General features: G+C 67.5%; 196 protein-coding genes, 3 tRNA genes and 4 pseudogenes. 121 read left to right on the top strand and 82 right to left on the bottom strand.

Annotated features, from left to right (window positions below; all coding sequences use genetic code 11):
• Together AWC18_RS03390 and AWC18_RS03385 are read right to left on the bottom strand one after the other, a co-directional pair.
• A partial coding sequence (locus tag AWC18_RS03390; protein ID WP_133054971.1) for a DUF222 domain-containing protein occupies window positions 1-713 on the bottom strand: 713 nt, incomplete at its 3' end.
• Between the two features lie 80 nt (window positions 714-793).
• Entirely contained in the window at window positions 794-1,234 is a 441-nt protein-coding gene (locus tag AWC18_RS03385) for a nuclear transport factor 2 family protein (protein ID WP_085137609.1), read from the bottom strand.
• Between the two features lie 145 nt (window positions 1,235-1,379).
• Between AWC18_RS03385 and AWC18_RS03380 the strand changes: the two genes are divergently transcribed.
• From AWC18_RS03380 to AWC18_RS03350, 7 genes are read left to right on the top strand one after another with little or no spacing between them, the layout of a single operon-like run.
• Window positions 1,380-2,207, top strand: a complete 828-nt coding sequence (locus AWC18_RS03380) for an SDR family NAD(P)-dependent oxidoreductase (RefSeq protein WP_065000041.1) — start codon at window positions 1,380-1,382, stop codon at window positions 2,205-2,207.
• A 48-nt stretch (window positions 2,208-2,255) separates the two neighbouring features.
• Window positions 2,256-2,921 carry a TetR/AcrR family transcriptional regulator gene (locus AWC18_RS03375; protein ID WP_085137607.1) on the top strand — a complete coding sequence of 222 codons (666 nt, stop codon included), beginning with the start codon at window positions 2,256-2,258 and terminating at the stop codon, window positions 2,919-2,921.
• Window positions 2,918-3,115: a ferredoxin gene (locus AWC18_RS03370; protein ID WP_065000027.1), complete on the top strand. Its 198-nt coding sequence runs from the start codon at window positions 2,918-2,920 to the stop codon at window positions 3,113-3,115. Before AWC18_RS03375 ends, AWC18_RS03370 begins: the two co-directional genes overlap by 4 nt.
• Before the next feature lie 50 nt (window positions 3,116-3,165).
• Window positions 3,166-4,356, top strand: a complete 1,191-nt coding sequence (locus AWC18_RS03365) for a cytochrome P450 (protein ID WP_065000040.1) — start codon at window positions 3,166-3,168, stop codon at window positions 4,354-4,356.
• 24 nt (window positions 4,357-4,380) lie between these two features.
• A complete protein-coding gene (locus AWC18_RS03360) occupies window positions 4,381-5,553 on the top strand; it encodes an amidohydrolase family protein (protein WP_085137605.1) in 1,173 nt (390 codons plus the stop codon).
• 58 nt (window positions 5,554-5,611) lie between these two features.
• On the top strand, window positions 5,612-6,571 hold the full coding sequence (locus AWC18_RS03355; protein WP_085137603.1) for an enoyl-CoA hydratase/isomerase family protein: 960 nt from the start codon (window positions 5,612-5,614) through the stop codon (window positions 6,569-6,571).
• A gap of 4 nt (window positions 6,572-6,575) precedes the next feature.
• Window positions 6,576-8,981 carry a CaiB/BaiF CoA-transferase family protein gene (locus AWC18_RS03350; protein WP_085137601.1) on the top strand — a complete coding sequence of 802 codons (2,406 nt, stop codon included), beginning with the start codon at window positions 6,576-6,578 and terminating at the stop codon, window positions 8,979-8,981.
• A gap of 41 nt (window positions 8,982-9,022) precedes the next feature.
• Here AWC18_RS03350 and AWC18_RS03345 read toward each other — a convergent pair whose 3' ends face one another.
• The 3 genes from AWC18_RS03345 to AWC18_RS03335 are packed head-to-tail and all read right to left on the bottom strand — an operon-like array spanning window position 9,023 to window position 12,426.
• Window positions 9,023-9,862 (bottom strand): mycofactocin-coupled SDR family oxidoreductase, encoded by an 840-nt coding sequence (locus AWC18_RS03345; RefSeq protein WP_065000023.1) that lies wholly within the window; start codon window positions 9,860-9,862, stop codon window positions 9,023-9,025.
• Window positions 9,863-9,896: 34 nt separating this feature from the next.
• Window positions 9,897-11,099 carry a cytochrome P450 gene (locus AWC18_RS03340; RefSeq protein WP_085137598.1) on the bottom strand — a complete coding sequence of 401 codons (1,203 nt, stop codon included), beginning with the start codon at window positions 11,097-11,099 and terminating at the stop codon, window positions 9,897-9,899.
• 28 nt (window positions 11,100-11,127) lie between these two features.
• The gene (locus AWC18_RS03335; RefSeq protein WP_085137596.1) at window positions 11,128-12,426 is read right to left on the bottom strand and encodes a cytochrome P450; all 1,299 of its coding nucleotides are present in this window, start codon (window positions 12,424-12,426) and stop codon (window positions 11,128-11,130) included.
• A gap of 139 nt (window positions 12,427-12,565) precedes the next feature.
• Here AWC18_RS03335 and AWC18_RS03330 point away from each other — a divergent pair, with 139 nt between their 5' ends.
• Window positions 12,566-13,219, top strand: coding sequence for a TetR family transcriptional regulator (locus tag AWC18_RS03330; protein WP_085137594.1), 654 nt, complete (start codon window positions 12,566-12,568; stop codon window positions 13,217-13,219).
• Here AWC18_RS03330 and AWC18_RS03325 read toward each other — a convergent pair.
• Entirely contained in the window at window positions 13,216-13,959 is a 744-nt protein-coding gene (locus AWC18_RS03325; protein ID WP_065000019.1) for an enoyl-CoA hydratase/isomerase family protein, read from the bottom strand. The genes AWC18_RS03330 and AWC18_RS03325 overlap by 4 nt on opposite strands.
• Before the next feature lie 57 nt (window positions 13,960-14,016).
• On the opposite strand from AWC18_RS03325, the gene AWC18_RS03320 reads away from it, so the two are divergent.
• From AWC18_RS03320 to AWC18_RS03280, 10 genes are all read left to right on the top strand, one after another.
• A complete protein-coding gene (locus AWC18_RS03320; RefSeq protein WP_085137592.1) occupies window positions 14,017-15,615 on the top strand; it encodes an AMP-binding protein in 1,599 nt (532 codons plus the stop codon).
• A gap of 35 nt (window positions 15,616-15,650) precedes the next feature.
• Window positions 15,651-16,841, top strand: a complete 1,191-nt coding sequence (locus tag AWC18_RS03315) for an amidohydrolase family protein (RefSeq protein WP_065000017.1) — start codon at window positions 15,651-15,653, stop codon at window positions 16,839-16,841.
• 2 nt (window positions 16,842-16,843) lie between these two features.
• Complete coding sequence (locus AWC18_RS03310; protein WP_085137590.1) at window positions 16,844-18,316, top strand: FadD3 family acyl-CoA ligase; 1,473 nt, start codon at window positions 16,844-16,846, stop codon at window positions 18,314-18,316.
• A 112-nt stretch (window positions 18,317-18,428) separates the two neighbouring features.
• On the top strand, window positions 18,429-19,043 hold the full coding sequence (locus AWC18_RS03305; RefSeq protein ID WP_065000016.1) for a TetR family transcriptional regulator: 615 nt from the start codon (window positions 18,429-18,431) through the stop codon (window positions 19,041-19,043).
• A gap of 77 nt (window positions 19,044-19,120) precedes the next feature.
• Window positions 19,121-19,816 (top strand): hypothetical protein, encoded by a 696-nt coding sequence (locus tag AWC18_RS03300; protein WP_065000015.1) that lies wholly within the window; start codon window positions 19,121-19,123, stop codon window positions 19,814-19,816.
• 121 nt (window positions 19,817-19,937) lie between these two features.
• Window positions 19,938-21,461: a nitric oxide reductase activation protein NorD gene (locus AWC18_RS03295; RefSeq protein WP_065000038.1), complete on the top strand. Its 1,524-nt coding sequence runs from the start codon at window positions 19,938-19,940 to the stop codon at window positions 21,459-21,461.
• Between the two features lie 22 nt (window positions 21,462-21,483).
• A complete protein-coding gene (locus AWC18_RS03290) occupies window positions 21,484-22,278 on the top strand; it encodes a CbbQ/NirQ/NorQ/GpvN family protein (protein WP_085137588.1) in 795 nt (264 codons plus the stop codon).
• A 17-nt stretch (window positions 22,279-22,295) separates the two neighbouring features.
• Window positions 22,296-22,424 carry a hypothetical protein gene (locus AWC18_RS22180; RefSeq protein ID WP_272937680.1) on the top strand — a complete coding sequence of 43 codons (129 nt, stop codon included), beginning with the start codon at window positions 22,296-22,298 and terminating at the stop codon, window positions 22,422-22,424.
• A gap of 92 nt (window positions 22,425-22,516) precedes the next feature.
• Window positions 22,517-23,122: a hypothetical protein gene (locus AWC18_RS03285; protein ID WP_234784601.1), complete on the top strand. Its 606-nt coding sequence runs from the start codon at window positions 22,517-22,519 to the stop codon at window positions 23,120-23,122.
• 14 nt (window positions 23,123-23,136) lie between these two features.
• On the top strand, window positions 23,137-23,520 hold the full coding sequence (locus tag AWC18_RS03280) for a hypothetical protein (RefSeq protein WP_065000012.1): 384 nt from the start codon (window positions 23,137-23,139) through the stop codon (window positions 23,518-23,520).
• A 473-nt stretch (window positions 23,521-23,993) separates the two neighbouring features.
• Here the strand turns inward: AWC18_RS03280 and AWC18_RS03275 are convergent, their stop codons facing one another.
• The 7 genes from AWC18_RS03275 to AWC18_RS03245 are packed head-to-tail and all read right to left on the bottom strand — an operon-like array spanning window position 23,994 to window position 31,833.
• Window positions 23,994-24,815, bottom strand: coding sequence for a mycofactocin-coupled SDR family oxidoreductase (locus tag AWC18_RS03275; protein ID WP_065000011.1), 822 nt, complete (start codon window positions 24,813-24,815; stop codon window positions 23,994-23,996).
• On the bottom strand, window positions 24,812-26,422 hold the full coding sequence (locus tag AWC18_RS03270; RefSeq protein ID WP_085137586.1) for a class I adenylate-forming enzyme family protein: 1,611 nt from the start codon (window positions 26,420-26,422) through the stop codon (window positions 24,812-24,814). The genes AWC18_RS03275 and AWC18_RS03270 overlap by 4 nt, the downstream gene beginning before the upstream one ends.
• Complete coding sequence (locus AWC18_RS03265) at window positions 26,415-27,935, bottom strand: class I adenylate-forming enzyme family protein (protein WP_085137584.1); 1,521 nt, start codon at window positions 27,933-27,935, stop codon at window positions 26,415-26,417. The genes AWC18_RS03270 and AWC18_RS03265 overlap by 8 nt, the downstream gene beginning before the upstream one ends.
• The gene (locus tag AWC18_RS03260; protein WP_065000008.1) at window positions 27,925-29,388 is read right to left on the bottom strand and encodes a class I adenylate-forming enzyme family protein; all 1,464 of its coding nucleotides are present in this window, start codon (window positions 29,386-29,388) and stop codon (window positions 27,925-27,927) included. Before AWC18_RS03260 ends, AWC18_RS03265 begins: the two co-directional genes overlap by 11 nt.
• A complete protein-coding gene (locus tag AWC18_RS03255; protein ID WP_085137582.1) occupies window positions 29,388-30,182 on the bottom strand; it encodes an enoyl-CoA hydratase/isomerase family protein in 795 nt (264 codons plus the stop codon). The genes AWC18_RS03260 and AWC18_RS03255 overlap by 1 nt, the downstream gene beginning before the upstream one ends.
• Window positions 30,173-30,979 (bottom strand): enoyl-CoA hydratase/isomerase family protein, encoded by an 807-nt coding sequence (locus tag AWC18_RS03250; protein WP_065000006.1) that lies wholly within the window; start codon window positions 30,977-30,979, stop codon window positions 30,173-30,175. The genes AWC18_RS03255 and AWC18_RS03250 overlap by 10 nt, the downstream gene beginning before the upstream one ends.
• Before the next feature lie 17 nt (window positions 30,980-30,996).
• Entirely contained in the window at window positions 30,997-31,833 is an 837-nt protein-coding gene (locus AWC18_RS03245) for an enoyl-CoA hydratase/isomerase family protein (RefSeq protein ID WP_065000037.1), read from the bottom strand.
• A 90-nt stretch (window positions 31,834-31,923) separates the two neighbouring features.
• On the opposite strand from AWC18_RS03245, the gene AWC18_RS03240 reads away from it, so the two are divergent.
• From AWC18_RS03240 to AWC18_RS03225, 4 genes are all read left to right on the top strand, one after another.
• Complete coding sequence (locus tag AWC18_RS03240; protein WP_109470509.1) at window positions 31,924-32,607, top strand: hotdog family protein; 684 nt, start codon at window positions 31,924-31,926, stop codon at window positions 32,605-32,607.
• Complete coding sequence (locus AWC18_RS03235) at window positions 32,604-33,491, top strand: enoyl-CoA hydratase/isomerase family protein (protein ID WP_085137580.1); 888 nt, start codon at window positions 32,604-32,606, stop codon at window positions 33,489-33,491. The genes AWC18_RS03240 and AWC18_RS03235 overlap by 4 nt, the downstream gene beginning before the upstream one ends.
• Window positions 33,492-33,573: 82 nt before the next feature.
• Window positions 33,574-33,951, top strand: coding sequence for a hypothetical protein (locus tag AWC18_RS03230; protein WP_133054970.1), 378 nt, complete (start codon window positions 33,574-33,576; stop codon window positions 33,949-33,951).
• 115 nt (window positions 33,952-34,066) lie between these two features.
• A complete protein-coding gene (locus AWC18_RS03225) occupies window positions 34,067-35,242 on the top strand; it encodes a thiolase family protein (protein WP_085137576.1) in 1,176 nt (391 codons plus the stop codon).
• A 19-nt stretch (window positions 35,243-35,261) separates the two neighbouring features.
• Here the strand turns inward: AWC18_RS03225 and AWC18_RS03220 are convergent, their stop codons facing one another.
• The gene (locus AWC18_RS03220) at window positions 35,262-36,005 is read right to left on the bottom strand and encodes a TetR/AcrR family transcriptional regulator (RefSeq protein ID WP_085137574.1); all 744 of its coding nucleotides are present in this window, start codon (window positions 36,003-36,005) and stop codon (window positions 35,262-35,264) included.
• Between the two features lie 166 nt (window positions 36,006-36,171).
• On the opposite strand from AWC18_RS03220, the gene AWC18_RS03215 reads away from it, so the two are divergent.
• The 7 genes from AWC18_RS03215 (at window position 36,172) to AWC18_RS03185 (ending at window position 44,009) form a co-directional block, all read left to right on the top strand.
• Window positions 36,172-36,933 carry a crotonase/enoyl-CoA hydratase family protein gene (locus AWC18_RS03215; protein ID WP_085137572.1) on the top strand — a complete coding sequence of 254 codons (762 nt, stop codon included), beginning with the start codon at window positions 36,172-36,174 and terminating at the stop codon, window positions 36,931-36,933.
• A 251-nt stretch (window positions 36,934-37,184) separates the two neighbouring features.
• Entirely contained in the window at window positions 37,185-38,018 is an 834-nt protein-coding gene (locus AWC18_RS03210) for an enoyl-CoA hydratase (protein WP_065000000.1), read from the top strand.
• Window positions 38,019-38,022: 4 nt separating this feature from the next.
• The gene (locus AWC18_RS03205; RefSeq protein ID WP_064999999.1) at window positions 38,023-39,273 is read left to right on the top strand and encodes an amidohydrolase family protein; all 1,251 of its coding nucleotides are present in this window, start codon (window positions 38,023-38,025) and stop codon (window positions 39,271-39,273) included.
• A gap of 2 nt (window positions 39,274-39,275) precedes the next feature.
• Window positions 39,276-40,892, top strand: a complete 1,617-nt coding sequence (locus AWC18_RS03200; protein WP_064999998.1) for an acyl-CoA synthetase — start codon at window positions 39,276-39,278, stop codon at window positions 40,890-40,892.
• Window positions 40,889-41,752, top strand: coding sequence for an amidohydrolase family protein (locus AWC18_RS03195; protein ID WP_064999997.1), 864 nt, complete (start codon window positions 40,889-40,891; stop codon window positions 41,750-41,752). Before AWC18_RS03200 ends, AWC18_RS03195 begins: the two co-directional genes overlap by 4 nt.
• 1 nt (window position 41,753) lies before the next feature.
• Window positions 41,754-42,824, top strand: a complete 1,071-nt coding sequence (locus AWC18_RS03190; RefSeq protein ID WP_064999996.1) for an acyl-CoA dehydrogenase family protein — start codon at window positions 41,754-41,756, stop codon at window positions 42,822-42,824.
• Between the two features lie 12 nt (window positions 42,825-42,836).
• Window positions 42,837-44,009, top strand: a complete 1,173-nt coding sequence (locus AWC18_RS03185) for an acyl-CoA dehydrogenase family protein (protein ID WP_064999995.1) — start codon at window positions 42,837-42,839, stop codon at window positions 44,007-44,009.
• On the opposite strand, the gene AWC18_RS03180 is transcribed toward AWC18_RS03185, so the two are convergent.
• Window positions 44,010-44,834, bottom strand: a complete 825-nt coding sequence (locus AWC18_RS03180) for an AraC family transcriptional regulator (protein ID WP_064999994.1) — start codon at window positions 44,832-44,834, stop codon at window positions 44,010-44,012.
• A 25-nt stretch (window positions 44,835-44,859) separates the two neighbouring features.
• Here AWC18_RS03180 and AWC18_RS03175 point away from each other — a divergent pair, with 25 nt between their 5' ends.
• From AWC18_RS03175 to AWC18_RS03140, 8 genes are all read left to right on the top strand, one after another.
• A complete protein-coding gene (locus AWC18_RS03175; RefSeq protein ID WP_065000035.1) occupies window positions 44,860-46,122 on the top strand; it encodes an amidohydrolase family protein in 1,263 nt (420 codons plus the stop codon).
• A gap of 17 nt (window positions 46,123-46,139) precedes the next feature.
• The gene (locus AWC18_RS03170) at window positions 46,140-46,964 is read left to right on the top strand and encodes an SDR family oxidoreductase (RefSeq protein ID WP_064999993.1); all 825 of its coding nucleotides are present in this window, start codon (window positions 46,140-46,142) and stop codon (window positions 46,962-46,964) included.
• Window positions 46,965-47,015: 51 nt separating this feature from the next.
• A complete protein-coding gene (locus AWC18_RS03165) occupies window positions 47,016-47,933 on the top strand; it encodes an IclR family transcriptional regulator (RefSeq protein ID WP_085137570.1) in 918 nt (305 codons plus the stop codon).
• Window positions 47,930-50,149, top strand: a complete 2,220-nt coding sequence (locus AWC18_RS03160) for an acyl-CoA dehydrogenase family protein (RefSeq protein WP_085137568.1) — start codon at window positions 47,930-47,932, stop codon at window positions 50,147-50,149. The genes AWC18_RS03165 and AWC18_RS03160 overlap by 4 nt, the downstream gene beginning before the upstream one ends.
• A gap of 16 nt (window positions 50,150-50,165) precedes the next feature.
• Window positions 50,166-51,374 carry a thiolase family protein gene (locus AWC18_RS03155; RefSeq protein ID WP_085137566.1) on the top strand — a complete coding sequence of 403 codons (1,209 nt, stop codon included), beginning with the start codon at window positions 50,166-50,168 and terminating at the stop codon, window positions 51,372-51,374.
• A 5-nt stretch (window positions 51,375-51,379) separates the two neighbouring features.
• On the top strand, window positions 51,380-51,802 hold the full coding sequence (locus AWC18_RS03150; RefSeq protein WP_085137564.1) for a Zn-ribbon domain-containing OB-fold protein: 423 nt from the start codon (window positions 51,380-51,382) through the stop codon (window positions 51,800-51,802).
• Window positions 51,795-52,283 (top strand): nuclear transport factor 2 family protein, encoded by a 489-nt coding sequence (locus AWC18_RS03145; protein WP_085137562.1) that lies wholly within the window; start codon window positions 51,795-51,797, stop codon window positions 52,281-52,283. Before AWC18_RS03150 ends, AWC18_RS03145 begins: the two co-directional genes overlap by 8 nt.
• A 115-nt stretch (window positions 52,284-52,398) precedes the next feature.
• Window positions 52,399-53,157: an SDR family NAD(P)-dependent oxidoreductase gene (locus AWC18_RS03140; protein WP_085137630.1), complete on the top strand. Its 759-nt coding sequence runs from the start codon at window positions 52,399-52,401 to the stop codon at window positions 53,155-53,157.
• 62 nt (window positions 53,158-53,219) lie between these two features.
• On the opposite strand, the gene AWC18_RS03135 is transcribed toward AWC18_RS03140, so the two are convergent.
• The 3 genes from AWC18_RS03135 to AWC18_RS03125 all read right to left on the bottom strand — a co-directional run bounded on the left by AWC18_RS03135 (window position 53,220) and on the right by AWC18_RS03125 (window position 56,117).
• Complete coding sequence (locus tag AWC18_RS03135) at window positions 53,220-54,455, bottom strand: amidohydrolase family protein (RefSeq protein ID WP_085137560.1); 1,236 nt, start codon at window positions 54,453-54,455, stop codon at window positions 53,220-53,222.
• Window positions 54,456-54,540: 85 nt separating this feature from the next.
• A complete protein-coding gene (locus tag AWC18_RS03130; RefSeq protein WP_085137558.1) occupies window positions 54,541-55,689 on the bottom strand; it encodes a thiolase family protein in 1,149 nt (382 codons plus the stop codon).
• Between the two features lie 14 nt (window positions 55,690-55,703).
• Window positions 55,704-56,117 carry a Zn-ribbon domain-containing OB-fold protein gene (locus AWC18_RS03125; RefSeq protein WP_064999985.1) on the bottom strand — a complete coding sequence of 138 codons (414 nt, stop codon included), beginning with the start codon at window positions 56,115-56,117 and terminating at the stop codon, window positions 55,704-55,706.
• 114 nt (window positions 56,118-56,231) lie between these two features.
• On the opposite strand from AWC18_RS03125, the gene AWC18_RS03120 reads away from it, so the two are divergent.
• Both AWC18_RS03120 and AWC18_RS03115 read left to right on the top strand, forming a co-directional pair.
• On the top strand, window positions 56,232-57,248 hold the full coding sequence (locus AWC18_RS03120; protein WP_085137556.1) for an NAD-dependent epimerase/dehydratase family protein: 1,017 nt from the start codon (window positions 56,232-56,234) through the stop codon (window positions 57,246-57,248).
• Complete coding sequence (locus tag AWC18_RS03115; protein ID WP_064999983.1) at window positions 57,245-58,051, top strand: thioesterase family protein; 807 nt, start codon at window positions 57,245-57,247, stop codon at window positions 58,049-58,051. The genes AWC18_RS03120 and AWC18_RS03115 overlap by 4 nt, the downstream gene beginning before the upstream one ends.
• Here the strand turns inward: AWC18_RS03115 and AWC18_RS03110 are convergent.
• A complete protein-coding gene (locus AWC18_RS03110; protein ID WP_065000033.1) occupies window positions 58,048-59,262 on the bottom strand; it encodes a CaiB/BaiF CoA transferase family protein in 1,215 nt (404 codons plus the stop codon). The genes AWC18_RS03115 and AWC18_RS03110 overlap by 4 nt on opposite strands.
• 176 nt (window positions 59,263-59,438) lie before the next feature.
• On the opposite strand from AWC18_RS03110, the gene AWC18_RS03105 reads away from it, so the two are divergent.
• Window positions 59,439-60,902, top strand: a complete 1,464-nt coding sequence (locus tag AWC18_RS03105) for an aldehyde dehydrogenase family protein (RefSeq protein ID WP_109559977.1) — start codon at window positions 59,439-59,441, stop codon at window positions 60,900-60,902.
• Window positions 60,903-60,926: 24 nt separating this feature from the next.
• Here AWC18_RS03105 and AWC18_RS03100 read toward each other — a convergent pair whose 3' ends face one another.
• The 3 genes from AWC18_RS03100 to AWC18_RS22175 all read right to left on the bottom strand — a co-directional run bounded on the left by AWC18_RS03100 (window position 60,927) and on the right by AWC18_RS22175 (window position 63,650).
• Window positions 60,927-62,135 (bottom strand): cytochrome P450, encoded by a 1,209-nt coding sequence (locus tag AWC18_RS03100; protein WP_085137552.1) that lies wholly within the window; start codon window positions 62,133-62,135, stop codon window positions 60,927-60,929.
• A 73-nt stretch (window positions 62,136-62,208) separates the two neighbouring features.
• Window positions 62,209-63,489 carry a cytochrome P450 gene (locus tag AWC18_RS03095; RefSeq protein WP_085137550.1) on the bottom strand — a complete coding sequence of 427 codons (1,281 nt, stop codon included), beginning with the start codon at window positions 63,487-63,489 and terminating at the stop codon, window positions 62,209-62,211.
• Window positions 63,489-63,650, bottom strand: a complete 162-nt coding sequence (locus AWC18_RS22175; protein WP_272937679.1) for a hypothetical protein — start codon at window positions 63,648-63,650, stop codon at window positions 63,489-63,491. The genes AWC18_RS03095 and AWC18_RS22175 overlap by 1 nt, the downstream gene beginning before the upstream one ends.
• A gap of 125 nt (window positions 63,651-63,775) precedes the next feature.
• On the opposite strand from AWC18_RS22175, the gene AWC18_RS03090 reads away from it, so the two are divergent.
• Together AWC18_RS03090 and AWC18_RS03085 are read left to right on the top strand one after the other, a co-directional pair.
• Window positions 63,776-64,594, top strand: a complete 819-nt coding sequence (locus AWC18_RS03090) for an NAD(P)-dependent oxidoreductase (RefSeq protein WP_085137548.1) — start codon at window positions 63,776-63,778, stop codon at window positions 64,592-64,594.
• A complete protein-coding gene (locus AWC18_RS03085) occupies window positions 64,591-66,039 on the top strand; it encodes an aldehyde dehydrogenase family protein (protein WP_234806407.1) in 1,449 nt (482 codons plus the stop codon). Before AWC18_RS03090 ends, AWC18_RS03085 begins: the two co-directional genes overlap by 4 nt.
• 7 nt (window positions 66,040-66,046) lie before the next feature.
• On the opposite strand, the gene mig is transcribed toward AWC18_RS03085, so the two are convergent.
• Window positions 66,047-67,696: a medium-chain acyl-CoA ligase Mig gene (mig, locus tag AWC18_RS03080; protein WP_085137546.1), complete on the bottom strand. Its 1,650-nt coding sequence runs from the start codon at window positions 67,694-67,696 to the stop codon at window positions 66,047-66,049.
• A gap of 144 nt (window positions 67,697-67,840) precedes the next feature.
• The gene (locus tag AWC18_RS03075; RefSeq protein WP_085137544.1) at window positions 67,841-68,845 is read right to left on the bottom strand and encodes an aromatic ring-hydroxylating oxygenase subunit alpha; all 1,005 of its coding nucleotides are present in this window, start codon (window positions 68,843-68,845) and stop codon (window positions 67,841-67,843) included.
• A gap of 85 nt (window positions 68,846-68,930) precedes the next feature.
• Between AWC18_RS03075 and AWC18_RS03070 the strand changes: the two genes are divergently transcribed.
• On the top strand, window positions 68,931-69,983 hold the full coding sequence (locus AWC18_RS03070) for a TIGR03857 family LLM class F420-dependent oxidoreductase (protein WP_085137627.1): 1,053 nt from the start codon (window positions 68,931-68,933) through the stop codon (window positions 69,981-69,983).
• A gap of 11 nt (window positions 69,984-69,994) precedes the next feature.
• Here AWC18_RS03070 and mftR read toward each other — a convergent pair whose 3' ends face one another.
• Window positions 69,995-70,591 carry a mycofactocin system transcriptional regulator MftR gene (mftR, locus tag AWC18_RS03065; RefSeq protein ID WP_085137542.1) on the bottom strand — a complete coding sequence of 199 codons (597 nt, stop codon included), beginning with the start codon at window positions 70,589-70,591 and terminating at the stop codon, window positions 69,995-69,997.
• Window positions 70,592-70,694: 103 nt separating this feature from the next.
• Between mftR and mftA the strand changes: the two genes are divergently transcribed.
• The 7 genes from mftA to mftG all read left to right on the top strand — a co-directional run bounded on the left by mftA (window position 70,695) and on the right by mftG (window position 77,278).
• Window positions 70,695-70,790, top strand: a complete 96-nt coding sequence (mftA, locus tag AWC18_RS03060; protein WP_076049847.1) for a mycofactocin precursor MftA — start codon at window positions 70,695-70,697, stop codon at window positions 70,788-70,790.
• 2 nt (window positions 70,791-70,792) lie between these two features.
• Complete coding sequence (gene mftB / locus AWC18_RS03055) at window positions 70,793-71,098, top strand: mycofactocin biosynthesis chaperone MftB (RefSeq protein WP_085137540.1); 306 nt, start codon at window positions 70,793-70,795, stop codon at window positions 71,096-71,098.
• Window positions 71,095-72,276, top strand: coding sequence for a mycofactocin radical SAM maturase (gene mftC, locus AWC18_RS03050; protein WP_085137538.1), 1,182 nt, complete (start codon window positions 71,095-71,097; stop codon window positions 72,274-72,276). Before mftB ends, mftC begins: the two co-directional genes overlap by 4 nt.
• Window positions 72,277-72,278: 2 nt before the next feature.
• Window positions 72,279-73,469, top strand: a complete 1,191-nt coding sequence (gene mftD, locus AWC18_RS03045) for a pre-mycofactocin synthase MftD (protein ID WP_064999973.1) — start codon at window positions 72,279-72,281, stop codon at window positions 73,467-73,469.
• A gap of 195 nt (window positions 73,470-73,664) precedes the next feature.
• Entirely contained in the window at window positions 73,665-74,411 is a 747-nt protein-coding gene (mftE, locus tag AWC18_RS03040; RefSeq protein WP_085137536.1) for a mycofactocin biosynthesis peptidyl-dipeptidase MftE, read from the top strand.
• Window positions 74,408-75,823, top strand: coding sequence for a mycofactocin biosynthesis glycosyltransferase MftF (gene mftF, locus AWC18_RS03035; RefSeq protein WP_085137534.1), 1,416 nt, complete (start codon window positions 74,408-74,410; stop codon window positions 75,821-75,823). Before mftE ends, mftF begins: the two co-directional genes overlap by 4 nt.
• A 6-nt stretch (window positions 75,824-75,829) precedes the next feature.
• Window positions 75,830-77,278: a mycofactocin dehydrogenase MftG gene (mftG, locus tag AWC18_RS03030; RefSeq protein ID WP_085137532.1), complete on the top strand. Its 1,449-nt coding sequence runs from the start codon at window positions 75,830-75,832 to the stop codon at window positions 77,276-77,278.
• Here mftG and AWC18_RS03025 read toward each other — a convergent pair.
• Window positions 77,260-78,513, bottom strand: coding sequence for a cytochrome P450 (locus AWC18_RS03025; protein ID WP_085137530.1), 1,254 nt, complete (start codon window positions 78,511-78,513; stop codon window positions 77,260-77,262). The genes mftG and AWC18_RS03025 overlap by 19 nt on opposite strands.
• 113 nt (window positions 78,514-78,626) lie before the next feature.
• Between AWC18_RS03025 and AWC18_RS03020 the strand changes: the two genes are divergently transcribed.
• From AWC18_RS03020 to AWC18_RS03010, 3 genes are all read left to right on the top strand, one after another.
• A complete protein-coding gene (locus AWC18_RS03020; protein WP_085137528.1) occupies window positions 78,627-80,273 on the top strand; it encodes a carboxylesterase/lipase family protein in 1,647 nt (548 codons plus the stop codon).
• Window positions 80,274-80,390: 117 nt separating this feature from the next.
• On the top strand, window positions 80,391-82,166 hold the full coding sequence (locus tag AWC18_RS03015) for an N-acyl-D-amino-acid deacylase family protein (protein WP_085137526.1): 1,776 nt from the start codon (window positions 80,391-80,393) through the stop codon (window positions 82,164-82,166).
• Window positions 82,167-82,169: 3 nt separating this feature from the next.
• Window positions 82,170-82,757: a TetR/AcrR family transcriptional regulator gene (locus AWC18_RS03010; RefSeq protein ID WP_085137524.1), complete on the top strand. Its 588-nt coding sequence runs from the start codon at window positions 82,170-82,172 to the stop codon at window positions 82,755-82,757.
• A gap of 20 nt (window positions 82,758-82,777) precedes the next feature.
• Here AWC18_RS03010 and AWC18_RS03005 read toward each other — a convergent pair whose 3' ends face one another.
• A complete protein-coding gene (locus AWC18_RS03005; protein ID WP_085137522.1) occupies window positions 82,778-83,815 on the bottom strand; it encodes an alpha/beta hydrolase in 1,038 nt (345 codons plus the stop codon).
• Window positions 83,816-83,897: 82 nt separating this feature from the next.
• Here AWC18_RS03005 and AWC18_RS03000 point away from each other — a divergent pair, with 82 nt between their 5' ends.
• The 9 genes and pseudogenes from AWC18_RS03000 (at window position 83,898) to mnhG (ending at window position 93,781) form a co-directional block, all read left to right on the top strand.
• Window positions 83,898-85,295: a sigma 54-interacting transcriptional regulator gene (locus tag AWC18_RS03000; RefSeq protein WP_420093298.1), complete on the top strand. Its 1,398-nt coding sequence runs from the start codon at window positions 83,898-83,900 to the stop codon at window positions 85,293-85,295.
• Entirely contained in the window at window positions 85,288-87,291 is a 2,004-nt protein-coding gene (locus AWC18_RS02995) for a vWA domain-containing protein (RefSeq protein ID WP_085137517.1), read from the top strand. The genes AWC18_RS03000 and AWC18_RS02995 overlap by 8 nt, the downstream gene beginning before the upstream one ends.
• Window positions 87,292-87,304: 13 nt before the next feature.
• Window positions 87,305-87,486, top strand: a pseudogene (locus tag AWC18_RS02990) (response regulator transcription factor); the annotation flags it as partial.
• 210 nt (window positions 87,487-87,696) lie between these two features.
• Entirely contained in the window at window positions 87,697-90,594 is a 2,898-nt protein-coding gene (locus AWC18_RS02985) for a Na+/H+ antiporter subunit A (RefSeq protein ID WP_085137515.1), read from the top strand.
• Complete coding sequence (locus AWC18_RS02980) at window positions 90,591-91,040, top strand: Na(+)/H(+) antiporter subunit C (RefSeq protein WP_064999961.1); 450 nt, start codon at window positions 90,591-90,593, stop codon at window positions 91,038-91,040. Before AWC18_RS02985 ends, AWC18_RS02980 begins: the two co-directional genes overlap by 4 nt.
• Window positions 91,037-92,635 carry a Na+/H+ antiporter subunit D gene (locus AWC18_RS02975; protein ID WP_064999960.1) on the top strand — a complete coding sequence of 533 codons (1,599 nt, stop codon included), beginning with the start codon at window positions 91,037-91,039 and terminating at the stop codon, window positions 92,633-92,635. Before AWC18_RS02980 ends, AWC18_RS02975 begins: the two co-directional genes overlap by 4 nt.
• Entirely contained in the window at window positions 92,632-93,159 is a 528-nt protein-coding gene (locus AWC18_RS02970) for a Na+/H+ antiporter subunit E (protein ID WP_085137513.1), read from the top strand. Before AWC18_RS02975 ends, AWC18_RS02970 begins: the two co-directional genes overlap by 4 nt.
• Window positions 93,156-93,437 carry a monovalent cation/H+ antiporter complex subunit F gene (locus AWC18_RS02965; protein WP_064999958.1) on the top strand — a complete coding sequence of 94 codons (282 nt, stop codon included), beginning with the start codon at window positions 93,156-93,158 and terminating at the stop codon, window positions 93,435-93,437. Before AWC18_RS02970 ends, AWC18_RS02965 begins: the two co-directional genes overlap by 4 nt.
• The gene (gene mnhG, locus AWC18_RS02960; RefSeq protein ID WP_085137511.1) at window positions 93,434-93,781 is read left to right on the top strand and encodes a monovalent cation/H(+) antiporter subunit G; all 348 of its coding nucleotides are present in this window, start codon (window positions 93,434-93,436) and stop codon (window positions 93,779-93,781) included. The genes AWC18_RS02965 and mnhG overlap by 4 nt, the downstream gene beginning before the upstream one ends.
• On the opposite strand, the gene AWC18_RS02955 is transcribed toward mnhG, so the two are convergent.
• Together AWC18_RS02955 and AWC18_RS02950 are read right to left on the bottom strand one after the other, a co-directional pair.
• A complete protein-coding gene (locus AWC18_RS02955) occupies window positions 93,766-94,383 on the bottom strand; it encodes a class I SAM-dependent methyltransferase (RefSeq protein WP_064999956.1) in 618 nt (205 codons plus the stop codon). The two genes, mnhG and AWC18_RS02955, sit on opposite strands and share 16 nt — an antisense overlap.
• A gap of 27 nt (window positions 94,384-94,410) precedes the next feature.
• On the bottom strand, window positions 94,411-94,722 hold the full coding sequence (locus tag AWC18_RS02950; RefSeq protein WP_064999955.1) for a DUF2563 family protein: 312 nt from the start codon (window positions 94,720-94,722) through the stop codon (window positions 94,411-94,413).
• Between the two features lie 178 nt (window positions 94,723-94,900).
• Here AWC18_RS02950 and AWC18_RS02945 point away from each other — a divergent pair, with 178 nt between their 5' ends.
• Window positions 94,901-95,254: a hypothetical protein gene (locus tag AWC18_RS02945; protein WP_131810709.1), complete on the top strand. Its 354-nt coding sequence runs from the start codon at window positions 94,901-94,903 to the stop codon at window positions 95,252-95,254.
• Between the two features lie 10 nt (window positions 95,255-95,264).
• Here the strand turns inward: AWC18_RS02945 and AWC18_RS02940 are convergent, their stop codons facing one another.
• Window positions 95,265-96,179 carry an oxygenase MpaB family protein gene (locus AWC18_RS02940; protein WP_064999953.1) on the bottom strand — a complete coding sequence of 305 codons (915 nt, stop codon included), beginning with the start codon at window positions 96,177-96,179 and terminating at the stop codon, window positions 95,265-95,267.
• A 69-nt stretch (window positions 96,180-96,248) separates the two neighbouring features.
• Between AWC18_RS02940 and AWC18_RS02935 the strand changes: the two genes are divergently transcribed.
• Window positions 96,249-96,884, top strand: a complete 636-nt coding sequence (locus AWC18_RS02935; protein ID WP_064999952.1) for a TetR/AcrR family transcriptional regulator — start codon at window positions 96,249-96,251, stop codon at window positions 96,882-96,884.
• Between the two features lie 20 nt (window positions 96,885-96,904).
• Here the strand turns inward: AWC18_RS02935 and AWC18_RS02930 are convergent, their stop codons facing one another.
• From AWC18_RS02930 to AWC18_RS02900, 7 genes are all read right to left on the bottom strand, one after another.
• Window positions 96,905-97,504, bottom strand: a complete 600-nt coding sequence (locus AWC18_RS02930) for a DUF1707 SHOCT-like domain-containing protein (protein ID WP_064999951.1) — start codon at window positions 97,502-97,504, stop codon at window positions 96,905-96,907.
• 92 nt (window positions 97,505-97,596) lie between these two features.
• A complete protein-coding gene (locus tag AWC18_RS02925; RefSeq protein WP_064999950.1) occupies window positions 97,597-98,400 on the bottom strand; it encodes an enoyl-CoA hydratase family protein in 804 nt (267 codons plus the stop codon).
• Complete coding sequence (locus AWC18_RS02920) at window positions 98,400-99,572, bottom strand: acyl-CoA dehydrogenase family protein (protein ID WP_082961320.1); 1,173 nt, start codon at window positions 99,570-99,572, stop codon at window positions 98,400-98,402. Before AWC18_RS02920 ends, AWC18_RS02925 begins: the two co-directional genes overlap by 1 nt.
• Window positions 99,569-101,554: an acetyl/propionyl/methylcrotonyl-CoA carboxylase subunit alpha gene (locus tag AWC18_RS02915; protein WP_064999949.1), complete on the bottom strand. Its 1,986-nt coding sequence runs from the start codon at window positions 101,552-101,554 to the stop codon at window positions 99,569-99,571. Before AWC18_RS02915 ends, AWC18_RS02920 begins: the two co-directional genes overlap by 4 nt.
• A 40-nt stretch (window positions 101,555-101,594) precedes the next feature.
• On the bottom strand, window positions 101,595-103,190 hold the full coding sequence (locus AWC18_RS02910) for an acyl-CoA carboxylase subunit beta (RefSeq protein ID WP_085137507.1): 1,596 nt from the start codon (window positions 103,188-103,190) through the stop codon (window positions 101,595-101,597).
• Window positions 103,187-104,335 carry an acyl-CoA dehydrogenase family protein gene (locus tag AWC18_RS02905; RefSeq protein ID WP_064999947.1) on the bottom strand — a complete coding sequence of 383 codons (1,149 nt, stop codon included), beginning with the start codon at window positions 104,333-104,335 and terminating at the stop codon, window positions 103,187-103,189. Before AWC18_RS02905 ends, AWC18_RS02910 begins: the two co-directional genes overlap by 4 nt.
• Window positions 104,332-106,047 carry an acyclic terpene utilization AtuA family protein gene (locus AWC18_RS02900; protein ID WP_064999946.1) on the bottom strand — a complete coding sequence of 572 codons (1,716 nt, stop codon included), beginning with the start codon at window positions 106,045-106,047 and terminating at the stop codon, window positions 104,332-104,334. The genes AWC18_RS02905 and AWC18_RS02900 overlap by 4 nt, the downstream gene beginning before the upstream one ends.
• Before the next feature lie 223 nt (window positions 106,048-106,270).
• On the opposite strand from AWC18_RS02900, the gene rpmF reads away from it, so the two are divergent.
• The 6 genes from rpmF to AWC18_RS02870 all read left to right on the top strand — a co-directional run bounded on the left by rpmF (window position 106,271) and on the right by AWC18_RS02870 (window position 111,327).
• Window positions 106,271-106,444 (top strand): 50S ribosomal protein L32, encoded by a 174-nt coding sequence (rpmF, locus tag AWC18_RS02895; protein ID WP_024442852.1) that lies wholly within the window; start codon window positions 106,271-106,273, stop codon window positions 106,442-106,444.
• A gap of 64 nt (window positions 106,445-106,508) precedes the next feature.
• Window positions 106,509-107,201 (top strand): response regulator transcription factor, encoded by a 693-nt coding sequence (locus AWC18_RS02890; protein WP_064999945.1) that lies wholly within the window; start codon window positions 106,509-106,511, stop codon window positions 107,199-107,201.
• On the top strand, window positions 107,201-108,652 hold the full coding sequence (locus AWC18_RS02885) for a HAMP domain-containing sensor histidine kinase (RefSeq protein WP_085137505.1): 1,452 nt from the start codon (window positions 107,201-107,203) through the stop codon (window positions 108,650-108,652). The genes AWC18_RS02890 and AWC18_RS02885 overlap by 1 nt, the downstream gene beginning before the upstream one ends.
• 55 nt (window positions 108,653-108,707) lie before the next feature.
• Window positions 108,708-110,129, top strand: a complete 1,422-nt coding sequence (locus AWC18_RS02880) for a S1C family serine protease (protein WP_064998334.1) — start codon at window positions 108,708-108,710, stop codon at window positions 110,127-110,129.
• A gap of 46 nt (window positions 110,130-110,175) precedes the next feature.
• Window positions 110,176-110,670, top strand: a complete 495-nt coding sequence (locus tag AWC18_RS02875) for a MogA/MoaB family molybdenum cofactor biosynthesis protein (protein ID WP_064998335.1) — start codon at window positions 110,176-110,178, stop codon at window positions 110,668-110,670.
• Window positions 110,671-110,925: 255 nt separating this feature from the next.
• Window positions 110,926-111,327, top strand: a complete 402-nt coding sequence (locus tag AWC18_RS02870) for a large conductance mechanosensitive channel protein MscL (protein WP_234784482.1) — start codon at window positions 110,926-110,928, stop codon at window positions 111,325-111,327.
• A 6-nt stretch (window positions 111,328-111,333) separates the two neighbouring features.
• On the opposite strand, the gene AWC18_RS02865 is transcribed toward AWC18_RS02870, so the two are convergent.
• From AWC18_RS02865 to AWC18_RS20955, 3 genes are all read right to left on the bottom strand, one after another.
• Window positions 111,334-111,972, bottom strand: a complete 639-nt coding sequence (locus AWC18_RS02865; protein ID WP_085137503.1) for an SAF domain-containing protein — start codon at window positions 111,970-111,972, stop codon at window positions 111,334-111,336.
• 65 nt (window positions 111,973-112,037) lie between these two features.
• Window positions 112,038-112,352, bottom strand: coding sequence for an FmdB family zinc ribbon protein (locus AWC18_RS02860; RefSeq protein ID WP_064996705.1), 315 nt, complete (start codon window positions 112,350-112,352; stop codon window positions 112,038-112,040).
• Window positions 112,353-112,460: 108 nt separating this feature from the next.
• Window positions 112,461-113,054 carry a 5-formyltetrahydrofolate cyclo-ligase gene (locus AWC18_RS20955; RefSeq protein WP_420093299.1) on the bottom strand — a complete coding sequence of 198 codons (594 nt, stop codon included), beginning with the start codon at window positions 113,052-113,054 and terminating at the stop codon, window positions 112,461-112,463.
• A 78-nt stretch (window positions 113,055-113,132) separates the two neighbouring features.
• Between AWC18_RS20955 and AWC18_RS20950 the strand changes: the two genes are divergently transcribed.
• From AWC18_RS20950 to AWC18_RS02830, 5 genes are all read left to right on the top strand, one after another.
• Window positions 113,133-114,044: a UTP--glucose-1-phosphate uridylyltransferase gene (locus AWC18_RS20950; RefSeq protein WP_064996706.1), complete on the top strand. Its 912-nt coding sequence runs from the start codon at window positions 113,133-113,135 to the stop codon at window positions 114,042-114,044.
• 52 nt (window positions 114,045-114,096) lie between these two features.
• Complete coding sequence (glp, locus tag AWC18_RS02845) at window positions 114,097-115,359, top strand: molybdotransferase-like divisome protein Glp (RefSeq protein WP_064996707.1); 1,263 nt, start codon at window positions 114,097-114,099, stop codon at window positions 115,357-115,359.
• A 10-nt stretch (window positions 115,360-115,369) separates the two neighbouring features.
• Window positions 115,370-116,032, top strand: a complete 663-nt coding sequence (locus tag AWC18_RS02840; protein WP_064996708.1) for a GNAT family N-acetyltransferase — start codon at window positions 115,370-115,372, stop codon at window positions 116,030-116,032.
• A gap of 160 nt (window positions 116,033-116,192) precedes the next feature.
• On the top strand, window positions 116,193-117,326 hold the full coding sequence (gene sepX, locus AWC18_RS02835) for a divisome protein SepX/GlpR (protein WP_064996709.1): 1,134 nt from the start codon (window positions 116,193-116,195) through the stop codon (window positions 117,324-117,326).
• Window positions 117,327-117,375: 49 nt separating this feature from the next.
• Window positions 117,376-117,448: transfer RNA gene (locus tag AWC18_RS02830), tRNA-Ala, on the top strand.
• Window positions 117,449-117,848: 400 nt separating this feature from the next.
• Here the strand turns inward: AWC18_RS02830 and AWC18_RS02825 are convergent.
• Entirely contained in the window at window positions 117,849-118,496 is a 648-nt protein-coding gene (locus tag AWC18_RS02825; RefSeq protein ID WP_082960946.1) for a TetR/AcrR family transcriptional regulator, read from the bottom strand.
• A gap of 202 nt (window positions 118,497-118,698) precedes the next feature.
• On the opposite strand from AWC18_RS02825, the gene AWC18_RS02820 reads away from it, so the two are divergent.
• Window positions 118,699-119,913: a cytochrome P450 gene (locus AWC18_RS02820; RefSeq protein WP_064996710.1), complete on the top strand. Its 1,215-nt coding sequence runs from the start codon at window positions 118,699-118,701 to the stop codon at window positions 119,911-119,913.
• Between the two features lie 12 nt (window positions 119,914-119,925).
• On the opposite strand, the gene AWC18_RS02815 is transcribed toward AWC18_RS02820, so the two are convergent.
• Together AWC18_RS02815 and AWC18_RS02810 are read right to left on the bottom strand one after the other, a co-directional pair.
• Window positions 119,926-120,750, bottom strand: coding sequence for a ferritin family protein (locus tag AWC18_RS02815; protein WP_064996711.1), 825 nt, complete (start codon window positions 120,748-120,750; stop codon window positions 119,926-119,928).
• Window positions 120,747-121,355, bottom strand: coding sequence for a TetR/AcrR family transcriptional regulator (locus AWC18_RS02810; RefSeq protein ID WP_064996712.1), 609 nt, complete (start codon window positions 121,353-121,355; stop codon window positions 120,747-120,749). The genes AWC18_RS02815 and AWC18_RS02810 overlap by 4 nt, the downstream gene beginning before the upstream one ends.
• Before the next feature lie 134 nt (window positions 121,356-121,489).
• Here AWC18_RS02810 and AWC18_RS02805 point away from each other — a divergent pair, with 134 nt between their 5' ends.
• A complete protein-coding gene (locus AWC18_RS02805) occupies window positions 121,490-122,386 on the top strand; it encodes an SCO6745 family protein (protein WP_208858312.1) in 897 nt (298 codons plus the stop codon).
• A 17-nt stretch (window positions 122,387-122,403) separates the two neighbouring features.
• Window positions 122,404-123,456, top strand: a complete 1,053-nt coding sequence (locus AWC18_RS02800; RefSeq protein ID WP_133054969.1) for an EcsC family protein — start codon at window positions 122,404-122,406, stop codon at window positions 123,454-123,456.
• A gap of 30 nt (window positions 123,457-123,486) precedes the next feature.
• Here the strand turns inward: AWC18_RS02800 and AWC18_RS02795 are convergent, their stop codons facing one another.
• Together AWC18_RS02795 and gdhA are read right to left on the bottom strand one after the other, a co-directional pair.
• Window positions 123,487-123,816 (bottom strand): DUF732 domain-containing protein, encoded by a 330-nt coding sequence (locus AWC18_RS02795; protein ID WP_064996715.1) that lies wholly within the window; start codon window positions 123,814-123,816, stop codon window positions 123,487-123,489.
• 29 nt (window positions 123,817-123,845) lie between these two features.
• On the bottom strand, window positions 123,846-125,195 hold the full coding sequence (gdhA, locus tag AWC18_RS02790; RefSeq protein WP_064996716.1) for an NADP-specific glutamate dehydrogenase: 1,350 nt from the start codon (window positions 125,193-125,195) through the stop codon (window positions 123,846-123,848).
• Window positions 125,196-125,413: 218 nt separating this feature from the next.
• Here gdhA and pat point away from each other — a divergent pair, with 218 nt between their 5' ends.
• Both pat and AWC18_RS02780 read left to right on the top strand, forming a co-directional pair.
• A complete protein-coding gene (pat, locus tag AWC18_RS02785; protein WP_085137497.1) occupies window positions 125,414-126,367 on the top strand; it encodes an acetyltransferase Pat in 954 nt (317 codons plus the stop codon).
• Window positions 126,368-126,376: 9 nt separating this feature from the next.
• Window positions 126,377-127,066, top strand: a complete 690-nt coding sequence (locus tag AWC18_RS02780) for a DUF5642 family protein (RefSeq protein WP_064996718.1) — start codon at window positions 126,377-126,379, stop codon at window positions 127,064-127,066.
• Window positions 127,067-127,075: 9 nt separating this feature from the next.
• Here AWC18_RS02780 and AWC18_RS02775 read toward each other — a convergent pair whose 3' ends face one another.
• The 3 genes from AWC18_RS02775 to AWC18_RS02765 all read right to left on the bottom strand — a co-directional run bounded on the left by AWC18_RS02775 (window position 127,076) and on the right by AWC18_RS02765 (window position 130,321).
• Window positions 127,076-127,675, bottom strand: a complete 600-nt coding sequence (locus AWC18_RS02775; protein WP_085137495.1) for an alpha-ketoglutarate-dependent dioxygenase AlkB — start codon at window positions 127,673-127,675, stop codon at window positions 127,076-127,078.
• Window positions 127,676-127,742: 67 nt separating this feature from the next.
• The gene (locus tag AWC18_RS02770) at window positions 127,743-128,600 is read right to left on the bottom strand and encodes a putative endonuclease domain-containing protein (RefSeq protein ID WP_085137493.1); all 858 of its coding nucleotides are present in this window, start codon (window positions 128,598-128,600) and stop codon (window positions 127,743-127,745) included.
• Window positions 128,601-128,761: 161 nt separating this feature from the next.
• On the bottom strand, window positions 128,762-130,321 hold the full coding sequence (locus AWC18_RS02765; RefSeq protein ID WP_085137491.1) for a dolichyl-phosphate-mannose--protein mannosyltransferase: 1,560 nt from the start codon (window positions 130,319-130,321) through the stop codon (window positions 128,762-128,764).
• 24 nt (window positions 130,322-130,345) lie between these two features.
• Between AWC18_RS02765 and rsmI the strand changes: the two genes are divergently transcribed.
• Window positions 130,346-131,185, top strand: a complete 840-nt coding sequence (gene rsmI, locus AWC18_RS02760) for a 16S rRNA (cytidine(1402)-2'-O)-methyltransferase (protein WP_064996933.1) — start codon at window positions 130,346-130,348, stop codon at window positions 131,183-131,185.
• Window positions 131,186-131,235: 50 nt separating this feature from the next.
• Entirely contained in the window at window positions 131,236-131,634 is a 399-nt protein-coding gene (locus tag AWC18_RS02755; RefSeq protein WP_064996934.1) for a DUF6632 domain-containing protein, read from the top strand.
• Between the two features lie 5 nt (window positions 131,635-131,639).
• On the opposite strand, the gene AWC18_RS02750 is transcribed toward AWC18_RS02755, so the two are convergent.
• From AWC18_RS02750 to metG, 4 genes are all read right to left on the bottom strand, one after another.
• Window positions 131,640-132,896, bottom strand: a complete 1,257-nt coding sequence (locus AWC18_RS02750; protein WP_085137488.1) for an aminodeoxychorismate synthase component I — start codon at window positions 132,894-132,896, stop codon at window positions 131,640-131,642.
• Between the two features lie 12 nt (window positions 132,897-132,908).
• Entirely contained in the window at window positions 132,909-133,814 is a 906-nt protein-coding gene (locus AWC18_RS02745; RefSeq protein ID WP_085137486.1) for an RNA polymerase sigma-70 factor, read from the bottom strand.
• Window positions 133,811-134,989, bottom strand: a complete 1,179-nt coding sequence (locus AWC18_RS02740; RefSeq protein ID WP_085137484.1) for an NAD(P)/FAD-dependent oxidoreductase — start codon at window positions 134,987-134,989, stop codon at window positions 133,811-133,813. The genes AWC18_RS02745 and AWC18_RS02740 overlap by 4 nt, the downstream gene beginning before the upstream one ends.
• 192 nt (window positions 134,990-135,181) lie before the next feature.
• Window positions 135,182-136,723, bottom strand: coding sequence for a methionine--tRNA ligase (metG, locus tag AWC18_RS02735; RefSeq protein ID WP_085137482.1), 1,542 nt, complete (start codon window positions 136,721-136,723; stop codon window positions 135,182-135,184).
• Window positions 136,724-136,741: 18 nt separating this feature from the next.
• On the opposite strand from metG, the gene AWC18_RS02730 reads away from it, so the two are divergent.
• The 3 genes from AWC18_RS02730 to rsmA all read left to right on the top strand — a co-directional run bounded on the left by AWC18_RS02730 (window position 136,742) and on the right by rsmA (window position 139,730).
• Entirely contained in the window at window positions 136,742-137,587 is an 846-nt protein-coding gene (locus AWC18_RS02730) for a TatD family hydrolase (protein ID WP_208858310.1), read from the top strand.
• A gap of 110 nt (window positions 137,588-137,697) precedes the next feature.
• Entirely contained in the window at window positions 137,698-138,816 is a 1,119-nt protein-coding gene (locus AWC18_RS02725; protein ID WP_085137478.1) for a resuscitation-promoting factor, read from the top strand.
• Window positions 138,798-139,730: a 16S rRNA (adenine(1518)-N(6)/adenine(1519)-N(6))-dimethyltransferase RsmA gene (gene rsmA / locus AWC18_RS02720; RefSeq protein WP_234806406.1), complete on the top strand. Its 933-nt coding sequence runs from the start codon at window positions 138,798-138,800 to the stop codon at window positions 139,728-139,730. Before AWC18_RS02725 ends, rsmA begins: the two co-directional genes overlap by 19 nt.
• On the opposite strand, the gene AWC18_RS02715 is transcribed toward rsmA, so the two are convergent.
• Window positions 139,655-140,479, bottom strand: coding sequence for a serine/threonine-protein kinase (locus AWC18_RS02715; protein ID WP_085137474.1), 825 nt, complete (start codon window positions 140,477-140,479; stop codon window positions 139,655-139,657). The genes rsmA and AWC18_RS02715 overlap by 76 nt on opposite strands.
• A 156-nt stretch (window positions 140,480-140,635) precedes the next feature.
• Between AWC18_RS02715 and AWC18_RS02710 the strand changes: the two genes are divergently transcribed.
• The 3 genes from AWC18_RS02710 (at window position 140,636) to AWC18_RS02700 (ending at window position 145,007) form a co-directional block, all read left to right on the top strand.
• Window positions 140,636-142,099, top strand: coding sequence for a PE-PPE domain-containing protein (locus tag AWC18_RS02710; protein WP_064997159.1), 1,464 nt, complete (start codon window positions 140,636-140,638; stop codon window positions 142,097-142,099).
• A 63-nt stretch (window positions 142,100-142,162) separates the two neighbouring features.
• The gene (locus AWC18_RS02705) at window positions 142,163-143,125 is read left to right on the top strand and encodes a 4-(cytidine 5'-diphospho)-2-C-methyl-D-erythritol kinase (RefSeq protein WP_082961010.1); all 963 of its coding nucleotides are present in this window, start codon (window positions 142,163-142,165) and stop codon (window positions 143,123-143,125) included.
• A gap of 247 nt (window positions 143,126-143,372) precedes the next feature.
• Window positions 143,373-145,007 (top strand): fatty acyl-AMP ligase, encoded by a 1,635-nt coding sequence (locus AWC18_RS02700; RefSeq protein ID WP_064997161.1) that lies wholly within the window; start codon window positions 143,373-143,375, stop codon window positions 145,005-145,007.
• 126 nt (window positions 145,008-145,133) lie between these two features.
• Here the strand turns inward: AWC18_RS02700 and pth are convergent, their stop codons facing one another.
• From pth to AWC18_RS02650, 10 genes are all read right to left on the bottom strand, one after another.
• Window positions 145,134-145,718, bottom strand: coding sequence for an aminoacyl-tRNA hydrolase (gene pth, locus AWC18_RS02695; RefSeq protein WP_085137472.1), 585 nt, complete (start codon window positions 145,716-145,718; stop codon window positions 145,134-145,136).
• 12 nt (window positions 145,719-145,730) lie between these two features.
• Complete coding sequence (locus AWC18_RS02690; RefSeq protein WP_085137623.1) at window positions 145,731-146,363, bottom strand: 50S ribosomal protein L25/general stress protein Ctc; 633 nt, start codon at window positions 146,361-146,363, stop codon at window positions 145,731-145,733.
• 139 nt (window positions 146,364-146,502) lie between these two features.
• Window positions 146,503-147,375, bottom strand: a complete 873-nt coding sequence (locus AWC18_RS02685) for an oxidoreductase (RefSeq protein WP_085137470.1) — start codon at window positions 147,373-147,375, stop codon at window positions 146,503-146,505.
• A gap of 27 nt (window positions 147,376-147,402) precedes the next feature.
• The gene (locus AWC18_RS02680) at window positions 147,403-147,675 is read right to left on the bottom strand and encodes a hypothetical protein (protein ID WP_064997164.1); all 273 of its coding nucleotides are present in this window, start codon (window positions 147,673-147,675) and stop codon (window positions 147,403-147,405) included.
• Window positions 147,675-148,034 carry a heme-binding protein gene (locus tag AWC18_RS02675; protein WP_064997165.1) on the bottom strand — a complete coding sequence of 120 codons (360 nt, stop codon included), beginning with the start codon at window positions 148,032-148,034 and terminating at the stop codon, window positions 147,675-147,677. Before AWC18_RS02675 ends, AWC18_RS02680 begins: the two co-directional genes overlap by 1 nt.
• A 58-nt stretch (window positions 148,035-148,092) precedes the next feature.
• Window positions 148,093-148,743, bottom strand: coding sequence for an LpqN/LpqT family lipoprotein (locus tag AWC18_RS02670; RefSeq protein ID WP_207504737.1), 651 nt, complete (start codon window positions 148,741-148,743; stop codon window positions 148,093-148,095).
• Window positions 148,743-149,087 (bottom strand): arsenate reductase (glutaredoxin), encoded by a 345-nt coding sequence (gene arsC, locus AWC18_RS02665; protein WP_064997166.1) that lies wholly within the window; start codon window positions 149,085-149,087, stop codon window positions 148,743-148,745. The genes AWC18_RS02670 and arsC overlap by 1 nt, the downstream gene beginning before the upstream one ends.
• A 1-nt stretch (window position 149,088) precedes the next feature.
• Window positions 149,089-150,069 carry a ribose-phosphate diphosphokinase gene (locus tag AWC18_RS02660; RefSeq protein WP_064997167.1) on the bottom strand — a complete coding sequence of 327 codons (981 nt, stop codon included), beginning with the start codon at window positions 150,067-150,069 and terminating at the stop codon, window positions 149,089-149,091.
• A 109-nt stretch (window positions 150,070-150,178) separates the two neighbouring features.
• Window positions 150,179-151,651 carry a bifunctional UDP-N-acetylglucosamine diphosphorylase/glucosamine-1-phosphate N-acetyltransferase GlmU gene (gene glmU, locus AWC18_RS02655; RefSeq protein ID WP_082961011.1) on the bottom strand — a complete coding sequence of 491 codons (1,473 nt, stop codon included), beginning with the start codon at window positions 151,649-151,651 and terminating at the stop codon, window positions 150,179-150,181.
• Between the two features lie 104 nt (window positions 151,652-151,755).
• Window positions 151,756-151,827 (bottom strand) — tRNA-Gln (locus tag AWC18_RS02650).
• An 87-nt stretch (window positions 151,828-151,914) separates the two neighbouring features.
• On the opposite strand from AWC18_RS02650, the gene AWC18_RS02645 reads away from it, so the two are divergent.
• From AWC18_RS02645 to AWC18_RS02635, 3 genes are read left to right on the top strand one after another with little or no spacing between them, the layout of a single operon-like run.
• On the top strand, window positions 151,915-152,517 hold the full coding sequence (locus tag AWC18_RS02645) for a TetR/AcrR family transcriptional regulator (RefSeq protein WP_064997169.1): 603 nt from the start codon (window positions 151,915-151,917) through the stop codon (window positions 152,515-152,517).
• Between the two features lie 59 nt (window positions 152,518-152,576).
• A complete protein-coding gene (gene mfd / locus AWC18_RS02640) occupies window positions 152,577-156,221 on the top strand; it encodes a transcription-repair coupling factor (RefSeq protein ID WP_064997170.1) in 3,645 nt (1,214 codons plus the stop codon).
• Between the two features lie 5 nt (window positions 156,222-156,226).
• On the top strand, window positions 156,227-157,111 hold the full coding sequence (locus AWC18_RS02635) for a nucleoside triphosphate pyrophosphohydrolase (RefSeq protein ID WP_064997171.1): 885 nt from the start codon (window positions 156,227-156,229) through the stop codon (window positions 157,109-157,111).
• A gap of 15 nt (window positions 157,112-157,126) precedes the next feature.
• Here AWC18_RS02635 and AWC18_RS02630 read toward each other — a convergent pair whose 3' ends face one another.
• A complete protein-coding gene (locus tag AWC18_RS02630; RefSeq protein WP_064997172.1) occupies window positions 157,127-158,647 on the bottom strand; it encodes a PPE family protein in 1,521 nt (506 codons plus the stop codon).
• A gap of 99 nt (window positions 158,648-158,746) precedes the next feature.
• Between AWC18_RS02630 and AWC18_RS21935 the strand changes: the two are divergent.
• The 7 genes and pseudogenes from AWC18_RS21935 to AWC18_RS02600 all read left to right on the top strand — a co-directional run.
• Window positions 158,747-159,475: pseudogene (locus AWC18_RS21935) on the top strand (DUF2275 domain-containing protein); the annotation flags it as partial.
• A gap of 108 nt (window positions 159,476-159,583) precedes the next feature.
• Window positions 159,584-160,144: an RNA polymerase sigma factor SigC gene (sigC, locus tag AWC18_RS21930; protein WP_234806409.1), complete on the top strand. Its 561-nt coding sequence runs from the start codon at window positions 159,584-159,586 to the stop codon at window positions 160,142-160,144.
• A gap of 134 nt (window positions 160,145-160,278) precedes the next feature.
• The gene (locus AWC18_RS02620; RefSeq protein ID WP_064997173.1) at window positions 160,279-161,013 is read left to right on the top strand and encodes a lytic transglycosylase domain-containing protein; all 735 of its coding nucleotides are present in this window, start codon (window positions 160,279-160,281) and stop codon (window positions 161,011-161,013) included.
• Window positions 161,014-161,095: 82 nt separating this feature from the next.
• Complete coding sequence (eno, locus tag AWC18_RS02615) at window positions 161,096-162,385, top strand: phosphopyruvate hydratase (protein WP_064997174.1); 1,290 nt, start codon at window positions 161,096-161,098, stop codon at window positions 162,383-162,385.
• 18 nt (window positions 162,386-162,403) lie between these two features.
• Complete coding sequence (locus AWC18_RS02610; protein WP_064997175.1) at window positions 162,404-163,048, top strand: FtsB family cell division protein; 645 nt, start codon at window positions 162,404-162,406, stop codon at window positions 163,046-163,048.
• The gene (locus AWC18_RS02605; RefSeq protein ID WP_064997176.1) at window positions 163,041-163,532 is read left to right on the top strand and encodes a DUF501 domain-containing protein; all 492 of its coding nucleotides are present in this window, start codon (window positions 163,041-163,043) and stop codon (window positions 163,530-163,532) included. Before AWC18_RS02610 ends, AWC18_RS02605 begins: the two co-directional genes overlap by 8 nt.
• Entirely contained in the window at window positions 163,523-164,482 is a 960-nt protein-coding gene (locus AWC18_RS02600) for a Ppx/GppA phosphatase family protein (RefSeq protein ID WP_109470312.1), read from the top strand. The genes AWC18_RS02605 and AWC18_RS02600 overlap by 10 nt, the downstream gene beginning before the upstream one ends.
• A gap of 128 nt (window positions 164,483-164,610) precedes the next feature.
• Here the strand turns inward: AWC18_RS02600 and AWC18_RS02595 are convergent.
• The 5 genes and pseudogenes from AWC18_RS02595 to AWC18_RS22170 all read right to left on the bottom strand — a co-directional run.
• Window positions 164,611-165,057: pseudogene (locus AWC18_RS02595) on the bottom strand (DUF1942 domain-containing protein); the annotation flags it as partial.
• 67 nt (window positions 165,058-165,124) lie between these two features.
• Window positions 165,125-165,808, bottom strand: a complete 684-nt coding sequence (locus AWC18_RS02590; RefSeq protein ID WP_085137468.1) for a response regulator — start codon at window positions 165,806-165,808, stop codon at window positions 165,125-165,127.
• 1 nt (window position 165,809) lies between these two features.
• Window positions 165,810-167,666 (bottom strand): annotated as a pseudogene (locus tag AWC18_RS02585) (ATP-binding protein); the annotation flags it as partial.
• 88 nt (window positions 167,667-167,754) lie between these two features.
• A complete protein-coding gene (locus AWC18_RS02580; RefSeq protein ID WP_064997179.1) occupies window positions 167,755-168,924 on the bottom strand; it encodes a PPE family protein in 1,170 nt (389 codons plus the stop codon).
• 49 nt (window positions 168,925-168,973) lie between these two features.
• Window positions 168,974-169,789 carry a PE family protein gene (locus tag AWC18_RS22170; protein ID WP_064997180.1) on the bottom strand — a complete coding sequence of 272 codons (816 nt, stop codon included), beginning with the start codon at window positions 169,787-169,789 and terminating at the stop codon, window positions 168,974-168,976.
• 521 nt (window positions 169,790-170,310) lie between these two features.
• Here AWC18_RS22170 and AWC18_RS02570 point away from each other — a divergent pair.
• On the top strand, window positions 170,311-172,101 hold the full coding sequence (locus AWC18_RS02570) for an AIPR family protein (protein ID WP_165757968.1): 1,791 nt from the start codon (window positions 170,311-170,313) through the stop codon (window positions 172,099-172,101).
• Window positions 172,102-172,595: 494 nt separating this feature from the next.
• Here the strand turns inward: AWC18_RS02570 and AWC18_RS02565 are convergent, their stop codons facing one another.
• On the bottom strand, window positions 172,596-173,255 hold the full coding sequence (locus AWC18_RS02565) for a TetR/AcrR family transcriptional regulator (protein WP_085137464.1): 660 nt from the start codon (window positions 173,253-173,255) through the stop codon (window positions 172,596-172,598).
• Between the two features lie 150 nt (window positions 173,256-173,405).
• Between AWC18_RS02565 and AWC18_RS02560 the strand changes: the two genes are divergently transcribed.
• The 4 genes from AWC18_RS02560 to AWC18_RS02545 all read left to right on the top strand — a co-directional run bounded on the left by AWC18_RS02560 (window position 173,406) and on the right by AWC18_RS02545 (window position 179,272).
• Window positions 173,406-174,011, top strand: coding sequence for a TetR/AcrR family transcriptional regulator (locus tag AWC18_RS02560; RefSeq protein ID WP_085137462.1), 606 nt, complete (start codon window positions 173,406-173,408; stop codon window positions 174,009-174,011).
• Between the two features lie 90 nt (window positions 174,012-174,101).
• Window positions 174,102-174,536, top strand: coding sequence for a DUF6188 family protein (locus AWC18_RS02555; protein WP_085137460.1), 435 nt, complete (start codon window positions 174,102-174,104; stop codon window positions 174,534-174,536).
• A gap of 50 nt (window positions 174,537-174,586) precedes the next feature.
• The gene (locus AWC18_RS02550) at window positions 174,587-177,601 is read left to right on the top strand and encodes an MMPL family transporter (RefSeq protein ID WP_085137618.1); all 3,015 of its coding nucleotides are present in this window, start codon (window positions 174,587-174,589) and stop codon (window positions 177,599-177,601) included.
• Window positions 177,602-178,381: 780 nt separating this feature from the next.
• Window positions 178,382-179,272, top strand: coding sequence for a hypothetical protein (locus AWC18_RS02545; protein WP_085137458.1), 891 nt, complete (start codon window positions 178,382-178,384; stop codon window positions 179,270-179,272).
• 34 nt (window positions 179,273-179,306) lie between these two features.
• Here the strand turns inward: AWC18_RS02545 and AWC18_RS02540 are convergent, their stop codons facing one another.
• The 3 genes from AWC18_RS02540 to AWC18_RS02530 form a co-directional block, all read right to left on the bottom strand.
• A complete protein-coding gene (locus AWC18_RS02540) occupies window positions 179,307-179,765 on the bottom strand; it encodes a transposase (RefSeq protein WP_420093297.1) in 459 nt (152 codons plus the stop codon).
• Between the two features lie 75 nt (window positions 179,766-179,840).
• Window positions 179,841-181,409, bottom strand: a complete 1,569-nt coding sequence (locus tag AWC18_RS02535) for an AICE element replication initiation protein (RefSeq protein WP_085137456.1) — start codon at window positions 181,407-181,409, stop codon at window positions 179,841-179,843.
• 133 nt (window positions 181,410-181,542) lie between these two features.
• On the bottom strand, window positions 181,543-181,740 hold the full coding sequence (locus AWC18_RS02530) for a helix-turn-helix transcriptional regulator (protein WP_085137454.1): 198 nt from the start codon (window positions 181,738-181,740) through the stop codon (window positions 181,543-181,545).
• A gap of 143 nt (window positions 181,741-181,883) precedes the next feature.
• On the opposite strand from AWC18_RS02530, the gene AWC18_RS02525 reads away from it, so the two are divergent.
• Together AWC18_RS02525 and AWC18_RS02520 are read left to right on the top strand one after the other, a co-directional pair.
• On the top strand, window positions 181,884-183,143 hold the full coding sequence (locus tag AWC18_RS02525) for a tyrosine-type recombinase/integrase (RefSeq protein WP_165757967.1): 1,260 nt from the start codon (window positions 181,884-181,886) through the stop codon (window positions 183,141-183,143).
• 8 nt (window positions 183,144-183,151) lie between these two features.
• Window positions 183,152-183,225, top strand: a tRNA-Leu gene (locus AWC18_RS02520).
• Here the strand turns inward: AWC18_RS02520 and AWC18_RS02515 are convergent.
• Window positions 183,226-183,618 carry a hypothetical protein gene (locus AWC18_RS02515; protein WP_064997181.1) on the bottom strand — a complete coding sequence of 131 codons (393 nt, stop codon included), beginning with the start codon at window positions 183,616-183,618 and terminating at the stop codon, window positions 183,226-183,228. It lies immediately after the preceding tRNA gene.
• Window positions 183,619-183,813: 195 nt separating this feature from the next.
• Window positions 183,814-184,425, bottom strand: coding sequence for a hypothetical protein (locus AWC18_RS21400; protein ID WP_131810638.1), 612 nt, complete (start codon window positions 184,423-184,425; stop codon window positions 183,814-183,816).
• 175 nt (window positions 184,426-184,600) lie between these two features.
• Here AWC18_RS21400 and AWC18_RS02510 point away from each other — a divergent pair, with 175 nt between their 5' ends.
• The 5 genes from AWC18_RS02510 to AWC18_RS02490 are packed head-to-tail and all read left to right on the top strand — an operon-like array spanning window position 184,601 to window position 193,026.
• Window positions 184,601-187,933: a transglutaminase family protein gene (locus AWC18_RS02510; protein ID WP_085137452.1), complete on the top strand. Its 3,333-nt coding sequence runs from the start codon at window positions 184,601-184,603 to the stop codon at window positions 187,931-187,933.
• The gene (locus AWC18_RS02505) at window positions 187,933-190,578 is read left to right on the top strand and encodes a circularly permuted type 2 ATP-grasp protein (RefSeq protein WP_085137450.1); all 2,646 of its coding nucleotides are present in this window, start codon (window positions 187,933-187,935) and stop codon (window positions 190,576-190,578) included. Before AWC18_RS02510 ends, AWC18_RS02505 begins: the two co-directional genes overlap by 1 nt.
• The gene (locus AWC18_RS02500) at window positions 190,575-191,507 is read left to right on the top strand and encodes a transglutaminase family protein (RefSeq protein ID WP_085137448.1); all 933 of its coding nucleotides are present in this window, start codon (window positions 190,575-190,577) and stop codon (window positions 191,505-191,507) included. Before AWC18_RS02505 ends, AWC18_RS02500 begins: the two co-directional genes overlap by 4 nt.
• Entirely contained in the window at window positions 191,500-192,585 is a 1,086-nt protein-coding gene (locus AWC18_RS02495; protein WP_085137447.1) for a zinc-binding metallopeptidase family protein, read from the top strand. Before AWC18_RS02500 ends, AWC18_RS02495 begins: the two co-directional genes overlap by 8 nt.
• Window positions 192,586-192,633: 48 nt before the next feature.
• Window positions 192,634-193,026, top strand: a complete 393-nt coding sequence (locus tag AWC18_RS02490; RefSeq protein WP_085137445.1) for a nitroreductase family deazaflavin-dependent oxidoreductase — start codon at window positions 192,634-192,636, stop codon at window positions 193,024-193,026.
• A 12-nt stretch (window positions 193,027-193,038) separates the two neighbouring features.
• On the opposite strand, the gene AWC18_RS02485 is transcribed toward AWC18_RS02490, so the two are convergent.
• Window positions 193,039-193,755 (bottom strand): TetR/AcrR family transcriptional regulator, encoded by a 717-nt coding sequence (locus AWC18_RS02485; RefSeq protein WP_085137443.1) that lies wholly within the window; start codon window positions 193,753-193,755, stop codon window positions 193,039-193,041.
• Window positions 193,756-193,847: 92 nt separating this feature from the next.
• On the opposite strand from AWC18_RS02485, the gene AWC18_RS02480 reads away from it, so the two are divergent.
• The 6 genes from AWC18_RS02480 (at window position 193,848) to AWC18_RS02455 (ending at window position 200,930) form a co-directional block, all read left to right on the top strand.
• The gene (locus tag AWC18_RS02480; protein WP_085137441.1) at window positions 193,848-195,236 is read left to right on the top strand and encodes an NAD(P)/FAD-dependent oxidoreductase; all 1,389 of its coding nucleotides are present in this window, start codon (window positions 193,848-193,850) and stop codon (window positions 195,234-195,236) included.
• Between the two features lie 467 nt (window positions 195,237-195,703).
• Window positions 195,704-196,741, top strand: a complete 1,038-nt coding sequence (locus AWC18_RS02475) for a YncE family protein (RefSeq protein ID WP_085137439.1) — start codon at window positions 195,704-195,706, stop codon at window positions 196,739-196,741.
• A gap of 41 nt (window positions 196,742-196,782) precedes the next feature.
• Window positions 196,783-198,414 carry a long-chain fatty acid--CoA ligase gene (locus AWC18_RS02470; RefSeq protein ID WP_085137437.1) on the top strand — a complete coding sequence of 544 codons (1,632 nt, stop codon included), beginning with the start codon at window positions 196,783-196,785 and terminating at the stop codon, window positions 198,412-198,414.
• Window positions 198,414-199,472 (top strand): NAD(P)H-dependent amine dehydrogenase family protein, encoded by a 1,059-nt coding sequence (locus AWC18_RS02465; protein ID WP_085137435.1) that lies wholly within the window; start codon window positions 198,414-198,416, stop codon window positions 199,470-199,472. The genes AWC18_RS02470 and AWC18_RS02465 overlap by 1 nt, the downstream gene beginning before the upstream one ends.
• Before the next feature lie 16 nt (window positions 199,473-199,488).
• Complete coding sequence (locus AWC18_RS02460; protein WP_064999872.1) at window positions 199,489-200,016, top strand: SRPBCC family protein; 528 nt, start codon at window positions 199,489-199,491, stop codon at window positions 200,014-200,016.
• Window positions 200,017-200,093: 77 nt separating this feature from the next.
• Complete coding sequence (locus AWC18_RS02455; RefSeq protein ID WP_085137611.1) at window positions 200,094-200,930, top strand: patatin-like phospholipase family protein; 837 nt, start codon at window positions 200,094-200,096, stop codon at window positions 200,928-200,930.
• Window positions 200,931-200,934: 4 nt separating this feature from the next.
• Here the strand turns inward: AWC18_RS02455 and AWC18_RS02450 are convergent, their stop codons facing one another.
• The gene (locus AWC18_RS02450) at window positions 200,935-202,086 is read right to left on the bottom strand and encodes a patatin-like phospholipase family protein (RefSeq protein ID WP_085137433.1); all 1,152 of its coding nucleotides are present in this window, start codon (window positions 202,084-202,086) and stop codon (window positions 200,935-200,937) included.
• Window positions 202,087-202,361: 275 nt separating this feature from the next.
• Between AWC18_RS02450 and AWC18_RS02445 the strand changes: the two genes are divergently transcribed.
• Both AWC18_RS02445 and AWC18_RS02440 read left to right on the top strand, forming a co-directional pair.
• The gene (locus tag AWC18_RS02445; RefSeq protein ID WP_064999875.1) at window positions 202,362-202,916 is read left to right on the top strand and encodes a cupin domain-containing protein; all 555 of its coding nucleotides are present in this window, start codon (window positions 202,362-202,364) and stop codon (window positions 202,914-202,916) included.
• Complete coding sequence (locus AWC18_RS02440; RefSeq protein WP_085137431.1) at window positions 202,913-203,389, top strand: rhodanese-like domain-containing protein; 477 nt, start codon at window positions 202,913-202,915, stop codon at window positions 203,387-203,389. Before AWC18_RS02445 ends, AWC18_RS02440 begins: the two co-directional genes overlap by 4 nt.
• On the opposite strand, the gene AWC18_RS02435 is transcribed toward AWC18_RS02440, so the two are convergent.
• From AWC18_RS02435 to AWC18_RS02425, 3 genes are read right to left on the bottom strand one after another with little or no spacing between them, the layout of a single operon-like run.
• Entirely contained in the window at window positions 203,321-205,018 is a 1,698-nt protein-coding gene (locus AWC18_RS02435; protein WP_085137429.1) for an alpha/beta hydrolase, read from the bottom strand. The genes AWC18_RS02440 and AWC18_RS02435 overlap by 69 nt on opposite strands.
• Window positions 205,019-205,028: 10 nt before the next feature.
• Window positions 205,029-205,802, bottom strand: a complete 774-nt coding sequence (locus AWC18_RS02430) for an enoyl-CoA hydratase (protein ID WP_085137427.1) — start codon at window positions 205,800-205,802, stop codon at window positions 205,029-205,031.
• 9 nt (window positions 205,803-205,811) lie between these two features.
• Window positions 205,812-206,849, bottom strand: coding sequence for an enoyl-CoA hydratase/isomerase family protein (locus tag AWC18_RS02425; protein ID WP_085137425.1), 1,038 nt, complete (start codon window positions 206,847-206,849; stop codon window positions 205,812-205,814).
• Window positions 206,850-207,007: 158 nt separating this feature from the next.
• Between AWC18_RS02425 and AWC18_RS02420 the strand changes: the two genes are divergently transcribed.
• Window positions 207,008-207,859 carry a Bax inhibitor-1/YccA family protein gene (locus AWC18_RS02420; RefSeq protein WP_064999880.1) on the top strand — a complete coding sequence of 284 codons (852 nt, stop codon included), beginning with the start codon at window positions 207,008-207,010 and terminating at the stop codon, window positions 207,857-207,859.
• Window positions 207,860-208,427: 568 nt separating this feature from the next.
• Here the strand turns inward: AWC18_RS02420 and AWC18_RS02415 are convergent.
• Together AWC18_RS02415 and AWC18_RS02410 are read right to left on the bottom strand one after the other, a co-directional pair.
• Complete coding sequence (locus AWC18_RS02415) at window positions 208,428-209,645, bottom strand: acetyl-CoA C-acetyltransferase (RefSeq protein WP_064999881.1); 1,218 nt, start codon at window positions 209,643-209,645, stop codon at window positions 208,428-208,430.
• A gap of 34 nt (window positions 209,646-209,679) precedes the next feature.
• Window positions 209,680-210,534 (bottom strand): SGNH/GDSL hydrolase family protein, encoded by an 855-nt coding sequence (locus tag AWC18_RS02410; protein WP_085137423.1) that lies wholly within the window; start codon window positions 210,532-210,534, stop codon window positions 209,680-209,682.
• Between the two features lie 181 nt (window positions 210,535-210,715).
• Between AWC18_RS02410 and AWC18_RS02405 the strand changes: the two genes are divergently transcribed.
• Window positions 210,716-211,768 (top strand): alpha/beta hydrolase, encoded by a 1,053-nt coding sequence (locus AWC18_RS02405; RefSeq protein WP_064999883.1) that lies wholly within the window; start codon window positions 210,716-210,718, stop codon window positions 211,766-211,768.
• Between the two features lie 149 nt (window positions 211,769-211,917).
• The gene (locus tag AWC18_RS02400; protein WP_085137421.1) at window positions 211,918-213,312 is read left to right on the top strand and encodes a cystathionine beta-synthase; all 1,395 of its coding nucleotides are present in this window, start codon (window positions 211,918-211,920) and stop codon (window positions 213,310-213,312) included.
• The last annotated feature ends 219 nt before the right edge of the window (window positions 213,313-213,531 follow it).

Below are 213,531 nucleotides of genomic sequence, written 5' to 3'. Positions count from 1 at the left end.
GTGGTGTGCTGGCCGTGGGGGCGGCGTTGCACTTCGGTGTCCCAGCTGGTTTCGACCAGGCGCAGGAACGCATCGACTGTAGTAGGCAATGGTGGCGTGTGATCTGTTGTGCGGCTGGGGTCGTCGTGGTCGTGCTTCCACTGCGCCATCAGGGCGTCCAGGTGTGACTGCAGTGCGGCGTCGAACTTGGCGGCCTCGATGTGGTCGAGTGTGATTCGCCAGCAGCTGCCGTGCTCGCCGGTGACTTTGGTGATCGAGCGTTGCGGTTCGGGCCGGGGTTCGGGTTCGGGTCGTGGTTCGAGTTTGACCGCGGTGCGCAGTTGGTTGACGGTGGCGACTCCGGCCAGTTGGGCGTAGTGCTCATCGGAGCCGTCGGCTGCCCGTTCGGCGATCACGCCGACCTGATCGAGGGAGAAGCGGCCCTCGCGCATGCCTTGGGCGCAGCGGGGGAACGATTCGAGTCGGTGCGCCACCGTTGCGATGGTGTGGGCGTTGCCCGGTGACACCCCGGTCTTCCAGGCCACCAGCGCTGGGATGGATCGGGCGCCGGTGGAGCCCCACAGTTCGTCGCGTTCGATCTCGGCGATGATCTCGACGATGCGCCCATCGATCGCGTTGCGCTGACCGGTCAACTCCGCCAGCTCCTCGAACAGCACCTCCAGGCGAGCGTCACCACGCGCTGCGACGCTGCTCACCGGTGCCATCGAGGTCATACCCACAGCATGGCAGCAGGGTCCGACAAGTAATGCCGCCGAATCGGCGCACGCCTGAAAGGCGTTTCTGGGACGGGTGATTATCCGATGTCGTGACCGACCGGGGGATTGGTGAACCACAGGTTCTCCTCGCGCAGATGGGCACTGCGCCAGCCTTCACCGGTGCGCACCAACTCGTGGTGGTAATAGCCGCCGCAGTAGCTCAACTCCGTCATGCTGGGCAACTGCAGGGGGTTGTAGAACATGGCTCGCACGCGCGCGCTGTCGCCGGTGAATTCGAGCACCTCAACGTTGGTGATGTAGTGCATCGACATCGGGATTGCCTGGAAGCCGGTCTCCAGCCAGTCGGCTACCTCGTCACGCGGGCCGCAGATGGCGCCGGCAGACGAGTAGTCGATTACGGCGTCCGCGGTGAAAACCGACCGATACAGCGCCCAGTCCTTGGTGTCGACGGCACGGGCGTAGCGGTAGAGAAGTGCGGAGATCGCCCGGTGGTCTTCGGGGCCGACGTGATCCGTCATGGGTGACTGTTCATTCCGGGAGTTCTGATTGCGTTGGGATGTCGCGTAGTTGCGCAGAGCCTAGTTCGCCCGGGGAGTTAAATCAGTCGCTTGACTGAAGTCGCGTTAACGGGTTGAGTCGAACGGTCGCAGCGAAAGGGTGCAGATGGGCAACGAGTTGGCCGGCAAGGTGGCAGTCGTCACCGGAGGCGCATCGGGTATCGGCCGCGGGATCGCCGAGCGATTTCTCGACGAGGGGGCGCGCGTCGTGATCGCCGACGTGGATCGCGAACGGGGTGAGGCGCTGGCCGGACAACTGGGTGCGGAGGTGGTCTTTCGGGTCGCCGACGTCTCCGACCCGGACCAAGTGGGCGCACTGGTCGAGTTGGCCGTCGAGAGGTTCGGCGGACTGGACATCATGGTCAACAACGCCGGCGTCTCCGGAACCATGCACAACCGGTTCCTCGACGACGACCTGGCCGATTTCCATCGCATCATGGCGGTCAATGTGCTCGGCGTGATGGCCGGCACTCGCGACGCGGCCCGGCACATGTCCAAGACCGGTGGCGGGTCGATCCTCAACCTGACGTCGATCGGCGGCATCCAGGCCGGCGGCGGTGTGATGACCTACCGTGCGTCGAAAGCCGCGGTCATCCAGTTCACCAAGTCCGCGGCGATCGAGCTGGCCCACTACGACATCCGGGTCAATGCCATTGCGCCCGGCAATGTTCCGACGCCGTTCGTGGCGTCGTCCGCGGCCGCGAATCTGGACCCGGACGCCCTGGAACGCTACGAAGCGGCGATCCGCGAGACGATGCGCGCCGATCGGCCCCTGAAACGGGAGGGCACCGCGGCAGATGTCGCCGAAGCTGCGCTCTACCTCGCCGGTGAGCGCTCCCGGTATGTGACGGGCGTGGTGTTGCCGGTGGACGGCGGCACCGTTGCGGGCAAGGCGATCCGTCGCCGCAGCAAGCCTGCTGATGGCGCAAAATAGTTAAATCAATCGCTTGACTTAATCGATGAGGCGCGGTTGACTGGCGCCGTGACCACCGCTGATCGCGTCGCGCGGGCCGAGCGGGCCAACAGCACGCGGGAGGCCATCCTGACCGCGGCCGAACGGCTGTTTGCCGAACACGGAGTGTTCGCGGTCTCCAACCGGCAGGTCAGCGAAGCCGCGGGCCAGGGCAACAACGCCGCCGTCGGCTACCACTTCGGCACCAAGACCGACCTGGTGCGCGAGATCGAGCGCCGCCACCGGGTGCCTGTCGAGCGGCTGCGCGAGGAGATGGTGTCGGATGCGGCGGAGTCGACCGAACTGCGGCACTGGGTGTCGTGCCTGGTCCGCCCGCTCACCGACCACCTGTCCGCGTTGGGCAATCCGACCTGGTATGCGCGGTTTGCCGCGCAGGTGATGGCCGACCCGGCCTACCACCACATCGTTGTCAAGGACGCGCTGAGTTCGCCCTCGCTGGTGCAGGTCATCGACGGCATCAACGCCTGCCTTCCGGATCTTCCGTTCCGCGTCCACCAGGCCCGCAACGTGATGGCTCGAAATCTGTTGATGCACACCTGCGCCGAACACGAGCGAGCGCTGGCGTCCGGGGTGCCCGGATCTGCGAGCTGGACCGAGGCCGGATCCGATCTGATCGACGCAATCGTGGGGCTGTGGCTGGCTCCCGTCACCGGGGATCGGGGAGGCCTGAAATGAAAGTGACCGCCGACCAAGACATCTGCGCGTCGTCAGGTCAGTGCGTGGCATTCGCGCCCCGCGTGTTCGACCAGCGCGATGAGGACGGTGTCGTCGTGGTGCTCGACGAATCCCCGCCTGAGGACCTGGCCGACGCAGTGCGCCAGGCAGCCCGTATCTGTCCGTCCGGAGCCATCAAGATCGTCGAGGAGTGAGCGTGACCGAAGCGTCCACCATTGCCACCACCGCAACGCCGGAGTATCCGATGAGCCGGGATGGCCGGTGTCCCTTTGCTCCGCCGCCGGAGACCATGGCGCTGGCCGCGCAGCGGCCGCTGAGCCGGGTACGGATCTGGGACGGCAGCACGCCGTGGTTGATCACCGGATATGAGGCGGTGCGCACGCTGTTCTCCGATCCCCGCGTGAGCGTCGACGACCACCAGCCCGGCTTCCCGCACTGGAACGAGGGCATGCGCGCCAGCGTGGATCACCGGCCCAAGTCGGTCTTCACCACCGACGGCGCCGAGCACATACGGTTCCGCCGAATCCTGTCGCCGGCACTGACCATGAAGCGCGTCGAAGCGATGAAGCCGGTGACGCAACGGATCACCGACGAACACATCGACGCGATCTTGGCCGGCCCCCAACCGGCGGACCTGGTCGAGGGCTTCGCGCTGCCGATTCCCTCGCTGGTGATCAGCGAACTGCTCGGCGTGCCCTACGAGGATCACGAGTTCTTCCAGCAGCACGCCACCATGGGGGTGGACCGCTACGCCACCTCCGATGACCTGGCCGCAGGCGCCACCGAACTCTCCAAATACCTGGTCCGGCTGTTGGAGGCCAAGATTGCCGACCCGGCCGAAGACATGGTCTCCGATCTGGGAAAGCGCGTGAAAAACGGGGACCTTTCGGTACGGGAGGCCACCCAACTGGGCACCGGGATGCTCATCGCCGGGCATGAGACCACCGCGAACATGATCGGTCTGGGCATCGCGGCGCTGCTGCGGGAGCCGGACAAGGTCGCCGAGAAGACCGAGGTGTTCCGCGTCGGCGACGACGCCGCGGTCGCCAACGCCGTCGAAGAACTCCTGCGCTACCTGTCGATCATCCAGAACGGCCAGCGCCGGGTCGCCCTTGACGACATCGAGATCGCCGGCGAGACCATCCGCGCCGGCGAGGGCATCATCATCGACTTGGCGCCGGCCAACTGGGACGCGTCGGTCTTCCCCGAGCCGGACGTGCTCGACCTCGAGCGGCCGGCTCGTCAGCACATGGCGTTCGGATTCGGACCGCACCAATGCGTCGGTCAGCAGCTGGCACGCGCGGAGATGGTGATCGCGTTCCGCACGCTGTTCCAGCGGATCCCCACGCTGAAGCTGGCGGTCGACATCGACGAGATTCCGTTCAAGAACGACCGGCTCGCCTACGGCGTCTACGAACTCCCCGTCACCTGGTAACCGCCCGATTGGAAGTGGATTGACATGTCGAGCACATCAACTCAAGGCATCGCGTTCTACCCCCCCGGCGGCTACGGGGCGCCCAAGAACCGTCACGGCCAGGCCGGCGCGGATGTGGGTCTGCCGGCAGGCACGGAAGTGTTCTCCGCCGACAATCACATCTCGATCGCCGACGACATCTTCTACCAGCGCTTCCCCGACGACCTCAAGGACAAGGCGCCCCGGATCTGGTACGAGGACGGTGCCTACATGGTGGGCCGAAAGGGACAGTCGTTCCTGCCGGGCGACTTCTCGGCGGTGCTGATGCAGTACGACGATCTGGCCGGTGCGGCCAGCAGCAACATCGAGGCCCGAATCCAGGAGCTGGCGACCGACGGTGTCGACAAGGAGCTGGCGTTCCCCAACGCGGTGCTGGCACTGTTCCACTTTCCCGACAAGAACCTGCGGGAGCGGGTATTCCGCATCTACAACGAGTACATGGCCGAGCTGCAGGAGCGCTCGAACGGTCACTTCTACGGGGTGGGTCTGATCAACTGGTGGGACCCCGCCGGTGCCCGGCGCACACTCGACGAACTGAAATCCTTGGGACTCAAGACGTTCCTGCTGCCGTTGAACCCGGGCAAGGACGACGACGGCAACATCATCGACTTCGGTGCCCGGGTGATGGATCCGGTATGGGACGAGATAGAGCAGGCCGGACTGCCGATCACCCACCACATCGGTGAAACCCCGCCGAAGACGCCCTGTGAGGTCAACAGCGTCGTGGTGGGGATGATGGTCAACGTCGACTCGTTCCGCGAGCAGTTCGCCAAGTACATCTTCTCCGGCATCCTGGACCGTCACCCTTCCCTGCGGATCGGCTGGTTCGAGGGCGGGATCGCCTGGGTTCCGACCGCTTTGCAGGACGCCGAACACCTGCTGGCCTCCTACCAGCACATGTTCACCCACCAGCTGCAGCACGACATCCAGCACTACTGGGACACGCACATGAGCGCGTCGTTCATGGTCGACCCGCTGGGCCTGCGACTGATCGATCGGATCGGGGTGGACAAGGTGATGTGGTCATCGGACTACCCGCACAACGAGAGCACCTTCGGCTACTCGGAGAAGTCGCTGGCCAGCGTTGTCGCTGCCCTGGGACCGCAGGACGCGGCAAAAGTGGTGAGCGGCAACGTCAAGGCATTCCTGGGGGTTTGATGACGCCTTGACGGCCACGCCGTCTCGGCCACCAGTCGGTTAAAGGAGCAGATCGCGCATGTCAGACACGGACTCGGCTCGTCCCAGCGCTGAGGAGATCATCCGTTATCACAAGGACCCGGCCACCAAGATCGCCACCATCACCTTCGACCGGCCCGACTACCTCAACGCTCCGACGTCGTCGGCGCGGCTGCGCTACGCGGACCTGCTGCGTGGGGCCAGCGTCGACAACGACGTCAAAGTTGTGGTGATCCGCGGTGTGGGGGACAACCTGGGCAGCGGCGCGGACCTGCCCGAGTTCATGGAGGGTGTGGACGACCCCGAAAAGCGGTTGGCCGAACTGCGTTTGGAGGGCATGGACGTCACCTATCCGCCCCAGGGCACGTTCCGCAACGGCGCCACCATCAGTTCCTGGTACGCCAACGTGCAAGCCGGCAACCGTCCGCTGCAGGAGCTCAAGAAGATCAGCATCGTCGAAGCAAAGGGCTACTGCTACGGCTGGCACTTCTATCAGGCGGCCGACGCCGACCTGGTGATCTCCAGCGACGACGCACTGTTCGGCCACCCGTCGTTCCGCTACTACGGTTGGGGACCGCGGATGTGGACCTGGGTGCAGATGATGGGGCTGCGCAAGTTCTCCGAAATGGTGTTCACCGGAAGGCCTTTCACCGCCGCCGACATGGAGAAGTGCAACTTCCTCAATAAGGTGGTGCCACGCGATCAGCTCGAAGCCGAGGTCGACAAGTACGCGCTGGCCTGCGCGCGTAACCGCCCGGTCGACACCGTATTCATGCAGAAGATGTTCTTCGAGGTCTACAAGCAGCATCAGGGCGAGTACATGGGCAGTCTGCTGTCGGCGTTCTTCGAGTCGATGGGCTCCGGTGTGGCGCCCGATGCCGATGACCTGATGCTCGGCGAGGCCATCGAATCCGGTCTGTCCGGAGCGGTCAAGGACAACGACTCGAGGTTTCCTCCCGACTTTCGGCTGAGCAAGTCCAGCCGCGACAAGGAATCCTGAGGTCGTGGCACCCCTGCACGGCTACACCGTCGTCGACCTTTCCGACGGTATCGCCGGCGCCTACGCCACTAAGATGCTCGCCGACGGGGGAGCGACGGTGGTCAACGTCGAGCCGCCCGAGGGTGATTCGTTGCGGGGCTGGTCGGCCTCAGGAGCTGAGGTGGACCTCGAGGCCGGCGGGGCGCTGTTCAGCTTCCTGGGCTGTTCCAAACACAGTGTCGTCGTCGACTCGGACAGCGCCGACGACATCGAGTTCGTGCACCGGCTGCTGGCCTCCGCCGATGCAGTGGTGTGGTCACCCGACGGAGCTGTCGGTTGCCATCCGTCGTTGGTGCCCGCCGAGATCCACCGAAGTCACCCGCACCTGGTGGTCACCGCCATCACGCCCTTTGGGCTCGACGGGCCGTGGCGGGACCGTCCAGCCACCGAGTTCACCCTGCAGGCCTGGTCGGGGGGAGCGGTCGGACTCGGCCGTGGATCACAGGATCGCGCGCCGGTACACATCGGAGGACAGGTCGGGGACTGGCTCGCCGGGGCCTACGCGGCAGCGATCACGCTGGCGTCGCGGGTGCGCGCACTGCGCGATGGCCGCGGCGAACTGATCGATCTGTCCGCCCTGGAGTGCCAGATCCTGGGCCTCACTTACTATCCCGTCACCTACTTCCACGTGCTGGACCGCCCGTGGCGGTCTGAGCGCAGGCCGACGGTGCCCGGCATTGCCGAGGCGGCCGATGGACTGGTGGCGCTGGGCTGCGGCACCGCGCAGCAGTGGTTCGATCTGTGCGCGATGTCGGGTCACGACGAGTGGGTAGACGAGAACTCGCCGCTGTCGATCACCGAGCAGGCGAACCTGCACGCATCGGAGCTGTATGCGTGGGTGCGCAGCCACAAGGTCGATGATGTCCGCGACCTGGCGTCGGCGTTCCGGATCCCCAACTCGCCGGTGGGCAACGGGGAGAACGTCGCGACGTTTGACCAGTTCCGACACCGTCAGGTGTTCACCCGCAATCCACGAGACGGGTTCATCCAGCCGCTCCCGCCCTATCGGCTGAGCGGTGTGGCGCTGCCGGCGCCGTCGGCGGCGCCACGTCTGGGCGAACACAGCGAGTTCTATCGGCAGTCGGCGTCGGCACGCCCGGACGCCCCGGCTTCAGAACCGCTGGGAGACGGGCTGCCGCTCAGTGGTATTCGGGTGCTGGATATGACCACTTTCTGGGCGGGGCCGTCGTGCACGCACCTGCTGGCCATGCTCGGCGCCGAGGTGATCCATCTCGAGTCGACCCGGCACCCGGACGGCACTCGGCTGATCGCCGGGATACCCGTCACTGAGGAGTCGTGGTGGGAGAAGTCCCCGATCTTCTCGGCGCTCAACACCAACAAGCGGGGCCTGACGCTGGATTTCCAGACCGAGGCGGGCCGCGATGTGCTGCACCGGCTGATCTCGCACTGTGACGTCATCGTCGAGAACTTCACGCCCCGTGTCATCGAGAATCTGGGCCTGGATTTCGACTACGTGCAGACCCTGCGAAGTGACGTGATCATGTTGCGGATGCCGGGATTCGGTCTCGACGGCCCGTGGCGGGACAACCCGGCGTTCGCCTACGTCATCGAGGATGCCTCCGGGCTCAGCTGGCTGACCGGCTATCCCGATCGCAACCCCTACGAGCCCTACTCGATCGGTGATCCGAACGCAGGCGTGCATGCGCTGACGGGTCTGCTGCTGGCCCTGGAGCATCGGCGCCGTACCGGCGAGGGTGTGCTGGTGGAGGCGGCCATGATCGATGCCGCGCTCAACATCGCCGCCGAGCAGGTGATCGAATACTCCGCCAACGGGGCGCTGTTGCAACGTGACGGCAACCGCGGTCCCGCCGCCGCCCCCCAGAACTTCTATCGGACCGCCGGTGTCGACGAGTTCGGCAGAAACGACTGCTGGGTCGCGATCGCGGTAGCCACCGATGAACAGTGGGACAGCCTGCGCGCCGCACTGGGCGATCCGTCCTGGGCGGCCGATCCCGCCTTGTCGGATGCGGCCGGCCGGCGTGCCCGCCATGCCCTGATCGACGAACACCTGTCCGGCTGGTGTGCGTCGCGCAGCGCCGACGATGTCGTCGCCGCACTGTGGGGCGCGGGTGTTCCGGTCGCCAAAGTCATGCAGCCCCATCGCCAGACCGAGTTGACGCAGCTGGCCGCGCGCAGCTTCTTCGAGCAGGTCGACCACCCGATCAACGGTCCTGCGCCGCACAGCACACTGCCGGCCCGGATGTCAGCGGGCCCGCGGCGCATTCATACCAGCCCCGCACCGCTGCTGGGCCAACACAATCATGAGCTGCTCACTCAACTGGGTCTGACCCCGGCCGAGATTGCCGCTTTGGCTGCCGAGGGGATTATCGGCAGCGCTCTGGCTCGTTGACTCCGCGTCCTAATGGACGCAGAGCCAACGAGCTGACGTGGCTACTTCAGGCAGCTGCCCGCGTCGACCGGCAGCGTGACGCCGGTGATGTAGCGGGCCTCGTCGGAGGCTAAGAACAGCACCGCGTTGCTGATGTCGATCGCGTCCACCCAGGGCACCGGCAGGGTGTGGAACAACTGGCAGATCGGCGCCATGTCGTCGGGTCCCGGGTTCTCCAGGTCCGGACGGAACATCTTCCAGGTGCCCTCGTTCATGATCATGCCGGTGCTGACGTGGGTGGGGTGCACGGTGTTGACCCGAATGTTCTGGTGGCCCAATTCGACGGCGAATGAGCGCATGATGCCCACGACGCCGTGCTTGGCGGCGACGTAGTTACCGCAGTGCGGGTAGGCCTTCAGCCCGCCGACCGAGCTGGTCAGGATGATCGATCCGCCCTTGCCGCCGGCGATCAGGTGCGGGACACCCGCTTTGACCGTTTTCCAGACACCCGACAGGTTGATGTCGATCATCTCCTGCCAGTCGTGCTCGCTGCACTGGTCCAAAGTGTCGCCGCCGTTGCCGATCCCGGCGTTGGCCACGATGATGTCCAGGCCGCCCAGCTCCTCCACGCCGGCGTCCACTGCGGCTTTGAGCCCGTCGAAGTCGCGCACATCGACTTCGGCGGTGAAGATCCGCCGGCCGCGCGCCTTGACCAGATCAACGGTCTCAGCCAATTCCTCCGGGGTGGCCGGCGGAATGGGTGAGTTCTGCACGATCGGCTTGCAGACGTCGATCGCGATGATGTCGGCGCCCTCCTCGGCCAGCCGCACCGCGTGGCTGCGGCCCTGACCGTGGGCGGCGCCGGTGATGAATGCGACCTTGCCCTCAACACGTCCAGCCATGGATACCCTCAATTCGTAACTAGTAGAAGTGGATTCATCCGACCGTGGCGGGCATGGACTCCCACCCGCGGACCGTCGAAGTCGGTGACAGCGTTGCGTTGGTGAGATCTACCTCCCAGTCGGGGAAGCGTTTGAGGATCTCCTCCAGCGCGATTCGACCCTCCAGACGGGCCAGAGCGGCACCCAGGCAATAGTGCGCGCCCACACTGAAAGTCAGGTGCTGGCGGGCCTCGCGGTGGATGTCGAAAACGTCCCCGTCGGGAGCGAAGCGGCGGTGGTCGCGGTTGGCCGCACCGACCAGCATGATCATCGCGCTGCCTTCGGGCACGGTCTGGCCGTAGTACTCCACGTCGCGGGTGACGTAGCGCGCCACGTGGGGTGCCGGCGGCTCGAAGCGCAACAGCTCTTCGATGGCCTGCGGGATGAGCGCCGGGTTGGCCACCAGGTCGCGGCGCTGGTCGGGATGTTCGGACAGCACCTTGCCGGTCCAGCCGATCAACCGGGTGGTGGTCTCGTTTCCGGCCCCGGCCACCAGCATCACGTACATCAGCAGCTCGTCGCGCGACAGTCGCCGGGTGACGCCGGATTCGTCGGTGAACTCGACGTTGAGCAGCTCGGTCATGATGTCGTCGGACGGGTGCTTGACGCGCCAGTCGAGATATTCGGCGAAGATAGAGCCGTCGTCGAAGCCCTCGGACGCAATCGACATCGGCCTGCCCGCTTCGGTGCGCAGGTTGTCATTCGAGCGGTCCCGGATGATCTCCTGATCGGCCTCGGGAATGCCCACCAGCATCCCGATGACCCGCATGGGCATCTGCGCACCCAGGTCGGCCACGAAGTCGAGGTGTCCGCTGCCGATCAGCGGATCGAGGCATTGAGCGCAGTACTCACGGATCTTGGATTCGAGTTCGGCGATCTTGCGCGGGGTGAACATCCGGGCCAGCAACTTGCGGTGGATGTCGTGGATCGGCGGATCCTCGAACAGAATCAGTCCGGGCGGGATCGGGGTGTTGGCCTTGATCAGCTCCAGGATCGCCCCGCGCGCCGAGCTGAATGTCTCATGATCGACCAAGCCCTTGTTGACGTCGTCGAAGCGACTGAGCGCGTAGAAGTCGTGCTCGGGGTTGTAGTACAGCGGCGCCTCTTCGCGAAGCCGCCGAAACATCGGGTACGGATCGTTGTTGAGCTCGACGTCATACGGGTCGTAGCGGGCTTCGTCGGTGGTGGTCACCGTCATGTTGTGTGTCCCTTCGGCGGAGCTTCGTCTAGAGGCTGGCGGTGAGCGGAGCTGCCACCGGGGTGAATTCGAGGTGCAGTTCGGTCAATCCGCGCAGGATGAAGGTCGGTTCGAAGGTGAATCGGCGTTCGCCGGCGGGGCCGTGCTGGGCCTCGTTGAGCCGGATGTCGGTCATCCGGTCCAGGATTCGTTCCAGCGAGATGCGGCTCTCGGCGCGTGCCAGCGGTGAGCCCGGACAGGTGTGGCTGCCCCGAGCGAACGCCAGGTGCTCGCGGACATTGGGCCGGTCGATCCGCAGCTCGTGCGGGTTCTCGAACTTGCGGGGATCGCGGTTGACCGCGCCCGGGAACATCACCACGACGGTGCCGGCCTTCAGTTCGACGCCGCCGAGGGTGGTGGTCTTGCGTACCAGTCGGGGGTCGGTCTTCACCGGGCTTTCCAACCGCAGCGTCTCTTCCAGGAAGTTGGGGATCTTGCTGCGGTCGGCGCGCAGTGTCTCGACCAGGGCCGGGTCTTCGGCCATGAACCGCAGCGCGGCGCTGAGCAACTTGGTGGTGGTCTCCTGCCCGGCGCCGAACAGGAACGTGGCGCTCTTGACCACGTCGGCGATCTCGGGAACCGAACCGTCTTCGTAGGTGGCGGTGGCCAGGTCGGTCAGCACGTCGCCGCGCGGCTTCTCCCGCCGGTCGCGCAGGTAGCGGCTGAACTTGTCGTCCAGCCATGCCAGCGGGTCGTGGGCCAGCTCTTCGTGGTCCAACGATCCGATGCGGGCCCCCGGCTGCGGCGCGCCCAGTACCTCTTGGAAGACCGGCCGGTCCTCGTCGGGCACACCGAGCAGATCGGCGACCACCAGCAGGGCGAAGGGCCGCGCATATTCGGTGAGGAACTCGCAACTGCCGCTGTCGATGAAGTAGTCGAGCTGGCGGTCGGCCAGCTTCCACATGAAGTCCTGGTTTTCCTTGAGCCGCTTAGGGGTGAGCAGCCTGCTCAGCAGCGACCGGGCCTTGGTGTGCATGGGCGGGTCCATGGTGACCATGTGCTCGGTCATCGGCATCAGGTGGCGGTGCGCCTCGATCTGCTCGCTGATGTCGTCGCCCTCGGGGGTGAACGGCAGCGGCGGGAAAGGTCCGCCGACCGCAACCAGGTTGGAGTAGGTCTCGGAGTCGCGGTAGATCTCGTTGGCCTCTTCGTGACCGGTCACCGCGACCACGTCGTACACGCCCAGCGGAGTGACCGGGTTCTTAGCCCGCAGGTAGTCGAAGTACGGGTGGGGATCGGGCACCAGGGACTGATCGGTGAAGAAATCGATCGTCGCGAAGTCAGTCAACGTGGACCTCTCTGCAGAATGGCGTGACAGCTGCTGAGCACCTGCTTAGCATGGGCGGGGTTGGGGGTCAAGGGTCGCGGCGCCACTACGATGGCCGCCGAGGGTGTAAAGGTGACGACAACGATGCGGAGCGAACCGGATGGCCGAATCGGCTAAGGGGCAGCGCAGAATTGGGGCCCCGGACGCCAAGAACCGGACCTTGTTGCTCGATGCTGCCGAAGAGCTCCTGCTGACTGCCGGCGCCGGTGCGGTGAGCTCGCGTCGCGTCGCTGAGCGAGCGGGTCTCAAGCATCAGCTCGTGCACTACTACTTCCGCACCATGGACGATCTCTTCCTGGCGATGTTCCGCCGGCGCGGAGATCAGGGATTGGCTGAGCAGGCGGCAGCGCTGGCGTCGCCGCAGCCGCTCTGGGCGCTGTGGCGATTCAACACCGACCCGGCGTGGACAGCGGTGACCATGCAGTTCATCACCGTGGCCAACGAGCGCGAGGCCTTGCGGACCGAGATCGCCGCGTACGCCGAACGGTTGCGCGCCGAACAGGTCGCCGCGGTGTCCGGGCTGTTTGCCCGGTACGGCGTGGACCAATCCGAGTTTCCGCCGATGGTGCTGATGGTGCTCATGACCAGCGCGTCGCGGATGTTGACCATCGAGCAGGAGGCGCTCGGCATGACCCTGGGCCACGCCGAGACCGTCGAGTTCGCCGAGCGCTGGCTGCAGCGGCTCGAGGGCGACCCGCCGCCGAACACGCCGCTGTCCGGCGTCGCGTTGGCCTCGCGGTCCGTCGAGCACTAGCGCTGCTTCCTGCCCTGTTGGAGGCGATCCGCGGCTTCCCAGTGCGCGTCGGCGACCCACAAGCGCGCGAACGCCGCGACCGCCTCGTCCGCCGATGCACCACCGAGCACCCGTTTGATCTCGCCCGCTGAGGGGTTGGCCAGCGACCGGGCCAAGCTGCGCCAATCGGCGTCGAAGGACTCCCGGGGAACCACCCGATTGATCAGACCGATCCGCTCGGCCGCCGGAGCGTCCAGCATGGTCCCGGTGCCGGCCAGTAGCAGCGCCTGACTGTGGCCGACCAGTTTGGCGAGCCGCTCGGCGCCACCCCAGGCCGGCATGATCGCCAGGGACACCTGATTGAACCCGATCTTGATGTCGGCGGCCGCGATCCGGATGTCGGCTGCGACCGCCACCTCAGCGCCACCGCCGAGGGCGTGGCCGTTCAACGCGGCGATCACCGGTGCGGGGAACGCGGCGATCCGATCGCACAGCGTGCGCATCCGCCAGGCCATGGCCGATGCTTCGGCCTCGGTGCGCAGTGCCGCGAGCTGCTTGAGATCGCCCCCGGACACGAAGGCGCGGTCGCCGCCGCCGGTGATCACCAGCGCCTGCGCCCCGGCGACTTTGTCCAGCGCCCGGTCGAGTTGCTCCATGGTCTCGGGAGCGATGGCGTTGCGGGCGTGCGGCCGGTCGATGGTGATGATGGCCAGGCCGTCATCCAGTTGCACATCCAGCTCGTCCGGACGGTCGCGACCCATGGCTCTCCGCTCAAGATATTGGCATTCTCAAAATCGGAGAATAGCATCGCGGGCACGATGCGAAAGATTCCTGCCGACCTGGCTCGGCGCTACGAAGAGCAGGGATGGTGGACCCGCGAAACCCTCGGTGACCTGCTCGCCACCGGTCTGGCCGCGAGTGCCCAGACCGGGTTTGAGGTGCATTCGGCGGTGCGGCCGTGGCGAGGAACTTTTGGCGAGGTAGAGCTGGTCGCCCGGCGGTTGGCGGCCGGACTGCGCGCCCGCGGCATCGGCCCCGGAGACGTGGTGGCCCTGCAGCTGCCCAACTGGATGGAGGCCGCCGCGGCCTTCTGGGCGGCGGCGTTTCTGGGTGCGGTGGTGGTGCCGATCGTGCATTTCTACGGTCCGCGGGAACTGAGCTTCATCCTGTCTGCCAGCCGGCCACGGGTGTTCATCACCGCGCAGCGATTCGGGCGGATGAGTTTCCGGCCCGAGCTGTGCGCCGACATCCCGATCGTCGGGGTGGTGGGCGGGAACGAGGCGAGCGTGGTGGGCGGGAACGAGGCGAGCGTGGTGGGTCAGGACTTCGCGGACCTGCTCGCCGATGAACCGCTGGCGGGCACGCTGCACGCCGACCCGGGGGCACCCGCGTTGATCGCGTTCACCTCTGGGACCACCCGTGAACCCAAGGGCGTGATTCACAGTCATCAGAGCCTGTGCTGCGAAACCCGCCAGCTGCTCGCCAACTACCCCAAGGACCGCGGCCGGCAGCTCACCGCCACCCCGGTCGGGCATTTCATCGGGATGGTCGGGGCGTTTCTCATCCCGGTGCTGGAGGGGGCACCGATCGACCTCGCCGATGTGTGGGATCCCGCCAAGGTGCTGGCGCTGATGGCCGAGCAGGGGGTGTCGATCGGCGGCGGTCCGCCGTATTTCGTCACCAGCCTGCTCGACCACCCGGACTTCACCGATGCCCACCTGCGTCATATCCGCCATGTCGGCCTGGGCGGGTCGACGGTGCCCGCCGCGGTCACCCGACGACTCGCCGATCTGGGCATCTTCGTTTTCCGCTCCTACGGCAGCACCGAACATCCATCGATCACCGGTTCAGGCCCGAGTGCTCCCGAGGACAAGAGGCTGTTCACCGACGGCGATGCCCGGCCCGGCGTGGAGGTGCGACTGGCCCCCGACGGTGAAATCCTGAGCCGCGGGCCGGACCTCTGCCTGGGTTACACCGACGATGCGCTGACTGAGGCGGCGTTCGACGCCGACGGCTGGTACCACACCGGGGACATCGGGGTGCTCGACGCCGAGGGTTATCTGACCATCACCGATCGCAAGGCCGATGTGATCATTCGTGGTGGGGAGAACATCAGTGCGGTAGAGGTCGAGGACGTTCTGCTGGGGATGCCGGCGGTGGCCGAAGCGGTTGTGGTCGCGCGGCCGGACGCCCGCCTGGGGGAGCGGGCGGTCGCGGTGCTGCGCGTCAAGCCGGGGTGCGTGCTGCCGACGATGTCGCAGGTGCAGGAGCACTTCGAGCGGATGGGCGTCGCGCGGCAGAAGTGGCCCGAGGAATTACGGGAGGTCGAGGACTTTCCGCGCACCGCCAGCGGCAAGGTGCAGAAGTACCTGGTCCGCAAGGAGCTCGTCGAGGGTGTTGCAACGACACAGCCGTGAGAATATGATTCTCTTGAACCGAAAAGGAGCATTTCATGGGCCAACTGTCACATCGCGTGGAGGTTCCGTTCCCGCTGTTTGATGCGGACAACCACCTTTACGAGCCGCCCGAAGCGCTGACCAAGTACCTGCCCAAGGAGTACAAGGACGTCGTCCAGTACGTCGAGGTCAACGGGCGCACCAAGATCGCCATCCGGGGCCAGATCAGCAACTACATCCCCAACCCCACCTTCTCGGTAGTCGCCAAGCCTGGGGCCTGGGAGGAGTACTTCAAGTACGGCAACCCCGAAGGCAAGAGCAAGCGCGAACTCTTCGGCGAACCGATGAAGTCCATCCCCGCGTTCTTCGAGCCCGCCCCACGGCTGGAGCTGATGAACGAGCTGGGCATCGATCGCTCGCTGATGTTCCCGACCCTGGCCAGCCTGATCGAGGAGCGGCTGCGCGACGACCCGGTCACCATCCACGTGATCATCCACGCGCTGAACCAGTGGCTGGACGAGGTCTGGGGCTTCAACTACCAGAACCGCATCTTCACCACGCCGGTCATCACGCTCCCGATCGTGGAGAAGGCCATCGAAGAGCTGGAATGGGTGGTCAAGCGCGGCGCTCGGGCCATCCTGATCCGGCCGGCTCCGGTGCCCGGATTCCGCGGCCCGCGTTCGTTCGCGTTGCCCGAATTCGACCCGTTCTGGGAGAAGTGCGTCGAATACGACGTCTTCATCGGAATGCACTCATCAGACAGCGGCTACTCCCGATACACCTCCGAGTGGGACGGCCAGGTGGAAGAGATGCTGCCGTTCCAGACCAACGCCATGGGCATCCTCAACGAGTGGCGTCCGATTCAGGATGCGGTGGCATCGTGGGTGATTCACGGTGCGCTGTTCCGCCACCCGAAGCTGAAGGTCGGCATCGTGGAAGCCGGCTCCAAGTGGATGTTCCCGCTGCTGGACTCCATGGCCGAGGTTTACCGGAAGGCCCCCGAGGCGTTCCTGGGCAACCCGATGGAGGAGATCAAGAATCGGATCTACGTCAGCCCGTTCTACGAGGAGGGCATCGACGACCTGATCAACCTGGTCGGTGTGGACCAGGTGCTCTACGGGTCGGACTGGCCGCACCCGGAGGGCCTGGCCGAACCGACCCACTACATCACCGCGTTGACGCATCTGCCTATCGAGGACCAGGCCAAGATCATGGGCGGCAACCTCGGTCGGCTCGTCACCCTCTAGGGGTGCCACGCTGGGAGACCATTCCCGAGATGGTCCTGAGTGTCGGCGATCGCTTCGGAGATGCCGAAGCGATCGTCGACGGCTCGGTCCGGCTGAGTTTCGCTGAGCTGGCCGACCGGGTTCGTTGCGCGGCTGGGGCATTCGCAGCTGCGGGCGTCGCCAAGGGGGAGCGGGTGGCGATCTGGGCGCCGAACTCGGCGGAATGGATCATCGCCGCCTTCGGCCTGCTGACCGCCGGCGGGGTCTTGGTTCCGGTCAACACCCGGTTCAAGGCGAGTGAGGCCGAGGACATCATCCGTCGCAGTGGCGCCAAGCTCGTGCTGGTCGAGAAGGGCTTTCTCGGACTGGATTTCAGTACCCCGCCCGAAGTTCCGGTGATCGACCTGAGATCGGACTTCCTGAGCAGCGGTTCGCCGCTGCAGCGCAGCGTCGCCGCCGGCGACATCGCCGACATCATCTTCACCTCAGGCACAACCGGCCGGCCCAAAGGCGTGATGATGACCCATCAGCAGAACCTGCGCCTCTACACCGAATGGTGCGACCTCGCCGACCTGCGCAAAGGCGACCGGTATCTGATGGTCAATCCCTATTTCCACACGTTCGGCTACAAGGCCGGCTGCATCGCGGCGTGCATCCGGGGGGCCACGATGGTCCCGGTGCGGGTGTTCGATGTCAATGCCGTGTTGGAACTCATTGAAGCCGAACGCATCACGATGCTTCCGGGACCGCCGACGCTGTATCAGTCGTTGCTGGACGCGCGGGGGACTCACGACCTGTCGTCGCTGCGTGCCGCGGTCACCGGTGCGGCGGACATTCCCGTGGACCTGATCCGGCGGATTCGCAACGAGCTGCCGTTCCGATCCATCATGACCGGCTACGGGCTCACCGAAGCCGGTACCGTGACCGCCTCGCGGCGTGGCGACACGTTCGAGGACATCGCCACCACGGCGGGGCAGGCCTGCGAAGACATCGAGGTGCGTATTGCCGGCGACGCCGAAGCCGGCGAGGTTCTGGTGCGCGGCTACAACGTGATGGTCGGATACCTCGACGACCCGGTCGGTACTGCCGAGGCCATCGACGCAGAGGGCTGGTTGCACACCGGCGATATCGGCACGCTGGATGCCGCCGGGCGGTTGCGCATCGTCGGGCGCAAGAAGGACATGTTCATCGTCGGAGGGTTCAACGCCTATCCCGCCGAGATCGAGGGCTTCTTGCTGGAGCATCCGGGAGTCTCGCAGGTCGCGGTGATCGGCGTCCCAGACGCACGGATGGGACAGGTGGGCAAGGCCTTTGTGGTGCGCAGTGCCGCGGCTGACCAGCTCGGTGAGGCAGAGCTGATCGCCTGGAGCCGCGAACGGATGGCCGGGTTCAAGGTTCCCCGCTCGGTGTGCTTCGTCGACGCACTGCCGCTGAACGCCACCGGCAAGGTGGACAAGGCAGCGCTGGAGGCAAAGGCTCTCGAGCCCGGGCCCTGATCGCGACGGCTGTGCAGGAATCCTCGTCGCTGACTTGAGTCATCTACTGTGCGCGGATGCCGGGAGGCGATACTGTCGTGTCGCAGAGTCGGTGGACTTAAGGGATCAAGGCATGGCAGTGGCGGACAGGCCGGCGAAGGTGACGGCGCGCGAGGCGCGGCGCCTGCAGACGCGCGAGCGGTTGCTGGGTGCGGCGACCGCCGAATTCAAGCGGACCGGAATGGCGCAGGCCGACGTGGGTGCCATCGTGGCCGCCGCCGGGGTCGCGCACGGCACATTCTTCTTTCATTTCCCCACCAAGGAGCATGTGCTGCTGGAGTTGGAGCGCCGCGAGGAAGAACGAATCACCAAACAGTTCGAGAAGTTTCTGGTTGAGCAACAAGGACTCTCCGAGATCCTGGCCGAGTCGGCGCGGCTGATCATCGACCTGGAGCGGCGCCTGGGCGATCCGCTGTTCACCGAATTCCTGGCGCTGCACTTCTCGCCGACCCGGCCACCCGCCGAGAACGGCGAGCATCACCCGCTGATTGTGCTGATCGCCGAGCGTATCGACGTGGCCCGCGAGCGCGGCGAGATCGACCACGATGTGGTCGCGATGAACAGCGCAGTGTTTTTCCTGCTCGGTCTCTATGCCCTGCTCATCACCACCCACGATTGGCCGAACCGCCCGGAGTTGGTTGACGACTACGTGACCAGGACCTTGCGGGGCTTGGGCGCGGCGCGCTGAGGCTGCTGACCGTCATTGACTTAAGTCAGTGATATCCCTACCGTCGTAGGCGTTCCTCAACGGCGAGAGGGCCACTATTGCCTACCGCACCGCAGCAGCTCGAAGGGTTCGGGCTCGATGAGCACCTGGAGCTGTCCCAGGCCGCCCAGCGCCGAGCGGACCGGTGGCTGATCTGTGGTGGCATGCTCATCGGTACGGCGGCATGCGGTGTCTTCGGTCTCCCGCTCTTTCTGCGGGGAATCTGGTTGCAGCGCAAGGCCCAGCGCGACGGACTGACTGTGCGGCCGATGTTGGTGACGCTGCTGGGCTATCTGGTCATCATCGACGCCGCCATCAATGCCGTGGGCTGGGCGCTGGACACGGCGGCCAACCACACCCTGCTGGCGCGGGTGCTGCTCAACGGCTGGGGTGCGATGTTCGACGCCGGATACTTCTGGCATTACAACGAGCTCTGGATCGGTGGTGCCGCCGGCCCGGGTGAGAAAGGCTGGGAGGTCGCGCTGATCTTCACGGTCTTCACCATGCGTATCGCGGCGGCGATCGGATTTCTGCAGATGAAGCGGTGGGGTCATCAGTGGATGGTGGTGACCTGCTGGATGGGCGTGGTGATCTGGATCGGCTACGTGTTCAACATGACCATGTACGCCGATGTGCGCTACGCCGGTGTGGTGTTCCCGGTGATCGGCTGGTGGCTCTACGACATCTTCTACATCACACCGTTTTTGGCGATCCCGTACCTGCACACCGTCAACCGGGAAATCTTCTCCGACTGATCAACGATAGGAAGTTTCTGATGGCCTGGCTCTGGGAGATTCTCCGCTACGTCGCCGCCTGGGGCGGAACATGTCTGATCATCGCATTCTGGTACTGGATGTTCTCCAGCATCGGGACCTTCTGACCGAGGCCGATGTGGATCCGCTAGCGCTGGAGACCAGCTGTGCACTGACGGCGGTCGCGTTGAGCGACCGACGCCGCCACGGTGCGCGGTTGATGACCGGCGCCGGAAGAAGCTTCAGCCTGAACCCGAACCTGTCCACGGTTTACGTGCCCCATCCCGCGGAGCCGGGTTGGACCAGACGGACACTGACCTGTGGTGTGGCACTGCAATGCGCACCCTCCAAGGAGCGGATCGCGCAGTACCGACTGGCCGACCTGTCGCCCCGTGAACGCCGGGCCCTGACGTACGTCGAAGCACAAGTGGCCCTCGGTTGGGTGCTCGGGCGGTGGCCGGGACTGGCCCCCGAGATACGCCGGGTGCTGCCAGACCTCGATCCCGCCGATCCCGAGATGCCGGCCGTCGAGATGTTCGACCGCGCGACCGCCTTGGCGCGCTCTCGGCAGCCGTTGCCCGGTCATCCGCTGACAGGGACACTGCCGGCCGCCTGGATGGAACCCGGGCGCCTGGGCTCATCGGTGCGCCGGCTGGGCCGCATGCCGTGGTCCAGTAACCAAAAGCGCCGCCCGCGGCCGTATTCGGTACCGGTGGGCGGTGACGGGGGCGTGCGCAACACCACCATGCCGCCACCGAGTCGGCCCGAGGATGACGATCGCTTCCTGGGTCGCGACCGGCGAGCGGGAATCCCGTACCCGGAGTGGAACATGCACACCGGCACCCTGCTGCCCGGCCACGTCGCCGTGGTGGAAAGTGACCGGCGCACCCCCTCGGGCACGCCGTCGCCTGCCGCTGTCGATCTGCGCAAGTGGTTCGAACAGCACACGGTGCGGGCCATGACCAACCACCTCGCCGACGGATCCGACCTCGACGTGGACGCCTACGTCAGTCACCGCGTCGACCTGCTGGCCGGGGAGGCCGGGGAGCCGCGGATCTTCCGGGAATTACTGCCAGCAGCCCGGGACGTGACCACCGCGGTGCTGCTCGATGCGAGTTCGTCGCTGGGAGTGCACGGCGGCCGGTTGTTCGGCCTGGAGCTCGCCTGCGCGGACGCGCTCTCGGCGGCGATGACCAGCGCGCGTCAGCGACACGGCATCTTCGCCTTCACCGGTAACACCCGACACCACGTGGAAGTGCACTGCCTCAAAGACTTCGGTGACCGGAAGTTCGTGGCGCCGAGCGGTCTGGGGCTGCGCACCGGCGGATACACCCGGCTGGGCGCTCCGCTGCGGCACCTGACCAGCCGACTGCTGGCACAGCCCAGCGAGCGGCGGTTACTCATCATGATCGGCGACGGACTGATGTCCGACGAGGGCTACGAAGGCCGGTACGCCTGGGCCGACGTCGCGCACGCCGTCGAGGAAGCCGATCAGGCCGGGGTGTGCGTGTACTACGTCGGAGTCGGACCCGTGCGCGTCGATCCGCTGCCCGAGGTGTTCGGCCCCCGCCGTTCCCAGCGAATTCGACGGGTGGTGGAGCTGCCGCGCGTACTGGCCCATGTCCACCGCGAACTGACCGCAGCATGACTGACGACGTGCGAGGAGCCCGATGAGCAGCGATGTCTACTTCGCCAATGGCAACGAAGTGCAGTTGTTCGAGAAGGCCTATCTGCGCCGCATCCCGGTGATGCTCACCGGTCCGACCGGCTGCGGCAAGACACGGCTCGTCGAACACATGGGCTCGCTGCTGGGCCGCCCGGTGATCACCATCAGTTGCCACGACGACCTGACCAGCTCGGACCTGGTGGGGCGCTTTTTGGTGGCCGGTGGTGACGTGGTGTGGACCGATGGGCCGCTGACACAGGCGGTGAAGTCCGGGGCGATCTGCTACCTCGACGAAGTCGTCGAGGCACGGCATGATTCGTTGGCCGTGCTGCACTCGCTGACCGATCACCGTCGCACCCTGTACCTTGATCGCGCCGGTGAAACCATCACGGCCCCAGGGACCTTCATGCTGGTGTGCTCCTACAATCCCGCCTACCGCAGCTCGCTCAAGGAGCTCAAGCCGTCCTTCCGGCAGCGGTTCGCCACACTGCCCATGGACTACCTGCCACCGGAGCGTGAGGCGCAGGTGATCGTCGCCGAGACCGGTGTCGCGCCGCAGATCGCCGCGCGGCTGGTGCAATGCGCCACCGCGCTGCGCACCGCAGACCAGGCGTTGCACTTCGAACCCCCCTCGACGCGCACCTTGGTCAACGCCGCACAACTGGTCGCCGCCGGCGCCGGTGAGCGCGAGGCCGCCGAAGCGTGCATCCTGGCGCCGCTGACCACCGATGGCGGAATTCATGACGGCTTGCGCGAAGTCGCCGCCAGCGTGCTCACCGACCAGACCGAGTGCCCCTAGGAAAGGAAGTCGCGACCGTGGACCAGCAAGAACGAAACCGCAAGAGGGCATTGATCGTCTTCCAGATCTTCATCTACGGCTACCTGGCGATCATGTTCGGCATCCAGCTGTACATGTCGTTCGTCCGGGGCTGGTGGCAGCTGTGACGGCGGCGGTACCGGACTCGACGAAGGACTTCGCCGGGATCGAGGAGCACGAGACGCAATCGCGTGCCGCCCAACGCCGGGCGGACCGGTGGATGATCGCCGGTGCGGCGCTGATGGGGATGTGGGCGCCGGGCATCATCGGCTTGCCGATCTTCTTGCGCGGCGTCTGGCTGCAGCGGCAATCGTTACAAGCCGGCTTGGCCGTGCGGCCGATGATCGTCACCCTGATCGGATACCTGGTGTTGATCGACGGTGCCCTCAACAGCCTCGGCTGGGCGCTGGACCTCGTGGCCAACCACACCCTGATCAACCGGGTGCTGATGGTCGGCTGGGGGGCGATGTTCGACGCCGGATATTTCTGGCATTACAACGAACTCTGGGTCGGCGGGGCAGCCGCACCTGGTGAGAAGTCGATGGTCTTCGGCATGATTCTGACGGTGTTCGCGATGCGCTGTGCCGCCGCGATCGGTTTTCTGCAGATGAAACGCTGGGGCCACCAATGGATGGTCGTCACCTGCTGGATGGGCGTGCTCATCTGGATTCTCTACGTGTTCAACATGACCATGTACGCCGATGTGCGCTATGCCGGCGTGGTGTTCCCGGTGATCGGCTGGTGGCTCTACGACATCTTTTACATCACACCGTTTTTGGCGATCCCCTACCTGCACACCGTCAACCGGGAAATCTTCTCCGACTGAACAAGGAGACCACGATGCAAACACCAGAAGCTGAAGCGCTGCCACCGGGCACGACCCCGTACTACGCGCGGATGCACAAGTGGATCAAGCGCGCCACCTTGGTGTGCCTGGTCGCACTCGTCCTCGAGGGTGCGTTCACGCTGCCGTTCATGGCGGTGTACTACGGCTACCCCACACTGAGCCTTACCCAGATCTGCAGTGAACTACTGAAGACCCGCTTCTCCGACGACACCATGGAATGCAAGTACCCCTACCCGCCGCTGGGTCCCCCAGAGGGAGCCGCCGGAAAGGCCAGCGCACAAGACGACTGGGGCATTCAGCCGGTCCCCAGATATCACCGGCTCGGATTCCGCGAGCTGGTGCGCATCCACAACGAGCGCCTGGCGCACCAGGGCTAACCCACCGACGGCACGCAGTCCCTCAGCGTCGCCCGGGGCCAACCGGCCCGGGCCCAACCGGTCCGGGGCCGACAGGCCCGGGGCCGACCGGGCCGACTCCGACGGGGCCGACTATGCCACCGGGACCCACGGGTCCGCCCGGCCCGACGCCGGCCGGTCCGACAGGACCGATGAACGGATGCGGTTCCACGCCCCCGGGTTCGCACTGATTGGTCTCGGTGTTGAAGTACATGCCGTAGCCGCAACCGTCGAAAGGCTCGGCTCCGCTGATGGCGGGTGAAGCCAGCCCGATCAGCGCTGCTGACGTCGCAGCAAGGGCGAATACCGGTGTGGCACGATGCCGCGGCAGTAGGTTCATGGCCGTCCTCATTCCTGTTGTCGTCTGCTCACGGTGTCAGGCGCTCAACCATAGTCCTGCGAATTCGATCCAGGGATGGTTCGCAGGAGAAGAGGGGCCACCCCCGCAAACCACGTCAGTATTGGGTGCAGCCCTGATCCACCGGAATCGCGGTCGCGGTGACCAGATGCGAGTCGGAACTGGCCAGCCAGCACACGGTCCCGGCGATGTCCTCCGGCTCTGCCAGCCACGTCGGTAGGAATGGGGTGAGCATATGCGACAGTTGGGGATTGGTCTCCATCGCCGCACCGAGCGCGCTGATCATGCCGCCGGTGCCCATGTCGGTGTTGACGGGGCCGGGGTGCACGCTGTTCACCCGAATTGCGTGTTTGCCCAGTTCGGCTGCGAATGCGCGCGCCATCCCGGTGACGGCGTGCTTGCTGGCCGTGTAGTGGACCATGAACGGCTGCATCTTGATGCCGGCGGCCGAACTGATCAAGATGATCGAACCGCCGCGGTTGCCGGCGATGATGTGGGGTGCGCCGGCCATCACGGTATTCCAGGTGCCGGTCACGTTGATGTCCATGACATCACGAAAGTTCTCCGGCGAGATGGCATCCCAGGCCTGCGGGGCGGCGACGCCGGCATTGGCGACGATGATGTCGAGGCGCCCGAGTCGGGCCACCCCGTCGGCGACCGCCTCACGCAGGCCGTCGTAGTCGCGGGTGTCGACGATCGCGGACACCATGCGCCGTCCGGTGGCCTCGACCAGTCGGACGGTTTCGGCCAGATCCTCGGGGCTTGCCGGGTTATAGGGCACGCAGTCGGGCAGTTTCCCGGCCACGTCGACCGCGATGATGTCGGCGCCCTCGCCGGCCATCCGCACCGCGTGGGCCCGTCCCTGTCCGCGCGCTGCGCCGGTGACAAATGCCACCTTGCCTGACAGCCGACCTGTCATGAATGACCTCCTGGTTGCGCCGGCGGGCATGCATCCCACTGGCTGGACGATGCCGAGGGGCGAATCCTATCCCCGCCGGCGGTGAGCACCATGTCCCGGAGTCGCCGTTTGTCGACCTTTCCGGTCGGCCCGTGCGGAACCGCATCGGTGCTGTCGACGATCAACCACACCGCGGGTACTTTGAACGGGCTCAACAGGGTTCGGGCCTGTGCGTGCAGCGCATCAACGCCCAGCTCATTGCCCACGACGACCGCTGCGACCCGATCCCGCCCGGCGTCGGGCACATTGGTGACGAACGCGGCCCGCACTCCGGGGATGGACCGCAGCGCCTTCTCCACTTCGCTCGGATAGACCGTGGCGCCGCTGACCTTGAACATGTCGTCGGACCTACCGTGGAAGAACAAGAACCCGTCGCGGTCGAATCGGCCCAGGTCGCCGGTGGGGTAGAAGCCATCGACGGTGAAGACCTCTTCTCGGCTACGACCGCAGATCCCCCGCAGGGTGTGTGGTCCGCGCAGCTGAATCATCCCGACCGTTTCGGGGGGTAGCGGAGCACCGGTGTCGGTGTCGACGATCCGAACCTCCGTGCCGGTCAACGGCTTACCGCAGCTGCCCCACGCCGAACACGGCAGGTCGGTGTCGGCGGAGTAACCGCAGTACGGGCCGAACGTCTCGGTCATGCCGAACAGGTTGGCCCGCGAGCCGGGCTCGGCGCGCAACGTCGGCGGCAACAACGCCTCCAGGCTGCCGGGCCGCAACGCCGAAAGGTCGGCATCAGTGGCGTGCTGGGCGAGCGCCGCGGCCTGGTCCGGCCATCCCCGAAACAGGGTGACCCGCTGGGATTCCAACAGGCTCAAAGTGGTCTCGGGTTTCGGGATCTCCTCGGTGATCAGGGTCGCCCCGGCCAACAGTGCCGAGAGCACCCCGCCGCCGAAGCCACCGACCCAGAAAAACGGCATCGGCAGATACAAGCGGGTGTCCGGGCCGATGCAGCGGGCCGCCAGCCCGGATTCGACCGCGCCCAGGGCGCTGCCGTGCGAATGCAGAACTCCCTTGGGCGGCCCGCTGCTGCCGGACGTGAAGATGATCGTCATCAGGTCGGCGGGAACCACGGTCGCAGTCAAGGCGTCGACGATCTTGCGGGGTCCCGGCCCGGCGGTGGCTGATGCCAGACTCTGTGTGGACCAGATTTGCTGCAGCGCAGGAAGATCCTCCGTCGGGAGCGAATCCGGGGGTAAGTCGTCCAGGTAGCGGCGGCCCCGGAACTCCTCGACGCTGATCAGAAATTGCACAGCCGCGATTCGCAGCTGATCCCGCAGTTCCGGCGGGGTCAACAGTGTGCTCAGCGGCACCAGCACCGCCCCGATCCGGGTGACCGCCACAGCGATGCGAACCCAGTCGACGCCGTTGGGCATGATCAGTCCCACCCGAGTCCCCTTGCCGACCCCGGCCTGCACAAGGACTGCCGCCAGCTCCCGTGACGACGTATCGAGGTCGCCGTAGGTCAGCCGCGCGATCGGGTCGATCACCATCGGTGTGCTCGGGTCGGCGGCCGCCCGCGACCGCACCACGGCGTCGACGGTGCGTGCCGGCGGGGATTCAGGCATCGAACACCTCCGCCAGCCGGCGCAGATCGATCTTTCCGCTGGACAGCAGGGGGATCTGTTCGGGGCCGACGGTCTTCATTCTGCGTGGGATCTTGTAGCTCGACAGTTGGCCGGAAAGACGCCGGCGCAGCGTGTCGAGGTCGACATCGTCAGTGCCGCGTTCAATCACCGCGGCCACCACCTGCCCGCGCTCGGGATCGGGGACACCGATCACATGGGCGACCGATCCGCCGGTGACCTTGGCTATGGCGCGTTCCACTTCCGCGGGCGAGACGTTGACCCCGGCGGTTTTGATCAACCTGTCCCGCCTGCCCAGGAAGTAATAGAAGCCATCGGCGTCGGTGCGGACCATATCGCCGGTGTGGAACCAGCCGTCGGCGTCGAAGCATTCCTCGCGGCTGCGCTTGTGGTAACGCTGCATCAGGTAGCGGCCGCGGACCCACAGCTCCCCGTCCTCGACACGGCACTCGAACCCCGGCGCGGGCTTTCCGAAGCTGCCGCGGCGGTGCTCGGGTTGATCGGTGGTATCGGCACTGAGCAGCACGGGTCCGCCGGTCTCAGTCATCCCGAGCATGCTGTGTCGCAGCTCGGGGTCGGCGGGGCGTGCGTCTGGTGCCATGATCGGGTAGAGGTTGCCGCGGCGCAGGGTGGACAGGTCGCGGCGGCCAAGGCTGGGGTGGTGGCTCAGGGCAGCGATTCCGCTGATGAACCCATTGGCCACCGTGGGCTTTTCGGCCTCCAAGAGATCGAGCGTGTCCGCCGGGTCGGTGGCGTTGGAGCACAGCAGCGTCGATCCGGCCAGCACGCTGGACAGCAGTGAGAAGGCCAGGCCGCCGATCCAGAAGAACGGCGAGTTGCTGAACAGAATGTCGTCGGCTGTCAGTCCGCGCAGCGCATTCAGGTCGCGTTGGTGGCCGAGCAGCCCGGCATGAGTGTGTATCACGCCCTTGGGCGCACCGGTGGAGCCCGAGGAGTAGACGATGCACAGCGGATCGCTGCTCTCGACATCGTCCTCCAGTGCGGTGAGTTCGGCGTGGCCGGCGGTGCCGCGGCCTGGGGTTGCGGTGCCAAACACCACCCGGCGCAGCTGCGGTGCGTGCACGCTGAACAGCGGAGCGGTGCTGTGCAGGTCGACGTCGGCCAGCGCTTCGGTCAGCCGCTGCCGGTAGTCGTGTGAGCGGTAACCTTCCGCGGCGAGAAGGATGCGTACGTCGCTGTGTGCCAGTTGATGACGCAATTCCGGAACCGTTGCGAAGGTGGTGAACGGAACCACCACCGCGCCGATGCGTGCCGCGGCGAGCATGCCCACCACGAAGGCCGCGCCGTTGGGGTGCAGCAATCCGACATGAGTGCCTCGGCACACCCCGAGCTCGATCAACTCAAGGGCCAGCTGCGCCGAGCGCCGCTCGGCCTCGGCGTAGCTGATCCGCTCGCTGTCGCAGATCAGCAGGGGGTGGGTACCGCGCGACCACGCCTGGGTGCGCAGGATCTGCGGCAGGGTTTCAGCGTGCATGGCTCCTCGACAAGGTGATCAGGTCCCGAACCGCACCCAGGTCGGCTTTGCCCGACGGTGTGCGCGGGATGACGTCGACGATCGCGATCTCGGTCGGAATTTCATATCCCGCCAGTCGACCGCGCAGAAAGTCGGTCAGCGTCGCAGCGTCGGTGACGGCACCAGGGCGCAGTTCGACCGCCGCCACCGGAGTCTGTCCGAGACGCTCATCGGCGCGGCCCACGACGGCGGCGCCTTGTACCGCCGGGTGGGCTTCCAGTGCGGTCCGCACATCGTCTGGCAACACCTTGAATCCACCACGGATGATGGCCTGGTCGGCGCGGCCCAGGATCCACAGGAACCCGTCGGCATCGATACGGGCCAGATCGGTAGTGCGCATCCAACCCGCGGCAGGCCCCAGCTGGCCGGGCTTGACCTCGAGCAGACCGGGCTGATCGGCGCCGAGTTCGGCACCGGTGTCGTCGACCACGCGCAGCTGAGCGCCGAGGCTGGCACGCCCGACGCTGCCGCGTTTGACCTGCCAGAACTGCTGGTAGTCGGCCAGGGTCCACCCGGCCACACCGCCGCCGAATTCGGTTGCTGCGTAGGAGGTGAGCACCGGGATGCCGAACTTGGCGGTGAACGCGTCGGCGTCGTCGGCGGACAGTGGGGCAGTACCGGAGGTGACCGCGCGAATGCCGGCCAGATCTTCCCGGGTCAGGTCCGAATGCAGCACCGTACGCAATGCGGCCGGCACCAAGGAGACCGCACGCGGCCGGCAGGTTCGTACCGCCTCGGCCCAACGCTGCAGCTCAAATCGCTCCAGCAGCACAAAGGATCGGGCCTCGGCGATGCACTGCAACACCCGGTACACCCCTCCGATATGCACCAGCGGTGAGTTGACTATCGCGATGCCGCGACGCAATTGCGTGGGCGCCGGGGCAGCGGGGTCGGGGCCGATCACGCTGTGGGCCAGCATGTCGTAACTCAGGTCGACGCGCTTGGGCGGACCGGTCGTTCCGCTGGTGAGCATCCAGACCGCCACGCCGGGGCGCCCGGGATCCGGGATGCGATCGCGTGCCACGGTGATCTGGGGAGCCTCGGTGAGATCGGAGATCGTCACCAGCGTGGTATGTGGAGTGTCGGTGACCAGGGCGGCCACATCCTCGGCCTGCCCGATGATCATCGGAAGCTCCAACGCGGCGATCTCGGCGCGGGTGCGGTCATCGCCGCGGGACGGATTGATCACCACCACGCAGCCCCCGGCGCGCAAGACCCCGAGCAATGCGGCCACGTGCGGTGGGCGATTGCGCAACAGGATTCCGACGCGTCCACCACTCGGTGTCAGTACCGCGATGCGCTTGGCGAGGATGCCCAGTTGTGACCAGGAATGCCACTGGCCGTCGTACTGCAACGCCGGTGCCTCCGGAGTCAGATCGAGGACGTCGGCGATGCGCCGACTCAGGTGCGCCATCAGCGGATATGCGGCGGTTCGGTGGGGCGCGGGGATTGCGCGTCCAGTTCGGCCTTACCCAGCGGGTTGCCCAGGCGGGTATAGATCAGCCCCTGATCCAGGGCGGCCCGGTAGGGCTTGTCCAAGGACTCCCAGATCGCCTTGACCGTGCCCTGGGTCGCCGACGGCGCCTTGGCCGCAATCGTGGCGGCGATCTCATGTGCTCGCGTCCAGAGCTGTTCGCGTGAAACGATTTCCGTCACCAGCCCGATGCGCAACGCGGTGTCGGCACCGACCCGCTCATCGTTGCCCATCAGCGCGATACGCAGTGCGTCACCCAACCCGACTCGGCGCATCAGCCCGATCGGCTCAAGCGCGCAGACCAGCCCCGCGGAGACGTGGGAGTCGAAGAACGTGGCCTCGTCCGAGCAGATCACGACGTCGGCCTCATTGATGAAATAGAACGCTCCTGCTGTGCACATGCCCTGTACGGCACAGATCACCGGTTTGAACATCTTCTGCCACTTGGGGCTCAGCAACTCGCCGGGATCTTCGTGGTTCCAGACGTTGTCTGGCTGACCGTAAGAGGACTTGACATCCAGACCGGCGCTGAATGCCCGGTCACCGGCAGCACGCAGCACCACGGCGTTGACCTCGGTGTCGAGCTTGACGATTCGCCAGGCCGCGGCCATCTCCTGGCACATGGTGCGGTCGAACGCGTTCAGGCGCTCCGGCCGGTTCAAGGTGATGGTGGCGACGCGTGCACCGCGGTCGAAGTCGAGCAGGATGGTGGTGAACGTAGGACTCATCGGCATTGCCATTCCGGTGTGCGTTTCTCGACGAATGCCCGTGGACCCTCCAGCGAGTCTTCGGTGTGCAGATTGCGTTCCCGGAACGACTCGGCGAGCATCTCTGCTTCGTGCAGTGGCAGGTCCAGGCCCTTGAGGATGGCCAGCCGTGTTCCGCGTACCGCCAGTGGGGCATTGGAGTTCAAGGTGTCGGCGATCTCGTGCGCGCGCTCTAGCAGTCGGTCGTGCTCCACGACCTCGCTGATCATGCCGAGGTCATAGGCGCGTTGGGCGTCCATGCGTTCGTGCTTGCCCATCATGGCCATCCGCAACGCGATGGAGCGGGGCAGCACGCGGGCCAACCGCACCACTTCGCGCCCGGCCACCAGGCCGATCGAGACATGCGGGTCGAAGAACGTCGCGCGGTCCGAGGCGATCACGATGTCGCAGGTGGTCACCCAGTCAAGGCCTGCGCCGCAACAGATTCCATTGATGGCTGCCAGCACCGGTTTGGCCATCGTCCGGAACGGTGGAGTGCCCTCCTGCGGAGCCTCCCACTGCTCGTAGGTGGACAGATAGGGCCGCTCGTTGACCACCTTGCCGTCGCCGGGGATCTCCTTCACGTCGGCGCCGGTGCAGAACGCCCGACCGTTCGCGGTGACGATGAGCACCCAGACCGCGTCGTCGCTCTCGGCCTCGGCGTATGCGGTCCGCAGTTCGGTGATCATGTGCGGGCTCAGCGCGTTGAGCGCCTCCGGCCGGTTCAGTGTGATGGTGGCGGTGTGGCCACTTACCTCGTAGTCGATGGTGTCGAACGTCGGCATCGCCGATCCCTCTCCTCTCAGCGGCCGGTGAATCCCGGCGGTCGTCGCTGTGTGAAAGCGGCCAGACCTTCTTTGAAATCGGCTGTTCGGCAACTGAGTTCAAGGTTGAACAGTTCCTGGGTCATGGCTTGCGGCAGCGAGGCCTGCTGTCCGTAGTTCAGTCCCTGCTTGGTCAGGCCGATGGCGACGGTGGGTCCCTCGATCAGACGCCCCAACAGTTCGTCGGTGGCGGCGTCCAGTTCAGCTGGTGCGACGGCCTGATGGATCAACCCCCACTGCTCGGCGGATGTGCCGCTGACCTGCTCGCCGAGCAGCAGCATGCGGCGGGCCCGGGCGAGTCCGACCAGGCGCGGTAATAGCCAGGTAGCCCCCGAATCGGGGCTGAATCCCCGCGCCAGGAACGGCTCCCAGAAGACGGCGTCGGCGGCAGCTACGGTGAAGTCGGCGGCCAGTGCCAGATTGCAGCCCAGTCCCACCGCCCAACCGCGCACGCTGCTCACCACCGGCAACTGGATGGTGTGGATCAATTCGATGACCCGGTGCGCGGCATGCGGGATGCGCCGGACCAGGTCGCCGGTGCGGGGTCGCCCGCCGCCGGCGTTGGTGGCCACCCAGTCCGAACCCGCGCAGAAGTGATCACCGGCGCCCCGGATATGGATGGCGCGCAACGTGTCGTCGCTGGCTGCCTCGGTCAGGGCCGTGACCAGTGCATCGGTCATCGGCGGGCTCAGGCTGTTCCGGCGGTCCGGGCGGTCCAGTGTCAGGCGGAGCAGCGCACCGTCACGCAGCACCGTCACCGTGCCGGCGGCCGGAGCGTCGGCGGATCCGGGCTCGGAGTCGGGGGAGTCGGCCACTGTGGTGTCCACCCTTCAACGCTATATCGTTATGGCTACAGTAGGCGATACGATTGGCGGGATTTCACCGGCAGTCACAAGGAAGGGCCTATGGCGGACCATTCGGGCGGCTCGGTGAATTCGGCCGATGGCGCGCGTTTCGGCGAGGCGCCGCTCGAGCAGACCGTGGCGGCGGCCGGCGCCCTGCGCCGTATGGCCGGGCTGCTGCTCGGGCTGGAACGCCCGCATCCGGTGGTGGACGGCATGCTTGCCAGCTTCGCCGAATGGGAACGTCAGCTCGCCGACGTCGCCGCTTCGCAACCGATGCCGCGACTGGAGTCCGAGGACGGCGGCCGGGTCTATCTCAACCATGCGTTCGACGTCGGGGCGTTCAACCCCTGTTTCCCGGAATATCGGTTCGATCACCTGGATGCTGATACGGCATCCGGGCGTGTCACCTTCCCGCTGGTCTACGAAGGCCCGCCGGGGCTGGTGCACGGCGGATTTCTGGGGGTCTTCTTCGACTGCGTAACCCAGCATCAGAGCTGCGCAGCCGGCCTGGCCGGGCGTACCCGCTCACTGCTGGTTACCTATCGGCGCCCGACTCCCATCCTCGCCGAGCTGGACTTCGACGTCGTGCGAACCGAGGTCGAGCGGGGGATCGCCTCCACCGCGCGGCTGCTTCACGACGGCGAGTTGCTGTGTACCGGCGAGGTCACCACGGTGGCGGCACCGCCCGACAAATTGAGTGCTGTCCGATTCGGCCGCAGACGAGATGAGGAGTCCCCCCGATGAGCGCTGCCGAGACCGGCGACGATCGCGTGCTTTTCGATGTCGACCCCGACGGGCGCATCGCGACCATCACGTTGAACAGCCCCGGTCGGCGTAATTCCTACGATGCCGCGATGCGCGATGCGGTTGCCCGCTGCCTAGACCGAGTCGCCGAGGACGACGATCTGGTCGTGGTGCTGCTGCGCGGTGCAGGCGGAGTGTTCAGCGCCGGGGCCGATATGAACAACGCCTACGGGTGGTACGGGGACAAGGATGGGACTGCGCAACCGGCGGCCAAAGGCCGGCCGAGTCAGCGACGCCGGCTCGCGGTGGACCGCAAGACGTTCGGCTTCTATCACAATCTGATGGGTTTCCCGAAGGTCACAGTGGGTGAGATCAGCGGGTATGCCCTCGGCGGCGGTTTCGAGATGGCCTTGATGACCGACATCTCGGTGATCGCGCGTGACACCAAGATCGGTATGCCCGCGACGCGGTTTCTGGGCCCGGCCCTGGGCAGCCTGCACATGTTCTTTCATCGCCTCGGCCCGGTGTTGGCCCGGCGGCTGTTGCTGACCGGGGACATCATCGAGGCTGCCGCGGTCGAGCATCTGGGGGTGTTCACCGAGACCTGCGACCCGGAAAGCGTGACCGCACGGGCGCGGTACTGGGCATGCAAAGCCGCCAAGATGCCCGCCGACGGCGTGGTCATCGCCAAAGAGGCCTTCCGGCTCGTCGAGCAGAGCCAGGCGTATCAGGGCGAAGAGGTGGCCAGCTACCTGTTTCACGCCTACGGAACCAATCTGCAGTTCGCGCCGGGGGAGTTCAACTTCGTCAAGACTCGGGCGCAGCACGGAACCAAGGAGGCGTTCCGGCTGCGCGACGAGCACTTCCACGTGCCCGAGCCGTGAGGAAGACAATGCGGCGATATGGCTCTCGCCGTTGACGCCGAAGGGCTACAGTGCGTTCACTCTGATGACGGGAGGAATGGATATGCCAACATTTCGCGCGTCGGCGGTGGCCGCAGTCCTTTCCGCGCTGGCGATCAGTTCTGCGGGCGTGGCATCCGCGGACCCGTTGAGCGGCTCCTACACGGCGACGGTGACCGGCGCCTTCGGAAACTACCTCAACGATCGCTCGCCGACGTGGGTTCTCACCCCGTGCGGCCCGGGTTGTGTGAATGTCGACGCCCAAGGGGCGCAACTGCACGAGCAGGACGGCCGGTGGACCGGAACGTTCGAAGTGCGTGCAGCGGACAATGGGGAAGTCGTGGTCTGCACACGGACCATCACGGCGGAACTCACGGCATCGGATATGTGCCCCCAGCCGCTGGGCCTGATGGTCAGTTACCAACTGACCAAGAACGGGTGAACGGCTGAGGCGTCCAACACTTCCGGGCTGTGGGCCAGTCCACCAACGGCCGCCGGACAGGCGTGGCCGCACGGTGACATCTTTACAAAAGCGGCTAATAATGTAAGTTCGGGTTATGCCTACACCTGTCATCGTCGGCGCCGTGCGCACGGCTATCGGACGTTCGTTCAAGGGAACTCTGGTCAACACACCTCCGGAGACGCTGATCACCACGGTGCTGCCCGAGGTGGTGCGCCGGGCAGGTATTGACCCTGCTGAGATCGACGACATCATCTTCGCCGAATCCCACTACGGTGGTGGCGATCTCGCTCGTTACGCAGCTGCTGCGTGCGGGATGGAGTCGGTGCCCGGCCAGTCGGTCAACCGGCACTGCGCAGGCAGCCTGACCGCGATCGGCAACGCGTCGGCGCAGATCGGTTCGGGTATGGAGCGAGTGCTGATCGCCGGCGGCGTGCAGTCGCTGTCGATGACCCCGCTGACGAACTGGCGCATCCCCGGCCCCGAGCTGAAGTTCGAGGAGCGCTGGATGCCGCCGACGCATCCCGAAACCCCGGATGCGCCCACCCGCGACATGTCAATCACCGTGGGGTGGAACACCGCGCAGGCGGCGGGCATCACCCGCGAGGAGATGGACGCCTGGGCCGCGAGGTCGCATCAGCGGGCGATCGCCGCGATCGACGCCGGCAAGTTCGTCGACGAGATCATCCCGCTGAAAGTAGAACTGCCCGACGGGTCGGTGACCGAGTTCAAGGTCGACGAGTTTCCGCGCCGCGAAACCACTGCGGAGAAGCTGGCGGCCCTGAAGGTGCTGCACCCCGAGATCGAGGGATTCTCGATCACCGCCGGCAACAGCAGCGGCACCAACGATGCCGCAGCCGCGGTCGCGCTGGTCGACTCCGACTACGCGCGCGACAACGGCCTGACCGTGATGGGAACGGTCAAGGCCTGGGGCGCGGTCGGTGTGCCGCCCCGCGACACCGGGCTCGGCGGCGTCAAGGTGATCGGCAAGGTGTTGGAGCGGGCCGGGCTGTCCGTCGGCGACGTTGCGCTGTGGGAGATCAATGAGGCCTTCGCCTCGGTGCCGATCGCGGCGTGCAAGGAATACGGCATCGACGAAGAGCTGGTGAACTTCTCCGGCAGCGGCTGCAGCCTCGGCCACCCCATCGCCGCATCCGGCGCCCGGATGGTGACCACACTGCTCTATGAACTGAAGCGGCGTGGCGGTGGCATCGGTGTGGCCGCCATGTGCGCCGGTGGCGGGCAGGGCGGCGCGGTGGTGGTCGAGGTCTAGCGGGACGCCCCCGCCGGACCTAGCGAGCTTTGGCCGAGGCGCGGTGCCGCGCCGACTTGGTGTTCTTCTCGATCAGCCGCTCGGCGTGATCGAGAATGCAGTTGAGGCCGTATTCGAAATTGGCATCATCGGCCGCGCCCACCCGATGACCCTGCCGGTTGGCCTCGGCCAGCAGCGGGGTCACGGCCGGGTCGATGACGACGGCCTCCTGGAAATCGGACGGCCCCTCGGCATCCGAGGCCCGGTTCTTCTCCGAGAGGCGCTGCAGTACCACCGACCCGCGGATGTGCACCGACACCGTCGAATAGGTGTCGAAGGCATCCTGCGGTGACAGGCCTGCCTCTACCAGGCTGGCGATCGCCCGCTCCACTTCCTGGACGCCGACTTGCGCGGCTCGCGGGCTCAGCGCGGACCGAATCAGGATGAGGTCGCACAAGATCGGGTTGCCCAGAAAGGTCGACCGCATGCTGTGTGCGTGGTTGCTCAACGTCTGACGCCAGTCCTTGGCCTCCACATACGGGGTGGCGAAGGTGTACTGGCGCAGGGCCCGGGTGGTCATCGCATTGAGGAGGTCGTCCTTCTTGCGGAAGTACCAGTAGATGCTCGTCACGCCGACGCCGAGATGCTTACCGAGCAACGGCATGCTCAGGTTGTCGACCCCGATCTGTTCGGCGAGCTCGAAGGCGCCGTCGATGATGTCATCGGGATTGATCGATCCGCGTTCGCGCCGTTGCCGCTTCTCGGCGACTGGCTGCTTAGCCACTGCGGGGTACCTCCAGTTCTGGTCGACACGGCCGGAATCTCGTCATTAAACCTAGCCGTCAAACCTACCTGTACCCGGCGCTGCCACCGGTCATGGAGCTTCTCTTACCGTAAAGCATATGGTAAGCATTTTGATATACCTTGTCGCAACGCCTGAGGGGTGAGCTGTGTCCGAAGCGGTACTGCGCGAACGTCGCGGACGGATTCTCGTCATCACGATCAACCGGCCGGAGGCGCGCAACGCGGCCAACAAGGCGGTCGCCGAGGGCCTGGCTGCGGCGTGCGACGAGCTCGATGACACCCCCGAACTGTCGGTCGGGGTGCTCACCGGAGCCGGCGGCAACTTCTGTGCGGGAATGGATCTCAAGGCGTTCGCCGCCGGGGAGTTGGCGTACGTCCCGGGCCGTGGGCTCGGCTTCACCGAGCGCCCGCCGCGCAAGCCGCTGATCTCCGCGGTCGAAGGTCACGCGGTGGCCGGCGGCACCGAGCTGGTGCTGGCCACCGACCTGGTGGTGGCGGCCAAGGACGCGAAATTCGGTATCCCAGAGGTCAAGCGGGGGCTGGTTGCCGCCGGCGGTGGCCTGTTGCGCCTGCCGCATCGCATCCCCTACCAGAAGGCACTCGAATTGGCCTTGACCGGTGAGAGTTTCACCGCCGAACAGGGCGCGCAGTGGGGCTTCGTCAACGTGCTCACCGAACCGGGTGATGCGCTGGACGGGGCGATCGCTCTGGCGGAGCGGATCACCGCCAACGGCCCACTGGCCGTCGCGGTGACCAAGGAGATCATGGTGAAGTCCGCCGGCTGGAGTCAGGACGAGATCTGGCAGAAGCAGGGCGAACTGATCGCGCCGGTGTTCACCTCTCACGACGCCAAGGAGGGTGCTGTCGCGTTCGCCGAGAAGCGCGCCCCGAACTGGACCGGCACCTGACACCCTGCCTCGGGCAGCACGAGATTCGCGTCGCAACGCCCACCCGGGCGCCTCGAACGTGAGCGCTGAACCCAGCTCGGAATTTCCCGACTCGGCAGACCCAGAAAAGGGCTCTGACCTGCTGACATAACCGATTGTGCCCGGGTCGGCAGGCTTGCGGAATGCGCTACCGAAAGGTATACAGTAAGAACCAATTCCAGTCGGATTCCTGCGGGCGGCCGCCACGGCCGGGGCGAGGAGGTGCGGGGTCGATGACCGCTGCCGACGACGGCGCGCTGGCGACGGACACTGCCGTGCTCTACGACGTGCGCGACGGGGTCGGGGTGATCACCTTCAACCGGCCGCAGCGGCTCAACGCCTGGGGGCCCGAAATCGCGGCCGGCTTCTACGCCGCGATCGATCACGCCGAGGACGATCCCGCGGTGCGCGCGATCGTGGTGACCGGCAGCGGCCGGGGCTTCTGTGCCGGTGCGGACCTCGGTCCCGCCACCAGTCTCGAAGATCCCGATGCCGACACGTCTGACACCGATGTGGCCCAGCTGGTGGGGGATCGGCCGGCGCACTTCCTGACCGAACTGCGCAAACCCGTGATCGCGGCGATCAACGGCTACTGCGTCGGGATCGGACTCACGCACGCCTTGATGTGCGACATCCGATTCGCTTCCGCCGGAGCCAAATTCGCCACCGCGTTCTCGCGGCGCGGACTCATCGCCGAACACGGGATCACCTGGATTCTCCCGCGGTTGACCGGCTGGGGCGCGGCGATGGACCTGCTGCTGTCCGGGCGCACGTTTCTCGCCGAGGAAGCCCGTGAGCTTGGTCTGGTCAACGACGTCGTCGCGCCCGAACTGTTGCTGACGCGTGCTGTGGACTACGCGCGGGACATCGCCGCGAACTGTTCACCGGCTTCACTGGCGGTGATCAAAAGTCAGGCCTACCGCGACGCGCTCGATGACGTCGCCACAGTGACCGCGCGCGCCGAAACTCTGATGTACGAATCGCTGGCGCGTCCCGACGTCATCGAGGGCGTCACCAGCTTCCTTGCGAAGCGACCGCCGGACTTCCCGCCCCTTGGAGAGAGGTGAGCACATGACTGCCGCAGGTGAACGACTCCCGTACTTGGCCGTCGATGTCGACAACCACTACTACGAGCCGCTGGACGCCTTCACTCGACACCTGCCCAAAGAATTCCGCAGCCGCGGTGTCCAGATGGTTCAGGATGGCAAGCGCACCCTGGCGGTGTTCGGCGGGGTCGTCAATCACTTCATCCCGAACCCGAGCTTCGACCCGATCATCGAACCCGGTTGCCTGGATCTGCTGTTCCGCGGCGAGATCCCCGAAGGTGTGGATCCGGCTTCGTTGATGAAGGTCGACCGGCTCTCTGACCATCCCGAGTACCAGAACCGCGATGCGCGCGTGCAGGTGCTCGACCGGCAGCGGCTGGAGACGGTGTTCATGCTGCCGACATTCGCCTGTGGCGTGGAGGAGGGACTCAAGCACGACATCCCCGCCACCATGGCTTCGGTGCACGCGTTCAACCTGTGGCTCGACGAGGACTGGGGCTTCGACCGTCCCGACGGCCGCATGATCTCCGCACCGATCATCTCGCTGGCCGATCCCGAGAAGGCCGTCGAGGAAGTCGAATTCGTGATCAGCCGCGGCGCCAAGCTGGTGTGTGTGCGCCCGGCGCCGGTGCCCGGCGAAGTACGGCCCCGGTCTCTCGGTGACCCGGTGCACGACCCGGTGTGGGCACGTCTTGCCGAGGCGGGCGTCGCCGTCGTCTTCCACCTGTCCGACTCCGGTTACATGGCGATCCCGGCGTTGTGGGGTGGCAGCGGCGTGTTCCGGGGATTCGGCAAGCGTGATCCGCTGGACATGGTGATCATGGACGATCGCGCGATCCACGACACCATCGCCTCGATGATCGTGCACCAGGTGTTCACCCGTCACCCCAAGCTCAAGGTGGTCAGCATCGAGAACGGCTCGTACTTCGTCTATCGGCTGATCAAGCGGTTGAAGAAGTCGGCCAACAATGCGCCGTACCACTACAGGGAAGATCCGGTCGAGCAGCTGCGCAACAACGTCTGGATTGCCCCCTACTACGAGGATGACGTGAAGCTGCTGGCCGAGACCATCGGCGTGGACAAGATCCTGTTCGGCTCTGACTGGCCGCACGGTGAGGGTCTGGCCGACCCGACATCCTTCACCGCAGACATCCCGCAGTTTCCGGAGTTCAGCGCAGAAGACACCCGAAAGGTGATGCGAGACAACGCCCTGACCCTGCTGGGAAGCCCGAATCGTTCCGCGCCGGGCGTCGCCCACCTGACAGCTTCGGTCTGACGGTGCGCGAATGGACACTCGGCGCCGTCCTCGAGGCGATCGCCGATGCCGTCCCCGACCGTCCTATGACGATCTGCGGGGACCGGCGCACCACGTTCGCGCAATCCGCGGAGCGCACCCGTAGACTGGCCAACTACCTGGCTGGCCGGGGACTTGGCGCCCATCGTGAGCGCGCGGAGCTGCGCAACTGGGAGTGCGGCCAGGACCGGGTCGCACTGCTCATGCACAACGACCTGTATCCCGACATGGTGATCGGCTGTCTCAAAGCGCGCACGGTCCCGGTCAACGTGAACCACTACTACACATCGGCCGAAGTCGACGAGCTCCTCGACTATCTGCGGCCCCGAGCCGTCATCTACCACGCCTGCCTGGAGGAGAAATTCGCCGACAGCCTCCGCGAATCCGGAGCCGAACTGCTGATCCGAATCGAGGACGGCACCGCCCATGGTGCCGCACTCGATGCGGTATCGCTGGAAGATGCACTGGCGCAGGGTGATACCGACCACCGGGTGGAGCCGTCGCCGGACGATCTGCTGATGATCTGCACCGGGGGCACCACCGGCCGGCCGAAGGGAGTGCTGTGGCGACAAAGCGACATCTACGTCTCGTCGATGGTCGGTGACGACCACGCCTCGGCGAGTGAGATCCACCAGAAGGTGCAACATAGCGGTCCGCCGTGGTTCGCGCTGTCACCGCTGATGCACGCCGCTGGACTGTGGACCGCGTTCTCGGCGATATTGAGCGGCCAGACCGTGATCCTCAATGACACCCGCACCAAGTTCGACGCCCGTTCGGTCCTGCAGACCGCTGCGCGCGAAAAGGTGGGGTTGATGACGATGGTGGGCGACGCCTACGCCGCGCCCCTGGTCGCCGAACTGCGCAACGCGAGCTATGACCTGTCGTGCCTGCACTCGATCGGAACCGGCGGCGCCGCAACCAATCCGAAGTATCAGGCGGCGCTGCTCGAATTGCTCCCGCAGATCACCCTGATCAACGGGTACGGCTCCTCCGAGACCGGAAATCTGGGGTTCGGCCGCAGCCGGCGCGAGGTGCGGCGTGACACCTTCGATCTACGAACCGGGGGATCGGTGGTCTCGCAGGACCGGACCCGGTTCCTGCAGCCCGGCGATCCCGAGGTCGGATGGGTGGTACGGACGGGCCGAATCCCGCTCGGTTACTTCGACGACGCCGACGCCACGCAGCGCACCTTCGGCGAAATCGACGGGCAGCGGATAGTGATCTCCGGGGATCGCGCCAGCATCGACAACGACGGCACGCTGCGGTTGTTCGGCCGGGACTCGTTGGTGGTCAACACCGGTGGGGAGAAGGTGTTCGTCGAGGAAGTCGAGGACGTGTTGCGTGCTCATCCGGGGGTGGCCGATGCCTTGGTGGTGGGCCGGCCCAGCGAGCGCTGGGGTGAGGAGCTGGTCGCGCTGATTGCCCCGCAGACCAATTCGGCTGTCACTGACGAGCAGTTGCACGCACACTGCCGAGCCGTTCTGGCGGGCTTCAAGGTGCCCAAGGCATTCATCACCGTGGCCCAGGTGCGCCGACTGGGCAATGGCAAGGCCGACTACCGCTGGGCGAAACGTCAGGTGAATGAGGTGACTACGGCATGAGTGGTGTGGGCGAACAGTCACGAGTCATCGATTGTCTGGTGAACGTGCACTTCGGCGAGAACGAACAGCCGGCCTGGATGGTCAGGACCCGCGATGACTACTTCAAGGGTCCGGAGACGATGTTCGCTCCGGTCGACCTCTCGGCGCTGCTCGATGAGATGGATGCCCACGGCGTGACCAAGGCCGTCTTGATGGACAACCTGACCAAACCATCGGTGACTGCGCGAAAGTTCGTCGAGGCCCGGCCAGACCGCTTCGCGCTGGCGATGGGCGGAATGAACCTGTTGCGTCCGGTACCCGCGCTACGCGAATTGAACGCCGTCGTCAGCGACCTGCCGGTCGTCTACGCCGTCGTCGGACCGAGCTTTTGGGGTGATGGCCAATATCCGCCCAGTGACGCCGTCTACTACCCGCTGTACGCCAAGTGCGCCGAACTGGATCTGCCACTGTGCGTCAACACCGGCATTCCGGGGCCGCCGATCCCGGGCGAAGTGCAGCATCCGATCCACCTGGATCGGGTCTGCGTGCGCTTTCCGGAACTGCGGCTGTGCATGATCCACGGTGCCGACCCATGGTGGGACGTCGCGATCCGCATGCTCATCAAGTACCGCAACCTGCGGTTGATGACCTCGGCCTGGTCGCCGAAACGACTGCCCGAAACCCTGCTGCACTTCATGCGTACCCGGGGTGCCGGCAAGGTCATCTTCGCCTCGGATTGGCCGGTGCTGCGCATGAACCGGGTGGTGCCCGAGGCGCGGGCCCTGGACCTGCCGCCCGATGTGCTCGACAAGTACCTCTACCGCAATGCCGCCGACTTCTTCTTCGCCGAACGCGGCGCCGTACCCGAACAGGAGAGCTGAGATGGACCGTTTCGAACTTCGCAGGCTGGACTACAGCCTGACCGAAGACCACGTCGCGTTGCAGACCGCCTATAAGCAGTTCTTCACCACGCACTGCCCGATCGAGACGGTGCGCGCCGCAGAGGAATCCGGCTTCGACAAGAACTTGTGGGAGCGACTGTGTGCGATGGGCGCCACCACCATGGCGTTGCCGGAGTCGGTCGGTGGCGACGGAGCAACGCTCGTCGACCTTGCGCTGGTCGCCGAGGAGATCGGCCGATCGCTGGCGCCGGTGCCCTGGATCGACCAGGTATGCGCCGCGCGCCTTCTGGGCCGCCTCGGTGGCTTATCGCCGGAAGCAGACGACACCGGCGACATCGTGAGCGGGAATCGGCTGATCGCGTTCGATCCGCACCAGGAGCCTACGGCCGGATCCCGGCTACTGCCGACCGGTTCGATCGCCGACAGCATCATCGTCCGCGACGGCGATGCCGTGGTGCGACTCGCGTTCGACACCCGACCGGCTCGGGTCGCCAACATCGGCCGGTTGCCGATGGCCTGGGTCGACCCGGCCGACGCCGACGCGGTCACCGTGCTGGCCAGCGGGCCCGAGGCGCTTGCGGAATATCAGCGGGCACTGGATGAATGGCGACTGCTGACGGCCTCCGCGCTGGTCGGGATGGTAGAGCAGACCATGACCATCGCCGCCGAGTTCGCCAAGACCCGATACACCCTCGGCGTGCCGATCGGCACCCTGCAGGCGATCTCGCACCCGTTGGCGAATATGGCGATAACGGTGGCCTCCGGACGCAACCTGGCCTACCGCGCCGGCTGGTTCATGGACAACGAGCCGGACGAGCGTCCGGAACTGGCGGGTTCGGCATTCGTATTCATGGCAGAGGAGGCCGCCAAGGCCGCCACCATGGCGGTGCACATCCAAGGTGGTCTGGGCGTTTCAGCCGAAGCAGCAGCCACCGCCTACCTCGTCCGGGCCCGCGGCTGGCCGCTGGCCGGGGGCGACCCCGGAGCCACCGCCTGCCGTATCGGCGATATTGTCGCCGCCCGCGAGACCGCCGCCCGCGCAGCTGAATAGGACATCGAGCTCATGGACTTCTCACAACCGCAACTGACCGACGAAGACCTCGCCTTCCGCGACGAGGTGCGCGCCTTCCTGGCCACTCATGTCACCGAGGAGGTCAAGCGCCGAGACCGCGAGACCGGGGACAACTTCGATGAGGGTGTTCACCTGGCGCTCGGTGCCGCGGGCTACCTCGAGGCGGAGTGGAAAACCGAAGCCGACGGCGGATTCTCGCGGGTGCGCCGGCGCATCTGGGAGCTGGAGAAGCGACGCGCGCACGTCCCATGGGTCACCTGGGGTACCACGTCGATGGTGGCCCGCTCAGTTGCCTCCTTCGGCTCGCCCGAGCTGCGCGAGGAGATCCTGCCCGGGGTCTTCAGCGGGCATATCAGGCTGTGCCTGGGCTACACCGAGCCCGAAGGCGGCTCCGACGTCGCAACCTGCAAGACCCGCGCGGTGCGTGACGGCGACAGCTGGGTTATCAACGGCTCCAAGATGTTCACCACCGGCGCTCACAACTGCCAGTACGTCTTCCTGATCACCAACACCGATCCGAATGCGCGGAAACACAAGAGTCTGACCATGTTCCTGGTGCCGTTGAACAGTCCGGGAATCGAGATTCAGGGCCTGCGCACCGTCGACGGCGACCGCACCAACATCGTCTACTACAGCGACGTACGCGTCGACGACAAGTACCGACTCGGAGAGGTCAACGGCGGCTGGACCGTGCTGCGCGAGCCGCTCAACGTCGAACACGGTGCGGTGGCCGCCGATCCCGATGGATTGCAGGATGTCTCGATCATGATGCACCAGGCGAACTTCATGGCCGAGGCTGTCGACAAGGCCGGCGAGGTGGTCGGGGGGTCGGGGAGTATCTCGGATCGTTCGGTGGCCTACCGGCTCGGGCGTGCGGCGGCACGGGTAGAGGCGTCACTGTCTGCGCCGTCCATCTTCGGACGGGTGGCTCTGGCGCAGACGATGCGCGACGTCTCGCCGGACCTGATGGATCTGCTCGGAAGTGCGTCGGCACTTCCCATCGACACCGACGGCGCCATCGACGGTGGGGCATCGGACTACATCTTCCGGTTCGCTCCACTGGTCGGTATCTACGGCGGCACCCTGGAAGTGTTCCGCAACATGATCGCCCAGTATGTGCTGGGCCTGGGCAAGCCGAGTTACGCTGCGCCGGCGACGAAGTAGTCAGGACGCGGTGGTACCTATGCGGCGGTGGTAGCTTGACGGTGCCTCGCCGGCGAAACGGGTGAACGCCCGAGTGAAGGCGGACAGGCTGTCGAAGCCGACGGCCGTGGCGGTCTGCTGCACCCCCTGGTCGGGCGCGGCGAGCAACGCCATCGCCTGCAGCATTCGAGCGTGCAGCAGATAGGTACGCCACGACATGCCGATCACCGCTTCGAACTGACGGCGCAGGGTTCGCTCGGACACCGCGACGGCGTGAGCGACCTCGGCCGCGGTCACCGACGCCAAATGGTCCTTGGTGTAGGTCATCGCCGGTCCGACGATCGGATGGTCGGAGGTGGGCAGGCTCAGCGGCGCCTCGTGGTCCAGCGCAGCGGAGACCAGGTGCCCCAGCGTGCGGAAGAAGTCGTCGGACACCACGTCGCCGTCGGCCCGCTCGATCGGCCAGCGCAGCGAGTGCAGCATCATCTCCCGGATCAAAGGAGAGACGGTCAAGATGCGGGCCCGGTCGCCGGCGTGGGCCACCAACTCGGGGTCGAACATGACTGCCACGGTGCGCACTTCGGGCCGCATGGTGGCCTGATGCTCCAAGCCGGCCGGAATCCAGGCCGCCTGCTGCGGCGGCAACAGGTAGTGGGCCGAGGCGGTCTCGACTTCGACCACGCCTGCGACGGCGTACTCGATCTGGTGCATGTCGTGGGAGTGCCACCCGGTGATCAGATGCTGCCCCTCGTAGAGGTAACTGCCGGCTCGGGCACGGCCACCTCGCCGCAGATCGATGTTGGCCGGTTCTGCAAAGTCTATGGCCGATCGCGCGGAGACGGTCACGGTTTTCCAGGGTACTAGTAGGGACATGAACATCGACGACTTGATCCTGGTCAGCATCGACGACCACGTGGTGGAGCCCCCCGACATGTTCCTCAATCACGTCCCGGCCAAGTACAAGGCGGAGGCGCCCATCGTCGTCACCGACGAAAAAGGCGTCGACCAGTGGATGTATCAGGGCCGGCCGCAGGGCGTCAGCGGGCTGAACGCGGTGGTGTCGTGGCCGGCCGAGGAGTGGGGCCGCGACCCGGCCGGCTTCGCCGAGATGCGCCCCGGCGTCTATGACGTGCACGAGCGGGTCCGCGACATGAGCCGCAACGGCATCCTTGCCTCGATGTGCTTCCCGACCTTCACCGGGTTCTCCGCGCGCCACCTCAACATGACCCGCGAGAACGTCACCCTGGTGATGGTGTCGGCCTACAACGACTGGCACATCGACGAGTGGGCCGGCTCCTATCCCGGCCGCTTCATCCCGATCGCGATTCTGCCGACCTGGAACCCCGAAGCGATGTGCGCCGAGATTCGTCGGGTGGCGGCCAAGGGCTGCCGCGCGGTCACCATGCCCGAACTGCCGCACCTGGAGGGCCTGCCCAGCTACCACGATGAGGAGTACTGGGGCCCGGTGTTCCGCACGCTGTCGGAGACCGGCGTGGTGATGTGTCTGCACATCGGCACCGGCTTCGGGGCGATCAGCATGGCCCCCAACGCCCCGATCGACAACCTGATCATCCTGGCCACCCAGATCTCGGCGATGTGCGCTCAGGACCTGTTGTGGGGTCCGGCGATGCGCAACTACCCGGACCTGAAATTCGCCTTCTCCGAGGGTGGTATCGGCTGGATCCCGTTCTACCTGGACCGCAGCGACCGGCACTACACCAACCAGAAATGGCTGCGCCGCGACTTCGGCGACAAGCTGCCCTCCGAGGTGTTCCGCGAACACTCGCTGGCCTGCTACGTCACCGACAAGACGTCGCTGAAGCTGCGCCACGAGATCGGCATCGACATCATCGCCTGGGAATGCGACTACCCGCACTCGGACTGCTTCTGGCCGGACGCGCCCGAGCAGGTGCTGGCCGAGCTGGAGGCCGCCGGCGCCGACGACTCCGACATCAACAAGATCACCTGGGAGAACTCCTGCCGCTTCTTCGGCTGGGACCCGTTCGCCCACACCCCGCGCGAGCAGGCGACGGTGGGAGCCTTGCGGGCCACCGCGACCGACGTGGACACCTCGATCCGGTCGCGCGCCGAATGGGCGCGCCGCTACGCCGACAAGCAACTGGCGAAGGCGTGAGGGAAGGCGGTAGCGCGATGGTTGCAGTGATCACCGGTGGAGCCGGCGGGATGGGCTTGGCCACCGCCAAGATCATCGGCCGGGAGCAGCCCATCGTGCTCTGCGATGTCCGGCAGGACCGCCTGGACGCCGCCGCAGACGTGCTGCAGGAGTTCGACGTCGTGACCGTCAACTGTGACGTCACCGATAGCGACGCGGTCGCCGCGCTGTTCGCGACCGCGGGCGGCATCGGACCCGTCACCGCGGTGATCCACACCGCCGGCGTCAGTCCCCGCATGGGCGACGCCGACTACGTGATGCGCACCAACGCCATCGGCACCCTCAACGTCAACGAGGTCTTCTATGCCGTGGCGCCGGAGGGGGCCGCGATCGTCAACGTCGCATCGATGGCCGCGTACCTGACCCCCGAGGAGCTGATTCCCACAGACCAGTTCCCACTGGCCTTGCGCGACCCCGGCGCGTTCACCGCTGCCATGGCGGCGGCGTGCGAACCGATGCCGCCGGAAGTGCGTTCGGGCATGGCCTATGGCATCAGCAAGGCCTTCGTGCGCTGGTATTCCAGCGCGCAGGCCGAGCGGTTCAACGGCCGCGGGCTGCGGATCGTCTCGATCTCGCCGGGATCGGTGGACACCGAGATGGGCCGGTTGGAGGAGCAGGGCGGCGCCGGGGCGCTGGTCGCCGACGCCGCCGTCCCGCGCTGGGGCAAGCCCGAGGAGATGGCCGAACTGCTGGCGTTCTGCGTCAGTGCCAAGGCGGGCTACCTCACCGGCACCGACATCCTCAACGACGGCGGTGTGGTGGCCTCATTGCGAGAACGGGCCCGGGTGGCGGCAGCCGGCTGAGGTCAGCGCCGGATTTGCCTGCGTCGACTATTCGACGTATTTTTCGAAAATATGACGGCAGCGATCGACGGGGACGGCACGGCCCGCCCGGTCTCGTCGCCGCCCACCGAGCGGGTGATGCGCATCCTCGAGCTGCTGGCCGCCGACCCGCAGCGACACTTCACGCTGTCGGAGATCTCGCAGACCCTGGGCATCAGCCACGGCACCTGCCACGCCATCCTGGCCACCCTGGCGAGCCGACAGTGGCTGGTTCGCGACCGCCAGTCGGGTGGGTATACCTGGGGACCGGCGCTGGCCGCGCTCGCCCGCCCCGTGAGTCGACAGGCCTTCCGGCCAGAGCTGCAGCGGCTTTTCGACGCGGTCGGCCGCCAGGCGATTCTCGGGGTTCGCCAAGGCGCAACCGTGGTGGTGACCGATTCGGTCGGAGAGTCGATCGCCGGTCTGCGGTTGGGCCCGGGATTTCGGATGCCGCTGGTGGCGCCATTCGGCCGCGAGTTCATCGCCGGCGCCGCCGACTCGGTCAGGCAGGCATGGTTGAGCGGGCTGGGCGCACCGTCGCCGCGGCTGCGGCGTCGGCTGGCCGCCGTGCTCGACGAGGTCGGCCGGCGCGGCTACGCGATCGACCGGATGAGCCGCGAGTACATCCGGGTGTACTCGGCGCTGCAGGCGCTGGCGGACGACGGCGAGCCCGACGAGATCACCGCGCGAGTGGCCACGGCCTTCGCCGACCTCACCGACGTCGACTACCTGTCCGATGAGCTGTCCGGCGGCACCCAGCGCCATCCGATCGCCAGTGTCTCGGCGCCGATTCGCGACATCGACGGGACGGTGGCGATGTCGGTGAGCGCCGCCCCGCTGGCAACCCTGACCGCCTCGGAGGTCGCCGATCTCGGGGTGGCCGTACGAGAGACGGCCGTGCGTATCCAATCGCAGTGGACCGCACGTGGAGAACATGAGGAGAGCTCGTGAGCGTGACGCTCAGTGCCGAACAACGCCAACTCGGAGAGTCATTACGGCAGTTCGCCGGACGGCACGCACCGATTGCCGACACCCGCAAGGCTTTCGACGCAATGGCGGACGGGGAGCTTCCCTCTTGGTGGGACGATCTGGTGGCAAACGGGTTTCACGCGATTCATCTGCCGGAACAGTGCGGTGGTCAGGGCGGTGGTCTGCTCGACGTCGCCGCGGTGCTGGAGGCCGCGGGAACGGTGTCTCTGCCAGGTCCGCTGCTGTCGACAGTGACCGCCGGCGCGGTGGGTCTGCTTGCCGAGGCCACACCGGCGCGAGAGGACTATCTACGCGCCCTCGCCGCCGGTGCTCCGGCGACCGTGGTGCTGGCAGGTCAGTCGGACTTCGTCGCGCGACGAGTCGAGGACGGCTGGCTGATCAGCGGTGCCTCGGACGTGATCTCCGGTGCCCGCTCGGCCCGTATCGCACTGATCTGCGCCCGCCGCGACGACGGCACCGACCTGTGGACCGTGATCGACACCGCCCGAGCAGTCATCCGGTCGGTGACCGGAACCGACCTGCTCACCGACCTGGCCACGATCGCCCTGGCTGATCACCCCGTGAGCGCCGACGCCGTCTTGACCGGAGTCGACGCCGAGCGTGCGGAGTACCTCGCCGTCGGCCTCGCCGCAGCGGTGTGCGCCGGTATCTCCGGATGGTGCGTCGAGGCGGCCACCGCGCATCTACACACCCGCGAGCAGTTCGGCGTCCGGATCGGCACTTTCCAGGCACTGCAGCATCAGGCGGCCATGTTGCTGGTCAACTCCGAATTGGCTTGCGCCGCAGCCTGGGACGCGTTGCGAGCCGTCACCGAGCCCGTGGAGCAGCATCGCATCGCCGCCGCCACTGCGGCGCTGACGGCGGTCGCGCCGTGTCCCGACCTGGTCTTCGACACCTTGACGATGTTCGGCGCGATCGGGTTCACCTGGGAACACGATCTGCACCTGTACTGGCGTCGCGCCACCACCATCGCCGCGTCGATCGGCGCTGCCACCGAGTGGTCTCGCCGGCTCGGCGAGCTGACCGTCGCACAACAGCGAGACTTCACGGTTGATCTCGGCGGCGCCGAAGCCGAGTTCCGCGCGGGTGTCGCCGCGACCCTCGACGCCGCCGCCGAGCTGGCCAACGATGGTCCGGGACGCCAAGGCGACTACCCCCACTTCGAAACCGGCCCGCAGCGGACGCTGATCGCCGAGGCCGGACTGATTGCCCCGCAGTGGCCCGCACCGTGGGGACTCGACGCCTCCCCGTTGCAGCAACTGATCATCAACGAGGAGTTCGCCAAACGGCCCGGCCTGGTCCGGCCGTCACTGGGCATCGCCGAATGGATCCTGCCCTCGCTGGTTCGCGCAGCACCGGAGGCACTGCAGCAGCGGTTGATTCCCCCGACCCAGCGCGGCGAACTGGCCTGGTGTCAGCTGTTTTCCGAGCCGGGAGCCGGATCAGACCTGGCGTCGCTGACCACCCGCGCGGTCAAGGTCGACGGCGGATGGCGCATCAACGGCCACAAGATCTGGACATCAGCGGCGCAGCGCGCCGACTACGGCGCACTGCTGGCCCGCACCGACCCCGCGGCGCCCAAGCATCGCGGCATCGGCTACTTCATCGTGGACATGCGCTCGCCGGGGATCGAAGTCCAGCCGATCGTCATGGCCACCGGAGCCGCCGAATTCAACGAAGTGTTCCTCGCCGATGTATTCGTGCCCGACGAGATGCTGCTCGGGGAACCGACCGAAGGCTGGCAGCTGGCGATCGCCACCATGGCGCAGGAGCGCACCGCCATCAGCGGATATGTCGAGAACGACCGGGCTGTGGCGCTGCGGGCCATCGCCGCGGCTCCGGGCCGCTCGCGTGATGACGCACTGCGCGCACTCGGCGAACTCGACGCCTACGCCAACGCGATCCGGGCGCTGGGCGTCCGCGAAACCATCAGGCTGCTCGACGGCGAGGGCTTCGGGGCGGCCTCGAGCATCGCCAAAGTGGCGATGAATGTTCTGCTGCGCCGCACCTTCCGTGCCACCTTGGCCACCGTCGGGCGCCTGGCGATGGTCGCCGATTCCGATCCGGCCGTCGTGGAGCCGTACCTGCTGTCACCGGCCGAGCTGATCGGCGGCGGCACCAAGGAGATTCAGCTGAACATCATCGCCCAGATGATTCTCGGCCTGCCCCGCAAGTGAGATAAAGGACACCCACATGGGATTACGTGGAGACGCCGCGATCGTCGGCTACGTCGAGCTGCCGCCCGAAAAGATGAACAAGGCCACCCCGGCCCCGTTCACCCTGGAACAGTGGGCCGAGCTGAGCGCGGCGGCGCTGGCCGACGCGGGCCTGCCGGGCGAACTCGTCAACGGCATCGTCACCTCACACCTGGCCGAATCCGAGATCTTCGTGCCGTCGACGATCGCCGAGTACCTGGGAGTTCCAGCGCGCTTCGCCGAGATCGTGGACCTGGGTGGGGCCAGCGCCGCAGCCATGGTCTGGCGCGCCGCGGCGGCGATCGAACTGGGCATCTGCGATGTGGTGCTGTGCGCGTTGCCGGCCCGCTACATCACCCCGATGTCGGAACGTAAACCCAGACCACTGGTCGACGCCATGTTCTTCGGTTCGTCGAGCAACCAATACGGCTCCCCGCAGGCCGAGTTCGAGATTCCCTACGGCAACCTGGGGCAGAACGGCCCGTACGGTCAGGTCGCCACTCGCTACGGCGCCGTCTACGGCTATGACGAGCGGGCGATGGCCAAACTCGTTGTCGACCAGCGCATCAACGCCAATCACACCGACGGCGCTATCTGGCGGGACACCCCGTTGACCGTCGAGGACGTCCTGGCCAGCCCGGTGATCGCCGACCCGCTGCACATGCTGGAGATCGTGATGCCGTGCGTCGGTGGCGCCGCCGTGGTGATCGCCGGCGCCGAGGCCGCCAAGCGGTCCCGTAACCGCCCGGTATGGATCAAGGGATTCGGTGAGCACGTGCCGTTCAAGACACCGACCTACGCCGCGGATCTGCTGGCGACCCCGATCCGCGAGGCCGCCGACACCGCCTTTGCCATGACCGGGCTGACCCGCGCGGACATGGACATGGTGTCCATCTACGACTGCTACACGATCACCGTGCTGTTGTCGTTGGAGGATGCCGGGTTCTGCGAGAAGGGCAAAGGTATGCAGTTCCTCGCCGATCACGACCTGACCTTCCGCGGCGACTTCCCGCTCAACACCGCGGGAGGTCAACTCGGATTCGGCCAGGCCGGTCTGGCCGGCGGCATGCACCACGTCTGCGACGCGACCCGCCAGATCATGGGCCGCGCCGGGGCCGCGCAGGTGGCGGACTGTAACCGGGCCTTCGTATCGGGCAACGGCGGAATACTTTCCGAACAGACGGCCCTCGTCCTGGAGGGGGATTAGCGGACATGATGAGTTTCGAACGGCCTATGCCGGTGAAGACGCCCACCACTGCTCCGTTCTGGGATGCGCTGGCGCAGCACCGCATCGTGATCCAGTACTCGCCGTCGTCGGAGCGCTACGTGTTCTATCCGCGCGTGCGTGCGCCGCGCACCCTGGCCGACGACCTGGAATGGCGCGAGATCTCCGGGATGGGCACGCTGTACTCCTTCACCGTGGCGCGCCGCCCGGTCGGACCGCACTTCGCCGACGCGGTTCCGCAACTGCTGGCGATAGTCGAATGGGATGAGGGTCCGCGGTTCTCGACCGAGCTGGTCAACGCCGATCCTGCTGATCTGGCGGTCGGAATGCGGGTGCAGCCGGTGTTCTGCGACTATCCCGAACACGACGTCACGATGCTGCGCTACCAGCCGGTGACCGATCGTGGCTGACGACGTCGCGGCCCAGATCGAGGCGATCAAACGCCTGAAGTCCCGCTACTGCCGCTACCTGGACGCCAAAGACTGGGTGGCCTGGCGCGCGCTGTTCACCGATGACTTCGTCAGTGACACCTCTGCTGCGGGCGGCAAACTCATTGTCGGCGCCGACGAATTCGTGGACTTCACCCGCAAGAGCCTGCGAGGCCAGCCCACCGTCCACCAGGTTCACGCCCCCGACATCGAGTTGGACTCGCCGAGCACGGCGCACGGCGTGTGGGCGCTGGAAGACGTGGTGCGCTTCGGATTCGGAGTCAACCTGCGCGGCTACGGCCACTACACCGAGACCTACGAAAAGGTCGACGGTGTTTGGCGGATCAAGACCTCGACGCTGACCAGGCTGCGCGAGGACATCTTCAACGGAGTATTCGCGGTCTACCTCTCGCCGCGTATCCGCTCGCTGCTGGCCAGAGTCGCCGGCCGATTCATCCACTGAGCACCGGGGCCTGCGCTCGCCCTCGCGTACGCCATACTGAACGTATTACGGGAAGAGCTATAGTATAGGCGCCGGGCGAGTCCCGGATCGTCGTGTCCAAGCAAGGGGAGTGTTCGTGGAGATCGAGAACAAGCGCGCGATCATCGTCGGCGGTGCATCGGGGTTCGGAAAGGCGACGGCGGAGCTGTTGGCCAAACGCGGTGCCCACGTGGCGATCTTGGACCGGCCGCAGTCCAAGGGTAAGGAAGTCGCCGAGTCGATCGGCGGGCGCTTCTTCGAAGTCGACGTCACCGACTTCGCCGGTACCGAGCGCGTGCTGAACGAGGCAGTCGAGGCGTTGGGCGGGCTGCACATCGCGGTCACCACGGCGGGTGGCGGTATCGGGCAACGAACGATCAAACGGGACGGGCCGCACGACCTGGAGGCGTTTCGCAGCACCCAGGATCTCAACGTCGTCGGGACCTTCAACATCAGCCGGCTCGCGGCGTGGCACATGAGCACCAATGAGCCAGAAGACGAAGAGCGCGGCGTGATCATCAATACCTCTTCGATCGCGGCGTTCGAGGGCCAGATCGGGCAGGTCGCCTACACGGCTGCCAAGGCGGCGATCGCCGGGATGAGCCTGACCATGGCCCGCGATCTGGGGAGTGTCGGCATCCGGGTGCTGGCGATCGCTCCCAGTCTGTTCGCCACCGGCCTCACCGAGGGCATCCCCGACGAGTTCGCCGCCGTGCTGACCAAGGACGCGGCGTTCCCCAAGCGGCTGGGCAGGCCCGAGGAGTACGCCAAGCTGGCGGCCGCGATCGTGGAGAATCCCATGCTCAACGGCCAATGCATCCGCCTGGACGCCGGTCAGCGCTTCGCGCCGAAGTGACGCTGTGTTGACTCTGCGGTCAGGGTCGTGAAACGCGGTATGTCGCAGCCCTGACCGCAAAGTCAACGTAAGGCGTCCGCCGGCACCGGCGGCTTCAGGGCAGCCGGATCCGGGTTCGCGATCGGGCGCCCCATGAACCGGCGGGCGTTGTCACCCATGAAGTCGTAGGTGCGCCGGACATCCATGCCCTCGGCGTACTTCCAGAATCCCTTCGGCTCGGCCAGGCCCTCGGGGTGGGGGTAATCCGAGCCGAACAGCACCTTGTCCCAGCCGACGGTGTCCACCACATCGGAGATGCAGCCTTCCCAGAACGGGCTGACCCAGATGTTGCGACGGAACACGTCGTGCGGATGCTCCGGGAAGTTCTGCGGCATCTTCTTGTAGAGCTCGCCGAAGTCGTCGAAGAGCGGCCGGATCCAGGAGCTGCCGTTCTCCACGCTGGCGATGCGCAGTCTGGGGAAGCGGGTCAGGGTGCCGTGGCAGATCAGGCTGGTGATCATGTCGGCGATTTCCCGGTGGCCCAACACCATCCAGCGGAAGGCGCTCTGCGCCATGAAGTTCTGTGTGTACGGCGGCTCCCACCGGCCCACATAGTCGTCCAGCGGCGGGAAGCTGGCGTGCAGCACGATGGGCAGGCCCGCGGCCTGCACGTCACGCCAGAACGGGTCGAACTCCGGCAGCGCCGGGGAGCGCCACCCGCGGACGCCGTTGACCGGGCCGGGCTTGATCAGCGCCACCGCGGCGCCCTGGTCCAGGATGTACTCCAGCTCGCGCTGCGCGCCGTCGACTTCGGAGAGGTTGATGATCGGTGTGGAGAACACCCGCCCGTGGTAGTCGTAGGTCCAGTGCTCGGCCATCCATTGATTCAGCGCGTGAATGATCGCCAGGGTGAGCTCCGGGTCGTCGGCGCTGGAATGTTCCACCAGGCTGGCCAGCGTGGGGTAGTTCAGCGCTTCGGTGACGCCCTGGCGGTCCAATTCGGCCACGCGGTCTGCGGGGTTGCGGGCGGCCGCCGGCGCCGCGATCGCGGGGCCCTGCATCTCGCGCAGGGTGAGGCCCTCGGTGTTCTCCCCGGCGAAGAACTTCTCATGTGCTCCGGGCGCGGCGACCCGTTCGAAGGTGGGGTTGGGGATGAAGTCGCTGACCCGGTTGTTGATGATGATTCGGGTCTGGCGGCCGATCTGTGCGAATTGAACCGCCCGCGAGTACTTCTCCGGTAGGTACTTGGTCAGTGCCTCGGGGGTTTCGTACATGTGTTGGTCGGCATCGAAGATCGGTGCGTCACGGAACTGGCTCATGGAGCGCTCCTTTATTCCCCGCGAGCAGGCGCGAAAGCCCCTAAAAAGTAGCTGAATTGGGGGCTTTCACGACTGCTCGGCGGAATTAAACCGTCAGGATTGTGGCCGCCGCCGTGCCCGGCGCGCCGTAGAGCTGTGCGAACCCCACCTTGGGATCTCCGGGCACCTGACGGTCGCCGGCTTCGCCGCGCAGCTGGCGCACCAGCTCGTGGATCTGGCGCAGCCCCGACGCGCCGATAGGCTCGCCGTTGGCGATCAGCCCGCCGTCGGTGTTGACCGGCAGCGACCCGGTGATCTCGGTCGCCCCGTCGGCGAGCAGCTTCTCCTGGTCGCCGTCGGCGCAGAAGCCGCACTCGGCCATGTGGATGATCTCGGCGCCGGCGTCGGTGTCCTGCAACTGGACCACATCGACGTCTTCGGGTGCGACACCGGCCTTTTCGAACGCGGCGCGGGCGGCATACACCGTGGGTGCCACGTCTTCGCTGACCGGGGCGAAGGTGGTGTTGACCTCATAGGCACCGTAGCGCCGGGTTCGGACCTCGACCGCACGCAGGTACACCGGCTTATCGGTGTAGCGGTGCGCGATGTCGGCGCGGCACATCACCACCGCCGCCGCACCTTCGTCGGGTGCGCAGAACATGTACTGGGTCAGCGGGTAGTTCAGCATGGCCGAGCCCAGGATCTCCTCCTCGGAGATCGGCTTGCGCCGGAATGCGTTGGGGTTCAGCGCGCCGTTGCGGAAGTTCTTCGCCGCGACTTTGGCCAAGGTCTGCTGGGAGATGCCGTGATCGTGCAGATAGCGATTGGCCTTCATGCCGAAGAACTGGGTGGTCAGGTATTGACCGTTCTCGGCGTACCAGCGCGGCATCCCGACCAGAGCCGGGTCTTCGGTGAACGCACCGCGCGGATGCTTGTCCAGACCGACGGCGATGCCGATGTCATAGTCGCCCAGCCGGATACCGTCCGCGCAGACCTTGGCCGCGCTGGCCGCGGTGGCACACGCGTTGAACACGTTCGTGAAGGGGATGCCCGACAGGCCGACCATCCCGACGATCGCATCCGGGTTGGCCACCGTCCAGCTGCCGCCGGTCGCGGCACCGATGTCTTTCCAGTCCACCCCCGCGTCGGCCACCGCGGCGAAGATGGCATCTACCCCCATCGCCATCGCGGACTTGCCCTCGAATCGGCCGAACGGGTGCAGACCGACACCGATGATCGCTACGTCATGCGTCATGGGACCGCAATCTCCTATACCGGCTGAAAGGCGAACGTGATGACCTCGTTGCCGTCGGCATCGGCGGTGAACGGCACCATGACCAACTCCACCGCCATGCCGAACTCCAGCTTGTCCGGGTGGTTCTCGGTGAGGCGGCCTTCGACCCGGATGACATCGCCGAGCTGCACCAGCCCGACACCGAACGGTACGAAGTCCTTACCGGTGGGGCCCAGATACGGCGGCCCGGGCGGGAAGCCCTGGGTGGTCCAGGCGACCAGGGTGCCGGTGCGCGGCAGCAGCTCCTGACTCATCTGGTCGCCGCTGCAGTTCGGGCAGTGCGGCTGGGCGGGAAACACCGTGGCATCACACCCGCCGCAGCGGCTGCCGATCAGCTGGGGGTTCTCCTGGGGCCACGTCGAGATATCAGGTGCGAGCGCCTTCTGCATGGGACCTCCGCGTAACGGGTCTGCTAACTGTAATACTTACAGTAAAGTATCACCGTCGCCGGTGGGCAACGAGCTTCCGGCACGGTCTGGCGATCACGGCAAAAGGCTCTGGGGATGACGGCTGACGAGGGTTCCGCGACGCGGCGGCGAGCCCTCGTCATGGGCGCCAGCGGAAATGTCGGATCCTGTGTCACCCGACAGCTGGTCGCGCGCGGCGACGACGTGCGCGTGCTGGTGCGTCATTCCAGCTCCACCAAGGGGATTGACGGACTCAACGTGCAGCGGTGCTACGGCGACATCTTCGACACCGAGGCCGTCGCCGCCGCCATGGCCGACCGCGACGTGGTGTACTACTGCGTCGTCGACACCAGGGCTGAGCTTCGCGACCCCGCCCCGCTGTTTCGCACCAATGTCGAGGGCCTGCGCAACGTCCTGGAGGTGGCGGCCGCAGCCGAGCTCGACCGCTTCGTGTTCCTGAGCACCATCGGAACCATCGCGGTGGGACGCAACGGTGAAACCGTGGACGAAGACACGCCGTTCAACTGGGCGGACCAGGGCGGGGGATACATCGCCTCCCGGCGCGAGGCCGAGCGACTGGTGCTGGAATATGTGGCCGAGCGCGGCCTACCCGCGGTCATCACCAACGTGTCGAACCCGTATGGTCCGCCGGACTGGCAGCCCCGGCAGGGCATGCTGATCCAGTTCGCGGCGCTGGGGAAGATGCCGGTATACGCGCGCGGCGTGGGCTCCGAAGTGGTCGGGATCGACGACGCTGCCCGGGGAATGTTGCTGGCCGCCGAGCTGGGCAGGATCGGCGAGCGCTACATCATCTCCGAGCGCTACATGACTCAGCGGGAAATGCTCACCATCGCTGCCGAGGCGGTCGGGGCTGCGCCCCCGCGCATCGGTATTCCGATGCCATTGCTGTATGTTCTGGGCCACGTCGTCGGTCTGGTGGGCGCCCTGCTGCGCCGCGACTTCCCGTTCAACGTGACCGGCGCACGACTCATGGCGTTGACGTCGCCTGCCGACCACACCAAGGCCACCCGGGAACTGGGCTGGCATCCCGAACCGACCGAACTCGCGATTCGCCGTGCCGCGAAGTTCTACTTGGAGCGAAACAAGACATGATTCCCTTCGTCGTTCGTCGTGACAACGACTTCCTGCCGAACCCCATCGCTCAGGGTGGGTGGGGCCCGACGCTCGGTGGACAAGTGGTCGGCGGCCTGCTGGCCCGCGCCGTCGAGCGCCACGTCCCCGAGGACGACCTGCAACCGGCCCGCCTGACCGTCGAGATCCTGCGCCGAGTCGCCACCGAGCCGTTGCAGGTCACCGCCTCGGTAGTCCGGTCGGGCTCGCGGATGCGGGCGGTAGACGCCGTGATGACCCAGCACGGCGAGTTGGTGGCCCGCGCCTCGGCGCTGTATCTGCGCCGTGGAGTGCAGCCCGACGGCCAGTTCTACACCACCGACGTGACATTGCCGCCGATCCCGGAAGAACCGGCACAACACGACGAATCGGTGCCGATGTTCATTCGGGCCTACGGCACCGACGAGGCCGGCCGCTTTCCCTGGCAGTGCGCCGGGCCGCGCTTCGCCTGGATGCGCGAGATCCGCGATCTGGTGGACGGCGAGGAGATCTCACCGTTCGTGCGGGCCGCGATGGCGGTCGACGTCACCGCGTCACTGACCAACTTCAGCACCGCGGGCCTGTCCTTCATCAACGCCGACTTCACCCTGACGCTCAGCCGGCTGCCGGTCGGTCCGTACATCTGCTTGGCGGCAATGACTCACTACAGCGACGCCGGGGTGGCCACCGGCAGTTCGAGCGTGTTCGACGCGCACGGTCCGATCGGAATCGGCGTGACCACCGCGGTAGCCAATTTCAACTTCGACGCCGACCGGAAATACGACGGGCAGCCCGCGTCCGGTTAAGCGATAGCGCCGGCTTCCTTGAGCTCCTCGATACGGTCCCAGTCCATCCCGAGCTCCAGCAGCACCGTCTCGGTGTGCTCGGCGGCCTGCGGGGCCCGGGTGGTCTCCAGCGGCTCGTGATTGAACTGAACCGGCCCCCGGACCACCTTGAACGGCCGTCCGCCGTCGGCAGGTTCCACTACGGCGATCATGTCGTTGGCGATGGCCTGCTCATCGGAGCCCAGGTCAACGAGGCTCTGGAACGGCGCCCACTGGCCTTTCATGGTCTTGAGGTGCGTGCGCCAGTAGTCGAACGGCTTGGCGCCGATAGCGTTGGCGATCAGCGTTCCGGCCGCCGCCGCATTGCGCATCAGCGGCAGCACATCACAGAAGCGCGGGTCATCGGCGGCCTCGCCGATGCCCAGGTGCTCGAAGGTGTCCCGGATGTAGCCGGTCGGACTGACGATGCACAGGTTGATGGTCCCCCCGTCGGACGTGGTGTAGTTGCCCAGGAACGGATTGCCCTGGGAAGCGGTGGATTCCGGCATCACCGCACGCATGGCCTCGCCGGTGTCCATACCCTGGGTCACGCTGGCTCCGGCCGCCCACCACGCGGTCGACAGCAACGAGACGTCGACCTCGAGGGCCTCGCCGGTGCGTTCCCGGTGCAGCAGCGCCGCAGCGATCCCGCCGGCGATGTTCATTCCTCCGACCGAGTCTCCGAACGCGGGGATGCCCTGCGACAGCGGGGTCCCGAGTTCCTCGGGGCTCAGCGCGTGACCTACTCCGCTGCGGGTCCAGAAGGCGGTGCCGTCAAAACCACCGACATCGCGTTCGGGGCCCTTGTCGCCGTAGGCGCTACCGCGGGCATAGATGATGCCGGGGTTGGCGGCGCGGAGATGCTCGACGTCGAACCTGTTCTTCTGCCGGGCATGGGGGAGGTAGTTGGTCAAGAACACGTCGGCTGTGGCCGCGAGTTCGTAAAGCACCTGCTGTCCAACAGAAGTCGAGACGTCGATCCCGACGCTGCGTTTGCCCCGGTTGGGATGCTCGATCAGCGGATGCCGGTCGGGATTGAGCTCGAAGCCGCCCATCCGGAGGAACCCCCGCTGGGTGTCGCCCCGCACCGGGTGCTCGACTTTGATGACATCGGCGCCCCAGTCGGCCAGGATCGCCCCCGCGGCGGGCACGAACGTGAACTGCGCGACTTCCAGCACCCGGAAGCCGTCCATGACCTTGATCAACTCAGCGCGCTCCTGCCGCCGTGCGAACCCCTCGAGATCCAATTCGAGTATTCTACTGTAATGGTTACGGTTGGGCGTCCGAAAGGAGTGAGGTGAGCGACAGCGGGCGGCAGTTCACCAGCGTTGAGCTCGGCGAACGAGCTGCGGCCGCGGCGGAAACGCGCATGCTGATCGACGGCAAGTTGGTCGCAGCGTCCTCCGGTGCGCAGTTCGACAATCTCAGCCCGGCCACCGGGCGGCTGTTGGGAAGCACCGCGGCCGCCGACCACGACGACATGGGGCAGGCGATCGGGGCGGCCCGGCGAGCTTTCGACGACACCGATTGGTCCACCAACCGCGAGCTGCGCAAGCGCTGCCTGGCGCAGCTGCAGGCGGCGCTGGAGGCCGAGAAGGAGGAGCTGCGCACCGAGCTGATCGCCGAAGTCGGCTGCCCGGTGATGACCACCCAACTGGCACAGCTGGATTGGCCGCTGGCTGACGGGCTGCGCTATCCAACCCGGTTGATCGACGATTTCGACTGGGAGCGGCTACTCGACGGCGGCGGACTGTTCGGAGAGCGCAACGTCCGCACCGTCGTCAAGGAGCCCGTCGGTGTGGTTGCGGCGATCACGCCGTCCAATTTCCCCCTCGAGGTGATCCTCAACAAGCTGGGGCCCGCCCTGGCCGCCGGCAACACCGTCGTCCTCAAGCCCGACCCGAACACGCCGTGGAACGCCACCCGGTTGGGTCGGTTGGTCGCTGAGCACACCGACGTCCCCGCCGGGGTGGTCAATGTCGTGCCCACGCCGTCCAACGAGGTCGCGGGACTGCTGGGCGCCGATCCCCGAGTCGACATGATCTCGTTCACCGGGTCCACCGCCGTCGGTAAGCTGCTGGCCCGCACCAGCGCCGACACCATGAAGCGGACCTTTTTGGAGCTCGGCGGCAAGTCGGCGTTGATCGTGCTGGACGACGCCGACCCGGCCAAGGTGATCCCCGGCGCAGTGGGGGTGTGTGTGCACGCCGGGCAGGCCTGCGCGGCCACCACACGAGTGCTGGTGCACACCAGTCTGTTCGACCAAATGGCCGCCGCGGTCACCGCGGCCTTCGCGGCCGTGACCGTGGGCGACCCAGCGCTGCCGCAGACCCTGGTGGGACCGCTGATCAGTGCCGCGCAGAAGCGGCGCGTGCTCGACGCCTACGCCCAGGCTCGGCACGATGGAGCCGAAATCACCACCGGTGGCGGGGAAGTCGAAGACCTACCACCCGATCTGGCCGGCGGGCACTACGTGCAACCGACCGTGATTGTCGGGGTCGACAACAGCGCCGCCATCGCCCGGGAGGAAGTGTTCGGCCCGGTGGTGGTGCTGCTGCCATTCGGCGACGACGACGAGGCGGTGCGCATCGCCAACGACAGCGCCTACGGATTGGCCGGCGCGGTGGTCTCGGCATCGAACGACCGGGCGATGGGCGTGGCTCGGCGCATCCGGACCGGCGCGATCGGCGTCAACGGGGGCATGTACTACGGGGCTGACGCACCGTTCGGCGGATACAAGAGCAGCGGCTGGGGTCGGCAGTGCGGGATCGAGGGATTCGCGCAATATCTGGAGACCAAGACGATCGGCTACCGCAGACCGCGGGAGGCGTGAGGCCGGCTCGCGGTTCGGTGGACGTCACGCCGTGAACGTCACCGGCAGCGAACGCGGGGAGCGGAACGGCTGGCCGTAGATGTAGGGACTGCCCTCGGTGACCAAGGTGATCTCGCCGAGGCGGTCCAGGAGGCTTTCCATCGCGACTCGCATCTCCATGCGGGCCAGGTGTAGACCCATGCAGGTGTGCTCGCCCGCGGCGAACGTCAGGTGTGGAATCCACTTGCGGAAGATGTCGAACTCCTCCGGACGCTCCCACCGGGCCTCGTCACGGTTGGCCGAGCCGATGCAGACATCGACGACGGCGCCGGCGGGGATCTCGACGCCGGCCACCTCGGTGTCGCGGATGGCGGTGCGCTGCACCGTGGTCAACGGAGTCTCGTAACGCAGCCCCTCCTCGATGGCGGCGCCGATCAGATCGTGGTCGTCGCGCACCGCCGCGAACTGTTCGGGATGGGTGAGCAACAGGTACAGCAGGTTGCTGGTGGCCCGGTAGGTGGTCTCCAACCCTGCCGGCAGCAGCAGTCGCAGAAACGAGAAGATCGCTTCGTCGGTCAGCTTCTCGCCGTCGACTTCCGCGGTGACCAGATCGCCGATGATGTCGTCGGTGGGTCGGGATTTGCGCTTCTCCATCTGAGCCAGGAAGTAGTCCTTCAACTGCGCCGAGGCGGCGAACGCCCGCTCATAGTCGACGGTGTAGCTGATCAGCTCGATCGCCCGCTGGCGGAACCACGGCAGATCCTCTTCGGGCAGGCCCAGCAGCTTGGAGATGACCCGGGTGGGGAACTCGAAGGTGAATCCCGACACCAGATCGGCGGCGCCGTCGGCGATGAACTCGTCGATCAGGGCGGAGCAGACCGGTCGCACCACTTCCGGCTCCCAGTGCACCAGTGACTTCCGTTTGAACGCCGCCGAGACCAGGTTGCGATGTTTGCGGTGCGGCTCGCCCTCCATCGCCAGGATGGTCGGTCCGATGAACAACCCGATGGTGACGTCGTAGATGTGCGAGTTGAACGAGTCCGCATCCCGGAAGACCTGGTTGACCGCCTCGAAAGAGACTGCCGCGAACTGCGTCTTGGGTCGAAGCGACGCCGGGGTCTTGGAGTAGTCCATGACCGTCCCGGGGAAGATACCGAGTCCCTCACGCTTGCTCTGGAAGTACGGGTAGGGGTTCTTCAGGTAGTCGGCCGGCTTGTCGAGTGCGGCAGCGATGTCGTCAACCTGGCTCTCCACGGCTGATCTCCCGTCGGCGTAGCAACATACTGTAATGATTACAGTAAATGATTAAGCAATTTGTTGGCCAGGGTCAGGCGAGACTGATCGGCATCCGCTTGATGCCGTGCACGAAGGTGCTCTGCAGGTACTCCGGTTCGCCGAGGGTGACCTCGGGCAAGCGGGTGAGCAGCTCGTAGAACAGGTGCCGCAGTTCCATCCGGGCGACATGGGTTCCCAGGCAGTAGTGCGCGCCGCCACCGCCGAAACCCAGGTGCGGGTTGGTGGTGCGGGTGATGTCGAATTCATGCGGCCGGTCGAACACGCTCTGGTCGCGATTGGCCGAGCAGTAGAACAGCGCCACCTTCTCGCCGGCCTTGATCTCGGTCCCGGCGACCTCGGTGTCGACCACAGCGTGGCGGGCGAAGGCCAATACCGGTGTAGCCCAGCGTACGAATTCCTCGACCGCCCCGCCGATCCGGTTGTCGTAGTCCGCCAGCAGCCAGGCGCGCTGTTCGGGATGCTCGACGAGCGCCTTGAATGCGTGGGTGGTGGCCTGCTTGGTGGTGTCGTTGCCGGCGGATCCCAGCAACACCATGAACGAACCGAGTTCGGCGTCGGTCAGCCGATGGCCGTCGACCTCGGCGTTGACCAGCTCGGTCATCAGGTCATCGTGCGGTTCGGCGCGGCGGCGTTGTGCCAATTCGATCCCGGAACCGGCCAGCACCCCCAGCTGCGTCATGACGTGCACGGCCCGCTCCTCCAGCGAGGCGTACTCGTCGTCGCTGCTGCTGAACAGACATTCGGCGGCATAGGCCACCTTCTGCTGATCGGCCGGGTCGATGCCGATCATGTCCGAGACGGTACGCATCGGCAGTAGGCCCGAACAGCTTGCGACGAAGTCGATCTGGTCGCCGCTGCGCAGTTGGGCCAGCAGGTCGTCGACGATGCTGCGGGAGTTGGCCTTGATCTGCTCCTCGATGCGCCGGACCTGGCGCGGTGTGAATCCCGAACTGATGAGCTTGCGATACCGGGTGTGGTCGGGCGGGTCCATCGCCAGGAAGAACGTCATGTTGCGCTGGATCTCGGCCGGCATCGGGTCGACGCTGACCCCCTCACGGGAACAGAACAGCTCTTCATGCTGGCTGATGAACTTGACGTCGGCGTGCCGGGTCGCCGCCCAGTATCCGGTCTCCTGATTGGGGAATACGGCGTCCATCGGTCGGTGCCAGGTCAGGCCGGGCTCGTCGCGCAGCGTCGCGAACGTCTCGTCCCGGGTCCGGAAGTCCCTGCCCCAGAACTCGGTTTCGGAGATGTCGAGCCGATGATAGGGGTGCGGCGAAATCGGTGTTGCAGGTGACGAATCCAGTGTCATCAGTTTCCTCTCGCTTGGCCCTGGGGGACGGGTGTCCCGGCGGTGATCGCATTGATGAAGCCGCCGTCGAAATCGCCGCGCTGGTGGAAGTGCGCGGCTGTGGCGGCGCCGATTCCCGACCCCGCGCCCACGACCACGACTCTGCGCTGCTGGTTGGTCATCCTCGCCAGCTTCCTGGTGTACCCGAAAAGTCGACAGTAAGCACGACTGTAACGAATTCGGGGCTGGTGAACAATGCTACGGTTGGCCTCACCGGATAGCCGAAAGCTGCCCAGAGGAGCGGAGAATGAGCGCAACCGGCCAGGTCGTCGGATTCGTCGGAGCAGGCCAGATGGGCGAACCGATGGTGCTGCGACTGGTTGCCGCCGGGCATCGGGTCCAGGTGTACGCGCGCCGGCCCGAGGTGCGCGAACGGCTCGCGGCCGCCGGTGCGGTGCCGGTGGATTCGGTGGCCGCCGCCACCCGGGATGCCGGCGTCGTGATCAGCTGCCTGTTCTCCGACGCGCAACTGCTCGAAGTCGCGACCGGTGCCGACGGCCTGCTGGCCAACGCCGATTCCAGCACCGTCGTGGTATCCCACACCACGGGAACGGTGAGCACGCTGACCACGTTGGCGGCGCAGTTCCCGGACGGCCCCGTGCTGGTGGATGCACCGGTCAGCGGCGGGGCACATGACATCGAAGCCGGCCGGCTGACGGTGCTGCTCGGCGGCCCCGACGACGCGGTGGCCCGCGCGTATCCGGTCCTGACGGCCTACGCCGACCCGGTGATCCGCACCGGCGGACTGGGCACCGCGCTCAACCTCAAGCTGATCAACAACGTGCTGTTCGCCGCCAACGCGCAACTGGTCGCCGCCGCGGTCGAGTTGGGCAAGAACCTCGGAGTGCGCGACACCAGCCTGTTCGAGGCGCTGGAACAGTGCAGCGGCGGCAGCCGGGCAGCGGGGTACGTGCAGTCGGCCGGGGGCGTGGACAGTTTCGCCAAAATCGTCGCGCCCTTCATGCGCAAAGACGTGGCGGCCTGCATCGAGGCCGCCGCCGACCGTGGCGTGGAACTGGGCCAGTTGCAGACCGTGGCCCAGAACGGGCCGCTGGACCTGTCATGACCACCGACCTGGCCAACCTGCTGGATAAGCAGCGGCGCTCGTTCGCCGACGACGGCCCGCCCAGTGCCGCGGTTCGGCGCAATCGCATCGATCGGTTGCTGGCAATGGTGCTGGACAATGTGGACGCCTTCACCGCGGCGATGGCGGACGACTTCGGGACCCGATCCCGGGCGGCCTGCATGGCAACCGAGATGATCGGCATGATCCCCGTGGTCGAGCACACCAGATCGCATGTCCGACAATGGATGCGTCCCAGCAGGCTACTGCGTGGGGCACGACTGGTCGGGCTGCGTGCCGAGGTGCAACCGAGTCCCCTTGGCGTGGTGGGCATCATCGGGCCGTGGAACTTCCCCCTGCAACTGGTGGTCGTACCCGCGGCCGCGGCCTTCGCCGCGGGCAACCGGGTGATGGTCAAGATGTCCGAGATCACTTCGCGGACCGCTGATCTGATGGCGCGATTGGCGCCGAAGTACTTCGATGAGAACGAGTTCGCCGTCGTGACCGGCGGCGCTGACGTTGCGGCCGCGTTCACCCGTCTGCCGTTCGACCACATCTTCTTCACCGGCTCGCCATCGGTGGGTGCCCTGGTGCAGCGCGCCGCCGCGGAAAACCTGGTTCCGGTGACCTTGGAACTGGGCGGAAAGAACCCGGTCCTGGTGGCGCCCGGTGCCGACATCTCGCGCTCGGCGAAGCGGATCGCGTCGGCTCGGATGGTCAACGGCGGGCAGGTCTGCGTGTGTCCGGACTATGTACTGGTGCCCGAAGGCGATGTTGACGCTTTCGTCGACGTCGCCCGGCAGACTTTGCGGGACATGTTCCCGACGATCCTGGCCAATGACGATTACTGCTCAAGTGTCAACGACGCCAACTTCGATCGGGTGCTGGGCCTGATCGACGATGCGCGCGACCGCGGGGCCGTCGTGGAGAGCATCGCGCCCGCCGGGGAGATGCTGCCGGACCGCTCCTCCCGCAAGATCGCCCCCACCATCGTGCGCGGCGTCGATGCGACCATGCGCATCGCCGCTGAAGAGATCTTCGGCCCGGTGCTGACGGTGCAGGGCTACGCCACATTGGACGAAGCGATCGAGACGATCAACGCGCGCCCCGCGCCGCTGGTCGCCTACTGGTTCGGCCCGGACGACAAGAATTTTCGAGACTTCCTGCGGCGCACCCGAAGCGGGGGAGTGGCCCGCAACGATTTCGCCGCGCAGATGGTTCCGTCCGGGGCGCCGTTCGGCGGCGTGGGCCGCAGCGGCATGGGCGCCTACCACGGCAAGGCCGGCTTCGACGCGTTCAGCCACTACCGGACCGTGGTGGGCTCCGATCTGCCGTTCAGTCTGACCGGCAGCGCCGCGCCGCCGTTTCGGCCCACGATGAGGTTCTACGCCGATGCGATGTTGCGCTCGGCGCGCAACAGGACCGGACGCCGGATCAGGCGCGGCTGATCTCGCGTCAGCCCTGCTCGGCCTGCTCGCGCGCCCACCGGTAGTCGGCTTTACCGGCCGGGCTGCGCACGATCGTCGACCGGAACACAATCGCCTTGGGCAGCTTGTAGCGGGCCAGCGAGCTGCCCGCGTGCTCGATGAGCTCCTGGGCCGTGACGGCGGCCCCCTCGGCCAGGGCCACCACGGCCACCACCTCCTGGCCCCAGCGCTCACTGGGCCGGCCCGCGACCACCACATCGACGACGCTCGGATGCGACGCGAGGGCCGTCTCGACCTCTTCGGCGAAGATCTTCTCCCCGCCGGAGTTGATCGTCACCGAATCCCGGCCGAGCAGCTCGATCGATCCGTCCTTCAGGTGCCGGGCGCGGTCGCCGGGAACAGCGAAGCGCGCCCCGTCGATCACCGGGAACGTCGCCGCGGTCTTGGCGGCATCGCCCTTGTAGCCCAGGGGCACATAGCCACGCTGACCCAGCCAGCCCAGACCGTCGTGCCCGGGTTGCAGCACGGATCCGAGGTCTTCGGCCACCACGCAGGTGTCCGGTCCGCCGGCGAAGGTTCCGGTGGAGACCGCGCCCGACGTCGACATGTGACGCATCTGGGCGCCGGTCTCCGATGAACCGACCCCGTCGATCACCATTGCGCCGGGCAGGGTCTCGACGATCTGCTGTTTGACGTACGGCGTCAGCAGCGCCCCGCCGTTTGCCACCACCAGCAGCGACGAAACGTCGGCACTGCCTTTGCGAATCGCGTCGAGCAGTGGCCGGGCCATCGCGTCGCCGACCACCGTCACCGACAGCACCTTCTCCCGCTCAATGGCGCGTACCACGTCGTCGGCGTCGAAATGGTCCACCACCGAAGGGAAGACCAGGGTTTGGCCGGTGTTGATCGCGGTCATCACCGCCCACTGCGCGGCACCGTGAATCAGCGGCGGCAGGATCATCAGCTTGACGCCGGGGTTGTCCCGGGCCGGCCCGACGATGTCGTCGATGCTGCTGACCTCTTCGGCGGTCATCAGATTGCGGCCGCCGAATGAGCCCATGAAGATGTCGTGCTGACGCCAGAGCACGCCCTTGGGCATCCCGGTGGTACCGCCGGTGTAGAGCACGTAGAGGTCGTCGGGCGAGGGCTGCACCGGTGGCGGCTCCGGTGAGCTGTCCGCCAGCACCGTCTCGTAGTCGACCGCCCCGTCGAGCAGCGCGTTGCCGGAGTCGTCGGCGATCTGGATGAGCACCTTGAGCTGGGGCAGGTCGGGGAGTACTTCGGCCAGGGTGGGGGCGAACGCGGCGTGATACACCAGCGCGCCGGCTCCGGAATCTGCCAGCAGGTAGGCCAATTCCTTACGCACGTAGCGGTAGTTGACGTTGAACGGGGCCACCCGGGCGCGGAAGCTGCCCAGCAGGGTCTCGACGAACTCGTTGCCGTTGTAGGCGTAGATGCCCAGCAGGTCCTGGCCGGTCTCGTGCTGCGACAACTCCGACCGCGGCGTGTGGCAGCCCAGCCCACGCGAGTGCAGGTAGGACGCCAGCCGGTTGGATCGCTCGAGGATCTGCGCGTAGGTGTAACGCCGGTCGCCCTGGACGATCATGTCGCGGTCGGGAATCGCCGCGGCCACCGCGTCGGTGACCTCCGGCACGGTGAACTGGGTCAGGGGTGCCACGTGTGCATCAGCTCCTCAGTGGTGGTGATCGTCGCCGGCGGGGACACGGTGTTGTCGATAATGGCAGCACCGTACTCGCCCGCGGCATCGGCCACCGCAGCGTGCCAGGTCCTCCCAGGTCGGCGGCCACGGCAAGGCGGGCGGTCAGCTCAGGTCGGCGGGGGGCGCATCGTAGAACTGCGTCGCCCATTTGCGCAGGGTCATAAACGGTTTCGCGTCGACCTTGGACAGTGCGGGATTCTGGATGTAGCGCTGATAGCGCCAGATGTCCAGGTCGTCCTCGACCGTGGTCAGGAACTGCTTCTCTACGCGCGCCCGCACGTCATCCGGCGGTGCGTCGGAGTCGTCGCCGGGAATCCGCGGCCACCAGATCGAATAGAACAGATCTGAGCGGCCGTCGTCCACCGGCGTGCAGGCGAAGATCAGCCGGTGCTGCTGCACACCCTCGAAGATGCTGATCGCCCCGCCGAGCCCGAACAGATGGCTGTGGAACCGCAACGCCATCTGCTCCGGATCATCGGCCTTCTCATCGGGAAAGCCGGCGACGAAGTGCCACTCCTGGTCGACCATCTTCCACTCAAGCACCCTCGGCGTCACCGTCGCGTGGTGCACGTACTGGAAATGTGCGCTGTCAGCGGCGTTCTCGGCGACGATCTGCGGATGAACGGGTTCTCCCTCCAGGCGTCGGGAGAACTCCGGGTAGGCCCGGTGGTAGCCCTGCGGGCCGGTGGTGAACTGCGGAAATTTGCCGAAGATGTCGGGCATCTCCCAGTTGGGTTCGGCGCCGTCGGGATGGTGCCATACGAACACGCAGCCGTGCTGCTCGCGGACGGGGTAAACCCGAAGCCGCAAAGCCTTGTTCGGCCGATCCGGCTGATAGGGAATGAATTTGTTGCAGCCGTCGGGGCCCCACTGCCAGCCGTGAAACGGGCACTCGACGCGGTCCTCGACCACCGTTCCGCCGTGGCCCAGGTGGGCGCCCATGTGCTTACAGTGCGCCTCCATCACATGCAGTTCGCCGCTGGTGTCTCGGTAGGCGACCAGGTCCTCCCCGAAGTAATGCAGGGCACGGGTCGTTCCGGTGGCGAACTCCGGCGACCAGCCGATCATGAACCAACCGGTGACCTTCCAGGTGAACGGAACCTTCATCGCGCGTGTCCTCTCGCGGGCGGTCAACTGAATACCGTACCGTAAACCCATCGATAAGCGCACCGGGGCGGAATGGAGCGTGGTGATGAACCGGTCCGATCGGGTCCTCGACGAGCTGGGTTACTACCTGCTGGCCGGTGCCGGCGGCGATGGACCGGCCGGGTTGCCCGATGAGGCCCGCAGGGGCGAGGAACTCGGCTTCGGCACCGCGTTCATCTCCGAACGCTGGAACGTCAAAGAGGCATCGTCATTGGTCGGGGCGGCGTGCGCAGTCACTCACCGGATGCAGATCGCCACCGCGGCAACCAATCACAACACCCGCCACCCGCTGATCACCGCATCGTGGGCGACCACCATGCACCGGCTGTCCGGGGGACGGTTCACCCTCGGCATCGGGCGTGGGGTGGCCGCCCTCTACGCCGCGTTCGGGATCCCGAACGTGACCACCGCGCAGATGGCCGACTTCGCCCAGGTGATGCGCCGACTCTGGAACGGTGAGGTGATCGTCAACCACGACGGGCCGATCGGCCGCTACCAGGTGCTGTTCTTGGATCCGGATTTCCAGGAGGACATCCGGCTGGCGCTGGTGGCATTCGGTCCGAAGACGCTGGAGTTGGGCGGGCAGCTGTTCGACGACGTCATCCTGCACACCTACTTCACCCCGGAGACCCTGCAGCGCAGTGTGCGCACGGTGAAGGATGCCGCGCAACGCGCCGGCCGCGACCCGAACAGCGTGCGCGTGTGGTCGTGTTTGGCCACCGTGGGCGATCACCTGCCCGAAGAGCTGCGGCTGAAAAAGACCGTGGCGCGCCTTGCCACCTACCTACAGGGTTACGGCGATCTGCTGGTGCGCACCAACAACTGGGATCCGGCGGTGCTGCAGCGCTTTCGCCAAGACCCGGTGGTGACGTCGATTCCGGGCGGGATCGATCACAAGGCCACCGCCGAGCAGATCGAGCACATCGCGACGTTGATCCCCGACGAGTGGCTGGAACCCGCGGCGACCGGCCCGGTGCGGGCCTGCGCTGAACGCATTCGCCGGGAGCTCGACTACGGCGCGGACGCGGTGATCCTGCATGGCGCCACCCCGGACGAACTGGAGCCGGTGGTCGGCGCCTACCGCGACATCGCGAAGTGAGACGAATGCCGTCAGTCCAGGCCACCGCGGATCGCGTCGAACGCCTCGCCGAGCACGTCGGGCAGCTCCAGTGACTCATCGCCCAGCCAGCGTTCGTAGGCGCTGAGCGCCACCCCCAGCATCATCCAGGCCACCGTCTGCGGGCGCAGGTCAGTGGCGTGCAGGCCCGCCCGCCGTGCCACGAATTCGGCGATCACGGTGCGCCAGCCGGCGTACATCGTCATCGAGTAGGCCTGCAACTCATCGGTCTGCAGGATCACCCGCATCCGCCGGCGATGGCGCGCCGTCTCACTGTCGCCGAAGGTGTTGAACGCCAACAGTGCTGCACGCAGCGCCTCGCCGAGAGGCGCCTCGGGCTCGATACCGTCCAGCAGTTCCCGCAGCTGTCGCAGGTGCGCGTCGAAGTCGCCCCACGGAATGGCATTCTTCGAGGCGTAGTACCGGAACACCGTGCGACGGCCGATACCGGCGGCCTGCGCCACGTCGTCAACACTGACCTCGCCGAATCCGCGGGCGGCGAACAGGTCGATCGCCACGTCGGTGATGTGCTGCGGGGTGGTGGAGCGGCGCCGCCCGGCGCGCGGGTGCGGATCCGGCGTACCGCCCATCTGACAGCCCCACTTCCTTTACGGCACTCGATGCCATATTCTGTCGGAGATTGTGACCGACCCGACAGTCGGTTGTCGACCACCCATGAGAAAGGCTCGCGTCATGGACCAGAACCAGCAGAACGAGGCCGCCGCCGAGATCGTCACCGAGACCCTGGTCGAAGAGGTGTCCATCGACGGCATGTGCGGCGTCTACTGACCATGCCGGAGGTCGCCGTGGCCTCGGAGGCAACAGCGTTCGACCCCGACCGCGGCTGGGAGCTGCACCCGCAGGTGGCGCTCCGTCCGGAGCCGTTTGGTGCCTTGCTGTACCACTTCGGCACCCGCAAATTGTCGTTCCTGAAGAACCGCACCATCGTGGCGGTGGTGCGGTCTCTTCCGGACCACGACGATGTCCGATCCGCCTGCCGCGCAGCCGGAGTCGACGATGCTGACCAGGGTCCGTACCTGCATGCGCTGCGGGTGCTGGCGGATTCGAAGATGCTGATGCCCAGGGAGGGCCAATGACATCCGTGGCACCGGTGCCCCGGCTGATCGAGCAGTTCGAGCACGGGCTCGACGCGCCGATCTGCCTGACGTGGGAACTGACCTACGCCTGCAATCTGGCGTGCGTGCACTGCCTGTCCTCGTCGGGCAAGCGTGATCCGCGCGAGCTGTCCACCCAGGCGTGCAAGGACATCATCGACGAGCTGGAACGCATGCAGGTGTTCTACGTCAACATCGGTGGCGGGGAACCCACTGTGCGCTCGGACTTCTGGGAGCTGGTGGACTACGCCACCGAACATCACGTCGGTGTGAAGTTCTCCACCAACGGTCTGCGGATCACCCCTGAGATTGCGGCCAAACTGGCCGCCAGCGACTACGTCGACGTGCAGATCTCCCTGGACGGCGCCACCGCAGAGGTCAACGACCCCATTCGCGGCCCCGGCTCGTTCGACATGGCGATCCGCGCGCTGGAGAACCTGGCCGCGGCCGGATTCTCCGACGCCAAGATCTCGGTGGTCGCGACCCGTCACAACATCGACCAGCTTGACGATTTCGCCGCGTTGGCCAGCCGCTATGGAGCCACGCTGCGCATCACGCGGCTGCGGCCGTCGGGGCGGGGCGCCGACGTGTGGGACGACCTGCATCCGACCGCCGACCAGCAGGTCCAGCTGTACAACTGGCTGGTGGCCAACGGGGAACGGGTTCTCACCGGGGACTCCTTCTTCCACCTGTCCGGACTGGGCGCGCCCGGAGCGCTGGCCGGCCTGAACATGTGTGGCGCCGGGCGGGTGGTCTGCCTCATCGACCCCGTCGGCGATGTCTACGCCTGCCCATTCGCCATCCACGACCGCTTCCTGGCTGGAAACGTGTTGTCCGACGGTGGTTTTGACAACGTCTGGAAGAACGCCCCGCTGTTTCGTGAACTACGGGAGCCGCAGTCCGCGGGAGCATGCGGAAGCTGCGACCACTACGACAGCTGCCGGGGCGGCTGCATGGCCGCAAAGTTCTTCACCGGCTTGCCGCTGGATGGGCCCGATCCAGAATGTGTCCAAGGCTATGGCGCACCCGCGCTGGCCCAGGACCGCAGTAAGCCCCGGCCGGCCGCGGACCACTCCCGCGGCAAGCCGATCACCAACGTGGTGCCGTTGACGCTGTCCATGCGTCCGCCGGCCCGCCTCTGCAATGAAAGTCCCATCTGACAATGGCTCGTAATGTCTGGTTCGAAACTGTTGCTATTGCCCAGGAGCGAGCCAAGAAGCGCCTCCCAAAATCGGCGTACTCGTCGCTGATCTCGGCCAGTGAAAAGGGTTTGACGGTCAGCGACAACGTGGCCGCTTTCAGCGAACTGGGATTCGCTCCGCACGTGGTGGGCGCGCCGGCCAGTCGCGAACTGTCGACAACCGTTATGGGGCAAGAGATTTCCATGCCGGTGATCATCTCGCCGACCGGCGTGCAGGCGGTGGATCCGGATGGTGAGGTCGCCGTCGCACGAGCGGCCGCGGCCCGCGGCACCGCGATGGGTCTCTCGTCGTTTGCCAGCAAGCCGATGGAGGAGGTGATCGCAGCCAACCCCAAGACCTTCTTTCAGATCTACTGGCTGGGCGGTCGCGACGCCATCGCCGAGCGGGCGGAGCGCGCCAGGGCAGCCGGGGCGGTCGGGATGATCGCGACCACCGACTGGAGCTTCTCGCACGGCAGGGACTGGGGCAGCCCCACCATCCCGGAGCAGATGGACCTCAAGACCATGGTCAAGATGATGCCGGAGGCGCTCTCCAGGCCCGGATGGTTGTGGCGGTGGGCGAAGACCATGCGTCCGCCGAGCCTGCGGGTGCCCAACCAGGCGGGCCGCGGGGAGGCCGGACCACCGTTCTTTCAGGCCTATGGGGAATGGATGGGCACGCCGCCCCCGACCTGGGAAGACATCGCCTGGCTGCGTGAGCTGTGGGGCGGACCGTTCATGCTCAAAGGCGTGATGCGGGTAGATGACGCGAAACGTGCTGTTGATGCCGGTGTTTCGGCGATCTCAGTCTCCAACCACGGCGGCAACAACCTGGACGGCACGCCGGCGACGATCCGGGCGCTCCCGGCCATCGCCGAGGCGGTGGGCGACCAGATCGAGGTGTTGCTGGACGGCGGCATCCGACGGGGCAGCGACGTCGTCAAGGCGGTGGCGCTGGGTGCCCGCGCGGTGATGATCGGGCGCGCCTACCTGTGGGGGCTCAGTGCCGCCGGGCAGCCCGGCGTGGAGAACGTCTTGGACATCCTCCGGGGCGGCATCGACTCAGCCCTGATGGGCCTCGGCCGGGCCTCGGTGCACGATCTGACGCCGGACGACATCCTGATTCCGGACGGATTCGCCCGGGCGCTGGGCGTGCCCGCCGCCGAGGTGTAGGCGGAAGGCGGCAATCCACCGCGCGGTCGGTCGGAACGCTCACCTGGCAAAACGGCGTCAGCGCTGATACGCTCGTGGCTGGCGGGACGGGCGTGATAAAACGGACGGATTCCCGGGCCCTGAGGCGAAAAAATTTTGTAGGTCGTACACGTCAACAACTGGTGTACGACAGGTGAATTCGCTTACCATCTTCCGATGGCGGTTGGCGGCGAGCTCGGTGGTGCGACCTGGAGCGAACTGCATAACCAGCTACAGCGTGAGCCGACCGGGCGGGGGATGATGCTCCTGGTCCCCGTGGGGTCGACCGAGCAGCACGGCCCGCACCTACCGCTGGACACCGATACCCGGGTCGCACGGGCGCTCGCCGAGCGGCTGGCCGAGCGGTCGGAGGGTGCCGGGTCCGGGCCCGGCTGGACGGTGGCGCCGGCCATCGCCTACGGGGCCAGCGGGGAGCACCAGAGCTTTGCCGGCACCATCTCGATCGGCACCAAGGCACTGGTCCAACTTTTGCTGGAGTACGGCCGCTCCGCCTGTTGCTGGGCCCAGCGGGTGCTCTTCGTCAACGGCCACGGCGGCAACGTGCCCGCCCTGATCGAGGCGGTACGCCTGTTGCGGTTCGAAGGTCGCGATGTGGCCTGGCTCCCGTGCGCCGCGCCGGGCGCCGACGCCCACGCCGGTCACACCGAAACATCTCTGCTGCTACATCTTTCGCCGGACAGTGTGAGATTCGACCGGGCGCTGCCGGGCAACAGTGCGCCGGTGGCGCAGCTGCTGCCCGCTATGCGCGAGGGCGGTGTCGGCGCGGTGAGCGCTGTCGGGGTGCTCGGTGACCCGACCACCGCCACCGCCGGTGAAGGGCAGCGTCTCTTCGGCGAGATGGCCGACGCCGGCCTGGCGGCCATCGGCGCCTGGGCGCCCGGGCCGGACGGGATGCTGCGATGACCGCGGCTCGGCTGCCTGACGGCTTCGCCGTACAGGTCGACCGGAGGGTGCGGGTCCTGGGGCGTGGCTCCACGTTGTTGGGCGGCTCGCCGACCCGGCTGCTTCGGTTGGCGCCGGCCGCCCAGGGCATGCTGTCCGATGGCCGGTTGGAAGTGCGCGACGCCGTCAGCGCACAACTGGCCCGTACCCTGCTCGACGCCACAGTCGCCCATCCGCGGCCCGCCGGCGGGCCATCGTATCGAGACGTGACGGTGGTTATCCCGGTGCGGGACAACATTGTCGGGCTGCAACGTCTGGTCGCGGCACTGCGAGGTCTGCGCGTCGTGGTGGTGGATGACGGGTCGCAGGTCCCGATTCGCCGAGAGGAGCTGACCGCCGCGCACTGCTGCGAGGTGCAGGTGCTGCGCCACCCGACGAGCCGGGGACCGGCCGCAGCGCGCAACACCGGACTGCAGGCCTGCACGACGGACTTCGTGGCGTTCCTGGACTCCGATGTGGTGCCTCGCCGGGGCTGGCTGGAGGCACTGTTGGGGCACTTCTGCGACCCGGCCGTGGCGCTGGTCGCCCCCCGGATCGTCGGGATGGCCGACAGCGGCCACCTGGTCGCGCGGTATGAGGCCATCCGCTCGTCGCTGGACCTGGGCGGGTGCGAGGCGCCGGTGGTGCCCTACGGCAAGGTCGCCTATGTCCCCAGTGCGGCGATCATCTGCCGCTCCAGCACGCTGCGGGAGGTGGGGGGCTTCGACGAGGCGCTGCAATCCGGAGAAGACGTCGATCTGTGCTGGCGGCTGGTGGATGCGGGTAGTCGGCTGCGCTACGAGCCGATCGCGCAGGTAGCCCACGATCATCGAGTAGCGTTGCGGGATTGGATGGCGCGCAAGGCTTTCTACGGTGGATCGGCGGCGCCGCTGTCGGCCCGCCACCCGGACAAGGCCGCGCCGATGGTGATCTCGGGCTGGGCGCTGGCGGGCTGGGCGCTGATGGCGCTGGGCTCGGCGTTGGGCTATCTGGTGTCGCTGGCGATCGCGGCGCTGACCGGGCACCGCGTTGCCCGGTCCATGCGCGGACCGGACACCGCGCCGGCAGACGTGTTGATGGTGACGTTGCGGGGACTGGCAAATGCCGGGCTGCAACTCGCCTCGGCCCTGTGCCGGCACTACTGGCCGGTCGCCCTGCTGGCCGCGTGCCTGTCACAGCGATGCCGCCGAGCGCTGCTGCTGGCGGCGATCGCCGACGGGGTGGTGGACTGGCTGCGGCACGCACGGAGTGACGACGATGACTCCCGGCCCCTGGGGCTGCCGGCCTATCTGCTGCTCAAGCGGGTCGACGACCTGGCATACGGCGCCGGCCTGTGGAGCGGCGTGGTACGCGAACGCAACCTCGCCGCACTCAAGCCTCAGATCCGCAGCTAGGTCGCCTTGAGCGTTCCGGTGGTACACAGCGATGTGTTGGTGGTGGGGGCTGGTAGCGCGGGATCGATTGTCGCGGAAATGCTCTCGTCCGATCCCTCATGCACGGTCACGGTGCTGGAATCGGGCCCCGGCCTGGACGATCCGGCTCTGGCCGCGCAGACCGCCGACGCGCTGACATTGCCGATCGGCCCGGCGAGCCGGCTGGTGCGTCGCTACCATGCTGAGCTGCTCAGCAGGACCGACAACGCGCTGACGATCGTGCGGGGCGCGACCGTCGGAGGCTCCGGCGCGGTCAACGGGGGTTATTTCTGTCGGGGGCGCCCGGCAGACTTCGCCGGATATCCCGCAGGTTGGGCGTGGCCGCAGGTCTTGGAGTCCTTTCGGGCCATTGAGACCGACCTAGACTTTCAGGGTCCCCAGCACGGCGACGCAGGCCCGATTCCTGTGCGGCGGTCCCGTCAAATGTCCGACAGCACAAAGCGATTCAACGATGCTGTGCAACGAGCGGGGTTCGGATGGATCGACGACCTCAACGATGCGACGGTGACGACACAATCCGGGGCGGGAGCGGTGCCGCTCAACGTCACCGCCGACGGCGTGCGTACCGGACCGGGAATGGCGTACCTGCGGCCCGCATTGTCGCGGGACAACCTCGCACTGCTGACCCAGACCCGGGCGATACGCGTCGTGATCGAAGGCGATCGCGCCGTCGCCGTCGAAGCGATCGGTGAGCAGGGTCCCGTCACCTTGGCGGCCGATCGAATCATGTTGTGCGCCGGGGCGATCGGATCAGCACATCTGTTGATGCTGTCCGGTGTGGGAGTGGAGGCGATGCTGCGTGATGTCGGCATCGCGGTACACGCAGCACTCCCGGTCGGCGCTCACTGCGCGGACCACCCGGAATGGCTGGTGGCCGCGGAATGGCCGGGCACGCCCGGGCGCACCGTGCTGGAGTCCGTGCTGCACCATGAGAACTTGGAGATCCGGCCCTATACCGCCGGCTTCGCCACGATGGTCGGCGAGACCGATACGCCCGATCAGCCGCAGATCGGGGTGGCGCTGATGACTCCGCAGGCTCGCGGCCGGATAAGCCTGATCTCGGCGGACCCGCGGGTGGCGCCTCGCATCGAACACCGTTATGACACTGAGCCAGACGATCTGGCGGCGTTGTGCCGCGGTGTGGAGCTGGTCAAGCAGATCCTGGGACTGAGAGGCGTTGACACCCAACCGCGCTGGTCGACGTCACAGCACCTGTGCGGCAGTGCGCCTATCGGCGCGGACGACGATCAGGGCGCGGTGCTCGACGCGCAATGCCGGGTGCGTGGCATCGACGGCCTGTGGGTGATCGACGGCTCGGCGCTGCCCCGGATCACCAGTCGCGGGCCGCACGCGACGATCGCGATGTTCGCGCACCGCGCCGTGACACTGCTGGGTGGTCAGGACTGCAGCCGGTAGCGGATCGGCAGGTGCTTGAGGCCGCCGACGAACGTCGTCGACACCAACTGCGGCTCGCCGGCCAGTTCGATCTCTTCCAGCCGCGGCAATAGGGCGCTGAAGAAGCTGTTGATCTCCATGCGCGCCAGAGCCGAGCCCACGCAGAAGTGCACACCGTGACCGAACGCCAGGTGCTTGTTCGGGTCGCGCCCGACGTCGAAGGCGAAGGGGTCAGCGAACACGTCCTCGTCGCGGTTGGCCGAAACATAGGACAGATAGACCGATTCGCCTTCGCTGATGGGCACCCCGCGCACCTCGGTGTCGGCGGTGGCGGTGCGCATGAACTCCTTGACCGGGGTCACCCAGCGGATGATCTCCTCCACCGCGGTCGGCATCAGACCCAGGTCCGCGCGCAACCGCTCCCGCTGATCGGGGTGTTCGATCAGTGCGCGCAGTCCGCCGCTGATCGCCGCGCTGGTGGTGTCGTGTCCGGCGGTGGCGATGATCACGTAGTAGGAGGCGGTGTCCACATCCGACAACGGGGCGCCGTCGATCGTCGCGTTGGCGATCGTGGAGGCCAAGTCCTCGGTCGGTTGTGCTCGCCGGGCGGTGGTCAACGCTGCGAAGTAGGAGAAGAAGTCGAGCAGGACCGGCAGCTGCTCCTCGGGAGTCAGGCCGCGGCGGTATTCGTCGTCGTCACTGCCGAACAGCTCCTGGGTGAGCCGCAGCATGCGGCCGAAATCGGTCTCGGGCAGGCCCAACAGCGACATGATGACGTACAGCGGGTAGTTGACCGCGACCTCTTGAACGAAGTCGCACTCCGGCCCGAGCTGCACCATCTTCTCGACATAGTGGTGGGCGAGCTCATCGACGCGGGCCTTGAGCGTTCGCAACGCCCTGGGGCGGAACCAATCCGAGACGACAGCCCGCATTTTCTGGTGTTGCGGATCGTCCATATGTATCAGCGTCCGCAGGCCCATCCCCGAATCCAGCAGGGCCTGCTGCAGGTCGTCGGCGTCGGCGGGCGCCAGGAGGGGACGCGGCGCGTTGATCCACAGCTGGTTGTCGCGTTCGATCTCCATGATGTCGGCGTGCCGGGTGATGGCCCAGAACGGTCGATAGGGCCGCCGATCGACCAGGGACACCGGTGCGTGTGCGCGCAGATGGGTCAGGGCCGCGTGCAGACGCGGTTCGTCGGCATAGGCACTGGGGTCGACGAACACCTGGGCGGCCTGGTCGATGATCGGTGTGCTCAAGCCCTACTCCTCGTCGCACTTATTGACACGTGTCAGGGTGTGCCCAGTGTTACGGATCACCGCCCGTCGTGGCGGCGCTTTGGCGTGATCTTCCCCGATTAGGCTCTTCGGTCATGTCGATCGGATCGTGCCGGTGGCGTCGCCGGGTCGGCGCCGTCGTCGTGGCGGCCGCTGCGGTGCTGACGGGTGGGTGCGCGAGCTCCGACGGGGCGGCGTACCCCAGCGTGAGTCCCCGCGCGGTTGCCCTCAACGCCGATGTGGTGCGGACCGGGTCCGGCCTGTTGCGGGGAACCGTCGGGCCGGATCACCGGCTGTTTCAAGGGATCCCGTACGCCGCGCCGCCGGTGGGCCCGCTGCGATGGAAACGCCCGGCACCTGTGCCGGCGTGGCCGGGGGTGCGCGATGCGGTCAGGCGCGGGCCCTGGTGCATCCAGCCGGACGCCGGCGTCGATCCGGTCAGCGAAGACTGCCTGACGCTCAACGTCTGGACGCCCACCGGTTCTGCCGCCGAGCCGCTACCGGTCATGGTGTGGATCCACGGCGGCAGTTTCATGCGGGGGGCCGGCGATATCTATCACGCGCAGCGGCTTGCCGTCCGGGGACGCATCATCGTCGTCACCATCAACTACCGGCTGGGCGCGCTCGGTTTTCTGGCCGACACCGCACTGGGGGATCCCGGCAATTACGGCCTGGCCGACCAGCAGGCGGCACTGCGTTGGGTCCGGGACAACATCGACGAATTCGGCGGCGACCCAGACAAAGTGACGATCGCCGGTGAGTCCGCCGGGGCTATGTCGGTCTGCGACCACCTGGCCGCTCCGGATTCGGCGGGCCTGTTTCGGGCCGCGATCATCCAGAGCGGGCCGTGCCAGGCCCAGGTCGAGGTGCCCGAGGCGCAGCAGATAAGTCGCGAATACGCCGAATCCCTGGGCTGCGGTGAGCACGCGACGGAGCCGGCGGACCGTGATGAGCGAATCGCGGCGTGTCTGCGGGCGTTGCCGTCCGACCGGTTCGCCAAGCCGCTGTGGTACTCGCGGTTCGGCACGGATCGCCTCAGCGGCCCGGTGATCGGCGGGGCGCTGCTGCCCAAGGACCCGGTGCGCGAGTTCCGCGAATCGCCCGACGAGGGGGGACCTGCGGGCAAGCCGGTGCTGCTGGGGGTCAACCGTGACGAGTTCACCATGTTCGTCGCGCTGCGGTATCTGCGCGTCGGACAGGAGATCACCGCCGCCGAATACCGCGACGAGCTGGGCGACACATTCGGTCACGACTCCGCTGCGGCGGTGGCCGAGCACTATCCGCCGGGCCGGTACGACGGCAGCGTCTCGCTGGCCTATGCCGCCGCGGCGACTGACGACATCTTCGCGTGCCTGGCCGACCGGATGTCGCGCGGTCTGGCCGGCGGCGCGCCCGTCTACGGCTATGAGTTCGACGACCCGCACGCGCCGGCGCCTGAGTTATACGACCAGGTGCCGTTCCCGATCGGGGCCACCCACTCCCTGGAGATGCGCTATCTCTTCGACATCGGCGGCGCCCCGCCGCTGGACCCCGCCCAGCGCCGGTTGTCCGACCAGATGATCGAGTACTGGACGGGGTTCGTGGTGACCGGTGCGCCGGTCGCCGTCGACCAACCTGACTGGCCCGTGATCGGATCCGGACCCGAGCGGCGGTGGATGTCGCTGCGCACCGACGGCAGCCGCTTGATCAGCGACTATGCCGCCGAGCATCAGTGCGACTTCTGGGCGACCTTGCGCGGCTGAATTCGCGCCTATTCCCTCAGTGCGCCGGGATCAATATCGCTGGGCAGGTCATCCCACCCTTGACAGAAAGATTGTAGGCGCTCACTATCTATCTTAACTTCGAAGTGGGGAGCCGTCGTGGCCTATGACCTGATCATCCGCAACGGACTGTGGTTCGACGGCCTGGGCAACGCACCCCAGGTCCGCACCCTGGGCATCCGCGACGGTGTCGTCGCCGACATCGTCGCGGGCGAACTGGATGAGGCCGACTGCCCGGAGGTGATCGACGCCGCCGGCAAGTGGGTGGTCCCGGGCTTCATCGACGTGCACACCCACTACGACGCCGAGGTGCTGCTGGACCCGGGTCTGCGGGAATCGGTGCGCCACGGCGTCACCACGGTGCTGCTGGGCAACTGCTCCCTGTCGACGGTGTACGCCGAGTCCGAGGACGCCGCCGACCTGTTCAGCAGGGTCGAGGCGGTTCCGCGCAAGTTTGTGCTGGACGCGCTGCAGTCCCACAAGACCTGGTCCACCCCTGCCGAGTACGTGCGTGCCCTCGAGGAGTTGCCGCTCGGGCCCAACATCAGCTCCATGCTCGGCCACTCCGACCTGCGGACCGCGGTGCTCGGTTTGGATCGCGCCACCACCGACGGCGTCGTCCCGACCGATGCCGAGCTGGAGAAGATGGCCGACCTACTCGACGCGGGCCTCGACGCCGGGCTGCTGGGCATGTCCGGCATGGATGCCCCCATCGACAAGCTCGACGGCGACCGGTTCCGGTCCCGGGCGCTGCCGTCGACATTCGCCACCTGGCGGGAGCGTCGTCGGTTGATCAGGGTGCTGCGTAAGCGCGGGCGGATACTGCAGAGTGCGCCCGACGTCCGAAACCCCTTGACGGCCTTGAACTTCTTCTTGACCAGCAGTGGCATGTTCGGCCGGCGCCGCGGGGTTCGGATGAGCCTGCTGGTCTCCGCGGACGCCAAGTCGGCGCCGGGCGCGGTGCGGGTCTTCGGCCCGGGAGCGCGGCTGCTCAACGCCGTGCTCGGATCCAGTGTGCGGTTCCAGCACCTGCCGGTTCCGTTCGAGTTGTATTCGGACGGAATCGATCTGCCGGTGTTCGAGGAGTTCGGTGCGGGCACCGCCGCGCTGCACCTGCGCGACCAGCTGGAGCGCAACGCGCTGCTCGCCGACACCGAATACCGCCGCAAGTTCCGCAAGGCCTTCGACCGCAAGAAGCTGGGCCCGTCGCTGTGGCACCGCGACTTCCACGACGCGGTGATCGTCGAATGCCCGGATGCCGGCCTGATCGGCAAGAGCTTCGGGCAGATCGCCGAAGAGCGCGGGCTGCACCCGCTGGATGCGTTCCTCGATGTGTTGGTGGACAACGGCGAACGCAACGTCCGCTGGACCACGACGGTGGCGAACCACCGGCCCAAGCAGCTGGACAAGTTGGCCAACGAACCGGTGATCCACATGGGGTTCTCCGACGCCGGAGCGCACCTGCGCAACATGGCCTTCTACAACTTCGCGCTGCGTCTGCTCAAGCGTGTCCGTGACGCCGAGGCTGCCGGGCGGCCGTTCATGAGCGTCCAGCGGGCGGTGTACCGGCTGACTTCGGAAGTGGCCGACTGGTTCGGGTTCGACGCCGGAACGCTGCGCAAAGGCGACCGCGCCGACTTCGTGGTGATCGACCCGGCCGGCCTGACCGACGCAGTCGACGGCTACTACGAGGAGAAGGTGCCGTTCTACGGCGACCTGAGCCGGATGGTCAACCGCAACGACGGCGCGGTGGTCGCCACCGGCGTCGGTGGCACCGTGGTGTTCCGCAACGGCCAGTTCTGCGAGGGCTACGGCACCACGGTGAAGTCCGGCCGATTCCTGCGCGCCGGATCCCGTGAGCTGCAATCGGTCTAGCGGATGGCCAGAACCCAGCAGGAGCGTCGCGAGACCACCGTCGCCCGACTGCTCGACGCCAGCATTGCCACCATTGCCGAGATCGGCTACGCGCGGGCATCGGCCAAAGTGATCGCCGCGCGCGCCGGGGTGTCGGACGGGGCGTTGTTCCGCCACTTCGGCACGATGGGCGATTTCATGGCGGCTACCGCCCAAGAGGTGCTGCGGCGTCAACTGGAGCTGTTCGGTAAGCAGGTCGCGCAGATCCCGGCGGAGGTTCCGGCGCTGGAGGCGGTGCTGACCGTATTGCGCGACCTGACCGCCAGTTCCACCAACGCGGTGGTCTACGAGCTGCTGATCGCCGCACGCACGGAAGACAAGCTGCGCGCCGTTCTGCAGGACGTGCTGGCCGACTACAGCGAGAAGATCTGCGACGCCGCGCGGGCGATTCCCGCCGCGGACACGTTTCCGCCGGAGCTCTTTCCGAACCTGGTTGCGCTGCTGACCAACACCTTTGACGGAGCGGCGATCGTACGTGCGGTACTGCCGCAACCCGAGATCGAGGCCAACCGGATCCCGCTGTTACTGGCTCTGCTGCAGGGGCAGGCCTAGGAGTCCAAGGACGGCCTGAATCAGGCGGTTTCACCCGTGGCGTGGCTGGGGCCGCGGCCGGCGTGCGTGCCGGCGGTGACTTGGCTGATGAAATCGGCGATCTCGGCGACCGCCCGGCGAGCGTCGGGGTTGAAGTCGAAGGTGAGCTGGAACATGTGCAGTGCGCGGTCCCAGATCTGAACCCAGTTCGGCACGCCGGCGGCGGTCAGCTTGTCGGCCAGGACGAAGGTGTCGTTGCGCAGCATCTCGTCGTTGCCGACCTGCAGCAGGAACGGTCCCAGCCCGCGCAGCTCCGCTTCGGGTGGCATCACCGGCAGTTCGCGGGTGCCGTTCACCGTGGCGAACACCCGGTAGATGAACATGAATGCCATGAACGGGAAGAATGGGTCACGGTGGGTGCGCGCAGCCTGACGCTTGATCTCCATGTCCGATGACGTCAGCGGTGACATCAACACCTGACCTGCGGGCCGCGGCAGGCCGGCATCACGTGCGGCGAGTGCGGTGTTCACCGCCATCAGGCCGCCGGCCGAATCCCCGGCCACCACAATGCGATCCGCGGTGAACCCGGCGTCGAGCACTCGGCGATAGGCGCACAGACCGTCGGAGACGGCCTCGTCGATGCCCGCCAGTGGCGCCAAACGGTAGCCGACGTTGAACACCTTCGCGCCGGTGGCCTCGGAGAGCTTGCTGGCGAACCGGCGGTGGGAGTTCAGGCCCAGCGTGATCAGCGCCGAACCGTGGAAGTAGACGACCACCCGGTCGGAGTCACGGGCGCCCGGTGCCACCACCCACTCGGCGGGACAGTCCGTCAGCCGCTCTGGTGTCACCTCGGTTCCCGGCAGTGCCCGGATGTAGCGCATCGGTTGGTCGATGAGGTCGAGGCGTGCCCGCTGCAGAGCGGCGGGCCAGAACCGGTCGACGACTATGCCGATCAACGTCAGCACTGCGATCGAGGTGCGCAAAAAGACTGCGGCAGCCACGGCCAGCAGTCGGGCCTGCCAGGATGCCGGACCGAAGTACGTCTGAGCCGGTCGTTCACGCCATTCCGCAAAGTTCACAGTACCCAGGGTATCGGGTATTGGACGGCCGGATAAACCGGGACGTCGTGACGGACCATCGCGCCCGTCGTAGCGTGGAGTGGTGACCGCGCCGAATACCCCGCACGATCTGCCCAAGACTCTCGGCGAGCTGCGTGCCGCCGGACACCGCGAGAGGGGGGTCAAACAGGAGATCGCCGAGAACCTGTTGGCCCGACTGCGTGACGGTGATGACGCCGCAGCCATCTGGCCCGGCATCTTCGGGTTCGAAGACACGGTGCTGCCGCAACTGGAGCGCGCACTGATCGCCGGCCACGACATTGTGTTGCTCGGCGAGCGCGGCCAGGGCAAGACCCGGTTGCTGCGCGCGTTGACCGGGCTGCTCGACGAATGGACCCCGGTGATCGCCGGGGCGGAGCTCGGTGAGCACCCGTATTCGCCGATCACCCCCGAGTCCATTCGCCGGGTCGCCGAGCTCGGCGACGACCTGCCGGTGGCGTGGCGGCACCGCAGCGAGCGCTACACCGAGAAATTGGCCACCCCCGACACCAGCGTGGCCGACCTGGTCGGCGACATCGACCCGATCAAGGTGGCCGAAGGCCGCAGCCTGGGCGACCCCGAGACCATCGCCTACGGCCTGATCCCGCGGGCGCACCGCGGCATCGTCGCGGTCAACGAACTGCCCGACCTCGCCGAGCGTATTCAGGTGGCGATGCTCAACGTGATGGAGGAGCGCGACATCCAAGTGCGCGGCTACACGCTGCGGCTGCCGCTGGACGTGCTGGTGGTCGCCAGCGCCAACCCGGAGGACTACACCAACCGTGGCCGCATCATCACTCCGCTCAAGGACCGCTTCGGCGCCGAGATCCGCACTCACTACCCGCTGGAGCTCGATGCCGAAGTCGGCGTGATCGCCCAAGAGGCTCACCTGAGCGCGCACGTCCCCGACTACCTGCTGGCGGTGCTGGCCCGCTTCGCCCGCTACCTGCGTGAGTCCCGCTCGGTGGATCAGCGCTCGGGCGTCTCGGCGCGCTTCGCGATCGCGGCGGCGGAGACGGTGGCCGCCTCCGCGCGGCACCGCGGCGCGATGCTGGGCGAGACCGACCCGGTGGCCCGGGTGGTGGACCTGGGCACGATCGTCGACGTACTGCGCGGCAAGCTGGAATTCGAATCCGGTGAAGAGGGTCGCGAGCAGGCCGTGCTGGAGCACCTGCTGCGCCGGGCGACCGCCGACACGGCATCGCGGGTCCTGGGCGGGATCGACGTGGGACCGCTGGTGGCGGCCGTCGAGAACTCGACTGTGACGACGGGAGAGCGGATTTCGGCCAAGGCCGTGCTGGCGGCGCTTCCGGACCTGCCGGTGATCGAGACCGTCGCGCAGCGTCTGGGGGCCGAGTCCGACGGTGAACGCGCCGCGGCACTCGAGCTGGCCTTGGAGGCCCTGTATCTGGCCAAGCGCATCGACAAGACGTCTGACGAGGGTGAAACCGTCTATGGCTAAAAGCCACTCCTCCCGGTATTCGGCCTACAGCGGTGGGCCGGATCCGTTGGCGCCGCCGGTCGACCTGGCCGAGGCGCTGGAGGAGATCGGGCGCGACGTCATGGAGGGGACGTCGCCGCGCCGGGCGCTGCAGGAACTGCTGCGCCGCGGCACCAAGAACCTCACCGGAGCTGACCAGCTGGCCGCCGAAGCCCAGCGGAGGCGCCGGGAACTGTTGCGCCGCAACAACTTGGATGGCACCCTGGCTGAGGTCAAGAAGCTGCTCGATGAAGCGGTGCTCGCCGAACGCAAGGAGCTGGCCCGCGCGCTCGACGATGATGCCCGCTTCGCCGAGATGCAGATCGAGGGACTCTCCCCGTCGCCGGCCAAGGCCGTGCAGGAACTGGCCGACTACGACTGGCGCAGCAGCGCGGCCCGGGAGTCCTACGAGAAGATCAAGGACCTGCTCGGTCGCGAGATGCTCGACCAGCGTTTTGCCGGTATGAAGCAGGCGCTGGAAGGTGCCACCGATGCCGACCGGCAGCGGGTGACCGACATGCTCGACGATCTCAATGAGCTGTTGGACAAGCACTCCCGTGGCGAAGACACCGCCGAAGACTTCGAGAAGTTCATGGACGCCCACGGCGAGTTCTTCCCGGAGAACCCGCGCAATGTCGAAGAGTTGCTGGATTCGCTGGCCCAGCGGGCAGCCGCGGCGCAGCGCTTCCGCAACAGCCTGAGCGCCGAGCAGCGTGCCGAATTGGATGCGTTGGCCGAGCAGGCGTTCGGCTCCCCGTCCCTGCAGCAGGCGCTGGGGCGGCTGGACGCGCATCTGCAGGCGGCGCGGCCGGGAGAGGACTGGACCGGTTCGTCGGAGTTCTCCGGCAATAACCCGCTCGGCATGGGGGAGGGCGCTGCGGCGCTGGCCGACATCGCCGAGCTTGAGCAGCTGGCCGAGCAGCTGTCGCAGGCGTACCCGGGCGCCAGCATGGACGACGTCGACCTCGACGCGCTGGCCCGTCAACTCGGTGACCAGGCCGCCGTCGATGCGCGCACGCTGGCCGAGCTCGAGCGGGCGTTGCTCAACCAGGGATTCCTGGATCGCAGCTCCGACGGGCAGTGGCGGCTGTCGCCGAAGGCAATGCGCCGCCTCGGCGAGACCGCGTTACGTGATGTGGCGCGGCAACTTTCGGGACGCCGCGGTGAGCGCGACCACCGTCGGGCCGGTGCGGCCGGCGAGCTGACCGGGGCAACCCGGCCCTGGCAGTTCGGCGACACCGAACCGTGGAACGTCACGCGGACCCTGACCAACGCGGTGCTGCGGCAAGTCGCCGAACCCGGGCTCGACGGAGCAGGGGCCGCGCTGCGAGGCGCCCCGGCAACTCGGCTGTCGATCAGCGTCGACGACGTCGAGGTCTCCGAGACCGAGACCCGCACGCAGTCCGCCGTCGCGCTGCTGGTGGACACGTCGTTCTCGATGGTGATGGACAACCGTTGGCTGCCGATGAAGCGCACCGCGTTGGCGTTGAACCATCTGGTCAGCACCCGGTTCCGATCAGATGCGTTGCAGATCATCGCCTTCGGGCGGTATGCGCGCACGGTGACCGCCGCGGAGCTGACCGGTCTGGAAGGCGTCTACGAACAGGGCACCAATCTGCACCATGCGCTTGCGTTGGCCAGCCGGCACCTGCGGCGCCATCCCAATGCCCAGCCGGTGGTGTTGGTGGTCACCGACGGCGAGCCGACGGCGCACCTGGAGGACTACACCGGCGGTGGCGCATCGGTCTTCTTCGACTACCCGCCGCACCCGCGAACCATCGCCCACACCGTCAAGGGCTTCGACGACGTCGCTCGGCTCGGTGCCCAGGTGACGATCTTCCGGCTCGGCGACGATCCCGGGCTGGCCCGCTTCATCGATCAGGTGGCTCGGCGGGTCCAGGGCCGGGTGGTGGTACCGGAACTCGACGGTCTGGGCGCGGCGGTGGTCGGCGACTACTTGAGGTCCCGCCGCCGTTAACTCCTCCTGAGCCCGGGAAGGCTGGAGGCTCAAGCTGATCGCCGAGGGTTTGCCGGCGCAGGAAATTGGGCAAGATCTGAGCATCAGCGCCAAGACGGTGGACCGCCACCGGAACCACCGCCCTGCAGAATTGGGCCGACGCGACCGGCTGCGCTGACTCGTTACGCGATCAGGACGGGGCTGATCGAGCCGTAGCGGCAAACCCCCATGGGCGTATGGGGATTCGACCCCCGCCGAACGGGGGCTGTATTCCATGGCGCCGGTTGGCGGGCCCTCACAGACTGGATTATGGCGCTCTGACGTGGGGCTACGGGTCAGTGGGGCGGCGCGGCCGCGATATCCTTTAGCCCATAGCACGGATATAACTGAGCGCATCGATTCGAACGAAACGGCACGTGGAGCGTGATGCTGGCGATATTGCTTGCCCATATTGTTGGCACTGCTGCGGCCCCGGCGTTGGTGCGTCGATGGGGTAGGCCGGCGTTCTATCCGCTGGGAGCGATCCCGCTGATTTCGCTGGGTTGGGTGGTGGCCAACTGGCCGACCGGTCCGGCCGACGACCACCGCGCGACGGTGTCGTGGGTGCCCGGGCTGTCGATGGACATTGCGCTGCGGTTTGATTCGCTGAGCGCGATCATGTGTGTGCTGGCCCTGGGCATCGGCGCCCTGGTCCTGTTCTACTGCGCCGGGTACTTCCGGCCGGTCGGGTCGCAGACCGAGACCCATCCGAGGATGCCGGGTTTCGCCGCGAAGATGGTCGGTTTCGCCGGGGCGATGTTCGGCCTGATGGTCGCCGACAACGCGTTGGTGCTCTACGTGTTCTGGGAAATGACGACGGTCTTGTCATTCCTGCTGATCGGTCACTACGCCGAACGCGCCATCAATCGCCGGGCCGCCCTGCAGGCGCTGGTGGTGACCACGACCGGCGGGCTGGCGATGCTGGTCGGCATCATCATGGTGAGTAACGCCGCCGGAACCTATCTGCTGTCGGAGCTGGTGGCCCACCCGCCGTCGGGGACTGTCGTCACCGTCGGGGTGCTGCTGATCCTGGTCGGTGCGCTGAGCAAGTCGGCGATCTTCCCCCTGCACTTCTGGCTGCCCGGCGCCATGGCGGCGCCGACACCGGTCAGCGCCTACCTGCACGCCGCGGCAATGGTCAAAGCGGGAATCTACCTGGTGGCGCGGTTGGCGCCCGGGTTCGCCGATTCACCCGGCTGGCGACCGACGCTGGTCCTGCTGGGGCTGGCGACCGCGCTGCTGGCGGGATGGCGGGCGGTGCGCGAGTTCGATCTGAAGTTGATGCTGGCCTACAGCACCGTCAGCCAGCTGGGCCTGATGATCGTGCTGGTGGGGGCAGGCACCGGCGACCTCATGTTGGCCGGGCTGACCGCCATGTGTGCGCACGCGACGGCCAAGGCCACCCTGTTCATGGTGGTCGGCATCATCGACCACGCCACCGGCACCCGCGACATGCGCGGGCTGGCCGGACTGGGACGCCGCAGCCCCGGACTGTTCCTGATCGCCACTGCCGCGGCCGCAAGCATGGCCGGAGTGCCGCCGTTCGTCGGCTTCGTCGCCAAAGAGACCATCTTCGGGACCGAGGCACAGTCCCCCGTCTTCGGCGCTGCCGGACCGTATGTGCTGGCCGCCGGCGTGGTCGCCTCGATGTTCACCGTGATCTACAGCATGCGGTTCGTGTGGGGCGGCTTCGCCGACAAGGGCCGGTCCGCACCGAGCGCGCCGGTCGCGGGCCTGCACCGCCCCCACGCGGCGTTCCTGGCGCCACCGGCGGTGCTCGCCGCCTCCAGCCTGGCCCTGGGATTGGGTGTGCCGACACTCGACACGGTCCTGCGCCGCTACGCCGACACCATGCCCGGCGGAACCGGATTCCACCTGGCGCTGTGGCACGGGGTCGGGTTGCCTCTGGTGCTGTCGGCGCTCGTCTTGGTGGTCGGCGCCGGTCTGTTCGCCGCCCGCGGCCCGCTGCGCCTGTCCCGGTTGCGCGGGCTGCCGATGGGCACGGCCGACCACATCTATGACAAGGCATTGCGGCTGCTCGACGTGGTAGCGGTGCGGCTGACCGGTGTCACCCAGCGCGGCTCCCTGCCGCTCAACCAGGGGATGATCTTCGCGACGCTGGTGGTGCTTCCACTGACGGCGCTGGCATTGGGGGCGCGCAACCACGTCGAGCTGGACCTGTGGGACACCCCGCTGCAGTTGACGGTCGCCGTGGTGGTGCTCGCCGGTGGGGTGGGCGCGACCGTGGCTCGCAACCGGCTGTCGGCGGTGTTGATGGTCGCGGTCACGGGCTACGGGTGCGCAGCGGTATTCGCGTTCCACGGCGCCCCCGACCTGGCGCTGACCCAGCTGCTGGTCGAGACCGTGACCCTGGTGATCTTCGTGCTGGTCCTGCGCACGCTGCCCGCGGAGGCGGAGCGACCCACGATGGCGCTGAACCGGCTGCCGCGCATCGTGCTGGCGGCCGGGGTGGGTATCAGTGTGGCCGTGCTGGCCGCCTTCGCCATGGCGGCGCGCACCCAAGACGGCGTGTCCGTGGCGTTGCCCGAGGCCGCCTACGTCCGTGGTCATGGAGCCAACACCGTCAACGTGCTGCTGGTGGACGTCCGGGCCTGGGACACCCTCGGCGAGATCTCGGTGCTGCTGGTCGCTGCGACCGGTGTGGCCTCGATGGTGTTCCGCGTCGGCCGGTTCGGCCGGGCTCCGCGGATAGCCGACGCCGCCGCTCCGCGCAAGACCGCGGGCATCACCACCTCCTACAGCCCGGCGATCGGGTCCACCACCTGGCTGCGGGGCAGTGCCTACCGCGATCCCCATGAGCGCTCCCTGGTGCTGGAGGTCGCGACCCGGGTCATCTTCCCGCTGATCATGGTGGTCTCGATCTACTTCCTGTTCGCCGGGCACAACCATCCGGGCGGTGGATTCGCCGGCGGCCTGGCGGCCGGGCTCGGCTTGGTGCTGCGCTACCTGGCCGGGGGGCGCTACGAGCTCGGCGAGACGCTGCCCCTGGACTCCAGCAAGATCCTGGGCGTCGGCTTGGCGCTGGTCGGAGGCACGGCGCTGGGGTCGCTGTTCCTGGGGGCGCCCGTGCTGTCCTCGGCGGTGCTGAGCTTCACGTTGCCGGTGCTGGGCCACGTCGACGTGGTGACGTCGCTGATCTTCGATATGGGTGTGTACCTGGTGGTGGTCGGGATGGTGCTCGATGTGTTGCGCAGCCTGGGCGCGCGCTTGGACCAAGAATTCGAATCGCAACCCCCGACCCGCCCGCTGGCAGGAGTGTCATGACCGCCAATCTGATTCCGCTGCTGATGGCTGCCGGCCTGGTCTCCTGCGGGGTCTACATGCTGCTGGAGCGCAGTCTGACTCGGATGTTGTTGGGCCTGATGATGATCGGCAATGCCGTCAACCTGCTGATCATCGATGTCGGCGGACCCGACGGGAATCCGCCGATCAGCTGGGCCAGTTCCGGCAAGGCCACCGACGCCGATTCGCTGGCCCAGGCCATGGTGCTGACCTCGATCGTGATCACCATGGGCGTGGGCGCATTCGTGCTGGCGTTGAACTATCGCTCCTACAACCTGACGACTACCGACGACATCGGCGACGACCCGGAGGCGACCCGCGTCTCGCACCTGTCCGACGAAGAGGTCATCGCCGCCGAACAGGACCATGGTGTGCCGGTGGTGGCCGGTGACCTCGACGCCGTGCCCGACAGCGAGGCGTCACGATGAGCCTTGCTGCCGTCTTGATTCCGTTGCCGGTGTTGCTGCCCACGCTGGGCGCGGCGCTGACGCTGATCGTCGGTCGTCGTCCTCGGCTGCAGCGGCCGATCACCCTCGGGGTGCTGTCCGCGGTGGCCGCGGTCAGCGCCGTGTTGCTGTATCTGACCGACCGCGACGGCACGCTGGTGCTGCACGTCGGAGGCTGGGGGCCGACCGAGCAGAACCTGGGTCCGCTGGGCATCAGCCTGGTGGTCGACCGATTGTCGGCGCTGATGCTGGTGGTGTCGGCGGTGGTGCTGCTGGCCGTCATGGTCTACGCCATCGGGCAGGGCGTGCGCGACGGTGACGACCGCCAGCCGGTGTCGATCTTCCTGCCCACGTACCTGACCCTGGCCACCGGCGTCAGCCTGGCATTTCTGGCCGGGGATCTGTTCAACCTGTTTGTCGGGTTCGAGATGCTGCTGTCGGCGAGCTTCGTGTTGCTGACCATCGGCGCCAGCGCCGAACGCATCCGCGCCGGCATCGGCTACGTGATGGTCTCGATGGCCTCATCCATGGTCTTTCTGTTCGGGATCGCCCTGGTGTATGCCTCCACCGGCACGCTGAACCTCGCCGAGCTGGCGACGCGGACCGGCGCCCTGCCCAGTGGCACCCGCAGTGCCGTCTTCGCGGTGCTGCTGGTGGCGTTCGGCATCAAGGCGGCGGTGTTCCCGCTGTCGGCGTGGCTGCCCGACTCCTATCCCACCGCGCCCGCCCCGATCACCGCGGTGTTCGCCGGGATCCTGACCAAAGTCGGTGTGTACGCGATCATCCGGGCGCACTCACTGCTGTTCCCCGGCGGTGCCATGGACGCGGTGTTGCTGGTCGCGGCGCTGTTGACCATGCTGATCGGAATCTTCGGCGCCATCGCACAGAGCGACATCAAGCGGCTGCTGTCGTTCACCCTGGTCAGCCACATCGGGTTCATGATGTTCGGTGTCGCATTGTCGAGCCAACTCGGCATGTCCGGTGCGATCTTCTACGTGATACACCACATCATCGTGATGACCACGCTGTTCCTGGCGGCCGGACTGATCGAACGCCAGGGCGGTGCATCGTCGCTGCATCGATTGGGTGGTCTGATCGCCAATCCGATCCTGGCCTTCGTGTTCCTGGTTCCGGCATTCAATCTCGGTGGCATTCCACCCTTTTCGGGATTCATCGGTAAGACCGCCCTGCTTCAGGCCGGAGTCGGGGACGGGTCGGTGCTTGCCTGGTGCCTGGTGGGTGGCGCGGTGGTGACCAGTCTGCTGACGCTGTACGTGCTGGCGCGGGTGTGGACCAGGGCATTCTGGCGCCGCAGGGTCGACGCCCCGGATGGTGAGCTGGTACGCGCGGCGCCGCGGGTGCTGCTCGACGACGTCGGTGACGTGGCCTACGCCGACCGGGATGACGTCGGAAAAATGCCGACGTGGATGGTGGTCCCGACACTGGCGCTGATCGGCCTGGGTCTTTCGTTGAGCGTGCTGGCCGGACCGATTTTCGCCTACACCCAGCGGGCCGCGGCCGAGGTTCTGGATCGTGGCGAATACATCTCTACCGTGCTGACGGTGAGTGCGCCATGAGGGCCGTCGCGCTGAGGATATTCGCGGTGTCCGCGCTGGCGACGGTGTGGGTGCTGCTGTGGGGCCGCTTCACGATCCCCAACATCGCCACCGGGATTGTGGTCGCGATAGCGATCACGGTCCTGTGGCCCATGCCGCCGGTGCCGGTACGGGGCCGGGTGCACCTGGTGCCGTTGGTGAAGCTGCTGGCGCTGTTCATGTGGTATCTGGGGGAGTCCAGCCTTCAGTTGATGTGGCTGTCGGTGCGACCGGGACCGCCCCCGCTCACCGGGGTGCTACGGGTGCCGGTGACCATCAAGTCCGACCTGGTCTTGGTCTTGGCCGCCGGCATCACCACGCTCATTCCCGGATCGATGGTGCTGGAGATCGATCAGGTGCGACGCATTCTGTATTGCCACGTGATCGATGTCGGGTCGGACCAATCGGTGGAACGTTTCTTTCACCAGGTCGCGCAGGTGGAGCGACTGTTGATCGACACCTTCGAGCGTGACGAAGACTGGCTGCCGGCGGGAGCAGACGCGTGAACGTGATCTGGGGAACGGCAGGTGTGCTCATGGGCGTTGCCGCCGTCATCACCATGTATCGGCTGCTGGCCGGACCCAGCACCTTGGACCGACTGGTGGCGCTGGATACGCTGGCCGCGATGACCGTGGGCGGGATCGGTATCTGGGCGGCGGCCAGCCGGGATACCACCGTGACCTACGGCCTCGCGGCGCTGTCGCTGGTCGGGTTCATCGGGACGGTGAGCGTGGCGCGTTTCCGGGTGCCCGACGACTCAGCGGCACCGGGGAGGCGGCCGTGATCGTGCTCGACGTGTTCGCCGGGGTGCTGGTTCTGGCCGGGTCGGTGCTGGCGCTGACGGCGGCCATCGGGGTGGTGCGGTTCCCCAACACCTTGGCGCGGATGCACTCGGCCACCAAACCCCAGGTGTTGGGCCTGCTGCTGGTGCTGTTCGGCGCGTTGATCCGGCTACGCGGCAGCCACGACGCGGGGATGGTGACGGTGAGCATCCTGTTCGCGCTGATCACCGCGCCGGTGGTGGCACACCGTGTCGGTCGGCTGGCCTATCGGGAGCAGGACATGTCCAAGGTGCTCAGTGTTGACCAACTCGGCGAGTTGGACGAGGACGATCAGCCGCCACTGTGAGCGGGGCGAAGCACAGCGACCAGGAAGTCGGAGTCCTTGGTGAAGGGCCGCAGGTCCCAGGTGGCCAGCAAGAGGTCGGTCGCGAAACCGGCGGACGAGGCGTCACGCAGGAACTGATCGAAGTCGTAGTCCCGGTTGGCGCCGAAGCCGATCACCGTCCGGCCGTCAGCGGCGCAGTGGGCGCGTAGCCGGCGCAGGATCTCCGCGCGCGTGCTCGGGGCCACGAACGCCATGACATTGCCCGCCGACACGATGAGGTCGAACGGTTCGGGGATGCCACGGGCGGGCAGGTCGAGTTCGGCGAGGTCACCCACCAGATAGCGCGGCCCGGGATAGTCCTGCTCGGCGGCCTCGATGAGTTCTGGGTCGACGTCGACACCGACCACGTCGTGGCCGCACTTCGCCAAGACGCCGGCGACCCGGCCGGGGCCGCAGCCGGCGTCGAGGATGCGAGCGCCACGTGCAGCCATTGCGTCGATGAGGCGTGCTTCGCCGGCCAGATCCCTACCGGAGCGGGCCATCTCGCGGAAGCGTTCGATGTACCACTGCGAATGCCCGGGATCGGCGGCGACTTTCTGCATCCAGAGGCTCTGCTCGACCATCAGTGCATTCTCCCAGCCCGGGACGGCTCACTGCTGGGGGCCGGCGACGTCTCGCAGGCGGGTGGCGTTGTGATTGTCCATCGCGGTGAAGCCGGCGGCGGCGGTGCGCACGTTCTCGGCGATACCGGTGAGGGTGCGGTGGTGGGCCCGCAGCGTGTCGCGATGACCGTCCTTGGCGCTGCCCAGCGCGGCGTGGAAACCGTGCGCGTCATCGAAGTCGCCGAACATCATCGCGGTCAGGCCGGCCACGTCAAGGCGCTGAGCACCGTCATCGGCGTGGCCGCCGGCGTCGTCGGACACGTCTGCTCCGGTGCGCAACACATGGGGGTTGACGTGCATCGCCGGTCACCTCCCCAGTGTCGAGATCAAAGCCTACCGGCGGGCGCTGAGCCGTCAATTCACCAACGGATGGAAGATTCGGCCGAAAACAAGGGAAAACCCTGTATCGCCACCGCGCCGGCGAGTCCTAGACTCGGGCTGACCGTCTCCAAGAAGGTCGAGGGGAAGGAGCGGAGTCGTGAGTCTGAAAGGAGTGCTCGTTGCGGCGGCACTGGTCGGTGCCGCAACCGAGACGCTCAGCCCGAGCGGGTCGGCACCGCTGACGGGTACTTACACCATGACCATCACGGACGGCGCCGGCATCGTCCGAGCCGGGTCGACCTACACCTGGGTGTTGTCTTCGTGCGGTCCGGACTGTCTCAACGTCCGCGACACGGGTGTCGGCTGGCACCGGGAAGCCCACCTCGAGGGCGACCGGTGGGTGTGGACCATCAACGACGAGTTAACCCATTCCTTCGATCAGAAGACCTTGGCCGGGAAGCTGACCGGCTCGTCGGCCACCATCTGGTGGGTGTTGCGCAAGAGCGCCTGACGGCCGGCGGTCACACCAGCGGGCGACCGTCGCGGATACGACGGTCGAGGTCCCACAGGATCAGGTTGAACGGGAAGCCGCGCAAGAACTGCGGCAGCACATTGTTGACTCCCCGAAGACCAGCCATCAGCCGGTCGAATCGGCGTTGCTTGTCGGCGTCCCACGGCAGCCGCATCTCGTCGCGGAAGCGCTGCGGCAGGAAACCGGTGGTGATCAGCAGCGCGAGCCGTTCGTTCATCCGCTGCAACGGGCCGGGCAGGGTCAGGCCCCGCAGCCTTGCGGCCGCGATCGGCAACAGGTACTCGCGGACGGCGTCGTCGATGTGGACCTTGTCCAGCTGCTCCTGCCAGTAGCGGTCGAAGGCGGCGCGGTCGGCGGGCCACATCTCCTCGGGCACCTGCAGCATGGTGGCCATGGCTTTGCCCTCGTTGAGGTAATGCCGGTCGGCGTGCTCGTCATCCATCTCGCCGAGGAAGATGCGGTGGATGTCGACGTTGCCCTTGTAAAGGCAGGCCCCCACCCACAGCTGCAGTTCGGGGTTGAATGCGTTGTACTTCACCGGGCTGTCGGCCGTGGAGCGAACCTGGCGGTGGGCACTGTTGACCGCTTCGCGGAAGGCGGCCTTCTGCGCTTCGGTGCCCTGGGTGGAAACAATCAGATAGGTGAACGTGGTGCGGGCCCGCTTGATCGGGTGCAGGTCCACCCGGCCGCTTTCGACCTTGCTCTCCATCACGCCGTAGCCCACCGGGGGCAGCGCCAGCTGCATGATCACGTTGGCGGGCCCGGCCAGCAACGCCACGCCCATCATCATGTTGTTCTCGCAGGTGACCTGCGGCAGCCAGGAACGTCGACGTGGCGCGGGCAGCGTACTCAGCGAGTCGTTCACCGATCGTTCCACCAGGGGAACCGGCTCGCTCATTGTCATTGCTGCTCCTCGCAAAATTGTGGAAACGTCGGTTTCCTGATATTGCCCAGCCGTGGGCCCGGTGTCAAGATGGTGAGCGTGGTCTCCGCCGTCCCCGAGCGCCCCTATCGGGGCGTGCAAGCAGCCGATCGGCTGGCCGAGCGCCGGGAACGCCTGCTGGCGGCGGGGCTCGACCTGCTGGGCGCCAGCGGGTTGATCGAGTTGACCGTGCGCGGCATCTGCCACCGGGCGGGCGTGGCGTCGCGGTATTTCTATGAGAGTTTCGCCGACAAGGACGAGTTCGTGGCGGCGGTGTTCGACTGGGTGGTCGGTGACCTGGCGACCAGCACCCAGGCCGCCATGGCCGCGGTGCCCTATGCCGAACAGACCCGGGCCGGCATGGCTCACCTGGTGGCGACCATCGCCGGGGACGCCCGCGTCGGACGGATGCTGTTCAGCACCCAGCTCACCAACGCGCTGCTGGTGCGCAAACGCGCCGAGTCCAGCGCGTTGTTCGCGATGTTGTCCGGCCGCCACGTACAGAACGTTTTGCGGGTCCCGGGCAACGACCGGATCAAGGCGGTTGCGCATTTCGTGGTCGGTGGGGTGGCCCAGACTCTCAGCGCCTGGCTGGAGGGGGACGTGAAGCTGGCGCCGGAGCAGCTGGTGGACCAGCTGACCGCGCTGGTGCGTCAACTCGAGGATCCGGCCATTTTCCGGGGCTAGGTGAGTTCCGGCGCCATCGATCAGTCACGCTGTTTGCGACTCTTGCGCCGGATGCCGACGCCGCCCCACAGCGAGAAACCGCGCACCTTGACCGTCGGTGCACCCGGGGTTCCGGAGCCCTCGACTTTCTGGTCGAAGCCGCCCATCACGCCGTAACCGTGGATGTCGACGTTGACCTCGGGCGGCAGCAGAATGGTCTGCCCGCCCATGATGGAGTAGGCGTTGATCTCGACTTCCGGCGAGGTGAAGTCGGCGTAGCGCAGGTCGATGACGCCGCCGCCCCACAGGGAGAAGGTGGTCAACCGCTTGGGCACGTTCCATCGGCCGCGCCGCTCGAAGGAACTCATGATCGCCAGCAGCAACGTGGAGGGGGCGGGTTTGCAGTCACCACCGCGGTGCGGGCACACCGAGGAGCCCGGCAGGTCGGCGCGCAGGCCGTCGAGCTCGTCGTAGGTCTGTGCCGCGTAGACCTTGGCGAGCCGGTCCTCGTACTCGCTCATCGGCAGTTGGCCATGCGCGACGGCGTCGCCGAGCACCTGCGCCAACTGAATGCGGTCGGCGTCAGCGGCGCGCGACTGGGTGCCGTTGGAGTCGACGCCACGCCGGGTTGAGTCCCTCATCGGATACAGAGCCTACGACGAACCGCGATCGCCGCAAGCTGGGTTCCCCAAAAGTGGCGTCGGGGGTGGCCGCCGGGACGGGTCTGCCGTGGTCAGGCAGGCCCGGCCCAGCGGGGCGGGCGCTTCTGCAGGAACGCCAGCATCCCTTCCTGTGCCTCGTCGGAGACGAACAGCCGTGCCGACGCGACGCTGAGCCGCTCGGCATCCCGGTCGAACCCGTCCAGCACCGCCGCGGTGGTCAGGGCCTTCGAGGCGGCCAGTCCCTGCGGGGATCCGAGCCGCATGCCGGCGATCAGGTCCGCGACACAGGTCGCGACATCCGCACTGTTCTCCACGGCCTGGGTGATCAGCCCGATCTCCGCGGCTTCGGCCGCGCCGAACTTCTCGCCGGTCAGGAAGTAGCGGGCCGCGGCCCGCGGCGCCAGCTTGGGCAGCAGCGTCAGCGAGATGATTGACGGGGCCACCCCGATGCGGGCCTCGGTGAGAGCGAAGGTGCTGGCCGGCCCGGCGACCACGAGGTCGCAGGCGCCCACCAGCCCCATGCCGCCGGCCCGCACGTGACCGTCCACCGCGCCGATCACCGGGCGCGGTGACTCGACGATCGCGCGCAGCAGAGCCGCCATTTCGCGGGCTCGGTCCGCGGCCAGATCGCTCGGTTCACGCGGTTCGCCATCGGTGGCCTCACTGAGATCCGCGCCGGCGCAGAACGTGTTGCCGGTGTGGCCGAGCACGATCACCCGCACGTTCGGGTCGGCGGCGGCGTCGCGCAACCCGGCGTGCAGCTGCGCCACCAGCTTCGACGACAGTGCGTTGCGGTTGTGCGGCGAGTCCAGGGTGAGCCGGGCCGAACCGTCGCCGGTGTCTTCGGGTCCGGCGTAGGAGACCAGCGTGTCCATCAGTACGACCGGGGCAGGCCCAGCGACGTCTGCGCGACGAAGTTGAGGATCATCTCGCGGCTCACCGGTGCGATTCGCGCCAGCCGGGACGCGGTGACCGCGGCGGCGATGCCGTATTCCTTGGTCAGGCCGTTGCCGCCGAGGGACTGCACCGCCTGGTCGACCGCGCGGGTCGACGCCTCGCCGGCCGCGTACTTGGCCATGTTGGCCGCCTCCGCGGCGCCGAAGTCGTCGCCGGCGTCATAGAGTGTCGCGGCCTTCTGCATCATCAGCTTGGCCAGCTGGATCTCGATGTGGTTCTGGGCCAGCGGATGCGACAGGCCCTGGTGCGCGCCGATCGGGGTCTTCCACACCTGGCGGGTGCTGACGTAGTCGACGGCCTTGCTGATCGCGAAGCGGCCCATGCCGACCGCGCTGGCCGCACCCATGATGCGCTCCGGGTTCAGGCCCGCGAACAGCTGCGCGATGGCGGCGTCCTCGGAACCCACCAGCGCGTCAGCCGGCAGCCGGACATCGTCGAGGAAGACCTGGAACTGGCGCTCCGGGCTGATGATCTCCATGTCGATCGGCGTCCAGCTCAAACCGGGGGTGTCGGTGGGCACCACGAACAGCGCGGGCCGCAGGTTGCCGGTCTTGGCGTCCTCGCTGCGGCCGACCACCAACACCGCCTGCGCCTGGTCGATGCCGGAGATGAAGGTCTTCTGCCCTTTGATGATCCAGTCGGACCCGTCGCGGCGCGCGGTGGTGGTGATCTTGTGCGAGTTCGATCCCGCGTCGGGCTCGGTGATGGCGAACGCCATGGTCAGCGAGCCGTCGGCGATGCCGGGGATCCAGCGCTTCTTCTGCTCGTCGGTGCCGAACTTGGAGATGATGGTGCCGTTGATGGCCGGTGAGACCACCATCATCAGCAGCCCGCAGCCATTGGCCGCCATCTCCTCCATGACCAGCGAGAGCTCGTACATGCCGGCGCCGCCACCACCGTACTCCTCGGGCAGGTTGACGCCGATGAAGCCGAGCTTGCCCGCCTCGGCCCACAGTTCATCGGTGTGCTCGCCGGCGCGGGCCTTCTCCAGGTAGTAGTCCTGGCCATAGTTCTTCGCCATCGCCGCGACGGCCTCACGCAGGGCGCGCCGTTCGTCGCTTTCGATGAAGCTGGTGTCGGTATCGGTCACAGTGGATCTCCTTCTGCTGAGGTTTCGGGACTTTCGACACGGGCCAGCACGGCGCCGACCTCTACCTGGTCGCCCGGCTTGACGTCGAGTTGAGTGAGCACACCGTCACTCGGTGCGCTGATGGTGTGTTCCATCTTCATGGCTTCCAGCCAGATCAGGGGCTGGCCGGCGCTCACCTGGTCGCCGACGGCGGCACCCAACCGGATCACGTTGCCCGGCATGGGCGCCAGCAGCGATCCCTGCGCCACCGCCGACTCCGGATCTCCGAAGCGCGGCAACGCCACCAGGTGGACCGCGCCGGCGGGAGAGTCGATGTAGACATCCGAGCCGTACCGGGCGACGGTGAAGGTGCGGGCGACGCCGGCCGGATCGGCCAGCACCACTTCGTCCGGGGACGACGAAACCAGGGTCACCTCGTCGCCGTTGAGGATCAATCCCGTTCGGGTGAAACGGTATTCGATCCGGTGCTCGGTCCCGCTGTCGTCGAGGAAAACCTTGGTCTGGTAGCCCGACGCGAGGTTGCGCCAGCCGCTGGGGAGGGAGCCGAGGACCTGCGCGGTGGCCCGATTGTGAGCGGCGTCGGCCAGGGCGGCCGCGATCGCACTGGTGTGCACTGTTGCGGTGTCGGCCAGTGGCGCCGACAGTTGCGCCAAACCGTGGGTGTCGAAGAACGCCGTGTCGGTGGCGCCGTCCAGGAACGCCGGATGGCGCAGCACGTTGACCAGCAGGTCGCGGTTGGTGCGTAGTCCGTGCAGCCGGGTTCGTGCCAGTGCGCCGGCCAGCACGGTCGCGGCCTGCCGGCGAGTCGGTGCGTAGCTGATCGCCTTGGCCAGCATCGGGTCGTAGTGAATGGACACCGTCGATCCGGCGACGATGCCGGAATCCAGCCGGACACCGGTCCGCCGGGACAGCGTCTGGAACTGGGTGGCGACACCCGGAACGTCGAGGGCATGCACCCGCCCGGCCTGTGGCTGCCAGCTGTTGGCGGGGTCCTCGGCGTAGAGGCGCACCTCGATCGAATGTCCCTGCGCGGCCGGCGGTTCAGCGTCCAGACGCGCCCCGTCGGCCACCGCGAACTGCAGTTCGACCAGGTCGACACCGGTGGTCTCCTCGGTGACCGGATGCTCGACCTGCAGGCGAGTGTTCATCTCCAGGAAGTAGAACGCGCCGTGGGAGTCGGCCAGGAACTCCACGGTTCCCGCGCCGGTATAGCCGATCGCGCCGGCGGCCAGCCGGGCGGCCTCGAAGAGCTTGGCGCGCATCCCGGGGGTGCGTTCCACCAACGGTGACGGCGCCTCTTCGATGACCTTCTGGTGGCGGCGCTGGATCGAGCACTCCCGCTCGCCGACCGCCCACACCGTGCCGTGCTGATCGGCCATCACCTGCACCTCGATGTGATGCCCGGTCGGCAGATAGCGCTCGCAGAACACCGTCGGGTCGCCGAACGCCGAAGCGGCTTCGCGTTGGGCGGCTTCCACCTCACCTGCCAGGGCCGACAACTCGGTGACCACCCGCATGCCACGGCCGCCGCCGCCCGCCGAGGCCTTCACCAGCACCGGCAGCTGCGCGTCGGTGACGGTTGCCGGGTCGAGTTCTTCGAGAACCGGTACCCCCGCGGCGGCCATCATCTTCTTCGACTCGATCTTGGAGCCCATCGAGGTCACCGCGGCCACCGGCGGTCCGATCCAGGTCAGGCCGGCGGCCTGCACGGCGGCGGCGAAGTCGGCGTTCTCGGAGAGGAATCCGTAGCCGGGATGGACGGCGTCGGCACCCGCGGCCTGCGCGGCGGCGATGATCGCCTCGGCGGACAGGTAGCTGGTGGTCTCCGGCAGCCGCACCTTCGCGTCGGCTTCGGCGACATGGGGCATGTCGGCATCGGGATCGGTGTAGACCGCGACCGTGCTCAGGCCCAGTCGGCGGCAGGTTGCGAAGACCCGGCGGGCGATCTCGCCGCGATTGGCCACCAGAACAGTGCTGATCATTGGCTCTGCCTTCTGTTCTTCGCGCAAGCGCTCATCGCGCTCACATCCGGAAGACGCCGAAGTTCGACGTCCCCTCGATCGGGCCACTGGCGATGGCGGACAAACACATTCCCAATACCGTGCGGGTGTCGCGCGGGTCGATCACCCCGTCGTCGTAGAGCATTCCCGACAGCACCAGCGGCAGCGACTCCGCTTCGATCTGCCCTTCGACCATGGCCCGCATGGCGGCGTCGGCCTGCTCGTCGACCTGCTGCCCGCGGGCCTCGGTGGCCGCCCGGTTCACGATGGACAGCACTCCCGCGAGCTGCGCCCCGCCCATCACCGAGGACTTGGCCGAGGGCCAGGCGAACAGGAAACGGGGATCGTAGGCGCGTCCACACATGCCGTAGTGTCCGGCGCCGTAGGAGGCGCCCAGCAGCAGCGAGATGTGCGGCACCGTCGAATTGGACACGGCGTTGATCATCACCGAGCCGTGCTTGATCATGCCGCCCTCTTCGTAGTTCTTGCCCACCATGTAGCCGGTGGTGTTGTGCAGGAACAACAGCGGGGTGTTCGAGCGGTTGGCGAGTTGGATGAACTGGGTGGCCTTCTGCGATTCCGCGCTGAACAGCACGCCCCGCGCGTTGGCCAGGATGCCGATCGGATAACCGTGCAGCCGAGCCCAGCCGGTCACCAACGATGACCCGTAGAGCGGCTTGAACTCGTCGAAGTCGGAGCCGTCGACGATCCGGGCGATCACCTCTCGGGGGTCGAACGGGATGCGCAGGTCCGCGGGCACTATGCCGATCAGTTCTTCGGCGTCGTAGCGGGGTTCGACGACGGTGGCCGGCTTGGGGCCCTGCTTGACCCAGTTCAGCCGGGCCACGATCCGTCGACCGATCCGCACCGCGTCAAGCTCGTCGTTGGCGAGGTAGTCGCCCAGCCCTGACGTGCGGGCGTGCATCTCGGCACCGCCGAGAGCCTCATCGTCGGATTCCTCGCCGGTGGCCATCTTCACCAGCGGCGGCCCGGCCAGGAATACCTTGGAGCGTTCCTTGATCATCACCACGTGATCGGACATGCCGGGCACATAGGCTCCGCCGGCGGTGGAGTTGCCGAACACCAGCGCGATGGTCGGGATGCCGGCGGCCGACAGGCGCGTCAGGTCGCGGAACATCTGGCCGCCGGGTATGAAGACTTCCTTCTGGGTGGGCAGGTCCGCTCCGCCGGATTCCACCAGCGAGATCACCGGAAGCCGGTTCTCCAGCGCGATCTTGTTGGCCCGCAGGATCTTGCGCAGCGTCCACGGGTTGGAGGTGCCGCCCTTGACCGTCGGGTCGTTGGCGACGATCACGCACTCCACGCCTTCGACCACGCCGATCCCGGTGACCACGCTGGCCCCGACCTGAAAAGCGCTGCCCCAGGCGGCCAGCGGGCACAGTTCCAGGAACGGTGAGTCGGCGTCGACCAGTGCTTCGATGCGTTCCCGCGCGGTGAGCTTGCCCCGGGCATGGTGGCGGTCCACGTACTTGGGTCCACCGCCCGCGAGTGCCTTGGCGTGCTCGGCGTCGATCTCGGCGAGCTTGCCGGTCAGCGCCTCCGCCGCCTCGTGGTAGGCGGGGGAGGTGGAGTCCAGGGCGGACTTCAGGGCGGTCACGCCTGGTACCCGAGGGTCTTGGCGGCCAGTGAGGTCAAGATCTCGGTGGTTCCGCCGCCGATGCCGATGATGCGCATGTCGCGGTATTGGCGCTCCACTTCGGACTCGGCCATGTATCCCATCCCTCCGAACAGCTGCACCGCCTGGTGGGCCACCCATTCACCGGCCTCCACGGCGGTGTTCTTGGCGAAACAGACCTCGGCGATCAGGTTGGCATCTCCGGCCAGCTGACGCTCGACCACGTGGCGGGTGTAGACCCGGGCCACATCGATGCGACGAGCCATCTCGGCGAGCGTGTTCTGCACCGCCTGCCGCGAGATCAGCGGGCGGCCGAAGGTCTCCCGGTCGCGGCACCACGCCACCGTCAGGTCCAGGCAGCGCTGCGCGCTGGAATATGCCTGCGCGGCCAGCGCCACCCGCTCCGAGACGAAGCCGCCGGCGATCTGGATGAAGCCGGTGTTCTCCGCGCCCACCAGGTTGGCTGCCGGCACCCGGGCGTCGACGTAGGACAGTTCGGCGGTGTCGGAGGAGCGCCAGCCCATCTTCTCCAGCTTGCGGGACACCTCGAAGCCGGGCGTGCCCTTCTCGACCACCAGCAGCGACACCCCGCCCGCCCCCGGCCCACCGGTGCGCACCGCGGTGACGACGTAGTCGCCGCGCACCGCGGAGGTGATGAAGGTCTTGGCGCCGTTGACCACATAGTGATCACCCTCGAGGCGCGCCGTGGTGCGCAGGTGCCCCACGTCCGAGCCGCCGCCGGGCTCGGTGATGGCCAGTGAACCGATCTTCTCGCCGGCCAGCGTCGGGCGGACGAATTCCTCGATCAGCCGGGCGTCGCCCGAGGCGATCATGTGCGGCACCGCGATACCGCAGGTGAACAACGAGGCGAACACTCCGCCGGGAGCTCCCGCCCGGTGCAATTCCTCGCAGACGATCAGCGCGTCGGCACCGTCGCCGCCGCTGCCGCCGACCTCCTCGGGATAACCCGCGCCCAACAGGCCGACATCGGCGGCTTTGCGGTGCAGTTCGCGCGGCAGTTCGCCGGTGCGTTCCCACTCGTCGACGTGCGGCAGAATCTCGCGCTCGACGAATCCGCGCACCGTGTCGCGCAGCGCCTGGCGCTCGGCGGTGGTCCAGATACTCATGATTTCCCTTCTGCGAGCAGCCGCTCGGGTATGTCGACGTGGCGGCTGCGCAACCACTCGCCCAATCCCTTGGCCTGCGGGTCGAATCGGGCCTGGTAGGCGACGCCCTGACCGAGGATGCCGTCGATGACGAAGTTGACCGCGCGCAGATTCGGCAGCAGGTGCCGGGTGACCGGCAACTCGGCGGTCTCGGGCAGGAGTTCGCGCAGCTTCTCAACAGTCAATGCATGCGCCAGCCAGCGCCACTGCTCATCGGTGCGCACCCAGACCCCGACGTTGGCCGAGCCGCCCTTGTCGCCGCTGCGGGCCCCGCCGATCAGCCCCAGGGGCGCCCGGCGGGTCGGGCCGTCGGGCAGCGGCTCGGGCAGTTCCGGCTCGGGGGCCGGGGCGAGTTCGCGGGTCTGCGAGGCCGGTGGGATGTCCACGCGGGTGCCGTCGGCGTGCACCGCTACGTGCGGCACCTGCGCGGCATCGACATAGCCGGCGGTGAACACGCCGTAGACCTGGCCGTCCCCCGGTGGGGAGGTGGCGCAGAACCCGGGGTAGCTGGCCAGCGCGAGTTCGACGCCCGCGGCGGAGAATCTGCGGCCCACCTTGGCCGGGTCGGGATCGCGCACCACACAGTGCAGCAGGGCGCTGGCGGTTTCCTCGGTGTCGGCGTCGGGGTGATCGGTGCGCGACAAGGTCCAGTCCAGCTCGGCCGGCCGGACGGTCATGGCCGCCTCGAGCTGCGCGCGCAGCAGCGCGGCCTTGGCCTCGATGTCCAGGCCGGTCAGCACGAAGGTGGTCGAGTTGCGGAAGCCGCCGATGCTGTTCAGCGACACCTTGTAGGTCGGTGGCGGCGCCTCGCCGGTGACGCCGGAGATCTGCACCCGGTCGGGGCCGTCGGCGGACAGTTCGACGCTGTCCATCCGCGCGGTCACGTCGGGGTTGGCGTAGCGCGCGCCGGTCACCTCGTAGAGCAGTTGCGCGGTCACGGTGTCGACACTGACCAGCCCGCCGGTGCCGGGGTGTTTGGTGATCACCGATGACCCGTCGGCGCGGATCTCGGCGAGCGGGAAGCCGGGGTGCAGCATCTGTTCGGTGGGAATCTCGGTAAAGAACGAGTAATTGCCGCCGCTGGCCTGGACGCCGCACTCGATGACGTGCCCGGCGACCACGGCGCCGGCCAGCCGGTCGTAGTCCGTGCGGCTCCAGCCGAAGTGCGCGGCTGCGGGCCCCACGATCACCGATGCGTCGGTGACCCGGCCGGTGATCACCACGTCGGCGCCGCCGGCCAGGCATTCGACGATTCCCCAGGCGCCCAGGTAGGCGTTCGCCGTCAAGGGGCTGCCCAGGCCAAGCTCGGCGGCACGGGGGAGCAGGTCGTCGCCTTCGACGTGGGCGACGCGGACCGGAACGCCCAGGCGCTGCGCCAGCTCGCGCACCGCGTCGGCCAGGCCGGCCGGATTGAGGCCCCCGGCGTTGGCCACAATGCGAACGCCCCGGTCGAGGGCTAACCCGAGGCACTGTTCCAACTGGGTCAAGAAGGTCTTGGCGTAGCCGCGCTCCGGGTTCTTCATCCGGTCGCGGCCCAGGATCAGCATGGTCAGTTCGGCCAGGTAGTCGCCGGTGAGGTAGTCGAGTTCGCCGCCGGTGAGCATTTCGTGCATGGCAGCGTGGCGGTCGCCGTAGAACCCCGAGCAGTTACCGATCCGAACGGCTGCTGTCATCCCCACATCCCATCCCTCAACCAACCGGTAGGTTAGCCGGTACCGCCGGTGTCGCGTCAAGGTCCGTAGCCGCCGATCGGAGCTGTGGGCCTCTCCTGCATCGGGCCTCGCCGGACCGGGGGATCCGCTATTTTGGAGCCGACGCTGGTCACCGGCTATCCTCTGGATAGTCCCGCCGCTGGTATCGAGCGGCAGTTATGCCAACAACAGGAGAGGCTCGACCATGGCCGTGCCGAAACGCAGGATGTCGCGTGCGAACACTCGCAGTCGCCGCGCGCAGTGGAAGGCTGAGGCAACCGGCCTGGTCAACGTGACGGTCGCCGGCCGCGCGCACAAGGTGCCGCGTCGTCTGCTCAAGGCCGCCCGTCTGGGCCTCATCGACCTCGACCGCCGCTAAATAGGCACCGACACGAACGGCTACTGCCCCTCCAGATCGCCTTTCGGATGATTGGATAGCACCCATGGCTACCCGGGTACTGGTTGTTGACGACGATCGCGCGGTGCGCGAATCGTTGCGCAGGTCTCTGTCGTTCAATGGTTACTCGGTCTCGCTGGCCACCGACGGCGTCGAGGCGCTCGAGGCGATCTCCAGTGAGCGTCCGGACGCGATGATCCTGGACGTCATGATGCCGCGGCTGGACGGACTGGAGGTCTGCCGCCAACTGCGCAGCACCGGTGACGATCTCCCGATCTTGGTGCTGACGGCCCGAGACTCGGTGTCTGAGCGGGTGGCCGGCCTCGATGCCGGCGCCGACGACTACCTGCCCAAGCCGTTCGCGCTGGAGGAACTGCTGGCGCGGATGCGTGCGCTGCTGCGCCGCACCACCGCCGAGGACCTGTCCGAGTCGGTCGCGATGTCGTTCGAGGACCTGACCCTGGACCCGGTGACCCGCGAGGTCACCCGCGGCGACCGGCAGATCAGCCTGACCCGTACCGAGTTCGCGCTGTTGGAGATGTTGATCGCCAACCCGCGCCGGGTGCTGACCCGCAGCCGAATCCTCGAGGAGGTGTGGGGCTTCGACTTCCCCACCTCGGGCAACGCGCTGGAGGTCTACATCGGATACCTGCGTCGCAAGACTGAGGCCGAAGGCGAGCCGCGTCTGATCTACACCGTGCGCGGAGTGGGCTACGTGCTCCGCGAGACTCCTCCCTGATGCAATCCTTCCGCCGTCGACAGGGTGAAGAGGCGAAGAAGACCTCCCTGTCGCTGCGCTGGCGGGTGATGCTGCTGGCGATGTCGATGGTGGCATTGGTGGTAGTGTTGATGGCGGTTGCCGTCTACGCCGTGATCTCGGCGGCGCTCTACAACGACATCGACAACCAGTTGCAGAGCCGCGCGGAGATGTTGATCGCCAGTGGTTCACTGGCCGCCGATCCCCGCAAGGCGATCGAAGGCACCGCCTACTCCGACGTCAACGCCATGCTGGTCAACCCGGGCCGGTCCATCTACACGGCCAACCAGCCCGGTCAGCGGCTGCCGGTCGGGCAGCAGGAGAAGGCCGTCATCCGCGGCGAACTGTTCTTGTCGCGCCGCACTGCGTCCGGTCAGCGGGTGCTAGCCGTGCACCTGCCCAACGGCAGCACGCTGTTGATCTCCAAGAGTTTGGCGCCCACCCGCGCGGTGACGATGAAGCTGCGGTGGGTGCTGCTGGTCGTCGGCGGCGTGGGGGTCGTGGTGGCCGCGGTGGCCGGCGGCATGGTCACCCGAACCGGGCTCAGACCGGTGGGCCGCCTGACCGAGGCGGCCGAACCGGTGGCGCGCACCGATGACTTGAGACCGATCCCGGTCTACGGCAGCGACGAATTGGCTCGACTCACCGAGGCCTTCAATGCGATGTTGCGGGCTCTGGCGGAGTCGAGGGAGCGGCAGGCGCGACTCGTCGCCGACGCCGGGCATGAGTTGAAGACCCCATTGACATCGCTGCGCACCAACGTCGAGCTGTTGATGGCGTCCGCTGCTCCGGGAGCTCCGCAGCTGCCGGAGGAGGAGATGGCCGAACTGCGCGCCGACGCCATCGGGCAGATCGAGGAATTGTCCACACTGGTAGGCGATTTGGTGGACCTCACTCGTGACGATCAACGTGAGGTCGCCTACGAGCAGGTCGACATCACCGAGGTCGTCGATCGCAGCATGGAGCGGGTCCGGCGGCGCCGCAACGACATCGAGTTCGACATCCAGGTCGTTCCCTGGTACGTGTACGGCGATGCCGCCGGCCTGTCCCGCGCGGTGCTCAACCTGCTCGACAACGCGGCCAAGTGGAGCCCGTCGGGTGGGGTCGTGGGCCTGCGGATGAGGCAGCTCGACCCGACACACATGGAGATGGTCGTCTCGGACGAGGGGCCGGGAATCCCGGAGAACCAACGGGAATTGGTCTTCGAGCGCTTCTACCGCTCGGACTCTGCGCGCGCCATGCCCGGCTCGGGGCTGGGGCTGGCGATCGTCAAGCAGGTGGTGCTCAAACATGGGGGGGCGATCACCATCGGCGAGACCGTTCCCGGCGGGAATCCGCCCGGGACATCGTTCCGAATGGTGCTGCCCGGCGGGCCCACGTCGGCGGCACAAATACCGGCCGGAGCAGTCACAGGCGCTTCTCAGACCACGTAGGCATGGTGGTGTGGCAACGTCGCTGCAGTCGTGTCTTTAGGAGTAGGCAACAAACATGACGAATTACCCCGGGTACCTCCCGCCACCTCAGCAACCGGAACGCTCCAATCCCGGTGCACCGGCGGCGGATCAACGCGGACAGTCCGGTTATCCGGGTCGGCCCGCGCAGGGGTCGTACCCGCCGCCATACGACTGGCGTTACGCCCCGCCTCAGGGGCAGCAGCAGTCCGCCTACCGCGCCGGCTATAACGCGCCCTATGGCCGCCCCGGTGTGCCGGGCCGGCCGGTCGGCCCGGGCGCTCCGGGTGGGGCGGCGCCGAAACGATCCCGCTCCGGTTTGGTGCTGGGTGCCGTTGCGATCGCGGCGATGTCCGGCGTGATGGGCGGCGTGGTCGGTTCGGCACTGCACTCCGACCACCGGCCGGTCGCCGGCGGAAATCACCTGCCGAGCGTCCAGGCTCCCGGGGTGCCCGCCGCGGTGAATCTGCCCGACGGCTCGGTGGAGAAGGTCGCGGAGAAGGTGGTGCCCAGCGTCGTCATGCTGGAGACCGATCTGGGCCGTCAGTCCGAGGAGGGCTCAGGAATCATCCTGTCGGCCGACGGGCTGATCCTGACCAACAACCACGTGGTGGCCGCCGCTGCCGCCAAGCCCGACCCCGGCACCAAGCTGGAGCCGGGCAACCGGCCCGACGGAGCTCCCAAGGCGGGTCCGAGGACCACCGTGACGTTCTTCGATGGCCGCACCGCGCCCTTCACCGTGGTGGGCACCGACCCGGCCAGTGACATCGCCGTGGTGCGCGCTCAGGGTGTGTCGGACCTGACCCCGATCACCATCGGGTCCTCCGCGGACCTGCGGGTGGGCCAGAACGTGGTGGCGGTCGGTTCGCCGCTCGGACTGGAGGGCACCGTGACGACCGGGATCGTCAGTGCCCTCAACCGGCCCGTGTCCACCAGCGGCGAGGCCGGCAACCAGAACACGGTGCTGGACGCCATCCAGACCGATGCCGCCATCAACCCCGGCAACTCCGGCGGGGCGCTGGTCAACATGAACGGCGACCTGGTCGGTATCAACTCCGCGATCGCCACCATGGGCGGCGATTCCGCCGACGCCCAGAGCGGCTCGATCGGCCTCGGTTTCGCGATTCCGGTGGATCAGGCCAAGCGGATCGCCGACGAGCTCATCAACTCGCCGGACCACAAGGCCTCGCACGCCTCGCTGGGGGTGCGCGTCACCAGTGAGCGCAGCCTGCACGGCGCCAAGGTGGTCGAGGTGGTTCCCGGGGAGGCGGCCGCCAAGGCCGGTCTGCCCGAGGGGGCCACGGTGACGGCGTTCGACAAGCGCCCCATCGGCAGTGCGGACGCGCTGGTGGCCGCGGTGCGTTCCAAGGCGCCCGGCGATCAGGTGACGCTGACCTACCTCGACGCCGGCGGAGCGTCCAAAACCGCCCAAGTGACGCTGGGCAGAGCGCAGCAGTGACGGGTTGGTGAGTCCGGTGTCGGTTCCCGGATATACGGTTGCACCTATGGAGCAGTCCCGAGAACTCGCCGGCCGCGCCCTCGTCGTCGTTGTCGACGATCGCACAGCCCACGGCGATGAGGACCACAGCGGCCCGTTGGTGACCGAACTGTTGGCCGAAGGCGGATTCATGGTCGACGGTGTCGTGGCCGTCGCCGCCGACGAGGTGGAGATCCGCAACGCGCTGAACACGGCGGTGATCGGCGGCGTGGACCTGGTCGTGTCGGTGGGTGGCACCGGGGTCACCCCGCGCGACGTCACCCCCGAGGCCACCCGCGAACTGCTGGACCGCGAGATCCTGGGCATCGCCGAGGCGCTGCGAGCCTCCGGGCTGTCCGCCGGGATCGCCGACGCCGGGCTCTCTCGGGGCCTGGCCGGCGTCTCCGGCAGCACCCTGGTGGTCAACCTGGCCGGGTCTCGGGCGGCGGTCCGCGACGGGATGGCGACACTGAATCCGCTGGCCGCGACGATCATCGGCCAACTGTCCAGCCTGGAGATCTAGCCACCATGCCAGGGCTCGAAGAGCATCAGTCGTCGTCGGACGAGCGCGACCCCGACGACGTTCGCGAAGCCGAGGAACGCGAGCGCTGGTTGCGGGACAACATCCCCCCGCATCACGGTTGAGGTTCGACTTCTCCAATCCCCGTACGGACTCCGCAGCGGCTATTACGGTTCGCCGTAGGCGGCGTGGGGCCGCTTCGCAGTGCATCCGTACGGAAGGGGAGTTGCGGTGCTCAAGGGGTTCAAGAATTTCCTGATGCGCGATGACGTCATCACGGTGGCCATCGGTCTGGTGGTCGCCCTGGCGTTTTCCAACCTGGTCGAGGCGTTCACCAACAGCGTGATCAATCCGCTGGTCGCGGCCACGCAGCCCGACACGGCGGGGTTGGGGCTGGGTTTCCAATTGGGGGCGGAGGGCAACGAGGCGACGTTCATCGACATCGGTGCCTTTATCTCGGCGATCATCTACTTCATCGTGTTCATGGCCACGATCTACTTCCTGATCGTGTTGCCCTACAAGCACATCCAGGCGCGCCGCGGGGCCACGGTCTTCGGCGACCCGGCACCGACCAAGACCTGCCCGGAGTGCAAGTCCGAGATCGCTGCCGACGCCAACAAATGCAAGTTCTGCGCCAGCGTGCAGCCGGCCGCCGCGTAGCCGCGGTCAGCGCAGGGTGAGGGTGACAGCCTGACCGAGCGTGGCGCCGGCCACCGCCACCGCAGCGGTGGCCGGCAACGCCACGAGTACCACCCGGTCATCGTGATTGTTCTTGTCAGACACCAGCACCACGATCCCGCCGCTGGCCAGCACCCGGGCGGCGCCCGCGTCATCAGGGCCGGTCGCCACCACGTCGACGACGTCGCCCGTGCGCACCAGATCGGTCAATGCGGCGTCGGCCGGGTGCACGCCCACAATGCGGGCGTCGGGTCCGGCGGCAGCATCGGTCAGCCGGGCGCCGAGTACCCGGACGTCAGTGAGTATCTCGCCGCGGCGCACCGGACCCGCCAGCGTGGCCTGCACCACCGCGGCCACATCGGTGGCGGCACCGTCGGGAAGGGTGTGAGCCGTTCGGCTTTCAAGTGAGAGGTCATCGACGGTCAGGATGGTGCCGGGCGCGATGTCATGGCGTGCCACCACCACCTCGAGTTGGTCGCCGCGCGGATCGGAGCGGATTGCGGACAGGCCGGCAAGGACCACCAGTGCGCCAGCGGTCACTCGCCGGGCGCGCACGGTGCGCGTCCAGTCGGGGCGCAGCGCCAGCGATATGCGGCTGATCAGAGTGGGGTTGAGCGAGTCGCCCATGGCGTCACGCTAAGCGGCCGGTGCGCCGCGGCTCGTCGCTCCGGCACCGGGCTGTGGATAACGCGTTATGCCGAGGCGGGCGCCGGCGTCGACGACGCCGAGGTGCTGGTGCTGTCGGCCGACTTGGTGCCGCTGTCGCTCGAACTGCTGCTCGAGTCACTGGAGGTCGAGGAGCTGGTGGAGCTGGACGACGACTTGCCCGCTTCGCGGCTGTCGGTGCGGTAGAAGCCGCTGCCCTTGAAGACCACGCCGACCTTGCCGAAGATCTTGCGCAGTCGGCCGTTGCACTCCTGGCAGGTGGTCAGCGCGTCGTCGGTGAAGGCCTGGACCACGTCGAAGCGGTTGCTGCACTCGGTGCAGGCGTAGCTGTAGGTGGGCACGTCAACCTCCGTGGATCGAACAGTCGGCTTAGCACTCTACCGTGCCAAGTGCTAGAACCGCCATGTGGCCTTCCTCATTCCCGCCCGGGTTCGGAGGCCACTGCGACGTCAGCCCAGTGCCACCAGCCCGAGTCCGGGCGTCACGGCATGGGTCATCGGCACGTCGTGGGCATCCGCGGGCAACGCGTCCACAAGTTCCGCGTCGCGGACCACCGCCACCAGCGGAGTCGCCGGCCGGCGCCACCGCAGCGAGCGGTCGTAGAAGCCGGCGCCGCGCCCCAGCCGCGTCCCCCGCCGATCGACGGCCAACGCCGGTACCACGATCACCTCCGCCTCGCCCAGCGCTTCGGCGGGCAGCCACGGTTGCGGTGGTTCGAGCAGACCGAACCGGGCACTGGTGAGGGCGTCGGGACGGTACTCGCCCCACAGCAGCGCCATCGGTGTGCCGTCGTCGGAGGTACGCACCACCGGCAGCAGCACGCGCGCGCCGCGACCGGCCAGGCGAGCGAGCATGGCAGCCGAGCCCGGCTCACTGCCCACCGGGACATAGGCGCAGACCGTGGTGCCCTCGTCCACCAGCCGCTCCAGGTGCGCGGCCAACGCTGCGGCCTCGGCATCATGCACATCGGGGGGTACCGCGCGTCGGCCGGCGAGCAGCCGCGCCCGCAACACGGACTTGGCGGCCAGCACCGCGTCGTCGATCACGGCAACCAGACTGTCAGCAACGGCTCGCCCACCGCCAGCCGAGGGGCGAACTCGATTGCGGTTATCGTGTGAGCAATGCCCACGCCGAAGGTCCCGATTCCGCGCACCGCGATTGTGCCCGCGGCAGGTTTGGGCACCCGATTCCTGCCCGCGACCAAGACCGTGCCCAAAGAGCTGCTGCCGGTCGTCGACACTCCCGGCATCGAGTTGGTGGCCGCCGAGGCGGCTGAAGCCGGTGCCGAGCGGCTGGTGATCATCACCTCCGAGGGCAAGGACGGCGTGGTCGCGCACTTCGTCGAAGACCTGGTGCTCGAGGGCACACTGGAGGCGCGCGGTAAGAAGGCGATGCTGGCCAAGGTCCGCCGCGCCCCGCAGTTGATCAAGGTCGAGTCGGTGGTGCAGGCCGAGCCGCTGGGCCTGGGTCATGCCATCAGCTGCGTCGAGCCCACGCTGTCCGACGACGAAGATGCCGTCGCGGTCCTGCTGCCCGACGACCTGGTGCTGCCCACCGGCGTGCTGGAGACCATGTCGAAGGTGCGTGCCCGCCGGGGCGGCACCGTGCTGTGCGCGATCGAGGTCAGCCCCGAGGAGGTGAGCGCCTACGGCGTCTTCGACGTCGAGCCGCTGCCCGACGCCGACAACCCGGACGTGATGCGGGTCAAGGGCATGGTCGAGAAGCCCAAGGCGCAAGACGCCCCGTCGACGTATGCCGCGGCGGGCCGCTACGTGCTGGACCGGGCCGTGTTCGACGCATTGCGGCGCATCGACCGCGGCGCCGGCGGTGAGGTTCAGCTCACCGACGCCATCGCGCTGCTGATCTCCGAGGGCCATCCCGTACACGTCGTTGTGCACCGGGGGTCGCGACACGACCTGGGAAATCCGGGCGGCTACCTCAAAGCTGCGGTTGACTTTGCCTTGGACCGCGATGACTACGGTCCAGACCTGCGCCGGTGGTTGGTGGCGCGGCTGGGCTTGGCGGAGAACTGAGCTGACGTCTGCCCTGATCGGACCTCGGCTGTAACGGAGAAAGGCACACACCGTGCGTTCGGTTGAGGAGCAGCAGGCCCGGGTTGCGGCTGCCGCCGTGGCGCCCCGCCCGGTCCGGGTGGCGATCGCCGAGGCGCAGGGCTTGATGTGCGCTGAGGAAGTGGTCGCCGAGCGGCCGATGCCCGCATTCGACCAGGCCGCCATCGACGGCTACGCGGTACGCAGCGTCGATGTGCTGGGCGCCGAGGCGATCGGCGACAGTTCCGATGGACGCGATGATGCCGTGGTCACCCTGCCGGTGCTCGGTGTCATCGAAGCCGGTGCCCGAACCCCCACCCGGCTGCAGCCGAAGCTGGCCACCCGGATCCAGACCGGGGCGCCCATGCCCACCCTGGCCGACGCGGTGCTGCCGCTGCGCTGGACCGATGGCGGCCAGTCCCGGGTCCGGGTGCTGCGGGGAGTACGCCCGGGCGACTACGTGCGCCGGATCGGTGACGACGTGCAGCCCGGTGACGTCGCGGTGCGCGCCGGCACCGTGGTCGGCGCCGCCCAGGTGGGGCTGCTGGCCGCCGTGGGTCGCGATCGTGTGCTGGTCCACCCGCGCCCCCGGCTGTCGGTCATGGCGGTGGGTGGCGAACTGGTCGACGTCAATCGCACGCCCGGCAACGGCCAGGTCTACGACGTCGACTCCTACGCGCTGGCCGCGGCCGGGCGGGACGCGGGCGCGGAAGTCAACCGGGTCGGCATCGTCAGTCATGACCCCAAGAAGCTGCGCGAGGTGGTCGAGGGCCAGCTCAACCGCGCCGAAGTGGTGGTGATCGCCGGTGGGGTGGGCGGTGCCGCCGCCGATCAGGTGCGTGCGGCGCTGTCCGATCTCGGTGACATGGAGGTCGCCCGGATCGCGATGCACCCCGGTTCGGTGCAGGGCTTCGGCCAGCTCGGTCCCGAGGGGGTGCCGACGTTCCTGCTGCCCACCAACCCGGTGAGCGCGCTGGTGGTGTTCGAGGTGATGATTCGCCCGCTGATCCGGCTGTCGCTGGGCAAGCGTGAGCCGATGCGCCGGATGGTGCGGGCGCGCACGCTCGGACCGATCAGCTCGATGCCCGGCCGCAAGGGGTACCTGCGTGGCCAACTCATGCGTGACGAGGACACCGGCGAGTTCCTGGTGCAGCAGCTCGGGGCCTCCGGCGGCAGTTCGTCGCACCTGTTGGCCACGTTGGCCGAGGCGAACTGCCTGGTGGTGGTTCCCGAGGAGGTCGAGCAGATCGCCGCCGGTGAGTTGGTGGACGTCGCCTTCCTGGCGCAACGGGGCTGAGCCCGAATCCATGTTGGTCAACCTGTGGCGGTACAAGAACGTTGAGCACCCCGGCTGGCCGAGCGTGCTCGGGCCCCTGCGGGTGCCGGCAGGGGTGATCCGACTGCGGCCGGTGCGCATGCGTGACGGGGTGGCGTGGAGCCGGATTCGGTTGGCTGACCGTGCCTACCTGGAGCGGTGGGAGCCCAGTGTGGAAGTGGACTGGGTGACCCGGCACGGCAGCGCATCCTGGCCGCCGCTGTGTTCGAGTCTGCGCACCGAAGCCCGCTATGGGCGGATGCTGCCCTACGTGATCGAGCTCGACGGCAAGTTCTGCGGCCAGCTGACGGTGGGCAACATCGCCCACGGGGCGCTGCGCTCGGCCTGGATCGGCTATTGGGTGTCCAGCGCGGTGGCCGGCGGGGGAGTGGCGACCGCGGCGGTGGCGCTCGGATTGGACCACTGCTTCGGGCCGGTCCGGCTGCACCGGGTGGAGGCCACCGTCCGGCCGGAGAATGCGGCCAGCCGGGCGGTGCTGGCCAAGGTCGGCTTTCGTCAGGAAGGGCTGTTGCGGCGCTACCTGGACGTCGACGGGGCGTGGCGCGACCACCTGCTGGTGGCGATGACGGTGGAGGAGGTCGACGGCTCGGTGACCGCTGCGCTGATCCAGTCCGGCCGGGCCACCCGGATCTGACCGAAATATTCGCCGATATTCGGGCGCGCTGTTACCCGTGTGGTAGTTGTGACTGGCGAGGTCAGCGAGTAAATTACATCGATGTAACTGGTTCGGCGCGTCATCCGAGGTCGTGTGGGTTCTCACACCTAGCCTTGGCTCGGAAAGGAGCAGGCCAACCATGCCCAGCATCCCGCAATCCTTGCTTTGGATCTCACTGGTCGTTCTCTGGCTGTTCGTACTGGTGCCGATGCTGGTCAGCAAGCGCGACGCGGTCCGTCGTACCAGTGACGTGGCCTTGGCGACCCGGGTACTGACCAGTGGGTCCGGTGCCCGGCTGCTCAAGCGCGCCGGACCGGCCGCTGGTCACCGGAGCGACCCGGACTGGCAGCACCGTGTCGACGACATCGAGGACGTCGACGACATCGATGAGGTCGACGAGGTCGAGGCCGAACCCGCTGAGGGCGGCTCGCGAGTGTTCGTCGCCGCAGCAGCGGTGTTCGTCGCCTCGGAGCCGCAGGTCGGCGAGCAGGCCGAACTCGACTACTTGGACGTCGATGTCGTCGCCGAGGACTCCGGCGAACTGCCGCTGTCGGACGCGGGACTGGCCGCTGAGGCGCAGGCCGAAGCTCAGGCTGTCGCAGAGGCGGAAGCCCGCGCTGAGGAGGAGGCCGCCATGGCGGCTGAGGCCGTCGCGACCAAAGCGGAGCCCGAGGGCGAGGCGTCCTACGAGGAGCCGACTGCCTACGAGGAGCCGACTGCCGAAGCCGAGGCTGAAGCCGAAGCCGAAGGCTACGAATACGAATACGTCGAGGACAGCTCCGGCCTGGAGCCCGAGGCGGAGCCCACCAGGGCGGGAATGGCCGGTCTGTCCCCCCGGGGGCGCCGGCCCCGTATCGACACCGCTGCAGCGGTCAGCGCGCGCAAGTACGAATTCCGCAAGCGGGTGCTGATGTCGCTGGCGGTGGTCCTGGTGCTCTCGGCACTCACCGCCTTCACCGTGGCGCCCAGCGCATGGTGGATCTGTGGCGGCGCCGCCGGCGCGACCGTGCTCTATCTGGCCTACCTGCGGCGCCAGACCCGCATCGAACAGCAGGTGCGGGCGCGCCGTGCCCGGCGATCCGCGCGCCCGCGGATGCAGCGCGAGGCTGACCGCGATGGCGCGTTCGAGGTGGTCCCGTCACGGCTGCGCCGGCCGGGGGTGGCGGTGCTGGAGATCGACGACGAGGACCCGGTGTTCGAGCACCTGGAGTACACATCGAGCGCCGACCGCTACGGCTGGCGCGATGACCTGGCGCGTGCGTCCGGTCAATAGGTCTCGGTTTCAGGCGTCCGGCGGGGGACTGGTAATCTCCTAGCGGTCAGGGGCTATAGCGCAGTTGGTAGCGCGTCTCGTTCGCATCGAGAAGGTCAGGGGTTCGATTCCCCTTAGCTCCACAAGATAAAACCCCAGCTAGTCTGGGGTTTTCTTGTTTGCAGGGATCTTTGGGGCTGATTGTTCGGTCCGCAGTGGTTCACCATAGCTGCGTCCAGGTCGGTGGCACGGTCGTCCAAGTCGTCACCGAAGGGGTCGGTGTAATGCCCTCCGCCATCGCGGCTTTGGCGGGACCGAACATCCGCTGCACACCGGATCTGGTACGCGCTTATCCGGACGCGGCCGGTTACACGCCGGGGCGATTCGCTAGCGCTTGTCGGTGGGGCGATTGCAACCGGCCCGGCCACACCCGTTGCGGCAGAACCGCCGCCCGCACGGGCCGCGGGCGGTCATCCGCAGCCACAAGGCACGCCAGCGACCCTCGAACACACTCATCCGACCGACTGCGCCGCGATGGACTGCTCAGGCTGGGCGATGAGTCTCGTTTGCATCGACAAGGTCAGGGCCTCGATTCCCTAGCTCCACAGAGTTGGTGTCTGATGATTCCCGATCTTGCATCGCGCTGAGGGTGTACGGCGGCCCGAGAAACCTGCGTACCGCGGCCTCTTCCGCCGCGGCGTCCGCCAGGGGCCAGTTCCACAGCGCCAGGAACACCCGTATCAGCCACTGCGCGGCCAACGGATCCGGGTTGTCGGCACCGACCATCTCGGCGGCGAAGCCGGCGACGGCGGTGGAGCCGGTCAGCCATTCCGCATCGGGAGAACGGGTCGCGCTGCGCATGATCTGGGCGAGGGGTTCGGAGCGCATGCGCCGCAGGGCGACGATCGTGGCGGTGACGACGCGCTCCGAACCCGTCAGGCCGGCGATGGCGTCGCGGACCGAGTCCAGAATGCGTTCGGCCTGTCTGGTCAGCACCGTGTCGCGGATCGCGGTCTTGCCTCCGGCGTGGCGGTAGATGGTTGCCGGCGAGCAGTGCACGGCCTTGGCCAAGGCGTCGATGGTGAAGGCGTCGTAGCCCTGACGCGACATGAGCTCCGCGGCGGCGGCGTAGATCCGCTCGGCGCCCTCGCTGCGTCGATCCCGGCCGATCAGCCAGTCGTGTGCGGTCATCAGTCGCCTCGGTGCGACCAAGCGGGTGGCGAAGCCATGCACCAGTTTTATCACCGTGAGAGGAATTGCGGCATTTCTCTCACCGCGGGTGCTGGTCGGCACGGTGGGATGAGAACGTGCGCCGCCCCGGTGGCCGAACCCGTTTTTCAACTTCTGTGCGCACCGTTGACGCAGGTCACGAGCCCAGGCCACCCTGGTGGCCATGCCTGCCGTGGTGGACCCGACCGACTTCTTCGGAAGTGCCGCGATCCAAGACCCCAACCCCTTGTACGACACGATGCGCCGGCGCGGCGGAGTGAATCGGATCGGTGACTCCGACTTCTACGCGGTATGCGGCTGGGAGGCGCTCACCGAAGCAGTGAACCGCGTCGAGGACTTCTCCTCGAACCTCACGGCGACCATGGTCTACCACGAAGACGGCACGGTGACGCCCTTCGACATGGGACCGCTCGGTGCGCCGATACACGCGCTGGCCACCGCTGACGACCCGCTGCACGCGGTCCACCGCAAGCTGTTGCTTCCGCACCTTTCGGCCAAGCGAGTGCGGGTCATCGAGGACTTCGCCGCGACCGCTGCCAAACAGATGTGGGCGGACGCGCGCGACGGCGGGCAGGTCGAGTGGATGAGCTCCATGGCCAACCGGCTGCCGATGATGGTGGTCTGCCAGCTGCTCGGCCTCCCCGACGACGACGTCGACAAGCTGATCCGGCTCGGGTACGCGACCACCACCCTGCTCGACGGGATCGTCAGCGCGTCTCAACTCGAGGCGGCCGGCGTGGCCGCCATGGAACTGTCCGCCTATGTCCTGGAGCATTTCGCGAAGGCCGGCGAAATCCCGCAGCCGGGCCTGATCGGAGACCTCGCAGTCCGTACCGAATCCGGTGAACTGGAGCAGATTCCGGCGCTGTCCATCATGCTCACCCTGTTCAGTGCGGCCGGTGAGTCGACCGCGTCACTGCTCGGCAGCGCCGCGTGGATCCTGGCCGGAAATCCCAGCGTCCAAGAGCAGCTGCGTGCCCGCCCCGAGCTGCTGGGCGCGTTCATCGAAGAAGCCCTGCGCTACGAATCCCCGTTCCGCGGCCACTATCGGCACGTGGTCGCAGATACCACCCTGGCCGGAGCCGAGTTGCCCGCCGGCGCGCACCTGCTGCTGATGTGGGGCGCGGCCAATCGCGATCCCGGGCATTTCGACGCGCCCGAAGAGTTTCGGCTCGACCGCAGTGCCGCGCGAGGTCACCTGGCGTTCGGCAAGGGCGCGCATTTCTGCGTCGGGGCTGCGCTGGCCCGTCTGGAAGCGCAGATCGTCTTTCGGATGCTGCTTGAGCAGACCAGCTGGATCGACATGGCCGACGCCGGTCCGTGGCTGCCCAGCATCCTGGTCCGCCGCCTGGAGTGGTTGCAGCTGAACGTCCGCTGATCCCGGGCTTGCTCAGGGGTGCGTGACGAGATACGTCTCGTTGTCCAGCTCTGCGGTGAGTTCGGCAACGTCGAAGCGCCGGGCGAGGCGGGCGCGGAAATGCTCCGGGTCGAGCAGCAGGCTGATTTCGGCGGTTTGGCGGGCGAACAGTCGGCAGATCAGGGGATAGAGGCGGCGCATGATCGCCCGCTCGGCCGCGGTGCAGCGTGACGCGCAGTAGCCGACATGACCTATCTCGTCGGTCAGAATCTCGCTGTAGAGCAGGTTGATTCGTTCCGCGACGTCGGGCTCGTCGGCGAAGAGCGCAGTGCCGACGCGGCGCAGTTCGTCGAACAGGACGCAGCCGGCCATTTCGGCCGCGCCGACGACCATGAAGCTGAGCCGCTCGGGAAGAAAGACTCCGGTCTTGACGAACTGACGCAGCACCAACGGTGGGGGCACTACCTGGAACGGCAGACCGGCGACGTCGAGGACGTAGGCCAGCATTCTGGTGTGGTAGTGCTCTTCCAGTTCCAGGTAGACCTTCTCGGGCGGCAGACTCTCGTCGCTGTTGCGCCCGTAGGTCTCGCCCAGCCCGACGCCGAATCGCTCCGCCTGGTTGAGTTTGGCCGTCGCCAACAGGAACAGCATCGTGCGGTCCAGGCCGGGTTCGGGCCGTCGCCTACGCAGGTTGCGCAGAAACGTGGGTCGGTCAACGGCTTTCGCTGACCGGACGGGATTGGCTTCAATGCGATCGAAGAACTCTTCACGGTGCGCCAGCCGGCGATTCAACAGGTCCGCCTCGCCGTCGCGCTCACGCAGGTAGTCGCGGTAGCCGTCGATTCCGTTGGCACTCATCGGATCTCCATTCCCTTGAGCATCGTTGACACGTACCGATCCAGCAGTGCCGGATCATGGGCTCCGGTGGCCAACAGCGCGAACAGCCCCATGAGGAAGAACGTGCCGAGTTCGGCAGCGTGAATCGTCTGGGGGACCTGCTGTCTGGCCTGCGCCCGTTCGATGACGCCCACCAGGAACTCTGCGAGCGGATGTTGTGCCAGCTCATCTTCGACCGGGCGGGCGGAGGAGAAGTGCAGGCCGAGCATGTCCTGGAAAACCTCTGCGCCCACACGGTGCTTGGCGCTCAGGACGTGCCGGACCAGTTGGGTGAGCACCGATGCCAGGTCGCCGTCGGCGTCGCCGAGATCGCGGATGATCCGGGTCTCCTCGTTGCGTTCGACCTCGATGAGGACGTGCTCCTTGGTCGGAAAGTGAAAGTAGAACGTGCCCCGGGCCACGCCTGCCGCGCTGGCGATGGCACTGACGTCTGCACCGGCGAGTCCGCGCTGACGGATCTCCGACACGGCGGCCTCGAACAGGCGCGACCTCGTCTCAAGTCGACGGGCTTCTCGGACGCCGCCGGCCGCTGATCCGGACTTCGTGAGATTCCCGGCGGTCGTCATGGTCGTACGCTAGCAATATTCACTGACAGTCGTCAATGACAGGTGTCAGCGAACTGACTCGCCGGCGTTGCCGGCGTATGCGTCATCCTGGGAGATGCGGTCCCACATGGCAGCCGACTGAGAGGCGGTGCAACATGCACTTGCAGGATCAGGCCACCGAGCACGTGGCTGATGCTCGTGAGGCCTGGCGGCTGTTGGAGCCCCTGCACGCGGTCGTCTACTTCTCACCGGAACCTCTGGCCGCCCTCGACGACGCCGGCTACCGCGGCTTTTGGATGGGCTACTTCGCCGGTCGCGCCGCGCCACTCGGTCCGGTCGGCCCCGAGGTCGTGCACGCGGCGTTCTACAACTTCTCCTACGAACGCGTCGCCAAGGCACTGCCCGCCGCCTGGCGGTTCGCGCCGCCTGAAGCCGCCCTTGCGGCGCGCCAGGCGGGCGCCGTTGCTGCGTTGCGTCGACAGCTCGCGGACTTGGCGGATGGTCCCGAGGTTGCCCGTGCCGCCGAGCTCGCCGCCCGGGCGGCATCTGCGGTGCCCCTCGCCGGCCGCGTTCTGGGTGCTGCGAACCACGCCCTGCCGCTGCCCGATGAGCCCCTGGCGAGGTTGTGGCAGGCGGCCACCGTGCTGCGTGAGCACCGCGGCGACGGCCACATCGCGGCCCTCCTGGCTGCCGGTGTCGAGGGCCGCGAATCCCACGTGTTCCACGCCCTGGCCTCGGGGGCCCCGCGTCATACCTACACCGTCGCTCGTGACTTCACCGACGACGAGTGGAACCGGTTGACCGACGCGCTGCGCGACAAGGGTCTTGCCGCAGACCAGGGGCTCACCCCGGAGGGAATCCGGCTCAAGGCGCAGATCGAAGAGCAGACCGATCGGCTCGCCGCCTCGGCATATCAGGCGCTGACCGACGCCGAACGGCGCGACCTGCTACAGGCGCTGCGCCCGTTGACCCGCGCCGTCGTGGCCTCCGGTGACATCCCGCTGGATTCGCCGATGGGCCTGGATCTTCGCCCGCTTCTCGATCAGCGGTGAGCGGTAGGATTTCTCACGTGGCTCCGTCTTCTCGGGCGGTCATGTCCGCTTATGAGCGCAAGCAATGGGACGCACTGCGCCAAGCGGCCACCGGCGCCGAGCCGTCCGGGTGGTTCGAAGGCGTCAGCCAGGGCATCGCGGATCGCACCAAAGACGTCGTCGGGAAGATCCGGTCCGGAGTGGAACAGGTCCCTGGCGCCACCGCGGCCATCGGCAAGGCGGACCAGCTCACCACCAAGGCGCTGGAAACCCTGCACACCGTGCTGGTCGAGCGGGGACTCAATTCGGTCAAGCCGGCCAACGTCTTTGCGATGTTCGCCGATGACGGCATCACAGTGCAGACCTACGGCGAGGTCAAGAGCCTCGACCTCAAGCACTGCGACCGCTCGGTCCCACGCCGCAAGGATCGCTACGTAGCCTTGGCCGTCGCCGAAGGCGTGGCGACGTCACTCGCGGTGACGGGCACGGCGGTGTCCAGCACGGTCACCGGCGGCACGACACTGCCGGTGGCCGCCTCAGCCGTGGTGGCCGATGTGACGGCGGTGCTGGTCGGGATGGGCCGGATCGTGGCTTTGGTTGCGGCGCACTACGGTTACGACGTCCGCGAGCCGGACGAGCAGGCCTTCGCCTCGGGGGTGATCGCCTATTCCACCGCCGGTAACTCGGCGGAGAAGGCCGCGGCCCTGGCGTCGTTGTCTCGACTGACCCAGCAGATGATGAGTCACGCGTCGTGGCAGCACCTGCAGCCGCAGCAGGCAGACAATGTGATTCAGCAGGTCTCTATGGCTCTGGGATTCCGCCTGGCCAAACGTAAGCTGGCGCAGGCGGTTCCGATCTTGGGTGCGGTGGTCAACGGCGGGCTGAATGCCCGTATCGCCCAGCAGACATTCGAACGCTCCCAACAGGCCTATCGGTTGCGCTTCCTCACCGAGAAGTACGGCCTCGACGCCGGCCAGTGGGCGCCGGACACCAGTTCTGGTGAAGACGTCGACATCCCGCTGATCGACGAGATACTCGACCGGTCAGCTCCTCGCTCGCAGCCGGGCGGGGAGGACATCCAGCAGCCGTAGCCCGTTGCCTGATCGGTCCGAACGGGCCGATCAGTGCAGGGTGTCAGGGCACAGTTCGTGCTGCGCGATGTCGATCACCGGGCGCAGATTGACGGTCAGATCGTCGACCATGGACGGCCCACCGAATGACGGCCGACGCACGAAATCATTCACCACCTGGTCGGGGGTGGAGCCGGCGCGCAGTTGGTTGCAGAACCGGTGCCCTGCCGACAGGCGCGCGTTGGGCGGGCCGGAGCGGAAGACACCGTTGGCGTCCAGTGCCGCGAGATAGCTGGCGTCGTCGGCGTAGGCCGGGGCGCTGCCGAGCAGGGCGATGGCGGCACTCCCGACGAACACGGCGGCGCCCAGAATCCGACTCATACCGGCGATGCTACGTCTAGTCGCGTCGACTAAATAAGGCCCAGCGCGTTCATCGCGTCGGCGACCTGGATGAACCCGGCGATGTTGGCACCCAGCACATAGTTACCCGGGCTGCCGTACTCGTCGGCGGTGACCAGGCAGCGGTGGTGGATGCTCTTCATGATCGCGGCCAGCCGCTGCTCGGTGTATTCGAAGCTCCACGAGTCCCGCGACGCGTTCTGCTGCATCTCCAGCGCACTGGTGGCCACACCGCCGGCGTTGGCCGCCTTGCCCGGGGCGAGGACCACGCCGGCCTCGCTGAACAGCTTGACGGCCTCCGGGGTGCACGGCATGTTGGCACCCTCGGCGACGATCTTGCAGCCGTTACGCGCCAGCGTGGCGGCGTGGTCGCCGTTCAGCTCGTTCTGGGTGGCCGACGGGATCGCGATCTGGCAGGGCACGTCCCAGATGGACCCGTCGTTGACGAACTGCGTCGCCCCGCCGCGGGCCCTGGCGTAGGTCTCGATCCGCTCCCGCTTGACCTCTTTGATCTCCTTGAGCAGCTCCAGGTCGATGCCCTTCTCATCGACGATGTAACCACTGGAGTCCGACGCGGCCACCACGGTTCCGCCGAGCTGGTGGATCTTCTCGATGGCGTAGATCGCCACGTTGCCCGAACCGGACACCACGGCCCGCTTGCCGTCGAACGAGTCCTTGGAGGTCTTGAGGATCTCGTCGGCGAAGTAGACCGCGCCGTAGCCGGTCGCCTCGGTGCGGACCTGCGACCCGCCCCAGGTCAGGCCCTTGCCGGTCAGCACGCCCGACTCGTACCGGTTGGTGATGCGCTTGTACTGCCCGAACAGGTAGCCGATCTCGCGGCCGCCCACTCCGATGTCACCGGCCGGAACGTCAGTGTACTCGCCCAGGTGGCGGTAGAGCTCGGTCATGAAGGACTGGCAGAACCGCATGATCTCGTTGTCCGAGCGGCCCTTGGGGTCGAAGTCCGAACCGCCCTTACCGCCGCCGATGGGCAGGCCGGTCAGGGAGTTCTTGAAGATCTGCTCGAAGCCGAGGAACTTGACGATGCCCAGGTACACCGAGGGGTGGAAGCGCAGGCCGCCCTTGAACGGACCCAGAGCCGAGTTGAACTCCACCCGGAAGCCCCGGTTGATCTGCGCCCCGCCCTTGTCGTCCAGCCACGGCACCCGGAAGATGATCTGCCGCTCCGGCTCGCACATCCGACGGATCACGGCGCTGTCCACGTACTCGGGGTGCTTGGTCACCACCGGACCGAGGCTGCTGAGGACCTCGAAGACGGCCTGATGGAACTCGGCCTCCCCGGGGTTGCGCCGGAGCACCTCTTCGTAAATGTCCTGCAGCTTCGGATTCAGTTCGGTCATAATGGGTGATCTCTTCCTTGCGTATCGCAGTCAGCGGCCACAGGCTAGCGGCCCCGAGCGCTGGCACCGAATCCTGGCTGTTACAGCAGTGTTAAATCATTAACATTCGCGGGCTCCCAGTTAACCTAGCTGGGCGAATAACGGGCGGAGCACTTTATGGTGATGTCGCGGTGACCGCAGCACCCGATGGAGCGCTACCCGCCGCCGATCTCACGGAGATGGAGATCTTTGCCGGGTGCTCCGCGGCTGATCTGGCCCCCCTGGCCGCCCGTCTGCACCCCCTGCAGGCCCCCGCCGGTGCCGAACTGATGCGGCAAGGCGAACAGGCGCTGTCATTCCTCCTGATCTCTTCGGGATCAGCCCAGGTCAAGCATATCGGCGACGACGGAGCCGTGGTAGTCAACGAGGTGACCGCCGGGATGGTGGTCGGTGAGATCGCACTGCTGCGCCAGGGGCTGCGAACGGCAACCGTCACCGCGACGACGCCGCTGACCGGCTGGATCGGGGACGAGCAGGCCTTTCACGAGATGGTGCATGTCCCCGAGGTCATGGGACGGCTGGTGCGTATCGCGCGGCAGCGCCTGGCCGCCTACCTCACGGCTGTGCCGATCCGGGACCGCGACGGCACCGAACTGTTGCTTCGGCCGGTGCTGCCCGGCGACAGCGCGCGAACCGTCAGCGGTCACGTCGAATTCTCCGGCGAGACGCTCTACCGGCGATTCCAGACCACCCGGGTCCCGCACCCGGCGCTGATGCATTATCTGTTCGAGGTCGACTATGTCGATCACTTCGTGTGGGTGATCACCGAGCCCGACGGCTCGTTCGTCGCCGACGGCCGCTTCGTCCGCGATCCCGAAAATCCGACCTTCGCCGAGATCGCCTTCATCGTCGGTGACAGCTATCAGGGCCGCGGCCTGGGCACCTTTCTGATGGGCGCGGTGGCGGTGATCGCCCGGTTCGAGGGCGTCGAGAAGTTCACCGCGCGGGTGCTCTCGGAGAACGCGCCCATGCGCGCCATCCTCGACCGTCTGGGCGCCCACTGGGAGCGCGACGACCCGGGGGTGGTCACCACCGTCCTCGACGTGCCCGGTGAGGACCAGCTGCCGTTCGACCGCGCAACCGCCGAACAGATCAAAGAAGTTGGCCGCCAAGCGATCCAAGCGGTGGGGTGACCGCTGCAAATGGCCCAGGTCGCGTTGGGTAAATTGGCTGCGGTGTTGACGATTCGTGCGGTGCTGGCCCTGGGCTGTGTCTGCCTGCTCGCCGCCTGCAGCTCCGGTCCCGCCGAGGTGTACGCCGACATCGGTGAGGTGGCCACTCTCAAGTCGTCCTTCGGTCCGGAGTACCAGGTCCGCGTCATCCCGCGCACCGGGATCGAGCCGAAACTCCTGGCGGGCACCGCGCTGCCCCCGGGCCTGACCTACGAACCGCCCAACTGCTCCAAGTTCGCCATCAGCCAGCAGCTGCCCCAGGGCATACAGGGCAACATGGCCGCTGTCGCCGCCGAAGGTGAGGGCAACCGGTTCATCACCATCGCGCTGGAGACCTCCGAGCCGGTACCGCTCACCGAGCCGGGCCGCAGCTGCCGGCGAATCGGCTTCTCCGGGGCGCAGATGCGCGGCCTGATCGAACTCGTCGACGTGCCGCACATCGACGGGGTGAAGACCTTGGGCGTGCACCGGGTGATCGAGGCGGTCGCCGGCGGCAAAGCCCGCGTCGGTGAGCTGTACAACTATTCGGCCTACTTCGGGTCCTACCAGGTGATCGTCACGGCAAACCCCCTGGTGAAGCCCAACGAACCCATCACCCCGGTCGACACCGACAAGGCCCGTGAGCTGTTGGTGGCCGCGGTCGACGCGATCCGCGACTAGTGCCTTCTGCTAGCGCACGCCGCGCGGCCGGAACTGAATGCTGATCCGCGGTCCGGTGGGTGCGGCCGTCTTGGGAACCGAGTGCTCCCACGTCCGCTGACACGAGCCCCCCATCACCACCAGGTCGCCGTGGTGCTGTGCCAGGCGCAGGGCCGCGCCGCCTCCGCGGGGGCGCAGGGCCAGTGTGCGGGTGGCGCCGACGCTGACGATCGCGACCATGGTGTCCTGGCTGGCGCCGCGGCCGATGGTGTCGCCGTGCCAGGCGACGCTGTCGCCGCCGTGGCGGTAGAGGCATAGCCCCACCGTGGTGAACGGTTCGCCGAGTTCCCCGGCGTAGATGTCGTTGAGCCGGCGGCGAAGCTTCGCGATCATCGGGTGTGGGGCGTCTGCGGTCGCCAGGTCGTGGAAGCTCACCAGCCGGGGGACGTCGAGCACCCGGTCATACATTCGGCGGCGCTCGGCGCGCCACGGGATGGCCGCCTGCAGCTCGCTGACCAGTTCGCTGCTTTCCTCGGAGAGCCAGCCCGGACGAACGTCAATCCAGGCGCCCGCACCGAGCTGTCGGCGTTCGCTGAGGTCGAACAGCGACTCCTGTACCGGTATCGCCACGCCCGCAGCCTATCGCACATTCGTTCGATTCGTCGAGATTGCGGCTACGGCTGTCGGCGGCCGGCTTTCACAACCCGGTACGCAATCTCAACGGCTGGCCGCGGCGGGCGAAAGCCTCGGACAGCCGATGCAGGATGAAGCGCCGGCTGTGTTCGGCCACCACCTGCAGGGTTAACCACCCCTGGCTGTGCAGCAGCTCGGCGCGCCCGATGTCGTGGACGTACTGCGCCCGATCCGTGCTGTGGTGTCTGCCCTCGTAATCCAGGCCGATCTTCGGCTCGTCGTATCCCATGTCGACGAATGCGTTGTTGAACCCGTCGCTCACCCGGATCTGTGTCCTGGGCCGCGGCAGCCCGGCATCGATGAGCAGAAGCCGCAGCCAGGTCTCTCTGGGCGATTCGCCGCCGGGGTCCATCAGCTCGAGTGCGAGTGCCGCCCGCCGCAGCCCGCGTGCCCTGCGATAGCGCTCGATCAGACCCCGGACGTCTCGAGCCTGAACACCGGTGGCACGGCTCAACGAATCGAGGTGCCGCACGGCCAGGTCGCGGGGCAGATGCCGGCCGAGGTCCAGAGCCGTTCGCGCCGGGCTGGTCACCAGCATCCCGTCGATGTCGACCAGCTCGTCGGCGTCGATGCGTTCGTTGCGGACGATGATTCCCGCCGGCGGCCGTCCGTTGCGCCAGATCAACTCGATGGGCGTGGTCGCGTCGATCCACCGGGCGCCGTGCAGGGCCGCCGCAGCACGGCCGGCGATCACGCCGTTACGCCGCGACCACAGCCAGGCGCCGACGGAGTTGGCGCGCAATGTCGTTGGCGCATCCTTGGGCAGGTAGACGTCGGGAAAGAGCGCCGAGTAGTTCCACCGCAAGGTGCCGCGACTCAGGCCGCCGGCGAGCGCCTCGGTCCCCTTGAACACCTCGAACATGGGTCGATAGTGGTGAGCGGCACCGACATCTGGGGGCCCGCGCGTCGAGATTGCGCACACGGCTGTGGATAACGTCCGCCAACAGCCCTGCGCGCAATCTCACGGGCCGACGGGCCGAGGGCCGACGGGCCGACGGGCCGACGGGGCGACGGGCCGACGGCTCAGGACCAGCTGGGCAGCCAGATCTGCATGTTCCAGGTGGCGGGCGAGATCGGCACCCCGGTCAGAATCGGATACAGCCAGGCGAAGTTGGTCAACACCAGCGCCACATAGCCCGACACCGCGAGCAGTCCGAGCGCCCAGCGCTCCTCGGTGCGGTTTCTCCCGTCGTTGATGATGTCGACACAGATCAGGGCCAGCAGCATCGCGAGAAACGCCGCCATCGGCACCGCGTAGAAGAAGTACATCTGCCGCCCGATGCCGGCGAACCACGGCAACCACCCCGCGCAGTAGCCCACCAGTGCCGCGGCGTAACGCCAGTCGTGACGCACCAGGCTGCGCCACAACGCGTAGCCCAACACCGGAACGGCCAGCCACCACATGGCCGGCGTGCCCACCAGCATCACCGCCTTGACGCAGGACTGCGCACCGCAGCCGGGCACGTCGTGCTGGTCGATGGCGTAGAGCACCGGGCGCAGCGACATCGGCCACGTCCACGGTTTGGACTCCCACGGGTGGTGGTTGCCTGCGGCGTTGGTCAGCCCGGCATGGAACCGATACGCCTGATAGGTGTAGTGCCACAGCGAGCGCAGCGCATCGGGCACCGGGAACCGGCTCTCGAATCCGATCGACTGGCCGACCTCGTGCCGGTCCACGGCGGTCTCCGAGGCGAACCACGGCGCATACGACGCCAGGTACACCCCGAACGGGATGAGCGCCATCGCGTAGGCGGTGGGGCCCACATCGCGGAGCAGCGTCCCCAGCCACGGCCTCCGCACCCGGTATTGCCGGCGGGCGGCCACGTCGAACGCCAACGACATGGCCCCGAAGAACACCACGAAGTACAGGCCCGACCATTTGGTGGCGCAGGCCAATCCGAGCAGTACCCCGGCGCCGAAGCGCCACCAGCGCACCCCGAGCCGGGGGCCCCAGGGTGTCTCGCCGCAGCGGTCCTCGGTCAGCACGGCGTGCATGCGCATCCGCACCTGGTCGCGGTCGACGATCAGCGCCCCGAACGCGGCCACCACGAAGAACGTCAGGAAGCCGTCCAGCAGCGCCGTGCGCGCCGCGACGAAACTGACCCCGTCGCCCACCAGCAACAGCCCGGCGATCCCGCCGGCCAGCGTCGAGCGGGTCATCCGCCGCACGATCCGCACCAGCAGCAAGATCGTCAGCACCCCGAACAGTGCGCTGGTGAACCGCCAGCCCAGGCCGTTGTAGCCGAACAGCGCCTCGCCGATCGCGATCAGTTGCTTGCCCACCGGCGGGTGCACCACCAGGCCGTAGCCGGGGTTGTCCTCGACGCCGTGGTTGTGCAGCATCTGCCATGCCTGCGGCGCGTAGTGCTTCTCGTCGAAGATCGGAGTGCCGGCGTCGGTCGGCGTGTACAGATTCGTGAATCGGGTGACCGCGGCCAGCAGCGTCACCGCGGCGGTCACGGCCCAGCCCCGGATCCGGTCGGTCGGCCCGAAATCGGCGACCGGCACCAGCAGCCCCGGACTGATCATCGGAACAGTGCGCTCGGGAACGGCCGCGGGTCTGGTGGCGGTCGGAGCGCTCATTCCGACGATCGTAGGCTGTGCGCCATGGCCGAGGGTCGATTGCTGCTGGGTGCCACCCCGCTGGGCCAGCCCGGCGACGCGTCGTCACGGCTGGTCGAAGCGCTGCGCACCGCCGACGTGGTGGCCGCCGAGGACACCCGGCGGGTGCGGACGCTGGCCAAGTCCCTCGACGTGCAGATCACCGGTCGGGTGGTCAGTCTGTTCGACGCCAACGAGGCCACGCGGGTGCCGGCGTTACTGGCCGACATCGAGGCCGGGTCCACCGTGCTGGTGGTCAGCGACGCCGGGATGCCGTTGATCAGCGACCCGGGCTACCGACTGGTGTCCGCGTGCGCCGACGCCGGACTGCCGGTGACCTGCCTGCCGGGCCCGTCGGCGGTGACGACCGCACTGGCGCTGTCCGGGCTGGCCTCCGAGCGGTTCTGCTTCGAAGGCTTCGCGCCCCGCAAACAGGCGGCGCGACGGTCGTGGCTGGCCGGGCTGGCCGATGAGCGGCGCACCTGCGTGTTCTTCGAGTCGCCGCGCCGGCTGGCCGACTGCCTGCGAGACGCGGTCGACGAACTCGGCGGGGACCGCCGCGCGGTGGTCTGTCGGGAGCTGACCAAGACCCATGAAGAGGTGCGGCGCGGGACGCTGGCCGAGCTGGCCGACTGGGCTGCCGACGGGGTGCTGGGGGAGATCACCGTGGTGCTGGCCGGGGCGACGCCGCGGGCCGACCTGGCCGCGCTGGTGGCCGAGGTGAACACGCTGGCCGGTGAGGGCATGCGGGTCAAGGACGCCTGCGCGCAGGTGATCGCCGATGCGTCGGCCGCGGTGTCGCGACGCGAGCTCTATGACGCGGTGCTGCGTTCTCGCCCGGAGTGACCTGCTGCGCCGTTAGGCTTTGCCTAGCTTCCTGGCCAGGGAGGATGCGTATGACGCCGAATGACACGACGGAATCGACTGCGTTGCGGGTTGCGCTGACTGTCGTTGGCCTGCTCTTCGTCGTCGCGTTCTATCCGTTGACCGTGTTCTGGCCTGCGGGCTGGGCCTGGGGCCATGCCGGCGCGGACTCGTCGCACTATCTGGTGATGATCATTGGCATCTACGCCACGCTCGGGGTGTTCCTGTTATTCGCCGCGCGCGATCCGCTGGCCCACCGCAGCCTCATCTGGTTCACGGTGGTCTCCAGCGTCGTGCACGCCGCGATCATGACCGCGCAGGCGATCGGCGACCCGGGCGAGCGCGGTCATCTGGTCGGTGACGTGCCGGCCCTGGTGATCGTGGCGCTGGTGCTGGCACTGCTGATGCCGCGTCGTCGCGCCACCGGCTAGGGCGCCTACGACGCGGTGCTGCGTTCCTGGGACTGGCCGTCGGCGACGATCGGGGCGGCCTTGTGCAGGCACTCCTGCCACTCGGCGTCGACGTCGGAGTCCGCGGTGATTCCGCCGCCGACCCCCAGTACCGCGCCGCCGGCGTCGTCGAACTCCACGGTGCGGATCGCGACGTTGAGTTCACAACCGGCCACCGGTGACGCCAACCCCACCGTTCCGCAGTAGGCGCCGCGGCGCGACAGTTCCCACTCCGAAAGCAACTGGCGGGCACGATGTTTGGGGGTTCCGGTCACCGACGCGGGCGGGAACGTCGCATCCAGCAACTCCGCCATTCCGAGGTGTTCTGGCACCCGGGCTGAGACCGTCGACACCAGATGCCAGACACCCGGGGCGGGTCGCACCGCCAACAGTTCGGGCACCGTGACCGTGCCGGTGACCGCCACGCGGCCCAGGTCGTTGCGGACCAGGTCCACGATCATGATGTTCTCCGCGACGTCCTTGGTCGACGCGCGCAGCGCCGACGGGCGGGCGTACAGCGGCAGGGTGCCCTTGATGGGGCTGGAGTCCACGACCTGACCGCGGCGGCGCAGAAACAGCTCCGGAGACAGGGAGGCCACCGCGCCCCAGCCGCCCGCGACGTAGGCCGCACGCGCCGGCCCGGTGCGGGCCACCGTGTCGGCGAAGAAGTCCAGTGCGGCGCCGGTGACGGTGCCGGTGAAGCGGGTGCACACGCAGGCCTGATAGACCTCACCGGACCGGATGGCCTCCAGGCAGGCCAGCACCGCGGCGCGGTGCGCTTGGCGGTCCGGGTTCTCCCAGTAGATCCGGCAGCCCCGCGCCGGGGCAGGAGTCACCAGCGCCTCGGCCAGCCAGCTCGGCATCGCCGCACCCGACAGGCTTTCGAACCACCACTGGCCGTCGGCCTCGTCCTGGCGTAGCACGCAGTCGCTCCACCCGCCGGCGGCCTCGGGGATGCGGGGGCCCAGACCGTCGGCGCCGGCATCGGGGTAGGACAGATATCCGATCCAGCCGCCGCCCACCGCGCCGGTCGGCGCACCCGCGGCCTGCGGAACCCCGACGTCGAACACCTCACCGGGGCCGACCGGCTCCACGGCCACGCTGGGCGCGATCACCGCACGTGAGCCGAACCACTCGCCGGTCAGTGCGGCCGGCGACGGCAGCCTATGCCGGTCGGTGGCGGCGCCGATCCGACGCAGCACCTCCGGGGCTGCCCCCAAGTCGCCCAGCCGCTCGATCCGCACGGCACTAGCTTGTCAGACGTCTGCACCGCGGGTGATCTCGCGGGCTGCCGCCACCGCCGCCAGCTTGTCCGGGTTGCGCATCGCGTAGAAGTTCGTGATCAGCCCGTCGACGATCTCGATGGTGAACACGCCCTCCAGCCGGTCGGCGCTGTAGAGCAGCACCGCGGGTGAGGAGTTGCAGACGCCCATCTCCACCCGGACGTAGGGCATCTGCGCGCCGTGCCGCAACAGCCCGATGACCACGCGGGCGACCTTTTCGGCGCCGACGACCGGCCGCCGGGCCGCGCTGGCCTTGCCGCCGCCGTCGGCGGTCCACACCACGTCGGGTGCCAGCATCGACAGCACGGTCGTGAGGTCGCCGCCGGCCGCCGCGGTCATGAACTCCGCGGCGACCCGTGTGCTCTCCTCGGGATCTGCCGGGGCGTAGCGCGGTCGCCGGGCCTGGACATGGTTGCGGGCCCGGTGCGCGACTTGGCGAGCCGCGGCCGCGGATTTGCCCACCGCGGCCGCGATCTCGTCGTAGTCGAAACCGAACACCTCGCGCAGCACGAACACCGCCCGCTCCTCGGGGCTCAGCGTCTCCAGCACCACCAGCATGGCCATCGAGACCGATTCGGCCAGCAGGACATCGGCCGAGGGGTCGTGCTCGGTGAGCAGCAGCGGCTCGGGCAGCCACGGGCCGACATACTCCTCGCGGCGCCGCGCACCGGCCCGCAACGCGTTCAGCGACTGACGGGTGACCAGGCTGGCCAGGTACGCCTTGATGTCGTGGACTTCGTCCAGATCCACTTCGGCCCAGCGCAGGTAGCTGTCCTGCAGGACGTCGTCGGATTCTGTTGCCGAGCCCAGGATCTCGTAGGCGATGGTGAACAGCAGTGGCCGCAGTTCGGTGAAGCGTTCGGCATGTTCGCCTGTCACACCGCAGCCCCCCGTTCCGCCTGGTCCTGGGTGATGCGGGCCGCTCGAGTGCTGCCCTTCATCCAACGATACGAGCCCGGCTTGGCCGCCTCATCGCGAATCCACCTGACGGTGTACTTGCAGATCGCCTCCTTGACCACAGCGCCCAGCCGGCCACCGACGAACGCCCGGATCGGGGTGTCATCGCGGCGGGACAGCTGCACGGTCGCCGCATTGCGGCCCACGCTGATGCACTGGGCGGCGAACGCCTGGTCCACCGCGGCCGGTGAGGTGCCGGCGATGCGGGACAACACGGTGTTGGCGGCCTGGGCGCCCAACGGCAGTGCGGCCTGGCAGCTCATCCGCAGCGGCTGGCCCGCGGGCGCCACGGCATCCCCGGCCGCCACAATCCACGGGTTGTCGATGCTGGTTAGGGTCTCGTCGGTGAGCAGCCGGCCCAGCGCGTCGGTGGCCAGTCCACTGGCCGCGGCCAAGTCCGGCACGCCGAAGCCCGCCGTCCACACCGTCACCGCGCTGGGCAGCACGGTGCCGTCGTGCAGCACCAGCGCGTCGGCGCGCACCTCGGCGACGACGGCCGCCTCCCGCACGTCGACACCGAGCTTGCGCAGGGCCTTGGCCACCGAGCGCCGACCCGCCGCGTGCAGGGACGGCCCCAGCATCTCGCCGCAGACCAGGGTCACGTGACGGCCCTGGCCGGCCAGCTCAGAGGCCGCCTCGATTCCGGTCAGTCCACCACCCACCACCGTCACCGGCGCGTCCAGTGGCAGCTCGCCGAGCCGGGTCAGCAGCCGGGAGGCGGACTCGAATTCACTGATGGAGTAGGCGAATTCGGCGGCGCCGGGAACGGCCGGGGTGATCGCCCCGGTGCTGCCCACCGCGTAGAGGAGGTAGTCGTAGCGCAGCACGGTTCCCGACGCCAGTTGGATGCGCCGGTCGGCGGCGTCGATCCGGGTGGCCGAGTCAACCAGCAGCCGTACTCCGTCGCCGAGCAGTTCGAGGTAGTCGACGGTGGCCGTTCCGGTGCCGGCCACATACTGGTGCAGCCGGATCCGCTCGACGAATGCCGGGCGCGGGTTGATCAGGGTGATGTCGACGTCGGGGTGCTGGCGCAGCCGGTTGGCGGCCAGGGTGCCTGCGTAGCCGCCGCCGATGATGGCGACCTGGATGCGTGTCATGAGGTGCTCCTGTCTCTTGGGTTATGCCCTCAAGACACCGCGCGACGCCCGGATGTGACAGCCTGTGGCCCAGATCACTGGTCCAGCCCCCCTGGCGAGCAGACGCGAAAGCCCCCTTTTCGGGCCCGAAAAGGGGGCTTTCGCGTCTGCTCGCGGGGAGAAACGGGGGAGAAACGGGGGAGAACAGGGCGGTCAGGGCTGGTAGCGCGGGAACACCCCGGACGGTGCCGGCAGCGTCAGGCCCGGCGCCAGGCGCTCGGGCACCGCGGTGAACATCCGCTGCTCGCTGGTCTGGCCCAGCAGGTCCAGCAGTTTGCCCGCCGATTCCGGCATCACCGGCTGCACCAGCAGCGCCGCGATCCGCACCGCCTCCAGGGTGGTGTACAAAACCGTGCCGAAGCGGGCCTGATCGGCCGCCGACTCGCTCTTGGCCAGCTTCCACGGCTCGTTGGCCGAGAAGTACCGGTTGGCCGCGCCCAGCATCTGCCAGATGGCCTCTAGGCCCAGGTGCATGGCCTGGGTGCGAAATGCCGCCCGCATCTTGTCCAGCAGCGCGTCGGCCAGCGCCAGCAGTTCCTCGTCGTCCGCGCCCTGCGCCGTCGGCGCGGGCACCACCCCGTCGAGGTTCTTGGCCACCATCGACAGCGAGCGCTGCGCCAGGTTGCCCAGCTCGTTGGCGAGGTCGGCGTTGATGCGGCCGATCATCGCCTCGTCGGAGATGGAGCCGTCCTGCCCGAAGGGGATCTCGCGCAGCAGGAAGTAGCGCACCTGATCGACGCCGTACTTGTCGACGAACTCGACCGGGTCGATCACGTTGCCCACCGACTTGCTCATCTTCTCGCCGCTGTTGAGCAGGAAGCCGTGCGCAAAAACCCTGCGCGGCAACTCGACTCCTGCCGACATCAGAAATGCCGGCCAATACACGGTGTGGAACCGGATGATGTCCTTGCCGATCATGTGCAGATCGGCCGGCCAGTACCGGCGGAAGGTCTCCGAGTCGGTGTCGGGATAGCCGACCCCGGTCAGGTAGTTGGTCAGCGCGTCCACCCAGACGTACATGACGTGGTCGGGATGCCCGGGCACCGGCACGCCCCAGTCGAACGAGGTGCGCGAGATCGACAGGTCCCGCAGGCCGCCGGAGACGAAGCTGATCACCTCGTTGCGGCGCACGTCGGGGGCGATGAAGTCCGGGTTGGCCTCGTAGTGCGCCAGCAGCCGGTCGGCGTAGGCCGACAGCCGGAAGAAGTAGGTCTGCTCCTCGGTCCAGGTGACCGGCGCCCCGGTCTCGTTGGCCACCCGGGACCCGTCTGCGTTCAGCGTGGTCTCGCCCTCGGTGAAGAACCGCTCGTCGCGCACCGAGTACCAGCCGGAGTAGGCGTCTAAATAGATGTCGCCGGCGTCGACCATGCGCTGCCAGATCGCCTTGGAGGCCTCCAGGTGGTCGGCATCGGTGGTGCGGATGAACCGGTCGAAGGAGATGTTGAGCTTGCGCTGCAGACGCTCGAACACATCGGAATTGCGCCGCGCCAGCTCCGCGGTCGGGATGCCCTCGGCGGCGGCGGTCTCGGCCATCTTCAGCCCGTGCTCGTCGGTGCCCGTCAGGTAGCGCACGTCGAATCCGTCGAGCCGGTGGAACCGGGCGATCGCGTCGGTGGCGATGTACTCGTAGGCGTGGCCGATGTGCGGGTCACCGTTGGGATAGGTGATCGCAGTGGTGACGTAGAAAGGCTTCATCACCGACCACCCTATTGTGTGCGGGTGAGCTCGAAACGATCAGGCAAATCTCCACCGCCGGCACCGGAGCCGCTGAGCCCGCTGGTCGACGCACACACGCACCTGGACGCCTGCGGCGCCGCCGACGCTGCGTCGTTGCGCGCCATCATGGACCGGGCCGCCGCGGTCGGGGTGCAGGCGGCGGTGACGGTCGCCGACGACCTGGAGTCGGCGCGCTGGGTGACCCAGGCCGCCGACGCCGACGACCGGGTCTACGCCGCCGTGGCCTTGCATCCCACCCGGGCCGACACCCTGACCGACGCGGCCCGCTCCGAGATCGAGGCGCTGGCCGCCCATCAACGCGTGGTGGCGATCGGGGAGACCGGAATGGACCTCTACTGGCCCGGGCGCCTGGAGGGCTGTCCGGATCCCCAGGTCCAGCGCGAGGCCTTCGCCTGGCATATCGACTTGGCCAAACGCACCGGCAAACCACTGATGATCCACAACCGTGACGCCGACGCCGCCGTGCTCGACGTGCTGCGCGCCGAGGGCGCTCCCGAGACAGTGATCTTCCACTGTTTCTCGTCTGGACCGGCGATGGCTCACACCTGCATCGACGCCGGGTGGATCTTGAGCCTGTCCGGCACGGTCAGCTTCAAAAATGCCCATGACCTGCGGGAAGCGGCAGCATTGATTCCGGACGGGCAGTTGCTGGTGGAGACCGACGCGCCGTTTTTGACTCCGCATCCGTACCGCGGTGCACCGAACGAGCCCTACTGTCTGCCATACACTGTCAGAGCGTTGGCCGAGCTGCTGGGAACTTCGGCGGCTGAGCTGGCGGACGTCACGAACCGCAATGCCCGGCGGGTGTACGGGCTGGGCTGAGGGTCGAGCAGGTCACATTTGGTTGCCGACCCCAGTGGAGTTCGTTACCGTTCCGTTATCGAACTTGGGCATCGCGCAGGCCCCCATCCCCGTTTTGTGAGGTTTTTGTTTTGAACGCTTTGACCAGGCTGCATCAGGCGCCCTCGCCGATGCTGCGGCTTCTGGTCGGCGCTTTACTGCTGGTGCTGACCTTCGCCGGCGGCTTTGCCGTCGCCAGCGTCAAGACCGTGACGCTGGATGTCGATGGAAGCCCGATCACCGTCACGACCATGCGCTCCCGGGTGATCGACGTCATCGCCGAGAACGGTTTCAACCTCGGTGAGCGCGACGACGTGAGCCCCGCCCGCAACGCGCACGTGCACGACTCCGACACGATCATGGTCCGCCGCGGCCGCCCGCTGCAGGTGTCCCTGGACGGTCGTGAGCCCCAGCAGGTCTGGACCACGGCGCTCTCGGTGGACGAGGCGCTGGCCCAGCTGTCGATGACCGACACCGCCCCCGCCGCGGCGTCGCGCGGCAGCCGGGTCCCGCTGGCCGGCATGGCGCTGCCGGTCGTCAGCGCCAAGAACGTCACGATCGACGACGGCGGGATGGTGCGCACGGTGCACCTGGCTGCGCCGAATGTCGGCGAACTGCTGGCCGCCGACGGCGCCCCGCTGGAACAGGCCGACAAGGTCATCCCGCCGGCATCGACGCCGGTCACCGAAGGCATGGCGATCCAGGTGACGCGGATCCGCGTCAAGCAGGTCACCGAGCGGGTGCCGCTTCCGCCGCCCGCCCGGCGCATCGAAGACCCGGAGATGAACATCAGCCGTCAGGTGGTCGAGGACCCGGGCACCCCCGGCACCCAGGATGTGACCTACTCGGTGGCCACCATCAACGGCGCCGAGACGGGCCGTCTGCCGGTCGCCAACACCGTGGTGACCCCGGCGCGCGAGTCGGTGCTGCGGGTCGGCGCCAAACCCGGCACCGAGGTCCCCCCGTCGATTTACGGAGCGGTCTGGGACCGCATCGCCAACTGCGAGTCGCACGGAAACTGGTCGATCAACACCGGCAACGGCTTCTACGGTGGTGTGCAGTTCGACTACGGCACCTGGATCGCCAACGGCGGACTGAAATACGCGCCGCGCGCGGACATGGCCACCCGTGAAGAGCAGATCGCGATCGCCGAGGTCACCCAGGCCCGCCAGGGCTGGGGCGCCTGGCCGGTGTGCAGCGGGAGGCGCTGACCATCGGGCTTCTCGGGGCCGGTGACATCAGAGCCCTGGCAAACGAACTCGACCTGCGGCCCCGCAAATCGTTGGGGCAGAACTTCGTTCACGACGCGAACACAGTGCGCCGCATTGTCGACGGCGCCGGTGTCACCGCTGACGATCACGTCCTTGAGGTCGGTCCTGGACTGGGCTCGTTGACCCTGGCGCTGCTCGAGCAGGGCCCCACGGTGATCGCCGTCGAGAAGGATCCGGTGCTGGCTGCCCGGCTGCCGCAGACCGTCGCCGAACACGCACCCGCTGAGGCGGCCCGGCTGGAGGTGATCGGCCGCGACGTCTTGACCCTGCGTCGTGACGAGGTGGCGACCGCGCCGACGGCGGTGGTGGCGAATCTGCCCTACAACGTGGCGGTTCCGGCGTTACTGCATCTGCTGTCGGAGTTCGACTCCATCCGCACCGTGACGGTCATGGTGCAGTTGGAGGTGGCCGAGCGACTGGCCGCCGAGCCGGGCGGCAAAGACTACGGAGTGCCCAGCGCCAAGGCGCGCTTCTTCGGTACGGTGCGCCGCTGCGGAACCGTGCCGCCGAGTGTGTTCTGGCCCGTACCGCGGGTGAATTCCGGGCTGGTGCGCATCGACCGGTACGACACCGCTCCATGGCCCGTCGACGGCGCCTTTCGCCGTCAGGTCTTCACCGCGATCGACGTCGCGTTTGCCCAGCGCCGCAAGACCGTTCGCAACGCGTTCGCCGACTGGGCGGGATCGGGCACCCGGTCTGCCGAGCTGTTGGAGGCGGCGGGCATCGATCCGATGAGTCGCGGCGAGACGCTGGCGATCGCCGACTTCGTTCGCCTGGTTCAGATCTCGGCCGGCCCGGGGTGCGACAGCAGCGCACGGGACAACTCCGAGGCGAAGTCGGCGCAGGACTCGTAGCGGCGCGCCGGAAATTTCGCCAGCGCACGTTGCACCACCACATCGGCTGCCCGCGCCGCCGGACCGAGCGTGTCCGACATGGGCGGCGGTAACAGCCGCAGGTGCGCATCGGCGAGATCGGCGGCGCTGCGGGCGGGAAACGGCGGTGCTCCGGTGAGCAGTTCCACCGCCGTGCAGGCCAGGGCGTACTCGTCGCTGGCCGCCGTAGGGGCCTTGCCCCGCAAGATCTCCGGCGCGGTGTAGGGCAGCGAGACTTCGGGGTTTCCGGAATGGCGGTGCCAGACGTCTTCGACGACGGCGTGGGCCGCCCCGAAGTCGGTCAGCACCGCCCCGGCCCGGTCGAAGTCTGCGTGGATGAGGATGTTGGCGGGCTTGACGTCACTGTGGACAATGCCGCGGCGGTGCGCGTAGTCGAGCGCGTCGGCGATCTGGGTCAGGGCGGCCAACCGGTCTCCGAGCGTCCGCAGGTCGGTCGCTTTGCCGCCGTCGATGTATTGCATCGCCAGCCAGAACGGCCCGTGCCGGTACACCGCGACGATGTGGGGGTGCTGGAGAGCCCTGGCGAACTCGAATTCCCGGGCGAGCCGGTCCTGCTCGGCGGGGGAGCGGTGCGCCTCGTCGAGGACTTTCAGCGCCACGGCCCGCTCGGGTCGGCTGGGGTGATGAGCCCGGTAGACGCACGCGTGCCCGCCGCGCCCGACCTCGTAGTCGATCAGGTAGCCGCCGTGGCCGACGCCGGCTGAAGTCATAGGCCCCAGGCTATGGCGCGGCGACCCGGCCGCGGCGCGGTTGGGAGTCCCACGGCGCAAAACTGAGAAAAACATGATCGCATCGCTATAAATCGATGACATTTCATAGGTGCGGAGTAATAATCGACGCGAGAAAAACCGCACCGGGAGGTCGTCATGACAACGCTGTCCCATCGCAACCTGCGTTCGGCCGCCGCGGTACCTCTGACCCTGGCCGCGATCGCCGCACTCGGCGTCGCCCCGGTGGTGGCCCCCGACCTGACCGCGACCGCCAGGACGGTGGTGGCCCAGACGACGCTGCTGGACACCGAATCGTGGATCATGGGCGGCAGCGGGCTGCCGATCCCGTCTGCGCAGTATCTGGCCGCGGTCACCGATCGCTTTCTCGACCCCGCTGTCCCCAAGTTTCCAGGCCAGCCGACCTTCCCGGTGGACGCCACCAACCCGTTGTTCACCCCCGAGGGGCTGTACCCGCTCACCGGCGTGAAGTCGCTGCCGCTGGACACCTCGCTGCAGCAGGGCTCCACCATCCTCTACCAGAAGATCCTGGAAGAGATCGGCAATGGCAATGACCTTGTCGTACTGGGCTATTCGCAGAGCGGCGTCATCAACGGACTGGTGATGGACCAGCTGCTGGCTCTGCCCGAGGACCAACGCCCGACCTCCGACGAATTGTCCTTCGTGACGCTGGGCAGCCCGGCCAACCCCAACGGCGGCCTGCTGTCCCGATTCGACGTGCCCGGGGTTCCGCTGAGCCTGGCCGCCCTCGGCGTCACGTTCAGCGGGGGAGCCCCGTCCGACACGCCTTGGGAGACCGCCAATTACATCCAGGAGTACGACGGCTTCGCCGACTTCCCGAAGTACCCGCTGAACTTCTTGGCCGACCTGAATGCCTTCCTGGGCATCATGTTCATCCACGGCACCTACCCCAGGCTCACCGACGAGCAGCTGGCGAGCGCCATCGAGCTCTCGGTCTCCGAGGGCTACACCGGCAGCAACCAGTACTTCATGATCCCCACCGAGAACTTGCCGCTACTGCAGTTGTTGCGCGGCAACGCATTCGGCGACGCGTTCGCCGACCTGCTGCAGCCCGTCCTGCGGGTACTGGTCAACCTCGGCTACGGCAGTATCGAAAACGGTTGGGACCAGGGTCCGGCGGACATCTCCACGCCGTTCGGTCTGTTCCCCGACGTCAACCCGCTCGACGTGCTCACCGCCCTGGCGAACGGCGCCCAGCAGGGTTGGAACGACTTCATCGCCGCCCTGCAGGACATCGGTTCCAGCGACGTAACCGAGCTGTTCGACCTGGGCGGCGGCCCCGCGGACTTCTCGCTGCCGAGCCTGATGGACGTCGTCAACACGGTCAGCGGTGCCGCCTCGACCTTGTACGCGACACTGCTGCCGACTGCCGACATCATCAACTCGCTGCTCACCACGCTGCCGGCCTACAACCTGAGCCTGTTCTTCAACGAACTCCTGGACGGCGACCTGCTGGGCGCTATCGGGATGCCGCTGGCCGCCACCACCGGCCTGGTCACCATGGCCGCCGGGTTCGAGGCGGAGGTCTTGATCAACGCCTTCAGCGACATCGCTGCGGACTTCTCCGATCTGTTCTCCTGATCGGCGGGGATTCTCGGCCGGGAGACCGGTACCTGTACGCCGGGGACCGATAGTCTCATCGGCGTGACCGCATCCGACGGCAATACCGCCACCGAGTGGTCCCCGACCGGTTCGGTCACCGTGCGGGTACCGGGCAAGCTCAACCTCTACCTGGCCGTCGGTGACCGTCGCGATGACGGCTACCACGAGCTGACCACCGTGTTCCACGCGGTCTCACTGGCCGACGAGGTCACCCTCCGCGACGCCGACGTGCTGTCCCTGCGGATCAGCGGCGAGGGTGCCGATGTGCTGCCCACCGATGAGCGCAACCTGGCCTGGCAGGCGGCCGAGCTGATGGCCGAGTACGTGGGCCGGGCTCCCGACGTGGCGATCAGCATCGACAAGTCCATTCCGGTGGCCGGCGGCATGGCCGGCGGCAGCGCGGACGCGGCGGCCGTGCTGGTCGGCATGAATGTGCTGTGGGAGCTCGGGGTGCCGCGCCGCGACCTGCACTCCCTGGCCGCGCGGCTGGGCAGCGACGTGCCGTTCGCGTTGCACGGCGGCACGGCGTTGGGCACCGGTCGCGGCGAGGAACTGGCGACGGTGCTGACCCGGCAGACGTTCCACTGGGTGCTGGCGTTCGCCGACCGTGGGCTGTCCACGCCGGCGGTCTTCCGTGAGCTGGACCGATTGCGCGACAGCGGACGCAAGCTGCCGGAATCGGGCGATCCTGAGCCGGTGCTCTCCGCCCTGGCCGCCGGGGACCCGCAGCGGCTGGCCGGCCTGCTCGGCAATGACCTGCAGGCGGCGGCGCTCAGCCTGAACCCGGACCTGCGCCGGACCCTGCGCGCCGGTGTGCAGGCGGGCGCCCTGGCTGGTGTGGTGTCCGGCTCCGGCCCGACGTGTGCGTTCCTGTGCCGCTCGGCGGACTCGGCGGCCGACGTCGCCGTCGAGCTGTCGGCGCTGGGCGTGGGGCGGGCGGTGCGGGTGGCCAGCGGCCCGGTCTACGGGGCCCGGGTGGTGCCGTCGTCGGTCAGCGGGGCCTGACACGACACTCCTCCGCGAGGAGATTTGCCCGGGGATTAAGAGGAGTTTAAGATGGCGCGCGGTGATAATTTGCGGCCAGGAACCTTGCCACCCAGACGCTCGCCGCTCTGGTGGGCCGCGCATTACGGTATCGAGATCTAACCGCCACCGAATTGTGCGCGTGTGTCTCTCGCAGAGTCGCGAGAAGCAGGTGGAACATGAAATCTGAGCCCGTATGGAAAGTACTGGTGCCGGCTAGGAGGCCGTCGTGAGCAGGTTTACCGACAACATGTTCCGTAGTGCCCGGGAGTCGTCCAAGGGCATGGTCACCGGTGAGCCGCACGCACCCGTCCGGCACACCTGGGGCGAGGTCCATGAACGCGCCCGGCGTATCGCCGGCGGGCTGGCTGCGGCCGGCGTCGGCCCCGGGGACGCGGTCGGGGTGCTCGCCGGTGCCCCGGTTGAAATCGCTCCCACCGCCCAGGGCGTGTGGATGCGCGCCGCGAGCCTGACCATGCTGCACCAGCCCACCCCGCGCACCGACCTGGCGGTGTGGGCCGAGGACACCATGACCGTCGTCGACATGATCGACGCCAAGGCGGTCATCATCTCCGACCCGTTCATGGCCGCGGCCCCCGTGCTGGAAGAGAAGGGGCTGAAGGTCGTCACGGTCGCTGACCTGCTGGCCGCCGAGCCGATCGACCCGGAAGAAGCCGGTGAGGACGATCTGGCGCTGATGCAGCTGACGTCGGGATCGACCGGGTCGCCGAAGGCCGTGCAGATCACCCACCGCAACATCTACTCCAACGCCGAGGCGATGTTCATCAGCGCCGAGTACGACGTCGAGAAGGACGTCATGATCAGCTGGCTGCCGTGCTTCCACGACATGGGCATGATCGGCTTCCTGACCGTGCCGATGTACTTCGGCGCCGAGCTGGTCAAGATCACCCCGATGGACTTCCTGCGGGACACCCTGCTGTGGGCCAAGCTCATCGACAAGTACAAGGGCACCATGACCGCGGCCCCGAACTTCGCCTATGCGCTGTTCGCCAAGCGCCTGCGCAAGCAGGCCACCCCGGGCCAGTTCGACCTGTCCACCTTGCGGTTCGCGCTCTCGGGCGCCGAGCCGGTGGAGCCGGCCGACGTCGAGGACCTGATCGACGCGGGCAAGCCGTTCGGGTTGAAGCCGTCCGCCATCCTGCCGGCCTACGGCATGGCCGAAACGGTGTTGGCGGTGTCGTTCTCCAAGTGCGGTGCGGGCCTGGTGGTCGACGAGGTCGACGCCGACCTGCTGGCCGCGCTGCGCCAGGCGGTGCCGGCCACCAAGGGCAACACCCGGCGGCTGGCCTCGCTGGGGCCGCTGCTGAAGGGCATCGAGATCCGGATCGTCGACGAACACGGCAACTCGCTGCCGCCGCGCGGGGTGGGAGTCATCCAGCTTCGCGGTGAGCCGGTGACCCCGGGCTACCTGACCATGGCGGGCTTCCTGCCGGCGCAGGACGAACACGGCTGGTATGACACCGGCGACCTGGGCTACCTGATGGAGAACGGCCACGTCGTGGTGTGTGGTCGGGTCAAGGACGTCATCATCATGGCGGGCCGCAACATCTACCCGACCGACATCGAGCGGGCTGCGGGCCGCGTCGAGGGTGTGCGACCGGGTTGCGCGGTCGCGGTGCGCCTGGACGCCGGGCACTCGCGGGAGACGTTCGCGGTTGCGGTGGAGTCCAATGCTTGGCAGGACCCCGCCGAGGTCCGCCGGATCGAGCACCAGGTCGCCCATGAGGTGGTCACCGAGGTCGACATGCGGCCCCGCAACGTGGTGGTGCTCGGGCCGGGCAGCATTCCCAAGACGCCGTCGGGCAAGCTGCGCCGGGCCAACTCCGTCGCCCTGGTCACCTAGAGCCCCACTCCCTTTTGCCGCGAGCGTGCGCGTCTGTACGCGACACGCCGGGCCAGTGCGTACAAGTGCGCACGCTCGGCGGAAGAAAAGGCTCGCGCGAAAGAAAGTGCTCGGGCGGGAAGTGCGTCAGCCCCAGGCGTGGACGACGTTCTGGGCCGGCTCCAGCCCCAGCTCGATCAGCAGCTCGGCGGCGTCGGCGGCCTGCTCACAGATCGTGGGCAGCTCCTCGCGCTCCCGGGCAGTGAACGCCTGCAGCACGAATGCCGCCGGATCCTGGCGACCGGGTGGGCGGCCGATCCCAAGACGGACTCGCTGAAAGTCCTTGCTGCCCAACACCGTCGCGATCGAGCGCAGGCCGTTGTGACCGCCCTCTCCGCCGCCCTGTTTGAGCCGGATCCGGCCGAAATCCAGGTCGAGGTCGTCGTGGATCACCACGACGGACTCGACGGGCACGGAATAGAACTTGGCGAGCGGGCCCACCTGGCGGCCCGACTCATTCATGTAGCAGCGTGGCCGGGCCAGCACCACCGGGCGCCCGCTGAGGCGCCCGGTGGCCACGTCGGCACCCGACTTCTTGTGCAGCTTGAACGCCGCCCCGACCCGTTCGGCGAGCAGGTCGACCACCATGAAGCCGACGTTGTGCCGGGTGCGTGCGTAGTTCGGGCCCGGGTTGCCCAGGCCGACCACCAGAATCGGTGGTGACTCGGCCACGTGGTGCTCGGCTTACTCGGACTCTGCGGCCGCGGCCTCGCCCGCGCCGGCTTCCTCGCCCGCAGCTTCGCCCTCGGCCGGCTCCTCGCCGCTCGGGGCCTCGATCACGTTGACCAGCAGCAGTTCGGGGTCGGAGACCAGGGTGACGCCCTTAGGCAGTTCCAGGCCGCCAGCGGTGAACTGGGTGCCGGCCTCAGCGCCCTCGATGGAAAGGGGCAGCTGCTCAGGGATCGAGAGCGCCTCGGCCTCGATCTCGATGGCGTTGGTCTCCTGGGTGACCAGGGTGCCCGGTGCGGCGTCGCCCTCGACGACGACGTGCACCTCGACGGTGACCTTCTCACCGCGGCGCACGACCAGCAGGTCGGCGTGCTGGATGGTGCGACGGATCGGGTGGACGTCGACGGCCTTGGTCAGCGCCAGCTGCTCTTTGCCCTCGATGTCGAGGGTGAGCACGGCGTTGGTGCCGGCGTGGCGCAGCACAGCCGCGAAGTCGTGAGCCGGCAGGGCCAGGTGCTGCGGTTCGGTGCCGTGGCCGTAGAGGACCGCGGGGACCAGGCCGGCGCGGCGGGCCCGGCGCGAGGCGCCCTTGCCGGTTTCGGTGCGCACCGAAACGGTCAGCTGGTTGGTGGTCGGGGTGTTCGCCATGGGGAGCTCCTTGGTTGCTGCGGCGTGCATCAGGCACGGCCAGATCGCGACAACCATCCAGGAGGTCCTCGCCGATAACGGCGGCCGATAGGGTGGCCGCCCTCGCCGTGACGCCTGGTCAGGCTAGCGCATCAGCAGTTCAGAGCGGAAATCGAACCCCGGTGAGCTGCTCGGACAGCTCCCACAGCTCGGCTGCGGTAGAGCCACGCTTGGCCGACAGGCTGCGGCCCACCGACCCGGGGTGGCCGAGAATACCGAACCGCGGACCGACGAAGGTATTGCCGGACAGCTCCTGCGAGGCCGCATAGAGGGTTTGCCGCGCACCGAAGTCGGGGCTGGTGGCGAACAGGCCGTTGCCGACGGCACGCATCAGCAGGTCGCCGACCGTATTGCCGGTCTGGCCCTGCAGGTTGGTGGACGAATAGCCGGGGTGGGCGGCCAGTGCGCGCAGCGGGGAGCCCGCCGCCACGAGCCGGCGCTGCAGCTCGCTGGTGAACATCAGATTGGCCAGCTTGGACTGACCGTAGGCCCGCCACGCCGAGTACCGCCGCGACTCCCAGTTGAGGTCCTTGAGGTTGATGGAGCCGATCTGGTGCATGACCGACGACACCGTCACCACCCGATCGGTGAGTTTGGGCAGCAGCAAATTGGTCAGCGCGAAATGCCCCAGATGGTTGGTGCCGATCTGACTCTCGAAGCCGTCGACGGTCTTGGCGTAGGGCACCGCCATGATGCCGGCGTTGTTGATCAGCACGTCGACGTTCGCGGTCTCCTCGGCGAATCGCCGCACCGAGGACAGGTCCGCCAGATCCAGGGCGCGCACGGTCACGTCGCCGGGCATGGCCGCCGCGGCGGCCTGGCCTTTGGACGTGTCGCGGACGGCCAGGGTGACGGCGGCGCCGACTCGGGCCAACTCACGCGCGGTCACGGCACCCAGACCGCTGTTGGCTCCGGTGACGATGACCGACCGTCCGGCGAACGACGGCAGATCGTGCGCGGTCCAGGACTTCATGACCGGCACTCTAGCGAGCCGGTGCGCTCAGTTGCAGTTGTTGGCGTGCACCCAACGGCCGTTGTAGCCCACGCAGGTGTTGACCGGCGGTGGCGGAGGAGGCGGCGGCGGCACGTCTTCGGGCAGCGGCGCGTAGTAGGCCGGCGGGGGCACCGGGTCGGCACATCCGCTGACATACACGCGGCGGCCCACCGCGACGCAGCCCTGCGCCTGGGCGGTACCGGCCGGAGTGAACACGACCACCGCGCCCGGCAGGCTGGTCAGGGCCAGTGCTGCCATCACCCAGATCCGGCGTGCCATCACTGGTCCAGCAGGGGGTGCTCGGGCTGGGGCAATCCGCAGCGGGCGCGGAAATCGGCCAGCGGCTGGCGCAGGCCCAGCAGGTCGGCGTGGGCTTGCGGGTGGTCGGCGAAAAAGCTGTGAATCGCCTCGGGCACTTCGTCATCCGGCCGGTCGCGCAGGGTGGTGTAGAACTCGTTGACGTCGGGATGCGCATACAGGTAACCCGATGTCGAGGCGGTGACGCCGGTGACCACGTTGGCCAGATCGGCGGCGGTGCAATTCGGCGGCGGTTCGGCCACCGCCACGGCCGGTGCCAGCAGGCCGGCGGCGACAGCGGCGGCGCCGAGGCCCGCGAAAGACAGGCGGATCAAAGGCATGACGGAACTCCCTTCGACGAGTGCGTCGCACTCTAACAAGCCAGGCCCCGGTGCGCGCTCACTTGGCGGCGACGGTGAAGCCCTTCATGATGGACTCCACATCGGTGGCGTTCTTGGGGGCCTCGTCAGCAAGGGAGGTGACGGCCAACTGCACCAGGTAGCGCTGTTCGGCAGGTGCCGAGCCGGTGGCGATCACCATCCGGAACCAGCTGTGCAGGCGTTGGCCATCCAGGTCGTAGGTGCCCTGCACCATCGATGACGGGAACCCCTCGTAGTCCTCGTTCGAGGCGTCCAGCAGCCGGAAGTTCGGCGAGAGCTGGGCGTCGACCACGCCGTGCCGGATGGCCTCCTTCGAGTCGAAATTCCCGGTGAGCTTGACCACGCTCAGAATCGCGCGGGGGAACTTCTCGCCCTTGCCCAGCACCAAAGTGGTGGCCGGCAGCATCGGGCTTTCTTTCTTCGTCCAGCCCGGCGGGGTGGGGATCGACACCTTCAGGTCGGTCGGTGCGTCGGGGGCCACCGCCTCAGCGGTCACTCCCTGGTCCTCCAGGTAGCGTCCGACGGTGACCGGGGGCTCCGGCTCAGATGAGGTGGTGGTGGTGCTGCCGTTACCCCAAATCGATTGATAGTTAGGGGTTTTGGTGCCGCATCCGGATGCGGAGGCGACCACGGCGCACGCCAATGCCGCGACCGTCAAGCGCACCGGGATCACAGGATCTCGCGGACCGCGTCAATAGGACGGGCCAACCGGGTGCCGTTGCCGGTGACGACGAAGGGCCGTTGGATCAGGATGGGGTTGGCGGCCATGGCGTCGAGCAGTTCGTCATCGGTGGCGTCGGCCAGGTTCAGCTCGGCGTACACCGCCTCGCGGGTACGCACCGCGTCGCGCACACCGATCCCGGCGGCGCTGATCATCTCCGCCAGCTCGGCACGCGACGGCGGGGTCTTCAGATACTCCACCACCGTCGGCTCGATACCGTTGTCGCGCAGCAGTTCCAGCGTCTTGCGTGAGGTGGAGCAGCGCGGGTTGTGGTAGATGACCGCATCAGCCATATCAGGCGTCTCCGTCGAAAAGGCCGGTGACGGAGCCGTTTTCGAAGACAGCCCGGATGGTGCTGGCCAGCAGCGGAGCGATCGAGAGCACCGTCAGCTGCGGGAACTGCTTGTCTTCGGGGATCGGCAGGGTGTTGGTGACGATCACCTCGCTGGCTCCACAGGCCGCCAGCCGCTCGGCGGCCGGGTGCGAGAGAACCCCGTGGGTGGCGGCGATGATCACGTTGCTGGCGCCGTCTTCGCGCAGCAGGTTGACCGCCGCGGCGATGGTGCCACCGGTGTCGATCATGTCGTCGATCAGCACGCAGGTCTTGCCCTGCACCTCACCGACCACCCGGTTGGACTTGACCTGGTTGGGCACCAAGGGGTCGCGGGTCTTGTGGATGAACGCCAGTGGCACCCCACCCAGCGAGTCCGCCCACTTCTCGGCGACGCGCACCCGGCCGGAGTCGGGGGAGACCACCACGACGTCGGAGTGACCGTAGTTCTCTTTGAGGTAGCCGATCAGCAGCGGCTGGGCCCGCATGTGGTCCACCGGACCGTCGAAGAAACCCTGGATCTGGTCGGTGTGCAGGTCCACCGTGACGATCCGGTCGGCGCCGGCGGTTTTGAGCAGGTCGGCAACCAGGCGAGCCGAGATCGGCTCCCGGCCGCGGTGCTTCTTGTCCTGGCGCGCGTAGGGGTAGAACGGCAGGATCGCGGTGATCCGCTTGGCGCTGCCGCGCTTGAGCGCGTCGATCATGATCAGCTGTTCCATCAGCCACTGATTCAGCGGCGCCGGGTGCGACTGCAGCACGAAGGCGTCGCAGCCACGCACCGATTCGTCGAAGCGCACGAAGATCTCGCCGTTGGCGAAGTCCCGGGCGGTCTGCGCCGTCACCGGGACGTCCAGTTCTTTGGCGACCTGCTCCGCCAACTCCGGGTGCGCGCGACCGGCGAAGAGCATCAGGTTTTTGCGGTTGTCTGTCCAGTCGTGGCTCACGTGCTGCCCCCGCCGTAGGAGATTGTGGATTTCGGTCGAAATAATTCGGGCCTTATGGTACGTAGCCCGGTGCGAAATCTCGCCTCGGGCTGCCTCAACGCGATCAAGCTCACGATGACAGATCGGGGGGAGTCGGGCCGGGTTCTTCGGCATTGTTCGCCTTGTCGGCCGCCGCGGCGGCCGCGCTGCCGGGCCGCTTGCGCTGTACCCAGTTCTCGATGTTGCGCTGCGGGCCGGCCGACACCGCCAGGGCGCCCGGGGGCACATCGTGGCGCACCACGGTGCCGGCTCCGGTGTAGGCGCCGTCGCCGATGCTGACCGGCGCCACGAACATGGTGTCCGAGCCGGTGCGCACGTGCGAGCCCACCGTGGTCCGCCGCTTGGTCTGACCGTCGTAGTTGACGAACACGCTGGAGGCGCCGATGTTGCTGTGGTCGCCGATGTCGGCGTCGCCGACGTAGGTCAGGTGCGGGACCTTGGTCCCGGTGCCGATGGTGGAGTTCTTGGTCTCCACGAACGCGCCCAGCTTGCCCTCCGCGCCCAGCACGGTGCCGGGGCGCAGGTAGGTGAACGGGCCGACGGTGGCCGCGGCGCCGATCGACGACGAGGTGGCGTGGCTGCGGATCACCGACGCACCGTCGCCCACCGTCACATCGGTCAAGGTGGTGTCCGGGCCGATGGTGCAGTGCGCACCGACGACGGTGCGGCCGAGCAGCTGGGTTCCGGGCGCGACGGTGGTGTCGCGCCCGATGACCACGTCCACGTCGATCCAGGTGCTGGTGGGGTCGACGATGGTGACTCCGGCCCGCTGATGGGCGGCCACCAGGCGGCGGTTGAGTTCGCCGGCCAGCGCAGACAGTTGCACCCGGTCATTGACGCCGGCCACCAGCGCCGCGTCGTCGACATGGCGGGCGTGCACCACCTGACCGTCGCCGCGGACGATGCCGATCACGTCGGTGAGGTACAGCTCGTGCTGGGCGTTGTCCGAACCCAGCCGGACCAACGCGGAACGCAACGCGGCGATGTCGAAGGCGTACACCCCGGCGTTGACTTCGCGGATCTGCCGCTGCGACTCGGTGGCGTCGGCCTGCTCGACGATCGCGGTGACCTCACCGTCCTGGGTGTGCAGGATGCGGCCGTAGCCGGTGGGGTCGGCCATCGTGGTGGTCAACACCGTGACCGCCGCCGGGGCGGTGCGGTGCGTTTCGAGCAGGGCCTGCAGCGTGGCGGTGTCCAGCAGCGGGATGTCACCGGAGGTGACCACGACGGTGCCGGCGAAGTCGTCGGGCAGTGCCCCCAGGCCGCACAGCACCGCGTGCCCGGTGCCGAGCTGTTGGGCCTGCAGGGCGATGTCGATGTGGCAGTCCAGGGCCCGGGCCAGCTCGTCGACTGCTCCGGCGATGCGCTCGTGCTCGTGGCCCAGCACCACCACCAGGTGGCCGGGTCCGACGCCGGCGGCGGCGTGCAGGCAGTGCGCCAGCATGCTGCGCCCGCCCAGCTCATGCAGCACTTTGGGGGTGTCGGAGACCATCCGGGTGCCGGCTCCGGCCGCGAGGACAATTACGGCGTCCTGGCTGGCCACCGGGCCGTCTCCTGGCCGCGAGGGGGCGTGTTTGTGCGTCGACACGCCGCCTAGCCTGTCATTTTGTGCACGGTCGCGCCAAAGGGGTGGGTCGCATATCTGAGCTCCGTCGCCAGGACTCGAACCTGAACTATCTGAACCAAAATCAGAGGTGCTGCCGATTACACCACGACGGATCGGTGTTCCGCAGTGACTCTAGTCCAACGGACTACCCTGGTCGCGTGGCTGGTCTGGACAAGGACGGCCGGGCGCCTCGAGCCCGGATGACAGGTAGCGAGCGCCGACACCAACTCATCAATGTCGCCCGCTCGCTGTTCGCCGAGCGCGGCTATGAGGGCACCTCCATCGAGGAGATCGCGCAGCGCGCCAACGTCTCCAAGCCCGTGGTCTATGAGCACTTCGGCGGTAAAGAGGGGCTCTACGCCGTGGTGGTCGACCGCGAGATGTCGGCGTTGCTGGACGGCATCACCACGTCGCTGACCAAGGCCACCAACAACCAGTCCCGGTTGCGGGTCGAGCGCGTCGCGCTGGCCCTGCTGACCTACGTCGACGAGCACACCGACGGATTCCGCATCCTGATCCGCGACTCCCCGGCGTCGATCAGCTCCGGCACCTACTCGACCCTGCTCAACGACGCCATCGGCCAGGTGTCGTCGATTCTGGCCGGCGACTTCGCCAGGCGCGGCCTGGACCCCGAGACCGCCCCGCTGTACGCCCAGGCGCTGGTCGGTTCGGTGTCGATGACGGCCCAGTGGTGGCTCGACGTACGTGAACCCAAGAAGGAAGTGGTGGCCGCGCACCTGGTCAACCTGTGCTGGAACGGATTGACTCACCTGGAGTCCGATCCGACCCTGCACGACGAATAAGGCCTGCACCGCAACGCAAATCGTCGGCCCGCGCCACACCGCCTAGAATTGCCCACATCATGACCGCACCGGGGTACCAGACTGTCCAAAACCCGATTGCGGGGCTCGTCGAACTGGCGCTGACCGCGCCGGCTTTCGCTGAACTCATCGAGCGCGCGGGCGATCCTCCCAGCGAACTCGCGCTGGTCGGACCGGTCGGCGCGCGGCTGTTCACCGCCGCCGCGCTCTCGCACGCCGGCGCGCTGTTGGTGGTCACCGCCACCGGCCACGAGGCCGACGACCTGACCGCGGAGTTGCGCGGCGTCTACGGCGACACGGTGGCCCTGTTCCCGTCGTGGGAGACGTTGCCGCACGAGCGGCTCTCGCCCGGGGTGGACACCGTCGGCGCGCGCCTGCTGCTGCTGCGCCGGCTGGCCCGGCCCGACGACGCCCGCCTGGGGCCGCCGCTGCGCGTGGTGGTGACCACGGCCCGCTCCCTGCTGCAGCCGATGATCGCCCAACTGGACGCGATCGAGCCGGTCATGCTGGCCGTCGGCGACGAGATCGCCTTCGAAGAGGTGATCGCCCGGCTGGTCGAGCTGGCCTACACCCGGGTGGACCTGGTGGGCAAACGCGGCGAGTTCGCGGTCCGCGGCGGCATCCTCGACCTGTTCCCGCCGACCGCCGAACATCCGGTGCGCATCGAGTTCTGGGGCGACGAGGTCACCGAGATCCGGCCGTTCTCGGTGGCCGATCAGCGCTCCATCCCCGAGGTCGAAGTCGGCACCGTGGTCGCGGTGGCCTGTCGGGAACTGTTGCTCACCGATGAGGTGCGGGCCCGCGCGGCCGAGCTGGCGCGCGATCAACCGCAGACCGACAACGCCGTGCTGGGCACCGTCGGCGACATGCTGGCCAAGCTCGCCGAAGGCATCCCGGTCGACGGCATGGAGGCGCTGGGACCGGTGCTAAAGCCCGGCCCGCAGGTGCTGCTGACCGATCACCTGCGTCCGGGCACCCCGGTGCTGGTCTGCGACCCGGAGAAGATCCGCGCCCGCGCCGCCGACCTGATCAAGACCGGACGCGAATTCCTGGAGGCGTCCTGGTCGGTTGCCGCGATCGGCGGCGAGGCGCCGATCGACATCGAACAGCTCGGGGGCTCGGGATTCCGGGACTTCGAACAGGCGCGTCAGACCGCACTCGACACCGGCCATCCGTGGTGGACACTGAGCCAGCTGCCCAGCCCGGATGCGATCGAACTCGACGTGCGCGCGTCGCCGTCGGCCCGCGGCCGGCAGCGCGACATCGACGAGATCTTCGCCATGCTGCGGGCGCACATCGCGACCGGGGGACGGGCGGCGGTGGTCGCGCCCGGCGTGGGCACGGCCCGGCGGATCGTGGAGCAGCTGGCCGAATCCGAAACGGCGGCAACGCTGTTGGAGGCGGGCGCGGCCCCGCAGTCCGGAGTGGTCGGGGTGTTGAAGGGCCCGCTGCACGAGGGCCTGGTGATCCCCGGCGCCAATCTGGTCGTGGTGACCGAAGCCGACCTCACCGGTAACCGGGTCAGCGGGCCGGAAGGCAAACGGCTGGCGGCCAAGCGCCGCAACGCCGTTGACCCGCTGGCACTGACCGCCGGCGACCTGGTGGTGCACGACCAGCACGGCATCGGCAAGTTCGTGGAGATGACCGAGCGCACCGTCGGCGGGGCGCGCCGCGAATACCTGGTGCTGGAATACGCCTCCGGCAAGCGCGGCGCAAACGGCACCGACAAGCTCTATGTGCCGATGGATTCCCTGGATCAGCTGTCCCGCTACGTCGGCGGCCAGGCCCCGGCACTGAGCAGGCTCGGCGGCAGCGACTGGAGCCAGACCAAGACCAAGGCGCGCAAGGCCGTCCGCGAGATCGCCGACGAATTGGTCGCGCTCTACGCCAAACGCCAGGCCGCACCCGGCCATGCGTTCGCCCCGGACAGCCCGTGGCAGGCCGAGATGGAAGATGCGTTCGGGTTCACCGAGACCATCGACCAGCTCACCGCGATCAGTGAGGTCAAGGCCGACATGGAAAAGCCGGTCCCGATGGACCGGGTGATCTGCGGCGACGTCGGCTACGGCAAGACCGAGATCGCGGTGCGTGCGGCGTTCAAAGCCGTCCAGGACGGCAAACAGGTCGCGGTGCTGGTGCCCACCACGCTGCTGGCCGACCAGCATCTGCAGACGTTCAGCACCCGGATGGCCGGCTTCCCGGTCACCGTCAAGGGGCTCTCGCGTTTCACCGATGCCCGCGAGTCCAAGGCCACCATCGAGGGCCTGGCTGACGGCTCCGTGGACGTGGTGATCGGCACCCACCGGCTGTTGCAGACCGGCGTGCGCTGGAAGGACCTCGGACTGGTGATCGTCGACGAGGAACAGCGGTTCGGCGTCGAGCACAAGGAGCACATCAAGGCCCTGCGGACCCACGTCGACGTGCTCACCATGAGCGCCACTCCGATCCCGCGCACCCTGGAGATGAGCCTGGCCGGCATCCGGGAGATGTCGACGATCCTGACCCCACCCGAAGACCGCTATCCGGTGCTGACCTACGTCGGCCCGCACGACGACAAGCAGGTCGCCGCGGCGCTGCGCCGGGAACTGCTGCGCGACGGCCAGGTGTTCTACGTGCACAACCGGGTCAGCTCCATCGATGCGGCCGCCGCTCGAGTGCGCGCGCTGGTGCCCGAGGCCCGGGTGGTGGTGGCACACGGCCAGATGCCCGAGGAAATGCTGGAAACCACGGTGCAGGGCTTCTGGAACCGGGAATACGACATCCTGGTGTGCACCACCATCATCGAGACCGGCCTGGACATCTCCAACGCCAACACCCTGATCGTCGAACGTGCCGACACCTTCGGGCTGTCGCAGCTGCATCAGCTACGCGGCCGGGTGGGACGCAGCCGGGAACGCGGCTACGCCTACTTCCTCTACCCACGGGAGAGCCCGCTGACCGAGACCGCCCACGACCGGCTGGCCACCATCGCTCAGAACAACGAGTTGGGCGCCGGCATGGCGGTGGCGATGAAGGACCTGGAGATTCGCGGCGCCGGCAACGTGCTGGGGGTGGAGCAGTCCGGCCACGTCGCGGGGGTGGGCTTCGACCTGTACGTACGGCTGGTCGGTGAGGCCGTCGAGGCCTATCGAGCGGCGTTCAACGGCGAGACGGTCACCACCGAGGAGGTCAAGGACGTCCGGATCGACCTGCCCGTCGACGCCCACCTGCCGCCGGAGTACATCAATTCCGACCGGCTGCGGCTGGAGGCCTACCGGCGGTTGGCCGCCGCCCCCGGCGACGACGAGATCGCCGCGGTGGTCGAGGAACTCACCGACCGCTACGGGCCGCTTCCCGAACCGGCCGGCCGGCTGGTGGCGGTGGCCCGGCTGCGGCTGCTGTGCCGCGCCGCCGGGATCACCGAGGTCTCGGCTGCGTCGGCGACGACGCTGCGGCTGGCCCCGATGACGCTGCCGGACTCCGCCCAGTTGCGGCTCAAGCGGATGTATCCGTCGGCCAGCTACCGTGCCACCACCGCCACGGTGCAGGTCCCAATCCCGCGGGCCGGCGGTGCCGGGGCGCCCGTCGGTGCTCCCCGGATCCGCGACATCGAACTCGTCCAGATGGTGGCCGATCTGATTTCAGCACTGGCCGGCAAACCGCAGGGTCAGGTCGACGTCACCGGCGCGGTGCCCGCAGTACGGTAGCCACGATGACCGTCGTCCTGGTCGACCCGCGCCGACCCTCGCTGGTGCCGATCGAAGCCCTTGCGCTGCTTGCCGGTGAGATCGTCTACACCGAGGAACTGCCGATCGTGGTGCCGTGGTCGTTGCCGGCGGCACGATCGGTGCTTTCGGGTGCCGAAGCCCCGGTGCTGCTGTCGTCGGACCGCAACCATCCCGACGTGGTCGCTCGCCTGGCGGCCGGCGAAGCGCTGATCGCCGCGCCGGATGCGCCGCCGGGGGAGCGGCTGATCGACGCCGTCGCGATCATGGACCGGCTGCGCTCCACCGGTCCGTGGGAGAGCGAGCAGACCCACGACTCGCTGCGCCGCTTTCTGCTCGAAGAGACCTACGAGCTGTTCGACGCGGTCCGCAGCGGCGACGCCGACGCGCTGTGCGCGGAGCTCGGGGATGTGCTCCTGCAGGTGCTGTTTCACGCCCGCATCGCCGAGGATGCGCCGCAGAACCCGTTCGGCATCGACGACGTCGCGGATTCACTGCTGCGCAAGCTGAGCAACCGGGCGCCCGCGGTGCTCGCCGGTGAGGAGATCTCGCTGGCCGAGCAGATGGCGCAGTGGGAACAGCGCAAGGCTTTGGAGAAGGCGGCCGGCGATTCGATTCTCGACGATGTGCCGACCGCGCAGCCGGCCCTGGCGCTGGCCCAAAAGGTGCTGCAACGGCTCGCCCGCGCCGGCGTGCCCGCGGACCTGATCCCCGAGTCGGTCACCACCGTCACGGTCGCCGCCGACATCGATGCGGAAAACGACTTGCGGGCAGCGGTTTTGGCGCTCATGGACACGGTGCGTGCGGTCGAGAAGGCGATCATCGGCAAGCCCACCGAAGAGCAGTGGCGCGCCCACTGGCCGCAGACCTAGCGTCGGCGCACCCGATCAGTTCGGGTTCTCACCCCAACTGCCCGGCAGCATCGGAACACGCGGCTCGTCGTCGAGCCCGTCACCGGTGAGCACAGCGATTCCGGACGCCCGCCGGCCCGCAGCGGTCGCGGTGCCGGCGAAGCCCAACGGGCCGGTCCCGGAGTCTGAGGCGCTTACCGCGTGCGGCGGACCGTCCCACTCGGGCGTCACGCCGATGTTCATCTCCATGTATTCGTCGCCGAACCCGCGCTGCTTGGCGCGCTGCCGCTGCCGGCGCTTGGCGGCCAGGGCCTGCGCCGTGGCTTCGCCGGGGGCGGCTTGGCTCTCCGACGCCTCCTCGTCGGCGCTGCGGGAACGCCGTGCACCGCTGGAGCTGCGCGCCGACGAGGACACGCTGCTCACCAGGTACAGGCAGGAGGTGGGTCCGAATCCCACGCCCGGTCCGCCGCCCGCTGCGCCGCCGGCCGGCAGGCCGGCACTCGCGGAGGCAGGAGCGGTGGTGCCCGCTGAGGAGATCGGGTCTGCGCAGGCGCACACCTCGGCCATCGCGGGCGCGGGGACCCCCGCGGCGACCGGGGCGCCGACGCTGCCCACCGGCAACGGGGCCTCGATCGGGTGGTCGAACCCCGCCGCGCCGACCGCACCGATCGCGCCGAGCGCACCGAGCCCGGCGGCGGCGGCGAAGGCGGGTGCTGCGGCCATCACGATCGGGATCGCCATCTGCACGGCGATCTGCCCCATCGGCCACAACAACATCAGCGTGTGGAAAGTGGTCCAACCCAAGGCCCCGGCCAGGATCGGGGACATCCCCGGGATCTGCAGCAGCATCTGGGTGACCGAGCTGGCGAAGGGATACGCCTCGATCGGATATCCGTCCACACCCAGCTGCGCCCACAGCCACCTGGCGATCGGGTCGGCGATGCCCATGTTGAACTGCGTGAGCATGTCCTTGACCTGCTGTTCCCAGCTGGGGGCAGCGGCGACCTCGGCAGCCCCCGGGGCCACGATCGGCGGCGCGGGGGTCGCGGCCGGAACCGAGGCCAGCGCCGCTCCCGCGACGGCCTGGTAGACGGTCATCATCTCCGCGGCCTGAACCCACATCCGCGCGTAGTCGGCTTCGTTCAGCGCGATCGGGATGGTGTTGATGCCGAAGAAGTTCGTCGCCACCAACGCCGCGTGCACCGCGTGATTGGCGGCCAGTTCGGCCAGGGTCGGCATACCGGCCAGCGCGGTGGTGTAGGCCGCGGCCGCGGTCTGGTGCAGGCCGGCCGCCGCGGTGCTCTTGGCGGCGCTCTCGGCCAGCCAGCTCAGGTACGGGCCGTGCGCAGCCGCGTACTGCTGGGCGCTGGGACCCTGCCAGGCCCCGCCCTGCACCCCGGCCAGCACCGCGTCCAGTTCAGCGGCCACTTCGGCGTATTCCGCGCTCATCGACGCATAGGCCGAGGCCGACTCCAGCAGGGGACCGGGCCCGGGTCCGGCGCTCAACAGCGCCGAGTGCACCTCCGGCGGCGACGCCAGCCAGACCGGTGCGGTCATCGAACACCTCTTCCAACACGATCTCGTTCGGTCAACCAATTGGTCGCGGCAGGGCCCGGATTGGTTCCCGGGAAAAGAATCTTTGTATCCGGGCGCTCAATGAGCCACTATGTCGGCATGCGATGCGAGGTGGTGCGCGAGACCCTGTCCTCGCTGCTCGACGGCGAGCAGCAGGAGCTGCCGGCGCAGCAGGTCGATGCGCACTTGGCATCATGCCGCAGTTGCCGGCGGTGGCTGGTCGGTGCCGCGGCCCAGGCCCGCCGCCTGACCGACATCAACTCCGACTCCGATGCCGGCACCGGCCCTGACCTGGCCGCCCAGATTCTGGCGGCCGCCGGCGTGACATCGATCACCGCCGAGAACGACGGCGACAGCCTGTGGTCGCGGTGGGGTTTTCGGCGCCCGGCGCTGATCGCCGTCGGGGTGCTCCAAGTGGTGATGGCGGCGATCCAGATCGCCGGCGTGGACTTCGGCATGGTGTCGGCGCACGGCCACGGCCACGGTGCGGCCACCGGAGCGCATTTGCTGCATGAGTCCACCGCATGGCTGTTGGCGCTCGGCGGGGCGATGATCGCCGCCGGTATCTGGCCGTCTGTGGCAGCCGGTGTCGCGGCGATCGCCGGGGTATATGCGCTGGCCCTGGGCGGCTATGTGGCCGTGGATGCCTACCACGGGCAGGTGACAGCCGCTCGGATCGCCAGCCATCTGCCGGTGCTGATCGGCTTGGTGTTCGCGTTGCTGGTGGCACGTCAGCGCATGGGTGGCGCGGGCCCGCTCCCGGCCCGCAGGGATGCCGACGGCGGCGCTGACCGAGCGGCCCCGGCGGTGGGTGTCAGCCGCGGTCGCCGACGCCATCTGCGCTCGGTCAGCCGCACCGACAGCTCTACGACCATGCGTCGTAATAGCGACACCGCCCCGGGTCTAAGGTGGATGTTCATGGCGGGAGCTGACCGGGTCGATGACGATGCTGTCACCGCTCTCGCCGTCGCCGCCGCCGCCGGCGATGCCCGTGCGCTGGAGGCGTTCATTAAGGCCACTCAGCACGATGTCTGGCGATTCGTGGCCTACCTCTTCGATGGGGTCAGTGCCGACGACCTGACCCAGGAGACCTTCCTGCGGGCGATCGGCTCGATCCCCCGATTCGCCGGCCGATCCAGTGCCCGGACCTGGCTGCTGGCCATCGCCCGGCGCGTGGTGGCCGACCACATCCGGTACCTCAAGGCGCGTCCGCGCACCGCGCCGGGCGCCGACCCGGAGCTGCTGCTCGAACGCGACCGGCCGGACCGCGGGTTCGAGGACGTGGTCGAGGTGAACGCGTTGATCGCCGGCCTGTCGACCGATCAGCGTGAGGCGCTGTTGCTGACTCAACTGTTCGGTCTGTCCTACGCCGACGCCGCCGCGGTCTGCGGCTGCCCGGTGGGCACCATCCGGTCCCGGGTTGCGCGCGCACGCGACGCTCTGCTGGCCGATCCCGACCGCAGCGAGCTGACCGGTTAGACCTGCGGAGTCCGCGCCGGCACGGCCGATTCGTGCGATGTGCGCCCGCGGAACGGGCGGTCGGTCGCGCCTCGTTGATGGCCCAGTCATGAAACGATGGACGCAAAACCATAGCTTCGAGATTGGGGAGTGCGGTGTCGGCGCTACGTTGGCTGCGGACGGCCGCCGTCGTCGGCGCGACGGCTGTGCTGCTGGCATCCAGTTGCAGCTGGCAGCTCGGTAACCCCATCCCGCAGGGCGTCCCGCCTCCCCCCGGAGACCCGGTCCCACCGGTCAGAACTGACATCGCCACGGGTCGGCCGGCCGATCAGCTCTATCAGTGGGCCGCTGAGCGGGCCCCGATGCTCGGCATCCCCGTCACCGCGCTGGAGGCCTACGCCTATGCCGCGCGGGTCGCCGAGGTGGAGAACCCCAACTGCCATCTGGGCTGGACCACGCTGGCGGGCATCGGACAGATCGAGAGTCATCACGGCCACTACAACAACTCCACGGTGGCGCGTAACGGCGACGTGCGGCCCAAGATCCGCGGGGTCCGGCTCGACGGATCCGGAGGCAATCTGCACATCGTCGAGGAAGTGCAACCGGATCTGGCCGACGACGACGGCGTGGTCCGTGCGATGGGCCCCATGCAGTTCATTCCCGAGACCTGGCGGCTCTACGGCGTCGACGCCAACAACGACGGGATCATCAGCCCCGACAACATCGACGACGCCGCCCTGTCGGCGGCGGGATATCTGTGCTGGCGCGGCAAAGATCTGGCCACCCCGCACGGCTGGATGAAGGCCCTGATGGCCTACAACCAGTCGGAGATCTATGCCCGCGCCGTCCGGGACTGGGCCGCCGCATACGCGGCCGGTCGCCCGCTGTGAGGTGTCTGGTCCGCAGTACGGCTAGGCTCCCAACAGGCCTTCGCTAGAACACCCGCCCCATCCACGCTCAAGGAGAAGTTCAGTGCCCATCATCCAGCAGGTCGGCGCCCGCGAGATCCTCGATTCGCGCGGCAACCCCACGGTCGAGGTCGAGGTCGCCCTGGAAGACGGCACGTTCGCCCGGGCCGCGGTGCCCTCCGGTGCATCCACCGGCGAGCACGAAGCCGTGGAGCTTCGTGACGGGGGCACCCGCTACGGCGGCAAGGGCGTGCAGAAGGCGGTCACCGCGGTACTGGACCAGATCGCACCGGCGGTCATCGGGATCAGCGCTGACGACCAGCGGTTGGTGGACCAGGCCCTGGTGGACCTCGACGGCACCCCGGACAAGTCCCGGCTGGGCGCCAACGCCATGCTCGGTGTGTCGCTGGCGGTGGCCAAGGCGGCCGCCGACTCCGCGGCGCTCCCGCTGTACCGCTACCTGGGCGGCCCCAACGCCCACATCCTGCCGGTGCCGATGATGAACATCCTCAACGGAGGCGCCCACGCCGACACCGGTGTGGACGTCCAGGAATTCATGGTCGCCCCGATCGGCGCCCCCAACTTCGCCGAGGCGTTGCGCTGGGGTGCCGAGGTCTACCACTCGCTCAAGGCGGTGCTCAAGAAGCAGGGGCTGTCCACCGGGCTCGGTGACGAGGGCGGTTTCGCTCCCGACGTCGCCGGCACCACCGCCGCGCTCGACCTGATCAGCACCGCGATCGAGGCCACCGGGCTCAAGCTGGGCACCGATGTCGCGCTGGCCCTCGACGTCGCGGCCACGGAGTTCTACACCGAGGGCAGCGGCTACGCGTTCGAGAAGCAGAACCGTACCGCGGCCCAGCTTGCCGAGTTCTACGCCAAGCTGCTCGACAACTACCCGCTGGTGTCCATCGAAGACCCGCTGTCCGAGGACGACTGGGACGGCTGGGTGTCGTTGACCTCGGCGATCGGCGACCGGGTGCAGCTCGTCGGCGACGACCTGTTCGTCACCAACCCCGAGCGGCTCGAGGAGGGCATCGAGCGGGGCGCGGCGAATGCGCTGCTGGTCAAGGTCAACCAGATCGGCACGCTGACCGAGACCCTGGACGCGGTCACGCTGGCCCACCACAGCGGTTACCGCACCATGATGAGCCACCGCAGCGGCGAGACCGAGGACACCACCATCGCCGACTTGGCGGTGGCCGTCAGCAGCGGTCAGATCAAGACCGGCGCACCGGCCCGCAGCGAGCGGGTGGCCAAGTACAACCAGCTGCTGCGGATCGAGGAGGAGCTCGGCGACGCCGCGCGTTATGCCGGCGACCTGGCCTTCCCCCGCTACGCGCCGGAGAGCAAGTAGCAGCCAGGGGTCGCTGCCATGTCCGATCCGAAACGGCCTGACGCCAAGCGACGTCCCGCGACGTCGCGGCCGGGCCGGGGCGGGGAGACCGGACGTGCGCGTCCGCGCCGGGTGTCTCCGGTGCGGCGCGCGGCGGGCACCGCGCGGACCCCGTCGCCGTCACCGGTCGGTGCGGTCAAGCGGGCCATCGCGGCGGCGGCCGAGCAGAGCTCGGAGCTGCGGGTCGGCTTCACCGCCCGGCGCGCGGTCATCATGGCCGCGGTGATGTGTGTGCTCACGCTGACCCTGGCCGGGCCGGTCCGAACCTTCTTCGCTCAGCACGCGGAGATGAAACAGCAGTCCCAATTGGAGACCACCCTGCACCACCAGATCAGCGACCTGCAGCAGCAGAAGGCCAACTTGGAAGACCCCGCGCACATCCGGGCGCAGGCCCGCCAGCGGCTCGGCTTTGTGATGCCCGGCGAGATTCCCTACCAGGTCCAGCTGCCCGCGCCGCCCGAGGAGCCGGGTGAGCCGGGCGCCGAACCTCTGGCGGCCCCCAGCGGTGATCCCTGGTACACCGCGCTGTGGCACACCATCGCCGACGCGCCGCACCCGCCGCCGGCTCCACCTGTGCCGCCCGAGCAACTGGTTCCGCCCGCTCCGGTGGTGCCCGTTGGTTGATCCCGCCGACCTGGAGGTGGTGGGCCGGCAGCTGGGCCGAGAGCCGCGCGGCGTCCTGGAGATCTCCTATCGCTGTCCCAACGGCGAACCCGCTGTGGTCAAGACGGCTCCGAAGCTGCCCGACGGCACACCGTTTCCCACCCTGTACTACCTGACGCACCCGGCGCTGACCGCTGCGGCCAGCCGACTGGAATCCTCAGGCCTGATGGCCGAGATGACCGCGCGGCTCAAGCAGGATCCCGAACTCGCGGCCGGCTACCGGGCCGCGCACGAGTCCTATCTCGCCGAGCGGGATGCGATCGAGACGTTGGGAACCACGTTCACCGGCGGGGGCATGCCCGACCGGGTGAAATGCCTGCACGTGCTGATGGCCCATTCCCTGGCCAAAGGCCGCGGCGTCAACCCGTTCGGTGACGAGGCACTGGCCATCCTGGCCGCCGAGCCGGCGATGGCCGGGATCCTCCGGCCGGAGGACTGGCTGTGACTCGCCTCGCGGGAATCGACTGCGGCACCAACTCGATTCGCCTGTTGATCGCTGAACCGGTCGACGGCCGGTTACGCGACATCCACCGAGAGATGCGCATCGTTCGATTGGGCGAAGGAGTCGATGCGACAGGACGATTCGCCTCCGAGGCGCTGGAGCGCACCCGAGCGGCACTGGCCGATTACGCCGATTTGCTGGTGGCGCACGGTGTTTCCCGCGTGCGGATGGTGGCGACCTCGGCGACCCGTGATGCGGCCAACCGCGACGTGTTCTTCGACATGACCGCGCAGGTGCTGGGTCGCGCCGTCGACGGGGCGATCGCCGAGGTGATCACCGGGCACGAGGAAGCAGAACTGTCTTTCCGCGGTGCGGTGGGTGAATTGGACGCCGCCGAAGGACCGTTCGTCGTGGTCGACCTCGGGGGTGGGTCCACCGAGGTGGTACTCGGGAATCCGGTCGACGGGGTGTCGGCGAGTCACTCGGCCAACGTCGGCTGTGTTCGGCTGACCGAGCGGTGCCTGCACTCCGATCCGCCGACCACCGAGGAGGTCGCCGCTGCGCGTGACGTGGCGCGCGAACTACTGGGCGCGGCAGTGCAAGCCGTACCGGTGCAGCATGCCCGAACCTGGGTGGGGGTGGCGGGCACCATGACCACACTGTCGGCCCTGGCGCTCGGCCTGTCCGAATACGACTCGGACGCAATACATCTGTCGCGGATCGGCTTCGCTGACCTGGCGGTGGTCTGCGATCAGTTGATCGGTATGACCCACGCCGAGCGGGCCGCCCTGGGCCCGATGCACCCCGGCCGCGTCGATGTGATCGGCGGCGGGGCGATCGTGGTCCAGGAGCTGGCCCGCATCTTGGCGCAGCGCGCCGGAATCGAGGAGTTGGTGGTCAGCGAACACGACATCCTGGATGGCATCGTGTTGTCGATCACCGACTCCGCTTAGCCGGTCACTGCTTGCTGGTCCTGCGCCTGGTGGTCCTGAGCTTGCTCGTTCTGAGCTTGCTCGTTCTGCGCCTGCTGGTCCTGCGCTTGCTGGTCCTGTGCGTGGTGGCCCTGAGCTTGGTGGTCCTGCTTCCAGACAACCTTCTCGACGCCGGCGGCATCGCGGTAGACAACGCTGTCCGGCGCAGTGCCATTCTTGACGTCGAAGTAGATTCGGCCGCTGGCCTCGCTACCCGGGGCGATCGGCGCGTTGGGCAGGCCGTCGACCTCGTTGCCCTTCATCACCGCAAATGTCGAGCTGTTGACGGCGCGGGCGTTGAAGTCAGCGATGTTCGGGGTCGGAGAACCGCTTACCGCCCTGGCCGTCACCTCGGAGTACCAGATGCCGTCGTTGTGTCCGCTGGGTTGCAGGTTCTCGACGGTGTAGTCGATGGCTCCGCCCGGGCTCTGAATCTCCTGCTCCTGGCCGAATTCGACTACTTGTGGGTCCGCTGAAGCCGGCGCCGCCACCAGCAATCCGGCCGTCGCGAGGCCACCCGCTGCTGCTATTGCCGTCTTCTTGATGTGGGAGAACACGGTAAAACTCCTTCCGATTGGTTCTCCCAGGCATATCCGCGCCGGCGGAATTCAAAACCTCAAGAATTCACACCTCGAAGCGGTAACCCATGCCGGCCTCGGTGAGCAGGTGTTTGGGGTTTGAGGGATCGTCTTCGAGTTTGCGCCGCAACTGCGCCAGATAAACCCGGAGATACTGCGTTTCCTTGGCATAGGCCGGACCCCATACCTGGGTGAGCAACTCCTCACGGCCGACCAGCTTGCCCCGGTTGCGCACCAGCATCTCCAACATGCCCCATTCCGTCGGGGTCAGGTGCACTTCGCCACCGTTCTTGGAGACTCGCTTGGCGGCCAGATCGACGGTGAAGGAGGCCGTTTCCACGGTCGGCTGATCAGGTTCTGCGGTCGCGGCGTAGCGTCGGGCAGCCGCCCGCAGCCGAGCCAGGAATTCGTCCATCCCGAACGGTTTGGTCACGTAGTCATCGGCACCGGCGTCCAGCGCCTCCACTTTGTCGGCGGAGTCGGTACGGGCAGACAAGACGATCACCGGCGCCGTCAGCCAACCGCGCAGCCCCGCGATGACTTCGATGCCGGAGATGTCGGGTAATCCCAGATCCAAGATCACCACGTCGGGACGCTGTTCGGCCGCCGCGCGCAGTGCACCACTGCCGGTCGCCGCGGTGACGACCTCGTAGCCGCGCACCGACAGGTTGATCTTCAGCGCACGCAGTATCTGCGGCTCGTCGTCGACCACCAGAACCCGTGTGCGCATATCAGCTCTCTCCCGCCGGGGTGGCCAGGTCAACCACCATTGTCAACCCGCCGCCCGGTGTTCTCGTCGCCGAGATGGTGCCACCCATTGCCTCGGTAAAACCCCGTGCCACCGGCAGTCCCAGGCCGACACCGCTGGTGTTGTCGCGGTCGCCCAGGCGTTGGAACGGGTCGAAGACGTGCGCCTCGCCGCCTGGGGGCAGTCCGGGGCCCTCGTCGGCGACGTTGATCAGTACCCGCTCACCCACGTGGCTCGCGGTCACCCGGACCGGGCTGTCGGGGGCGTAGCGCAACGCATTGTCGATCACGTTGGCCAGCACGCGTTCCAACAGTCCGGCATCGGCCATCGCCACCGTCGAACCGACCTCGACCCTTATCTGGTCGAGGCCGCCGCGACCGAAGGTGTTGCTGCGCTTGCCGATTCCGATCAGAGCGCGCTGCACCACCTCTTCGAGGTACACCTTGGTCAGCTCCGGCCGGACCACACCGGCCGCCAGTCGCGAGGAGTCGAGCAGGTTGCCCACCAGATCGGTGAGCTGGTCGACCGATTCCTCCACGGTGGCCAACAGCTCGGCGGTGTCGTCGGGGGAGAAGTCGACGTCGTCGGCGCGCAGGCTCGACACCGCCGCTTTGGCGGCGGCCAGCGGGGTGCGCAGGTCGTGGCTGACCGCCGACAGCAGGGACCGGCGCAGTTCGTCGGTTCGCATCAGCGCCTCGGCCCGGCCGGCTTCGGCCGCCAGCTCCTCCTGGCGAACCAGCCCGGCCGCCTGCCGCGCCACCACCGACAGCACTCGGCGGTCGCGGGAGGCCAACTGACGGCCGACCATCAGCATCCAGAACTCGCCGTCGCCGACATCGATCGAGGTGTCGGCGAGATCCACCGAGGTGCAGGGCATCTCGCCGACCGACGCCACGACACCGGGGACTCCGGTGTCCTTCGCGACCCGGACCAGGCTCACCGCCCGTTGGGCGTAGGTCTCGCGCACCCGCTCCAGCAGGGTGCCCAAGTCGGCTCCGCGCAGCACCGACCCGGCGAACAGGGTCATGAGCTCGGCTTCGCGAGAGGCCCGGCCTGCCTCCCGAGTTCTTTTGGTCGCACCGTCGACCAGGGCAGCCACCGCTACGGCAACCAAGAGCAGCACGGCCTCAGTCACCGCGGCGTCGATTTCGGCGATGGCGAAATCGCGGCGCGGGTAGAGCAGGAAGTAGTTCAGCAACAGCCCGGACAGCAGCGCGGCGAGCACGGCCGGGGCGATACCGCCGAGCAGTGCCACCAGCAACACTCCGACGAAGAACAGTGCGCTGAGCCCGGTCTCGAGATGGCGGTCCAGAAGTCCTACGGTCACCGCGCACATGGCAATCGGCACGACGACGGCGGCCAGCCAGGACAACAGCCGCCGGTCCGGCGGTGAGATCGACAGCGTCCGGAAACGCCGCTTGGCTTCCTCGTTGGTGACGATGTGCACGTCGATGTCGCCGGAGCGCTGCACCACCGCCGCGCCCACGCCCTCGTAGAAGATGCGCGCCCAGCGGGATCGCCGCGAGCTGCCGATCACCAACTGGGTGGCGTTGACGTCACGGGCGAAGTCCAGCAGCGCAGTCGGTACGTCGTCACCGATCACGGTGTGCAGCGAGGCGCCCAGGCTGATCGCCAGCTGGCGGAGCTTGGCCACCCACGGGGCCGAGGCTCCCGACAGGCCGTCGCCGCCCAGGACATGCAGGACCAGCAGTTCACCGCCGGCCCTCGACGCGATCCGGGAGGCCCGGCGCACCAGCGGTTCAGACTCGGGGCCGCCGGTCACCGCGGCCACGATCCGCTCGCGCGCCTCCCCGGTCTGGGCGATCTTCTTGTCGGCGCGGTCGATGCGCCGTTCTTCGCGTGGTTGTCCAGGCGACCCGGCCTGTCTCACGACGCTCACCAGTCCATCATTGCGGCAACCGATGGCATCAGCCAGCGGCCACAGGCCGCACCATCACGGTGGGTTTGAAGCCGTACTTCGGGTTGCTCAGACTTGAGCCGCTGCGGCCTGCCGATGCCGTGGCCGGCACACCCGCACCCACCGTGTTGACCGCGCCGCCTTCCTCGGCGTCGGTCCAGCCGTGGCTGACTAGCGTGGCGGTGGTTTCGGGGATCGATGTGGCCGTGGTCGGGACGGCAGCCGGCCAGCTCGACGGCACTGACAAACCGCCCACCGGGACGGCCCGTCCGGTACCTGCCATGACGGGAGCGCTGTCGGATGCAGCTGCGACCGAGTCCACCAGGGTCGGTGAGGTCGCCGTCGCCTGGGTGGGCCCGGTGGCGATGGCGATCGCGTTGGAGATGGCGGCGAAGCCGTGCCAGGCACCGACGTTGCTCAACGCTGCGCTGTACGTCTGCAGTCCGTTCCAGAAGCCGATGGACTGGGTGGAGTTGATGAAGTCGGCCACGAAGCCGGCGAGTCCGCCCTCAGCCGGCTGGGCAGTAGCCGTGGCCGGCCCCGCCAGGGTCTGCATGGCCGTGGACAGTCCGGAGACCAACTGCGACAACCCTTCTTGCGCGTTGCCGGCGGCGGCCTGGGACACTGCAGCGCCTTGACCGGCGATCCCGGCCGGGTTGGTGCTGGGCGCGGGCGTGTCCAGCGGCTGCAATGCCCCGGCTCGCGCTGAGGCGGCCGCGTAGCCGTACATCGCGATGGCGTCCTGTGCCCACATCTCGGCGTACTGGGCCTCAAGCTCCGCGATGGCCGCGGTGTTGAACCCCAGGAAGTTCGTCGCCACCAGCGTCGCGAGCTGTGTCCGGTTGGCGGCCACCACCGCCGGGGGGACCGTCATCGCGAGCGCCGACTCGTAGGCGGCGGCCGATGCCGACGCCTGAGCGGCGGCGTGTTCGGCGGCGGCTGCGGTGGCGTGGAGCCACGTCACGTAGGGGCGGGCCGCGGCGGCCATCGCCGTTGCGGCCGCGCCACGCCACTCTTCGTCGGCGAGCCTGGAGATCACCGACTCGTAGGCGGCCGCGGTGGTGGCCAGTTCGGCGCCCAGGGAGTTCCAGGCCGTCGCGGCAGCCGTCATCGGCGCGGCCCCGGCGCCGGAATACATCCGCGCGGAGTTGATCTCCGGGGGCAGTGCTGCGTAATCCATATAGTGGGAATCCGTTTCCTCTAGTCGATCTCGGCCGGTGCTGGCGCCGCTAGACGATCGGCTTGCGGGGCATCACGACCGGCTTGACGCCGTAGCGCGGCCGGCCGAAGCCATAGCCGCCGCGGTCTGCCGCGGCTGCGGCCGGCACCCCGGCAGGCACTGTGGCGGCGCCGTGCGTCTGGGCGGTTGCAGATGCGACCAGTGGACGCGACTCCGCGGCTGGTGGGGCTTTGGCGGCCCAGTTCGGTGGTGCCGAGAGCTTGGTTGCCGGCGCGCCCTGGCCGGCTGCTGTGGCGGCCGGGGCGGCGGTGCCCCCGGGCCTGGCCTGGGAGACGAGATTGCCCTCCGCCGCACCGTCGCCGGCGCGGGTGATGACGCCGGGCGGGTTGGTGAAGGGGCCCGGGTCGAGGCCGATGAACTCCGAGGTGGCCGAGCCGAAATTGGTGGCCTGCATCGCGACGTAGATAAGGGAGTTGCTGACGACTCCACCCAGCCCGTACCGCAAGTCGATGGCCGCCCCGGAACCCACCGTGCCCGGGTCCGCGGCGGTGCCCAGACCCGCCGTCGTGGTGGCCGCCGCAGAATTGGCGGCCTCGGTCTCCCCATAGGAGTCGGCGCTGGCGCGCAGGGTGTGGATGAACATCTCCTGCATCGCCGCCGCCTGCGCGCTGATCTGCTGGTACAGGGTGCCGTAGGCGGAGAACAGGGCAGCCTGCAGAGCGGAGACCTCATCGGCGGCGGCCGGGGCCAGCGAGCTGATCGGGCCGGCCGCGGCCGCGTTCTGGGAGTTGAGTGCTCCGGTGATCGTCTGCAGGTCGCCGGCCGCGGCGGCCAGCGCATCGGGATGGGTGGTCAGGAACGACATGAAGCTCCTCGTGCGATACGAGCCGGGCCCCCAGCTGGGCCCGGTCAACGCTCCACCCTTTCGTCGGGATTACGGAAGAATTGCGCCGTTAACGGGTTCTTAACGGTCTGGTGCGGATTATTGACGGTTTGCTTTCGGGGTCCGCCGGAGTCGATTGCGGTGCTCGGGGCGGGCGCTGGGGCGGGCCCGGCCGTGGTGCGCCTGCTGATCTCTTGGCCTTCTCGGAGTGCCGGTGGGGCGCCGGCGCGGTCGCCACGTTAGATTCGCCGCGAGCCCCCATAGCCCAATTGGCAGAGGCAGCGGACTTAAAATCCTCTGAACTGGGCGTTTGTTGTGTTTGGTGTTAACGGTGGCGGTTGACGATCTTGCTCTGACCAGCGAGTTCAACGTTGGCGGCGTTGGTGAGCGGCGAGGTGAAATGGAACTACTGCGGTATGTACTGCGGTATCACCGTTCGGTGCGTCTATGGTCACTAGCGCGCAATGGCAACAGGGTGCACTGACACGACAGGGAGGGACTTCATGACTCAGCAGCAAGACGCCGGGGCGGCGGACTTCCCCGGCTACGCCGCATTCCTCAGCCGGGACGACCTGGCTGCGTACGGCGACAACGCCTTGCTGCTCTTCGTTGCGCAGTTGAAGCTCGGTTTCGACGATGTGGACACTTTCGCGTCCAACAGCCTCACCGACGGCAGCAACGACAAGAAATGCGACCTCGTAGCTGTCGTAGGGGACACGCAACGGGTGATCCTGGCTCAGGGGTACATGTCCACTAAGGACGAGGTAGGCGAAGCGCCGGCCAATAAGGCAAGCGACCTGAACACCGGCGCCAGTTGGCTTCTCGCTGGCGAGTTGGACAAACTCCCTGACGGACTTCGCAGCGCGGCTCAGGAGGTTCGCGACGCTATAAGTGACGGCGAGGTTCGAGAACTTCAACTTTGGTATGTCCACAACTGCCATGAGTCCAAGAATGTCGCCGTCGAGTTGGCCCAAGCGCAAAAGACAGCCGACGGCATTCTCAAGCGCGACTTCCCCGATGTCGACGTCGATGTGTCCGCAATTGAAATTGGTCGTGAAGGCCTCGAAGAGGAGTACGCCCGGATTCAGGCTCCGATCCTCGTTTCAGATCAGTTCACGTTCAAAGTTCCCGGAGGCTTTGAAATTTTCGGTGAAGACTGGAGCGCGTTCTCGACTGCCGTTGACGTCGCCGACTTGCGGTCGCTTTGGACGGAGCACAAGACCAGACTGATGTCACCAAACATTCGTGACTACCTCGGCGTCGTGCGCTCGAACGGAAATATCAACTTCGGTATCAAGGAGACCGCGAAGAGTCAGCCAACAAACTTTGCGATCTTCAACAACGGGATCACCGTTCTTGTGAACGAGTACGAATTCAAGGACGACGGCGCGTCGATGGAGCTACGAATCAAGGGCGTCGGCATCGTGAACGGTGGGCAGACCACTGGAGCGCTGGGCAGCCTCGACGAGACCGAAGCGAGTTCCACCACGGGCGCCGTCGTTATGGCTCGTTTCGTCAAGTGCACCAACACATCGGTCCTCGGCGATATCGTCAAATACAACAACACGCAAAACAAGGTTGAAGCAACCGACTTCCGTAGCAAAGACGACGTCCAGGAGAGGCTGCGAAGGGAGTTCGACGCCATTCCAAACGCCGACTATCGCGGGGGGCGGCGAGGCGGCGCCACCGATGCAATCCAGCGCATGAAGACGCTTGTGCCCGATTCTCCCGTTGCCCAGTCGTTAGCGGCTTTTCATGGCGAGCCAAACCTTGCCTATAACGAGACGCGGAGCATTTGGGACAATGACGCCGTCTACTCGCGCATATTTCGCGACACCGTCACCGCACGCCACATCGTTTACACCTACAGTCTCCTCAAAGCTGTGGAACGGGAGAAACAAAACATCCTGGGGATCCGGGAAGAATCCCGGACGGACGCACAGAAGCGACACGCGGCCTTCTTCAGCTCACGGGGATCGAATTACCTGCTAGTTGCGGCGATTGGTTCGTGCATTGAGACGGTCCTCGAAGTCGCTGTAGCGAACCGCTATTCGCTCCGTTTCAAAGAGAATCTATCTCCGATCGACGCCGTGGAAACTTGGCAACCTGTTGTCGCCCTGGCCACGGCGTTCTCAGGCCATCTATTGCCAGCGACGGATCGCGGTCTCAAGGCCCAAGAGCGAGTCAAGAATGCGATTGAGGCATTCAGTTCGATGCTGGAGGCAATCCGGTCCGCCAACCCGGTACCGTTCGATGGGCTTGCCGAAGCGACCGAGGCGGCGCCGACCGTTTGATGGCGGGCGCGATTGAAAGTCGCAAGCGTGGCCGGTTACTCGAATGACGTTGGACGGCCAACAAGGCCGGGCGTGTAAGCGGCGGGGGGACGGAAGTAGCCTCTCGCGCGCCCACCAAGCGACGAAGCGAGTTCTCGGACGGGTTCCGCCTACGGTGTTGACCACGCCCGAGGGCTCGTCGGTATGAGTTCCGGATGGAAGACACGGCGGAGGCGCGCGGCCAACCGTCCATCGACGTTCTAACCCGCGGTGGTGACGGGTGCGTAGCCGCGAATTCCGGCCGCCGACGACCGTGTCAATGCCCGCAGACATTGAGATCTGAGACATGCGGTGTGAGAAAGGAAACGAGACGGGGCCGACTTGGGATTACGTGGTGGGGAGTAGTGACTTGAGGGCCGTCTCGTTTCTCTAGAATCGAGACGGACAGATTGCCACCGCTACAACTCACAGTCGCCAGGCGCGAGAATCGCGGCCTGGCGTCTTCGTTTATCTGTCTACTTCGGTGTGGAATTGCGGGCTGAGGCTGACTGCCCTCCGGGGCGCACGCGTCGATGGGCCTTGAGAAAGTCGTCGGCGATGTTTTCGCATTGGTGCCGGCTCATAGTGCGGAGTCCGGTCATGCGCGCGAACGCCAGTGGTCCGACGAGTTGGCACATGGCGAGTTCGACGTCGAAGTCGTCCAGCTCGTCGCGCGCTTGGGGGCTCTGCAGGATGGTGTCGAACGGCTGGCGGTATTGGTCGACCACCCTCGTTCGCAGTGACTGCGTGTGGCCGGCGTCGTCACTTTCGGGCGACGAAGGCCCTAGTGACACCCACGCCAGGGTGGTGAGGTGAAGGGGTGCGTCGGCGAATAGGGACGCCTGACGTGTGAGAAGTTCGATCAGCTGCTCCCGCAGAGGAAGTGAGCTCGGCAGCGGCGGGGTGACTTGGGGTAGGAGTCGCTCGAAGGTCGCGGCGAGAAGGTGCGAGGAACTGTTGAAATGGCGGTAGAGGGTGGTTCGCGCAACCTTCGAGGCCTTGGTGACCGCGTCGATCGTCACCGCCTCGACTCCGCCCGTGCTGAGCAGATCGGCGGCGGCGTCGAGTAATCGTGTTCGCGACCGGGCCCGACGGGGATCGGGGTCGTCTCCGTCGGGCGGCGAAGCGTTGTTCATCGCCCTATCCGTCGACCGGATCGTCTGGTCATTCCGACTCGCATCGCGTTATGGTACCAACGGTAGCGTAGCGATACTGTGCGTCCCGCCGTGATCGTTGCCCATGGCAGCGTCCGCCCCGGGCCTGCCCTCACAGGCCGAGGATTGCCGATGACGACAACCGGATCGATCAAAGAGGATCGCTGCGCCGAGTCGATTCGTAAACGCGAGATCATCCTCGACTGCGCCGCAACAATCGCCTCGAGTGGCGGCTACAACGCGGTGAAGATGCGCGCAGTTGCCGATAGCGCCGGGATAGCGGTCGGCACCCTTTATCGCCTCTACCCATCGAAGGCGCACGTACTGGTGGCCATCCTGGCGCGTGAGTTCGAACGTATTGGAGCCGAACGGGATTGGACCGCCACAGCGGGATCATCGTGGCTGCGGGTGGAGCACTTGAATGCGCGCCTCTGTCGAGAATGGCATACCAGGCCGGCGCTGACGGAGGCCGTGACCCGCGCGTTCGTCTTCGCCGATGGCAGCGCGAGCGCAGAGGTGGACCGCGCGGAGGCGGTCATCGAGCACCTGATCGGGCTGGCGATCGCCGGCGGGGAACCGAACCCGAGGCACCACCGAATCGCCGCCATCGTCGGCAACGTCTGGCTCGCCAGCCTGGTCACATGGGTCCGGCACGGCACCTCCGCCGAGGATATCGCCGTCCGACTAGAGCGCAGCATCGGATTGATCATCAAGAACGCAGAGTCGCGACAGGCGTGATCGGACGGCCATTTGGACAGAACGCTACTATCGGTAGCGGAGCGATACTGTTAGTATCGTAGGAACCAATTGGCGGCGAGAGGCGGTCTGATGATCACCCAGTGGATTCAAGCCTGCGAGGTCCAGCGGGTCAGCTTGGTCGGCGGTCTGGTGCTCAATCTGGAGGACTACAACGAGCTGGTCATAACACGACCACTGCGCTTGTCACTCCCCCCGGTGGGTGCGCATCCGGCCGAAGACGTGCTCGTTGATCCGAATGACGTGCCGAATTTCCAGCGCCCGCTGCTGAACTTCGCCGGGAGCGTCTGCACGCGCGCCAACTGCGACGACGACGGCACTCTGCGTGTCGAGTTCTCAAACGGCTACGGCTTCACCGTAGCGGCCGATGAGAGTTTCACGGCCTGGGAGTTGTACGGCAAGCGCCACGGTTATATGGCCTGTCTACCCGGTGGCCGGGTTCGCGTCGTGCGCCATGATCTACCCGAAGATGACCTGGTGTCCGAGCGCCCTGCGGTGCGCCCTTGAGCGCCGACGATAACGAAGCGGACGCGCCCAACGACGACGCCGCTACCCGGGTGCGCGAACGCGCCATCTCGGCTGCCAAGACCTCCGGCGAATACAGCGAGCGTCTCGGCGCGCTGGCTCGTTTCACCGTGCGGCACAAGGCGTTGGTGATTGGCGCCTGGGTTGGACTGGCGGTGATTCTGGCCCTGCTGTTCCCGCAACTGGAAACGGTGGTGCAGAAGCAGTCGGTGCAGCTGATCCCTCGCGACGTCGGGTCCTTCCAGACCATCGACCGGATGAGCGAGGCCTTCGGCGAGCAGGGCTCCAAGACCATGTTGTTCGTGGCGATGGAGGACCAGTCCGGCATGACGCCGTCGGCGCGGGAACGCTATACCGATCTGGTGTCGCGGTTGCGTGCCGACACCGAGCACGTGCTGCTGGTTCAGGACCTGCTGGCCGATCCGGTGACCGCTGCTCAGGCGCTTAGCCAGGACGGCAAGGCCTGGTATCTGCCCGTTGGGGTGGCCGGCACGCTTGGTGACCCCGCTGCCGCCGAGTCGGTTACCGCGGTCCGCGCCATCGTCGCCGACGCATTCGACGGATTCTCGACGACGGCGAAGGTCACCGGTCCGCCGTCGACGTTCAGCGATCAGATCGCCGAGGCCGAACACGATCTGCTGTTCATCTCCATCGCCACCGCGGGTTTGATCGCGCTGATCCTGCTCATCGTCTACCGGTCGGTGTTCACCGCGCTGTTGCCCCTGCTGGTGATCGGCATCAGTCTGGCTGTGGGGCGGGGCGTGCTCTCAGCGCTGGGCGAGCTGGGCATGCCGGTGTCGCAGTTCACCGTGGCCTTCATGACGGCGATCCTGCTAGGCGCAGGCACCGATTACACCGTCTTTCTCATCAGCCGTTACCACGAACAGCGCCGGGCGCAGGTCGCCCCCGATCAGGCTGTGGAGCACGCCACCGCCAGCATCGGCCGCGTCATCCTGGCCTCGGCCGCCACGGTCGCGTTTGCGTTCGCCGCCATGGTGTTCGCCAACTTGAGCGTGTTCGCCGGGATGGGACCGGCCTGCGCGGTGGCCGTCCTGGTCGGGTTCGTCGCGACCGTGACACTGTTGCCGCCGGTGCTGTCGCTGGCCGCGAAACGCGGTATCGGCGAACCCAAGTCCGACCGAACCCGGCGTTACTGGAACTCGGTGGCCGTGGCGGTGGTGCGCAAACCAGTGCCGCTGCTCCTGGTCAGCCTGGTCATCCTGCTAGCACTCTCAGCGGCCGCCATGACGACGACATTGAGCTACGACGACCGCAAAGGACAACCCGACACCACCGCCAGCAACGAGGGCTATCAGCTGTTGGACCGGCACTTCCGCAAGGACGTCGTCATCTCCGAATTCGTCGTCGTGGAATCCCCGACCGACATGCGCACCGGCAAGGGACTGGCCGACCTCGACGAGATGGCCTCGCGCATCGCACAGATCCCCGGCGTGACGAAGGTCTCCGGGGTCACCCGCCCCGCGGGAACCCGCCTGGAAGAAGCCCAACTGGGCTGGCAGAACGGACAAATCGGCGACAAGATGGCCGGCGCGGTGGACGACGGCAACGCCCGCAAGGACGACCTGGCCAAGCTCACCGGCGGCGCGGACCAACTCGCCGGCGGCCTCGCCCAACTCGACACCACCCTGCGGACCGCGCTGACCCCACTGACCGGAATCCTCGACCAGGCCCAGACCGCCGGACAACAGGTGGACCAGTTCCGGCCGCTACTGAACCAACTCTCGGCCACCGCACCTGCGGTCGACCGGGCGCTGCGTTCTGGCCCGGGGCTCCGCCCCCTCGCTGAGCAGGCCGACGGCGCCATCGCCACCATCGACCCCCTGGTGGGCGCCTTGAACACCTCGCCGTGGTGCGCGACCACACCGCAGTGCGCCCAAATCCGTGACCAAGTCCAAGTCCTCGCGACGCTGCGCAACGCCGGGTTCTTCACCCAGGTCGCCGGGCTCGGCGATCACCTCGGCGAGAACGCATCCGTGGCCGACACCCTGGCCGACGTCCAGACCGCGGTCACCTCGCTGGACAACGCGTTCGGCGCACTCGGCAACCCCGCCGACCTGGCTGGCAACGTCCGGCGACTCCAAGACGGCATCAGCCAACTCGCTTCCGGCGCCCAAGCTCTGGCCACCGGTGTGCACACCCTGGCTGACAGCAACATCGAGATGCTCAGCGGGATGAGCCAGATCGCCACCCAGCTGCAGAACTCAGCGCGCGCCAGCACCGGCTCCGACACCTCCAGCGGCTTCTTCCTGCCGCCCAACGCCTTCGAGAACCGGCAGTTCGCCGACGTCGCCAAACAATTCCTCTCCCGCGACGGCAAGACCGCCCGGTTCCTCATCGAATCGAGCAACGACCCCTACAGCGCGGCCGCCATGAACTTGTCCCACGAGATGGTCGCTGTCGCCGAGGCCGCCCGACCCAACACCTCCCTGGCACAAGCCCGCATCTCGGTTGCCGGATTCCCGGCAGTCAACTCCGACATTCAGCGCCTCCTAACCGCCGACTTCATCCAACTGGCCGCCTCCACCCTCCTCATCGTGGGTCTGATCCTGGTGTTGCTGCTGCGCGCACTGCTCGCCCCGCTCTACCTGCTGGGCACCGTGGTGCTCAACTACACCGCCTCACTGGGCATCGGAGTGCTCGTCTTTCAATGGGGACTCGGCTACGAAATCGCGTGGCCAGTACCACTGTTGGCGTTCATCATCCTGGTCGCGGTGGGCGCGGACTACAACATGCTCCTGGTATCCCGGCTCAAGGAGGAATCCACCCGCAACATCCGCGTCGGGGTCCTACGAACCGTGGCCAGCACCGGCTCGGTGATCACCTCGGCCGGCATAATCTTCGCGGTCAGCATGTTCGGGCTGATGGTCGGCTCCATCGCCATCATGATCCAAGCCGGATTCATCATCGGCTGCGGCCTGCTGCTGGACACCTTCATCGTGCGCACCCTCACCGTCCCCGCCATCGCCGTCCTGCTCCGCGAGGCCAGCTGGTGGCCGCAACGCCCCACCAGCAGACGCACTGGCTAGCGTCGACGCAGGGGCTTACGGCGCGCAGCGACGAGAAGCCCCAGACGGATGATGAGCGGCTGGCACGGCGTTGCAGCACTGAGGTGGGTTGAACTCCGCATGGGACCAGGTATGCCGCCCCATTGCAGTCGTAGCCTTGCGTTGTGCAGACCCCTTCGTCAATGGCCTACCACCGCTGGCGTAAGCGGATTTGCATACACCAGCCCAGCGGGTGCTGCGGTAGACACCTGCGAGTGCGTCGAGGGCTGAAATTGAAAGACGGAGTGCGTGTCCAGACCTCGCATTCCTCGCGCGACTCATGGCGGCTGGCTGTGCTGTCTCGCTGATTGCGAAGAGAGCCAGGAGCGTGTTCTCCATGGCACAGGTGAGGTCTTGATCCTCGCCAAACGGCGCCGCGCCCGGGGTCTACGTCACGCGAGACTGTAGTGGCTTCAGGCGCGGCGGGGGATTGGAGAGATCCCATCCCCCAGCTTCGTGCTTCGGGCGTCGCGCGGGGGCCAATGCGACGCCATTGAAAGTCACCGCCCGGGCGTCAAGACCTCCTTTCGTCCGGCGATTAGTGGCCGGCAAGGGGCCAGAATGCAAGAGGTGTGTGGATCGGGTGGTCGAGCACGCCGGGGAGACGCTTGGGGCAGAGGCATGGCGCCGAGGCCTAGTCGGCTGGAACGTTCAGTGGGTCGACAGGCCTGGCGGCGTGAAGATTCGGATCATGGGCGTTCGTCGGCATGAATGTGGCTGTGGTCGTGGACCGATCCGTCCGCACGTTTCTATGTTCAACGTATGAACTCGAATGAGAAGCTTCGGGCTCGGTACCGAGCCCGTGAAGCGCAGCGGAAAATGAACGAAGAGAGGGCTCGGCGTCAGCGCGCCAATGCCGATGCTGCCGCGACGATTCGACTGACGCTGCACCGAGTTGGGGCTGTCGATACCTGGGAACGGGTGCGACTCGATCAGGCGCAGGAGCGTGTCCGCGCTGAGGGGGCTAGAAGGCGTGCAGGTTACCTCGCCGGCCTGCAGGCTGCCGTCGAGCAGATGAGGGACCGGGGCGAGACTTTGGCCAAGATCGCTGCGCTCGTCGATGTCGATGTTCGCGAGATCAAAGTCGCGCTGCGCAGGGCTCGCACCGCAGACGATGGAGGACGCGGGATGGCGGGCATCTCGGGCGCGGGTACGCGGTCTGCTCGCTCCGTGCCGCGAGGCGGGGATTTCGAGAGCAGAGACCCACTGTCCGACAACGCCGATCGACGTTCCTCCAGCGGTGACGACAACGGCGCCGGTTCCTACGACCCGACTCGGTGTGTCCGCTGCGAGGCAGTGATGCTTGATCTTGACGACGGGCCGCGACGCGGACGTCGTCGGCTGTACTGCTCCGACACGTGCCGACGTGACGCCTCGGCGGCGCGTACGGCCGCAGAGCGCTACGGGTCACCCATACGAGTGGTCGAGGTGCAGAAAACCGTTGCCTCCTCTAAGTCGACCGCGGCGTCCGCGAGGCCGGAGCTGGCGCCCATCACGCCGCTCCACGCCGTCGACATTTTGCTCGAGAACGACGAGGCGCTGCACGCGTTGCTAGCGCGCGTGACAGAACAAGCGCGACTCAAGAAACTGGATCGCCCGACACTGACGGCCGCGAGAGAACTCTCGAAAGCCGTTCATCCGTTACGTAGTTGATGAGATTCTCGCCCACGTACCAGACGGCAGTCGCTCAGCGTGTCCTGCGACGGCGGTGTCTTCGGCTGGCAGGACTGCATCCGGTCATGCTCGCGACGGCACGACCGAGGCTATGAATGGACCATCCGGCGAGTTCGGCTGCCAGGTCCTCGATGTCCCACTCCAGCTCGTGAATTGCCGATCGACGCTTGGCCTTGATCATTTCGCTTGCGTCGTCGTGGTGGGGTCGGATCCGGTGTTGGCGTTCATAGCCATCAATAACGGTGTCGATCACGTCGTCGAGCGTGGTGATCAAACGAGTCGCGGCCATGTCCGCGTTCTCTGCGATGTACTCGTCGCACTCGTCCTGGGACCAGGATGGCGGGAATCGCAAGTGCGATCGGAATAGGTCCCTGATTGCTTTGTCGAAGTCGCCGGAGAACTGGATGTCGGGCCAGTCCTCAACGGTCTCGTCGGCCAGTTTCTTCACGTCGTCTTCGAGACTCACGACCATCGCCTCCCGGTTCCATCTCCGATGATGCTCGCCGGCACCGACAAGACAGCGCATTGTGTGCTGGCGGTCGGTGACTCAGGAGGCTTCTATGGCCAGGTCTTCGGCAGTCTCTCGAGTAAGTGAGTCCGGCGCGATCTCCGCGTTGGCCAATCCGATGCGGCTATCCCGTAGCAGCGAGGGGCGCGAGGGTTGCGAGGCTTGATCTGCCGACACATCTTGGGCGGGCGGGTGAACGGTCCACAGCAGCACGTTCCGGTGGTTCCGCGCGCCATCGTCTTCGATCACCCAGCCAAGGCTTCGAAGCGCCGGTGCGTGCCGCTTTAGAAGTGCTGTGACGTCCCGACCGTTCCTGGGCCACTCCTTGGGCCTTCGCCAGGTGTCGCTGGCCGGTGTGACTGCCGCCAGCAGGTCCGCTCCAGATCCCGCGATGAGTGGTTCTTGGATGTGTTGGCGTAGCCGTTCGATGAACGGGTCGGCGGACAGACTGTCTTCGGAGAGTTGGTTGGCGCGCGACAAGTAACGACGGAAGCCATTGGTCGACAGAATCTCGTCAACGGCCGCCAGCGTGCGACTGAAGTCCGCCATCCGGGGCGACACATCGACCGAGATGGTCTCGAGCCGTTGATGGACTTGGGCGGCCAGGTCGAGTAGCCCACTGAGAATGCCTGGTAGAGCCGTGCGCCACTGGTGTCGCATCGTGGCCTCTGGTTGTCGCATGTGGCGATCAATGCGTCGCAGGTCGACCGTCGCCAGTCGTTCTGCAAGGTCGGGTCGCACCGCGCCGACGTCGATGCCGTTGATGATGACGCACCGACGGAACTTGATGACCGCTAGGTCGGCGTCTGTGTACAACGCTCGTTTGACGTTGCCGTCGCCCGTGGCGGCTCGGCACAGCGAGTCCGACAGCCACGGCGGGATGGCCGACAAGTTGTCGAGCGCGACTACCCACGACCCGGATGCCGCGGTCACCCAAGAGTCAGCATCGCGCGGCGCTTGGCGCAACGGGACGGGGGAGGGGTCGATCAGATCGACCAGCATGCGCGTCGTCGTGCTCTTGGCGCTGCCTTGTTCGGCGAAGAGGGCCAACACAGGATGCGGGACATCGCACTGGACGAGCGCGGCGACGAGCACCGCGACGAGGACGGGTCGGTCCTCGACGTTGATGTTGACGAAATCCCAGAGTCGATTCAAATCACCCACCGACGGCAGTGGCATCGCAGCCGTCAGCTTGCTTCGCAGAAAACGAACCGGGGCGGAATCGGTGATCATCCAACGTCCCTGGGCGATGCGGATCACCTTGCCGTCAGGTCGTCCGGTATCGATGTAGTTGGTGCCGTCCAGTTCTGCGACGCGCAGATGCAATTTCTCCGGAGCCTTGCTGGCGGCCATGCCCTCGAGGATCAACGTGGCGTCGGTGAGTGCCTGGCCGCCGGCGACAGTGCCGGTGTCGTGGAAGTAGCGCGAAGCAAGTTCGGCACGCAGGCCGGCCTTGCCAGCGCGAAGCAACATCGCCAGGTGCGGCCGCGTGCGTTCGGCGCCGAAGGGTTCACCGTCCTCGGAAACGCCGAGGAGATAACGCTCCTGTGCCATGGCTACCAAGCGCGCGGCTACCGACTTCTTGTCCGTCTCGCCATTGGCGGTCACGGGTTTTCCTGCCCGAGGCGCTTCTGTCGTCGGGCAGAACAAGTTACTCTCATGACGAACTTCCGTGTCGAGCGATCGGGTGGTTCAACGAAAGGCCTCGGCTAGTCCCCGAGGTCTTTCTCGTGTTCGGACATCACGCGGCGTCGCCGCCTCCGCGTCGCGTTGCCGTCTCGCGCTGCGAGATCCAGCGCAACACCTCATCACGGCGGTAAACGACACGCCGTCCCAGCGTGAAGCTTGCGGGGCCGATATCAGAATGGCGCCAGTAGCGCAGGGTGCCGATCGGGACACCCGTCATCTCCGAGACCTGTTTTGCGTCGAGCAGTTCCATGCGATTCCTCCTGAATCGAACATCTCCGTTAATGGTCTAAGAGTGCGAACGGTCTCGGCTTCTTGTCCACCACCACAGTCATATTCGTTTGCAATCTGCTCGTGCTCTGTCGAGTCGCCGCTCCAGCCATGAAAGCAAAGCGGATGAGTGCCACGGATTCACTGCGGTATGTTCGAGGCGTGATCACGCGGAACGAGCGCGCGGGTATCGACGACCGCTGGCACAAGCGCGTCAAGGAACCGGACGGCACCATGCGGACGGAACGTTCTGCTGTCTACGGCAAGGTTTCGCGTTGGCGTGTCCGGTGGGTCGACAGCACGGGCGCCGAGCGCACGAAGATCTTCCAGCGCAAGCCGGATGCGCAGGCTTACCTCAATGGGCTGACCGCTGATGTTCACCGCGGCGAGTATGTCGATCCGCGGAAGAGTTCAGAGACGTTCGGATCGGTCGCCGAGCAGTGGTTCGCCACCAAACAGCATCGAAAGCCGAAAACCGTTGCAGGCTATCGCTCGTTGCTTGATACCGTGATCTTGCCGAGGTGGGAAAGTGTCCCGCTGAAACGGCTTGACTACGAGTCTTATTCAACGTGGCTGGGGGCGCTGTCAGTCGATGGCGGGCAGCGCGGATCCGGTCTATCGGCAAGTCGAATCACTCAGACGCACCAGTTGGTCGGCGCGGTCCTCAAGTACGCCCAACGGACCGGCAAGGTTGCGAAGAACGTCGCACTAGAGATCAAGCGGGACGAAGATCTACCTGAACAACACGAGCGTGAGCGGCGCTACCTGAGCCATGCCGAGCTGCTGTTGCTGGCCAAGGCCGCAGACCGATTCGAAACGCTGACGTTGGTGCTGGGGTACTGCGGCCTCCGGTTCGGTGAGGCCGTCGCACTGCGACGCCGGCATGTGGGGGATCGAGTTCTGACCGTGAGGTCGTCGGCGACGGCGGTCACCGGTCGCGGCATCGTCGAGTCGACCACCAAGACGAAGCGGGATCGTCATGTGCCAGTGCCGGAACCGGTGTGGCAGCGGCTCCAGGCGGAACTACCCACCGACCCGAATGATCTGGTGTTTCCAAGCCGCAAAGGTGGGTTCTTGCCGCTCGGCGAGTATCGCTGGGCGTTCGACAATGCGTGCGACGAAGTTGGGATCGAAGGGTTGGTACCCCACGGCCTACGACACACCACGGCGTCCCTGGCGATCAGCGCAGGCGCTAACGTCAAGGTCGTGCAGAGACTCCTGGGGCACGCGACCGCGTCGATGACGCTTGACCGTTATGGCCACCTGCTCAACGACGATTTGAGCGGCGTGGCCGATGCTCTGGGCAAGGCCATCGATAGCACTGCGGTATCACTGCGGTATTTAGCGCGTCAGATTGAGGACGAAATGACTCGAAAAACCCGCTGAGCTGCAAAGCCCCCATAGCCCAATTGGCAGAGGCAGCGGACTTAAAATCCGCACAGTGTCGGTTCGAGTCCGACTGGGGGCACTACAAATCGACTGGTAGAGAAGGTGTCGGGCCCTCGCCCGCCTGCCCGGCGAGCGCGTCCCGGACCGGGCCCAGCGCATGGTCGAAGCGCCGATCCGGGTCCCGGTGGCCGTACTCGGCGGCCCCTGTGGGACCGAACACGACGACGATCTCGATCTCCTCGTCGAGCTGGACCCCGACGGTCCCGCGGACCAGGATCAGGTCCCCGGTCGGGGATCCGGGGCGCAGGAACCGGGTCGGCGGTCCCGGCAGCGCCGTCACGTCGGCCACGAACCGGCGGGTCGGGGCGGCCAGGCCGGCCAGGGCGGCGGCGGCCGGCTCCTCGAACCACGGGGACGAGTCGCGCGAGAGCCAGTCCGGTACCTGCTCGTCGGGTAGCTCGTGGGCGGTCACCGGGCCTCCGGCGCGGTCGATCCCCCCGGTTTGCGCGACGGCCGCGTACCCGTAGCACGGTCGCGCTGCGCCGTGGGGTGCGAGGGGTGCGCCGGGGAAAGATTGGTAGGCACGCTTCGGACTTGTTGGCTCAATTTCGTAGCTTCTCTCCCGCCAGGCCGCGGGATCACGGCCGGCACAGTGCGACGGCGAAGCCTAAGCGGCCGCCAGTTTCGCTGCCTGTTCGTTGAAGACTTTCACCGCTACGTCGGTAAGACCGTCGGAAGAATCAGCGCTGAGAAAGACACCTCGATACGAACCCATGACGTGCACGTTCTCGTTTTTGTCTACCGCCACTGCCCAAGGTGGGACTTCCGGCACAGTAACGGGTTTGACTTTCGGCGGGGGATACGGTCCCGAGCTTCTGTAGCTGACCGTGCCGCACTGGGACAGCAGGGTCTTCACGTCCGGTGGCTGCGGCGTTACGTACAACCACAAGTTGACGTACGGACCAGACGGTCCGCCACGAAAGCGAACCGAACTCCTTTGGGTGTGTTGCACCTCCCCGTACAGAGGTGCACACTCAGCTGGAACGTATTTGTCCGTTGGTTGCGGCTGATCTTCCGATCGGATTTTCCCGACCGCCCACTCTCCGCCGTCGAGCTGCGGCAACGACGCCGGGTCGACCAGCATGGCCTTGGTCAGCTTGGTAATGGGCCGGTCGCTTGGCCTGGATTCGGCTGGTAGGCCGATGGCGCACGACGCCAGCAGGCCACACATCGCCACCCACAGTAAAATCCGCGACGCTCGTCTGCTGCGTTGTGTCATTGCCGCTCCTCGCCGACACCATATCCGGATCGGCCCAGAAAATGAGGCGAACTCGGCACGTCAACCGTTGGTAATGCGGGTGTTACATCCGCGGGGCCGGTTGGTCGGCCGTGCTGTGTGAGTTAGGTCGGCGCATACTGCGGCCGCCGGGGGAAGTGTGGTGGGATTGGCCGCTATGGGGATCAAAGTGGCCCTGGAGCACCGCACCAGCTACAACTTCGACAGGCTTGTCGAGATCCATCCGCATGTCGTGCGGTTGCGTCCGGCGCCGCACTCGCGCACGCCGATTGAGGCGTACTCACTGCAGGTGGAACCGGCTGACCATTTCGTGAACTGGCAACAGGACGCGTTCGGCAATTACCTGGCACGACTGGTGTTTCCGACCCGGGCGCGCAACCTGACCATCACCGTCGGCCTGATCGCCGACATGAAGGTGATCAACCCGTTCGACTTCTTCATCGAGGACTACGCCGAGAAATTCCCGTTCAAGTACCCGAAGAGCCTGGCCGAGGACCTCAAACCGTATCTGCGGCCCGTCGACGAGGGCGAGGAGGACTCCGGTCCCGGTGACCTCGCCCAGTCGTGGGTGAAGAATTTCGACATCGAGCCTGGCATCCGCACCATCGACTTCCTCGTCGCGCTCAACCGCGCCGTCAACGCCGACGTCAGCTACTCCGTGCGCATGGAGCCGGGCGTGCAGACCCCCGACTACACGCTGCGCACCGGCATCGGGTCGTGCCGTGACTCCGCCTGGCTGCTGGTGTCGGTCCTGCGCCAACTCGGCCTGGCGGCACGCTTCGTGTCGGGATACCTCGTGCAGCTGACATCGGATGTGGAGGCTCTCGACGGCCCGTCGGGTCCGGCGGCCGACTTCACCGACCTGCACGCGTGGACCGAGGTGTACATCCCCGGTGCGGGCTGGATCGGGCTGGACCCGACCTCGGGACTGTTCGCCGGCGAGGGGCACATCCCGCTGTCGGCGACCCCGCATCCCGAGTCGGCGGCCCCGATCACCGGGGCGACCGGACCGTGCGAGGCGACACTGGAATTCAGCAACGTGGTGACCCGCATCCACGAGGATCCGCGCGTCACGTTGCCCTACACCGAGGCCAGCTGGTTGGCGATCAACGCGCTCGGGGCCCGCGTCGACGAGCGGATGGCCGCCGCGGACGTCCGGCTCACCGTCGGCGGGGAGCCGACGTTCGTGTCCATCGACAACCAGGTCGACCCGGAGTGGACCACCGCGGCCGACGGGCCGCACAAACGCCAGCGTGCCTCCGCGCTGGCGGCCCGGCTCAAGAAGGTGTGGGCGCCCCACGGCCTGGTGCAGCGCAGCCAGGGAAAGTGGTATCCCGGAGAACCCTTGCCGCGCTGGCAGATTGGGCTGTACTGGCGCGCCGACGGCCAACCGCTGTGGACCGACGACTCACTGCTGGCCGATCCGTGGCCGGAGCAGCCCCAGACCAGGGCGATCGCACCCGACGCCGGCCGCCAACTGCTGACCGCGATCGCCGGCGGGTTCGGCCTGCCCGGGCACCAGGTCCGCCCGGCCTACGAGGACGCGCTGGCCCGGCTGGCCGCTGCCGTACGGCAACCCGAGGGCAAGCCGGTGCCCGCCGGCGAGGACCTCGACGCAGACAGCCCCGACGCGCGCGCCACGCTGCTGGCCCGACTCGACGAATCGGTCACCGAACCGACCGCGTTCGTCCTGCCGCTGCACCGCCGTGACGACGGGCCGGGCTGGGCGAGCGCGGACTGGAAACTGCGGCGCGGACGCATCGTGCTGCTGGAAGGCGATTCGCCCGCCGGTCTGCGCCTGCCACTGAACTCGATCAGCTGGAAGCCGCCCAAACCGTCGTTCGAGGCCGACCCGCTGCACCTCCGTCCGGCCCTCACCGTGGGCGGACCGGTCGGCAACGGCGGCGCGGCCGCGGTCGTCACCTCTGATGACGACGACGAGTGGGTGCCGACCACCGCGCTGGTGGCCGAGATCCGCGACGGGCTGCTGTACGTGTTCCTGCCGCCCACCGACGAACTCGAGCATTTCGTCGAATTGATCGGCCGGATCGAGGGGGCCGCTGCCGCGATCGGCTGTCCCGTGGTGATCGAGGGATACGGCCCGCCCGCCGACCCGAGGCTGAAGTCCATGTCGATCACCCCGGACCCCGGCGTGATCGAGGTCAACGTCGCGCCCACCGCGAGCTTTGCCGAGCAACGCGAGCAGCTGGAGACGCTGTATGAGCAGGCGCGGCTCGCGCGCCTGTCGACCGAGGCGTTCGACGTCGACGGCACCCACGGCGGCACCGGAGGCGGCAACCACATCACCCTCGGCGGCACCACCCCCGCGGACTCACCGCTGCTGCGCCGGCCCGACCTGATGGTGTCGCTGCTGACGTACTGGCAGCGCCACCCGTCGCTGTCCTACCTGTTCTCCGGCCGTTTCATCGGCACCACCTCGCAGGCGCCGCGGGTGGACGAGGGACGACCGGAATCGCTGTACGAGCTGGAGATCGCGTTCGCCGAGATCGAGCGGCTGTCGAAGACCGATGTCTCCCCGTGGGTCGTGGACAGGGCACTGCGCCACCTGCTCACCGACATCACCGGCAACACCCACCGTGCCGAGTTCTGCATCGACAAGCTCTACAGCCCCGACAGCGCGCGCGGCCGGCTCGGCCTGCTCGAGCTGCGCGGCTTCGAGATGCCGCCGCACCCGCAGATGGCGATGGTGCAGTCGCTGCTCGTGCGCTCACTGGTGGCCTGGTTCTGGGACGAACCTCTGCGTGCCCCACTGATCCGCCACGGCGCCAACCTGCACGGCCGATATCTGTTGCCGCACTTCCTCATCCACGACATCGCCGAGGTCGCCGCCGATCTGCGTGCGCATGGCATCGAGTTCGACACCAGCTGGCTGGATCCGTTCACCGAGTTCCGGTTCCCCAGGATCGGCACCGCGGTGTTCGGCGGGGTGGAGATCGAGCTGCGCGGCGCGATCGAGCCGTGGAACGTGCTCGGTGAGGAGTCGACCGCCGGCGGCACCGCCCGCTACGTCGACTCCTCCGTGGAGCGCCTGCAGGTCCGGCTCATCGGTGCCGACCGCGACCGGTTCATCGTGACCGTCAACGGCTATCCGGTCCCGATGCTGGCCACCGACAACCCCGACGTCCAGGTCGGGGGAGTGCGCTACCGGGCCTGGCAGCCACCCAGTGCGCTGCACCCGTCGATCACCGTCGACGGGCCGCTGCGGTTCGAGCTGGTGGACGCCGCCAGCGGGGTGTCGCGCGGCGGATGCACCTATCACGTGTCCCATCCCGGGGGGCGTTCCTACGACACGCCGCCGGTCAACGCGGTTGAGGCCGAGTCCCGTCGTGCCCGGCGGTTCGAGGCCACCGGCTTCACGCCCGGCACCGTGGACCTCGCGGCGCTGAAGGAGAAGCAGGCCCGACAATCGACGGACGTAGGCGCGCCGGGCATCTTGGATCTGCGGCGAGTGCGTACCGTTCTGCAGTAATGGCCTTCCCCGCAACCTCTCCGGACCAGCACGACGGTGCCGGAATGACCGACGTTGAGAACCCGCTGACGCCGTATGCCAGCATGCGCGCGCAGCAGGTGCTGTTCGACGTGCAACCGCAGCCCTCCGACGGCTACGACGAGTTGGTCGACGCGGCCGGCGACGTGCGCCCGGCGTGGCAGGAACTCGCCGACTGCGTACGTGACCGCGGCCGAGGCGGACTCGACCGGCTGCGCGAGGTGGTGCGCGGGCTTGTCGACAACGACGGCATCACCTACGTGCGGTCTGATTCAGACGGTGAGGAAATCGTCGCGGTGCCGTGGCAGCTCGACGCGCTGCCGCTGGTGGTCTCGGCCTCGGACTGGGACCAATTGGAGGCCGGGCTGGTACAGCGGTCGCGGCTGCTCGACGCCGTGCTGACCGACGTGTACGGCGAGCGCCGCTGCATCACCGGAGGGGTGCTGCCGCCCGAGTTGGTGTTCGCCCACCCCGGGTACGTGCGGGCGGCCCGCGGCATCGAGGTGCCCGGTCGGCACCAGCTGTTCATGCACGGCTGCGACGTCAGCAGGACCGCGTCGGGGGATTTCGTGGTCAACGCCGACTGGACCCAGGCGCCGTCCGGCGCCGGGTATGCCCTGGCCGACCGCAGGGTGGTGGCGCACGCGATCCCAGACCTCTACGAGCAGATCGGGCCGCGGCCCGCCTCGCCGTGGGCGCAGGCGCTGCGACTGGCCCTCGTCGAAGCCGCCCCCGAGTCCGCCGAGGAACCCGTCATCGTCGTGCTCAGCCCCGGCATCCACTCCGAGACCGCGTTCGACCAGGCCTACCTGGCCAGCGTGTTGGGTCTGCCGCTGGTGGAGAGCGCCGACCTGGTGGTGCGCGACGGCAAGCTGTGGATGCGCTCGATGGGCACCCTGAAGCGGGTGGACGTAGTGCTGCGCCGGGTGGACGCCCAATACGCCGATCCCCTCGATCTGCGGGCTTCGTCGCGGTTGGGCGTGGTCGGTCTGGTCGAGGTGCTGCGCCGCGGCGCGGTGACCGTCGTCAACACCCTGGGCAGCGGCGTGCTGGAAAGCCCGGGCCTGCTCCGCTTTCTACCGGAACTGGCAGCGGCCCTGCTCGGCGAGACGCCGCTGCTGCCGACCACGCCGCTGTATTGGGGCGGCATCGACTCCGAACGCTCGCACCTGTTGGCGAATCTGTCCTCGCTGCTGATCAAACCGGTCACCGGCGGCGAGCCGATCACCGGGCCGACGCTGTCGGCGGCGCAGCGCGATGAGTTGGCGGCCCGCATCGCCGCGACGCCGTGGCAGTGGGTCGGTCAGGAACTCCCGCAGTTCTCCTCGGCGCCGTCGGACTATCTGCCCCGCGGCCTGTCGTCGTCTGCGGTGGGGATGCGGCTGTTCACGGTGGCCCAGCGCGGCGGGTATGCCCCGATGATCGGCGGCTTGGGCTACCTGCTGGCGGAGGGCCCGTCCGCATACCAGCTCGACACCGTTGCCGCCAAAGACGTTTGGGTTCGCACCGCGAGCCGGGTCACCGCGGAGAAGATCCCGAGCGAAGTTCCGGTGTTGCCGGCGCTTGCCAACGCCAGTCCCACCCAGGAGGTCAGCTCGCCACGCGTGCTGTCGGACCTGTTCTGGATCGGCCGCTACGCCGAACGCGCCGAGCAGCTGGCGCGGCTGCTGACCGTCACCCGCGAGCGCTATCACGAATTCCGTTACCGCAGAACGATGGACGGCAGCGAATGCGTGCCGGTGCTGCTGACCGCGCTCGGACAACTGACCGGGACCGACACCGGCGCCGGCGGCGACTACGCCGAGATGGTGGCCACCGCGCCGACCACACTGTGGGCGCTGACCGCCGACCGGCACCGACCCGGTTCGCTCGCCCAGTCGGTGGAGCGGCTGGGGCTGGCCGCGCGCGCGGTGCGCGACCAGATGTCCAACGACACCTGGATGGTGCTGTCCGCCGCCGAGCGGGCCCTGCTGAACGCCCCTGACACGCCGCCGGATTCGCGGGCCGAAGGGGACGCGTTCCTCGCCTCGACCAACACGCTGACCATGGCGTGCATGCTGGCCCTGTCCGGGGTGGTCTCGGAGTCGGTGGTCCGCGACGTCGGCTGGACGATGATGGACATCGGCAAGCGCATCGAGCGCGGCCAGGCGCTGACGGCGCTGCTGCGCTCCACGCTGAGCACCGTCCGCACCCCGGGTGCCGAGCAGACCATCACCGAATCCACGTTGGTGGCATGCGAATCACTGGTTATCTACCGGCGGCGCAACCCCGGCAAGATCAGCATCGCCGGGGTCGCCGAGCTCGTGTTGTTCGATGTGGAGAACCCGCGCTCGCTGGTCTACCAACTCGAACTGCTCCGCGCGCACCTCAAGGCGCTGCCGGGGTCGACCGGGTCGTCGCGTCCCGAGCGGATGGTCGACGAGATCGCCGCCCGACTGCGCCGGGTCGAGCCCGCCGAACTCGAAGAGGTCACCGCCGAGGGGCGGCGCGAAGAACTCGCCGAGCTGATGTCGGACATTCACCGCGATCTGCGTGAGCTGTCGTCGGTGATCACCACCGTCCACCTGTCCCTGCCGGGCGACATGCAGCCGCTGTGGGGACCCGATGAGCGGCGGGTGATGCCGTGACCGCGTTCCCCGACGGCCCCACCGCCTCCGCGAACAGCCGCAGCTACGAGATCACCCACCGCACCGAGTACCGGTACTCCGATGTGGTCACGAGCTCCTACGGCCGTGGGTTCCTGACCCCGCGCGACTCCGCCCGGCAGCGTTGCCTGTTCTACGAGCTGGTCATCGAGCCTGAGCCCGAGGACAGCTCCACCAGCCGGGACGGCTACGGCAACATCAGTTCTTACTTCCACGTCATCGAGAAGCACCAGCGGCTGGTCGTCACCAGCCGCTCCGTTGTGGAAGTCGACCCTCCGGCGCCGGACCTGTACGAGGGGCGGTCCGCGCGAGCGCCGTGGGAGAACGCGCGGCCCGTCGGCGCCGTCGGTGCGCTGGCCACCGAGTTCACCCTCGACCTTCAGCCGGCTGAGATCACCGACGAGGTACGTGCTTACGCCGCGCCGAGTTTTGCCCCCGGAAGGCCACTGATCGAAGTGCTGCGCGACCTGACGTCGCGGATCTACAGTGACTTCACCTACCGGTCCGGGTCGACAACGGTATCCACCCAGGTAAGCGAGGTTTTAGCGGCGCGGGAGGGGGTATGCCAAGACTTCGCGCGGCTGGCGATCGCCTGCCTGCGCGCCAATGGTCTGGCCGCCAGCTACGTCTCCGGGTACTTGGCGACCGACCCACCTCCGGGAAAGGAACGAATGGTGGGAGTGGACGCGACGCATGCCTGGGCGTCGGTGTGGACACCACAGAACGTGTGGTTGGGCCTGGACCCGACCAACAACCAGATGGTCGACGAACGTTATGTGACGGTCGGATTCGGTCGCGACTATGCCGATATACCGCCGCTGCGGGGCATCATCTACACCGACTCCGAGAGCAGTGTGATCGACGTGTCGGTCGACGTCGCCCCGTATAGCGGGGGGATCCTCCGTGCGTGACTTCACCTGCCCCAACTGCGGCCAACGGCTGTCGTTCGAGAACTCGTTGTGTCTGAGCTGTCAAAGCGCGCTGGGGTTTTCGCTCGACGACATGGCACTGCTGGTGATTGCGCCCGCCGCGGAGAGTGAACACGCGGGCGCGGTGGACGAGGGCCAGTTCCAGCTGTGCGCGAATCTGCATCTGGCCGAATGCAACTGGCTGGTCGAGAAGAGTCCGATCCCCAAGTTGTGTGTGTCGTGTGCATTGACCCGGACCCGCCCGAACGACGCCGACACCGCCGCGCTGGCGGCGTTCGCCCACGCCGAGCGGGCCAAGCGCCGGCTGATCGCCGAACTGCACGAACTCAAACTGCCGATCGTCGGCCGCGACATCGACCCGGAGTTCGGCCTGGCCTTCGATCTGTTGTCCAGCCAGTCCGAGAAGGTGTTCACCGGCCACGAAGACGGCGTGATCACCCTGGATCTCGCCGAGGGCGACGACGTACACCGCGAGCAGTTGCGGATCTCGATGGACGAGCCGTACCGGACTCTGCTGGGGCACTTCCGCCACGAGATCGGTCACTACTACCAGTACCGGCTGATCGGGACCTCGCAGGATTACCTGCAGCGCTATCACGAACTGTTCGGCGACCCCGAGGCCGACTACCAGGCCGCGCTGGACCGGCACTACAGCGAAGGGGCCCCCGCGGGCTGGGAGAACGACTACGTCTCGTCGTACGCCACCATGCACCCCGCCGAGGACTGGGCCGAGACGTTCGCGCACTACCTGCACATCCGTGACACCCTCGACACCGCGGCGGCGTTCGGTTTCGCGCCGGCCACCGCGACCTACGAACGCAGGGTGCTGGGCCCCAGCAGTTTCGACACGATGATCGACCAGTGGTTGCCGCTGTCCTGGGCGCTGAACCAGCTGAACCGGTCGATGGGCAAGGACGACATCTACCCGTTCGTGCTTCCGCCACGGGTTCTGGAGAAGATGCGGTTCATCCACACGGTGATCGACGAGATCACCTCCAACCCGGCGAAGCTGGCTGAGGTCGGCGCGCCGGTCGATACCCAGAGCCAGCAGCTGGGTTAGCGCTGCGCTCGGGGTCGCGGTTTGCCGACCAGTACCTAAACTTCGAGCATGCGTATGCCTCGCCGAATCGCGGAGTTCAACAAGCGAGTCACCAATCCGGCGGCTCGCGCGATCACGCAGTGGCTTCCCAGCCTCGGGACCCTGGAGCACGTCGGGCGGAAGTCGGGTAAGCGATACCGAACGCCCCTGCGGGTCTTCAAGACTCACGATGGCTACGCCATCCTTGTCGGGTATGGCCCACAGACGGACTGGCTGAAGAACGTGCTGGCCGGTGGGCCGACGGTGCTGCGTACGCGTGGACGGTCTGTCGAGCTGGTCAACCCGCGGGTGGTCAGCAAGGCCGAGGCCGAGGCCGCTGTCGTACCGCGTTCTCGGCTGCTCTATCGATTGTTTCCCTACAACGAGGCGGCCCTGTTGGTGGATGTGGGCTCGGCGGACTGACCTCCGCAGTGTCTAAGTGACGTAGGGCAGCGGTACCCGATCGCCCACTTCGCCATGGGCGTCGCGAAGTGCCGGCGCGGCCAGCCCTTCGCGCAGCAGCCAGCGGGCGAGCTCGAGGGTCTGGGCGATCTCGTCATCGGTGATGCGCAGGCCGTCGGGCTGCTGCCGCAGCGCGATCACGCCGTTCCAGGCGCCCCACAGGAAGTGCGTCAGCCGCAGCGAGTCGACCGGCCGGGCTTCGCCCGCGGCGATCGCGTTGTCGATCTGCGCGGCGAAATTACCCAGGAGGCGGCCGACCCGGTCGCGGATGCGGGCCTCGGTGTCCTTGTCTCCGGACAATGGCTCTGCCCCCGGGCTGCGATAGGCCAGGAAGTGGAAGGCTCCGGGATGGTCGAGGTGGAAGCGCAGGTAGGCGTCGCCGCCGGCCAGCACCCGCTGCAGTGGGCTCAGTGCGGGATTCTCGCTGCGGGCCATGTATTCGGTGAACAGCTCGAGCGCGCGGTCGACAAGCTGTAGATACAGTCCGCGTTTGCCTTCGAAGTGGCCGTAGATGGAGCCCACGGACACGTCGGCCAGCTCGGCGATCTCCTCGATCCGGGCGCCGCTGTAGCCGGCGCGGCCGAACACCGCTTCGGCGGCGTCGAGGATCGCGCCTCGGGTGCGGGCTCGGCGCCGGTCAGCGCGGGCCGCACCGGGTCGCGTGGGCGGCGCAGGCGGCTCGGCGGACATCGATCCAGGATAGGCCACCGGGCCAATTTTATAATCACGTTCATTAACTGAAAACACTTACAAAATCCTTGTCGAGCTGGAACTATCTCGCTATGCCTGAACACACAGACGTGGTCATCGTCGGCAGCCGCTGCGCCGGATCTGCTGCTGCCGTCGCACTCGCCCGCCGGGGCCGCTCGGTTGTCGCGCTCGACAGCGCCGCCTTTCCGTCTGACACCCTGTCGACGCACCTGCTGTTCACCCACCACTGGGCCGAGGTGGAGCGCATCGGTGCCACCGACAGGGTGCTCGAACTCGGAGCACCACTGCACACGCACGCCGGACTCGGCGCTCCGGGCGTCGAGACCATCGGACCGTCGAGCACCTATGAGGGCTTTGCCGCGGGTGCATGCATCCGCCGTCCGGGATTCGACCTCGCCCTGGTGGAGACCGCCAGGGCCGCCGGCGCCGACGTTCGAGAACACGTCCGGGTGACCGAACTGGTGCGCGACGAGGCCGGGCGCGTCTGCGGGGTGCGCTATCGGCAGCGCGACGGTGCGACGGGTGAGATCCGCGCGAAGCTGGTCATCGGGGCCGATGGGCGACGGTCCACGGTCGCGCGCCTGGTCGGCACCCGGGCACACCACAGCTGGGACAACCAGCGGATGATGGCCTACGCCTACTACGAGGACGCCCACGCCGAGAGCCGCCACCTGGCCATGCAGTGGCGCTACGACGACGACCTCGTGACGATCTTCCCGTGCGACGGTGGTCAGCTGGTGGCGCTGCAGATGCCGTCGATGCGGCGCGCTGACGAGTACCGCGCGGACCGGTCGGCCGCTTTCGCGGCGACCGTCGAACGCATTGCGCCGTACGCCGAGCGGCTCAGCGGCTGCACTCAGGTCAGCAATGTCTTCGTCTCCTACCACCATCCGTCGTACTTCCGGCACTCGCACGGGCCCGGATGGGCGCTGGCCGGCGACGCCGGGCACTTCAAGGATCCGGTTACCGCCCAAGGCATTCGGGATGCACTGCGCTTCGGGCGGCTGCTGGGCGAGGCCGCCGCCCCCTGGCTGGACGAGCCCGACAAACTCGACCGGGCGCTGAGGCGATGGGAGCTCGACCGCGACGCGCAGTGCCTGGCCATGTACCAATGGGCGAACTCGCTCGGCCGCAACGACACCGTCTCGCCGATCGAGTTCGCCGCCTACCGATGGTTCGCCGGCCGACCGGACGGATTCACTCGGGTCGCCGATGTCTTCAATCGCATAGTCTCGCCCCAGCAGGTCTTCTCGCCCACCAACGTGGTGCGCTGGACCGCCGCGGCTGCCCGCGATCCGGGTGTCGACAACCACGAATTGTGGGCCACCCTGCGGCGCGACCTACGCCGCGAAGCCGAGCGCATCGCCGAGCGGCGACGGTTCGCCCGCAGGCGCGAACGCTCGGCGCGGCTGCCGATGACGCCCACGTCGTCCAGCGACCGCGAGACGGTGGAGATTTAGCGCACGGGCAGGCGGCGCGGGGTTCTGCACGTGGCCGACCGCATGCGTGGTCGCGCGCCGGGGCAGGGCGCTTTTACCCGCAGACCGGGACATTTGCAAGGGCGCTGCGCAAAAAGCGCGGAATTTCCTGGTGAGAGCACTTAATTTTTAATTCAAAGTAACTAGCAGCGCACATCACAAGTTGTCCAACGCCAGAAAAATAGCTGGTCAAAGCTAATCAAACCGGTTGCTGTCGAGCCTCGATCTGGTGGTTTCGGGCAGTGTGACCTTGGGCGATGGAGATTAGTCTGCGACCTCCGTCACAATAATCAACTCGTTTTTCAGTAACGCTGAATTTACCGGTACGCTCGACCAGATGCCGTCTCTCCCACGCCGGTCTCGACCGGGCCGCGCAGCGGCAGTCGTGGGGGTGCGAGGGCAGGGACGAGACGGGCGAAGCGATGCAAACAGTGGTTGATAGGAGCGATGTGGACGACGTGCCGGCTTATCGATTGGCCAACTCTGGTGCCCGCGTCGCGAACACCGTGAAACTCGATCGTGGCCCGATCGGTGGTCTTGCCGTCACCGCGGACGGCCTGCGCCTGCTGGCCACCAATTACGGCGACGACACCGTCTCGATCATCGACACCGTCAGCCGCAAAATCGTGAGCACCGTCTTCCAGGCCGACGAGCCGTTCGCGATCGCCGCCGGCCCCGCCGGCAGCGGCTTTGCCTACGTCACGGCCGGATCGAACGCTCTCGACGCCGTGCTGGCCATCGATGTCGACACCGCCCAGGTCGCCGGGTGCTACCCGGTGGCCATGGACATCGGCGACCTGGTCGCCGACCCGACCAGCAGCCGCGTCTACCTCACCCGTACCGGCTCGGCCGGCGTGGACGTCCTCGCGCTCGACGCGGCCATGCGTCCCGCCGCGTCCGCCGTGGTTTCCGGGCACCCCGGGGCGGCAGCGGCCGGCCTGCGGATCAGCGCGGACGGGCGGCGGCTGTACGCGGCTGTTCGCCAGCCCACCGGTGACATCGTCACGGTGCTGGACCGCGACCTGAACATCGTCGACACCATCAGGGTCGGCGCCGGCATCATCGACGTCGCGGTCAGCCCCGACGGCGCCCGCCTGCACGTGGCGACCGTGGGTTCCGACGGCCGCAGCCGGGTCCACCTCGTCGACGTTGGCACCCACGCCGTGAACGCCACCCGCGTCCTGGAGGCCCAGCTGATCCAGCTGATCGCCGGACGTGACGGTCAGCGGGTTTACCTGGTGACCGACGGCGCTGTTGTGGTTCTGTGTGCGCGCACCAACGAGCCGCTCGGCACGCTGACCGGCATCGCTGCGCCGTCCTGCGCCGCGGAGAGCCCGGACGGCAGCCTTCTCTACATCGCCGGGTTCGACGGCAAGGTGACCATCGCGTCGCTCGCGGGCCTGCCTGCGCCGTCGGCGTTGCTGCACGAGCAGCTGGAACTCGACGACGCCGTCACCCGCATGCTGCAACTCACGCCCGCGTTGTAACCCACGCCACGTTCGGCGTGGTGGCGTGATCGAATAGGCCGATGCAGAGCACCATGCAGCACTGGCCGCTGACGGTCGGTGCCATCTTGAACCACGTCACGACCATCCACGGCGATCGCACCGTCACGACCATGGCCGACGACGGATATCGGGTCACCACCTATCGCGAACTCGGAGGGCAGGCAGCCCGGCTGGCGAACGCCCTGCGCCGCGTCGGCATCACCGGCGATCAGCGGGTAGCCACCTTCATGTGGAACAACACCGAACACCTGGCTGCCTACCTGGCGGTTCCGGCGATGGGTGCGGTGCTGCACACGCTCAACATCCGGCTGTTCGCCGAGCAGATCGTCTTCGTCGCCAATGAGGCGCAGGACCAGGTGATCCTGGTCGACGCGTCGCTGGTGCCGCTGCTGGCACCGGTGCTGGCGCAGCTGGAGACCGTGCACACCGTGATCCTGGTCGGGGACGGCGACGTCGCAGCGTTGGAGGCCGCCGGCAAGACCGTGGTGGGCTACGCCGACCTGCTGGCCGCCGAGTCCGACGAATTCGACTGGCCGGTCATCGACGAGAACTCGGCAGCCGCCATGTGCTACACCAGCGGCACCACCGGCAACCCCAAGGGTGTGGTGTACAGCCACCGGTCCAGCTACCTGCACAGCATGGCGGGATGCTCCACCAACGGCACCGGCATCGGCGCGATCGACTGCGTGCTGCCGATCGTGCCGATGTTTCACGCCAACGCATGGGGACTGCCGTATTCGGCGCTGATGGCCGGTGCAGATCTGGCGATGCCCGACCGTCATCTGGACGCCAAGTCGCTGGTCGCCCTCATCGAATCGCAGCGGGCCACCGTAGCCGGTGCCGTGCCGACCATCTGGAACGACATCCTGCACTACCTGGAACGTGAACCCGGCCACGACATTTCGTCGTTGCGGCTGGCGGCCTGCGGTGGGTCGGCAGTGCCGGTGTCGCTGATGCAGGCCTTCGAGCAGCGCCACGACGTGCAGGTCCGGCAGCTGTGGGGCATGACCGAGACCTCGCCGATGGCCACCATGGCCTGGCCGCCGCCGGGCACCCCGCCCGAGCAGCACTGGGCGCTGCGCGGCACCCAGGGCCGGCCGGTGTGCGGGGTCGAGGCCCGCATCGTCGACGACGAAGACAACGTGTTGCCCAACGACGGCGAGGCGGTCGGCGAGCTGGAGGTGCGCGGTGCGTGGATCACCGGCGCCTACTACCGCGGCCAGGACGAGTCCAAGTTCTCCTCGGGCTGGCTGCGCACCGGCGACGTCGGCCGTATCGACGCGCAGGGCTTCATCACGCTGACCGACCGGGCCAAGGACGTGATCAAGTCCGGCGGGGAGTGGATCTCCTCGGTGGAACTGGAGAACGACCTGATCGCCCACCCCGACGTCGTCGAGGCCGCGGTGGTGGGGGTGCCCGACGAGCGCTGGCAGGAGCGGCCGCTGGCCGTCGTGGTGGCTCGCCCCGGCGCCACGGTCAGCGGAGCCGAACTGCGAGCCTTCCTGTCCGACAAGGTCGCCCGCTGGTGGCTGCCGGAGCGCTGGACCTTCGTCGAGGCGATTCCGCGCACCAGCGTCGGCAAGTACGACAAGAAGACCATCCGTGCCCGGTACGCCGAGGGCCAATACCAGGTGAGTGAGGTGCACCACTGATGAGCCTGCGTGTCATTCAATGGGCCACCGGAGGAGTGGGAGTCGCCGCGATCAAGGGCGTGCTCGAGCATCCCGAGCTGGAACTCGTCGGTTGCTGGGTCCACTCGAAGTCCAAGAGCGGCAAGGATGTCGGAGAGATCATCGGCACCGGGCCGGTGGGGGTGACGGCCACCGACAGCGTCGACGAGATTTTGGCTCTGGACGCCGACGCGGTGATCTACGCACCGCTGCTGCCCAATCGCGATGAGGTCGCGGCACTGCTGCGCTCCGGCAAGAACGTCGTCACCCCGGTCGGCTGGTTCTACCCGACCGAGAAGGAGGCGGGCCCGCTGGAAGGCGCGGCGCGCGAGGGCGGCGTGACCCTGCACGGTGCCGGCATCGGCCCGGGTGCGGCGACCGAGTTGTTCCCGCTGCTGCTGTCGGTGATGTCCACCGGCGTGACCTTCGTTCGCGGCGAAGAGTATTCGGACCTGCGGACCTATGACGCCCCAGACGTGGTGCGCCACGTGATGGGCTTCGGCGGCACCCCGGACAAGGCGCTGAGCGGGCCGATGCAGAAGCTGCTCGACGGTGGATTCCGCCAATCGGTGCGGTTGTGCGTAGACCGGCTGGGGTTCGCAGCCGACGAGCAGATTCGTTCCTCACAGGAGGTCGCGGTGGCCACCGCGCCGATCGCCTCGCCGATCGGTTCGATCGAACCCGGCCAGGTGGCGGGACGGCGGTTCCACTGGGAGGCCACCGTCGGTGACGAGGTGGTGGTCCGGGTCACCGTCAACTGGTTGATGGGCGAGGAGAACCTCGATCCGCCATGGACTTTCGGTCCGGCGGGGGAGCGTTACGAGATGGAGGTGCGGGGCAATCCCGACACGTTCGTCACCGTCAAGGGCTGGCAGCCCGAGAGCGTCGAAGAAGGCCTGATCAGCAACCCCGGCGTGGTGGCAACCGCGGCGCACTGCGTCAACACCATCCCGGCGACCTGCGCGGCCGCGCCGGGAATCGCCGGGTTCTTCGACCTGCCGCCCATCACCGGCCGGGCCGCTCCGCACCTGGCGCGCTGAGCGCTACCCTCGGCTGATGGCCCTGGTTGTTCAACAGTCCCGCACGGTTCCCGCGACCGTCGCTGACGCCTTCGCCCGAACCCTGGTATTGCCGCTGCCGGAGTTGTTCCGCCGCTGGTATGGGCCGATCCCGCCGATCAAAGCGGTCCGGGGGCAGGCCGGTGGTTCAGCGAGCCTCGACGAAGGAGAGGGGAAGCTGGGACCACCGCATCAGCCCGGCGTTGAATGGGCGAGCGTCGGGCAGACCCGCACCGTCGTGCTGACCGGCGGCGGCAGCATGCGCGAAGAGTTGACCGAGGTCGACCCGCCCCGGCAGTTCGCCTACCGGCTCACCGAAATCACCGGCCCGCTGGCGCCGCTGGTGGCCTACGTCGAGGGCCGTTGGCAGTTCGCCCCTGCCGGGACGGGCACCACGGTCACCTGGAGTTGGGTGATCCACCCGCGGTTCAGGGTGGCCGCGCCGGTGCTGCCGGTGTTCGGCCGGCTGTGGAAGGGCTACGCGCGTCGGGCGTTGGAGCGACTGGCCGAGCTGTTGGCGAGCTGACGCCCCAATGCTCCTGCCCGGCAACTGCGCCGGGAAACCCTGACCGCCACGCCCAGCACCCCTTGGAAAGGATGGAAATGACAGTCAAGCGCGCCCTGGTGCTCGGTGGCGGCGGGGTGGCGGGCATCGCCTGGGAGACCGGCGTGCTGTGCGGCATTGCCGACGAATCACCCGACACTGCAAGAGAACTGCTCGAATCCGCGGTGCTGGTGGGCACCTCGGCGGGATCGACGGTGGCTGCCCAGATCGGCAGCGGGCTGACCCTTGAGGAGTTGTTCGCCCGCCAGGTCGGGCCGGCCTGCTCGGAGATCGATCCCGGTGTCGGCGCCGACGAGCTGAACGAACTGTTCGTGGCGGCGATCACCAAACCCAACACCACCACCGAGCAGAAGCTGCAGGGCATCGGCGCGGTGGCACTGGCGGCGCAGACCATTGCCGCACCGGTGCGGCGGGGCATCATCGCTGATCGTCTGCCGTCACACGAGTGGCCGGATCGCACGTTGCGGATCACCGCCATCGACATCGACACCGGGGAGCTGACGGTCTTCGACCGCGACTCGGGGGTGGAGCTCGTCGACGCCGTGGCGGCCAGTTGTGCGGTGCCGGGCGCCTGGCCCCCGGTGGTGATCGGCGCGCACCGCTACATGGACGGTGGGGTGCGCAGCACCGTCAACCTCGACGTGGCCGCCGACTGCGACCAGGCCGTGCTGCTGGTACCCACCGGTGGCGGCGTCGACGGGGAGATCGCGGCGTTCGGTGGCCGGGTGTGCGCGGTGCTGGCCGATGACGACGCGCTGCGCGCCTTCGGTGGCAATCCACTGGACCCGGCGTGCCGGGTGCCGTCGGCGCAGGCCGGCCGCGAGCAGGGCCGACGCCAGGCCGGTGCTGTCGCCGAGTTCTTGGCTGACGGCTAGGGCGCTACGGAGTTTTCGCGGCGTCCAGAGCGCGGGCGGCGAGTTCGCGGCCCACGTCGACCAGTTCCGCGGCGCGGTGGAAGTCCAGACTGCGGCAGGCGACGCGCGGCACTTCGATCAGCAGATCGGGCGGGTGCGACGCCAGCTGATGGCGGGCCAGCGCTGCCTGGGCGATATCGATGGTTCGGTTCATCACCTCGAAGCTGCCGAGCTTGGGCACCACCCCGGACGTGGATTCCTCGTCCTCGCCGGGTTTATGCGACTCGTCGAGACTCGCTGAACCGCCGGGTTCATGCGACGGTCCCAGCTTCGCCTCTCCTTCGTCGAGACTCGCTGAACCGCTGCGCTCATGCGGCGGTCCCAGTTTCGCCTCTCCTTCGTCGAGGCTCGCTGAACCGCCGGGCTCAGACTCGCCGCTGCTGAACCGATCCAGGATCGCCCGCGCCGTCGGCCGGTCCAGCAGAGACCGCGCCCCGCTGGTGTCGAGCAGCGCAGAGGTGCTGCGCCACATGCGATTCAACCGGCCGGCGGGCACGCCGCGCTCGGAATCTTGGGCGGCCGGGCCGGCAGTGGTCGAGTCTCCGCCGCTGAGGCTCACCGCCAGGGTCAGGTCGGCGTTGACGGCGCTCAACGGCGCCATCGGCAGCGGGTCGAGGATGCCGCCGTCGGCGAGCAATCGTCCGTCGACCACGTGCGGAGCGATCACGCCGGGAATGGCGATCGACGCCCGGATAGCGGTGTGAAGCGGACCGCGCTGCAGCCACACCGTGCGGCCCGCGATCAGATCGGTCGCCACAGCGGTATAGGGAGTCGGCAATTCTTCGATGTCGATATCGCCCACGATGTCCCGGACGACATCGAGAATCTTCTCCGCCCGCAGCACCCCCGCTGCGGTGAAGGACGGATCCAGTAGGCGCAGCACCGCGCCCTGGGTCAGCGACTTGGCCCACTCGGCGAAGGCATCGAGTCGGCCGGCGGCCTCCAGCCCACCCACCAGTGCACCCATCGAAGATCCGGAGATCCCCACGATGTCGTAGCCGCGGTCGTGCAGCTCGCCGATCACCCCGATATGGGCATAGCCGCGCGCGCCACCACTTCCCAGCACCAATGCCACCCGGGGTGCCCGGGGTGCGCGGGTCTCGGCAGCAGGGGTCATAGTCACCATTGTGCGGTCCATACCGCGTCAGTTCTTTCCGTCATTGCGATTACAACCGTTAGCTTGTTGGAAAAGTGCAGCTCATCACGGGTATTTCGGTGTGGGGAGGGGCTCAGATCCCGCCTCGGGAGTGCTGCGTCGCTGCGTCCGGCACGGCTACCCGCATAGCATGGCCGCTGTGATGGAGCGCGTCGGATTCCAGGGTTGTTGTTGCCGCAGCTGACTGCTGCCGCCCCCCTTCGTGAATCCGCCCCATCCATCTTGGAGTCCTGACCATGGTTTTCGCCGATCCCATCGCCTTGCCGCGCCCCGGAGTTCGGCCGCGCCCGCTGCGCCTTCCCGACCTGCTCCAAACCACCGATCTGGCCGCCGACGCGGTGCTGCAGGGCCGCTACAACCACCTGCTGCCCGCATCGGGGCTGCCCGAGGACCAGCGCTGGTTCGCCCGCATCCACGGTGACGAACGGCTCGACATCTGGTTGATCAGCTGGGCGCCGGGGCACCCGACCGAACTGCACGACCACGGCGACTCGCTGGGCGCGCTGACCGTGCTGTCCGGCGCTTTGGATGAGTTCCATTGGAATGGACGCGAACTGACGCGACGACGGTTGGACGCTGGAGACCAGGCCGCGTTCACCAGGGGCTGGGTGCACGACGTCGTCTGGGCGCCCCCGGCCAGTGGGCCTGAGCCGGTCGAGGCGACGGTACCGACGCTGAGCGTGCACGCGTACTCGCCGCCCCTGGTGGAAATGACCTACTACGACGTCGCGCCGGACCATACTTTGCGTAGGCAGCGCACCGAACTCACCCAGCACCCGGAGGCCTCATGACCGCAGCGTCGGTCCCCAGCCGCATTGATCAACTGCTCGAAGCGGCTCGGGCCAGGCTGCACCGGCTGACCGCAGATGAAGTGCCCGAGGCACTGCGCAACGGCGCCTACCTGGTCGACATCCGTCCGGAGGCTCAGCGCGCGGCGGAAGGCAAAGTGCCGGAAGCGCTTGTGATCGAACGCAACGTGCTGGAGTGGCGCTGCGACCCCACCAGCGACGCCCGGCTGCCGCAGGCGGTCGACGACGACGTGCAGTGGATCATCCTGTGCTCGCAGGGCTACACCTCGAGCCTGGCCGCGGCGGCGCTGCAGGACTTGGGGCTGCACCGCGCCACCGACGTCATCGGCGGCTATCAGGCCCTGGCCGCTGTTGGGGAGCTGGTGGAGCCGGCCCCACTCGCCGCGCTAAGCGTTGGAGTACAACAGGGGGCGGAGCCGTTCAGTCTTCGCCGGGGTCCACGCCGCTGGATGTAGGATCGCCGCCCACGCATCGGCGACGTCGGCGACGTAGCTGTGGCCGTGGCCGGCAGGCACATCGATCGCCACGGCCATGTCGGCGGAGACCTGCAGGAAGGTCACGATCGGGGTCCAGCGCACCTGCGGCAGCACGTCGTAGCCGCGTGGCTCTCGGAGCCAGTCTGGCTTGTGGTACAGCAGGTCGGGATGCCACCACGCGATCGGGTCGGAGGCGTGCTGCAGGTACACCACCCGCGGTGTTTCCGGTGCGCCCCAAGGGGTGTCGGGACGTGCCAGGTCTTCGGGGCGCGCGGCGAACCGCACGGCGCGGCCCTCGTGGTAGATCGGCAACCACTGCGGCGAGCCGGGATCGCGGTTGATGGTCAGCTCGTTCCAGATGGTGTTCTGAAAGGTCGGACCGGAGAACAACGCCCCGTCGGTCCGGGCAAGCACATTGTTGAGGCTCATGAAGGAGGCCTCGCCGCCGAATGAGCCGAGGCTCTCACCGAACACCACCAGTTTGGGACGCTTCGCCTCCGGCAGCGCCCGCACCCGTTTGTCCACGGCCTCGAACAGGGCCTGGCCGGCTTGGCGGGCGTTCTCCTTGTCGACCAGGAACGACAGCCAGCTGGGCAGGAACGAATACTGCATGCTCACGATCGCGGTGTCGCCGTTGAACATGTACTCCAGGGCCGAGGCCTCCGCCTCATTGATCCAGCCGGTGCCCGTCGTAGTCGCCACGGCCACCACCGCGCGGCTCAGTCCGCCGGTGCGGGCCAGCTCCGCCGCGGCCAGTTCCGCGGTCGCCTTGATGCCGTCGGCGGAATTCAGGCCCGCGTAGGCCCGAATCGGTTCCGTGGCCGGTGTGCCGTTGAATGCGGTGAGCTCGGCCACGGTGGGACCACCGGCCACGAACATCCGGCCCTGATGCCCCAGGGACTCCCACGAAGCCAGCGACTCAGGCCCGCCGGAGCGCAGTCGCGTGGACGGGGCCGCCCGGGCGGGACTGGTCTCGTCGTTGATGGCGCTGAACGTGCTGTTCATGGCGTGCATGGCCGACTTGAGCACCAGACCGTTGAGCACCGCCACAGCCAGGGCCACCAGTAGGGCCACCGCCACCACCGCCGAAACACGCGGCGGGGCAATACGTTCCAGCTGCCCGACCAGGAATCGCAACACCAACCGGATCAGTTGGCCGATCTCCACGAGGATGAACAGCGTGACCACCGCTATGGCGCCGGCCTGCGGGTAGTTGTACCAAGTCAGCCGCGGCACACCCATCAGGTCGCGCATCTGGTCCTGCCAGCCGTGGATGTTCCACACCACCCACAGATGGATGACGACCGCGGTCGGGATCAGCACCCGCCAGGCCCACCGCGGAGCGGGCGGGCTGGTGTCTTGGGAGCGCATGTAGCGCACCAGCCAGACGGCGAACACGCCCAGGGCATAGCCGATGGCGCCCGAGCCGCCGCTGACCAACCCCTGAAACAGCGGCCCGCGCGGCAGCAGCGACGGCGTCAGCGACAGCCACAGAAACACCAGGCCCATCACCGTGCCGGTGAAGGTGTAGTGCCGGACCCACCAGGGGTCGCGCGCCGCCTCCGGGAGTGATTCCGCGGTGGCGGTGTCGGTGGCCGGCGCGCTCATCGGAGTCGACTCAGCGATGGGTGAAGTTCGGTGCGCGCTTTTCGGTGAACGCCGCCATGCCCTCGGTCTGGTCGTCGGTGGCGAATGCCGAGTGGAACAGCCGGCGCTCGTAGAGCAGCCCTTCGGCCAGGGTGGACTCGAAGGCCCGGTTGACCGCTTCCTTGGCCATCCGTGCCGCCGACAGGCTCATCCCGGCGATGGTGGCGGCCACCTTGCCGGCCTCGGCCAGCAGGTCGTCGGCGGGCACCACCCGGGACACCAGGCCGGACCGCTCGGCTTCGGCGGCGTCGATGGTGCGACCGGTCAGGATCAGGTCCATCGCCTTGGCCTTGCCGATGGCCCGGGTCAGGCGCTGGGAGCCGCCCATGCCGGGCAGCACACCCAGCTTGATCTCCGGCTGACCGAACTTGGCGGTGTCCGCGGCGATCAGCACGTCGCACATCATCGCCAGTTCGCAGCCGCCGCCCAGGGCGTGACCGGCCACCGCTGCGATGGTCGGGGTGCGCACCGCGGCCAGCTTGGACCAGGCGGCGAAGAAGTCGGCGGCGAACACGTCGGCGAAACTGAGCTCGGCCATCTCCTTGATGTCCGCGCCGGCGGCGAACGCCTTCGCGTTGCCGGTGATGATGATCGCCCCGATGCCGGGGTCGGCGTCGAACTCAGCTGCGGCGGTGGTGACTTCGTTCATCACCTGACTGTTGAGGGCGTTGAGCGCCTGCGGCCGGTTCAACGTGATGGTGCCGACGCGGCCGTCGCGGTCGACGAGAATGGTTTCGTAGGTCATGAGTGCTCCTTAGAAGGTCAGGTCGGGGTCGGCGGGAACGAAGTAGCTTTCGATGTCGGCGGCGCTCACCTCGGCCAGCGTCGCCGGGGACCACTGCGGATTGCGGTCCTTGTCGACCAGCTGGGCGCGGATTCCCTCCACCAGATCATGCGAGCGCAGCGACGCGCACGACACCCGGTACTCCTGGATCAGAACCTCTTCCAGGGTGGCGAGCCGGCCCGCCCGGCGCACCGCCTCCAACGTCACCGCGCATGCGATCGGGGATCGGGTGCCGATCAGCTCGGCGGCGGCGTTGGCGTCGGGGCTGGCGTGGCCGGCCAGCGCGTCCACGATCTCGGCGACGGTGTCGTGTGCGTAGCATTCGTCGATCCAGTCACGGTGCGCGGCAAGTTGACTCGGCGGCGCCTCGACCGCGTGGGCGGCCAGGGCGCGCTCCACTCCGTCGGCGATGATCGCCGCGGTGAAGGCCTCCAGTGCGGCGTGCGGCACGTAGTGGTCGGCGAACCCCAGCGCGATGGCGTCGGGCCCGGAGAACGGTGCGCCGGTCAGGGCCGCGTGCAGACCGAGCCGGCCGGGCGAGCGGGAGAGCAGATAGGTGCCGCCGACATCGGGAATGAACCCGATGCCGACCTCGGGCATCGCCATCTTGGTGGTGTCGGTGACCACCCGGGTGTTGGCGTGCGCGCTGACTCCGACGCCGCCGCCCATCACGATGCCGTCCATCAGCGACACATACGGTTTGGCGAATCCGCCGATCTGCGCGTTGAGCAGGTACTCGTCGTACCAGAAGCGGCGCGCATCCGCGCCGTCGGCTTTGGCGCTGTGATAGATCGCGACCACGTCGCCGCCCGCGCACAGGCCGCGCTCGCCGGCCCCGCTGAGGATCACCGCCGTGACCGCCGGGTCGTCGGCCCAGGTGGACAGGGCCGCGGTCATCGCGGTCACCATGGGAAGGTTCAGCGAGTTGATCGCCTTCGGCCGGTTGAGTGTCAGCAGGCCGACCCCGTTGTCAACGTGGGCCAGGACCTCGTCAGATTCGACTGTCACGCCTTCGCAATGTAGATCCCTAGGCGCGGTCAGCTATCCGCGGGTAAGGTTTGGCGGCAGAGCGGCCCGAACGCCGTCCGGGAACTCCGGCGGGACGGGAAACGTTGATTCAGTATTCGTAACCCATCGCTTCACAGCTCCAAGAGAGGATCGGGACGGTGCGGGAGACCAGCAACCCGGTATTTCGTTCGTTGCCCAAGCAGGGCGGCTACGCGCAGTTTGGAACCGGCATGTCCGGTGCGACTCAGCAGGTGGGCCAGGCCTACCGCGTTGACCCGTCGCTGGCGCAGTACCAGCAGCGGGAGGTCACACGCCCGCTGACCATCGATGACGTCGTCACCAAGACGGGCATCACGCTCGGCGTGCTGAGCGTGGCGGCCATCATCTCGTTCTTCATGGTGTCGGCCAACCAGGCGCTGGCCGGGCCGCTGACCTTCATCGGCGCGTTCGGCGGCCTGGCGCTGGTGATGATCGGCATGTTCGCCCGCAAGCAGGACAGCAAGGCCCTGGTGCTGAGCTACGCCGCGTTAGAGGGCATGTTCCTGGGCGCCATCTCCTGGGTGCTGACGGCCTTCACGGTGGGGACCGGCAACGCCGGCTCGATGATCGGCCAGGCCGTGATGGGCACTCTCGGTGTGTTCGGCGGCATGCTGGTGGTCTACAAGACCGGCGCCATTCGGGTCACCCCGAAGTTCACCCGGATGCTCGTCGCCGGCATGTTCGGTGTGCTGGCCCTGATGATCGGCAACCTGGTGCTGTCGCTGTTCGGCGTCGGCGGGGGTGATGGTCTGGGCCTGCGCAGTGGCGGGACCCTGTCGATCATCTTCTCGCTGGTCTGCATCGGTATCGCCGCCTTCAGCTTCCTGATCGACTTCGACGCCGCCGACCAGCTGATCCGCGCCGGCGCGCCGGAGAAGGCGGCCTGGGGCATCGCACTGGGCCTGACCGTCACGCTGGTGTGGCTGTACCTGGAGATCCTGCGTCTGCTCAGCTACTTCCAGAGCGAGTGACCTAGAGCTCTCCACATTGACTCTGCGCTGACCAGGCAACTTTGCCTGGTACGCGCAGAGTCAATTTTTTTTTGTGCCGGTTTCGCGGCCGCATGCCGTCATCTCTCGCCATCCGGCGCGCATCCGTCCCGCGAGCCGGAATCTGGCGACGCGACGCGCCGGTGACGCGTCGTGGTTTTCCGGGTGGGGGAGGCGGCGGCAGGGTCGAGGCGCACCGCGGCGCCCAGGGCCGTCCAGGCCTGCCGCTGGCCGCCGCGGGGCAGGCATCGTCCGCGAGGCGGAATCTGACGACGCGACGCGCCGGTGACGTGTCGTGGTTTTCCGGGTGGAGCGGGCGGGGGAGGCAGTGGCAGGGCCGAGGCCACCGCGGCGCCCAGGGCCGTCCAGGCCCGCCGCTGGCCGCCGCGGCGCAGCCATCGCCCGCGAGCCGGAATCTGACGACGCGACGCGCCGGTGACGTGTCGTGGTTTTCCGGGTGGAGCGGGCCCGAAAGGCCCTAGAACGGCGTTGACTCTGCGCTACCAGGCAACTTTCGCCTGGTCAGCGCAGAGTCAACGACGAAACGAAACTAGGAGAGCCGCTCGACCACCATGGCCATGCCCTGGCCGCCGCCCACGCACATGGTCTCCACGCCGAACTGCTTGTCGTGGGTGGCCAGGTTGTTCAGCAGGGTGGCCGTGATCCGGGCGCCGGTCATACCGAACGGGTGGCCCAGGGCGATGGCCCCGCCCGAGACGTTCAGCTTGTCCTCGTCGATACCTAGCTCGCGGGCCGAGCCGAGCACCTGCACCGCGAAGGCCTCGTTGATCTCGAACAGGTCGATGTCGGAGATCGACAGCTTGGCGTTCGCCAGCGCCTTCTTGACGGCCTCGATCGGGCCCAGGCCCATGATCTCCGGCGACAGGCCCGACACCCCGGTGGACACGATCCGGGCCAGCGGCTTCAGACCCAGCTCCTTGGCCTTGGTGTCGCTGGTGATGATCACCGCGGCGGCGCCGTCGTTGAGCGGGCAGGCGTTGCCGGCGGTGATCGTGCCGTCGGGCCGGAACACCGGCTTGAGCTGGCTGATCTTCTCGTAGGTGGTGCCGGCGCGCGGACCGTCGTCGGTGCTCACCACGGTGCCGTCGGGCAGCGTGACCGGGGAGATCTCGCGGGCGAAGAAGCCGCTGTTGATGGCTTCCTCGGCACGGTTCTGGCTGCGCACGCCCCAGTGGTCCTGGTCCTCGCGGCTGATGCCGGTGTGCAGCACCACGTTCTCGGCGGTCTGGCCCATCGCGATGTAGACGTCGGGCAGCAGGCCGTCTTCGCGCGGGTCGTGCCACTCGGTGGCACCGGCAGCGGCAGCCTCAGAGCGGGCCTGCGCGTCGGCGAACAGCGGGTTCTTGCTGTTCGGGGCGCCGTCGGCAGCACCGATGCCGAACTGCGAGACGGTCTCCACACCGGCGGAGATGAAGGCGTTGCCCTCGCCGGCCTTGATCGCGTGGAACGCCATCCGGGTGGTCTGCAGCGACGACGAGCAGTACCGGTTCACCGTGGTGCCGGGCAGGAAGTCGTAGCCGAGCAGCACCGAGACCACGCGCCCGATGTTGTAGCCGGAGGCGCCGCCAGGCTGGCCGCAGCCCATCATCAGGTCGTCGATCTCGCGCGGGTCCAGCGCCGGCACCTTGTCCAGGGCGGCGCGCACCATCTGGGCCGCCAGGTCGTCCGGCCGAATGGTGACCAGGGATCCCTTACCGGCCCGGCCGATCGGCGAACGCGCAGTTGAGACGATTACAGCTTCAGGCACTTGTGGCTCCTTGAAATCGGGTATAGAGCCGAATCTAGCCCGACGAGGCCACCATGGGGGAATCGGCCCGGTCCAGCGCAGCGCACAGCGCCGGGATCATTTGGCCCGCAGCCAGGGCGTACCCCGCCGCCGACGGGTGGTACTGGTCCGAGGCGAACAGCAGCTCGGGGTGGTCGTGAAACTCCCGCGCACGGAAGTCGGCGAAGGGGACGCCGATACCGCCGGCTGCCTTGACCGCCGTGGTCTGCGCGCGGGCCAGCTGGCACGCCCGCGCGTGGGCCACCCAGCGCAGCGGCCGAGGTATCGCGCTGATCGCCCCGAACTTGGGGCAGGTGCCCACGATCACCACCGCGCCGCTGGCGCGCAGACGCTTCACCGCTCCACGCAGACACCGCACGGCGTCGGCGATGCTGTGCAGCGCGGTGACGTCGTTGGCCCCGATCATGATCACCGCCACGTCCGGTGGCGGGCCCGCGACGAACATCGCGTCCACCTGGCCGGCCAGCCCCTTGGAGGTGGCGCCAACAATTGCCTTGGTGCTCAACCGAACCCGCAAACCGGTGCGCTCCGCCAGTGCTCTGGCGACCAACGCGCCGGGAACCTCTTCCGCGGAACGACAGCCGTAGCCGCATGCGGTGGAGTCGCCGAAGACCATCAGGTGCAGATCGACATTCGCCCCGCGGTGAAAAGGCTGAACTTCGGTGTCATCGGCCGCGTATATACCGTCAGCACGAGGTGGAAGATCCCAAGCCTTCGGGATCGTCTGGCGAGCCCGGTCGGCTTGGCCCACCAGGAGGTTGCGCACACCCAGGTAGACGGTGCTGCTGAGCGCGAACCCGCCCGCAGTGGCCAGCGTGACCGCCGAGCGTCGCGTCGCCCCGAGACCCATGCCCCGATTTTAGGGAAGGCACGCCCATGTCGCCTGAGCACAGCAAACAAATATGGTCACGAAGCGGACCCGATGCAGTATCGGATCGAATCATAAGATTTCTTCTCAATTTTTCGCGTGTGACGATACGGAGTACCGCGTTGGCTGTGCCGGCCCGGGCCGGCTGGAGGGAGTGTCCATCATGACCGCACCCGACACAATTACCAGCTCGTCACGTGTGCGTCCCCGCCTGTATCCGGGTTCGCGGCCTTACCGGTACGGCCGTCACGACGGACTGCCCGTCGAGGTCTCCGAGGAGTCGACCAGCCCCGAGGGACGGATGGCGTGGCTGGCGGCACGGGCCACCATCCGGCCGGTTCTCTCGGTCGGCAGCTACCTTCCCCGGATGCCGTGGCCGTTCGGGTTGCTCGACTTCGCCGCCAAGGCGATGCTGCCGGCGCCGGGCACCATCCGGGCCACCATCCGATTGCCGCACTGTAAGGCGCAGATGGTGCGCGCTGCCGGGGTCCTGCCCGCCGACGGCACCCGGCGGGTCGTGCTCTACATGCATGGCGGGGCCTTTCTGGCCTGCGGGGCCAACACCCACGGCCGGCTCGTCACCACGCTGTCGAAGTATGCCGACAGCCCGGTCTTGGTGGTGGAGTACCGGATGATCCCCAAGTACTCCATCGCCGACGCGGTCGATGACTGCTACGACGCTTACCGGTGGCTGCGCCGTCAGGGTTACGAACCGGACCAGATCGTGCTGGCCGGCGACTCGGCCGGCGGCTACCTGTCGCTGGCGCTGGCAGAGCGGTTGTTGGAGGAAGGCGACGAGGAGGTGCCGGCGGCGATCGTCGCGATGTCGCCGCTACTGGAGATCGCCAAAGAGGCCAAGAAGGCGCACCCCAATATCCACACCTGTGCGATGTTCCCGCCCAAGGCTTTTGACGCCTTGGTGGAACTGGTGGAAACGGCTGCCCGCCCCGATGGCACCCTCGGCAGGGAAGTTGTCGAGCCGCTGCAGCATGTCCGTCCCGGACTTCCGCGCACCCTGATTCACGTCTCCGGTTCAGAGGCGTTGCTTCATGACGCCCGGCTGGGCGCCAAGGTGCTCGCGGCGGCTGGTGTTCCGGTGGAACTGCGGGTGTGGCCTGGCCAGATTCACGTCTTCCAGCTCGCCGCTCCGTTTGTGCCGGAGGCCACCCGCTCGTTGCGCCAGATCGGCGAATACATCCGGGAAGCGACCGGTTGACCCGCTGGCTCCATGGGGCGGTTGCAGCTTCGGCTTTCCTTCGTCGAGCCTCGCTGACCCGCTGGGTTCATGGGGCGGTTGCAGCTTCGGCTTTCCTTCGTCGAGCCTCGCTGACCCGCCCGGGCAAATAACCTGAGACGATGGCAGGCATGCGGATAGCGAGCCACATCAGTGATCTGATCGGCAACACCCCACTCGTCGAGCTGAATTCGATCGTGCCCGCTGGCGCCGGCCGGGTGGTGGCCAAAGTCGAGTACCTCAACCCGGGTGGAAGCTCCAAGGACCGCATCGCGGTGAAGATGATCGACGCGGCCGAGGCCAGCGGAGCACTCAAACCCGGCGGCACCATCGTCGAACCCACCTCCGGCAACACCGGTGTCGGGCTGGCGCTGGTGGCTCAGCGGCGCGGCTACAAGTGCGTGTTCGTCTGTCCGGACAAGGTCAGCGAGGACAAGCAGAACGTGTTGCGGGCCTACGGCGCCGAAGTGGTGGTGTGCCCGACAGCCGTGCCGCCGGACGACCCGGCCAGCTACTACAGCGTCTCCAACCGGCTGGTCGAGGAGATCGAGGGTGCCTGGAAGCCGGATCAGTACTCCAACCCCAACGGCCCCCAGAGCCATTACGAGACCACGGGTCCGGAGATCTGGAACGACACCGACGGCCAGGTCACCCATTTCGTCGCCGGGATCGGGACCGGCGGCACCATAACCGGCACCGGCCGCTATCTCAAAGAGGTGTCGGACGGCCGGGTGCAGATCATCGGCGCGGACCCGGAAGGTTCGGTCTATTCCGGCGGCACCGGCCGGCCGTATCTGGTGGAAGGAGTCGGCGAGGACTTCTGGCCGGAGGCCTACGACCCGAGCATTCCCGACGGCATCATCGCGGTGTCCGATGCGGATTCATTCGATATGACCCGGCGCCTGGCCCGGGAGGAGGCGCTGCTGGTGGGCGGCTCCTGCGGGATGGCCGTGGTGGCGGCGGTGGAGACCGCCGTCAAAGCCGGCCCAGACTCGCTGGTCGTCGTCCTGCTGCCCGACGGCGGACGTGGCTATATGTCGAAGCTGTTCAACGACTCGTGGATGTCGTCCTACGGGTTCCTGCGCTCACGGCTGGACGGTTCGACGGTGCAGCCCACGGTCGGCGACGTGCTGCGGGCCAAGTCGGGGGTGCTGCCGGACCTGGTGCACACCCATCCGTCCGAGACCCTGCGCGACGCCATCGGGATCCTGCGAGAGTACGGCGTGTCGCAGATGCCCGTCGTCGGCGCCGAGCCGCCGGTGATGGCCGGCGAGGTGGCCGGCAGTGTGTCCGAGCGCGATCTGCTCTCCGCGGTCTTCGAGGGCCGCGCGAAGCTCGCCGACGCGGTGTCGCAGCACATGGGGCCGCCGCTACCGCTGATCGGATCCGGTGAGGTGGTCGGCGTCGCCGCCACCACCCTGGCCGAGGTCGACGCGGTGATGGTGGTCGAGGATGGCAAACCTGTGGGCGTCATCACTCGCCATGACCTGTTGGGCTTTCTGTCCGACGGGCCACGCCGCCGATAAGGCGCTGACACCCGCTGTCCTGCGGTAACGTTTGGACCGTTCACCGCCACGACCCGAAAGGGTGGAGATGACTGACTTCCCGCAGCCCCCGCAGGGCAACTACCCACCCCCGTCCGGTGACTTCCCGGCGCAGGGCAATTACCCGCCGCCTCCTCCCGGCAATTACCCGCCTCCTCCCGCAGGTAACTACCCGCCGCCCCCGGGTAACTACCCGCCGCC

The organism is Mycolicibacter nonchromogenicus (assembly GCF_002101775.1).
Taxonomy (GTDB): domain Bacteria; phylum Actinomycetota; class Actinomycetes; order Mycobacteriales; family Mycobacteriaceae; genus Mycobacterium; species Mycobacterium nonchromogenicum.
The sequence above is the reverse complement of the archived record's forward strand: the minus strand, read 5'-3'. Positions and strand labels throughout refer to the sequence as shown.

Bases quoted from the DNA above. Each gene is read 5' to 3' on its own strand.
- AWC18_RS03385 (WP_085137609.1), bottom strand. From the start codon at position 1,234: ATGACGGATCACGTCGGCCCCGAAGACCACCGGGCGATCTCCGCACTT.
- AWC18_RS03380 (WP_065000041.1), top strand. From the start codon at position 1,380: ATGGGCAACGAGTTGGCCGGCAAGGTGGCAGTCGTCACCGGAGGCGCA.
- AWC18_RS03370 (WP_065000027.1), top strand. From the start codon at position 2,918: ATGAAAGTGACCGCCGACCAAGACATCTGCGCGTCGTCAGGTCAGTGC.
- AWC18_RS03365 (WP_065000040.1), top strand. From the start codon at position 3,166: ATGAGCCGGGATGGCCGGTGTCCCTTTGCTCCGCCGCCGGAGACCATG.
- AWC18_RS03360 (WP_085137605.1), top strand. From the start codon at position 4,381: ATGTCGAGCACATCAACTCAAGGCATCGCGTTCTACCCCCCCGGCGGC.
- AWC18_RS03355 (WP_085137603.1), top strand. From the start codon at position 5,612: ATGTCAGACACGGACTCGGCTCGTCCCAGCGCTGAGGAGATCATCCGT.
- AWC18_RS03345 (WP_065000023.1), bottom strand. From the start codon at position 9,862: ATGGCTGGACGTGTTGAGGGCAAGGTCGCATTCATCACCGGCGCCGCC.
- AWC18_RS03340 (WP_085137598.1), bottom strand. From the start codon at position 11,099: ATGACGGTGACCACCACCGACGAAGCCCGCTACGACCCGTATGACGTC.
- AWC18_RS03330 (WP_085137594.1), top strand. From the start codon at position 12,566: ATGGCCGAATCGGCTAAGGGGCAGCGCAGAATTGGGGCCCCGGACGCC.
- AWC18_RS03325 (WP_065000019.1), bottom strand. From the start codon at position 13,959: ATGGGTCGCGACCGTCCGGACGAGCTGGATGTGCAACTGGATGACGGC.
- AWC18_RS03320 (WP_085137592.1), top strand. From the start codon at position 14,017: ATGCGAAAGATTCCTGCCGACCTGGCTCGGCGCTACGAAGAGCAGGGA.
- AWC18_RS03315 (WP_065000017.1), top strand. From the start codon at position 15,651: ATGGGCCAACTGTCACATCGCGTGGAGGTTCCGTTCCCGCTGTTTGAT.
- AWC18_RS03305 (WP_065000016.1), top strand. From the start codon at position 18,429: ATGGCAGTGGCGGACAGGCCGGCGAAGGTGACGGCGCGCGAGGCGCGG.
- AWC18_RS03290 (WP_085137588.1), top strand. From the start codon at position 21,484: ATGAGCAGCGATGTCTACTTCGCCAATGGCAACGAAGTGCAGTTGTTC.
- AWC18_RS03285 (WP_234784601.1), top strand. From the start codon at position 22,517: ATGATCGCCGGTGCGGCGCTGATGGGGATGTGGGCGCCGGGCATCATC.
- AWC18_RS03280 (WP_065000012.1), top strand. From the start codon at position 23,137: ATGCAAACACCAGAAGCTGAAGCGCTGCCACCGGGCACGACCCCGTAC.
- AWC18_RS03275 (WP_065000011.1), bottom strand. From the start codon at position 24,815: ATGACAGGTCGGCTGTCAGGCAAGGTGGCATTTGTCACCGGCGCAGCG.
- AWC18_RS03270 (WP_085137586.1), bottom strand. From the start codon at position 26,422: ATGCCTGAATCCCCGCCGGCACGCACCGTCGACGCCGTGGTGCGGTCG.
- AWC18_RS03265 (WP_085137584.1), bottom strand. From the start codon at position 27,935: ATGCACGCTGAAACCCTGCCGCAGATCCTGCGCACCCAGGCGTGGTCG.
- AWC18_RS03260 (WP_065000008.1), bottom strand. From the start codon at position 29,388: ATGGCGCACCTGAGTCGGCGCATCGCCGACGTCCTCGATCTGACTCCG.
- AWC18_RS03255 (WP_085137582.1), bottom strand. From the start codon at position 30,182: ATGCCGATGAGTCCTACGTTCACCACCATCCTGCTCGACTTCGACCGC.
- AWC18_RS03250 (WP_065000006.1), bottom strand. From the start codon at position 30,979: ATGCCGACGTTCGACACCATCGACTACGAGGTAAGTGGCCACACCGCC.
- AWC18_RS03240 (WP_109470509.1), top strand. From the start codon at position 31,924: ATGGCGGACCATTCGGGCGGCTCGGTGAATTCGGCCGATGGCGCGCGT.
- AWC18_RS03235 (WP_085137580.1), top strand. From the start codon at position 32,604: ATGAGCGCTGCCGAGACCGGCGACGATCGCGTGCTTTTCGATGTCGAC.
- AWC18_RS03230 (WP_133054970.1), top strand. From the start codon at position 33,574: ATGCCAACATTTCGCGCGTCGGCGGTGGCCGCAGTCCTTTCCGCGCTG.
- AWC18_RS03225 (WP_085137576.1), top strand. From the start codon at position 34,067: ATGCCTACACCTGTCATCGTCGGCGCCGTGCGCACGGCTATCGGACGT.
- AWC18_RS03210 (WP_065000000.1), top strand. From the start codon at position 37,185: ATGACCGCTGCCGACGACGGCGCGCTGGCGACGGACACTGCCGTGCTC.
- AWC18_RS03205 (WP_064999999.1), top strand. From the start codon at position 38,023: ATGACTGCCGCAGGTGAACGACTCCCGTACTTGGCCGTCGATGTCGAC.
- AWC18_RS03195 (WP_064999997.1), top strand. From the start codon at position 40,889: ATGAGTGGTGTGGGCGAACAGTCACGAGTCATCGATTGTCTGGTGAAC.
- AWC18_RS03190 (WP_064999996.1), top strand. From the start codon at position 41,754: ATGGACCGTTTCGAACTTCGCAGGCTGGACTACAGCCTGACCGAAGAC.
- AWC18_RS03185 (WP_064999995.1), top strand. From the start codon at position 42,837: ATGGACTTCTCACAACCGCAACTGACCGACGAAGACCTCGCCTTCCGC.
- AWC18_RS03175 (WP_065000035.1), top strand. From the start codon at position 44,860: ATGAACATCGACGACTTGATCCTGGTCAGCATCGACGACCACGTGGTG.
- AWC18_RS03170 (WP_064999993.1), top strand. From the start codon at position 46,140: ATGGTTGCAGTGATCACCGGTGGAGCCGGCGGGATGGGCTTGGCCACC.
- AWC18_RS03165 (WP_085137570.1), top strand. From the start codon at position 47,016: ATGACGGCAGCGATCGACGGGGACGGCACGGCCCGCCCGGTCTCGTCG.
- AWC18_RS03155 (WP_085137566.1), top strand. From the start codon at position 50,166: ATGGGATTACGTGGAGACGCCGCGATCGTCGGCTACGTCGAGCTGCCG.
- AWC18_RS03150 (WP_085137564.1), top strand. From the start codon at position 51,380: ATGATGAGTTTCGAACGGCCTATGCCGGTGAAGACGCCCACCACTGCT.
- AWC18_RS03135 (WP_085137560.1), bottom strand. From the start codon at position 54,455: ATGAGCCAGTTCCGTGACGCACCGATCTTCGATGCCGACCAACACATG.
- AWC18_RS03130 (WP_085137558.1), bottom strand. From the start codon at position 55,689: ATGACGCATGACGTAGCGATCATCGGTGTCGGTCTGCACCCGTTCGGC.
- AWC18_RS03125 (WP_064999985.1), bottom strand. From the start codon at position 56,117: ATGCAGAAGGCGCTCGCACCTGATATCTCGACGTGGCCCCAGGAGAAC.
- AWC18_RS03120 (WP_085137556.1), top strand. From the start codon at position 56,232: ATGACGGCTGACGAGGGTTCCGCGACGCGGCGGCGAGCCCTCGTCATG.
- AWC18_RS03115 (WP_064999983.1), top strand. From the start codon at position 57,245: ATGATTCCCTTCGTCGTTCGTCGTGACAACGACTTCCTGCCGAACCCC.
- AWC18_RS03110 (WP_065000033.1), bottom strand. From the start codon at position 59,262: ATGGACGGCTTCCGGGTGCTGGAAGTCGCGCAGTTCACGTTCGTGCCC.
- AWC18_RS03105 (WP_109559977.1), top strand. From the start codon at position 59,439: ATGCTGATCGACGGCAAGTTGGTCGCAGCGTCCTCCGGTGCGCAGTTC.
- AWC18_RS03095 (WP_085137550.1), bottom strand. From the start codon at position 63,489: ATGACACTGGATTCGTCACCTGCAACACCGATTTCGCCGCACCCCTAT.
- AWC18_RS22175 (WP_272937679.1), bottom strand. From the start codon at position 63,650: ATGACCAACCAGCAGCGCAGAGTCGTGGTCGTGGGCGCGGGGTCGGGA.
- AWC18_RS03090 (WP_085137548.1), top strand. From the start codon at position 63,776: ATGAGCGCAACCGGCCAGGTCGTCGGATTCGTCGGAGCAGGCCAGATG.
- AWC18_RS03085 (WP_234806407.1), top strand. From the start codon at position 64,591: ATGACCACCGACCTGGCCAACCTGCTGGATAAGCAGCGGCGCTCGTTC.
- AWC18_RS03075 (WP_085137544.1), bottom strand. From the start codon at position 68,845: ATGAAGGTTCCGTTCACCTGGAAGGTCACCGGTTGGTTCATGATCGGC.
- AWC18_RS03070 (WP_085137627.1), top strand. From the start codon at position 68,931: ATGAACCGGTCCGATCGGGTCCTCGACGAGCTGGGTTACTACCTGCTG.
- mftR (WP_085137542.1), bottom strand. From the start codon at position 70,591: ATGGGCGGTACGCCGGATCCGCACCCGCGCGCCGGGCGGCGCCGCTCC.
- mftA (WP_076049847.1), top strand. From the start codon at position 70,695: ATGGACCAGAACCAGCAGAACGAGGCCGCCGCCGAGATCGTCACCGAG.
- mftB (WP_085137540.1), top strand. From the start codon at position 70,793: ATGCCGGAGGTCGCCGTGGCCTCGGAGGCAACAGCGTTCGACCCCGAC.
- mftC (WP_085137538.1), top strand. From the start codon at position 71,095: ATGACATCCGTGGCACCGGTGCCCCGGCTGATCGAGCAGTTCGAGCAC.
- mftD (WP_064999973.1), top strand. From the start codon at position 72,279: ATGGCTCGTAATGTCTGGTTCGAAACTGTTGCTATTGCCCAGGAGCGA.
- mftE (WP_085137536.1), top strand. From the start codon at position 73,665: ATGGCGGTTGGCGGCGAGCTCGGTGGTGCGACCTGGAGCGAACTGCAT.
- mftF (WP_085137534.1), top strand. From the start codon at position 74,408: ATGACCGCGGCTCGGCTGCCTGACGGCTTCGCCGTACAGGTCGACCGG.
- AWC18_RS03020 (WP_085137528.1), top strand. From the start codon at position 78,627: ATGTCGATCGGATCGTGCCGGTGGCGTCGCCGGGTCGGCGCCGTCGTC.
- AWC18_RS03010 (WP_085137524.1), top strand. From the start codon at position 82,170: ATGGCCAGAACCCAGCAGGAGCGTCGCGAGACCACCGTCGCCCGACTG.
- AWC18_RS02995 (WP_085137517.1), top strand. From the start codon at position 85,288: ATGGCTAAAAGCCACTCCTCCCGGTATTCGGCCTACAGCGGTGGGCCG.
- AWC18_RS02985 (WP_085137515.1), top strand. From the start codon at position 87,697: ATGCTGGCGATATTGCTTGCCCATATTGTTGGCACTGCTGCGGCCCCG.
- AWC18_RS02980 (WP_064999961.1), top strand. From the start codon at position 90,591: ATGACCGCCAATCTGATTCCGCTGCTGATGGCTGCCGGCCTGGTCTCC.
- AWC18_RS02975 (WP_064999960.1), top strand. From the start codon at position 91,037: ATGAGCCTTGCTGCCGTCTTGATTCCGTTGCCGGTGTTGCTGCCCACG.
- AWC18_RS02970 (WP_085137513.1), top strand. From the start codon at position 92,632: ATGAGGGCCGTCGCGCTGAGGATATTCGCGGTGTCCGCGCTGGCGACG.
- AWC18_RS02955 (WP_064999956.1), bottom strand. From the start codon at position 94,383: ATGGTCGAGCAGAGCCTCTGGATGCAGAAAGTCGCCGCCGATCCCGGG.
- AWC18_RS02950 (WP_064999955.1), bottom strand. From the start codon at position 94,722: ATGCACGTCAACCCCCATGTGTTGCGCACCGGAGCAGACGTGTCCGAC.
- AWC18_RS02940 (WP_064999953.1), bottom strand. From the start codon at position 96,179: ATGACAATGAGCGAGCCGGTTCCCCTGGTGGAACGATCGGTGAACGAC.
- AWC18_RS02935 (WP_064999952.1), top strand. From the start codon at position 96,249: ATGGTGAGCGTGGTCTCCGCCGTCCCCGAGCGCCCCTATCGGGGCGTG.
- AWC18_RS02930 (WP_064999951.1), bottom strand. From the start codon at position 97,504: ATGAGGGACTCAACCCGGCGTGGCGTCGACTCCAACGGCACCCAGTCG.
- AWC18_RS02925 (WP_064999950.1), bottom strand. From the start codon at position 98,400: ATGGACACGCTGGTCTCCTACGCCGGACCCGAAGACACCGGCGACGGT.
- AWC18_RS02915 (WP_064999949.1), bottom strand. From the start codon at position 101,554: ATGATCAGCACTGTTCTGGTGGCCAATCGCGGCGAGATCGCCCGCCGG.
- AWC18_RS02905 (WP_064999947.1), bottom strand. From the start codon at position 104,335: ATGAGTATCTGGACCACCGCCGAGCGCCAGGCGCTGCGCGACACGGTG.
- AWC18_RS02900 (WP_064999946.1), bottom strand. From the start codon at position 106,047: ATGACAGCAGCCGTTCGGATCGGTAACTGCTCGGGGTTCTACGGCGAC.
- rpmF (WP_024442852.1), top strand. From the start codon at position 106,271: ATGGCCGTGCCGAAACGCAGGATGTCGCGTGCGAACACTCGCAGTCGC.
- AWC18_RS02890 (WP_064999945.1), top strand. From the start codon at position 106,509: ATGGCTACCCGGGTACTGGTTGTTGACGACGATCGCGCGGTGCGCGAA.
- AWC18_RS02885 (WP_085137505.1), top strand. From the start codon at position 107,201: ATGCAATCCTTCCGCCGTCGACAGGGTGAAGAGGCGAAGAAGACCTCC.
- AWC18_RS02880 (WP_064998334.1), top strand. From the start codon at position 108,708: ATGACGAATTACCCCGGGTACCTCCCGCCACCTCAGCAACCGGAACGC.
- AWC18_RS02875 (WP_064998335.1), top strand. From the start codon at position 110,176: ATGGAGCAGTCCCGAGAACTCGCCGGCCGCGCCCTCGTCGTCGTTGTC.
- AWC18_RS02870 (WP_234784482.1), top strand. From the start codon at position 110,926: ATGCGCGATGACGTCATCACGGTGGCCATCGGTCTGGTGGTCGCCCTG.
- AWC18_RS02865 (WP_085137503.1), bottom strand. From the start codon at position 111,972: ATGGGCGACTCGCTCAACCCCACTCTGATCAGCCGCATATCGCTGGCG.
- AWC18_RS20950 (WP_064996706.1), top strand. From the start codon at position 113,133: ATGCCCACGCCGAAGGTCCCGATTCCGCGCACCGCGATTGTGCCCGCG.
- AWC18_RS02840 (WP_064996708.1), top strand. From the start codon at position 115,370: ATGTTGGTCAACCTGTGGCGGTACAAGAACGTTGAGCACCCCGGCTGG.
- sepX (WP_064996709.1), top strand. From the start codon at position 116,193: ATGCCCAGCATCCCGCAATCCTTGCTTTGGATCTCACTGGTCGTTCTC.
- AWC18_RS02825 (WP_082960946.1), bottom strand. From the start codon at position 118,496: ATGACCGCACACGACTGGCTGATCGGCCGGGATCGACGCAGCGAGGGC.
- AWC18_RS02820 (WP_064996710.1), top strand. From the start codon at position 118,699: ATGCCTGCCGTGGTGGACCCGACCGACTTCTTCGGAAGTGCCGCGATC.
- AWC18_RS02815 (WP_064996711.1), bottom strand. From the start codon at position 120,750: ATGAGTGCCAACGGAATCGACGGCTACCGCGACTACCTGCGTGAGCGC.
- AWC18_RS02810 (WP_064996712.1), bottom strand. From the start codon at position 121,355: ATGACGACCGCCGGGAATCTCACGAAGTCCGGATCAGCGGCCGGCGGC.
- AWC18_RS02805 (WP_208858312.1), top strand. From the start codon at position 121,490: ATGCACTTGCAGGATCAGGCCACCGAGCACGTGGCTGATGCTCGTGAG.
- AWC18_RS02795 (WP_064996715.1), bottom strand. From the start codon at position 123,816: ATGAGTCGGATTCTGGGCGCCGCCGTGTTCGTCGGGAGTGCCGCCATC.
- gdhA (WP_064996716.1), bottom strand. From the start codon at position 125,195: ATGACCGAACTGAATCCGAAGCTGCAGGACATTTACGAAGAGGTGCTC.
- pat (WP_085137497.1), top strand. From the start codon at position 125,414: ATGGAGATCTTTGCCGGGTGCTCCGCGGCTGATCTGGCCCCCCTGGCC.
- AWC18_RS02780 (WP_064996718.1), top strand. From the start codon at position 126,377: ATGGCCCAGGTCGCGTTGGGTAAATTGGCTGCGGTGTTGACGATTCGT.
- AWC18_RS02770 (WP_085137493.1), bottom strand. From the start codon at position 128,600: ATGTTCGAGGTGTTCAAGGGGACCGAGGCGCTCGCCGGCGGCCTGAGT.
- AWC18_RS02765 (WP_085137491.1), bottom strand. From the start codon at position 130,321: ATGAGCGCTCCGACCGCCACCAGACCCGCGGCCGTTCCCGAGCGCACT.
- rsmI (WP_064996933.1), top strand. From the start codon at position 130,346: ATGGCCGAGGGTCGATTGCTGCTGGGTGCCACCCCGCTGGGCCAGCCC.
- AWC18_RS02755 (WP_064996934.1), top strand. From the start codon at position 131,236: ATGACGCCGAATGACACGACGGAATCGACTGCGTTGCGGGTTGCGCTG.
- AWC18_RS02740 (WP_085137484.1), bottom strand. From the start codon at position 134,989: ATGACACGCATCCAGGTCGCCATCATCGGCGGCGGCTACGCAGGCACC.
- metG (WP_085137482.1), bottom strand. From the start codon at position 136,723: ATGAAGCCTTTCTACGTCACCACTGCGATCACCTATCCCAACGGTGAC.
- AWC18_RS02715 (WP_085137474.1), bottom strand. From the start codon at position 140,479: ATGACTTCAGCCGGCGTCGGCCACGGCGGCTACCTGATCGACTACGAG.
- AWC18_RS02710 (WP_064997159.1), top strand. From the start codon at position 140,636: ATGACAACGCTGTCCCATCGCAACCTGCGTTCGGCCGCCGCGGTACCT.
- AWC18_RS02690 (WP_085137623.1), bottom strand. From the start codon at position 146,363: ATGGCGAACACCCCGACCACCAACCAGCTGACCGTTTCGGTGCGCACC.
- AWC18_RS02685 (WP_085137470.1), bottom strand. From the start codon at position 147,375: ATGAAGTCCTGGACCGCGCACGATCTGCCGTCGTTCGCCGGACGGTCG.
- AWC18_RS02680 (WP_064997164.1), bottom strand. From the start codon at position 147,675: ATGGCACGCCGGATCTGGGTGATGGCAGCACTGGCCCTGACCAGCCTG.
- AWC18_RS02675 (WP_064997165.1), bottom strand. From the start codon at position 148,034: ATGCCTTTGATCCGCCTGTCTTTCGCGGGCCTCGGCGCCGCCGCTGTC.
- arsC (WP_064997166.1), bottom strand. From the start codon at position 149,087: ATGGCTGATGCGGTCATCTACCACAACCCGCGCTGCTCCACCTCACGC.
- AWC18_RS02645 (WP_064997169.1), top strand. From the start codon at position 151,915: ATGACAGGTAGCGAGCGCCGACACCAACTCATCAATGTCGCCCGCTCG.
- mfd (WP_064997170.1), top strand. From the start codon at position 152,577: ATGACCGCACCGGGGTACCAGACTGTCCAAAACCCGATTGCGGGGCTC.
- AWC18_RS02635 (WP_064997171.1), top strand. From the start codon at position 156,227: ATGACCGTCGTCCTGGTCGACCCGCGCCGACCCTCGCTGGTGCCGATC.
- AWC18_RS02630 (WP_064997172.1), bottom strand. From the start codon at position 158,647: ATGACCGCACCGGTCTGGCTGGCGTCGCCGCCGGAGGTGCACTCGGCG.
- sigC (WP_234806409.1), top strand. From the start codon at position 159,584: ATGGCGGGAGCTGACCGGGTCGATGACGATGCTGTCACCGCTCTCGCC.
- AWC18_RS02610 (WP_064997175.1), top strand. From the start codon at position 162,404: ATGTCCGATCCGAAACGGCCTGACGCCAAGCGACGTCCCGCGACGTCG.
- AWC18_RS02590 (WP_085137468.1), bottom strand. From the start codon at position 165,808: ATGCGCACACGGGTTCTGGTGGTCGACGACGAGCCGCAGATACTGCGT.
- AWC18_RS02580 (WP_064997179.1), bottom strand. From the start codon at position 168,924: ATGGATTACGCAGCACTGCCCCCGGAGATCAACTCCGCGCGGATGTAT.
- AWC18_RS22170 (WP_064997180.1), bottom strand. From the start codon at position 169,789: ATGTCGTTCCTGACCACCCATCCCGATGCGCTGGCCGCCGCGGCCGGC.
- AWC18_RS02570 (WP_165757968.1), top strand. From the start codon at position 170,311: ATGACTCAGCAGCAAGACGCCGGGGCGGCGGACTTCCCCGGCTACGCC.
- AWC18_RS02565 (WP_085137464.1), bottom strand. From the start codon at position 173,255: ATGAACAACGCTTCGCCGCCCGACGGAGACGACCCCGATCCCCGTCGG.
- AWC18_RS02560 (WP_085137462.1), top strand. From the start codon at position 173,406: ATGACGACAACCGGATCGATCAAAGAGGATCGCTGCGCCGAGTCGATT.
- AWC18_RS02555 (WP_085137460.1), top strand. From the start codon at position 174,102: ATGATCACCCAGTGGATTCAAGCCTGCGAGGTCCAGCGGGTCAGCTTG.
- AWC18_RS02545 (WP_085137458.1), top strand. From the start codon at position 178,382: ATGAACTCGAATGAGAAGCTTCGGGCTCGGTACCGAGCCCGTGAAGCG.
- AWC18_RS02540 (WP_420093297.1), bottom strand. From the start codon at position 179,765: ATGGTCGTGAGTCTCGAAGACGACGTGAAGAAACTGGCCGACGAGACC.
- AWC18_RS02530 (WP_085137454.1), bottom strand. From the start codon at position 181,740: ATGGAACTGCTCGACGCAAAACAGGTCTCGGAGATGACGGGTGTCCCG.
- AWC18_RS02525 (WP_165757967.1), top strand. From the start codon at position 181,884: ATGAGTGCCACGGATTCACTGCGGTATGTTCGAGGCGTGATCACGCGG.
- AWC18_RS21400 (WP_131810638.1), bottom strand. From the start codon at position 184,425: ATGACACAACGCAGCAGACGAGCGTCGCGGATTTTACTGTGGGTGGCG.
- AWC18_RS02510 (WP_085137452.1), top strand. From the start codon at position 184,601: ATGGGGATCAAAGTGGCCCTGGAGCACCGCACCAGCTACAACTTCGAC.
- AWC18_RS02505 (WP_085137450.1), top strand. From the start codon at position 187,933: ATGGCCTTCCCCGCAACCTCTCCGGACCAGCACGACGGTGCCGGAATG.
- AWC18_RS02490 (WP_085137445.1), top strand. From the start codon at position 192,634: ATGCGTATGCCTCGCCGAATCGCGGAGTTCAACAAGCGAGTCACCAAT.
- AWC18_RS02485 (WP_085137443.1), bottom strand. From the start codon at position 193,755: ATGTCCGCCGAGCCGCCTGCGCCGCCCACGCGACCCGGTGCGGCCCGC.
- AWC18_RS02480 (WP_085137441.1), top strand. From the start codon at position 193,848: ATGCCTGAACACACAGACGTGGTCATCGTCGGCAGCCGCTGCGCCGGA.
- AWC18_RS02470 (WP_085137437.1), top strand. From the start codon at position 196,783: ATGCAGAGCACCATGCAGCACTGGCCGCTGACGGTCGGTGCCATCTTG.
- AWC18_RS02465 (WP_085137435.1), top strand. From the start codon at position 198,414: ATGAGCCTGCGTGTCATTCAATGGGCCACCGGAGGAGTGGGAGTCGCC.
- AWC18_RS02460 (WP_064999872.1), top strand. From the start codon at position 199,489: ATGGCCCTGGTTGTTCAACAGTCCCGCACGGTTCCCGCGACCGTCGCT.
- AWC18_RS02455 (WP_085137611.1), top strand. From the start codon at position 200,094: ATGACAGTCAAGCGCGCCCTGGTGCTCGGTGGCGGCGGGGTGGCGGGC.
- AWC18_RS02450 (WP_085137433.1), bottom strand. From the start codon at position 202,086: ATGACCCCTGCTGCCGAGACCCGCGCACCCCGGGCACCCCGGGTGGCA.
- AWC18_RS02445 (WP_064999875.1), top strand. From the start codon at position 202,362: ATGGTTTTCGCCGATCCCATCGCCTTGCCGCGCCCCGGAGTTCGGCCG.
- AWC18_RS02440 (WP_085137431.1), top strand. From the start codon at position 202,913: ATGACCGCAGCGTCGGTCCCCAGCCGCATTGATCAACTGCTCGAAGCG.
- AWC18_RS02435 (WP_085137429.1), bottom strand. From the start codon at position 205,018: ATGAGCGCGCCGGCCACCGACACCGCCACCGCGGAATCACTCCCGGAG.
- AWC18_RS02430 (WP_085137427.1), bottom strand. From the start codon at position 205,802: ATGACCTACGAAACCATTCTCGTCGACCGCGACGGCCGCGTCGGCACC.
- AWC18_RS02410 (WP_085137423.1), bottom strand. From the start codon at position 210,534: ATGGGTCTCGGGGCGACGCGACGCTCGGCGGTCACGCTGGCCACTGCG.
- AWC18_RS02405 (WP_064999883.1), top strand. From the start codon at position 210,716: ATGACCGCACCCGACACAATTACCAGCTCGTCACGTGTGCGTCCCCGC.
- AWC18_RS02400 (WP_085137421.1), top strand. From the start codon at position 211,918: ATGCGGATAGCGAGCCACATCAGTGATCTGATCGGCAACACCCCACTC.